A 230,686-nucleotide genomic window follows, 5' to 3' on the forward strand; every position below is an offset into this window, starting at 1 on the left:
TCTTTGACTTCAATATCGTCCGTCCACACGTTATTTGCGCCTTCCTGTTAGCCGCTGGCGTGGTGTATGGACTGGTGCGTGCCGTGGCGCACGACTATTTTGGCGTAGACCCTTTTGTGATTGCGCTGAACGTCGGCTGGGCCATATTCAGCCTGATTATCCTGATGGCGGCGATTGCTGTCGCGCGGGAAACCAAGCAAACGCGCAAAACGATCCGTATCGACGTGAGCATCCCGGTGGTGCTGCACTATGTCAGCGGTATTTCCTCGCGCACGACCACGGTGAACCTCTCAATGGGCGGCGTGCAGGTCAATGCGCCTGATAACCGACATGAAAATGATGTCATCGAAGCGATCGATCTGATGCTGCAATCGGGGGTGATTTCCATTCCCGTTGGCATTATCGGCGCGGAAAACGGCGTTATCCGCCTGAAGTTCGATGAGATCCCGCTGTCTCGTCGGCGCGAGCTGGTGCGCGTGGTGCTTTCCCGTGCGGATGCATGGATTAAACCAGAAGGGCCAAAAGATAAACCGCTGCGCTCGCTGTTAACCATTATTCGTACCGTATTTGAACTGTTCTGGCTGACCTGGAAAGATCGTCGTGCGAAACGTCAAACCGTGAAGGTTGAAGAGGATGGCGTAGCATGAAAAAACTGATATTTTCAGCGCTCTGCATGACCAGCCTGCTGACGGCGGGTAGCCTGGCCTGGGCGGCACCGGAAAGCGTGACGCAGGATAGCAGCGCACTTTCTGAGATCCCGCCGCCAGCGGGCGTCGGACAGCCAAACAGCGCCAGTGGTCTGCCTGCGGGCTTGCCGCCGCTGCCTGCGCCCATCACCGATGTGCCGGTTCAGACCAGCAACGTGCCGCTTAACCAGCCGCTGTCGAGTACCGTTTCCGTGGCGCAGATGGGCCAGACCAACGGCATTCTGTTAACCGGCGGTCAGCTTCAGTCGGGCATCGTCTTCACGCTGCCTTCCGATCAGGTTATTACCAACGCGCGGCTTAACCTCGCGTTGAAGGTGTCGCCTGCGCTGGCAGCCCGCAACACGTCGATGCAGCTGATGCTAAACGGCCAGCCGCTGGGCACGTTACCGCTGAGCGCTTCCGACGCGGCAAGCGAGGAATATCAGCTGGATATCCCGGCTGCTATGGTGGTCTCCAGCAATAACCTGAGCTTCAAAATTAACGATGCGGATCAGCTGCTGTGTGAACGCAACAGCGCCAGCCAGTATCAGGTCACTATTCTGCCAGCCACAACGCTGTCGCTGGAAGGGCAGCAGCTGAACACGGGCAACACGCTGCGCAACTTCCCGCGTCCGTTTATCGATCCGCTGCGCATGACGCCTTCAAGCGTCGCAATGGTATTTGGCCAGGCGGTAACGCCGGGTAAAGTCAGCGCGGCGGCTATCCTCTCTTCCTGGATGGGCATTCAAACTGACTATCGCGGCATCAGCTTCCCGGTGCTGCGCAACGCCATGCCGGAAAAAAACGGTATTGTCTTTGCCAAACCCGGCGAAAACATTGCGGGCCTGACCGTGCCGCAGGTGAAGGGCCCAACGCTGTTGATGGTCGATAACCCGGTTAATCCGGTTTATAAGTTGATGCTGGTGATCGGCAACGACGACGACGCGCTGCGACAGGCGGCCTGGCGACTGACGCAGCCGCTGAGCGTTGACGGCCCCTCGCTGTCCGTGGCCGAACAGACCATTCCGCTGAGCAAAGCCTATGACGCACCGCGCTGGATCAACACCGATCGCCCGGTACGTCTTGGCGATCTGCTGCGGAAGGATCAAAGCCTGACCACCACCGGTATCTGGCATGATGCGCTGCGGGTTAACTTCCGCGCCGCGCCCGATTTATTCCTGTGGGATGGCGATACGCTACCGGTACAGCTGAATTACCGCTTCCCGTCAGAAAGCTGGATTGATGAAGAGAGTTCCTTCCTGAACGTCGGGTTGAACGACACCTTCCTGCGCAACCTGACGGTCAACAAGGTTGGCCTGCTGGAGAACATCTGGCACCGGCTGGGCGGCGATGCCCGTCAGGAAAGCTATACCCTGAAGCTCGATCCCTATCTGATTTACGGCGACAACCAGCTACAGCTCTATTTCAACATCAAACCGAAAGCCACCGCGCCCTGTAGCGTGCTGACTAACAACAACATCAAAAGCCGTATTGAGGATGACTCTTACATCGATTTGAGCCATACGCGCCACTTTACGCTGCTGCCGAATCTCTCCTATTTCGTCGGGGCCTCTTTCCCGTTCACCCGTTTTGCGGACTATTCGCAAACCGTGCTGATGCTGCCGGAAAAACCAAGCGATGCGGAAATCGGTACGCTGCTGGATATGGCCGGGCGTTCCGGTAATGCCACCGGCGTGGCGCTGAATCACAACAGCGTAATATTCGGCGTACCGAACGACGGTAGCTTGCTGAAGCACATTAAAGACAGTGACGTGCTGGCGGTTTCCACCCTGCCGCAAACCGCCTTTAACCGGGCGATGCTGCAACAGTCTCCTTATGAAGTTAACGGCCATACGCTGGGCGTAAAAGAACCCAACATGCTGGATAACCTGCGCGGCTGGCTGGCCGGAGACTGGAACCGTCAGGCCATCGATGCCGATCGTTACTTCTCATCCAATGAAGACTGGCGTGGGTTTGTCAGCTATCGCTCGCCGTGGAACAGCGCCCGACTGGTGGTGATGACAGTGGCCACTGACGATACGCAGCTGCTGCGTCTGCACAGCGATCTGACATCGCAACGTATTAATGCCGGCATTCGTGGCGATACCGCCATCATCACTGATGAAAACGGTATTCGCAGCTTCCGCGTGGGCGCGCAGTTCCCGAGCGGTCAGATGCAGTGGTATCGCATGGTTATCTGGTATGCCAACCAGCACGCTGTCGTGCTGGCATTGCTGGCGCTGTTGTTCTCTGTCGTCGTGGGTCTGAGCACCTTCGTATTGCTGAAGCGTCACGCCTGGAAGCGTCTGAATCCGCAGAATGAAATTCGCAAAGGCGAGAAGAAGTGAAGACCATGAAGAAACGAAAAACGCTTACCTGCGGGCTGACGCTGTGGATGCCCGTTTTCACGCTTGCGACGACGACGCTGGCGTTCCCGGTGCTTGCCGCCGACGGTAATCCTGCCGTGCAGGCGCTGTTCGACCAGGCCAGCTACTGGCACCAGAAGGCGCATGACGATTTGGCGCGGGAAGCACTGAATAAAGTGCTGATGGTTGACGGTAACAATACGCAGGCGTTGTACCTGATGGCGCTTTGGGCGCAGCAGAGCGGCGACAACGCGACCGCGACAAAATGGCGCGATCGTCTTAGCAAGGCGTCACCACAGGATGGACGTCTGGATCAGCTGGATAATGCCCGCCAGCTGCAATCGATCCCGACCGCCCAGCTTTCGCTGGCGCGCCAGCAGGCTCGCAGCGGTAACATTGCGGCGTCGCTGCAAACCTGGCGCAATACCTTTAGCGGCAACGAACCGCCAGCCAGCGTGGCTGCCGAGTACTATCTGACCATGGCGGGCGACCGAACGCTACTGCCGCAGGCCGTGGACAATCTTCGCCAGTTCGCCAGCGTGCATCCGCAGGATACCGGTGCCCGGCTGGCGCTGGGCAAGGCACTGACCTGGCAGGAATCGACGCGCCGCGAAGGGCTACAGATGCTGGAAGGTATGGCCGACGGTAATGATGATGCCGATCGTTCACTGCGTCAGGCGCTGTTATGGCTTGGCCCACAGCCGGACGATGCGCCGCTGTATCAACATTATCAGCAGCGTCATCCGCAGGATCGCGCCGTGCTGGACTACTACCGTAAAAATGTCGGCGGCGCTGAAAAAGGCCAGGGCTTTACTGCACTGAACAGCGGCGATGTTTCCAGCGCGCAAACGGCCTTCGACCACGTTTTGCAGGCTAACCCGCAGGATGCCGACGCGCTGGCAGGTCTGGGTTACGTGGCGCAGCGTAACGGCAATTATGCGGCGGCGGCCGATTATCTCGATCGCGCGGCGAAGCTGGGTGGCGACAACAGCCAGCAGCGCCAGCAACAGGCTGCCGATGCGCGTTTTTATGGTCAACTGGCCGCCGCGCAACAGGCGCTGAAAAGCGGCAACGCTGCTGAGGCGTTAAGCCTGAGCGAACCCCTGGCGCAGGCCGAAGGCGAAAAAGGTGTGGCGGCGAAGCTGTTCCGCGCTGACGTGCAGCGCCGCAGCAATCAGCCTGAAGCGGCAGAGCAAACCTACCGTGCCATTCTGCAAGGCAATGCGGATAACCAACTGGCCAAAGAGGGATTATTCTACGTCCTGCGTCAGCAAAATCGCGGCGCTGAAGCGAATTCTCTGCTCTCTTCGCTGCCCGATAGCGTGCGTCAAAGCGTCGCGCCTCGCCCTGGCGGCACCAGCGATCCGCTACGTCGTGAAGCGAAGCAGGCTGCGGCGGCGGGAAATCCTCAGCGCGCCATCGCTCTGTTATCAGCGGGTATCCAGCGTTTTCCGACCGATGGCTGGTTACGGCTCGATCTGGCTCGTTTATATCAGCAGCAGGGTGATACCTCGCAGGCGGCAGGCGTGATGCAGCCCGCTTTCCGTACGGGAGCGAGCAGCAACGAAATTTACGCCGCGGCGCTCTTCGCCAGCGAAAGCGGTGCCTGGCAGCAGGCGCAAACGCTGCTGGCGCGAGTGCCTGCCGGCAGTCAGAACCACGAGATGCGTGAGCTGGCGCAGCGGGTGAACTTCAATCTGCAAATGGCCGTAGCGCAGCAGTATCTGGCGCAGGGTTCCAATACGGCGGCGGCAAATACGCTGAAGGCACTGGCAGTTAATCCACCGAAAAACCCGGCGGATGCCGGGAATCTGGCGAAAGGGCTGGCCGCGGCAGGCGACCTCAATACTGCCGTGTCGGTAGTGCATAACAGTATGCAGCGCGGGGTGCAGGGCAACGCGGGCGACTATGCCGCTCAGGTTGCGGTATTAAACCAGGCTGGGCTGAGCAATGAGGCACAAACCTTCCTGGCGAGTCCCGAATTGCAGTCACGCAGTACGCCGACGCAGCTGGCCGGTATTCAGAACGGCTACCTGATCAACGAAGCCGATCGTCTGCGTACTCAGGGACAATACGCCGCCGCGTATGACAAGCTGATTGGCGCATTGCAGCACGATCCGCAGAACACGGATTTGATGTTTGCGATGGGCCGCCTGTATCAGTCGGGCAAAATGAACAAAGAAGCGGGCGTGGTCTATGACTACCTGATAACCCGCGACACGCCAACTCAGGATGCCCGCATGGGCGCAATTGACGTGGCGCTGGCCAGCCATGATTTGCCGAAAGCGAAAACGCTGACGGCAGGTTTACGCGGCGAACAAACGCCAGAACGCCTGTTGTTGATGGCGCGCGTGGCGGAAGCAGAAGGCGATCATCAGCAGGCGCTGACTTACCTGCGCACTGCTCGCAGTAAAATGATTGGCCTGCAAGGGGCGGAAAGCGGCGCATCGCCAGTGATTGCTGGGATGGCGCTGGCGGATAACCCGTTTGTTAACCGAACGACGCTGCCTCAGCGCCGGACGCCGTCAACCTATGGTTCCGTTATGCCCTGGCAGCAGGGTGCGGCAGCGGATAACGCGGTACAGACAGCCGGTACCGATGTGCCGACTCAGCAGAACCAGACGCTGCATCAGATTGATACGATGATGGACGATTTGCAGGAGCGAACCGGCACCTGGGCGCAGGGCGCTGTGCAGGTAAGAGGGCGTGATGGCGAATCAGGGCTGAGTAAGCTGACCGAAGCGAAAGCACCACTGACCTGGTCAACCGTGCCGTATGGCAATACGCGCTTCAACTTTACGCTGACGCCCGTCACGCTTAGCGCAGGCAGCGCTTCCGGCACCTCGCTTTCTCGGGTAGGCACGCAGGCGCTGGAACAGGGCCGTATCGCTCAGGCGAATGCTATTGCGCCGTCAGGCGTGCTGCTGAACTCACCCGGCTCGCAAACGGCTTCCGGCGTCGAGGTCAACCTCGGTCTGACTAACGATAACGTCAAAATCGATCTGGGCTCAACGCCGCTCGGGCAGGATCTCAGCACGCTGGTGGGCGGCGTTCAGTGGTCGCCTAAGCTAACCGATTACCTGACGCTGATCCTGACCGGCGAACGTCGTGCCGTGACCGACAGCCTGCTCTCTTACGTTGGTATGGAAGACAAACTGAGTGGCAAGCGCTGGGGCCGCGTGACGAAAAATGGCGGTAATGCGCTGTTAAGTTACGACAACGGCGATGCCGGATTCTACGTTGGTGCAGGCGGCTACAGCTATCTCGGTGAGAACGTAGCCAGCAACCAGAGCCTGAACGGGATGGCAGGCGCGTATGTTCGCCCTTATCATGACGCGGATAGCGAATTAAAAACCGGCGTCAGTATGAGCTGGATGGATTACTCGAAGAACCTCAGTTATTACAGCTACGGTCAGGGCGGCTACTTCAGCCCGCAGGATTTTGTCGCCGTTTCGTTCCCGGTGGACTGGAGCAAAAACTATGACGACCTGAAGGTGAAAGTGGGCGGCTCAGTCGGCTATCAATCCTGGTCGCAGGATCGCAGTGCATACTTCCCAACCGATCCCGGGAAGCAGGCGCAGTTACAAAGCTACTATGACGCTGGCTACGCTACCGAGGCTTATTACGCGGGCGGCAGCAAAAACGGTATTGGCTATAATCTGCATGCGGGCGCGGATTATAAAGTGAATAAAGACGTGACGATTGGCGGCCAGCTTGGCTACGACACGTTCGGCGATTACAACGAGAGCACCGCTCAACTTTACTTCCGCTATATGCTCGGGGACAAATAAGCATGAGTGATCTGACACAACGCACCCTGCACTACTATCGTCAGCAGCAATATCAGCCCGGCTGGTTCGATCTGCTGAGCGTGATGATGAACGGTATGCTGCGTAATGGCGGAGAGCGTGAAAGCCATGCTTTTCTGCAACAGATGGGCGACAATCTTGCCAGTCGTTATCCGCTGGATGCCGCCAATACCGTGGCCGATCTGGAGCGGCAGATTAATACCGTGCTGGCACGCTTCAACTGGGGCTTTGTTGACGTGCAGCCGCATGACACTTTTCTGCTGATTTCGCATATGGCGTTGCCGCCAGGCGATGGCCTGATGGATCAACGGCAGTGGCGTCTGGCTCTGGGTGCGGTGCTGCTTGGGCTTTACTCACGCTGGCTGGGCGAACAGGGCGGCAGTGCTGCGGTCTCGCTGGTGTGTGAAGAAACCGACAGCGAAGCAACGCTGAATTTCCGCTATCAACGTTAAGGAAGGTTAACATGGCTTTGCTCAGGGCGAGCGTAATGATGATGGCAATGCTGCTGGGCTGCATGCAGGTGGCTGTGGCGGCCGATAGCTGGAACGGCTTCAAGACGCGCTTTATGACCAGCGACGGTCGCATTCAGGATACCGGCAATAACAACGTCAGCCATACCGAAGGGCAGGGTTATGCCATGCTGATGGCAGTCTGGTACAACGATCGCAGCGGCTTCGACAGCCTGTGGCGCTGGACCCAGCAGAATTTGAAAAACCCGCAAAATGGTCTTTTTTACTGGAAATACAATCCGGCGGCTGCCGATCCTGTCGCGGATAAAAACAACGCGTCCGATGGCGATGTGCTGATCGCCTGGGCGCTGCTGAAAGCGGGACAGAAATGGCAGAATAACGGATATTTACAGGCTTCCGATCGCATCCAGAAAGCGATTATCGCCCGCGATGTCACGACGTTTGGCGGCCATACGGTGATGCTGCCAGGCAGCCAGGGTTTTAATAAAACCAGCTATGTGGTGCTGAATCCCTCCTATTTCCTCTTTCCGGCCTGGCGGGATTTTGCTGCACGCAGTCATCTGAAAGTCTGGAGCAACCTGATCGACAGCGGCATGGATTTGCTGTCGAAGATGCGTTTTGGTCAGGCTGGCTTGCCGACCGACTGGGTTGCACTGAACGCTGACGGAACGGTAGCCCCTGCCACCGCCTGGCCGTCACGCTTCAGCTATGACGCTATTCGCGTTCCTCTGTATGTTTACTGGTATGACCCACAAAGTCTGCAACTGGTGCCTTTTCAGCATTTCTGGATGAATTTTTCCCGGGAAAAAACGCCCGCGTGGATTGACGTGCTGAACAACAACAAAGCGCCTTATAACATGGCAGGTGGCCTGCTGGCCGTGCGGGATTTAACGCTCAATCAAACGGGTTATCTTGAGGATCGGCTGGATGAGAAAGAGGATTACTACTCTTCAAGCCTGAAATTACTGGCCTGGCTGGCGTTTAAAGATCGGTGAAAGACAGCGTTCATTAGTGGTAATGGAAGGCTGCAATCAAAAGAGCATCGCTTTCTGTCGGTCAGGGTTTTTGCATATTGAAAACATCATCCCTTTTACAAAAACGGGGCCCTACGGCCCCGTTTATTTACTGTGGATAGGCGACCCAGTCACCGCCGTTCAGCCGGATCCAGGGTTTGCCCTGATACATCATCACTACCGCGTTATCGTTTTCTGACACGACCTGCGTTTGCGGCAGATTTTCCGTCAGTACTGACATATTCACGTTGGCAGCATTAAATACCTGGCCATCTACCACGCGGGAAACCAGCTCGGAAATCGCCTGCAGGCTGGTGGGCGACTCCACGCTTAGCGTCGGTTGGTGAGGCGCTTTCATGCCCGCGAACTTAATGCCCACCGGCACATGAGTGATGCTCGGGCTGGGGATATCACGCAAACCAGACATCTGCATTTTGTCGCCCTGCAACGCGGCACCGTGCTCAGGCACCACGATCACCATCACGCGACGGCCCGATTTATCCAGATTGGTAAGGAAAGTATCCAGCTGATCGAAAAGCTGTTTGGCTCGTGGTTGCCAGGGGGCGGTTTTTGTACTTCCCAGCTCACGTGTCCCATCATGCAGTGGGATCAGGTTATAGAAGGTAGCACTGCGCGCATCCTGGCTTTTCTGCCTGTCGTCCAGCCAGCGCTGCATCAGTTCGCCATCATTAAATACCGGCGAGCTGTCGAACGAAGACCACGAAGGTTTGATGCCCGTCTGTGACATTAACGGCGCCTGCAAATCGCCATCATCACGCAGCTCCTGCAAATAGTTACCAAACACACCGGTATGATCCATCATCAGCTGCTCTTTGAAGCCCAGTTTTGCCAGGTTATCAAACAGGTAGCATTGCTGGTCGGCCTGTTTATACAGATCGCTGTGTGACGCCTGGCCGCAGCTGGCGCGTAACAGGCGGATCCCTGCCGGACCGCTGTAACCTGTTGCCGAGTTATAGTTACTCAGCAAGATATCAAAGTGTTTCCACAGGGGATGATCGCGCAGCTGAGCGGTGTCCAAATCGGACCAGGCCAGCGAGCAGATATTGATCACCAGGATATCAAAAGGCGCTGAATCAGCAGGCAGCGAGTCCGGGAAATGGGTTACGCGCTGTTTTTCATTCTCATAAAACTTGTTGAGATAGGCCGTCAGATTAGCGCTGGTCGGCGGGGCTGACTGATCCATGGCGTTCGCTGTCGCGGCGGCATTATTGGGCTGGGCGGCGGTATTCAGCGCCACGGGCGGCGCGGCCTCTTTGCCCGGAAGCAGGGCAAAAGAGGGGCCGGCGATATTAACAATATTCACCCACAGCAGCATCAGCGAAACCAGCACGGTAATGCGCAGCCATTGTGAAATAAACAAGTAGATCACCAGCATCACAAAGCCGGTGCCGATCATCTGCCAGTTAATAAAGCGATTGACCAGATCGAGTAAATAGGCGCCGGAGAAGCCTGCCAGCTGACCGCCCTGGCTGAGAATACTCTCCGGGCCTGGCAGCCAGGTATCATGCCAAAACAGCGCAATGCCCACGGGAATGGCGATCCAGTGGCGCAGACGATTCAGCCGCTCACCGGGTAAGGGCAGCAGCAGTGCCGCAAGAAAAACCAGGTTAGTCAGAGCATGAAAATTGAGGTAACCAAACCACAACAGCGCAAATTTGATCAGGAAATAAAAATTCCAGCCGCCCAGGCCGCGCCAGTTGAGCAGAGCAGAAGGCTTTTGGGTGTTTCGTTGACTCATGTCTTATCCGATTCTGAAGAATTACGCCGCCAGGTGCCTTCGTATTTCAGTGCACGGGGCGGTGTAACCCGCAGCACCAGCCTCCGCCATTGGCTGGGTAGCCAGCGGGCATAAAAAGGTTTTAGTAACATTAGCAGCAAAATCACCAGGATCAGGATTTGCACGCCATCCATTAAGGTCATGTTGGATTATCCGGTTGTGGCTCGCCAAGGGTCAGGTTTTGCGGCTGACGACGTTCAATAACGGGTGCGGCAGTGGGCGCCTGTTTCTGCATCTGAGGTGCCGATGCATCCTGCCAGGCCGTAGGGACTTTTTCTGCCATCTGCCTGACTTCAGACAGGATCTGGAGATCTTCATACCAGACCAGCCGGTTAGTGAAGATTTCATCATGGGGCAGCTGGAAGATAAATTTCAGCGCCGTGTTCAGATCGCTGAAGCGACAGGAAGAGAGGAAAAGATAGAGCCTGTCGTTAACCAGCGTCACTAAATCACCGTAGCGGCGCGGCTTGCAGAGCGTCAGCGCTTGCTCAGGCTTTAGCTGAGGGACAGGTCGTAGCGCAACCAGCAACCCTTTGCCGTTTTCCGGTAGCAGGGTGTTATTCACCAGCAAATTCACCGAATGGCAGAAGGCGTTGAGCGGCAGATAGCCCCGTTCCTGTAACGGCTGCATAGATTGCATCAGCGCGGTAAGGTCAGCCGGGACATGGCGATTGTACGTCTGTCCCTGAATGCCTTCCAGCAGCGTGAGAAAGCGTGACATAGCGGCATTGTAGGGCACGATAGCATTGACGCCGCAGGCCAGCAGCAGGCGTTCGTCACTGTAGCGCAGCGCCGTTTGCATCTCGCGGACGACTATTTTCAGGCCGCTGCCTCGCGTGCGGCGCAGATTGTGAATCTGTCCAGCCAGCTGGGGAATCTGCTCGCTGTGTTGCAAACTGAAGATGACGGTGGCGGCATTCGCCTGCTCGGCTCGATGATAAGTGCTGGTATTATCATCAAAAAGTGCCCACTGATTAGACAGCGGCGGTGCGCCTTCCAGCACGGATTTATGGGCCAGATAAAACTGTTCATCATTTAATGTCAGTGGCGTGTTTTGTTCAGTCTGCTCAATTAAAGCGAAGCGGCTTTCATTTAATGTGAAACGTAATGCACGATCGGCGAGCATTCCTTCGCCATTCGCCCACCAGTTAATACGGTAATTCCAGCTATCCTGCTGCCAGTCGAGTTGAGCCAGCCCCTCAACGTGGCGATAAAAACGTTGAAGTTGACTGCGTAAATTATTAATCCCTGAACCGAATGTAATAATCAACAAAGTTATTTGTTTTCCAGTCAGGCTTCGTTGTGTTTTTTTCACCCAGAGTCTTAATTCTTCCTGATTTAATTTTTCCCATAATAAAGAAGGGGCAAAAAATATCGTCAGACGCGGTTTTTCGGGCAGCACTTTCAGCAGATCGTCAGAAAAAGCCAGCAGAGCTTTACGGGTTTCAGGCAATGAAAACAAAGGAATAGATGCGGGTCCGCCTTGCGGGGCAGGCGTTAGCAGCTCTGCCGGAGAATTTCCAGCGCTGATTAAGGCTACCGAACGCTGGGCCGCAATGCATTGCCGCAGCAAAAGACGTGCGTCCTCCTGGCGCGTAGCCGTCAGCCAGTAGCATCCCGATGGCTGCATCAGCATTAATTCTTCTCTGACCTGGTCGAATCCTAATGTAAATGAAGGTGTCATAAGTTATTTCGCAACCCGGATTATTCCATGGACTGAGTGTAGACCCGTTAAAAAATGGTGTAACAGCATTGTATTCTGGCTAATATACATTACAACTTATAGCAAACCGATTTAAACCAGGCCTAAAAATTTATTTTTTCGGACTCATATTTTTTCTTCCGTCTGGGGCTATCAACGATGACAGAACAACCCAACCCGAAACTTCCTGTTGCGCGTGAAGCACAGGATGATATTCGTGCGCTCGAAAAGGCTTTTTCTTTACAGAACTGGCACTACATTGATATTGCGCGCCAGGAGAGGCTTGCCGGTATTTTAACCCGTTGGCCGCTGCTGGCGGAATTTGCTACTGCTGTACAGATCAAGAGTCAGCAATGACGGTTATTGCACTTCAGGGCGTACGGGGCGGAACAGGTACCAGCTCGTTAACCGCAGCGTTTGCATGGGCGTTAAGCCAGCTGGGTGAAAGCGTGATAGCGGTGGATTTATCACCTCATAATTTGCTACGAATGCATTTTAATATGCCTTTTGAGCAGCCTCGCGGCTGGTTACGTGCCGCGTTTGACAACGGTCCATGGCAGCAAAGCGCGCTGCGCTATACGCCCGATTTAGATTTTATCCCGGCGGGTCAGTTAAACGAGTCCGAACGTCTGGCCTTTGCCAGCCAGTCTGCGCGGTATAGCGAGGCCTGGGCTGAACAGCTTGCCGAACTCAAAGCAAGCTATGCCTGGATCCTGCTGGATTTGCCCGCTGAAGATACACCCTGGACGCGCGCCATGCTGGCGCTGGCCGATCGGGTTATTAACGTCGTGGTGCCGGATGCGAACTGTCATATCCGACTGCATCAGCAGACTTTCCCTGCGAATACGCTGTTTTTACTGAATCAATTCTCCTCAGTGAGCAAAGCGCAGCAGGATCTTCATCAGTTATGGTTTAACAGCCTGCACAATTTGATTCCATTGACTATTCATCGTGATGAAGCCGTAGCCGAAGCGCTGCTAAACAAGCAGCCTTTGGGGGAATATCGTCCGCAGAGTCTGGCGGCTGAAGGAATGGTGACCTTCGCCAACTGGGCGCTGATTAACCTGCGAGAGAAAGCGTAATGGCGCCGTTACGTTGGCTTTTGACCGCGCCCGCAATGACCGCGCTACAACAGCGCTATGTGGGTTATCGTAGCCACGGCGCTCCGGCGTTCACGGCGGTCATCCAGTGCTTCTGGGTCATACTGGGCTGGACTGTGCTGCGTTTTGAAACGCCCGCCTGGCAACGGGTATTGCATCAGCGTCGGCGGCTTTATCCACACATTTCCCCGGAGCGCCCACGCCCGGCGGATATTCTGCGCTTTTTGCTGCAAAGCCTCTGGCTGCTGCTGGTGATGCCCGTTGGCGGTATGACCTTTAACGAGCGTGCCGGACAACTGACGTTAAGAAACCTGCGTCAGCGCATATATAACTGGCTGGGAAAACTGCCGGAACGGGCTGAAGCTCGTGGCCTGGAAAAAAGCGTCGAAGGGCGGATTCGACGTATCAATCCGCTCCTTCGCAAATGCCTGTTTGGCCTTGCCGTGGTGATAGCCACGGCGCTGGCGATCCTCTGTATTTCGCAACCGTTCGATCTGTTCACGCAGTTTATTTTTGTGCTGCTGCTGTGGGGCGTGGCAATGGTAGTGCGTCGTATTCCAGGACGCTTGTCCACCATGATGCTCATCGTGCTGTCACTGACAATTTCCTGTCGCTATTTGTGGTGGCGCTATACCTCAACGCTGAACTGGGACGATCCGGTGAGCCTGACGTTCGGCGTGCTGCTGATCGCGGCGGAGACCTATTCGTGGGTCGTATTGATTCTGGGTTACTTTCAGACGCTGTGGCCGCTTAATCGTCCGCCTGTCTCCATGCCTGAAGATGTCAGTAGCTGGCCAACGGTCGATCTGCTGGTGCCTACTTATAACGAGCCGTTGAGCGTGGTAAAGCCGTCGCTCTATGCCGCGCTGGGTATCGACTGGCCGAGAGACAAAATCAATATCTATGTGCTGGATGATGGCAATCGTGCGGAATTTCGCGAGTTCGCCGCCGAAATTGGCGTGCATTATATTGCCCGACCGACGCATGAGCACGCTAAAGCGGGCAATATTAACCATGCCTTGCGTACGGCCTGCCGCAGCGAATTCGTCTCTATTTTTGACTGTGACCACGTGCCAACACGCTCGTTCTTACAGATGGCTTTGGGCTGGTTTGTCAAAGATCCGAAACTGGCGATGTTACAGACGCCGCACCACTTCTTTTCGCCCGATCCTTTTGAACGTAACCTGGGACGTTTCCGCCGTACTCCCAATGAAGGCACGCTGTTTTATGGTCTGGTGCAGGACGGGAACGATGTCTGGGATGCTGCCTTTTTCTGTGGTTCCTGTGCGGTTATCCGCCGTACGGCGCTGGATGAGATCGGCGGCATTGCCGTTGATACCGTTACTGAAGATGCGCACACTTCGCTGCGTCTGCACCGTAAGGGTTACACCTCAGCCTATATCCGTATTCCACAGGCAGCCGGGCTGGCAACGGAAAGTTTGTCGGCGCATATCGGCCAGCGTATTCGCTGGGCGCGAGGCATGGTGCAGATCTTCCGCCTTGATAATCCGCTGATGGGAAAAGGACTGAAGCTGGTGCAGCGACTCTGTTATGCCAACGCCATGCTGCACTTTTTATCCGGTATTCCACGGCTGATATTTTTGCTCGCACCGCTGGCTTACCTGCTGTTTCATGCCTACATCATTTTTGCTCCGGCGTTGGCGATCGCTATTTTTGTACTGCCGCATATGATGCATACCAGTTTGACGAACTCCCGTATTCAGGGTCGCTGGCGACACTCCTTCTGGAGCGAGGTGTACGAAACCGTGCTGGCCTGGTATATCGCCAGACCCACGACCGTCGCGTTATTTAATCCACATAAAGGGAAATTTAACGTGACTGCGAAAGGCGGTTTGGTTGAGCAACAGCATCTCGACTGGGTTATCACCCGGCCCTACATGTTTCTGGTGCTGATCAACGTCGCGGGTATCCTCGCCGCCTTCTGGCGTCTGCATTACGGCCCGCCGAACGAAGTACTGACGGTTATCGTCAGTGCGGTTTGGGTTATCTACAACATGATTATTCTTGGCGGTGCGGTAGCGGTTTCCGTGGAAGCGCGCCAGCTACGTGAATCACACAGGGTAGAAATTGCGATGCCTGCGGCGCTGGCTCGTGAAGATGGGCATATGTTGCCCTGCACGCTGCGTGACTATTCCGACGGCGGGGTTGGGCTTGAGCTGCGTGAAGAAAACCTGCTGAACGAAAACGAAAAGGTCTGGCTGCTGCTGCGTCGGGGCCAGCAGGAGTTCAGTTTCCCTTGCTATGTGCAGCGCACCTTCGGACGCCGGGCGGGGATCCGTCTGCACAAGTTGACCACGGAACAGCATGTTGAATTTATCCAGTGCACTTTTGCCCGCGCCGATACCTGGGCGCTGTGGCAGGACAGTTTTCCGGAAGATAAACCGATGCAGAGTTTTGCAGACATCATGGTGCTGGGCTTTAAGGGTTATCTGCGGCTGGCCGAATACGGGCCGAAGCCGCTGCGCAAATTATTTAGTGCATTAACGAGCCTGACAGGCTGGTTAGTTTCATTTTTCCCTAAGGGTGTCGGCCGTCCTGAGCCGGCTTCCCTCTGACGTAACGTTGATGATGATACGATGACAAGAAAATTAAGCTGGTTCACTGCTTTCCTGATGGGCGTTATGCCGCTGACCCACGCGGCAGCGGAAACGCCCGTGAGTCCAATGGTCAACGCTGACTCGTCCGCCGGTACCGGTTCTGAGCAGGCCAGTCTCGATTCTGCCGCTCCGGTGCGCGATGTGACACAAACCTTTGCCCAAATTGCGCCGCCGCCCGGGACGTTTAATTTGCAGGGGACGCGCCCACAGGGACAGATTGAATTTGGCGTGCGCAGTGATGAAGTGGTGACCAAAGCGCTCCTCACGCTAAGCTATCGCCCTTCGCCTTCTCTGCTGCCCGCCATGTCACATTTGAAGGTGTATCTCAACGATGAAATGGTTGGACTGGTGCCGCTAAGCCAGGATCAGCTGGGTAAAACCAACCAGATCCAGCTGCCGCTCGATCCGCGCTTTATTGGTGATTTTAACCGCGTCCGTATGGAGCTGGTTGGCCACTATTCTAATCTTTGCGAAAACCCGGCTAACAGCGCTATCTGGCTGGATATTGGCAAAGAGAGCTCGCTGGCGCTGACGTTGCAAAAACTGCCGGTGCAGGACGATCTGTCCCATTTCCCCGAGCCATTTTTCGACTCGCGTGACGGCCGCCCACTGAATTTACCGGTGGTATTTGCCGATGCGCCTGATTTAGGTCAACAGCGCGCTGCTGCGGTGCTGGCTTCCTGGTTTGGGACGAAAGCAGACTGGCGCGGTCAGTCTTTCCCGGTACTTTATAATCAGTTGCCCAACCAGCAACATGCGGTGGTTTTCGCGACCAATGATAAGCGGCCCGATTTCCTGCAAGGCCTGCCGCCGGTCGACAAACCTACCGTCGCCATCGTTAACCAGCCGCAGAATCCTTATGAAAAGATGCTGCTGATTCTGGGCCGTGATGATAACGATCTGCTGCAAGCGGTACAGGGTATTGCTCAGGGTGAGAGGCTGCTGCGTGGGCAAAGCGCTACCGTCGATGCGGTGAAAGAGCTCGAACCGCGTAAACTTTACGATGCGCCAAACTGGGTGCGAACCGACCGTCCAACGACCTTTGGTGAGCTAAAGCAGTTCCAGGGGCAGCTGCAAAGCGATGGTATGCAGCCGAACCCAATTGCACTGACGCTGAAGCTGCCGCCGGATCTTTTCCTTGTACGTGCTCGCGGCATCGATATGAACCTCAATTATCGCTACACCTCGCCGGTGCAGGATGATGGGTCAAGAATGGCCGTTAATCTGAATAACCAGTTTGTGCAGGATTACCCGCTACCGCGCAAACAGGACAACAGCAAACAGCTGCTGCGTCTTCCGCTGGTACAGGGACTGCTGGACGGCAGCACTCAGCTTACTATCCCGGCCTTGCGCCTGGGTGTGGTCAACCAGCTGCGTTTCGATTTCGACTATGCCAGCCTGTTTATTGGCGGCACCTACAACAACGCTACCAATGAAGGGCGCTGTGAGACGGTCACCACCGTGCCAAATCATGTGGTGATTGAGGATAATTCGACCATCGATTTCTCCGGCTATCGGCATTTTATCGAAATGCCATCGCTGCGCGCCTTCGCCAATGCGGGCTTCCCATTCAGCCGCAATGCGGATTTAGCCCAAACGCTGGTGCTGGTTAATGACCGTCCTGAAGCGGATAAGGTCAGTGCCTTGCTGAACACATTGGGCAATATTTCGGCGCAAACGGGCTTCCCGGCGCTGAAAGTACAGATGAGCGATGACTGGAGCAAAGCGAAGGATCAGGATACCGATCTGTTAATGATCGGTGCTCTCCCACAGGAGCTGAAGGACGACAGCAAGATTAATTTGCTGGTAGATAAGGCGAAAAGCTGGGTAAACAAACCGAACCGGCAGAATGATTTCGCCAGCAACCCTACTTCATCTGACGATCTGCGTGCAGAGAGCAATACAACGATCAGCTCGACAGGCCCGATGGCCGCTATCATCAGTTTCCAGTCGCCTTTCCACGACCAGCGTAGCGTGGTGGCGCTGTTGGCAGATAGTCCAGGAGCGTGGAAGCTGCTCAATAGTGCGCTGATTGACAGCGACAAACGGGCCGCCATCTTTGGATCGGCCTCGATTATTCGTGAATCGGGTGTGAACAGCCTGCGCGTTGGCGATACCTGGTGGGTAGGCCATTTGCCATGGTGGGAGCGGGTGTGGAATGCATTAGCCACCCATCCGGTGATGCTGGCTCTGTTTGCGGCGATAGTGGTAATCCTGTTTGCTCTGCTGGTCTGGCGCTTGATGCGCAGCATAAGCCGTCGCCGTCTGGGTGATGAGGATGATTTATAGTGAAGCCGCTGCATAACCTGATCCTGCCCGCGCTGTTGCTGCCGTTAAGCGGTGCGGCGCTGGCGGCGCCGGCCGAAGTGGCACCGGTTGACTGGCTGCTCCAGCAGGTGCGGGTCGGTGAAGCGACCAATAAAACCGAGCTGGTCAGCCAGTCGCTCTACCGGCTGGAAAAAATTGCGCCCAACAATCCTCAGGTCCTGGCGGCACAAATTCGGCTGTCTCTGCGTCAGGGACAGCAGGCGAAAGCGCAGGAGCAGCTGAATGCGCTAAAAAAAATTGCGCCGGATGCCGCAGCGACGCATCAGGCTGAGGCCAGTCTGATGCTGGTTTCCGACAGCGGGCGGCAGCAGTTGCAACAGGCAAGACTGCTGGCAACGGCCGGGCATCTGGTCGAAGCTCGCGCGGCATGGGACACGCTTTTTCATGGCGTTTTTCCTTCCAACGACATCGCGCTGGAATACTGGCGGCTGGTGGCTCGCCTGCCTGGACAGGAAGGCCCGGCACTGACACAACTTGAAGCACTGGATCGCGATGCGCCAGGTAGCATCAACGTCAAAATGGCCATTGCGCAAATGCAGCTCAGCCAGAACAATCGGGCCGCCGCACTTAAACAGTTGCAGGCGGTGGCGGCCGATCCGGCTGGCCGTAATCAGGCTGCCGAGCTATGGCTTAGCGACATCAAATCACAACCGGTCACGCCAGAAACCGTGGCGCAGTTAAAAAATTATCTGGTGACCTTCTCCAGTGATAAACCGCAGACGGATGGTCAGGCTGAGCTGGAACGGCAGGAAAAAATGCTGGCGGATCCGGCTTACCAGCAGCGTCTGCGTGGTTTAGCGCTGATCGACAAAGGGGAAAGTTCCGCAGCGATTCCTGCACTTCGGGCGGCTTTACAGGCCAGTCCGAACGATGCCGATCTGTTGGGGGCGATGGGTCAGGCGCTGGCGCGAGCAAATAACCGCGAAGCGGCAGCGGGCTATTTCCAGCGCGCGATCGAGGCAGATGCACAAGGCACCGATATTGATAAGTGGCGGAGCCTGCAAAAGTCGAATCAGTACTGGCTGGCTATTGCGGCAGGCGATAAAGCGCTGGCGGCAGGCGACAGCAAAGGGGCGACGCGCAGCTACCAACAGGCCCGTGAGCTGGATAGCAGCGACGGCTATGCCCCGATCGGGTTAGGTGATGTGGCGCTGGCACAACAAAATGCCGCCGCCGCAGAGATGATGTTCCGCCAGGCGCTACGCATCGATCCGGACAATACCACGGCAATCCAGCGGCTGGTGGGCATTTATCAACAGCAGTCGCCGGAAAAAGCGATGGCGTTTATTAACGGTTTGCCCGCTTCGCAGAAACGCGCGCTGGGCACTACGTTGTCCAGCCTGCGCAGCAGCACGCTGAGTAGCGAAGGGGATAAGCTGGCTGCGGCGGGCCGCTGGCAGCAGGCTGCGGATCGGTATCGCGAGGCACAGCAGGGCGCCCCGGATGATGTCTGGCTGAATTATCGCCTGGCCGGTGCCCTGCGTCAGGCGGGCCAGCTTCAGGCCGCCGATCAACAGATGGCGGCCATGGCCCGACAGCAGCCTGGGGTGGTAACGCAGGTTTATGCCCAGGCGCTTTATCTCTCCAGCAGCGACCGTGCAGAGGCTGCCCTCCAGCAGCTTCATGCCTTACCTGCTGAAAAGTGGGACAGCAATATAAAAGATCTTAATGCTCGTCTGGAGACGGATGCCGCTATCGCTAAGGCAAATACGCTGCGTGCCAGCGGCCAGGAAGATCAGGCCGTAGCGTTGCTCAACCAGCTTCCCCCTTCATCGCGTATTGCGTTGACGCAAGCCGACTGGGCAATGGAGCGCGGCGACACGGAACAGGCGCTGCAACGTTATCGCGACGTGGGTGCCAAAGACCCGCAGAATAACGACGCCCGGCTGGGCGAAATCGAAGCGCTGATTGCGTTAAAGGCGTTACCCGAAGCCAAAGAGCGGCTGAAAGCGTTGCCTGCGGCTGTGGCAGATGAGAGCGTGAATAGCGGACGGCGCGTGGCCAATGCCGAACAGGGCGTTGATGAGCCGGGCCGCGCTGCTGCCATTTTCGCTCTCCTGAAGCCGAAAGCCGTCAAAGAAAGCCCCTCGCAAAGTAGCGCGCTGGTTTTTCGCGACGCTGCCCGGCTTGAAGCCAGCCAGGGCCAGCCCGCCGCCGCCCAGCTCGATTATCAACAGGCGATGCTTGCCAGCGGGATAACCACCACGCCACCAAAAGGTTACATTGATTACACACGCCTGACCCGCAATAACAGCTTTGATGACTGGCTGAAGCGTGGGATCCGCAGTGATGCCGCCGATCTGGCCCGTCAGCAGGACACCACGCTCACGATGGAAGAAAACTACGGCAGAAATAAAGGTACTGGCGGTATTTCTGATTTTACTGCGCATACCACCATGCTGGAGGCTAAAACCCCGATCGCGGCGGGCACCGGTATTTTCCGGCTGGATAACGTTGATCTTTCCGCAGGGACTTTCGCCCGCAACAGCAGCGGCAACAGCGAAGAGAATTTTGGCACCTGTGCCAACGACGATGCCGTATGTAACCGCGATTTCCGTCAGCACCAGAACGGCACCAGTATCGGCGTCGGTTATAACAGCGAGAAATGGTCTGCTGATATAGGCACCACGCCGCTGGGCTTTACCGTCACCAACTGGGTCGGGGGATTCACCTGGAATACGGCAATGAAAGACATTGGCGTATCCCTGACCGCTTCCCGCCGCCCAATCTCCAGTTCGCTGCTGGCCTATGCCGGCGCGCGCGATCCGAATATGGCCAGCGGCAAAACCTTCGGCGGCGTCATTGCGACCGGCGGCAGCGTGGGTCTTAGCTACGATAAAGGCAATGCCAACGGCGTCTGGGCGGATATCAGCGCCCATCAGATCACCGGCGAAAACGTCAAAGATAACTCCCGTGAGCGTTTGATGGCGGGCTATTACTATAAGCTGATTAATGAAGGCAATCGGCGTGCCACTATCGGCCTGAACGGTATGCTTTGGCACTACGAGCGGGATCTGAGTGACTATTCGCTTGGCCAGGGCGGTTATTACAGCCCCCAGAGCTATAAGTCACTATCGGTGCCGTTAACTTACCGCCAGCGCACGGAAAACTGGTCGTGGGATGTCGGCGGTTCGGTTTCCTGGTCCCATACGAAAACGCGCGGCCAGTCACGTTATCCCCTGAATTTTGGCGCGTTAACCAGCGATAACCCTGCGGGCAGTGACAGCAGCAGTAGCGGTTTCGGCTATACGCTACAGGCGGCGATCGAACGACGGCTCAGTGCGCACTGGACGCTGGGTTTAGGCGTGGATATTCAGCAAGCGAAAGATTACACCCCGAGCCACGGGATGCTCTATGTGCGTTATTCGATGGCGGGCTGGGAGGGTGATTTGGATCTGCCACTCCAGCCTTTAACGCCATACGCTGACTGGAAATAGTGTAAATTGCGCCGTTGCGTCGCGAAAAACGGATAATGACCCTCGGAAAAGCCTTAATCCGCAGCATGCAATACGTCATAGCTTAACAAGCGGCCCTCATACGATATACTCAGGGCTGTTTTTGCTGCCCGTCCGTGGCAGCATTCAGTTTTGCGGAGAACAGGCTTGCGCGTTAGTCGTTCGTTAACGATAAAGCAGATGGCGACGGTATCAGGCGTTGCGGTGGTCACCATCTGTATTTTTATCGTGATTCAGCTTTTCCATTTTGTGCAGCAGCGCAGGATAGACTATGCCCAGCAGATGGAAAATATCGCGCATACCGTGCGCCAGCCGCTGTCGCAGTCGGTGCTGAAAGCCGATATTCGCCAGGCCGGGCGCATTCTCGACTCGCTGAAGCCAGCGGGTATTCTTGCCCGGGCGGAAGTCGTTCTGCCTAACGGATTACAGGCATTACACAGCGATTTTGAGCCGGAAAGGCCGGTGCCAAAACTGATCGCCCGGATTTTTGAACTGCCGGTACAAATCTCCGTGCCGCTTTACTCTGTTGAACCTGCGAATCCTAAACCGCTGGCCTGGCTTGTGTTACAGGCTGATTCATGGCGGGTGTACCAGTTTATCCTGAGTGCGCTTTCCACCATGGTGACCACCTATTTGCTGCTGGCGCTGATCCTCTCGGTCGCCATTAGCTGGTGTATTAATAAACTGATCGTGCGTCCGCTGCGCCGCATTGCTAAAGAGCTGCACGATCTGCCGCCGCAGGAAGCGATCGGTCATCAGCTGGCGCTACCCGACCGGCATCGCGATGACGAACTGGGCATGCTCATTCGCAGCTATAACTACCAGCAGCAGATTGTGGAAACGGTGCATGATGAAATGAGCCGGTTAACCACGCGTGTTGCGCTGACCAATTTGCCTAACAAAGCTCTGTTCCTGGCGCTGTTAGAACAGCACCTGCAAACGGTGGGGCACGACGATTCTTTCACGGTGATGGTGCTGCGCATTGAAACCTTGCAGGAAGCCAATGGCGTGGTGACTGATGAGCAGCGCGACGCGCTGTTGTTGACGCTGCTGGATAAAATTCGTAATTGCATTGATACCCATACGCTGGTCGGTCAACTGTCCGGCAGCGACCTGGTACTGTTAGTGAAGCGGGCTAACAATCCGTTTCGCGCGATGCGGCTGGCGCGCTTGCTGATGCTGCGACTGAACCAGCCGGTAGCGCTGCAACAGATGCAGCTGCGACCGAATATCAGCATCGGGCTGGCGCAGCGTAATGATGAACATCTGTCTGCGCAGGATTTTCTGAGCCGCGCTGCGTCGGCAATGATGTCGGCACGGCATCAGGGAAAAAATCAGATCCTGTTCTTCGACCCGGCCATGATGGAGCGGGCGCATAAACGCCTGACGCAGGAACACGATATTTTACAGGGGCTGGCTGACGAGCAGTTCTCACTGTTCCTTCAGCCGCAGGTCGATATGCAAACCGGTGAGCTGGCGGGTGCAGAAGCGTTGCTGCGCATGCGCATGCCCGACGGCAGCTGGAGCCTGCCTGAAGAGCTCATTGTCAATGCAGAAGAGATTGGCGTAATGGGTTCACTGGGACGCTGGGTGCTGGAAGAATCCTGCCGCGTGCTGGCAGCCTGGCAGAAGCGGGGAATTAAACTGCCGCTGAGCGTTAATATCTCGGCAACCCAATTACGTGAGCCGGACATGGTGGCGCATGTTCAGGCGTTGATTCAGCGCCATCAAATTTGTCCGGGTAGCCTGATGTTGGAAATTACGGAAACGGCGCAGATAGGCGAGCCGGAGCTGGCGCTGCGTTTGTTAAAAGAGTTGCAGCAGGTTGGCGTTTCGATCGCCCTTGACGATTTTGGCATGGGCTACGCGAACCTGAACTGGCTCAGCCAGTTTAAATCGTTGCCGGTTAGCAAGCTGAAGATGGATCGCAGCTTTGTGTGCGAATTGCCTGACGACGATACGATGGTACGCATCGTGGCGGCGATTGCCGGCATTATCAAACTGGAAGTGATTGCTGAAGGCGTGGAAACCAGCGAACAGCGCGACTGGCTGCTGGCGCGCGGCATCCGCATCGGTCAGGGCTATCTTTATTCTGAAGCGCTGTCGGTTGACGCCTTCAACGATCGGTACTTTACGGAAAGCGCTCAGGCATAAAACTCGCCTGCTTTATCCTCCTCTCCTTCAGTTCGTTGCCGTCAGTGCAGCGGCTGAAGTGATTCAGCTCATAAAATCGCATGCTGCCTGTTGGTAATAGATATGAGGTTATATCAATCCCGTTAATGGGGTGTTATTTTTTGCCCTCATGTTGACTATAACAACAGCAATGTCACCCGCCATCCAGGCCGTAACGGATATTTTATGAAAACTTCCCTGTTTAAAAGCCTCTATTTTCAGGTATTAACCGCTATCGCTGTCGGCGTCCTGCTGGGTCACTTTTATCCCGAGCTGGGTGCTCAGATGAAACCGCTGGGCGACGCTTTCGTTAAGCTAATTAAAATGATTATCGCGCCGGTTATCTTTTGCACCGTCGTGACCGGCATTGCGGGCATGGAAAGCATGAAGGCCGTTGGCCGGACGGGCGCGGTGGCGCTGCTCTATTTTGAAGTTGTCAGTACGATCGCCCTGATTATTGGGCTGGTGGTGGTCAACGTTCTTCAGCCTGGCGCGGGGATGAACGTCGATCCTGCCACCCTGGATGCGAAAGCCGTAGCGGTATATGCACAGCAGGCTGAGCAGCAGGGTATTGTCGCTTTTCTGCTGGATATTATTCCTGGCAGCGTGATCGGCGCCTTCGCCAGCGGCAATATTCTTCAGGTGCTGCTGTTTGCCATTCTTTTTGGCTTTGCGCTGCACCGCATGGGCGACAAGGGCACGCTGGTCTTTAACTTTATCGACAGCTTCTCCAGAGTCATCTTCGGTATTATCAATATGATCATGCGCCTGGCGCCGATCGGTGCCTTTGGTGCCATGGCCTTTACCATTGGTAAATATGGCGTCGGCTCGCTGGTCCAGCTGGGTCAGTTGATTATTTGCTTCTACATCACCTGCCTGCTGTTCGTGGTGGTGGTGCTCGGGCTGATCGCCCGCGTCACCGGCTTTAATATCTTTAAATTTATTGCCTATATCAAAGAAGAACTGCTAATCGTGCTGGGAACGTCCTCCTCTGAATCCGCGCTGCCACGCATGCTGGATAAGATGGAGAAGCTGGGCTGCAAAAAATCCGTTGTGGGTCTGGTTATCCCAACCGGTTATTCGTTCAACCTGGACGGCACCTCAATTTATCTGACGATGGCGGCGGTGTTTATCGCTCAGGCCACCAATGCGCATATGGATATCCTGCATCAGATTACGCTGTTGGTTGTGCTGTTGCTGTCGTCAAAAGGCGCAGCGGGCGTCACCGGGAGCGGGTTTATCGTGCTGGCCGCGACGCTCTCCGCCGTCGGTCATTTACCGGTGGCGGGCCTGGCGTTGATTCTCGGCATCGACCGTTTTATGTCCGAGGCGCGTGCGCTCACCAACCTGGTTGGCAACGGCGTCGCGACCATCGTGGTAGCAAAATGGGTCGATCAGCTGGATGAGAAACAGCTAAAACAGACGCTGAACGCGGGTAAAAAGCCAAAAAAGCTGTCTGAAAATCAGCTTTAAGCCGTTAAATCAGTAAATATCCCTTCAAATGCCCGCCGTGACTTGCCCTCACGGCGGGCATTTGCATAATAACCCCCAACGTTTTTCGTCATTTTTCACTTTCCGGTGGGACATCCCCGCCGTCGTGTGGTCTAAGAAGCTGTCCGTCCTAAAATAGCGGCTTCCCTGCGTGTGCAGCAGGCCGTAGATCACCAGTGATTTTTTTTGGTTTGTGATTGAGTAGGGGTTCACATGCAGGGCACCAGAATGGGTTATTTAGTTGGTGGAATTTTGCTGGCGATTGTCAGCAGTACTGTGCAGGCTGAAACACTCCAACCCGATCCCGCCTGGCAGCAGGGAAAGCTGGATAATGGCTTTCGCTGGCAGGTGCTGACAACGCCACAGCGTCCCAGCGACCGCGTTGAAGTCCGCCTGCTGGTTGATGCCGGTTCGCTGGAGGAAAATACCCAGCAGACGGGATACAGCCATTTATTACCGCGTTTAGCTTTGGTGCATAACGCGAAGCTTGATACCGCCCAGCAGCGCGCGCTGTGGCAGCAAAGCATCAATCCGGATCGCCCGCAGCCGCCGGCCGTCACGTCTTACGATTACACGCTCTATACGCTTAGCCTGCCCAATAACCGCCCTGAAGTGCTGAAAGAAGCCATGAACTGGCTGGCGGCCACCGTTGGCGACATGGCAATCAACGAACAGACGGTAAATACGGCGCTGAACGCGGACGATCCTATCGCGACCTGGCCAGGCAACCCGCACGATCTGTGGTGGCGCTATCGCCTGAAAGGTTCAACGCTGTTGGGGCATGATCCTCTTGCGCCAGTCAGCGTGCCGGTCGATCTTGAAAAGCTTAATGCGTTTTATAAACAGTGGTATACGCCTGATGCCATGACGCTGTTTGTGGTCGGCAACGTTGAAGGGCGGGGCCTGGTCGAGCAAATCAATAAAACTTTCTCGCCGCTACAGGGGAAACGAGACGTGCCGTCACCGGTACCTACGCTTTCTCCTCTACCACAACAGCCGATTAACCTGGCGAGCGACAATCTCAGCCAGGATCGCCTGTCGCTGGTGTGGGATAACCCATGGCAACCCATTCGTGACTCGCAAAACCTGCTGCGCTACTGGCAGAGTGACCTGGCCCGTGAGGCGCTGTTCTGGCATGTTCAGCGTGTGTTGAGCGATAACAAAGCGCAGAAAGTGCAGGTCGGTTTTGACTGCCGGGTACTTTATCAGCGTGCGCAGTGTACGATTAATCTGGATGCGGACAACTCGTCGTTAGCCAGCAACCTTAGCCTGGTGGCGCATGAGATGGCCAATATCCGTGATAACGGTCTGCCGCAGGAAGAGTTTGATGCGCTGATGGCGCAAAAAACCGCTGAATTAAACAAGCTGTTTGCAACTTATGCGCGCACCAATACCGATGTGCTGATGAACCAGCGTTTGCGTTCGCAACAAAATGCCGTAGTGGATATTGCGCCTGAACAGTATCAGAAACTGCGTCAGGGTTTTCTGTCGGCGCTGACGCTGCAAATGATGAATCAGGAACTGAAGCAGCAGCTGTCGCAGGATCTCACCATGGTACTGATGCAGCCGCAGGGCGAAGCAGAAACCAATGTGCAGACTCTGCATGACAGCTGGCAAAAGATCATGGCTCCTGCCGCAGAAACTGTCCCGACGGTGGATGAAATCAAGCCGGAAGTCTCTGATATTCCCGCATCACAGAACTGACCGCGCCCCGGTATTCAGCAGGATACCGGGGCCGTTTATTTCGTGCCTTCACCACACACGGGCGCGCAGCCACTCATTGACCAACATCGGCCAGCTTGCCAGGGGCAGATCGGCAACGTTGCGAATGCCAAAGCCGTGCCCGCCTTTCTCATAGAAGTGCAGTTCGCTGGGAACACCATGTTCTCTGAGCGCGCTAAACATCACCATACTGTTGTTAATCGGTACAGATTCATCATTAACTGCATGGATCAATAACGTTTGTGGCGTTTGATCCGTGACGCGGGTTTCCATTGAATACCCATCAATTTCTCGTTGGGTGGGATGCTCGCCTAATAAACGCAGCCGCGAGCCTGCATGAGCCAGCCCTTCACGCATGCTGATTACCGGATAGAGCAGCACCAGCGCATCAGGCCGGGCAGCCAGTGAATCGGCAATGTCCTGCACCGGATAGAGTTTCTCCGCGAAGCGGGTGCCGACGCTGGCCGCGACATGTCCACCAGCCGAAAAACCCATCATGACAATACGTTTGCCATTCAACCCACGTGCCGCCCGATGACGTAATACGCGTACTGCCCGTTGCGCATCCGCCAGCGGCGCATCGGCCGCTTCATGGTGTCCATCCTGCGGGAAACGGTAGGTCATGACCGCCAGCGTGTAGCCCATGGCGGTAAAAAACATCGCCAGCGCGCTCCCTTCTTTATCGATCATAATGCGTTCAAAGCCGCCGCCTGGTGCCACCAGCAGCGTCACGCCGTTAGACGTCTCGGGATACCAGAAAGCCAGCTCGGGACAGCGAACGCCGGAAGCAGCACGGTCAAAAGGCTCATATTCTTTCGCCAGGTCGATAATTTGCGGACGCGCCCGCGAATCACTGGCGCCAGGCGCCTCGCCTTGTGGCCAGATATTAACAATTTCAGTTTTCATAGGCATTCCTGCTTATCATTATTTTAAAGTATAGGCGAGCCCGAAAAATAACCGGTACTATTATTCTTCCCGCTGTAATAACCGCAGCATTGCCGATTTATAAAGATGGCGTCCAGTATTTAACGTCAATCCAGCGCAGTTTCAGACTTTGTCCAGGGTCCAATTTTAACATCATTAGTCAGCGTAGCTTTCATTATCAGAAACGCGTTTAAAAATAAGAGTGATTGAAATTTTATTAATTTAATCAACAGGTTGTTTTTCTGTGTGCGATGAAGGCTGCGTGAGGGGCTAAGGTTAATGGCCCGCCGGTTTTAATTTAATAAGTCAAATATTCTGACTTTTCTCAAATTTTTCATAACAACCCGGATTCAGCTGTCCATGCTATTAGCCGTGCCTGTATTGGCTCGCTCTGTAACGATAATAAGGAAGGAAGATGGAGAGTTTTCTGCACGTGTCAGAGTTTAATGCAACTAAAGAGGAATAATGCATTAATTGCAGCGAGCTGGCTCGCAAAGCATTATTTACTTTGTTTCATAATACGTTTTGCCACTGTACAGTCCGGCTTCTGTTCTCCCAGGGATAAGGGAGAAATCCAGAGCATAAGCCCAATCAGGCTGGATTATTTTTCTGAGGCAGGGATGATGAAGAAAGAAAAAACGTTACCAACACCCCACGACGCTACCTTCAGGCTGTTTCTGAGTAATCTGGAGACGGCCAGAGATTTTATGGAACTGCATTTGCCGCAGGAACTACGGAAGCTGTGCGATCTGAACACGCTTCACCTGGAGTCGGGTAGCTTTGTTGAGGATGATTTACGGCCTTATTACAGCGACGTGCTCTACAGTCTGCAAACGCTGAGCGGCGAAAGCTACATTCACGTGCTTATTGAACATCAGAGCAGTCCCGACAGGCATATGGCATTCAGGCTGATGCGTTATGCGATTGCGGCCATGCAGCGCCATCTTGATGCAGGGCATAAACAACTGCCGCTGGTCATTCCAATGCTTTTCTACACCGGTAAACGCAGTCCATACCCTTATCCCATGAATTGGCTACAGGCGTTTGAAAATCCTCAGATGGCGAAACGACTCTACTGTAGTGGCTTTTCTCTGGTTGATATTACCGTGATCCCTGATGATGAGATCATGCAGCACCGTCGTATGGCTGCGCTGACGCTGTTGCAAAAACATATTCATCAACGCGATCTGGCGAAGCTTATGGACCGGCTGGTCACGCTTCTGATGGCTGGTCAACTTACCCGCCAGCAGGTAATATCGCTGGTAAACTATATCGCGCAGGCAGGCGAAACGGCGGATGCGGGTACCTTTGTTCGCGAACTGGCACATCGGGTGCCACCACATGGAGATGAACTGATGACCATTGCACAACAGCTGGAACAGAAGGGCATTGAAAAGGGCCGTAAGGAAGAAGCGCTCAAAATAGCCTTTACGATGTTAAAAAAAGGTCTCGATCGTAATATGGTTAAAGAAGTTACCGGCTTATCTGAAAAAGAATTAGCACAATTTCAGCACTGATTTAGCTGCGGGCGTGGAAAACCATGACAGCGCCACACCTTTGCAGCGCTGTGGATCGCTTCATGGCAGCTACTGCGGCATTGCCGTCAGCGGAATGATAGCGCCGCGATGCTGAATAACCGTACTGGCCGTCAGATGACCGCGCTGCGCCGCCTCTGAAGCGCTGCCGCCGCTGAGACGTACGGCCAGATAGCCCGCGCTAAACGAATCCCCGGCGGCGGTTGTATCGACCACGCTGGCGGCGGGTAATGTTATGGCAGGCACCTCGACGACCGCTTCCCCGGCTAAAGATATCAGACAAGATTCAGCGCCCCGTTTAATCACCACCTCACTAACGCCAGCGGCATGCGTGCGGGCGATAACCTGATTCAACGGCGCTTCGCCCCAGAGCAAGGTTTCATCATCCAGCGTCAAAAAAGCGATATCCGTATGCGCCAGCATCCGTTGGTAAGCGTCCTGACTCTCTTTTACCGAAGCCCACAGCCGTGGACGGTAATTATTGTCGAAAATGATTTTCCCGCCACGCTGTCGACAGTCAGCCAGCAACGCCAGCAGTTTTTCTCTGCTTTGCGGACTAAGAATGGCAAGGCTGATACCGCTCAGGTAGAGATAATCAAAGCTGGCCAGCTGCTGACAGATTTCTTCAGCACCTTCGCTTTCCAGCCAGAAACGCGCAGCGGCATCGTTTCGCCAGTAGTAAAACGTCCGCTCACCGCGTGCATCGGTTTCGATGACGTATAAACCTGGCAGCTTATCCTCCATGCGTTGAATGAGCGCGGTTTGCACCTTTTCCTGCTGCCAGGCGGCAAGCATTTCACTGCTGAAACTGTCTGTCCCTAACGCGGTGACATAATGGACGCTAAGCTGGTCAGCGACCTGTCGGGCAATATAAACGGCGGTATTCAACGTATCACCACCAAAACCGCGGCTCAGGCCGGTTTCTCTCTGGGAAAGTTCGATCATACATTCGCCAATAACGGCGATATTTTTCGTTGTCATGGTCATCAACCCGTTACATTTTTGCTCTAGTCTCGCTGTGCAGACGGTTTGAGTCAATATTTTAAAACGCTGTTTTATTTTTATAAAGCGCGCTTTTTTAGCTGCAAAAAACGTTTTCAGCTGAAATAAAGCTTAATGATGCCACCGCTATTGTGATGAATTTTCGCCATAAAGTTATGCAACAGAATGCCGATACTGAGTGCACGGGAGCCCCGATTGGAACATCTAACAAAGGAACACACCATGGTGCTGAAGAATGTCAGTCACCGGCTTCCTCCCTCAATTGTTGTTCATGAACAGCAAGAAGAACGCCTGTACTGGCAGCAATGTCAGCGCATTTATACGTTCCAGCCTATCTACCGGGTAACCGGCAGCCTGATGGCAATTGAGTTGCTCACCGCGGTTCATCACCCGTCCGCACCGAGTCAGAGGTTATCGCCGGAAGCCTATTTTGCTGCGCTGGAGCCGGTAGAACGGCTAAAAATCATTTACGAACAGCTTGAACTGTTAGAGACGTGGCAGCCAAAATTGACCGCGGCGAACGTGGTGGCCTCCGTCAATATTGATGGTCCAACGCTACAGGCAGTGGAGCACGATCCGACTATTCGCCAGTTAATCGCCCGTTGCCCGTGGGTTCGCTTTGAACTTGTGGAGCATCAAAGCCTGCCGCAGGAAGCGCTAATTGCGAGGGTTCCGGAACTGGGGCCGCTGTGGCTGGATGACTTTGGCTCAGGCATGGCCAATTTTTCAGCGCTGTCGGAATTAAAGTACGACTACATTAAGCTGGCGCGCGAACTGTTTATTCTGCTGAGAAAATCAGAAGAAGGCCGCAACCTGTTTAACATGCTGCTGGCGCTGATCAATCGTTATTGTAAAGGCGTTATTGTCGAAGGCGTTGAAACCCTCGAAGAGTGGAATCAGGTGCAGAACTCTTACGCTTGTGCCGCTCAGGGATACTATTTCGCCCGGCCCATGCCTTTTGATCAGTTAGAGTCGCTGCCGCTCACTCTGGCGTGATGCCGTTTCCTGTTCTCTCGACTATCTTTAACAGAAAGCCGAAGCGAGCAAGGAGATGAGGAATGTCGCGTACGGGAAAAGTAATTAGCTGGATTGTCGGGATTTTTTTGTTGTTGGTTGTGATAGTGGTCATTGTGATCGCCACGTTTGACTGGAACCGCCTTAAGCCAACCATCAACCAGAAAGTCTCAACTGAGCTGAATCGTCCATTTGCCATTCGTGGCGATTTAGGCGTCGCCTGGGAGCGCAATCGTGATGAACCCGGCTGGCGCAGCTGGGTGCCATGGCCGCACGTCCATGCTCAAGATATTATGCTGGGCAATCCGCCTGCAATTGATGATATCACGATGGTTCATTTGCAGCGCGTGGATGCCACACTGGCGCCGCTGGCACTGCTGCATAAAGAAGTCTTTATTCCCTGGATCAAACTACAGCAGCCAGATGCCAGGCTTATTCAAACCGCGGATGCTAAAAACAACTGGACCTTTGATCTGGCGGCCAGCGACGCGGCTCAGCCTGAACAGGCGCCATCAGCCTGGTCTTTCCGTCTGGATAACATCCTGTTCGACCGTGGGCTGATAGCGTACCGCGATGCAATTAACAAAGCAGATGTTAAGGTTACCGTCGATCCGCTGGGCAAGCCTGTCCCTTATGCGCAGGTGGCGGGCAGTAAAGATGACGCGAGCCAGAAGGGCGCTTCGGACTTTGTTTTTGGCTGGAAGGCGAGCGGGACCTATAACGATGAGAAGCTGACCGGCGACGGTAAAATTGGCGGTATGCTCTCATTACGCAGCAAAACCAATCCCTTCCCAATACAAGCAGATGTGCGCAACGGCACAACACGCGTGCAGGTTGCGGGCAGTCTTCAGGATCCGATGAATCTGGGCGGGCTGGATATTCGCCTGCGTTTTTCCGGTGATACGCTCGCTAACCTGTACGGTTTGACCGGTATTCTGCTGCCGGATACGCCACCTTACGAAACCGATGGGCATCTGATTGCTCGCTTCCAGCAGAAAGGTGGCCCGGAGTTCCGCTATAACAACTTTAACGGGCACATCGGCGATAGCGATATCCATGGCTCAATGACCTATACCCAAAGCAAACCACGTCCTAAATTAACCGGCTCGCTGGAATCGCGTCAGCTGCGCATGGCGGATTTAGGCCCGCTGATTGGGGTGAAGTCAGGTAAAGGCAGTGAAAAAACCGAGCAGGCCAAAGCCAAACGCGGCGATGCGGCCAGCCAGCCTTCCGATCGCGTACTGCCTCATGACAAGTTTGATACTAAAAACTGGGACGTGATGGATGCCGACGTTAAATTCAGCGGCAAACGCATTGAGCACAGTAATTCCCTGCCGCTCAGCGATCTCTACACGCATCTGATCCTGAAAAATGGCGACTTGTTACTCGATCCGCTGCGCTTTGGCGTGGCAGGCGGTAATCTTAACTCAACGATTCATATGGAAGGCGACCGGACGCCGATGCGCGCTCGCGCCGATCTCCATGCCAGAAATCTAAAACTGAAACAGCTGTTTAGCGGCGTAAGTGCAATGCAAAACAGCATGGGACAAATCAACGGCGATGCCACGCTAAAGGGAACCGGTAACTCGGTGGCGGATATTCTGGCAACCAGCGATGGTCAGGTAAAAATGCTGATGAACGATGGCGTGATCAGCCGCAGCCTGATGGAAATCGTCGGGTTGAACGTGGGTAATTACGTGGTTGGGAAATTGTTTGGTGATGATGAAGTGCGTATCAACTGTGCGGCTGCGGATCTGAATGTGGCTAACGGCGTTGCCTCCAGCAAGCTGTTTGTTTTTGATACTGAAAACGCGGTAATCAACATCAGCGGCACGACGAACTTTGCCAACGAACGGATGGACCTCTCGATCAATCCTGAAAGTAAAGGCGTGCGTATTATTACGCTGCGCTCGCCGCTGTACGTGCGCGGCACCTTCAAAAATCCAGACGCGGGTGTCAAAGCCGGGCCGTTACTTGCACGTGGTGCAGCCGCGGTGGCGCTGGGGGCCGTCGTTGCGCCTGCTGCTGCGCTACTGGCGCTGATTTCGCCAAGCGATAACGAGCAGAATCAGTGCGTAAACGTGCTTCAGGATATGAAGAAAAAGTGATCGTAAGGCGTCGCTATCGGACGTTTTATGCGGCGTTTGAGGCAAAAGCAAAATAGAAAACCGGCTTTTAAGCCGGTTTTTTTTGCTGCTAAAACCGGCTTAATCGAAAAGCGACTCGTGGCGTGTTTCTTTGCTGGCCAGCAGCGCGAACAGCGTCAGACAGGCCATGGCTGCCAGATAAATACCGACGTAGAACAGGCCATACGTATGGGCCAGCCAGGTAGCGATATAAGGCGCGACGGAAGCGCCCAGAATCGACGACAGGTTGTAAGAGAACGATGCGCCGGTATAACGCACTTCCGTTGGGAACAGCTCCGGCAACAGCGCACCCATCGGGCCAAATGTCAAACCCATCACGCTCAAACCGCAGACCAGAAACGCCATCACCAGCAGCGGATTACCTGAACCCAGCATAAACGGAAACACCAGAGCAAAAGCGATAATCATCAGCGTGATCGCAATCATCGTTTTGCGACGACCAAAGCGGTCCGCCAGCAGGCCAGCGATCGGCACCATTACGCCAAAACCAATGACCGCCATCATCAGCATCCACAGCATGGTATTACGTGGGAAGCCAAGGCCATTTGGTGCAGGCGTTGTGCCATAAGTCATGGAGTAAACGGTCATAATATAAAACAGCGTATAGGTTGCCAGCATAATAAAGGTGCCGAGAATGGTCGCTTTCATATGCTTCGACAGCAGCGTGCCAATCGGCACTTTTACCTGTTTCTTCTCCTTTTTCGCTTTGGCGAACACCGGCGATTCATTCAGCGAAACGCGAACATACAGGCCGATCAGCACCAGTACCGCAGAGAGGATAAAGGGAACGCGCCAGCCCCACTGCATAAACTGATCGTCAGTGAGTAACCAGGAGAGCAGCAGGAAAGTCCCGTTAGCAAAGAAGAAGCCGATTGGCGCGCCGAGCTGCGGGAAAGAACCGTACAGCGCACGCTTTTTCGCAGGGGCGTTCTCAGTAGCCAGCAGCGCCGCGCCGCCCCACTCACCCCCAAGCCCCAGCCCCTGACCAAAACGCGCCAGTGCCAGCAGCAGCGGTGCGAATACGCCAATGGTTTCATAGCCCGGTAACAAGCCGATTAAGACCGTGGAAATGCCCATGGTAAGCAATGACGCCACCAGCGTCGCTTTACGGCCTACCCGGTCGCCAAAGTGGCCAAACAGCGCCGAGCCGATAGGGCGCGCGATAAAGGCAATAGCAAAGGTTGCCAGTGACTGTAGCGTGGCAACGGTAGCATCGCCCTGGGGAAAGAAAATATGCGGGAAAACAATGACCGCAGCGGTAGCATAAATATAGAAATCGAAAAATTCGATAGCGGTACCGACCAGCGAAGCGACCAACACTTTTCCGCGTGAATTAACGGGCGTGGTGTCCTTTTCGGCGTCGAGAGATGGAGCAATGGAGGCAGGCATAATTGTTTCTTATTTGTAATACGTGAAAAGGAATCTTACGCACAGGATCTTTCTCATTCAATGGTGAAAAGCCCGGGCTATCGCGCATAAAAGAGGATCGTTCGTGAGAGGGGGTAATCACTGGCTGATACCCGCACGAATGATCTGATTCGTAGTGAGAATCACTAAAAAAAGGCCAATAAAAAGTGAACTGACAAGAGGAATAATGCTTTTTTGCGTCATATTTGTGCGCGCTACCGGATTTTAAGCTGATTACGCCATGCGTAGAGCAATATCCGTTATGCCTGCGCCCTGTTACAAAGCATGTCAGTAGAAAATCTTGCGTCCGCCTAAATCAATCCTCAATCAACGCGAGTTTAGTCTCTTCATTCGGGATTTCTCTGATCGAAAACAGGTCGCGTTCTCCGGCAGTAAATAGACTCTCAGGCAACTTTCCCCAGAGATTCCCAAAAGGTTCTGCCGAGATGCCATGCAAAAATTCCTCCCCTCTTTTTCCTCTTTTAACGTTACTCCTGGCGTTCAGCACGTCGCTACCTGCGGCAAATATCCCCGTGGTTAACGTCGTCAGGCTGACGCGGGAGAGTGTCTCACAGCCCGCTGTTTATCTGGGGAGAATTGAAGCCTCAGAAGCGATAGAGGTGATGGCAAGGACGGAAGGCTATGTCTCTCAGCGTTTTTTTCGGGATGGGGAAAATGTTCGTGCCGGGCAGCGGCTGTTTGAAATCGAAGCCCAGCAGCAGCGTGCGGAATTGGCGCGCTGCCAGGCTCTGCTTAACAGCGCGAGCGCACAGTTAAAAAATGCCCGGCAGCATCTCAATCGCCTGCGACAGCTTGGTGTCGGCACTGCCGTTAGCCAGGCCGATTTGGACAACGCGGTGGCAAATCGCGATATGGCGCAGGCGACGCTAAAAGAAGCGGAGGCTCGTTTACAGGCTGAACGGCTTAACCTCGATTTTACGCAAATCGTCGCGCCCATCAGCGGGCGAATTGGGCACAGCACCGTGCATAAAGGCACGTTAATTAATCCGGCATACGGCAAGCTGGTCACGTTGAAAAAGCTCGATCCTATCCGCGTAGTGATTGCCGTCAACGAACGTGATTACCTGACGGCGCAAAAGTCGCTGGAGAACAATCTGCATAAGGCTAACGACGCGCTGACGCCAACGTTACTGCTGGCTAACGGCGAAACCTATCCTTATAGCGGTCATTTTGTTTCGCTTGATAATTTTATCGACAGCAATACCGGAACGGTGGCGATGAAGCTGGAGTTTGCGAATCCTCAACAACGGCTGCTGCCCGGCGGGGTAGTCAGCGTGCAGCTTATGCCCCAGCAAAAGAATCGGCTGATGCTACCGGCAAGCGCGCTACAGCAGGATGCTGACGGCTACTTTATCCTGAAAGTTAACAAAGATCGGCAGGTGGAAAGCAGTCGCATTACGCTTGGCGGCCAGATTGGGCAACACTATGTGGCGACTTCCGGTGCTGAGGCAGGCGACCAGGTAATCGTTGCTGGCATGCAGCGTGTCAGGCCAGGTATGCAAGTCGTTATCGGCGAAGCGCCATAAGGAGCCGGATGTATGCTGAATTTCTTCGTCAGACGACCTAAATTCGCCATCGTCGTCGCACTGATGACGGCGCTTATTGGTGCGGCAGCGCTAAAAATTATCCCCGTTGAGCAATTTCCAGACATCACTCCGCCAGTGGTCAGCGTGACGGCACTCTATCCCGGTGCCAGCGCACGCGACGTCGCCGAAGCTGTGGGTGCGCCGATCGAAGCGCAAATCAACGGCGTCAGCAATATGCTGTATATGGAATCGACCAGCAGCAACAACGGTAGCTACCAGCTGAGTATTACCTTTGCCAATGGCACCCAACCGGATATGGCGGCGGTGGAAGTACAGAATCGATTGTCCCAGATTAGCGCCCAGCTGCCCGCGGATGTTAACAATAATGGTCTGTCGGTACGTAAACGCGCCAGCAATACGTTGATGGGGATCAGCGTATTATCACCCGGGAAAACGCACGATCTTCTCTATCTGAGCCACTACACTTCTGTCCGCCTGCGCGATGCTTTGGCGCGAATACACGGGGGCGGTGATGTACAGGTATTCGGTGCACGTGACTACAGCATGCGTATCTGGCTCGATCCGCAGCGAATGGAAGCGTTGCACATCACTACTGATGAAGTGATTCAGGCGCTTCGTCAGCAGAATGTGCAGGCGGCGGCCGGCCAGATTGGCGCAACGCCTTCGCCCGCATTGCAGCAAAATACCCTGACGATTAATGGTCATGGCCGCCTGATGACGCCAGAGGCGTTCGCAAAAGTTGTGCTGCGTAGCAATCCGCACGGCGGCATGGTGCGCATTAACGATATAGCCAATACCGAGCTTGGCGCTCAAAATTATCAGGTCAATGCTGCGCTGAATAACAGCGAAGGGGCATTTCTGATGATCTATCCCTCACCTGACGCCAATGCCCTTAGCGTAGCGAAAGCGGTACGAGCCGAAATGGCCAGCCAGGCGCGGGCGTTTCCTGACGATATGATTTATCAGATCAAATTTGATGCAACAGACCCGATTACCGCCACGCTGAAGGAGATTGTCATATCTCTGGTGCTAACCCTGCTGGTCGTGCTGGCGGTGGTCTGGCTATTTTTGCAGAGCCTGCGGGCCACCTTTATCGTCGCGTTGACCATCCCCGTATCGTTGCTGGGCACCTTTGCCCTGCTGCTGCTGGCGGGATATTCGGCGAACACGCTTAGCCTGTTTGCCATCATCCTGGCGCTGACTATTGTGGTTGATGATGCGATTGTCGTGGTTGAAAACGTAGAGCGGTTGCTGGCGGAAGAAGCGGACTTAACACCTGCCGGGGCGACCCGTAAAGCGTTAAAGCAGATCGCAGGCCCGGTCATTGCCACTACGCTGGTGCTGCTGGCTGTGTTTGTGCCCATCGCGGTGGTGCCGGGTATTGTCGGCGAGCTGTATCGGCAATTTGCCGTCACGCTGTCGGCCGCAATGGTGCTTTCCAGCATCAACGCGTTAACGCTGACGCCCGCGCTTTGTGCCTGTCTGCTTAAAAGACGTACCACGCCTGTAAACGGATTTTTTGCGCTGTTTAATCGTGGCGTTGACCGTACGCGCGATGCTTACGTGAGCCTGTGCCGCAAGATAAACCGTTACGCAATCACCACCGTTGTCGTGATGCTGGCGGCGGGTGGCGTCACGTGGCTGGCTTATCAGCAGTTGCCTGGCGGCTTTTTGCCGGAAGAAGATGAAGGCTATCTCTTTGTAAACGTCCAGCTGCCTGAAGGCGCTTCGCTACAGCGAACTCAGGCAGTCATGGAGCAAATGTATCAGCAGGTCAGCCAGGATCCGGCGGTCAGGGATGTGATTAAAATTACGGGCTTCAGCCTGCTTGGTGGCGGTAACTCAGCGGCCAGCGGTTTTGCTATCGTACTGCTGAAAGACTGGCACGCGCGGGAGAACGTGGCGAAAATCTTGCCAAAAATTCAGCATAAGCTGGCGTCGATTCCTTCGGCCACGATGATGGTTTTTGTTCCTCCGGCCATCAGCGGGCTGGGCAATGCAGCAGGCTTTGATCTGAGGATTCAGGCGCTGGCAGGCCAGTCACCGCAGGAACTTTCACATACTGTTCAGCGCATCATCATGGCCGCTAACCAGCAACCGCATCTCAGCCGGGTGTTCACGACGTTCAGCGCCGCCGTGCCTGAAATAAGCCTGACGGTTGACCGCGATCGGGCAGCGCTGTTACAGGTCCCGGTCAGCCGCATTTTTGCCGTACTGCAAGCCTCGCTTGGCGGGAGCAACGTTGGGGACTTCACGCATCAGTCACGCCAGTTTCGGGTGCAAGTGCAAAATGACATGCAGTTTCGTCAGCGCAGCGATCAGCTCTCACATCTGACGGTGCGCAGCGAGACTGGCGCGCAAATTCGGCTGAATCAATTGGTGACCATGACACCATCGTTGGGCGCGCCCTACATCATGCAGTACAACCAGTTTCCCGCGGTAGCGGTGAGTGGTTCTGGTGCGGCGGGCGTCAGTTCAGGTCAGGCGATGTCTGCTATGGAAACGCTGCTGGCGCAGCATTTGCCTGAAGGATATGGCTATAGCTGGACCGGCATGTCGCTTCAGGAGCAGCAAACGGGCAATCAGGCCCTGTGGATTTTCCTGGCGGCTATCGTTTTCGCCTGGCTGTTTTTGGTGGCGCAGTATGAGAGCTGGAGCATCCCGCTGGCGGTGCTGCTTTCAGTGATCTTCGCGGCGGCAGGTGCGGTTACTGGCCTGCATCTGATGGGCTTTACTAACGATGTCTATGTGCAGATTGGCCTGGTGCTGTTGATGGGGCTGGCGGCGAAAAACGCCATTTTGATGGTGGAATTTGCCCGCGATCGCCGGGATCAGGGCATGGACATTGCCGAAGCGGCTGAACAGGCGGCTAAGCAGCGTTTCCGGGCGGTAATGATGACGGCGATCTCCTTTATCCTTGGGGTATTACCGCTGGTAATGGCCACCGGCGCTGGCGCGGCCAGCCGACAAATTATTGGTGTGACTGTTTTCAGCGGCATGTTGTCCGCGACGCTAGTCGGCGTGCTGTTTATCCCGGCGCTTTATCTGCATATTCAACGTCTGCGTGAAAGGATCAAGCGTCCTCGCCAGGCTCGAAGATGATAACGACCCGGGAAAAAGCGCAGACGTTGGTGGTAACGCTCGGCATGCTGGTGATCATTTTCGCCGGTATCCGGGCGAGCGCGGATATCGTGGTGCCGTTTATCCTCGCCCTGTTTTTAGCCGTGATCCTGCATCCGCTGGTAAAATTTTTGCAGCGCAGAGGCATACCGCAGGTACTGGCCGTTTTGCTGCTCACCAGCGTTATCGTGCTGACCGGCGTGCTGCTGCTGACATCGCTGGTCGGTATGCTGAATGATTTTGCCCGTACGCTGCCTCAGTATCGGCTGATACTGACCGAAAGGCTGCGGGATTTTCAGCATCTGGCGCGACAAACAGGGATACCTTTCTCCTCAGAACAGGGAATGGCGTTGGCCGATCCGAATGCGGTGATCAACCTGGTGAGCCGCTTGCTGACGCAGCTTTCCGGCACGGTATCTAATCTGTTCCTGCTGTTGATGACCGTGGTATTTATGCTGCTTGAAGTGCCTTTACTGGCGAAAAAGCTGCCGCAGATCCTGAGTTCACCTTTAGCCAGCAACGCTGCGATTCAGCGGGCGCTCGACAGCGTAAGCCGCTACCTGATCCTGAAAACAGCAATCAGCCTGCTGACCGGCGGCATCGTCTGGCTGATGCTGTGGCTGCTGGACGTGCGTTTTGCGCTGCTGTGGGGCGTACTGGCTTTCGCGCTTAACTATATTCCCAATATCGGATCGGTCATCGCCGCCGTTCCGCCCATCTTGCAGGTGCTGATTTTTAACGGCAGCGGGGAGGGGGCCGTCGTTATCTGCGGTTATTTGCTGATCAACCTGCTGATTGGCAACATGCTGGAGCCGCGGCTAATGGGGCGTGGGCTGGGGCTTTCGACGCTGGTGGTATTCCTGTCACTGATTTTCTGGGGATGGCTGCTGGGCATCGTAGGCATGCTGCTTTCCGTACCGCTCACCATCGTTGTGAAAATCGCGCTGGAGCAGACGCAGGGCGGTCGGCCCCTTGCGCTACTCCTTGGCGACAGCAGTACGCTGGTTAATTCAGCGTCTGATTAACGCGCTGCACCATCCACGGCCAGAACGGATTTGACGTCTGGCGCATCAGCATGTCCAGACTGACCATCAGTACCGAGCGTTCGCCACGCGGCGTCAGAGAGCCAAAGCTGACGCCAAATTCATTCGGCGGCGCAGGCGTGCGGCCATACAGCGAATCGCTGAGCGGAAAAGGCAGTGCGACATGAGAGAGCGAATAGACATCGGCAGGAAAACTGAGTCCAAGCGGTAGCTGGGTTATCTCCGTGCTGCCCGCTGCGGTAATCTGAGCGACGGCGGCGCTGTTATGGGGTGAAACGTTAGTGACTATAGTCGTCGTGTAAGTGCGGGGAGCGGGCGGCAGCAGATGCTCTACCGCATGAAGGGCGGTGCTGCGCATCAGCGGGGACAGTTTTACCGATCGGTTGATATCAAACAGCACCAGTTCACTGCCGTTGGCAGGCAACAGGTTGTACAGCCCGCGCACGACGGCGGGCGTGCTGACCGTTGCGTCTGCGACTGACTGAAAGGTCAGTATTGGCGGCAGTTTACTCAACGTATTGCTGGTACTGTCGCGATGCAGCTGGCTTTGCAACGCGCTGGTCAGTAGCCAGGATTGTCGGGCCGCCTTAACCGGAAATGAATTGTATTTAAAGGGATTGAACTCCGGCAGGATGCTGAGCCACGCCGAACGCGCGAACGCGGGCAGCAGGGAAGGCAGGCCAGCCAGTCCGGCATAACGAGCATAGCTGCTAACGCCAATCATCGGTGAGATCAGGATGAGCCTGTTCGGTGCAGGTAATGACGCATCGTCGAGCGCATCCAGCGCATATTTCATGGCCAGCGCACCGCCGTTGGAAAAGCCCATAATTTGCAGCGGCGCACCCGCAGGAATACTGCGGTGAGCCTCGCGCATCGCCAGCCTGGTCGCTGCCATCCAGTCTTCCCATTCAACCTGCGTTAGCGCGGCGGGTACAGTCCCGTGTCCCGGCAGGCGAATCGCGACCACCACATACCCTTTTTGCTGATAGTTAGCTGCGAAGTGACGCAGGCTGTAAGGCGAATCCGTCAGTCCGTGTAACAGCACGACCGCACCGCGAGGCTTACCCGCTGGCAGTAGCTTGTAAGAACGGTTCCAGTTGGTGGCAAAATGGGCGGGATAAACAGGGCTTTTTTCAGCGTAGCGATTAAAGGTCTCGGGATTATCGTCCGGGAGTTTATCGGTAACGTTGAGCTTCATGTCAGCAAAGATTTTCTGCTCATTAGCCAGATAATCACTCCAGCTATCCTGATCCATCTGGCTGTCGCTCAGTTCGTCCGGTAGCCAGGTGTGCCACAGTTGCAAATCCGGCCCACGTTCGGTCATGGCGATACGCAGCGCCAGCAGGACTATCAGCATTGTCACCAGCAGCACGGTTAACCGTCGCAACCAGAGGCGTGTGCGTTGTAGCATTATGTCATCCTTACCGGCGAATAATTCGCAGGAAGTATAGTGTGAATCAGCAAGCTGGCGTTGATCGACGTCATTCTGACAGGACAATGCCTCGCCGCGTTGTTTCTGATAAGCTGGCCAGAAAACAGGCTTCAGTCCGGACCTATGAATTCAAGACATCAGCATATCATTCAGTTAGTTAATGAGCGCGGCCACGTAAGCGTAAGCGAGCTGGCACAGGTGACAGGCGTTTCAGAAGTGACGGTACGCCAGGATCTTAACGTTTTGGAGCGTGAACATTTTCTGCGTCGCGTGCATGGTTCTGCCGTTGCGCTGGAGAGCGATGACGTCAGTGCCAGGATGCGTACCCGTTATCCGGTCAAAAAAAAGCTGGCAGAGTTTGCCGCTACGCTGGTCAACGAAGGCGAGGCGGTCTTTATCGAAGGCGGCAGCACCAACGCCCTGCTGGCGCGTGAACTGGCTGGACGCAACAACATCACCATTATCACCGTCAGCCACTATATCGCTCACCTGCTGCGCGATACCAATTGTGAAGTCATTATCCTCGGCGGCCTGTATCAAAAAAGCAGTGAGTCCGTGGTGGGGCCACTCACGCGCTACTGCATTCAGCACCTTAACTTCCATAAAGCGTTTATTGGGGTTGACGGCTGGCATCCTGATGCCGGATTTACCGGGCGTGATATGTTGCGCTGCGACGTTGTTGATGCCGTAATAGCTAAAAATACCTACACCATTGCCCTGACCGATTCTTCCAAGTTTGGTCAGCTTCATCCTTATTCGCTTGCGCCAGGAAATACGTTCAACCAAATCGTCACCGACAGCGGGCTTGCTGTGCACTATCGCGAACGACTGGCTGAACAGCCCACACGTTTGGATATTGTTGAGATCCCTGAATCTGATTAATTGCACATTGTTGTAATACGGTTGAGGGTGAAAAGCAGATTATAGTGGCGATATTTTCCTCAGAGGAGCCAGCATTGGACAGTCACCCCTTACGTTTTACGCTTTGAGGTAAGCTCACGTCACCGTTTGCTTGCCGAAAACCGGTGGGCAATGTTTCACTCTTTCTCTGCGTGTCACATCCCCGTATTTCATTCATTTTTTTCCCGCGATATGCCGGACAAGGATTACCAATGAAAGAACCTCCGACCAGCGGCGGGCGATGGCAGACAGGCAGAATAAGGCGTAGACCCTTACTGTAAACGCCCCCCTGTTTCTTCCTTCTTGCTTCGTCCCTCCCGATCCCAAAAAACGCTAAATAATCCTCACGCGCAGGAGCGCTTTCGTGCGCCTGAAAAAAATTAAGGATCCGGCAAATGAAAATGAATAATGCCAGTTTAAGCCATGCTCGCGAGCTGGCTATCGCCAGCGAAATGACGCAAAACCTGGACAGTACGCTGGCCCGGCTAAACACCCAACAAGACGGCCTCACCATGGAAGATGCCGCAGAACGGCTGCTGGAATATGGCAAAAATCAGGTCGCCAGTGAAAAAGCGCCTGGCGCGCTGGTCCAACTGGCGCAGGCGTTTAATAACCCTTTTATCTGGGTACTGATGGCGCTTGCCGTTGTCACCTTTTTCACTGATTACCTGCTGCCGCTTCGTCAGGGCGAGGAAACCGATCTGACCGGTGTGACAATCATGCTGGTGATGATTTCACTCAGCGGTATGCTGCGTTTCTGGCAGGAATATCGCACCAATAAAGCAGCGGAAGCACTGAAATCGTTAGTTCGTACTACCGCTACGGTAATGCGTCGCGACAGCAATACGGCGAAGCCGGTAAAAATGGAAATCGCCTTGCAGGACGTCGTACCCGGCGACATTATTTTTCTCTCCGCAGGCGATATGATCCCGGCTGATGTGCGGCTAATTTCTTCCCGCGATCTGTTTGTCAGTCAGTCTGCGCTAAGTGGCGAAGCTATCCCAATTGAGAAGTACGATGCACTGTCTGGCATAACGGCGGAAGCGGGGCTGGATACGGATGAAGCGGATTTGCTGGCAATGCCGGGAATTTGCCTGCTTGGTACCAACGTCGCCAGCGGAACCGCCACGGCGGTGGTGGTGGCTACCGGCAACCGTACCTGGTTTGGCTCGCTGGCTAAATCCGTGACGGGCAAACGTCCACAAACCGCGTTTGACCGCGGCGTAAACAGCGTCAGCTGGCTGCTGATCCGTTTTATGCTGGTCATGGTACCCATTGTATTATTTATCAACGGCTTTACTAAAGGTGACTGGACGGAAGCCCTGATGTTTTCGCTGGCTGTAGCGGTTGGGCTGACGCCGGAAATGCTGCCGATGATTGTCAGCTCGAACCTGGCGAAGGGCGCGATTGCAATGTCTCGCCGTAAGGTTGTGGTGAAACGTCTAAACGCCATTCAGAATTTTGGCGCGATGGACGTATTGTGCACTGACAAGACCGGCACGCTGACGCAGGACCGGATAATTCTCGCTCACCATCTGGATGCTCATGGGCTGAGCAGCGAAACCGTGTTGCAGCTTGCCTGGCTGAACAGTTATCACCAAAGCAGTGTTAAGAATCTGATGGATAACGCTATTCTCAGCTTCGGGCAGGAAAAGATAGCGAGCGGTTTGGCCCGCTACCGCAAAATTGACGAGCTGCCATTTGATTTTGAACGTCGTCGGCTGTCGGTGGTGATAGCCGATGAGCAAAACCAGCAGAAGCTGATTTGCAAAGGCGCAGTCGAAGAAATGCTGGCCGTGGCCAGTCACTGGCTGGATGCGGGGGAGCGGCAGTTACTTGATGACGATGCTCGTCAGCAATGGCGAGACCGGGTGGAGAAGTTAAACCAGCAGGGCTTCCGCGTGTTGCTTGTAGGGGTTCGGGAGCTGGGCGAGATGCCACTGAACCGGCCTTTACACAAAGGCGATGAAAGAGCGCTGACGCTTTGTGGGCTGCTGACCTTCCTCGATCCGCCAAAAGAGAGCGCCGTTGCAGCGATTGCTGCGTTGCATGAACACGGCGTCACGGTGAAAGTGCTGACGGGCGATAATCCGATTATCACCCGTAAAATCTGTCGTGATGTTGGGTTGGAGCCTGGTAAACCCTTGTGCGGCAGTGATATTGAGCGGCTGGATGATGACGAGTTGTGCCGTGAGGCAGAAGCCAGAACCTTGTTCTGTCGGCTGGCGCCGCAACAAAAATCACGCGTGCTGAAAGCGTTGCAGAAAAACGGCCATACCGTGGGCTTTCTTGGCGACGGCATTAACGATGCGCCTGCATTGCGCGCTGCCGATATTGGCATCTCTGTCGATACCGCTACCGATATCGCAAAAGAGTCCGCTGACATCATTCTGCTGGAAAAAAATCTGCTGGTGCTGGAAGCGGGTGTCATTAAAGGACGGGAAACCTTTGGCAATATCATCAAGTACCTGAACATGACCGCCAGCGCTAACTTCGGCAATGTCTTTTCCGTGCTGGTGGCCAGCGCTTTTATTCCGTTCTTGCCCATGCTGGCAATCCATTTATTAATCCAGAACCTGATGTATGACCTGTCTCAGCTGGCGTTGCCCTGGGACAAAATGGATAAAGAGTTTTTGCGTAAGCCACGCAAATGGGACGCAAAAAATATTGGCCGCTTTATGTTGTGGGTTGGGCCAACGTCGTCGCTTTTTGATATCACCACTTTTTACGTTATGTGGCATGTATTTGCTGCCAACAGCGTTGAACATCAGGCGTTGTTTCAGTCCGGCTGGTTCATTGAAGGACTGCTGTCGCAAACGCTGGTAGTACATATGCTGCGTACAAAGAAAGTTCCCTTTATTCAAAGCCGCGCAGCGCTGCCGGTCATGTTGATGACCGCACTGGTGATGATAGGGGGGATCTGCATTCCGTTTTCACCGCTGGGCCATGCGGTCGGGCTGGTGCCGTTACCCTGGGCTTATTTCCCGTGGCTGGCGGCGATCTTGTGTGGCTACTGCCTGGTGGCTCAGGGCATGAAACACTTCTATATACGTCGTTTTGGCCAGTGGTTCTGAGGAGCAAAAACAGGGCGAACCGCCGGTTCGCCTTTTTTCACACTTTGACGAAGCTCAGCCAGAGAAAACGAATTACAAAATATTCCAGCGCGCCCAGCAGTAAAAACCACAAACAAAAAACCAGCGTATAAAGTTGGCCCACATCGCTCAGATGAAATATGTCCACCAGTCTGTGCGTCAGGGTCAGGCCAAACCAGGGCGCGGGCAGCAGCAGCGCGGAAAGAAAGCCCAGCATCAGCGTGCTCATTGGCATTAAAAAAGTCAGAAAAGGGTTTTTCATTAGCATTCCATTTCGATCGGTGGCGGCCATTTTGCGATAATCACTCTGTGGGTTCAATGCCCGGTTGACTCAGCAGAAAGCGGGCCATAACGCGCCATATCAATATTCACCTTTGTCAGCTCGCCCATAAGCCAGCGCAAAGCGGGTTGATGATCAAACAAGCTGTGGGTGAGCAATACCAGTTCATAAGCGGGAAGGCCCTGAGGAAGTTCAACTATTTTCAGGGGAAGCATGCCTGCCAGCTCGCGCGCAATGCGGAAGGGCACGCACATTAAATAACCGGAAGCCACAGCGATCCTTCCTCCGACGGCATAGCTCTGTACTACGGTTGCTAGCGGTCGGTAAAGGTGCTGCTCTGCCAGCCAGCGATCGATATGGTCAGCCCCCGAGCTCACTGCGGGCAAATGAATCTGTGCTTCCGTCACGAGGTGACTGATGTTCAGCTGAGCGGGTAAATCTGAACGCGTTTTTGCCGCAATCGCCACAAAACGATCGGTAATAAGTGGATGTTTATGAAAGTAATGAGGAATATGCTGCAAAGTATCGACGCCAATAAATGCATCCAGCTGGCCTCTTTCCATACGCTCAAGTTTGATCGTTTCCGATAATATATCCACTGAAAGCCGGACATTGGGTGCCGTCGTTTTAAATCGGGCGGTCAACACCGGCATAAACATAAATTCAAAATAATCCACCGCACCCAGGTAAAAAGTATGTGCATCCAGTGCAGGATTAAAGGGATGCGCGCCCCGTGTAGCGGCATCTAACCTGTCCAGCGTATTGCTAATAACCGGAATAATGGACGCCGCGTACGGTGTTGGCTCCATACCATTTCGGGTGCGGATAAAAACCTCATCGTTTAACTGTGCCCGCAAACGATTCAGGGCGTGGCTGAAGGCGGACTGGGTAATATTTGCTTTGTGGGCTGCCCGGGTGACGTTCTTTTCCTTTGCCAGGATCAGCATAAGACGCAACAGGTTTAGATCTAACATGACTATGCATTCCCTTCATTAGCCAATGTTAACAATACATTTTATTCATGACTTTTGTCACTGATATATTTCCGCTGAACCCACAAAAATGCAGAGGCCAGGGATGAAGGGAAATAATAACCAGCGAATGGGTGCCGGCAGTCTGACAATGTTTACGCTGTGTGCCGTCGTCATTCTGGATACGCTTGCTGCGTCCGCCGCTATTGGGCCTTCGGCTTTTGCATGGTGGGGAATTATGCTGATTGGTTTCGTCCTGCCTTATTCGCTGGTGGTAACGGAATTAGGAACGACCTGGCCCGCAGAAGGGGGAATATATGACTGGATAAAGAGGGCGTTTGGTCAAAGAATGGCGGCCAGAACCTCCTTTTTATACTGGATAAATGTCGGCTTATGGATGCCTTCGGTTTATATTCTTTTTGCCGGAACATTCGCTTCATTATACTGGCCAAAAATGAGCCTTTTCTGGCAAATCACGTTATGCCTGGCGCTGACATGGTTAACGGTAGGTTTTTGTAATGTCTCGGCGACGGTTTGCCTGAAAATAGCCCGCTGGGGAGCCTGGGCAAAAATAGCCGTCATTATTGTCCTCGGTTTGTCGGGTCTTCATTATCTTGCAAAAAATGGGCTGGCAAATCATTTTCAACCTGCGTCTCTGATCCCACACCTCGATGAAAGCAGCCGCTTCCTGCCCGCTATTATCTATAGCCTTCTGGGTTTGGAGCTGGTAGCCAGCATGGGGAAAATGATAAAAAAACCGGAGAGAACCCTGCCGCTGGCAATGTTAACGTCTGCGTTATGTATTTCACTGCTTTATCTGTTTGGAACATTTGGGTTGCTTGCTGCGCTGCCGATCAAGGAAATCAATTTAGTTTCCGGCATTATCGATGCAATGAAAATCATCTTCTCCGAGGGCGAATTCTCGCGGGGTATTTTGCATGTTTTATGTGCACTGACGTTATTCAGTTTTATTAGCAATATGGTGACATGGACTTCGGGATCCAGTCGGACTGCCGCTGAAGCCGCGCTAAGTGGCGAACTTCCTGCCTGTCTGGGGATAATCAGTTATCGATATCAAACACCCGTAGGCGCGAATATGGCGACAGGAATTATCGCCACGCTGGTAATTGTTTGCTACAGCCAGCTCGCCAGCGATAACAGTGACTTATTCTGGATAATTTTTTCATTCTCCAGCTGTATTTTTCTTCTTCCTTATTTGTTTCTGTTCAGTGGATGGTTTTGGTTACGCTATAAATCCCCGCATGTTCACCGTCCTTACCGTGTTCCCGGCGGCGTGGTGGGGCAATGGTTGGTTGCGGGGGTTTGTTTGTTATTTATTGTTCAGGGCATCGTTCTTTTTATTTTCCCCGATTTGTTTAAAGGGGAAATTGATGGTGGCTACAGCACCCCAATCATTGCCGGGGTAATCGCTACGCTGGTCGCTGGAGAAGTCATTATGTTGCAATACGATCGAAGATCACAGAGTAATATTTAAAAAATTTTCACCTGAGAAAACTGACTTCCGTATTTATTTTTGAGGACTGTCTATGAGAAACGTAACGGTATCTGCAACACAGATGCGCTGCTGCTGGGATCTGGAGAATAATATCTTCAATGCGGAAAAACTGGTGCGTGAAGCTCACGCTCAGGGCGCGCAAATAATTTTGATTCAGGAGCTTTTTGCGACGCCCTATTTTTGTATTGACCAAAGCCCGGAACATTATTCTCTGGCACAGGAAAGGGAGCGTAGTCCGCTTATTAAACATTTTTCAGCGCTTGCCAAAGAATTGCAGGTAGTGCTGCCGATAAGCTTCTTTGAAAAATGTCATAACGCTTATTATAACTCCCTGGTGATGATTGATGCGGACGGTGCCGTGCTGGATACCTACCGTAAAACCCATATTCCAAATGGTCCGGCTTATCAGGAAAAACAATTTTTTATTCCTGGCGACACCGGTTTCAAAGTGTGGGAAACGCATTATGCAAAAATTGGTGTGGGGATCTGCTGGGACCAATGGTTCCCGGAAACCGCACGCTGCCTGGCGCTTCAGGGGGCCGAGCTGCTCTTTTACCCTACGGCAATAGGGTCAGAGCCGGCTTATCCCGATATCGACAGCCAGCCGCACTGGACCAGAGTTCAGCAGGGACATGCGGCTGCTAACATCCTGCCGGTTATTGCGTCTAACCGCATCGGAACGGAACGGAGTCGCTCTATTCCCGGCCTTGAAATGACTTTTTACGGCTCCTCATTTATCGCCGATCAGACAGGAGAACTGGTTAAGCAGGCAGGTAAAACAGAAGAGTGCGTTCTGGTACAGACTTTCGATCTGGACGCGATCGCCGCACAGCGTGCTGCCTGGGGAGTGTTCCGCGATCGGCGGCCGGAGATGTATAGCGCAATAGCCACCTCTGACGGTCGGGTAAGGAGATAACCGATGTCCTCTTTTACTCGCCCTTATCGTGATGGATTTGCCATGCCTGCGGAATGGGCTCCACAGCAGGCGGTTTGGATGATCTGGCCTTATCGTCAGGATAACTGGCGGTCATCTGCACGGCCCGCACAGCAGGCATTTGCCTCTGTCGCCGCTGCGATTGCCCGAACAACATCGGTTTTTATGGCCGTTCCGGCTTCTGAAATGGTTCGTGCGCGCCAGGCTGTCTCTCCTTTGGTAACGCTTGTTGAAATGGAAAGTGATGATGCCTGGATGCGGGATACCGGCCCAACAATTGTCGTGAACCTGCAGGGTGAACGCCGAGCGGTGAGCTGGACGTTTAATGCCTGGGGTGGGAAGCAAGGGGGATTATACGCCAGCTGGGAGCACGATCAGGCCATTGCCGGGCAGGTTGCGGGTTATCACATGCTCCCCTGCTATAACGCCGATCTGGTGCTTGAAGGGGGATCGGTCCATACCGATGGAGAGGGAACGTTACTTACCACGGCTGAGTGTCTGCTTCATCGGAATCGTAATCCGCAGCTGACGCAGTCTGAGATTGAGCAGGCACTGCGGGATTATTTGGGAGTAGAAGCGATTATCTGGCTGCCGGAAGGGGTGTTCAACGACGAGACGAATGGCCATATTGATAATATATGCTGTTTTGTTCGACCGGGAGAAGTGGCTTTGCACTGGACTGAGGATCGGCATGACCCACAATATACCCGCTCAGTTGCGGCTTTAAAGGTGCTGGAAGCGGCAACGGATGCCCGGGGACGTTCGCTGAAAATATGGAAAATACCCGCACCAGATCCGCTTTATGCTACCGATGAGGAAACCAGCGGGTTGGTACAAGGAACGGCAGCAAAACGTCAGGCGGGTGACCGGCTGGCCGGTTCTTATGTCAATTATCTGATCAGCAACGGGCAAATCATCTTTCCGTTACTGGATCCACAGACAGATCAGAAAGTTGAGGCGCTGTTCAGGGAGATCTATCCGGATCATCTTGTCACTGGCGTGCCTGCACGGGAAATTCTTCTCGGCGGAGGGAACATTCACTGTATTACACAACAGATACCGGCATAACATTTGAGTTACAGCGAAGCTGCCTGACTTGTTACAGTGGCAATGTCAGGCACAGCGCAGCCTTCTTTACCTGTTATAAACCCCCACTCCCCTCAGGGATGAGCCGTCTAACGTAGTAATTCTTTTAGCCTTTTTGATCTTTTTTTATGCTGGAATTTAGCATTCGTTAAAAAGTATAGCCAAGGCTATACTCAAATCCCTGATTTTACTGTCTTTTTTTATCAATGATCCCATGCTAGGATGCGTTCCTTATTAAGCCTCTTGCGCTTATTTTTTGTGCGAGAACTGTTCTTTTAACGTTTGAGCGGTGTGTTCACCGTCAAACCGGTATAACTACAATGAACCTATACGCAACCCTTATTCTGGCTTTTGGCATGTCGATGGACGCGTTCGCAGCAGCGATTGGCAAAGGTGCCTGCCTGCATCGTCCCAGCGTCAAAGAAGCACTTCGCACCGGATTAATTTTCGGCGTAATCGAAGCGCTGACGCCACTGATTGGTTGGGCTGTAGGGATTGCTGCCAGTCGGTATGTGATGGCATGGGATCATTGGGTCGCTTTTACACTGCTGTTTGTGCTTGGCGCACGGATGATTGTGGAAGGTTTTCGAAAAAAAGAGGCTATTGAAGAGGCGCCAAATCGCCACGGCTTTTGGCTGTTAGCGACAACGGCGGTAGCAACCAGCCTGGACGCGATGGCGGTGGGTGTTGGTCTGGCATTCCTGCAGGTCAATATCATCACGACAGCATTGGCTATCGGCGCGTCCACTATGGTAATGGCGTCGGTGGGTATTTTGCTCGGTCGCTTCCTTGGTCCTGTGATGGGCAAGTGGGCGGAAATTTTCGGTGGTGTGGTGCTGATTGGCATTGGCACCAGCATCCTCGTCGATCATCTGGGCCTGCTCTCCTGACGGATCCAGCAGAACATCACCGCTGATTTTCTGCTGCAAATCAGCAGACTGGCTTTTTTTTTGCTATTTCACCTCTCAGCCTTATTCCTTCATTTTCTGTTACAAATCGCGCAAATTTGCATTTCTGTTTAACATTCGTTTAGGTTTTTCTTTGCATACTTATGCTGATTTTGTGATCCACTTCAAATTTTGTTGCCTGAAAAACGGTCGTGTTGTATAATTTTTTTGCTATTTATTAACAGAATTTGAACTGGGATCCACAATGAAAAGATTTTTTAACTACGTGTTTAGTTGTTACGTCGAAACGTTTAAACATGTACCGCCAGGCGCTATGTATTAATGGCGCTGGCCAGAAACCCTCGATAGCCGCGGTCAGGGACAGACCGATGGTTATCACTTTTCCCGCCCTTATTTCCTGATTATTTTTATAAACTTCCGAAAAACCGCCGCCGTATCAACGGGGGGCAGCCTTTTTTCTCACTGTTGAAAAATCTGCGCTAAAACCAATAAAGTGGGTGGCCGGTACTGCCTGCCTGACGCCCGGCCACGCAAAAATTAATCCTGACTTTGATACTCATCCAGCGTAGCGCTCTGGCACGCTTCCGGGTTTTGCCGTGCCTGCTGTTTCTGTTCCGCCCCAAGATTCATCCATGCCGCAACGACGGTTCTGGCTTCATCTTCATCGAATTCTGATTTTTCTTGAGCAGAAGGTGACTGCCCTCGAGCGGCAAGCGCTTTCAGTTTAGCGATATAGCTGTCAGCCGACTCGGCGGATTTTTCCTGAGTGACGAGCGTGCAGAGATTGGCAATATAGCCCTGTGCCGGATCGTCCGCATCAGACTCCGCGGCATGAGTCGCGCCAGTTACCGTCAGTGCAGCGAGCAGCAGCATAACTTTTTTCATGTTTGCTCCTTATTGAAAAATTTCATTGGGTACTGCGTAAGGATAGCGGATAACGATCTGTCGGCACCAGCAACAATGATTAACGTCGTGCAGGAAACCCGGCGGGCATGGCTGAATGGATTGCAGGACAACATTCCACGGACTTTAACAACAGGGATAGTGACTTATAGCGGGGCGCTGTCCAAAAATTATTCGGGCCGGATAACCTAATCCTTGCCGGCCCGAATTTCCTCAAAATGAGGCAGATAGCGATTACGGGGATAGCGAATAATCAGCGCTTTCAAAGCGTAAATCGTAACGGTATTAAATGGTGACTTACTGCGGCAGCGCCGAAGAGTGGTGGGTAGAAATCAGCCATTTTTCACCGTTCCAGCTATAAGTGAAGGTATAGCGGGCGGCTGCCTGGCTGCCATCACCAAAGGTGAAGGTATAATGACCCGTATCAATCGCCTTATTGCATCCAAGACGAATAGTGCGGCTGTCGATTTTACCAACAGGTTTTTTTGCCAGGAACTTTTCAAAGTAATCAATACGTTCTGCGTCCGTCAGGCGAGCTTTATCTGACAGTGTGGGTAATAAAACAGCATCACTTAAATAATTTTCAGAAACGGTTTTGGCATCGCCAGTTTGCAAGGAGTCGTTCCAGCGATCAAACATTGCGGCAACTTCTGATTCGTTCATTTTAACGCATGATGTGCTGTCCTGAGCAAAAGCAACGGTGCTGCTAAGCACGCCCGCAATCATCAAACCAATTAGCCCTGCTTTCATTTTTTTCTCCGTTTATTCATATCCGTAATGGTGATTAAGATAACAAATATAATTAAACGGGCATTAAATATTGGGCTTGGCCAGCCTGTTTTTACATTAATAAATATTATTGGCGTTATTAATTTGTTTTTTTGGGGAGGGCCGTAATTTAAATTTAGACTGGATGTTTTATTTATATTAAAAATAAATATGAGTTGTTGGTTTTTTTAGGAGGTTTTCTACAAGGGTTTTTCTGAAAAAAATGCCGTAATCGGTTATGCGACCGAAAACGGCACAGGATTTATCAGTGCTGAAGGAGCTGTTTTACCCAGGCAATGATTTCGGCATCTTTACCCTGTTCAAACAAACACTGCTGGAAGCGTTTACCACCAACGGCCGTTTTGACCAGTTCCGGATCGATAGCGCGCAGCGTATCCAAATAATTATCTTTTATTACCGCGCTTTTCACCTGGTTCAGGATGCCAGCGTTGCGAACCTGAGGCTCTTTGCGCTCGACGGGATAACCTTCGCCTTTGCGCCCGGTAAACGCCTTCTCAAATATATAGCGGACGTTCAGTTCGGCACCCCAGCCAAAGCCTTTGGCGAAGGGCAGTGAAAGCGCGTTGCCGTTATTGATCTGTGCGAACAGAAAAGCGTCTGCCGGATCGATGCAATAGCCGCAAACTACGCCAGGGTGAATATTCAGTGACATTAACGCTCCCTGACCGGTTCCGCAGCCAGTAACAACAAAATCAACGGCTTTTGCATTTAATAGAATGCTGGCCATGATCCCAAGATGAATGTAGGTCAGGTGATGATCCTGTTCATCGCTCATGCCAACGTTGTATACGGCATCTTTGTTTTCGCTCGCTACTGCCTGTAGCTGCTGTAATACCAGCGCATTTTTGCCCGCCTGGCTATTTTCCATCATCAGTGCAATATTCATGTTTTCTCCTGCATTCAGCCTGTTTTGTTAATGAGAAGCGCGCTATTAACGCGCGAGCCAGCCGCCGTCTACGGCGAGGGTATAACCGTTGATATAATCGGAAGCCGGTGAAGCAAGAAAAACGACCGGCCCCATTAAATCTTCAGGGCGTCCCCAGCGCCCGGCAGGGATACGCGCCAGGATCTCCGCACTGCGGTCTTCATCCTGACGCAGCTGCTCGGTGTTGTTAGTGGTCATATAGCCAGGAGCCAATGCATTGACGTTAATACGGTGTTTGGCCCATTCGTTTGCCAGCTGGCGAGTCAGCCCCATTACCGCACTTTTGGAGGCGGTATAAGAGGGTACGCGGACACCGCCCTGGAAAGAGAGCATTGAGGCAATATTGATAATTTTGCCGCCGCGCCCCTGTTTAATAAACTGGCGCGCCGCCAGCTGCGATAAAAAGAACAGGGTTTTGACGTTAACGTTCATTACGTCATCCCAATCCTGCTCGCTGAAGCTTAACGCCTCATCACGTCTGATAAGGCCGGCATTGTTGACCAGGATATCAATGCTTCCCATCTCCTCAACCGCACGTTCCACTAGCGATGGCAATTCGTCCTGCCGCGTGAGGTCGGCTTTCAGACTGAGAAAGCGTCGCCCCATCGCGGTGACTTGAGCAGCAGTATCGTGCGGCTCGCTGCGATTAATCGCCACAATGTCGCAGCCAGCCTGTGCCAGGCCGGTTGCCATGCTTTTCCCTAAGCCGGTATTGCATCCGGTGACGATCGCCACCTTTCCATGTAGAGAAAAATCATTCAGGATCATGCGGTTTCCTCATTTACAGATAGACGTGCAGGTATTCCACCAGACACAGGATCGCCATCGCCTGGCCATAAGGCATTGAGGTGAGTGGAATCTGGCGGTAGAAATCGAGGTCTTTACCCATGCCTGTCCCAAAGGAAACCTGGGTCAGTTCACCTTCAGAATTAATCCTGGAAATCAGTCCTTTAATCGCCTTTTCCGCTACGGCGATATAGCGGGGATCGGCGCAGTGACGTCGTGCGGCTTTTAACATGCCGAAGGCAAAGCCAGCCGTCGCAGAGGCTTCAAGATAGGAGTTCGGGTCATCAAGCAGCGTGTGCCACAGACCGCTTTCATCCTGGCATTTTTCCAGTGCGGCCAGCTGGCGAGACAGTACCTGTTGTAAAAAGCGTCGGGTTGCATCCTTTTCAGGCAGTTCAAGCAGCTCGACGAATTCCGGAATAACAATGGTCAGCCAGCTGTTGCCTCGCGCCCAGCGAGCATTGGCAAAATTATGGTGGCCATCGAACGTCCAACCGTGGAACCACAGCCCGGTTTCCTTATCCATCAGATGCTGAATATGCAGCAGGAACTGATACTTGGCCTCTTCTATATAATCCTGGCGGTTTAACAGCTTGCCGATCTTCGCTAACGGCAGTACGGTCATCATTAGCGTGTCGTCCCACAGCTGCTGATGATTCTCTTCCGCCAGCGTGATGTGCTGCAAACCCGCCATATCGGTACGCGGCATGGCATGCATGATCCAGTCTGCCCAGCTTTCCAGATAGGGCAGCCAGCGCGGATCGCGGGTTTCTTCATAACGGTAGGCCAGCGTCAAAAAAGGGCAAACCGTGTTGACGTTGCGGGTCGTTGACCCTTCAGCAAAACGGTCGCGGAACCAGTTATCAATAATGGCGCGCAGTCTGTCGTCACCCGTTTGTTGGTAGTAGTGGTGAATGCCGTACAGGCCAATACCGTGCGTCCATTCCCATCCTGCCCAACCTTTCGTATCAATGACTCTGCCATCATCCAGCCGCAGCAAAAACTCGCCGGTTTCGTCGGTTATATTCACCAGATTATCCACCAGCTTGTTAATCAGCTGATGGAGCTCATTGCTGGAGATAAACCGTTCTGGCTGGCACAGAAGCGGGCTATGTTTTACTGGGTATACGACCATAATTACCTGTCCTCGTGGATCTGAAGTTGACTATAAATGTGTTAAGCGATCGTCTGGGTTATCCATTCCCGCTTCGACGGCCCGGCTGGAAAGCGGACTTACCGCGGGCTTATTACGGTTCAGATAACCAATATTGTTATTTCCCCACAGCGATTCATAAGGCATGCCCGATAGCATTTCGACGGTGGCTCTTGCCTGAGGAGTGATGTTGTCCGGCACGACATTACCTGCCGCACGCATTTTTTCCGTTTCTTCTCGCAGAATCTGATGCGTTTTGAGGTTCAGCCGGAAGCGAAGGGAGATTAAAAAGCCCATCAGCAGCATGACCAGCGTACCGCCGCAGAGAATCAGCAGAATGGCGTGGCTGACGCCTGGAGCCTGCTCGGTTTTACCTGCGACAAAGCCGGAGAGCTGCATCAGAATCCCAACCAGCATGACCGCTCCCGCCTGTGAGGCTTTACGTGTCAGCGTCATGATCCCGGCAAAAATACCTTCACGGCGCTGGCCGGTAATAACTTCATCAACGTCAGCGATGTAGGTATAGATATTCCATGGGACATAATTAATACCGCCACGGCCCAGACCTGCAACGGCTGAAATCAGCAGCAGCAGTGAGAAAACATCGCTCATCCCGCTGTAATAAAGTACGCCGTAAGACAGTGTGCTCAGGCCAAACAACACGACGACGATGCGATAAGAAGGGGCAGGCCCGATACGAATACAGAGCGGGATCATGCCAATAACGGCAACAAATTGCAGAATGGCCATCGTGCCCATCAGGTTTGAGGCTACGGTCGCCTCCTGCATCAGCACAAACACCACGTAATAAGTGAAGACCGCGTTAAAGACATCCTGTGCGATATATCCACCCAGATACATACCGATATGCTGACGGAAAATACGGATACGCAGTGTTGAAGAGAGCTCAACTCCCAGTCGTCTCAGACTTTGTCCCAACGTCAGCTTCTGCTGCTCGGCTTCCAGTGCAGCGGCAGATTTTTTCTCGGCAGGACGTTCCCAGGTAAAGAAATAGACCAACGTCAGGACTATTGCGCACAGGACCGAGAAGACGAGGCTGGAATAAAAGAAAGAGAGCGGATTATTTTTGCCAAAGTAACTTAATAAAATGCCGGGTAAGAAGGCCGCAAGGATGGCAGAAAGCTGGGCCAGCGCGATGCGAGCACCGGAAAATTTGGTTTTCTCTTTGAAGTCATCGGTCATTTCCGGCACCAGCGTTTCGTAAGGTACCAGAATGGAGGTATAGACCACCTCAAACACCAGATATGTCAGCAGGTAGTAGATGTAGGTCATATCGCCCAGCCACATCAGGCTGTAAGTAAAGACCAACGGAATACCGGTAAGGATAAAGAATTTACGTCGGCCAAAGCGTTTACCCAGCCAGGTGGAGCCAAAATGGTCGGTCAGATAGCCCATCAGCGGGCTGGCGACGCCGTCGACCACGCGGGCCAGAGCAAAAATTGATGTGGCTTCTATCGGGCTAAGGCCGCAAAAAGTCGTATAAAAATAGAGAAGCCAGGCCGAAGTCAGGGCCATTGTGCCCGCACCAAGAAAATCCCCTGATCCATAGGCGAGATAATTAAGCGTTCCTGGTTTACGTATCGTCATAGTGTCCATTCCTGATAAGCCAATATGCAAAGCCCGGCTGTATGTCGGGAGATGGGTGTACGTTAGATTCATGGCGACCAGAAAACCTTTGCGATTTTGCCAACCGGATCTGAGAAATGGCGATAAGTAGAAGATAAAGAGTGCTGAGTTCACCAATTTAATAAAATGCTGTTTCATTTTTATTGAATCAGTTCTGGCTCGCTTTTCTGCGAGTGAGGTAGCGTACAAAAGTGGGTAACCGCGAGCTAAATCAAAACTACAAATGAGAATGCTTCTATAGTAAGTAAGCCATCAACCTCCAGAAGGAAAGGACTATGAAAGCTGCAGTGGTTAATAAAGATCATTCCGTAGATGTAGTAGAAAAGAACCTGCGTGCGTTGGAACACGGCGAAGCATTGCTAAAAATGGATTGCTGTGGGGTGTGTCATACCGACCTGCATGTTAAAAACGGTGATTTTGGCGATCGAACCGGTGTGATACTGGGCCATGAAGGTGTCGGTGTTGTAAAACAAGTGGGACCTGGTGTGACGTCGCTTAAAGTGGGCGATCGTGCCAGCGTGGCGTGGTTTTATAAAGGCTGTGGGCACTGCGAATATTGCACTACAGGGAATGAGACGCTGTGCCGTGACGTGCTCAATGCCGGGTTTACCGCCGATGGCGGCATGGCTGAAGAATGCATTGTGGTGGCTGATTATGCGGTGAAGGTGCCGGATGGGCTGGATTCCGCCGCCGCCAGTAGCGTAACCTGCGCCGGCGTTACCACTTATAAAGCGGTTAAGGTGTCGGGTATACAGCCTGGAAAATGGATTGCGATTTATGGGCTGGGCGGCTTAGGTAATCTGGCGTTGCAGTATGCTAAAAACGTGTTTAACGCCAAGGTGATCGCCATCGATGTTAACGACGCTCAGCTACAGTTTGCGAAAGAAATGGGTGCCGATTTAGTGGTGAATTCTGCGAAAGAAGACGCCGCAAAGGTTATTCAGGAAAAAACCGGTGGGGCGCATGCCGCGGTTGTCACCGCGGTAGCCAAAGCAGCCTTTAACTCTGCGGTTGACGCGATGCGCGCTGGCGGTCGTATTGTTGCTGTAGGTTTACCGCCTGAATCTATGAGCCTGAATATTCCTCGTCTGGTGCTGGACGGTATTCAGGTTGTGGGATCGCTGGTGGGGACACGTGAAGATCTGGCCGAGGCGTTCCAGTTCGCCGCAGAGGGAAAAGTCGTTCCTAAAGTGACGAAACGCCCTCTTGAAGATATCAATACGATTTTTACCGAGATGATTGAAGGGAAAATCAAAGGCCGTATGGTGATTGATTTTACGAAGAATTAAGCGTTAATCGCCGCTCTTTTGTCACCCTGGGGAACCGGTGAGTGCTTGCCTGTAGCTGCAACAGTCTTTTGCATCCTACAGGCAAGCTTCAGGCCTGCATAAAAAAGCTGGATCGTGCCGGTGCCTCAGGCTCCAGAAGGCAACAAAGGCTTAACCACAACAACGAAACCAACCAACCTGTATTTCCTCGCATGATCATTTCCTTTTAACACGCAGTAACAAATTAACTTTACTCTGAAAGCGGCAGTTCGCCACACGGCAAAGCTCTTTTTGTTAACAAAAGACAGGGCCTGTTATTTTTGACGCTGCCAGAAACGGTCATTTAGCGTTTTTTCCGCTAAGGTTAAAGGCTGTTTAAGCTCACTTTCTTTTTTCTGAACGGTTCAGAATCCTGATGAGGATTAATCGTGTGTTAAAGACTTTTCGTTTGCTGTTATCAACAGGCGCGCTGGTTATGTGCAGTGCGGCTGCAGTTGGCGCTACGCCGCAATATGGCCCGGAGTTGCAAGGTTTCAGCTTTCCCTATCCTGTTGAAAAATATAGTTTCACGTCGCAAAGTGAAGCGTTGGCGATGGGGTATATTGATGTAAAACCGCAGGGGAAAGCCAATGGCCGCACCGTGGTGATGATGCACGGTAAAAATTTCTGCGGCGTCACCTGGCAGGATTCGATCGAGGTTTTAAGTCATCAGGGATATCGGGTTATTGCGCCGGACCAAATCGGCTTTTGCACGTCAACCAAGCCCACGCACTATCAGTATAGTTTCCAGCAGCTGGCGCTGAATACGCACCAGCTGTTGAACAGCCTGCATCTTGATAAGATTACGCTGGTGGGCCACTCGACGGGCGGTATGCTGGCAACGCGTTATGCGCTGATGTATCCGCAGCAGGTGGAACAACTGGTGTTAGTGAACCCGATAGGTCTCGAAGACTGGAAAGCAAAAGGTGTTCCATGGCGCAGCGTGGATGACTGGTATCAGCGGGAGCTAAAAACCTCCGCAGAGAGCATCAAAAAGTATGAGCAAAAAACTTACTATGCCGGACAGTGGAAGCCAGAATACGATCGCTGGGTAAATATGCTGGCCGGGCTGAACAACGGCCCGGGCAAAAAGGTGGTGGCGTGGAACTCGGCGCTGCTTTACGACATGATTTTTACCCAGCCGGTCTGGTACGAGTTTAAAGATCTGACCATGCCGACAACGCTAATGATCGGCACGGCGGATACCACGGCTATCGGTAGCGATATTGCTCCGCCTGAGGTTAAAGCCCGGATTGGTCATTACAACGCGTTAGGTAAACAGGTCGCCAAAATGATCCCTCACTCAACGCTCATTGAGTTCGCAGGGATGGGCCATGCCCCACAAATGGAAGATCCGGTAAGGTTCAACCAGGCGCTGGTTGATGCGCTAAGTCAGCACTGAACCTACTGGCACTGTGCCGTGCAGGCCTGGAGACAGGCCTGCGTCTTCGCACTACAGCCACTGTTATCGTTGCGGTCACACTGGCTTTTTTGCACATAGCAGTTTTGCTGACACTGACTGCTATTGCACTGTGCAACAACAGGCGTGACCAAACCCAGCGCCGGTTTCGCGGTGGGCTCCCACGACTGGGCAAATAATGCGCCGGGAAAGCTCAGTAAGGACAGGAAGAACAAGACGAGAAGTTTCATTTTTTTCTCACTTTCCTGAGAACAAGAGTTTCTGTGAGACACAGGTTATTAATGAAGTATAGCAACAGTTATTGCGGGCCTTTTGCCTGTAATATTCGCTCCACGTCATCCCTGGTTAATGAATAATTAAAAAAGCGCTGATAAAAATCCTGCGTGGTTTGCACCATATCCAGCATTGGGAAAAGTTCAGGATGCAGTTTTTTTGCCGCCCACTGAATTTGCAGCGCAGCCTCTGTGCCATAACGATCCCAGGGAAACACCCCGGCTGGGTTCTGCCATACCTGATGGGTTTTAACGGCTTTCAGGCTGCTGAACAGCGTAGCGTAGTCGGAGCTGGCAAGCGTTCCGGCACCGGCGCCAATAATGATAATATCCGGCTGCCAGTACAACACGTTTTCTGGCGACGTTTCCTTCATATTACCGTCAACTTCTGCGGCAGCATTCCGGCCACCTGCCAGCTTAATCCAGGTATCGATCAACGTATTGCGGCCGTCAACCTTCAGCGGATGCAGCGACTCAATATGCAGTACGCGTGGGCGTTGACTGTCACTCAGCGTGGCCGTTTTTGCTGCTATGGCCGCAATTTTTTGGTCAAGGTAAGCATTATAGTCACTTGCCCGCTGACGAGCCCGATCGGTTCCGACGACTTCAGCGGTGGTCAACAATGAACGTTTCATGGAAGGAAAATCATCAAAGCGCATGACGAGCGTAGGTAATCCGGCGCGACGGTAGGCGGCTGCGTCGCCATCTTCTGCCGCGACAAAAACCGTATCCACCTTCTGTGCCAGCAGCGCTTCGCTGTTGAAGCTGCGACCATGGACGCTCAGCGCCTGATTGAGCGAAGGCTGGATCTTAAACATCCAGGGCCGATCGCTGGCATGGTTCACGGTTGCAACAATGCGGTCGCCTGCGCCAAGCGTCATTAACAAGGAATGATGGGCGTACCAGCCGTCGGCGATACGTTTGGCTTCCTGCGGCACCTTGACCTGATTGCCCGCATCGTCAGTGACGACGCGGGCGGAGGCAGTCAGGCTGATACCGTAACTCAATACTGCCAGTAACGGCAGCATCAGACATGTCTTCATGGTTAACCTCATCAAAAATTCAGCTGCATAGAGACTTGCACCATGCGAGGTTCGCCCAGCTGTGCGCTGGCATAGCCGGCGCCGCTGTAACCATTCAGGCCGCCAGGCACAATATTGGTCCAGTAATGGCGATTGGTCAGGTTGGTCATATCCACGCGGAAGGTGGTGTCAGTATTAAACAGCCGGGTCTGATAACTGCTGCCGAGATCAAAAGTAGCATAGCTGCCTGTCCAGCTGTCGTTGGCGTTATCCGTACTGCGACGGCCAACATAGTGCATACCGCCATGCACGTCTGTCCCACTCATAAACGGCAGATCGTAAGCGGCAAACAGACTGGCGGTATAGCGGGCCAGGCCAACGATTTGCTTGTCCTGAGTGCTGGCGCTGGCGGTATCGCGCAGACGGGGATCGAGCCAGGTCATGCCGCCATACAGATGCAAATTAGTCGTGACGTCGCCATCCGCCATCAGCTCCAGCCCGCGGTTGCGCTGGTTGCCGTCGACGGCATAGTCGCCACTGGCTGTGGTGTAGGCGAAAGGCCGGTCAATTTGAAATAGCGCAGCGGTCAGCAGAACTTTATCTACCGCCAGCTTGCTGCCCACTTCTACCTGCTTGCTACGATAAGGCGACAGAATCGCGCCAGCGTTGTTGGCGCCGGTAGGTGCGGTATCACCCTGTTGCAGGCTGTCGGCATAAGTGACATACAGCGTGAGCGGGTCAACGGGCTTATACATCAGGCTGGCAGAACCGCTAAAGCCCTGGTCGCTGGAGTCACTGGTACGGCTGCCTGTTTTTGCATAATTAGCGGAAGTCAGAAAGCTTTCACTTCCAGCCAGCAGCAGGCTCCATTGCGGCGAAAAGGTGAGCGTATCGCTGAGCAACAGGGCCTGTTGGGTGGCGCTTGCCGAATGATAGCGATGGGTGAAATCCGGATAATCCGGCTCGGCATAAGATTGAGGATTGTCGAGCGAAGCGCTGCCCAGCGTCGACGTTGCGCCATTTAACGGATTGTAATTTTTCCAGACGAAGCCGCGGATCCCGGTAGAAACCTGATGATGCAGCCAGCCGGTATCGACTTCTCCGTTCAGATTCGCCATATAGCTGTTAATGGTAAAACGGCTGGCAGTTGCGGAAGAGGTGGTCGTTTTATACTGCCCGTCACGGTCGGTGAAGGTGTTGGTGACCGCGGTCGATTCCCGATCTGCAATCTGGCGTAGTACACCTATTTCGCCCTGCCAGTTGCCGTCAAAATCATGTTTCAGATGTAAGCCTGCGGTCAGCGTATGGTTATCATCACCGGCATAGGCCTGACCGAGGTGCGCGGTTTTTGGATTTGGCGCTGCCGGGAAAGAGAGTCCACTGCCCAACGCAAATTTTCCGGGCAGGCCTTTATCATAAAAATGGTAATAGCTAAAATTGGTTTCCAGCACGGTTTTATCCGTGAGGGTGATATCCAGCGCCAGGCTTGCCAGCTGACGACGCTTTTTACTGCCGCTGACATAGCCGCTACCTTCATCATCAAGGAAATTGGCGCGATAACGCAGGCGATCGTTATCATCTAACGGGCCACTGAAGTCCCCGGCAACCAGATGGCTAAGGCCGGTACCTGCGCCAAACGTCAGGCTGTGTTGAGCAATATCCGTTGGCCGTTTGGCGACAAAGTTAAACAGGCCTGCCGGATTGGCCGGGCCGTACAGCGAGCCTCCCAGGCCATTGAGGACTTCGATATGGTCGAACTGTTCGGCGGCATAATCGGTGGTGGAAACGACGTTAAGCCCATCGATCATTGAGTTTTGGACAACGCTGCCTTGCATACCCCGCGTCTGAGGTCGGGCGCCATCACCCTGTACCGAGGGCATATAGCGGTAAATGTCGCTGATGCTTTTAAGCTGTTGACGCTTCATCAGGCTGGGTGAAACCACCTGTACGGACCAGGGCGTGTTGCGGATTTCCTGCTTGCCCAGATTGCCGAGCGTCGCCTGTTTATCCACCGCGGCTGCCTCGGCATTCGCAGAGGGAGCCTCCACGGTTAATGTTTTTTCCTGGCCTGCTGAAACTTGCTGTGCCATGACCAGCACTACGCCAGGCAAAAAGGTTTTATATGCCACTGTCATTTTTTGTTATGCCTTGCAGAAACGGGGAATGAAAGCGCCACCGCGATGATGATTGCCGTACAGCGCGCGCAAAGGTTAGCACATCGTTATAAATTTTGGTATATAGCGCAAAACTGAAGTTGATGAATAAATGACTCGCGTTTTTTCGCTTTTTCTCGGGAGAAATGAAATATTTTGAGGCAATTTTAATTTCTGACAAAGCAGGTATACTCTTTGTCATAGTTGACGGGTTTTATACAGGGGGGATGTTACATTATTAACACCAACTTTTTTCTTATTAATTACTTTATGACTCTTCCAGTGACTGCCGGAGAAAGCTTTCTGAAACCATAAGTCTGTATTGCCAGTGGAGTGATTCAATGGATGGTTTTATTTATGCTTAATCTAATTTTTTTGGTTAATTAAAAAAGATTATTGAAATAGCTTTTTCTTAAAAAACTCTACTTCACCAGTCTTTTATGTCAAGGATGACGTGTATGCTTAAAATTCTTATTGTTAGCGATGATATTTATTTTATGAAGGGGCTTGAATCGCTCATTTTTGAAGTCAATGGCGGTTTAATAAAAAAACGCATTAATTTTGTTATGTCGAGAAAATATGTTGCGTCAAATGATGCGAATATTATTTTCAGAGGCTGTCTGGCTAGTGTCCGGATGAAGAAAAAAGAATGCCTGTGGCCATCTGAAATGTCCGCCAGCAATAATATGACATTGCATATTCCTTTTTCCTGCCATGATGATAATTTACAGGGGATTATGGGTAAAATAAAAAAGCTCCTGCTTATCGCCAGCATGGACCACTCAGGCAGTGCCGCGCGAGAGAAATATAAGAGTATTGGGCTGAAGGATTTTATGCAGCTTTCAACAACTGAAAGTAAAGTTATGCTGTTAATCGGGGAAGGCCACAATACAGAACTTATCTCAAAAATGCTTAATCGTTCGGAAAAAACAATTAACACGCATTACCGTAATGCCAGCAGGAAACTGGGTATGGTCAACCGCATCGAATTCTATCGCTGCGCCTCTTTCATTGCCAACAGCGGAAGTAAAAACTGGAGTATTATTTGCCTGTAGCGGCAAAAGGCCCGTAAATGTAGCCGATGTGCGGGCCTTATCTGTAAAAATAACCGATGCTACATTTTTTCGTCGGCTGGAAGCGTTTCCGGGTTAAAACTATTGATTACCTGTACATAATGCTTGCGTTGAAACTCATTAAATTCGTCCTGCACCGCAAGCGTGAATATAATGAGGTTTACTCTTGCGGGATTGATAACAGGATGATAAGGGAGCGCAACAAAAGATTGCACCTGCTTAACAAGATGCCCATCCTGGTAGAAACGATTTGCTATTTGGATCACAGGCAATTTGGCCGGTCCCAAGGTGTTTTTTAACATTTCTCCTTCGTTATGGTAGCCCGGTAGCGTATTTTCCAGGAAATTCATCTGGGCTTTACCAAACTCTTCCAGCGTTTGTCCTGCGGTCATAAACGCGCGGTTAACCAAAATAGAGTATTCTTTTTCATCCGGATCGCGGAAACGCAGGATATTGATGCTTTGATCGTAAGCGGGATCGGGAGTCAAAAAACTCCCTTCGTAAATAAGATAGGTTTTTTTATCGTTGCTCATAGTCCCTTACTCGTTTCGATGAAATGATGGTCAGCCAGCGGAATCAGTTCCACTCGCCTGTTTTGCCGTTGTCCTTCGGCGGTGTCATTGCTGGCAACAGGATTAGTGTCGCCTTCACCTTTAATAATAAATCGGCTGGCGGGAAGGTGCGTATGATTTACCAGCCAGTCGCGTACCGCCTCTGCTCTTTTCTCTGAAATTGTCTGATTTAATCGGTAGCTGCCAGTGTTATCGGAATGGCCCACGATCAAAAAGCGACTTTGTCCCTTCATCACCACAGGTAACAGTTCGCTTAGCGCTTTATCATTTTCTGGCAAGAGCACTGCGCTACCCTGAGTAAATACGGTTACGGTGCTACCAGCCTGATGTTGGGGCACTTTTTCCTGCCCGGCCGTCATCTCCCGTCTGTACCTGAACTCCCTGTGCTGGCTTAAAAACCAGCCCGCTACGACTATTGCGACAGTTAACAACCAGACCAGTGGCAGGCAACCTCGTGGCCTCTTTTTTTCTGCCGCCTGGGGGCTGGATACAGGAATGAAGGGAGGTGCAGGCAAACGTGTCAGTGCGGGGAGCGGCGTTGGCAGGGGTACTGGCACCACGGGGGAGGGCTGCGCCTGAAAAGCAGGTAACGGAGGCATTGTTAACGTACGTGAAAGGCCCGGATAGAGGTGAAATTTATCGCCTATCCAGTTTGCCCAGGCACCGTGACGCGTAAACCCATCGCTGTAATCGGCAAGCAATACCATATCCAGCGTTAATGAGGAGGTGGAAAAAAGCGATTCCAGCGAGCGCACGATCCCCGACTCCCACAGCCAGCAGAGCAACATATCTGTCATAACATAGCGATGCAGCGCGTGAACATTTTGATGGCATTGCTGCCCAAGTATGGACGTTAAACGGCTAAAAGCTTTTTCCGGATCGGCTCCACGGGCCTGCGTCCATCTGCTTTGTTCGGTGTGGCCATCAGCACGATCCTGGCTCAGACGAGCATATAAGCCGAGGATACAGGGCAGTTTCTCACCTTTTTGCGCAATGAAGCGCCACCTGGCTATCTGCGACAGGATCAGCGCCTCGTTTTCTTCGCCATCCGGCAAGATGGGGAAAAAGGTAACGATTTCTGCGGCATTATCACTGCTGCGCAACTGCTCCAGACATTTCGCCAGTTCGTCTTTTTCCGCTGCTACTTTCCAGCAGATCTTCTCCGCTGTTTGTGGATTCGGAAACCATTTTTTTGCCCAGGGGCCAATAATAATGACATTAGTGACGGCCGGCAGCATCTGCTTCGCAGCCGGTGCGACGGCATAGCGTATGCGCAGCTTTTCTATTTTTATGTCATCGATCAGGCCGTGAGGAATGAGAATAAGTAAGCGATGAGCATAATTAAAAATCTTGCCCTTGCTGCTGGTGAGCAGGTTTTCAAATTGTTCGCTTAGCGGTGCTGTCGCCCGATCGTAACCGTAAAAATGGCGATCAAGAAGATAGCGCTGCCAGTCAGTTTCGTGAACGGCAAGGCAGTGACTGATATGCTGGTCAAGATAACAGCAGAGAATTTGACATAATTCGTCAATCTGCGCCTCTTCACCTTCCTCAGCGAGCAGGGCTTTACTGAACGTTTCAATAAGCTGCACCAGCCTGAGTTGCAACCCCGCGAGGGAAGGGATCACCCCATCAAAAGTGAGTAAAGTGTCGACGCAAACTATGCGATTAAACAGCGTTTCGCTTTTCACCAGCTTCTCTCCACCACGTTGCCCCATCCTGCGCTATGCAGATAAGGACTGATACGGATCACCCAAGGTTGCAAAGTGAATGAAGTCGTAAAGCTGAGGGTGACACTCATTTCTTCACCACCCTCAAGTGCCAGAGCGCGATCGATTTCCGCCTGAAACAGCGTCTTTTTCTGCAAAAGATCGTTATTACTGCTGTAAATGCCGACATGCAACCAGGCCAGCTCATCAAACTCGCAGCCCAGTTCCTGTCTCGCAATCGTCACCGTTTTGTTACTGGTTGCCGTGAGCCTGCTCTGCCAGCCTTCTTTTGGCGGCCCGGGAAACCAGGCTATGCGATCCTTACCCATCACTTCCGGCAGCGCGATGCAGTGCTGGAAACTGATACCGGCCGCGTACTCAAATTCGCCGAGGCTTCGCTCATTCCCCAGGCCCCAGTGGCCTGGATCACACGCTTCCTTTTCTATGCCGAGTAATACCTTCACTCGTTTTTTCGACAGGCGATCTCTTTCCCACCATACGCAGGAGATCGAACCGGCTTTTTCCGCCTCATCGTTATGATCGCTCCAAATCCGCGCATGGTTTTCCCGACCATAAAAATGCCAGAGCAGAATCTTATGGGGATGCCAGATGTCGTAGCCGTGAGTAAATGCACGCACGGCCATTGCAATCTCCTCACCCTCAAAGAAAATCAGCGGATCGTTAGGTACCTCACGCAAAAACCGGGCTTCGGCAAAAATAAAGCCGCCCGCCAGATAGCTGCCGCGCACGGGTGCGTTACTTTGAAAATCTACCGAGGTGAGTTGCAGGATTTTTTCTGAAGAAAAACCGCGTAATACCAGCCTGCTGACGTATTCTGCTTTCTCGTCTTCTTTTCCGGGTTGATAGCCCGGTGGATAAGAAGAAATGATCGGCTTTGCGCTGTGCTGCTTCATCTGCTGCAGCAGGGAAATCATTTCAATGTCCCAGCCATCTATAAAACGGCAGTGAGAATCGATTTGCAGGCAGTAATCTTCCTGCTGGTAAAGCTTTTCACACAGGCTTCTTGCCCAACAGGCACCTTCGCTAAGAAAATAATCAATGCAGAGTATTTGCAGCCGATTGCCCTGATGCGCAAAGATAAAAAGATCGTGTTCGCCAGATTTTGTCTTTTCACAAAGCGTAAAACCTGCCTGCTGAAATAATGAAATATCCCCGTCATCCTGCCAGCAGACCGTGATGTTCAGCGCCGACAGGCCCGATGCTTTTTCCAACATGTTGTGCAGCGTGGGGAGCAACTCTGCGTCGCGATAGCTGGCAATACTGACGAAGATTCCAGGTTGAGCATTCATTGCTTATTCCTTACCCGGGTCCAGCCTGGCGATAACGTCTGGTGGTAAGATTTTCAGCAATTCCGGAAAGCTTTTTCCTGTGGCCAACTCGGCGAATTCAAGTAATACACTCACCGGACTGCTGGGCTCCATGCGCATAAACCATTGACGGATTTCCCGCATTTTTACCAGCGCTTCCTGGCGACTGCTGATGCCTTTCTGTATGGAGGATGAGGCTGCGGTGGCCGGTAAATTTTCGCCGGCGCCTGGTGCTATAAATGACCTGTCCATATCTTCATCCTGTTGTGCAGGGAAAGATGCCGCCTGACCGGGCAAAACCGGCGGAGAAAAAGAGGGATCGGGCTTGCGGGTAAATAAGTTAAGGACAGCGCTCAGTCGCGAAAAATCAGGCGCATCATCGCCCAATGATGCCTGTAACAGGTGTTGTAATGCGTTCAGATGTTGCCCGGCATTTTGCAGAGAGAGAATGGCCTCGTCCTGACGCATTTCCCACTCCTGCCGCAATGCCGCCGCCGTAGCCTCGGGTAGGGCGCCTTCTTCACGAGGTGAGGCATACGCCTTTTCAAAATCCTTAATCATCAGCTGTAAACCGGCTGCTTTAGGTAACGTTTGGTTTCGCAGATCCTTCAGCAGGCCACCGCTATCTTCCAGCTCCAATAAAGCATTAGCGCGCATCAACGGGTCGTATTCGCCATCTTCAACGAGCTGTGGATAGATTTCGGCCGGATAGGCCATAAGAAGGGAGTGCAGCGCCTGAAGGCCCTCCTCAAGTGCAGCCACGCCAATTTGCCTGATGCGACAACGTATTAAGATGACAACCAGGCGGATGTCTTTACTTCGTTGCAGCAGCATCAGGCAGTCACGCTCTGTCTCTGTCCAGTTCACCGGTTCGGCAGCTTCAATAAAGCTGCCATATTCCGCGTTCAATCGCGGCTGTAGCCTTGCCTGGAGCATAAGAAAGCCAGCATCGTATTCCAGATTTTCCCCGCAGAAACAGGGGCCGGGCAGCGGCTGTAGCAGCTGTTGATAGTAGACGTGAGTCAGCATCCTTACTGTCATAGTGTTGTCCTTAACGGGTGAGGAGGTTTGGCGCCTTGAGCCTGATAGCGTTCTGGTTCAAAACTCATGCCGTACACCGGTTTTGTGCGTTCTTCTCTTTCCAGCCAGACGGCATAGCCCAGTTGATGATTGCCGCTAAGCGACGCCTGCGGAACCTCGTGAGCGGCCAGTACTAACTGCGCATCCCAGGCATATTCAAAGCCGATAAAATTGCGAACCCATTCTTTTAATACTGGCAAATCCGATCCCCACGGATTGAAGCGCATATATTGCTCCAGCGTAAGTGGGCCAAGGATAAGCTTGAATTTATGCTGTCTGTCGCGAACGGTATCGCCGAGGATGGCGCCATCACCCAGCTGTAGAGCGGCGTCTCTCTCGCCAAGAATCGAACAATCCTGAGCATCAAGAGAAATCCACTGCGTGACATACTCTTCCATCTGCGCATCGACCTGAAAGTAATAGCGAATGGCACCCAGCAAACCATCGGGGTTACGCGCCTCACGGATGAGATGCGCAGAGGAAGCCAGGCGGGCATGCGCGGGTAAGCATTTGGTGGATAAATCCTGCGGATCCATGCCGATCAGGCTGGCGATATAAAAGGAGAACCGTTCGTCGCTGGATCTGTCCAGTGATGCCGTATCCTGAGCCACGAACCAGGCACGATAAAAAAGCGACAGCGCGCGATGATGAAAAATATCCACAAAGTCCGTCAAAGTGGCATCGCGCTGCGCTGAACGGGACCAGGCCAGTTCAGAAAGATGCAGCGGTAAAGCACCCTGCGGCCCCCAGGAGCCAAGACCAAACAGCCGTAGCTGCAGTCGGCCATCCTGCATGTCCATGTGCGAAATTTCACGGGGAGAAAATGCCATGGAGGCTGCCTGCCCAAGGCGGAACATCTCCTGCGAAGGCCTTGCCGCCGTACCGGGCAGGGACATCTCAGGGTTTTTGGCGCTAATCGCACGCATAAGACTGATAAAACCCGCTTGCCAGGGCCGATCCTCATCAAACCATGCGTCCAGTGCAGGGCGTTGATTTTCCATTACAACGCTCCTCGCTTACCGGGACGCCCCGGCCAGCCGGCCACTTTCCCTCGCTGCATCGAATGCAGTTCTGTTTCGGTAAAAACATTTATGGACGCGTGTCGGGAGAGATAGTTCTCCATGATCAGGCCAAACAGATAAGGACTGATGCCGGAAAATCCTTGCTCATCCACCGTCAGCATGCAGCGAATACCTCTGCCGTACACCAACAGACCCTCACCCGGCAAGCGACGCGTAACCGGTTCTGTTTTACAACCAATCAGGCTGTCGACTTGCGCATTTGATTGATGATCCGAACCGTTAAGAAACAGGCGCAGCATATTACGTAGGGATTCGCCGCCAGAATTGTGTTCCATATCAGACAGTGGCAGATAGTTAAAACTGAGCTGGCGGATCAAACGCCACGCCGACTCACCCAGCGCAAAAGGCGCACGTGGCGCACTGGGCTGGCAGATAAACGATGCGCCAAGAATAGGGACTGCATCTGGCATGGAAAGATCGTAGCCGTCGCTTTTGGCAATGAGTCTGGGTAAATCCCTGTTGGTCACCATAGCTTCTACCGTCAGATAGCGTATCCGATCGGCATAAGGCGCTTCCTGTTGGTCGACCAGCGAAACGAAAACCTCCGTACCCAGATAAGGCGTTCTGGTGTCATATTTACGCCTGCCATCCTCCCTGATCCTGGCTTCACGCTGAATGGAAAAATAGCGGCCAAAATTGCCGGAATCACAATGACGGGTTTGATAAAGCGGATTAAAAACAACTTCTTCATTCTTTTCCGCTTGCTGACCCAATACTTTGTTGACGGAAAATACTTCAAAGTCCAGCGGGCGGCTGCGATCGGGCACCACGTGAAAAGCGTTAAGCGCCCGGTTAACTTCAATTCTGTCCACGATTTTGGGAAAAAGATTGATCACCGGCGTACAGAACAATAAAAATTTTGACGGATCAACATGACCAATCAGCTCCTGCGGGAGCCGGTCCAGCAGAACGATTAATTCCGCTTCGCTGGTATGATTATTTTTCAGGCCAGCAGATAACTGCGTCAGTGTAAAAAAGTAAAACCGCTGACGGCAGGTAAAATACTCATGAATGAGATTGTGGCCGTGAAACATGTTCCACGACAGCGGCAACAGCGTCTGGTCGGGACTCAGGCCTTCGAAAGCGAGAGGATGCTGACTGATAACCACATCCCGGTCTTTTTCATCGCCCGAGCGGATGATCATGGCGACATGGCTGGTGTGCAAAAGCTCAAAAAGATGGGAAACAATTCTTTCATCGCCATCAATATACAGCGGCAGCCGATCGAGAGACGTTAACTGGGAAAAAACTTTATCGTCATGCAGCTTAAGCCGGATACGCAGCGCGCCTTTCAGCCTGCTGGACTGAATACGGTGCTTTTCCAGATTGGGCATGTCGGGGGGAATGGATGTCAGGCGGACTTCGGTGATCTCAATGGGCCAGAGCATTACCTCCTGTCCGTTACGAAACTCGCAACGACTATTTTCTCCTGGCAATATTTTAGTATGAAAAGTACTGTTTTTAGGAACCAGATAGCCCTGAGTTAAATCACCTTCTTTTGAATTGGGCACCAGTTGTACCACGCCCATTGATGGCGTGGGCGCATTATAATTGGGGTAAACAATATCCAGCAGGCGTTGAGTAAATTTAGGAAATTCTGCATCCAGTTTTAGTTGCGTACGCGCAGATAAAAAACAAAAAGCTTCTATTAGACGTTCGACGAAAGGATCGGCTACTTCTACGCCATGCATACCTAAGCGAGAGGCTATTTTAGGGTGTTTTTCGGCAAACTCTCCCGCCATTTCTTTCATGAAGGTGAGTTCCTGATTGTAATAATCAAGAAATTTATGATCCATGCCCTGTTCCGTTCATTCCATTGTTTAACCCGCAAGGGTTATAGCATGGTGAATCATATATGCTCAATATTAAGTTCGAGAGGCTAATAAGTATTTTATAAAAAATCCTTTTGTTAATAATGGTTTATGGTTTTACAGTGGGGATAATCAGGAATAAGTTTCGGGCTGAATTCTTAAATTTTTATATTCCTAAATTAAGGGCTTTTTGTTTGCGATTTTCTTGATTAGGATAAATTCACTGTGAACCACATTATAAAGCGCTATTAAGGAATGATAACGTGGCGATTACCAGATCGAATTTATTTGGCAAGCTGGATGAGACTCTGTTCAAAAGTATCGAGAGTGCAACCACGCTTTGTAAGCTGCGTGGCAACCCTTATGTCGAACTGGTTCACTGGTTAAATCAGCTTTGGGGCCAGGGCGAAAATGACTTCCGCCTGATTGCCCGGCATTTTGAAGTAGATGCTGAGGTTATGGAAAGCGGATTTACTCAGTCACTGGCTCGTTTGCCTGCGGGTGCCAGTACCTTATCTGATTTCTCTTATCATATTGAGCTGGCCATTGAACGCGCATGGATTTATGCCAGTCTGGAATGCTACGACAGCCGTATTCGTAGCGGGCATTTATTGATCGCCATGCTGACGACTATGGAGTTGCGCCGCGCTTTATTCGCTATTTCTCCCGCTTTTGAACGTATTTCGCTGGAACATTTAACCCATGATTTTGGCTACATCACGCAAAACTCACCGGAAGTTAGCGAATCAGCCCAGGACGGTGCCGTCCCGGGCGAAGCCAGCAATGCCCTCAGCGTGGAAAAACGCGAGGGTGGGCTAAATCAATACGCCACCGATCTCACCGCACTTGCCCGTGAAGGTAAAATCGATCCGGTCACGGGACGCGATCGTGAAATTAGTACCATGACGGATATTCTGCTGCGCCGCCGTCAAAACAATCCCCTGTTAACCGGCGAAGCGGGCGTTGGTAAAACGGCAGTGGTTGAAGGACTGGCGCTGGAAATCGTGGCGGGTAATGTGCCGCCGGCACTTGCCAAAGTTCGTTTGCTTGCGCTGGATGTCGTTGCGCTTTCCGCCGGGGCAAGCATGAAAGGCGAATTCGAGGCGCGACTGAAATCGGTATTAGAAGAGGCTATCGCTTCGCCACAGCCGGTGATCCTTTTTATTGATGAAGTCCATACGCTGGTGGGCGCGGGTGGTACTGCCGGAACCGGTGATGCTGCCAACCTGTTGAAACCGGCGCTGGCGAGAGGCCAGCTGCGGACAATTGGCGCGACTACATGGCGTGAATTCAAACGTCATATCGAGAAAGATCCGGCGCTAACCCGGCGCTTTCAGGTGTTGCAGGTAACGGAGCCGGATGAGGAAACCGCAGCCTGTATGCTGCGTAGCCTGCTGCCGGTTCTCGAAAAACATCATCAGGTCTGGATTACGGATGAGGCATTACAGGCTGCGGTTCGCCTTTCACATCGTTACATTCCAGCCCGTCAGCTGCCGGATAAAGCCATTAGCTTGCTGGATACCGCCTGCGCTCGTGTCGCAGTTGCGCAACACACGCCGCCTGCGGAGTTACAAATCCTCAAATTTCAGATGGAAACGGCACAAACAGAATTAGCCTTAACGGAAAAGGCGCTGCATCTGGGTAAAGGTAAGAAAGGCGATGCGGATTCTCTGATTGAGCGAATTGCTCAGCAAACAGCAAAATTTCAGCAGCTCGACGGACGCTGGCAAAGTGAAAAAACGCAGGTCGCGGCCATTATGGCAGTGCGTGAAGAATTACAGTCGCTGGCTCAACAGGGATCGCCAGAAGAAAAGAGCGTCTTGCAGTTGCAAAACAAGCTGGCCGGGCTTGAAGCCGATCTGCAAACGCTTCGTGGCGAGCAGCCGCTGGTTCACGCGGAAGTTAATGCTGAGGTGATCGGCAGCATTGTCGCAGACTGGACCGGCATTCCTGTGGGACAGATGCTGAAAGATGATATTCGTGCCGTTCTTGAGCTTCCGCAGCGGTTGGCGGAACGGGTAATTGGTCAGGATCATGCGCTCCGTCAGGTCAGCGAAAGTATTCAGACCGCCCGAGCAGGACTGGCCGATCCGTGTAAACCCATCGGCGTATTTATGCTGGCGGGCCCTTCTGGCGTCGGCAAAACCGAAACCGCGTTGGCCATAGCTGAACAGCTTTACGGTGGTGAGCACAATCTCATCACCCTTAATATGAGTGAATATCAGGAGGCGCATACTGTCTCTTCACTAAAAGGTTCACCGCCGGGCTACGTCGGTTATGGTGAAGGTGGCGTATTAACCGAAGCCGTGCGCCGTAAGCCTTACAGCGTGGTATTGCTGGACGAGATTGAGAAAGCGCATCCGGATGTGCATGAGCTTTTTTTCCAGGTTTTCGATAAGGGGCGCATGGAAGATGGCGAAGGACGACAGATTGATTTTAAAAATACCATATTGCTCCTGACCAGCAATGCGGGTAGCGAGCTGATTGCCACGCTCTGTGCTGATGCGGATACTGCACCTGAAGCGGACGGGCTGAAAAAGATGCTTCAGTCCGAGTTGTTGAAAACATTTCCGGCAGCATTTCTGGGTAGAACTGCTGTGGTGCCTTATTTGCCGTTACAGCAGGCGTCATTACAATATATTGTCCGACTCCATCTCAATAAAATCGGTGAACGCCTGCAACAACAGCATGCTGCTTCGCTGTATTACAGCGACGCGCTGGTAAAACATATTGTCGATCAATGCCCTGTAGCCGAAACAGGCGCGAGAATGTTAATTCGTTTTATTGAACAAAATATTGCGCCAGAAATGGGGCGTCGCATTCTTGCTGGTGAACTTGAAACCGCAGGCCGCACAGTTTATTTAGAGTGTGATGAAGAAGAACGGATAAACATTGTTTTCAGAAATAAATAGCGCTGATTGGGACGCCATGTAGCCTGATAATGCTATGGCCAAATGTTTAAAAGGAATAGAAATCCAGGAAAGGGACATCATGAATAGAAATAACGGTAGTTCGCAAAAATTTATTGCCAGAAATCGGGCGCCTCGCGTACAGATTGAATATGATGTGGAAATTTACGGTAGTGAGAAAAAAATAGAGCTGCCTTTTGTTATGGGTGTTCTGGCCGATCTTTCCGGTAAAGCGCTGGAGCCGTTAGCTCCGGTGGCAGACAGGAAATTCCTCAACATTGATATCGACAATTTTGACGAACGAATGAAGGCGATGAAACCCCGAGTCGCTTTCGCTGTAGCGAATACCCTGACCGGCGAAGGACAGTTAATGATTGATATGACATTTGAAAGTATCAATGATTTTTCGCCGGATGAAATCGCCAGAAAAGTTGATTCGCTTTCGCAATTGTTGGAGGCACGAACCCAGCTGGCTAATCTGCAAACCTATATGGATGGGAAAGCGGGAGCAGAAAGCCTGGTGATGAAAGTGTTGAAGGACAAAACGTTGCTTTCCACGCTGGCTTCAGCACCGAAGCCGATCGCTGCGCCTAATGACGCATCACCGAAAAATTGATTCAGATGAGGGATAGCATGTCGATGCAACTTGAAAAGAACCCACCGGCGGCGGCCAGCACCATCCACAATGATTTTAATTCGCTGCTGAATAAAGAATTTAAGCCTAAATCGGCGCAGGCGAAGTCAGCGGTTGAAAACGCGGTTAAAACGCTGGCAGAACAGGCACTCAGTAGCTCTGTGACGATGGCCGATGATGCTTATAAAAATATTGCGGCATTTATTGCAGAAATTGACCGAAAGCTCTCAGAGCAAATCAATATTATCCTGCATCATCCCGAGTTTCAGGCGCTGGAAAGTGCCTGGCGCGGCCTGCACTATCTGGTTAATAACACCGAAACTGACGAGAAGTTGAAGCTGCGCTTTATGGATATCTCTAAGGATGACCTGCGTCGTAATCTGCGTCGATATAAAGGCATCGCCTGGGATCAAAGCCCGCTATTTAAACAGATATATGAAGAGGAATATGGTCAGCTGGGCGGCGAGCCTTATGGTTGCCTGGTCGCTGACTATTTCTTCGATCATAACGCGCCTGATGTTGATCTGTTGTCATCCATTGGCAAAATAGCGGCCTCTGCTCACGTGCCGTTCATCACTGGCGCTGCGCCTTCGGTGCTACAAATGGACTCCTGGCAGGAGCTGGCGAATCCGCGCGATTTGACCAAAATCTTTACGCAAAATCTGGAATACACCGCCTGGAATTCGCTGCGTCAGTCGGAAGATTCCCGCTACATTGGCCTGGCGATGCCACGCTTCCTGGCGCGCCTGCCGTATGGGATCCAGACCAATCCAGTCGATAATTTCAATTTTGAAGAGACAACGGATGGGGCCGATCACAGTAAATATGTCTGGTCGAATGCAGCCTATGCAATGGCGGTCAATATTAATCGCTCCTTCAAGCGTTATGGCTGGTGTACGCTGATCCGCGGCGTCGAAAGCGGTGGGGTGGTAGAAGGATTACCCTGCCACACGTTCCCGACCGACGATGGCGGCATTGACATGAAGTGCCCGACAGAAATCGCTATTTCCGATCGTCGTGAAGCCGAGTTGGCGAAAAACGGATTTATCCCGCTGATCCACCGCAAAAATACTGATTATGCAGCTTTTATTGGCGCACAATCTCTCCAAAAGCCGGCGGAATATTATGATCCTGACGCAACGGCTAACGCCAATCTCTCCGCCCGTCTGCCTTACATGTTTGCCTGCTCACGCTTTGCGCACTATTTGAAATGTATCGTGCGTGACAAAATCGGCTCCTTCAAAGAGCGCGACGAAATGCAGAGGTGGCTGAATGATTGGGTAATGAACTATGTTGACGGCGATCCGGCAAACTCATCTTTCGAAACTAAAGCTCGCCGCCCGCTGGCCGCCGCTGAAGTGGTCGTTGAAGAGGTGGAAGGTAATCCCGGCTACTACCAGGCAAAATTTTTCCTGCGGCCTCACTTCCAGCTGGAAGGCCTGACCGTGTCGCTGCGCATGGTCGCCAGACTGCCTTCGTTGAAAGGCGTAGCCTGATAAATAATTACGCCAGTGATGGCGAATGCCTTGCCCAGAATCTTTAGCTGTTGAACGGCAGGTTATTCATCAATGCCCGGCATTAAGAGAATAATCTGTCTGAATAAAAGGGTGAGTTACATATTTATGTGACTTTTTAACAAGTGCTAATAAGGGAAATATCATGGCACAAGATATGTTTATCAAGATTGATGGAATCGAAGGTGAATCGCTGGATTCCTCACATACCAATGAAATTGAAGTGCTGAGCTGGCATTGGGATGTTCTTCAACATTCTAATATGCACAGCGGTTCTGGCGGTGGCTCAGGTAAGGCCACGGTAAATGATTTTTGCTTTTCTCATTATACCGATAAAGCCAGTCCAAACTTGCTGAGTTACTGCCTGACCGGTAAGCATATTAAATCGGTTGTTTTTGTGGTGCGTAAAGCAGGTGGCAATCCTCTGGAATACCTGACGATTACCTTTACTGACGTCATCGTTACCCGTGTGGATATGGCCGGATCCGCCGACGACGAAATACGTCCTCGTGAAAATATCAGCCTGGCCTTCACCAAAGTGACACAGGATTATGTCATGCAGAACTCAGAGGGAAGTAAATCTGGCGTAATTTCAGCAAGTTATGACATTAAAGCTAATGTAAGTAATTAATTTTAATGGGTGAGAAAATAACTTGCCACCCGCCGGGTGGCAAGTTATTGGCAATGGCGGCAAAACAATAAAACCAAAAATGTAGCCCTCATAACGACGTAGTAAAGGTTCATGTCCTATGCAATATTTAAAAATATCCGTTTTAGCGAACCCGGTTAGCGCCTTTTTATTGGCAATATTAATGTCATTTTTACTCGCTGGTTGCAGCTCGCCCTTTTCCAAAAAGACGCCCGACAGCTTTAAAATTAAACTTGTTGCTGCCAACGATATTAATCTCAATGAAGAGGGCAAAGCGGCGCCTCTGAGTATTTATATTTTTGAGCTGAAATCGCTGGATAATTTCGAAAATAGCGATTTTTTCACTATCACTGACGGTTCCAGCGACGTACTTAAAGCAGAAACTAAAAAAGTGTACGAAGGCATTATCATTCCTGGTGAAAGCAGAATGCTGACGTTGTCGCCCGACAAAGAAACCCTTGCTCTGGGAATGGTAGCGGCCTATCGGGAGATCGACCGGGCTGGCTGGAGCGAGGTCTGGGAGCTGTATAAAAAACACAATAAAAAATCATGGTGGCGGAAGGTATTGCCCGGTGAGGCAATTGTTCTGACCGTGAATTTTGAAAGTCTGGCTATCTCAATCGATAAAATGGATTAAACGGTGAGAACAAATAAAGTCGTCTGGAGCGAAGGGCTGTTTCTTCGTCCACAGCTATTTCAGCAGCAGGAACGCTATTTTGAATATTATGCGCACAAGCGTGCGGCAACCCTCTCGCCATTTTTCTGGGGATTTTCCAGTTATGATATTGATATGGAAGCTCTTTCATATGGAAAGCTGGTACTGCGCACGGGTCGTGGTGTGCTACCGGACGGTACGCCATTTGATATTCCTGACCACGCCGCGCTGCCTGAACCGCTGACCGTTACGTCCGATCATCTGGGAAAGATGATTTATCTGGCCGTTCCGCTACGGCTGCATAACAGCGATGAAACGATTTTTGAACGTAAAGATTATGGCTCTCTGGCTCGCTTCTCGGCGTTTGAAACAGAGCTGAGCGATACCAATGCTATCCGTCAGGGGCCGAAACCGGTGCAACTGGCGAAGCTGCGCCTGAAACTGGTTTGTGAAAGCGAAATGACGGAATCCTGGATTGGTCTGCCGCTGACCAGGGTCAAAGCGATTCAGCCTGACGGCAGCGTGCTGCTGCATGTTGACGATCATATTCCGCCGGTAACCGGCTATGCGGCTAACCCGCTACTCACCGAATGGCTGACGCATCTTAATGGGCTGGTGAAAATGCGTGCCGAAATGCTGGCTAATCGCTTATCAAGCAGCGACGGCAAGGCCAGCGCGAGTGCGGAAGTGGTCGATTATCTGTTGCTGCAAATTTTTAATAAATATGAACCGATCCTGGACCACCTGCGGCATGTGCCGGAACTGCCGCCGATTCAGCTGTATCAGGAACTGGCTAAATTCGCTGGCGAGCTGTCGACCTTTATTCGTACTTCAACCCGGCGGCCCAAAAGTGCACCGGGTTACGATCATGCACGCCTTTACCAGTCGATACGCCCTCTGGTTGAGGATCTTCACGATCTGCTCAATCAGATCCTGATCCGTGCCGGGCAGATGATTGTTTTACATGCCAAAGGCAACGGCGTCTGGACGGCGGCAGTGCTACCCGGCGAGCTGCTGACCTTCTCTAATCTGGTGCTGGCGGTGCATGCCCAGCTACCTATGGATGTCCTGCAACAGCAATTTTCGGCACAGGCTAAAATCAGTGCCCCGCAGCAGCTTCATGAACTGGTGCGATCCCACCTGCCGGGACTGGTCTTACAGGGGCTGCCTGTTCCACCGCGCCAAATTCCTTATCACTCAGGTTACGTCTACTTTGACCTGGCAAAAAGTGGCCCCTTTTGGGAGAAAATCGCCGCAACGGGCGCGCTTGCCCTGCATGTTGCCGGTGATTTCCCTCAGCTGAAGATGGAACTTTGGGGAGTCAGAACCTGATGAAACCGGAACCGGACGCGCCGCAGGTTACGCCAACGCCTCAGGCATTAGGCAAATTTTTGCTGGATGAGCAGCCCGCTTCCGGTATGCCTGACGACACTGATACAGCAACGCTGGCCGGATTTGCCTCCACGGATCGGAGCATGAAGAGTGAAGCTTCGCTGAAAAGCGAGGGGGTTCAACAGCGGGTAATGACGGTGAAAAAAGCGGTCAATCCCTTACTTGAAGCGGTGCAGCCGCTTTTACGTGCGCTGAGTGATATGCCCGACAGCATGCTGGCGGCTGAACATGTGGATCTGCTTAAGCGCAGCCTGAAACAGGAAATCAATCTCTTCAGCGTTGTCTGTGATGAGGTCAATATCTCCTGGAAGAAGATGGCCATCGTGCGCTACTGCATCTGTACCGCGTTAGATGAGGCAGCGCTGACGACCGCCTGGGGTATAGAAACAGGGTGGTCGCAGAGCAACATCCTTAACTATTTTGAAGGCGATAACGACGGCGGCAATAAATTCTTCCTGTTAGTGGGCCGTTTGTCGATGAACCCGCATGAGTATGTGGACGTGCTGGAGGTGTTATTACGCATCCTGGGGCTGGGCTTTGAGGGACGCTACAGCATTCTGGAAGATGGCGATCGTCAGCTAACTAAAATCCGCCAGCGTCTGTTAACGCTGGTTCAAAGCACTCGCGATTCGATGCCTGCGGCGCTGTCACCTCATGGGATGGTGGTCCGCGATAAGAAGCGAAAACGCGAACGGTTTATTGTGCCGGTTCGTGCCTCGTTTTTACTGGCCTTTCTGCTGGTCGGTGCCCTGTTTATCTGGTGCAAATATTGGTTATCAAGCCAGGGCATGCTGATCCAGCAGCGTATTTACGCCATGCAGCAGTTGAACGTTAGCAGGCCACCGGTACGGCTACGTTTACGGTTGGCTACATTGCTGAAAGAGGAGATCGCGAAAAAAATGGTCAGCGTGGATGAAACGCAGAGCCAGAGTAAGGTCGTCTTTCGCGGTGATTCAGTCTTCCTTTCCGGTTCAGACAAAGTTATTTCCGCGATGGAGCCTGTTCTTTTACGGGTGGTCAAAGAGGTGCATCGGGTAAATGGCGACGTGGTGATTGTGGGTCACACCGATTCCACGCCGGTTAAAACCAAAACCTTTTCCAATAATCAGGTGCTGTCGGAGAAGCGTGCTGCGGACGTTGCCCGCTATTTTATTGCTGAAGGCATGGATCCCAGCAAAATCACCGTCCGCGGGGCAGGCGACAGTCAACCCGTTAGCAGCAATAAAGATCCGCAAGGGCGTGCGCAGAACCGGCGTGTGGAATTTTTTGTCACTTATTGATGAGTTAAATAATGCGTTTTTTGAACAGGATATTCTCACATCGCATCATTAAGACCACGATGGTCATCATTATTTTTTTGCTCATCGTGGCCGCAATTTGGTTCCTTGGTCCGTTTCTTGGGTTTGGCGAAACCCGGCCTCTGGAAAGCGTTGAGGCCCGGGCTCTCTTCATCGTGCTCGCCGTATGCTGCCTGATTGGCTTAGGGTTCAGCGTTCCCTTCTTCCTGATTGTCGCCACTACGCTCGGGGTGATTGTTTGGGTGATTGGCCCTTATCTTTTTATTGGTGATGGCTATCCGCTGAAAAGCGTTAACGGCAGGCTGATGGTTATTAGCGTCATTGTGACCATAACACTGCTGTATGGCGTCTGGAAATTACTGCTGGCGTTGAAAAACAACCCCAAACTGCTGGAGGGATTTTTCAGCCACACAGACGAAACCAGAGCGGATGCCAATGTTTCGGAGGTGAATTCAGCCATCCGCGAAGCCGCTGACTACATCAAAAAAATCCGTCAAACTCTGCCGTGGTTTCGCCGGCTTTTTTTTCCTGAGCGGAGCGCGGACTCTCTGCCATGGTATATGGTTGTTGGCACACTGGAGGCGGGTAAAACCTCTGCGATTTTATCTTCCGGGCAACATTTCCCACTGCCGGAGCAACTCAACCGTGTTTGTAAAGAGAGCCAGCCTACAAGGAGCTGCGACTGCTGGTTTGCTAATGATGCGCTATTTATCGATACCGCAGGAAAATATGTCGAGCAGCCGCAAAGTTGCCTGCCGGAATGGCACGGCATATTAAAAGCAATTAAAAAATACCGGCCGGTGAAAGCGCTGAACGGTATTATCGTCACCCTTTCCGTTGCTGAAATTATGGGACGGAATAAAACCGAGCTGTACGATCTGTCAGCAAAGATCCGCGCTCGCCTGGACGATGCCCGTAAAGCGCTGGACGTCCGCTTTCCGGTTTATGTTTTGATTACCAAAGTTGACCAACTCGCCGGATTTACCGAATATTTTCGCAGCCTTACCGAACAGGAACGCGGGCAGCTGTGGGGCGTCACCTTTCCCTACGGCGAAGAAATGACGACCTCAATCAATGAACTGCGCGAGCGCGTTGAGTCCGAACTTACGCTGCTGGAAAACCGCCTTGAAAGAAACATGACGCTGCGCCAGCAGGAAGAGTACGACAACGCGGACAGGAAAAAAATGTATGCGCTGCCGCAGGACTTCAGAATGCTGGCACAGGGTGTGGCGGAGGTGCTGCAAAACATTTTCTTTTCTTCCCGCTATGACGAAACGCAACGCTATACCTCACTGCGCGGCGTCTATTTTGTTAGCAATCATCAGCCGGAAAATCGGGTGATGGTTAACAACATTACGCTGATGCAGAAATGGCGCAATTTTGTCAGTAATCAGCATTCTCCCTCGCTGGCTTATTCCGCGACCTTGCAGGAAGGGAGTGACTCTTTGGTGACGGATGTCGCCTGGGGGCGGCAATATTTTCTCCGGCAGCTGTTCTCAGACATCATTATCAAAGATGCCGATCTGGTGCAGCATAATCTGCGGGTGGAATCAAAATACCGCTTCCAGAACTTGTTCGGCCATGCTCTGTGTCTTATTACGGCCTTACTGCTGCTCAGCGGTTTATACCACAGCTATAAAAATAACGGCGAGTACCAGGCCGCGACGATGGTTAAAGTCGCCAGCCTGGAAAATGAGGTGAAAACCTTCCAGAAAAATCCCGATCGGGATCGGTTACCGATTCTGCTCAACGGGGCGCAGTACCTGCCTGAATTTGCCGGACTGGAGATACGCCATCCTGATATAGCGTTCCGCTATGGTTTGTACACGGGTACTGAACTGGCGAAACAGGCCGACGGCCTTTATCACTATTTTCTGCGGCGATTACTGCTGCCACCGATTGTGACTCAGGCGCATGAATCGTTGCAGTCGGCGATTCTCAATCGGGACAGCACAGAAATTTTTCACGCGCTGAAACGCTATCTGATGCTGACGGGACAGGGAGAGTTCAGTGCAGATTATCTGGTTAGCCAGACGACCCGAGCCTGGGAGGTTTCTGGCCTGATCCAGCCTTATGAAGAAAGAAGCCTGTTTGTTGCCCATCTTAACCAGCTGTTCAGCGATCCCGACTGGCGGCAGTATGGCCAGACGGTCGATAAAAACCTGATCGCGGAAGCCCGTGAGTTTCTCAACCAAACCCCCCGGAACGAGCGTCTGTACGAACGGGTTAAAACGTTGCTACAGGCTCAAGCGCCAGAAAACCTGACGCTCGGCAAAATGACCGATGAAGAGGCCGGGCAAATTTTTACCGTTATTGATGCCGACCTCGCGAAAAACGGCATTCCGGGGCTTTTTACCTGGGAAGGCTACCACCAGGTTTTTAAAAAAAAACTCGCCGGAATACTGCGGGGGTTGCAGGATGAAGACCGCTGGATAATGGACGATTCGCCACAGTCGGCCGCCGGTGCATCGCTGAAGATCAGCCGTACTGCGGGCGTAATCGACCCTGTGCAGGATGCGATTACCGGACTTTATCTGAAAGAATATACTCGCCAATGGCAGGATTTTTTACGCAATATCCGCCTGAAAAGCGAAGGGTTTGATCAGCGGGACATGGGGCTGTCATTTGATATCTACATGATGCGTACGCTGGTTTCTACTCAATCGCCGCTGATTAGCCTGGCGGCTCGGGCAGTAAAAGAGACCACGCTGTCCGCAGAGTTGCCTGACAGTTTGTTGGCAGGCCAGAACAGGCCGATGGTCAGCAGCCAGCTCGTGGATGCGGCATCTAAGATCGGTCTGGCCTTAGCTGCGTACGAAAAAAAGCGGCTGCGTGAAGGCGTGGATAACTATTTTATTCCACTGCGGGAATTTGTCGGTGGGATCAGCGAGAAAGGTGCAACGCCATCCTCAGGAACAAAGCTTGCGCAAATTATGAGCGTGTTGAACGATCAGTACACGTTGCTGGTCATTTCGGACAGCGCGATTAAAAGCGGCAATTTGCCGGTGGTATCCGACACCGGTCAGCGGCTGAGTGCTGAATCTGCCGTCTGGCCGGATCCGTTCAAATATATTATTGCGCCTTTGTTAAACGGAGCTTACCGGCGGGTCAATCATCAAATTGTATTCAGCAGCAATAAGACTATTGCAGCGGGATTGGGTGAAATCTGTCGTACAACGCTACAGGGGCGTTATCCCTTTGCGGACAACCGCGAAGAAGTCAGCCTGCTGGATTTTGAACGCTTTTTTGCCGCTGGTGGCCTGGCCGACGACTATTTTAAAAAAAATCTGGCTGACAAAGTGGATACCAGCAGTAAGCCGTGGCGCTACAGCGGTGATATCGACACCCAGGATTCAGAGGCGCTGGATATTTTTGAACGGGCAGAAGAGATTCGCAGCGCCTTTTTCCAGAATGGCGGCAGCAAGCTGGGCATTAATTTCTCCGTAACTATTCCTTATATGGATCCCAGCATTACCCAGCTGAATCTGAATTTTGACGGCAGCGTGATGACATACGCCCACGGTCCGGTGACGCCAAAGCGTTTTCAGTGGCCCGGAAAGCGCGCCGAGTCGGTGGTTAACATGAGCACTAAACCGCGTGTCACGCTGGAAGATAACGGCATGACCATGACCGGCCCCTGGGCGCTTATGCGCTGGCTGGATACGGTAAAAGATATCGCCACATCCGATTCCGGCCAGCCGGTGCTGATTTTCAATTTAAGCCGACGACGAATCAACGTTGAAGTGACCGGTTTAACGCATGACGATGAACTTATTATCGATTTATTAAAAAATTTCCGTTGCCCTGGCGCATTTTAGTGCCGGCGAATTAAGGAGTCTTACCGATTTTGTAATCAGGATGAGCGAAGCGACAAACCCCGTCTGGCTGTCGCATGGAATATTAACCACGGATTAGGTATTGATATGGCGAGAACGATTACTTTAAGCAGTTCGGCTATGCCTGTTTTGCTGGGCGAGCCGGCTTTAGTATTAACTAAACTCGAAGGAGAGGAAGCCTTCTCCACTCTCTACTCCTATACGCTGACGGTGAAGACGCCTGCCAATTCGTTAATTCCCTGGCAGTCGGCATCGAATGTCGATATCAAGGCGTTGATCGGTAAAGAGATGACCATCTCCATTGAGCTTGACGGTAATGGCCTTGATGAACTGCTGAACATTGGCGGCGGGACGCGTGAAATTTCGGGCCTGGTACAGCAAGCAAGATTTTTAGGACGCGATGCCAACCAGGCACTATTTGAAATTATCATCAGGCCCTGGCTTTATCTCACTGAACTCACCTCTGACTTTAAAATCTTCCAGCAGAAAACGGTAGAGGAGATTATTGATGAGGTACTGGCTGATTATAATTTTCCGGTTGAAAAACGGTTAACCGGCAGCTATCCCTCGTTGGATTTTCAGGTGCAATATGGGGAAACCGATTTCAACTTCATTGAGCGGTTGATGGAAGAGTGGGGTATTTACTGGTTTTTTGAGCACCAGGATCAGAAACACAAGCTGGTGCTGGTGGATCATGTCGGTGCGCACAAACGTTTTATCAGTGAAGCCTACCATGTTATTCACTATGTCCCGGATGAACCCAAAGCTGACCAGGAATACATTACCCGCTTTGCTTTCCAGGAAACCATTACTTCCGGTAAGTGGTATACCAACGATTACGACTTTACCAAATCCCGCGCGGACATTTCGGCAGCTGACAGCAAACCCCGGCAGACCAGCTTTAATGAAATGGAAGTTTATCACTGGCCTGGCGATTACGATCAACCTGATATTGGCGAACAGCTGGCAAAAGTGCGGATGGAAGAGCAGGGGGCGGTGGGTTCCCGTGCTTACGGCTCTGGCGAACTGCGAGGCATTGTCTGCGGCAGCAATTTCGAACTGCAAGACTGCCCGTTAGAGAAAGCGAACCGTGAATACATGGTCATTTCCAGCAATCTGGTGATTACCGAAGTCAGCCAGGTTACCGGAAGTGGTGAATTCAGCTACGCCTGCGATTTTATCGTTCAGCCCACCACGAAAATTTACCGTCATCCTCAACAGGCTACCCGGCCAAAAACCACCGGTCCGCAGACCGCTATCGTCGTGGGCCCACCGGGTGAAGATATCTGGACTGATACCTATGGCCGCATCAAGGTTCGCTTTTTATGGGACCGTTATGGCGTCAATCGGGAAACTGACTCCTGCTGGATCCGTGTCAGTCAGGCCTGGGCAGGCAATAATTTTGGCGGCATCTACATTCCCCGGGTTGGACACGAGGTGATCGTTGATTTTATCAATGGCGATCCCGATCGTCCGTTGGTGATTGGCAGTTTATATAACAACGTGACGATGCCGCCCTGGGATTTACCGCAAAATGCGACACAAAGCGGGCTGGTTAGCCGCACGGTTGGCGGGGGGCGTACCAACTTTAACGGGATCCAGTTTGAAGATAAAAATGGACTCGAACAGTACTGGGAGCAGGCCGAGCGTGATATGTCACGCCTTACCAAGCGTAATGAGTCGCAGCTAATCGGTGTGAATTCCGATATTACGGTTGGCGCAGCACGGGCGTTGACCGTCGGTGCTTCCAACACCCGGCAAATCGGTATTAATGAAACGACGACGATTGGCGGTAATAGCGGATTGACCGTGGGAGGCGCGGCAAGCATCAATGTGGCGGCGACGCAGACAGTGGCAATTGGTGGTGCCCAGTCAGTATCCGTTGGCGGCGCCTGCGGCCTTAACGTAGGTGGTGCGGCGATGACCAATGTAGGCGGCTACTATTCGCTGGCTGCTGGCGGTGCCGCGGCGATCGTTGTTGGCGGCGAACTCTGTATTTCTGCGAGTAAAATTAAACTCGTCGCCAGTCATATCGTTATTCAGGGCGGCCAGGTTGATATCAATCCAGGCGACAGCTGCTGCTGTTGTGGCAGCGGCAGTGGCGGGGGCGGCGGTGCCGTTGCCGGCATACCCAGCCTGTCGCCATTTGCCTTTGTCGGATTGTCTCTACCGTTACCTTCGTTGCCAATCGTTGTCCCCAATCCGGAAGTGACTGTAACCGAGACGCCAACAGTAACGCCGACAGTGACACCGACGCCGACGCCAACAGTAACGCCGACGCCAACACCAACAGTAACGCCAACGCCGGTCATAACCACTCCGGAACCCCGTGCTATTTTCACTGGTACACGTTCTCCTGGAGTGACGCAATCTCCTGAATATACAGGAAATAAGGAAAGTCAGGCGTCACCGGAAGAGGCTATTTTCAAGCGCGCAAGCATGGATGATGAGAAAGCCTAATCCGTTTCTGGCAGCGCTTAATCGGCAGGCTAAAACCTTACACTGTAATAAATCGAGGTGAGATATGACATGTTGTGCAGCCAGAGTCGGTGACGCAACCGGACATGGCGGATCCATTGTCAGCGGCTCCGCTAATGTAACGATTAACGGCTGCCCGGCAGCCGGCCTTGGCGCAAGTGCCACAGTTTGTGCGTTTCATGGCGGAGCCGCCATAGCAAGTGGTTCAGGTAGCGTTTTTGTCAACAAATGCAATGCAGCGAGGATAGGCGATGTAACCGGCTGCGGAGCACCGATCGCAAGTGGATCCGGCAACGTCATTGTTGGAGGTTAACGCATGCAGTTACTCATGACCTGGCCTACTACAGGATCCGCTTTTACGTTGAACGAAGCGTATTCGGTCGATCGTCCTGCCTGTTTTAACGTCCTGAGCGGCCGGTTTGACGAGGCTCAGCCCGTTGATGCGGCCTGGTTTTATCTCACGGCAGACGGGCCGGTCATTTTTAATACCTGCCAGACCGTGGTTTGCCTGGTTGATGGTGTTGAAATCGCAGAAGGGCAAAGACAGCTCTTAAAGCCTGGCAGCGTCATTCAACTGGGGCACTTTACCTTTGAAATCCTCGCCAGCACTGAGCGGGCTGCGCAGGAGGCCCTGCTGCACAGCCTTCTCGATTTGCAAAATGATGAAGAAAACCCCGGTTATACCGTGCCGGAAATTGACGCTATTTTGCCAAACGGCGGCCATTATACTGGCGATCTTCGCTATTTTAATGACGTTCCGGAGGCCGATGAGGCTGAGCCCGACGTATTAAAAAAACTCGAAGTTGAGTACAAGAAATTCCTTATTTGGGGGGAACAAAATCGTAACTTCTTTGATAAGGGCGCCGGGCTAAATAATAAACTTCCCGGAAGTGATGCCTGTTTTGAGGCGGTTCGGGAAGAGATGAAGGCCAGAACGCTGACCGAATGTATTATCGAAGCACCTTCATTAATTGATAAGGTCTGGGAAGAATTAAAAATTGAAGAAAGCGACAATTCACTTTTAGGTGAAGAAGAAAAAACGGACATTTTAAAAGCGCTGGCACCGGATAATATTGCCTCTCGCGAGAAGCAGCCTGTGCCGGAGCTGGTGTTTCAGGATCTGTATAAAATTGGACTGGACAGTCTTTATTAACCTATGGACAGGTAACTATGCGTGATGCGACCTCGTTAACCGAATTACTGAAAACAGCGCAGCTTAGCGAGCTGCTGGCTGATGTCTCAGCACAAGTCAGAGCGATACCCGACGATGTTTTGCTGCGTCAGACCTTATTTAAGCTCTGTTGCATAGAAGGGCTGTGGGAAAAAGCACTCATGCAGCTACAAACGCTTCAGCTGATGGAAGAGGTAGCGCCACAGCTAACTGAACTGCACAAAAATCTTATTTTCAGCGAGCTGATCAGAGAAAGCGTGCTGGCTGGCGAGCGTCAGGCCGCGCTGCTGGAAGAACCCGGGCCGGAATGGATGGCGCTGTTACATCAGGCCAACAAGCTGAACCGGCAACAGGAAGAGGAGCGTGCGGAGACGCTGCGCTTACAGGCTTTCGATTTGGCGACGGAAAGCGCAGGCTACAGTGAAATAACCGGTCAGTTCTCCTGGATAGCCGACAGCGATGGACGTATTGGACCCGCCTGTGAATTTATCAGCGCGGGTGGCTATCGGCAGGTGCCTTTTTCTTTACTGCGATCGTTAAGCGTTATGCCACCGAAGGATCTTTTAGATCTGATCTGGACGCCTGCGCACCTCAACATTAACGGCGATCTGCACTACGGCTATGTTCCCGCTCGTTATCCTTTAACCGCCGGCGCCTCGCAGGACGTGAAGCTGGGACTGCGAACGGAGTGGGTGGATGTTTTTGGCGTGTTATCGACAGGCGTGGGCCGAAAAATGCTGATTACCGATGGTGGCGAATTTTCTCTGCTGGAAGTCTCCAACATCACCTTTGCATAGCGAATCTGCTGATGGAAAAAAAACGGCCCTGGTCGCCCACTTTGCTGCAAAGGTTACTGGATGAAGAGCCTAAAAAGCAGCAGGAAAGTTATGACGCCTTCTTTTTTACCGCCGACAACCTGCGTGCCGTGGTGCAAACAGAGATTGGCTGCCTGCTAAATAACACCAATATTGAAGAGCAGCTGGATGAAAATCGTTACCCGCAGGTTATCGAATCGGTCATTAATTATGGCGTTTCTCCGCTGGTGGGAAAGTATGCTAACCATCATAACTGGGCATTAATTGAGAAGAATATCCGGAACGCGTTATTGCGTTTCGAACCAAGAATCATTCCGGAATCGCTGCTGGTGCGTCCCCTGATAACGAAAGCGCATCCCGGAAACAACGGTATGGTGCTGTTTGAAATCCGCGGGTTAATTTACTGGCAGCCTCATCCGATCGACCTCTGTATCAGCGGGGCTTACGATACCGAAACGGCAAAAGTCGATCTGAAATCTTGATAAGGGCGATTTATCGCCCCTTTTCATCTTCCCCGGCGAGTGTTTAAATCCCCTGACGATAAAAATTCAGGAGGACCTATGCTGCCATCGCAAACCATCAGTCTGACGATCCCCCGTAACTGGGTTGACCTGTACGAAACCATCTGGAAACCCGACTATTTCCCCAAGTGGGCTTCCGGCCTCAGCCAGTCCGAACTTGAGCAGGAAGGTAACGCCTGGAAAGCTAACGGCCCGAACGGTGCGATCAAAATTCGTTTTACCGATCACAATGCGTTTGGCGTGATGGATCACTTTATCGATACCGGTTTCGGCAAGGAAGTGTATGTGCCGATGCGGGTGATCGCTAACGAAGAGGGCGCAGAAGTGGCGATCACCGTGTTCCGTCAGCCGCTGATGTCTGACGAAAAGTTTGCTCAGGACGTCGAGTGGGTGAAGCGCGATTTACACACTCTGCATACGTTGTTAACGACCTGAGTCAATATGCGGTTACTCAGATGAGCCGCTCGCCGCTTCCGGCGTCGAACAGGTGCATCTTCTCATTGTCGATGCCAAGCCCGATAGCCTGATCGGGCAGGGTTTCAACACGGCCAACAAACTGAACGTGCAGCGGGATGCCCTGCCATTCAACATGCAGCAGGCTGGATTCCCCCGTCACTTCAATGAGTTTCACTACGGCCGCAGGCTGGTTTTCGAGGGTGACGGCGCGGAAATCCTGCGCGCGCAAACCGACGAGAACCGGTTTATCTCCCTGACGTGCTGCGGGCTCATGCCAGCGGGTTGGCAGCGGAAACCACAGCTCGTGACACCGAACGCCTGGCCTGTCGGCGCGCGTTTCCAGCCGGCCTGGCAGCAGATTCATCGGCGGTGAGCCAATAAAACGTGCGACAAAAGTGTTGGCAGGCGAATCATAAATTTCCAGTGGCTTGCCCTGCTGCACGATAACGCCATCGCGCATCACCACGATTTGATCGGCCAGCGTCATGGCTTCAACCTGATCGTGTGTGACGTAAACCGTGGTGGTTTTGAATCGCTGATGCAGCGCCTTGATCTCTGCCCGCAGCTCCATACGTAGCTGCGCGTCCAGATTCGACAGCGGCTCATCGAAGAGAAACACGCGAGGATTGCGTACCATCGCCCGGCCCATCGCCACGCGCTGGCGTTGTCCGCCAGACAGCGCTCGTGGATAGCGGTTCAACAACTTACTGATGCCCAGAATCTCTGCCACACGTGAAATTTTGCTTTGCTGCTCAGCGTGCTTTACCCGTTTAACCTGCATATGAAAGGCGAGGTTTTCTGCCACCGTCAAATGCGGATAAAGCGCATAACTCTGAAACACCATCGCGATATCACGATCGGCCGGATCCAGATCGTTAATCTGCTGATTATCCAGCAGGATCGCACCGGCTGAGAGCGTATCCAGCCCGGCCAGTAAACGCAGCAGCGTGGATTTTCCACAGCCGGAAGGGCCAACCAGTACGGTGAAACTGCCGTCAGGAATGGTCAGGTCCAGCGGAGAGAGAACCGTCTGCTTGCCGTAACGCTTTTCTACCTTAACCAGTTCAACATGCGCCATAAAATCCTCGAAAGTCGCGTCATCAGCCTTTGCTTCCACCGCTGGTCAACCCGCTGACCAGACTTTTTTGTAACCAGACAGCGATCAGCAGCGGCGGCAGCGCAGCGAGTATGCCGACGGCGGCTATCAGCCCGTCATCGGTGGCGCGGCCTGCCGTAAAGCCCGCGATCGTCACCGGTAATGTCTGGGCATTAAGATTGCTGGTAAACAACAGTGCATAAAAGAACTCATCCCACGCCAGCAGCCAGCCGAACAGCGCGGAAGCACCCAGCAGCGGTTTCGCCAGCGGTAACGTGATGCGCAGCAGCACCTGCCAGAAGCGTAACCCATCCAGCCTGGCGGCCTGTTCAATATCTACCGGTAGCGCATCGAACTGGTTTTTTAACATCCAGGTGAGAAACGGCAGGATTAGCGAGCAGTAAACCAGCACCAGCCCCAGATGCGTGTTAAGCAGATCAAGCTGCTGCAAAACAAAGTACAGCGGCAGCACAAAGGCGACGGGCGGTACCATATAGATCGCCAGACTGGCGAGCAGCCAGCCTTCGCGGCCAGGATAGCGTGAAAAACTGAACGCGGCGGGGATTGCCAGCAGCAGCGAAACCAGCGTTGCGCCACAGGCTACCAGGATACTGTTGCCCAGCGCATGGAGAAAAAGCTGGCCAGGCTGGCCGGGTGTCAGAGAAAGCAGGCTGGCATAGCGGCTGAAATCCCACTGTCGCGGCAGCCATTGCAGGGGAATACGGGTCAGATCGCTGCCGGAACTGACGCTCATCAAAAACAGCCACAGCATGGGCGCCAGAATGCTGATTGCTACCAGCAGGGCCGCCAGATAACGAAAGAGAACGCGCAGTTTACGTTTCATTGGCGGTGCTCCGACGACGCTGACGCCAGACCATCAGCAGGTAAATTGCAATCAGCACGCTGCACATCAACGTCATCAGAATGGCATAGGCCGCGCCGCTGCCCGCGCGAAGGTAGCTGAAAGATTCCTGATAGACGAAGAAGCTCAGGGTCTTAGTACTGTCCACCGGCCCGCCACGCGTCATTACATAGATGATGTCGAAAATTTTAAAGGCGTCGATAGTACGCAGGATCAGCGCAACGCTGAGTGGGCCGACAATAGCCGGAAAAGTAATGGCCCTAAAACGCCTGAAGGCAGAAGCGCCATCCAGACGAGCAGCCTCGAACAAATCTTCCGGCACCGACTGTAGGGCAGCCAGCACCAGCAGCGTCACCAGCGGATAGTTTTTCCAGACGTCAGCGAGCATCACGGCATTCAGCGCTGAATCGGGCGAACCCAGCCAGCTGCGGTAGTTATCAATGATCCCCAGCTGCGTCAGTAGCGCGTTGATACTGCCGTAGTCAGGGTTAAAATTTAGCCGCCACATCATCGCATTAACGATCGTTGGCAGCGCCCAGGGCAGGATAACCAGCACCCGCAGGACGCTGCGGCCGTAGAACTTTTGGTTGAGCAGTAAAGCCACCAGCACGCCGACAATGCCCTCCAGCGCCACCGACGCAACGGTGAAATAGAGCGTGCGCCAGAGCGAGGCAAGAAAGTCCGGGTCGGTCAGCGCATAGCGATAATTTTCTACGCCAACGTAATTTACCGCGCCGCCAGTGCCGATAAGCGCAGCATCGGTAAAGCTGAGCCAGATAGTACGCAGCAGAGGCCAGGCAGTGAGCAGGCCCATCATTACCAGCATGGGTGCCAGCAATACCCATGCCTGACGCTGCTCACGCTGTTGCAGACTGAGCATCAAGACCTCTTAACGTAGACGTTGGGCGCTTTTGGTCACGGCAGCCATCGCGGCTTCCGGGGTTTTCTGGCCTTGCAGCACCTGCTGGATCTGCTGCTGGAGCGTGTTGGAAAGGCGTGAATAGTCGCTGGTAATGGGGCGCATCAGCATCACGTTCAGCGCCGGTTTGGCAGCGGCAATCAGCGCTTCCTGTCCTTTTTGCACCGCCGCAATATCGTAGGACGATTTCCAGATCGGCAGGCTCAGGCGCGCATATTTGTTCTGTACCGGCTGAGAAGTGAGATAGCGAATATATTGCCAGGATTGCACGGGATTGCTGCTGGTCTGCGTCACGCCCAGTCCCATTGAACCGTTCATGGCGGCTACAGCACCGGGTGTTTCCGAGGGTGCCGGAACGATACCGACGTCACCCGCCACCTTACTTTGTTTCGCATCGTTAGCCATGCTGTACATGTAAGTCCAGTTCAGTGCGAAAGCGGCATCGCCGTTGGAGAAAACTTTGCGGACGTCTTCTTCAAGGTATTCACGAGAATTTGGATTAGTCACGCCTTTATCCAGCGAGGTTTTCATATACTGAACGGCGTTGACCGAGCCAGCATCGCTGAAATTAAGCTTGCCGTCTTTACTGAACTGTCCGCCAAACGCGGAGACCAGCGTAGTGTAATCACACACCAGCGCTTCGGCCTGCGACCAGCTCCACACCAGTGGATATTTTACGATGCCTTTTTCTTTCAGGATCTGCGCCTGTTCCATCACTTCTTGCCAGGTTTTTGGCGGATTAGCTATTCCCGCTTTTGCCAGCATTGCTTTGTTGTAATAGAGATATTTGGTATCGAGGATCCACGGCATTCCCCACTGTTTGCCATCCCAGCTAACGGTACTCCATGCACCGTCAAATATCCGGGTTTTTTCGGTAACGGAGATCTGGCTGGTGACATCTTTCAGCAGGTTGAACTTACCGAATTCTGCGGGCCACATATCGTCAAACAGCACCACATCGTAACCGTTACTGCCTGCGCCTTTTGCCGCCACGATCTTGTCGTGCAACGCTTCGTAAGGCACAAATTCCAGGTTAACGCTGATATCGGGGTTGGCTTTTTCAAAATCACTGGTCATGGCACGCACATCGCTTTCACTGTAGGCGGCTTGAGACATAAATAAGGCGTTGATTTGGGTTTTTGCAAACGCCATTCCTGAGGAACTCAGGGCAAACAGCGTCAGTAAACAGGTAATGCGGGGGGGAAATCGACTAATCATACAGACTCTCCGTTGTGATACATGAGAAGCGAGTGATAAGTGATATTGAAGCCAGAAAAATGCCTGGACCTACCGTAAAGTAAATAGGCCAGGCATGAATTAACAGCACTTTCTTATTTATAACTACCGGTTAGCGGGTTCCCCTTAGCGTTGGCAGTATTGCCGCCCCCAGCGCGCCCGCCGCATCGCCAAGAGATGAATGCGTTATTTTTCTGTTGACCGCGTAACCTTCTGCACGCGTCATCACAGCATCCATCCCTGACTGAAACAGTGGAAGCAGAGCCGCTGCGCTGCCGCTTAGCACGGTGGCATCCGGGCCATATAGCGTCAGTAGCGTGTTCAAACCGCAGCCGACAACCTGGCCATAGTGGTGCAGGATCCCGGCTACCGCCGGTCTTGCCGCCATCATTTCACTCAGCACCGCTGGCGTGCTGGCATCCCACTTCAGATTAGGAATTTCTCGCCTGAGCTGTTTTTGTAGCTGGGAACGCGAAGCCAGCATTTCCCAACAGCCCTGTAAGCCGCAGTAGCAGTGAACCGGCTCGCTTGAGACAGTAATATGTCCCGCTTCCGGGTGCTGTCCGTCGCTGCCGCGTAGCGGTTTACCTTTATCGAGTAGCGCGACGCCGATGCCGGTGCCGAGCGTGACCATCAGCATTCGCTCGCTGCCGCGTCCGGCCCCCAGATGATATTCTCCGAGTGCGGCAACAACCGCGTCATTATCTATCGCCACCGGCACCGCCAGCAGTTCGCGCAGCTCGGCAACCAGCGGATAATCAGAAAAACAGGCCAGCGTGTCGTTGTTTTCAATAATTTCAGTCACGTTATTAACCGGCCCGCTGGCGCCGATGCCCAGGCTCCCCAGGCGCTGACCGACAGGCCGCAGGCGACAGATAATATCAACCAGCGCTCTGGCTCGCTGATCCTGCGGCAAAGTGTTGAACCAGGCGGTAGGGATCGTTTCAGACGCAACTTCCTGCTCGCCAGCCAGTAAAATAATGCGGGTGCCGGTGCCCCCCATATCAATGCCGGCGCGTAATGGAAGTGCGTGTGTCATCATATTTTTACCGTGATTTTGTTGCCGTAAAGAAACTGGCCGGGCACCATGCCGTTTGCACGAGCCAGCGTCACCGTCAGGTGCTGTACCCAAAGCATAGCGCAGAGCAAGCGGGCGAGCGGCTGACCTGCTGGCGTAGGCCACTGCTGACAGCCAGCCCAGGCCTGCGGACCGACAGCGATAACTTCACTGCCGTTGGCGGCCAGATCGGCGGCCAGCGTTTGCAACGTGATATCGTTCTCTTCGCCAAACAGCAGCGCCAGCATGCCCTCTCCCGATGTCTCCATCGGACCGTGACGGAACTCACCGCCGATAAAACCTTCAGCAAATACTTTGGACGCTTCTTTAGTGATCAGCGCACCGGTCAACGCAGTAGCTGCATCCGCGCCGGTTCCAATCATCGCCACCCGGGGTCTGGCATACTTAAACAGGCGTTCGGTAACGGCCTGTACAGGTTCACGTTGCGTAATGATATGCGCCACCTGCGGTAATAATGCCCGTACCTCAGCAATCAGCGGCGCTTCATCACGTCCGGTCAGTGCATAAAGCGTGCGATAGCTGGCAACCAGCGTATTCAGATAGCTCTTTGCGCTGACGGTCGATTCTTCTCCACTTTTCAATTCGACGACGATATCCGCCTTTTTTGCCAGCAGGCTGTCAACATCGTTAGTCACGCCAATCAGCGTTTGCGGCGTTGGCACGCTTTCCAATACGGCGACGATCTCACCGCTCATGCCTGATTGCGACGTCATCCACAGTAAGGTGCGGTTCGTAATGAGCTGAGGCATATCCAGCAGCCGCCCGGCATCAAGACGCCAGACCGGAAAACCACGCTCAATCAGCTCACGTTCGATAGGGATCAGCGCATAATCGGACGATCCCATTCCGGCCAGCACAATACGATCGTATTGGTCGAGTGCCAGGCCATTCAGCATTTTCGGCAGGGTAGAGTCCAGCTGGTCGCTCAGTGCACTAACCTGTTGATCCAGCTCTTGTTCATAGGCGCTACGGTGAATGGTCGTCATCGGTGCCTGCTCCTGAAGATCGGTTGTCCCGATAAGCGTCACAATATATGCACGAATTCGTGCAGTCAATACGCTATCAGGCTACATCTGTTTATTTTGTCGCCTTAAATTGACCGTTGACCGTGACAATTGCGCAACTATGCGCCACTATATGCATGAAAACGTGCAAATATAGAGCAGGGAAAATTCAGGATGACGGCAAGCCAGCGCAGAGCGCAAATTGTAGAGATGATCACAGAAAAAGGTTATCTGAATGCCGCGGAGCTTTCAGCGATCTTCGGTGTGGATTCCTCGACGATCCGACGCGATCTCTCCCTGTTAGAAAAAACGGGGCGGGTGATGCGTACCCACGGCGGCCTTCTTCCCGTTGCGGCAGATAATAATTTCGATACGCCTTACAGTGTCCGGCTGCAAATGAATGCGGCTGCCAAAACGGCCATTGCCCGTCATGCTGCCAGCCTGGTAAGAGATGGACAGTCGCTCATCCTCGATAACGGCTCCAGCGTCTATGCCCTGGCGCTGGCACTGAAAGAGAAAAAGAACCTGACCATAGTGACGAATGATATTTATATCGCGATGGCGCTTGGCAACCAGCCTGGTTTTACGGTGCATGTGGCAGGCGGGCTGATGCTTTCCCAGGTTTATACGCTGGTGGGGCAGGAGACCGTGGATAAAATCAACAGCATTCACGTTGACTGGGCATTTTTGGGCGCAGAAGGCGTGCACTTTGAGAGCGGTATCACCAATATCAATACGGTCGAGATACCGGTAAAGCAGGCGATGATCAAAGCGGCAGATAAAACCGTGGTGCTGGCCGACAGTTCCAAAATGGGCTATCGGGCGCTGGCTCATGTCTGTCCGCTGGTGGATATCAGCCTGATTGTCACCGAAAACGCGCCAGCCCTGAAGCAACGTGCAAAATATGGCTCGCGGCTGGTGGCGGTGGAAGTGGAATAGGGGCGAATGACGGGCTATAGAGTGATGCTGGACATAGGTGAAGACGCCGAAAAAGATTTCTGGAAAGGCGCGTTTCGTTTCCCCTGCGTCAGCCATAATATCTATTTCCAGCAGGTGGAAAATGGCATATTCGTGGTTGCCGTTTATCCTCAGCGCAGATTGCCATTGCTACTGCGCCAACGGAAGCCTTCTCATTCTGCACGCTATCGCGAATCAATGAGCACTTAACCGCACGCGTCTTCATCCCTTGCCTCAGCTTCCGCAAAAATGCACTAAAATCAGTTCTTTTAGCTGTAAAGTGAGCCTCAAAATGCTGTATCGCCGCTTTGAACGACTGATCGACATTTTTCAGGAAGCCCCCAGCGCCACGCCGCCCAACAGCGTCTGGCCGTTCTATTACTACTATTTGCGTCAGGTCTGGCAGAGCTTTGCCCTGCTGCTGGTAGTTGGTCTGGTCGCGTCGCTGATTGAGGTGGCGCTGTTCCGCTTCCTCAGTACCATCATCGATATGGTGAATACGACCCCGGCCGGCAATTTCTTCAGCGTCCATGCTAACGAACTGATCTGGATGGGCGTGGTGGCGCTGGTGCTGCGGCCACTGTTTATTGGCCTGCACGATCTGCTGGTACACCAGACGATCAACCCCGGCATGACCAGTATGATCCGCTGGCAAAACCATAACTACGTGCTGCGTCAGAGCCTGAACTTCTTTCAGAGTGACTTTTCCGGGCGTATCGCCCAGCGCATTATGCAAACCGGCAATGCTCTGCGGGACTCGGCAGTGCAGGCCGTCGATGCGCTGTGGCACGTGCTGATTTATGCCATCACCTCACTGGTGCTGTTCGCCGAGGCCGACTGGCGGCTGATGATCCCGCTGCTGCTGTGGATTATCGGCTATGTTGTCAGCCTGAAATACTTCGTGCCGCGCGTTAAATCACGCTCGGTTGCCTCATCAGATGCCCGCTCTCGCCTGATGGGCACCATTGTTGATGGCTATACCAATATCACTACGCTGAAACTTTTTGCGCACAGCGACCTTGAGCGCTCCTATGCGCGTGAGGCGATAGGCGACCAGACTGAAAAAACCCGCCAGCAGGGGCGAATGGTCACAAATATGGATGTAGTGGTGACGACGCTTAACGGTTTGCTCATTGTGGGCACAACCGGCCTGTCGCTGTGGCTGTGGACGCAGTCGTTGATCAGCGTCGGGGCAATCGCGCTGGCAACCGGCCTGGTGATCCGCATTGTGAATATGTCTGGCTGGATCATGTGGGTGGTGAACGGTATTTTTGAAAATATCGGGATGGTGCAGGACGGTTTGCAGACCATCGCTCAGCCGGTCAGCGTTGCGGATAAGCCGCGGGCGCCTGCATTAAAGGTACATCACGGTGAGATTCGCTTTGATGGGGTGAATTTTAATTACGGCAAAGAGCGTCGGGTCATTGAGAACATGCAGTTGACCATTCGTCCCGGCGAAAAAATCGGCCTGATCGGGCCGTCCGGCGCAGGGAAATCCACCCTGGTCAACCTGCTGCTTCGGCTCTACGACCTGGACGGGGGGCGGATTATCATCGACGGACAGGATATTTCGCAGGTCAGCCAGGAAAGCCTGCGTGCTCAAATTGGTATGATCACCCAGGATACCTCGCTGCTGCATCGCTCTATTCGCGACAATCTGCTGTATGGCCGTCCCAATGCAACAGAAGCGGAACTCCAGCAGGCTATTCATCGCGCTAAAGCCGATGAGTTTATTCCACTGCTGTCTGATTCGCAGGGGCGTTACGGACTGGATGCACACGTAGGCGAGCGTGGCGTGAAGCTTTCCGGCGGGCAGCGTCAGCGTATTGCGATAGCCCGCGTGCTGCTGAAAGACGCGCCAATCCTGATTATGGACGAGGCCACATCCGCGCTGGATTCGGAAGTGGAAGCGGCCATTCAGGAAAGCCTGGAAACGCTGATGGGCGGCAAGACGGTTATCGCGATTGCCCACCGCCTTTCTACCATCGCCAAAATGGATCGGTTGGTGGTGCTGGAAAATGGTCGTATTGCTGAAACGGGTAGCCATAGCGAGCTGCTGGCGAAGGGGGGATTATATGCCCGCCTGTGGCATCACCAGACCGGCGGCTTTGTTGGCGAGTCCTGAGCGCTGAGCCATCAGAGGTGACGTTATGCCTCTGATGGCCGTTCCAGTTGTTATTCGTTGCGGCGATACGGCAGCGATTCGCGGGCTTCCTCAGCCCATGCTTCGACGCCCTGACGTTCCTGCTGGAGATAATCCGCCACGGCGTCATGCAGGCCGTCGTGCCGTAAATAGTGCCAGGATTCAGTAATGACAGGCTCAAATCCCCGCACCAGCTTGTGTTCTCCCTGCGCACCCGCATCAAAACGCCGTAAGCCGTTAGCGATGGCATAATCCATACCCTGGTAAAAACAGGTTTCAAAATGCAGCCGGTCGAACTCTGCCAGGCAACCCCAGTAGCGACCATAAAACGTCTGGTTGTCCACCAGGCTGAACGCCATTGCCACCGGCAGGCCGTTTTGCGTTGCCAACACCACGCGAATGGCATTGGGCATTCTTTCCGCGAGCAGGCTGAAAAATTGCCGCGTCAGATAGGGTCGTTGACCGCGTACGGCATAGGTGTTGCTGTAGCAGGCGTAAACAAAGTCCCAGTGCGCTTCGCTAAGCTGATGCCCCACTAAAAAAGTGAACTCAAACCCCTGGCTGGCGACCAGCTCGCGCTCTTTACGAATTTGTTTGCGCTTGCGTGACATCAGCGTGTCCAGGAAGTCCTGGAAATCACGATAGCCCGGATTGTGCCAGTGATACTGGCAGCCGAAGCGCGGCAGCCAGCGAGGCGCGTTTGCCAACAAATCGTGGGTCTGCGCATTACCGAAATTGATATGGGCGCTGTGGAGCTGGCGCTGATGCAGAAAGTCTGGAAGACTGTGCAGCAGTTTTTTTGCAGCATCTGCCTCGCCCAGCAGGCGTGCACCAGTCACCGGACTGAACGGGACGGCAGCCAGCCATTTGGGATAATAAGGTAGTCCGGCCCGCTGACAGGCATCGGCCCAGGCATGATCGAAAACGTACTCGCCTCGCGAATGGCTTTTACGGTAGCCGGGCAGAGCCGCACGCGGCTCGCCGTTGTCCATCCACAGTAGATGTTCTGGCTGCCAGCCAGTGCCTTTGCCGACACAGCCGCTCTCTTCCAGCGTGCTGAGAAACGCGTGGCGGAGAAAAGGTTGGTCGTCAGGCGTAAGAGCATCCCACTGACTGGCGGAAAGGTCTGCCAGGTTGGGCAAGAGGACTAGCGACACAGGCGCACTCCATCTTCACGACGGGTAAGGGCTACCCGATTAACCACGAAAGGCTAAAGTGAAGGTTTTGCGCGAGAAGATCAACGTCTTCTGATGCTGCCGCACGAGGCGGCAGCACGAAGGATCACAGTTGGTGCGGCGGCGTAACCTCGCTAAGCCGCTGTCCGTCGCCCCGATCTTCAGGTATATCGCCGCCAACGCGTACGATCGGCCCCATCACAAACAGGAAGCACAGCGCCGCAACCACGCAGTGTGCACCGACAAACACCAGTCCCATACTGTAGTTGCCGGTCAGCGCGACCAGATAGCCAAACATAATTGGCGTGATGATACCGGCAATATTACCGACACAGTTGAAGATAGCACCCGCCAGGCCTACCGCTTCTTTCGGCGCGGTATCGCTGATCACGGCCCAGGTGCCAGCACCGGCCGCCACGCCTTTGCCATAAAAAGCGAAAGACATAATGGCAATCACCCAGAAGTTGCTGTTGGCGACAGCGGCAGCAATCAGCGTCGCCGCCATTAACATGCCAACAATATAAGGCGTCTTCCGCGCCCAGGAAACGGACCAGCCAATCCGAATCAAATAGTCAGAAATGATGCCGCCAGAGATGCCGCCGGCAAAACCAAACAGCGCTGGCGCGATGGTGGCAAAACCGGCATGCAGGATATCCATGCCGCGATCCTGTACCAAATAAATAGGGAACCAGGTAATAAAGAAGTAGCTCAGCGCAATGGTGCAATATTGGCCAATATAGGCGCACCACAGCATTCGGTTGGTCAGTAGCTTACGAAACGTCTCGCGTGAGAGCCGTGATTTATCTTTACGCTGTTCGGCAGCATCAATATCAATCAGCCCACCGCCCGCCACAATATGGTCAAGCTCCTGTTGTGAAACGCTGGGATGTGTGCCGGGTTCCTTCATGTACCACATCCAGGCAAAAAAGGCGCCGATACCCATCATTCCTAATACAAAGAAAGGCCATGGCCAGCCAAACTCCGAGACCAGCCAGCCGGAGAGGGGCGAAAAAATGCCGACGGCAAAATACTGTGATGAGGCAAAAAGCGAAGAGGCCCGCCCGCGTTCGGCTTTCGGGAACCACATAATCGCTACGCGCGCATTGGCTGGAAAACTTGGCGCTTCAATCAGTCCCAGCGCAAAACGTAACGTAAACATAATGATCAATGCGCTGGTCAGGCCGTTGGCAAACTCACCGACAAAGCCCATCGCCAGCGTGGAGATCGACCACAGCACCAGCGTAATGCCATACACTTTTTTCGTCCCGAAGCGATCGAGAAACAGGCCACCCGGGATTTGACCAATTACATAAGCCCAGCTGAAAGCCGAGAGGATAAACCCTAACTGCACCGGCGACAGGCCAAATTCATCCTTAATGGCACCGCCAGCGATGGAAAGAATGGAGCGATCTGCATAAGCAATAACGGACAAAAATAATATCAGCATCAATATCCACACGCGTACGTGCGATCCGTGTTTGGCAGTCATAGTGATTACCCTTTTTTTCTTCATCGCCGGGATGAAAGAAGATGGCAGTCATTAGCAAGAACCGATCTCAGCTAAATCAGCGGCAGGTGAGAGAGGAAAGCAGCTGCTAACAGTCGTTTCCTCAACTATAGGAGGCCGTTTCGTGACGGGTCATTGTGCTGTTGTTGGAATTTTTCGGCAGATTTAACAGCAATTTCGGCAGGCGGCACAAAGCCAGTTGAAGCGCCTCACATTCCTGACCTCAGGGGGTTTGGCAAAAAAAATCATTTGTGGGAATGTGGTCTGCGTCCGGTTTTAAGCGTGCAGACTCTTCTATGAGCGGCCAAAGGATTATGGCTCTATCATCATCGGGCCAGCGATACGCAACACGTTGTAGAACCAGGTTTTGGCGGTGATATCGCCTATCTCCGTATGGGCATACAGGAAAACTTCCTGATTTGGCACGTGAAACGGCAGCTCCAGCATACGACCATTGCCGCGGCGGGCGTAGATTTTAGCGGCGCTGGAAGGCAGCGTGACCAGCAGCTCACTGGACGCGATCAGCTCACCCAACGCGGCAAAATGCGGCACTTCGACAGCGACGTGGCGTTCAATGCCGTACTCTTTCAACCGGTCCTCGACGATATGGTGACCGCTGGTGGCGGAAACAATAACGTGCTGTTCCTGCATATATTCTTCCAGAGAGAGCTGCTCGCCAATGCGCGGATGATCGACGTTGAGCAGGCAGACATAGCGCTCATAAACCATCAGCTCGCGCTGAGCAGAAGAGATCGATTCACTACGACTGCACAAAGCCGCGTCAATTCTGCCTGTCAGCAGCCATTCATCCAGCCTGTTCATATCAACCGGAATAACTTCCAGTTCAATATGAGGCGCCACACGGCGTAAATGTGTGACCAGTTTCGGCAGCAACAGCAGTTCACCCAGATCCGATAAAGCCAGGCGAAATTTGTGACGTGATGTCGCTGGGGAAAACGTGCGGGTTTCCGCCACGGCTTTTTCGATGCCCGTCAGCGATTTTTTAAACACCTTATAGAGCTGAACGGCCGTTGGCGTAGGTTCCATGCCTTTTCGACTGCGCTTAAACAGTTCGTCGTTGGTCTCGTTGCGTAAGCGGGCAAGCGCGTAACTTGCTGAAGGCTGGGTAATATAAAGACGATCTGCGGCCCCACTGACGCTACGCGTTTCGTAGATGGCGGTGAACACGCGGACCAGATTCAGATCTAACATAATAGCCTCTATAGATACTATCTATAAACGGAGATTCAAATTATCTATTTGAACTATTTTAAGCTTCTTTATACCATTCCAGCCATCAAATTTTGATATGTTACGTAATTTTTTGCATATTCAAAATTTACTATAAAAAACAAAAAGATACATTATTCCATCGTGGCATGCCGGTCGCACACTATGCAGTGTCGCCGGAGCAGGAGAGAGCAAGTGAAAGGTGAAATCGTAGAAGTCATCATCGACTGGATCGAAGCACATCTGGATGATGGTTTAAATATTGAAGCCGTAGCCGCACGATCGGGCTATTCAAAATGGCATCTTCAGCGCGCTTTTAAAGAAAAAAAAGGCATGACGCTGGGCAGTTTTATCCGCTGTCGCCGGCTGGATGAAGCCGCGAAAAGCCTGGTCAGCTCGCACAAAACCATTATGACGATTTCCATGGATCTGGGCTTCTCATCGCAACAGTGTTTTCAGCGCGTCTTTAAAAAACATTTTAACGTTACGCCAAGAGACTACCGTAACTTGCATCGCGAGCTGCACTAGGTTAGCGGCAGCCGGGCACCCCCCTTTTCTGAGCTGCAATCAAAATGAAAAAAATCCTTTCTCTCCTTATCACTGTGTTGATGAGCAGTTCCTGTCTTGGCGCTGGCGGCGGGCCAATGCGCGTAGTGTTTGCTGAATGTGAACACTGCACTGCGCCCGTTAGTGCCGGTAATGAGATGGGGGAGGGTATTACTGGCTATGAGCGGCAGGTACAGCGCGGGCTGGAGCCAGCGATGGAGAGCGCTCAGCGAAGTAGCGCCAGGTAAAATCCAGCAAGTTCGACGTGGCAACCATGAAAAATTTAACATTTCATCAGGTATACTGTGCCGGTGTTGAATTGCTTACGGGTTGCTATGGAACGTTTTACTGAGAATCTGATATACGCTGCGCGCTGGCTGCTGGCGCCTATTTACCTTGGGTTGTCCCTTGGACTGCTGGCGTTAGCGATCAAGTTTTTCCAGGAAGTTTTTCACCTGTTGCCCAACGTGCTGGCTATGGCCGAGAACGATTTAGTGCTGGTGCTGCTGTCGATGATTGACCTGACGCTGGTCGGCGGCCTGCTGGTGATGGTGATGCTTTCCGGCTATGAAAACTTTGTCTCCAAGCTGGATATCTCCGAGCACAAGGAAAAACTGAGCTGGTTGGGGAAAATGGATTCCGGCTCGCTGAAAAATAAAGTTGCCGCGTCGATTGTGGCTATCTCTTCTATACACCTGCTGCGGGTGTTTATGGATGCCAGAAATATCCCTGATAATAAGCTGATGTGGTACGTCATTATCCATCTGGCTTTTGTTCTGTCTGCCTTTGTCATGGGCTATCTTGATGGCATGTCGCGCAGAGAGAAAAACAGCAGTCATTAATATCAAACTGCCCGCATCCGCGGGCAGTTTTCCTGCTTTTTAACGCCTTCCGCTAATTTTACTTGCCTGATACAGGGCAGATCGCATAAAAAACCGGTAACGCGCCTGTTTCTGTGACAGAAACCTTTTGCGTAAAAGCCCCCGGCACTTCTGTTATACCCGTTAATGACCTCGCGGCCATCTGCTGCGCGGCCTGTAGCTAATTTCTTATTGAGGACAGCGATGTCAGATGATTAGTCGTCGTCGGTTAATGCTGGGTACTGGCGCAACGCTGTTGGCGATGACCACCGGAAAACTTTTCGCCAGAGAGGATATTATTCCGCTTTGGCAGGATGAGCCACCTGGCGGCGGTGGGCCCAGCGGAGAGCTGCGCGTTTCCACAAACGGTTCATGGTCGAATATCGTTAGTCCGGCTATTCAGCGCTTCCAGCCGGAAAACCCGAACGGCTCTGCGGTATTAATTGCTGCCGGCGGCGGCTATCGCTGGATAGGGATGGGTGGTGAAGCCTGGCCTGTCGCTCGCTGGCTAAACGCTCGCGGCTATACAGCTTACGTGCTGAGTTACCGCTTACCTCACGAAAAATGGCGAGCCGGGCGACTGGCCCCGTTGCAGGATGCGCAGCGGGCGATCAGGCTGGTACGTTCAATGGAGCGGAAAGTCCATCTGTTAGGCTTTTCCGCTGGCGGCCATCTGATGGGGATGGCGGCAGCGCGGCCAGATTTTGCCACCTATAAGCCGGAAGACTCTCTGGATCTGATTCGTCCTGAGGTCGACACCGCAGCGCTAATCTATCCGGTTATTACGCTCGAACCGCCTTACACGCATACTAATACCTACCTGGAAATGCTGGGTAAAAATGCGTCGCCGGCTGATGAAGCGAGCTGGTCAGTAGAAAACTACGTAACGCGCCAGTTTCCGCCGACGTTTTTAGCACAGGCCGAGGACGATCATGTGTCGAATCCGCATAATACACAAATTATGCACGATACCTGTCGGCGGATGGGCGTACCGGTTGAGCAGATTAAAATTACTCGCGGTGGGCATGGTTTTGGTTTAGGCAGGGCAGGATCGCCTGCGGCGATCTGGGATGAAGCCTATTCGATTTGGCTTGCGGCACGTCGCTAAACGAGAGAATGCCACCTCCGGCAGAGGTGGCCAGCCGCTATTTTCGCAATCTGACCAGGTCAACCGCATGATTGACGCTTTTGGTCATAATCAGGCTCGCCCGCTCACGCGTTGGCAGAATATTCTCTTTCAGGTTCATCAGATTGATCTCTTCCCACAGCTGTGTGGCAACACCTACCGCTTCGTCGGCGGGTAATTTCGCGTAGTGATGGAAATAGGAATCCGGATCGGTAAACGCACCCTGACGGAATTTCAGAAAACGATTGATATACCAGTGGCGCAGCAAATCCTCAGGCGCATCAACATAGATAGAGAAGTCGACAAAGTCTGAGACAAAGACGTGATGCGGATCGTGGGGATAATCCATTCCGCTCTGCAAAACGTTCAGCCCTTCCAGAATCAAAATATCGGGCTGCTGTACCGTTTTGTCCCCTTCAGGAATGACGTCGTAAATCAGGTGTGAATAGACAGGTGCAGTGACCTGCGAAGCGCCTGATTTCAACTCAGAGACAAAATTGACCAGCCGGTGCATGTCGTAAGATTGTGGGAACCCCTTCTTTTTCATCAGCCCGCGCTCTTTTAACACCTCATTAGGGTGCAAAAAGCCATCGGTGGTGATGAGCTCAACGCGACGATGCTCCGGCCAGCGGCTCAGTAACGCCTGTAACACACGCGCCGTGGTGCTTTTTCCTACGGCTACGCTACCGGCGATGCTGATGATATAGGGGATCTTCTGTCCGTTTGTACCCAGGAACTGTTCCAGCACCGCCTGACGGCGTAGATTTGAACTGATATAGAAGTTCAGCAGACGTGAGAGCGGCAGATAAATCTCCGCCACTTCATCTATAGAGAGATCTTCGTTAATCCCTTCAAGCTGCGCAATTTCATCTTCACTCAGCGTCATCGGCACGGAATCACGCAACGCGGCCCATTGCGAACGGTTAAATTGCAGATAGGGTGTAGTCAACAAGGAGTCTTTTTTACTCATATGCATGCTTCTGCCAGCAAGAATTAGCCCGTCGTAACGTCAGAACTGCCGGTAAAGAAGGGAAAATCCCATTTTACGTACGCACTAAGGTAAATTTCAGAAAACAATAGGCAGGAGGTTAACACCACACGGCAAGTAATCAGAAGTAAAAATATAACCTGCGGACGCAAACGTAACGGCTCCCGCATTTATTGAATAATTCGCTGGCAATCATCTCGCTAACCTGATTAACCGCAAAGTCAGTCATGCCTTCTCTGACTGCAATCCGTTTTTAGCCACCCTTCATGGGATAAAAGAAAATCGGGCGTCTAAAAAATAGGCAGTTGAACCTTTCATATTGAGGAGTTAAAGCAATAAAACGCTTGATGGAAGGAATCCTCATAAGAGAAAAGAGGAAGGATGCGTACTTCGGCGTGAAAAAGCCTGCATGAAAAAAGCGCCGTAATGCTGCATATTTGAACGATATTGCAGGTCGGAAGCGCTAATTTGCGAAGAATCGCACAAATAGTAGCCATAAGGACTTTTATCGCAATTTTTTTGTTGCATCCCGCCGCCAGTCTTCCTAGAATGCGCTCCACTTGATGCCGGCTTAGCTCAGTTGGTAGAGCAACTGACTTGTAATCAGTAGGTCACCAGTTCGATTCCGGTAGCCGGCACCATCAAGTAACGAAGTACCCCTGGTGGGGTTCCCGAGCGGCCAAAGGGAGCAGACTGTAAATCTGCCGTCATCGACTTCGAAGGTTCGAATCCTTCCCCCACCACCATTTCGGCCTCGCAGTTTGAGGTTGCAAATGCAGATTTCAGACTGAGCTCAAGCACAGTCAGAGTCATCAAGCAAATGCGGGTTGACTCGAATAGCTGGGAAACTTTTTCAGCTGTTCACAAGCTACAGACAGAACAGGTAGCCGAGTTCCAGGATGCGGGCATCGTATAATGGCTATTACCTCAGCCTTCCAAGCTGATGATGCGGGTTCGATTCCCGCTGCCCGCTCCAAGCCGTGCTGATATGGCTCAGTTGGTAGAGCGCACCCTTGGTAAGGGTGAGGTCCCCAGTTCGACTCTGGGTATCAGCACCACTTCTAAATCTCCCTCCCTGATTCTTCTCTGTACGTTAAAATTCAACAGTTCAGGCGCTGCCTGGTTGATGTGGTGATATCACCGATTTATCCGTGTCTTAGAGGGACAAGCGATGTCTAAAGAAAAATTTGAACGTTCCAAACCGCACGTCAACGTTGGTACTATCGGCCACGTTGACCACGGTAAAACTACCCTGACTGCTGCTATCACCACCGTTCTGGCTAAAACCTACGGCGGTTCTGCTCGTGCATTCGACCAGATCGATAACGCGCCAGAAGAAAAAGCTCGTGGTATCACCATCAACACTTCTCACGTTGAATATGACACCCCAACTCGCCACTACGCGCACGTTGACTGCCCAGGCCACGCCGACTATGTGAAAAACATGATCACCGGTGCTGCTCAGATGGACGGCGCGATCCTGGTTGTTGCTGCGACTGATGGCCCAATGCCTCAGACCCGTGAGCACATCCTGCTGGGTCGTCAGGTTGGCGTTCCATTCATCATCGTGTTCATGAACAAATGCGACATGGTTGATGACGAAGAGCTGCTGGAACTGGTTGAGATGGAAGTGCGTGAGCTGCTGTCTGCTTATGATTTCCCTGGTGATGACCTGCCAATCGTTCGCGGTTCTGCACTGAAAGCACTGCAGGGCGAAGCTGAGTGGGAAGCTAAGATCATCGAGCTGGCTGGTCACCTGGATACCTACATCCCAGAACCAGAGCGCGCAATTGACAAGCCGTTCCTGCTGCCAATCGAAGACGTATTCTCTATCTCTGGCCGTGGTACCGTTGTTACCGGTCGTGTAGAGCGCGGTATCGTTAAAGTGGGTGAAGAAGTTGAAATCGTTGGTATCAAAGATACCGTGAAATCAACCTGTACCGGCGTTGAAATGTTCCGTAAGCTGCTGGACGAAGGCCGTGCGGGTGAGAACTGTGGTATCCTGCTGCGCGGTATCAAGCGCGAAGATATCCAGCGTGGTCAGGTTCTGGCTAAGCCAGGCTCAATCAAGCCACACACCAAGTTCGAATCTGAAGTGTACATCCTGTCCAAAGACGAAGGCGGCCGTCATACTCCGTTCTTCAAAGGTTACCGTCCACAGTTCTACTTCCGTACAACTGACGTGACCGGTACCATCGAACTGCCAGAAGGCGTTGAGATGGTAATGCCAGGCGACAACATTCAGATGGTTGTTACCCTGATCCATCCAATCGCGATGGACGACGGTCTGCGTTTCGCAATCCGTGAAGGCGGCCGTACTGTTGGTGCCGGCGTTGTCGCTAAAGTTATCGCTTAATCGCTGATAATATTTGACGCAACGTACAAGAAGAGGGCATCATTTGATGCCCTTTTTGCACGCTGTAACATAGAACCTGGCTCATCAGTGATTTTCAGCCATAATCATTGCTGAGGCAGGCTCTGTAGCACGGCGTTATATGCCGAGTTTCGCCTGACAGCATTATTCGGTTCGGTTGCCGCGTAAAACGCGGCAAAATAGTTTCTGATTTATTGTGGCAGGTTGGTTTATGAGTGCTAATACCGAAGCTCAAGGGAGCGGGCGCGGCCTGGAAGCGATAAAGTGGACAGGTGTGGCATTGCTGCTGATCGTAGCTGTCGTAGGCAACTACTATTATCGTGAAGTTACCCTCCCACTGCGCGCGCTGGCCGTAGTAATCCTGATCGCAGCAGCAGGTGGCATTGCGCTGCTGACGACGAAAGGCAAAGCAACGCTGGCTTTTGCCCGCGAAGCGCGCACTGAAGTTCGCAAGGTTATTTGGCCTACTCGTCAGGAAACGTTGCACACCACGTTAATCGTTGCCGCGGTCACTGCCGTGATGTCACTGATTTTGTGGGGACTGGATGGTATTCTGGTCCGTCTCGTCTCGTTTATCACTGGCCTGAGGTTCTGAGATGTCTGAAGCTCCAAAAAAGCGCTGGTACGTCGTTCAGGCGTTTTCCGGCTTTGAAGGCCGTGTAGCCCAGTCGCTGCGCGAGCATATCAAATTACATAACATGGAAGAACTCTTTGGCGAAGTCATGGTTCCAACCGAAGAAGTGGTTGAGATCCGTGGTGGCCAGCGTCGCAAGAGCGAGCGCAAGTTCTTCCCAGGCTATGTACTGGTACAAATGGTCATGAACGATGCAAGCTGGCACTTAGTGCGCAGCGTGCCGCGCGTCATGGGATTCATTGGTGGTACCTCCGATCGTCCGGCACCTATTAGCGATAAAGAAGTCGACGCGATCATGAACCGCCTGCAGTCTGCTGGCGATAAGCCACGTCCGAAAACCCTGTTTGAGCCGGGTGAAATGGTCCGTGTTAATGACGGTCCGTTTGCTGACTTCAACGGCGTGGTTGAAGAAGTGGATTATGAAAAAAGCCGCCTGAAAGTTTCCGTTTCCATCTTTGGCCGTGCAACGCCGGTTGAGCTGGACTTTGGACAGGTTGAGAAAAGCTGATAAGCAGGCATAGCCAACTTACCTGATTAAAAAGTAAGCCTGGCGATGCAATATCAGTTGCGAGAGGCGCGAAATTGCCCTACAATTTCGCGCCTTTTGTTTTTATGCGCTTTAGCGCGTGAATATTAATTACGGGGAGCTCCTTCTGGAGCGATCGCACCCAATAGAGGAATTATCATGGCTAAGAAAGTACAAGCCTACGTCAAGCTGCAGGTTGCAGCCGGTATGGCAAACCCAAGCCCACCAGTGGGTCCAGCGCTGGGTCAGCAAGGCGTTAACATCATGGAATTCTGTAAAGCGTTTAACGCAAAAACAGAATCCCTGGAAAAAGGTCTGCCAACTCCGGTTGTTATTACCGTTTATTCTGACCGTTCTTTCACCTTCGTTACCAAAACGCCTCCAGCAGCAGTTCTGCTGAAGAAAGCGGCGGGTATCAAGTCTGGTTCCGGCAAGCCGAACAAAGACAAAGTAGGTAAAGTATCACGTGCTCAGGTACGTGAAATCGCAGAAACCAAAGCTGCGGACATGACTGGTTCTGACGTTGAAGCGATGACTCGCTCCATCGAAGGTACTGCTCGTTCCATGGGCCTGGTAGTAGAGGACTAAGAAATGGCTAAGCTGACCAAGCGCATGCGCGTGATCCGTGACAAAGTTGATGCAACTAAACAGTATGACATCAACGAAGCTGTTGCTCTGCTGAAGGAACTGGCGACTGCTAAGTTCGTAGAAAGCGTTGACGTAGCTGTAAATCTGGGCATTGATGCTCGTAAATCCGATCAGAACGTTCGCGGTGCAACTGTACTGCCACACGGTACTGGCCGTTCCGTTCGCGTTGCCGTATTTACCCAGGGTGCAAACGCTGAAGCTGCTAAAGCTGCAGGCGCTGAACTGGTAGGTATGGAAGATCTGGCTGACCAGATCAAAAAAGGCGAAATGAACTTTGACGTTGTTATCGCATCTCCAGATGCAATGCGCGTTGTTGGCCAGCTGGGTCAGGTTCTGGGCCCACGTGGTCTGATGCCAAACCCGAAAGTTGGCACCGTAACCCCTAACGTTGCAGAAGCGGTTAAGAACGCTAAAGCAGGTCAGGTTCGTTACCGTAACGACAAAAACGGCATCATCCATACCACTATCGGTAAGGTTGATTTCGATGCAGATAAACTGAAAGAAAACCTGGAATCCCTGCTGGTTGCGCTGAAAAAAGCAAAACCATCTCAGGCGAAAGGCGTTTTCATCAAGAAAGTTAGCCTCTCCACCACTATGGGTGCAGGCGTTGCAGTTGATCAGGCTGGCCTGAACGCTGCTGCTAACTAATCTGCTTTACGCGGGCGAAATTTTCGACTAGAATCTTACGCCCGTTGTTCTGTTAATATACAGAACCCCTATTCAAGCCAGTCGGACTGAGACAAGGCGGCAAAAAAGTGAATCGTCAGGAGCATAGCTCGCTATGTGACTGAGGTGAGCGAGAGCAGCCAACGCAGTATCAGTTCGAATGGGGCAGGATAGACAGAATTTTCGGTTGGAGCCTGGCCTTATCCAGGCCTCCGTCCAAGACCGCAGGTGTTTCGAAAGAAACTTAATCTCCTGCGTAGACGGTGACAGAACCTGAAGAATATATTTATAGTCTTTGCTGGATTCTGCTCACCGTGTTTGAGCGCCTGTCTTCGGAAACGTTGGCAGGTGATGTGAGTTCCGGAGGAATCCTTCTCCGGTCAAAAATCCAGGAGCACAAGCTAATGGCATTAAATCTTCAAGACAAACAAGCGATTGTTGCTGAAGTCACCGAAGTAGCCAAAGGCGCGCTGTCTGCGGTAGTTGCGGATTCCCGCGGCGTGACCGTAGACAAAATGACTGAACTGCGTAAAGCAGGTCGTGAAGCTGGCGTTTACATGCGTGTTGTTCGTAACACCCTGCTGCGCCGCGTCGTTGAAGGAACTCAGTTTGAGGTCCTGAAAGACACGTTTGTTGGTCCGACCCTGATTGCATACTCTATGGAACACCCGGGCGCTGCTGCTCGTCTGTTCAAAGAGTTCGCGAAAGCGAATGCAAAATTTGAGGTCAAAGCTGCGGCCTTTGAAGGTGAGCTGATCACGGCGGAAAATATTGACCGTCTGGCAACTCTGCCAACTTACGAAGAAGCGCTGGCACGTCTGATGTCGACCATGAAAGAAGCCGCTGCAGGCAAACTGGTCCGCACTCTGGCAGCCGTACGCGACGCCAAAGAAGCTGCATAAGCACTTTTTGGTCTGTTGCACTTTAACGTATAAACTATTTCTGATTTACAGGAACAATTGTCATGTCTATCACTAAAGATCAAATTCTGGAAGCAGTAGCAGCTATGTCTGTAATGGACGTTGTTGAGCTGGTTTCCGCTATGGAAGAAAAATTCGGTGTTTCTGCTGCTGCCGCTGTAGCTGTTGCTGCAGGCCCTGCTGAAGCTGCTGAAGAAAAAACTGAGTTCGACGTTGTACTGAAAGCTATCGGCGCTAACAAAGTTGCCGTGATCAAAGCAGTACGTGGCGCAACTGGTCTGGGCCTGAAAGAAGCTAAAGACCTGGTTGAGTCTGCACCTGCTGCCCTGAAAGAAGGCATCAGCAAAGACGACGCAGAAGCTCTGAAGAAAGCACTGGAAGAAGCTGGCGCAGAAGTTGAAGTTAAATAAGCCAACCTTTCAGGTTGCAGCCTAGTATTTTAGGCTGATGGCTGGTGACTTTATAGTCACCAGCCTTTTTGCGCTCTACAGCACCAATGGCGTTTCACACTGTTTAGCCATTGATTTGCTTAATATCTTTCTCTATCGACGCCTCAATATACTGCTTTTCCGCACGGTTCCCTGCTGTGCCAACGGCAATGAAATGATTTGAGAGTGGCAGAAAGAGATATTACGGAAAGAAGCTCTTCATTCCGGACCAACAAAATAGTGTCGCATGAACTGTCCCCCCTGGACGGACAGAGAGGTTCTACTTTTCAGCGAGCTGAGGAACCCTATGGTTTACTCCTATACCGAGAAAAAACGTATTCGTAAGGATTTTGGAAAGCGTCCACAAGTTCTGGACATTCCTTATCTCCTTTCTATCCAGCTTGACTCGTTCCAGAAGTTCATCGAGCAAGATCCGGAAGGTCAGTATGGTCTGGAAGCTGCATTCCGTTCCGTATTCCCTATCCAAAGCTACAGCGGTAATTCCGAGCTGCAATATGTCAGCTACCGTTTAGGCGAACCTGTCTTTGATGTGAAAGAGTGTCAGATCCGTGGCGTCACGTATTCTGCACCTTTACGCGTGAAGCTGCGCCTGGTGATCTACGAGCGCGAAGCGCCGGAAGGCACCGTTAAGGACATCAAAGAGCAAGAAGTTTACATGGGCGAAATTCCGCTCATGACCGATAACGGTACCTTTGTCATCAACGGTACGGAAAGGGTTATCGTTTCTCAGCTGCATCGTAGTCCTGGCGTCTTCTTCGACAGCGATAAGGGTAAAACCCACTCATCGGGTAAAGTGCTGTATAACGCACGTATCATCCCTTACCGTGGTTCATGGTTGGACTTTGAGTTTGACCCGAAAGACAACCTGTTCGTTCGTATTGACCGTCGCCGTAAACTGCCTGCGACCATCATTCTGCGCGCCCTGAACTACACCACTGAGCAGATCCTTGACCTGTTCTTTGAGAAAGTGGTTTACGAAATCCGCAACAACAAGTTGCAGATGGAACTGGTGCCAGAGCGTCTGCGCGGCGAGACAGCCTCTTTCGATATCGAAGCCAACGGTACGACCTACGTTGAGAAAGGCCGTCGCATTACTGCACGCCACATTCGTCAGCTGGAAAAAGATGGCGTTGAGCACATCGAAGTTCCGGTTGAATACATCGCAGGTAAAGTCGTCGGTAAAGATTACATCGATGAAAGCACCGGCGAGCTGATCGTTGCCGCTAACATGGAGCTGTCGCTGGATCTGCTGGCGAAGCTGAGCCAGTCTGGCCATAAGCGCATCGAAACGCTGTTTACCAACGATCTGGACCACGGCCCGTACATCTCTGAGACCGTACGTGTCGATCCAACAACCGATCGCCTGAGCGCGCTGGTTGAGATCTATCGCATGATGCGTCCTGGTGAGCCACCAACGCGTGAAGCGGCTGAAAACCTGTTCGAGAACCTGTTCTTCTCCGAAGACCGCTACGATCTGTCAGCGGTAGGTCGTATGAAGTTCAACCGTTCTCTGCTGCGTGACGAGATCGAAGGTTCCGGTATCCTGAGCAAAGACGACATCATTGAAGTGATGAAGAAGCTCATCGGTATCCGTAACGGTATTGGCGAAGTGGATGATATCGACCACCTCGGCAACCGTCGTATCCGTTCCGTCGGCGAAATGGCTGAAAACCAGTTCCGTGTCGGCCTGGTGCGCGTAGAGCGTGCGGTGAAAGAGCGTCTGTCTCTGGGCGATCTCGACACCCTGATGCCACAGGACATGATCAACGCCAAGCCAATTTCGGCGGCGGTGAAAGAGTTCTTCGGCTCCAGCCAGCTGTCACAGTTTATGGACCAGAACAACCCGTTGTCTGAGATTACGCACAAACGTCGTATCTCTGCACTGGGTCCAGGCGGTCTGACGCGTGAGCGTGCAGGCTTTGAAGTTCGAGACGTTCACCCGACTCACTACGGTCGCGTGTGTCCAATCGAAACGCCGGAAGGTCCAAACATCGGTCTGATCAACTCCTTGTCTGTGTATGCACAGACCAATGAGTACGGTTTCCTGGAAACCCCATACCGTCGCGTTCGCGAAGGCGTGGTGACCGACGAAATTCATTACCTCTCTGCAATTGAAGAGGGTAACTACGTTATCGCTCAGGCGAACACCAACCTCGACGACGAAGGTCACTTCGTAGACGACCTGGTGACCTGCCGTAGCAAAGGCGAATCGAGCCTGTTCAGCCGCGATCAGGTTGACTACATGGACGTTTCCACCCAACAGGTGGTTTCCGTCGGTGCGTCACTGATCCCGTTCCTGGAGCACGATGACGCCAACCGCGCATTGATGGGTGCAAACATGCAACGTCAGGCGGTTCCTACTCTGCGTGCTGATAAGCCGCTGGTTGGTACCGGTATGGAACGCGCGGTAGCGGTTGACTCCGGTGTAACAGCCGTAGCGAAACGTGGTGGTACCGTACAGTACGTTGATGCATCCCGTATCGTTATCAAAGTTAACGAAGACGAAATGTATCCGGGCGAAGCCGGTATCGACATTTACAACCTGACCAAGTACACCCGTTCTAACCAGAACACCTGTATCAACCAGATGCCGTGTGTCAACCTGGGCGAACCAATTGAACGTGGTGACGTGCTGGCCGACGGTCCTTCAACGGATCTGGGCGAACTGGCACTGGGTCAGAACATGCGCGTCGCGTTCATGCCGTGGAACGGCTACAACTTCGAAGACTCCATCTTAGTCTCCGAGCGCGTGGTACAGGAAGATCGCTTCACCACCATCCACATTCAGGAACTGGCATGTGTGTCTCGTGACACCAAGCTGGGGCCAGAAGAGATCACCGCTGACATCCCTAACGTGGGTGAAGCTGCGCTCTCCAAACTGGATGAATCCGGTATCGTGTATATCGGTGCGGAAGTGACCGGTGGCGACATTCTGGTTGGTAAGGTAACGCCGAAAGGTGAAACCCAGCTGACGCCAGAAGAGAAGCTGCTGCGTGCGATCTTCGGTGAGAAAGCGTCTGACGTTAAAGACTCTTCTCTGCGCGTACCAAACGGCGTGTCTGGTACCGTTATTGACGTGCAGGTCTTCACCCGCGATGGCGTGGAAAAAGACAAGCGCGCGCTGGAAATCGAAGAGATGCAGCTGAAGCAGGCGAAAAAAGACCTGTCTGAAGAATTGCAGATCCTCGAAGCTGGCCTGTTCAGCCGTATCAACTACCTGCTGGTTTCCGGCGGCGTTGAAGCGGAAAAACTGGACAAGCTGCCACGCGAGCGCTGGTTGGAACTCGGCCTGACCGACGAAGACAAGCAGAACCAGCTGGAACAGCTGGCTGGACAGTACGATGAGCTGAAGCACGAGTTTGAGAAGAAACTCGAAGCGAAGCGCCGCAAAATCACTCAGGGCGATGACCTGGCACCTGGCGTGCTGAAAATCGTTAAAGTGTATCTGGCCGTTAAACGTCAGATCCAGCCTGGTGACAAAATGGCAGGTCGTCACGGGAACAAAGGTGTTATCTCCAAGATCAACCCGATCGAAGATATGCCATACGATGAGAACGGTACGCCGGTCGATATCGTACTGAACCCGCTGGGCGTACCATCACGTATGAACATTGGACAGATTCTTGAAACCCACCTGGGTATGGCTGCGAAGGGCATTGGCGAGAAGATCAACGCTATGCTTAAGAAGCAGGAAGAAGTGTCCAAACTGCGTGAGTTCATTCAGCGCGCGTACGATCTGGGCACGGATGTGCGTCAGAAAGTTGACCTGAATACCTTCACCGACGATGAAGTTCTGCGTCTGGCTGAGAACCTGAAAAAAGGTATGCCAATTGCCACGCCAGTGTTCGACGGCGCGAAAGAGAGCGAGATCAAAGAGCTGCTGCAGCTCGGCGGCCTGCCTTCTTCCGGTCAGATCACCCTGTTTGATGGCCGTACCGGCGAGCAGTTTGAGCGTCAGGTAACCGTTGGCTACATGTACATGCTGAAACTGAACCACTTAGTGGATGACAAGATGCATGCACGTTCTACCGGTTCTTACAGCCTGGTTACTCAGCAGCCGCTGGGTGGTAAAGCGCAGTTCGGTGGACAGCGCTTCGGTGAGATGGAAGTGTGGGCACTGGAAGCATACGGTGCCGCTTATACCCTGCAGGAAATGCTGACCGTTAAGTCTGATGACGTCAACGGCCGTACCAAGATGTATAAAAACATCGTTGACGGCAACCATCAGATGGAACCGGGCATGCCGGAATCCTTCAACGTACTGTTGAAAGAGATCCGCTCGCTGGGTATTAACATCGAGCTGGAAGACGAGTAACCCTCTGTCCCATTTCGGGCCGCGGTTAATACCGCTGCGGCCCGAAAGACAGAGGTGTAATACCTCAAGTTCGTACTGGTTACAGGACAGCCTGGTGAGTACCGGGTTGTTTTGAGAAGTCTCACTCCGACGGGAGCTAATCCGTGAAAGACTTACTTAAGTTTCTGAAAGCGCAAACTAAGACCGAAGAGTTTGATGCGATCAAAATTGCTCTGGCCTCGCCAGACATGATCCGTTCCTGGTCTTTTGGTGAAGTTAAAAAGCCAGAAACCATCAACTACCGTACGTTCAAACCAGAACGTGACGGGCTTTTCTGTGCGCGTATTTTCGGGCCGGTAAAAGATTACGAATGCCTGTGCGGTAAGTACAAGCGTTTGAAACATCGCGGCGTGATCTGTGAGAAGTGTGGCGTTGAAGTTACACAGACCAAAGTTCGCCGTGAGCGCATGGGCCACATTGAGCTGGCTTCCCCAACTGCGCACATCTGGTTCCTGAAATCGCTGCCATCGCGCATCGGTTTACTGCTGGACATGCCACTGCGTGATATCGAGCGCGTGCTGTACTTCGAATCTTATGTGGTTGTTGAAGGCGGCATGACCAACCTTGAGCGCCGTCAGATCCTGACTGAAGAGCAGTATCTGGACGCGCTGGAAGAGTTTGGTGACGAGTTCGACGCGAAGATGGGTGCGGAAGCAGTCCAGGCGCTGTTGAAAAACATGGATCTGGAGCAGGAATGCGAGCAGCTGCGTGAAGAGCTGAACGAAACCAACTCCGAAACCAAGCGTAAGAAGCTGACCAAGCGTATCAAGCTGCTGGAAGCGTTCGTACAGTCTGGCAACAAGCCAGAGTGGATGATCCTGACCGTGCTGCCGGTACTGCCACCGGATCTGCGTCCGCTGGTGCCGCTGGACGGCGGTCGTTTCGCCACGTCAGATCTGAACGATCTGTATCGTCGCGTGATCAACCGTAACAACCGTCTGAAGCGCCTGCTGGATCTGGCTGCGCCAGATATCATCGTACGTAACGAAAAACGTATGCTGCAGGAAGCGGTTGATGCGCTGCTGGATAACGGCCGTCGCGGTCGTGCGATCACCGGTTCGAACAAGCGTCCTCTGAAATCTTTGGCCGACATGATCAAAGGTAAGCAGGGTCGTTTCCGTCAGAACCTGTTGGGTAAACGTGTTGACTACTCTGGTCGTTCCGTTATCACCGTTGGTCCATACCTGCGTCTGCACCAGTGTGGTCTGCCGAAGAAAATGGCACTGGAACTGTTCAAACCGTTCATCTACGGCAAGCTGGAACTGCGTGGTCTCGCTACCACCATCAAAGCCGCCAAGAAAATGGTTGAGCGTGAAGAAGCTGTCGTTTGGGATATCCTGGACGAAGTGATCCGCGAACACCCGGTACTGCTGAACCGTGCACCAACCCTGCACCGTTTGGGTATCCAGGCATTTGAGCCAGTCCTGATCGAAGGTAAAGCGATCCAGCTGCACCCGCTGGTTTGTGCGGCTTATAACGCCGACTTCGATGGTGACCAGATGGCTGTTCACGTACCGCTGACGCTGGAAGCCCAGCTGGAAGCGCGTGCGCTGATGATGTCTACCAACAACATCCTGTCGCCAGCGAACGGTGAGCCAATCATCGTTCCTTCACAGGACGTTGTACTGGGTCTGTACTACATGACCCGTGACTGTGTTAACGCCAAAGGCGAAGGCATGGTGCTGACCGGTCCGAAAGAAGCTGAGCGCATTTATCGCGCTGGCCTGGCGTCGCTGCACGCTCGCGTTAAGGTACGTATTACCGAACACGAGAAAAACGAGCAGGATGAGTGGGTTGCTAAAACCAGCATCATCGATACCACCGTTGGCCGTGCCATCCTGTGGATGATCGTGCCAAAAGGTCTGCCTTACTCCATCGTCAACCAGGCGCTGGGTAAGAAAGCGATCTCCAAGATGCTGAACACCTGTTACCGCATCCTGGGCCTGAAGCCGACCGTTATCTTTGCTGACCAGACCATGTACACCGGCTTTGCCTATGCAGCACGCTCCGGCGCGTCTGTTGGTATCGACGACATGGTTATCCCAGAGAAGAAAGTGGAAATCATCACCGAAGCGGAAGCGGAAGTGGCTGAGATTCAGGAGCAGTTCCAGTCTGGTCTGGTAACCGCTGGCGAACGCTACAACAAAGTGATCGATATCTGGGCTGCGGCCAACGAACGCGTTGCGAAAGCCATGATGGAAAACCTGTCTACCGAAACTGTCATTAACCGTGACGGCGTGGAAGAGCGTCAGGTCTCCTTCAACAGCATCTTTATGATGGCCGACTCCGGTGCGCGTGGTTCTGCTGCGCAGATTCGTCAGCTGGCCGGTATGCGTGGTCTGATGGCTAAGCCAGATGGTTCCATCATCGAAACGCCAATTACCGCGAACTTCCGTGAAGGTCTGAACGTACTCCAGTACTTCATCTCCACGCACGGTGCTCGTAAAGGTCTTGCGGATACCGCACTGAAAACCGCTAACTCCGGTTACCTGACCCGTCGTCTGGTTGACGTGGCACAGGATCTGGTGGTTACCGAAGACGACTGTGGCACGCACGAAGGCATCATGATGACTCCGGTCATCGAAGGTGGCGACGTGAAAGAACCACTGCGCGAGCGCGTTCTGGGTCGTGTGACCGCAGAAGACGTTCTCAAGCCAGGCACTGCAGACATCCTGCTGCCACGCAACACCCTGCTGCACGAGCAACAGTGTGACCTGCTGGAAGAGCATTCTGTCGACAGCCTGAAAGTGCGTTCTGTTGTAAGCTGCGAAACTGACTTCGGTGTGTGTGCACACTGTTATGGACGCGATCTGGCGCGTGGTCACATCATCAACAAAGGTGAGGCCATCGGCGTTATTGCAGCACAGTCCATCGGTGAGCCGGGTACACAGCTGACGATGCGTACGTTCCACATCGGTGGTGCGGCATCTCGTGCGGCTGCTGAATCCAGCATCCAGGTGAAGAACAAAGGTACGCTGAAACTGATCAACGCCAAGTCGGTTACCAACTCCGCTGGCAAGCTGGTTGTTACTTCACGTAACACCGAGCTGAAAATGATCGACGAATTTGGTCGTACTAAAGAGAGCTATAAGGTTCCTTACGGTTCGACCATGGCGAAAGGTGATGGTGAGCAGGTTGCAGCGGGCGAGACCGTAGCAAACTGGGATCCGCACACCATGCCGGTCATCACCGAAGTGAGCGGTTTCATTCGCTTCACTGACATGATCGACGGCCAGACCATTACCCGCCAGACTGATGACCTGACCGGTCTGTCATCTCTGGTGATCCTGGACAGTGCAGAACGTACTGCCGGTGGTAAAGATCTGCGTCCAGCGCTGAAAATTGTTGATGCCAACGGCAACGATGTCATGATCCCAGGCTCCGATATGCCTGCTCAGTACTTCCTGCCGGGTAAAGCGATTGTGCAGCTGGAAGATGGCGTGAAGATCAGCTCGGGTGATACCCTGGCTCGTGTACCTCAGGAATCTGGCGGTACCAAGGACATCACCGGTGGTCTGCCACGCGTTGCTGACCTGTTCGAAGCCCGTCGTCCGAAAGAGCCGGCAATCCTGGCTGAAATCAGCGGTATCATTTCCTTCGGTAAAGAAACCAAAGGGAAGCGTCGTCTGGTTATCACCCCGATTGACGGTAGCGATCATTACGAAGAGATGATTCCGAAATGGCGTCAGCTGAACGTGTTCGAAGGTGAACGCGTGGAGCGCGGTGACGTGGTTTCCGATGGCCCAGAATCACCACACGACATTCTGCGTCTGCGTGGCGTGCATGCGGTGACGCGTTACATCACTAACGAAGTGCAGGAAGTTTACCGTCTGCAAGGCGTTAAGATTAACGATAAGCACATCGAAGTCATCGTTCGTCAGATGCTGCGTAAAGCAACCATCGCAAGCGCAGGAAGCACCGACTTCCTGGACGGCGAGCAAGTTGAAGTGTCACGCGTTAAGATTTCTAACCGTGAACTGGAAGCCAACGGCAAAATCGCAGCGACCTATATGCGCGATCTGCTGGGTATTACCAAAGCGTCACTGGCGACCGAATCCTTCATCTCTGCGGCATCGTTCCAGGAAACGACGCGCGTACTGACCGAAGCAGCCGTTGCGGGCAAACGCGACGAACTGCGCGGCCTGAAAGAGAACGTAATCGTGGGTCGTCTGATCCCAGCCGGTACCGGTTACGCTTATCACCAGGATCGTATGCGCCGTAAAGCGGCAGGCGAAGTGACTGTGGCACCTCAGGTGACCGCAGACGAAGCTTCCGCCAGCCTGGCAGAGCTGCTGAACGCAGGTCTGGGCGGTAACGACGATTAATCGTTGCTAAAGCCACGTTAAAAAACCGCTCTTCGGAGCGGTTTTTTTATGCCGGAAATTCAGGCTGGCGGAGCCACAAGCGTTGGTAAGCCGATTGGCTTTCAGCCAGGAAAAGGGTAGGGAGGCGAGCCCGACAGCGTGGAAGAAACATCGGGCCCGGTTGATGCCGACATGACCTCAACGGAATACACTTTACCCGGAAAGCGAAAAGCGGCCAGCGGCAAACGTTTTTTATGGAATAGCGATCCAGACTTTATTAGAGAAACAACATAGCGTTTATTAAAATTACGAGGAATGCCATAAAAAGCAGGCAGTTAAACCATCAGCATTCATCAGTAATAATTTATTGTCTGACAGGTTCTTATTCCCTTATGGAGGTTGTAATTGCATTTCCATGCTGAGCTTTGTCTTAAATCCCCCTGTTAAATAATTAAAAAGTTGTTAGATTTGAGTCTGTTTGTTAATTTCCTTTTAAACATATTAATGTCCACATTAAACCCTGTTTCGGGTTTCTTTCGTTGCGTCTGAACCAGCCGGTTAATTTGACCGCCCGGTTGATGGAGGGGTTATGAACAAGACTAAGCTCAAGGCACTTGCGCTGCCGCTATTAAAAAATGCAGTTTCAATACGCTTGCGCGCCGAAAAGGTTCTGTTGAAGCGTGGCAAAATGGCGGAATACAATCCTGCTCTTGAACAAGATTTAGATATCATCAGGCACCAGAGAGGATCAGAAGCGATACCAAAGCAAATCTGGATGTTCTGGGCCGGTGAAACCCTTCCTCATGAGATACAGTGTTTCGTTAATAAAGTTTCTCGTGAAAATCCGGGCTATACGCTAACGGTGGTTAACAACGCCAATTTACAGCAGTACCTGCCGGGTCTGGTATTTAAGCATCAGGATATGAAAGTCGCCCACAAGAGTGATGTCATTCGCCTGGAGTTGCTCTATAAATATGGCGGTATCTGGATGGATGCGTCGACTATCCTGAACCGTAGCCTTGATGAGCTGCTGGCGGTCAACCTCGATAACCGTTATGACATGGTTGCCTTCTATCGTGATGTCTCAACGATTGATAAGCATTATCCCATCATTGAAACCTGGTTTATGGCAGTACCCAAAAATAGCGACTTTATTAAACGCTGGCTGCATTATTTCCGCCCTATTGTTGAGTTGGGCGCACGCAATCATTTCATTCAGTTGAAAAATTTACCTAATTACACCGAAATTCTACAGCGAATTACCGATCCAGAGTATTTGATTCTGAATATCACCCAGCAGCAGGCTTTACGCGAATTTAGTCAGTACAATTTCTATTTAAGGAAATGCGAAGCCAACGCCATATTTTATCAGCGCCTGGTGAGCTGGGATGCGGTAAAATTAAGTCGGATGTTTATGATTGACCGGGTTCCCGATGTTTTACCGCCGTTGGTAAAGCTGACCGGGCTGGATCGCAAATATTTGGCGACAAATTTGCGTTATGGCGCAATTAATAAAGACAGCCTGATCGGTCAGGTATTGTTTGCCGAAAGCAAAGAAACGCTGCCAAAAATGCCGTTTAGCGACATGCCTGGCAGCCCGGCGTAAAGCGTATCGCTTAAATGGGCGCTCTTCCCAAATAGCTGTCCCAGTCTTTCCATACTGGCTGCATACCCGCCTGGATTAACGCCTCTGCAACCTGTTGGGGGCGACGGTTATCGTGCGGAGAGAATTGCTCCAGCTCGCTCTGGCCGTCAGCATACCCTCCGGGCTGCGTCTTTGAGAAGGCGCTCACCGTGTTGATAGCCAGCGGCACAACCTTGTCGCGAAACTCAGGCGATTCTCTTGTCGACAACGACTGTTCCACTTCTGGTGCAAAAAGTCGAAAAGCGCAAATCACCTGTACCAGCTGTGCTTCATCCATTATTGAAGCAGGCTGAATACCGCCCGCGCAGGGACGCAGGCGAGGGAAAGCGACGGAATAGCGGCTCTGCCAGTAGGTTTTCTGTAGCCATAGCAGGTGCTCTGCCATCATATAGCAGTCGGTTCGCCAGCTGTCAGACAGGCCAATTAGCGCACCCAGGCCAATTTTATCCACGCCAGCCCGCCCGAGCCGGTCAGGTGTTTCCAGCCGGAAGAAGAAATCCTGCTTGTTGCCTTTCAGGTGATGCTGGCTGTAAACCGCCGAATGATACGTTTCCTGATAAACCAGCACGCCATCCAGCCCCAGCGTTTTCAGCTCGGCATATTCAGGTTCACTCATTGGCTGGACTTCCATCATCAGCGAACTGAAATGCTGACGGATTGCCGGCAGATGCTGGCGGAAATAGTTCATGCCGACTTTGGTCTGATGCTCACCCGTTACCAGCAGCAGCTGATCAAAACCCATCGCGCGGATCGCCTGACACTCACGCTCAATTTCAGCCGCATCCAGCGTTTTGCGCTTAATGCGGTTACTCATGGAAAAACCGCAATAGGTACAGTCGTTGGCGCAAAGATTGGAAAGATAGAGCGGCACGAAAAGATTGACGGCATGGCCGAAGCGCTGGCGAGTCAGCATCTGCGCTTTTTGCGCCATCGGTTCCAGCCACGCCTGAGCAGCTGGAGATAATAACGCCATCAGTTCCTCCCGGCCGACTCTGGGCGCATTTAACGCCCGTTCCACATCTGCCGATGTTTTGCTGTGGATCCGCAGGCGGATATCATCCCATTCCAGCTTTTCCCACTGTGAGACAAATGTTTTCATATCGCCTCTCCGCTTTGCAAAAAGCGCGTAAGCGGACTGGAGGCAACGGCCTGCTGATGACGACTTCCCAGACCGGCGTGGTAAGCCAGTTCGCCAGCCTCAACGGCCAGCCTGAAAGCGCGCGCCATCTGCACGGGTTGGCTGGACGAGGCCATTGCGGTATTCACCAACACCGCATCGGCACCCATCTCCAGTGCCTCGCTGGCATGACTGGGGGCGCCAATCCCTGCATCAATCACTACCGGTACGCCCGACTGCTCGATAATGATCGCCAGCAGATCGCGGGTCTTGAGTCCCTGATTGGTGCCGATTGGCGCACCAAGCGGCATCACTGCGGCACAGCCCGCTTCTTCCAGCCGTTTGCACAATACCGGATCGGCATGGCAATAGGGCAGTACCGTAAATCCTTCTCTGACCAGCACTTCAGCCGCTTTCAGCGTTTCAATAGCATCAGGCAGCAGATAGCGCACATCAGGATGAATTTCCAGTTTGACCCAATGGGTAGCGAGCGCCTCACGCGCCAGACGGGCGGCAAAAATCGCTTCTTCCGCCGTTTTCGCGCCGGAGGTGTTTGGCAGGAGCTGCACGCCAAGCTGCTGTAAAGGGAGAAGGATGCCATCGTCGCTGCCGCGCAGATCTATCCGCTTCATTGCCATCGTCACCAGCTGCGTACCGGATTCTTTTAACGCTTCCAGCATGATAGCCGGGCTGGCGAACTTCCCCGTGCCGGTAAACAGCCGGGAAGAAAACGTTTTATCAGCAATCTGTAGCATTTTAACCTCCGGCAATGGCTTGGAAAATCACCAGTTCATCGCCTTCCTGTAAAAGATAAGCTTCCCAGCGCTCGCGCGGCACAATACGCTGATTTACGGCCAGCGCCGTGCCGGGCTGGCTGCGTGACAGCGCGTTCAGCAGATCGTGCAATGTCAGTGGCGCACTGATGGTTTGCGGTTCGTCGTTAATGACAATGCGCATTGCGTTCTCCACAAACCGGGCAGTTTTCGCTGCGTTCAAGCGTGAGCGTGCGCCAGGTTTGCTGCCTGCCGTCGAATAACCGCAGCCGCCCCTCTAAAACAGAAGGCTGTCCCGCCAGCATTTTTAACGCTTCGAGCGCCTGTAAGGTGCCCATTACGCCGACCACCGGGCCGAGCACCCCTGCATTACGGCAATTCCGCTGCGGTTCAGCTTCGTCAGGCCACAGGCAGCGATAGCAGCCATGGCGAAAAGGCGGGGCCAGCACCAGCAGCTGGCCGCCAAAGCCTACGGCGCTGGCGCTGATCAGCGGGGTTGCGTTTACTACGCAGGCGGCATTGATTGCATGCCGCGTCTCCATGTTGTCGCTACAGTCCAGGACCAGGTCGACCCATTGCACCGTTTGTGTCAGGAGCGCGGCATCCATGCGTTGCTCCATGGCGATAAATTCCACCTGCGGGTTCAAATCCTGCAAATGCTTTTTAGCCAGCAGCGCTTTGCTCTGGCCGGTTTCATTACTGCGGAACAGGATCTGACGCTGGAGGTTGCTGATATGCACGTTGTCGTTGTCGGCCAGCAGTAACTTGCCGACGCCTGCGGCGGCAAGATAGAGCGCAGCAGGCGATCCCAGTCCACCCAGGCCTACAATCAGCACGCTGGAGCGCTGCAATTTTTGCTGTCCGTCAAGGCCAAACTCCTCCAGCAGCAGCTGGCGGCTGTAGCGCATGAAGTCGTTATTACTGAGCATGAGCAATGCCTCCCGTACCGGCCAGCGCGAGGAGTTTTGCCGTGGCAGATTGCCAGTCGGCCGCCTGGGTTATCGCACTGACCACGGCGATGCTGCCCACGCCGGTTTCCAGTACCGCAGGCGCACGCGCAAGACTGATGCCGCCAATCGCTACGGTAGAAACGCCCCGCAAGCGCGAGACGTACCGTCTTAACGCCTCAAGTCCCTGAGGAGAAGAGGGCATCTCTTTGGTTTGCGTAGGAAAAACATGACCTAAGGCAATATAGGAAGGCTGTTCGGCCAGCGCGCGATCCAGTTCGGCATCATCATGGGTGGACAGACCCAGACGAAGCCCGGCGCGGTGAATCGCATCCAGATCGGCAACGTCCAGATCTTCCTGACCCAAATGGACGCCATAAGCCTGATAACGAATAGCCAGGCGCCAGTAATCGTTGATAAATAGCCGTGCCCGGTAGCGTTTTCCCAACGCAATTGCAGTAGCAATATCCTGTTCTACTGCCTCTTCAGGCCGATCTTTTATCCGTAACTGGAGGGTGCGCACCCCAGCTTCCAGCAGACGCGCTATCCATTCCACGCTGTCCACTACCGGGTAAAGACCGAGGCGAGCTTCCGTCAGGGGAAAGGGGCCCCGGTTCATACTTTCTCCTCCGGCGTCAGCGCATCGGCAGGATGATAAAGCTCGCTGCCACGGCTACGGAACGCCTGTGACATTTCCGCCATGCCAATCTCGATAGGTTTTGCTTCCGCTTCCTGCTTAGCCGCATATTCACGGACTTCCTGAGTGATCTTCATCGAGCAGAATTTGGGCCCGCACATCGAACAGAAATGGGCAACCTTGCCGGATTCCTGCGGCAGCGTCTCATCGTGGTAAGCGCGTGCGGTGTGGGGATCGAGCGCAAGGTTAAATTGATCTTCCCAGCGGAATTCGAAGCGTGCTTTAGACATGGCGTTATCGCGGATCTGCGCGCCGGGGTGGCCTTTGGCAAGATCGGCAGCATGCGCGGCGATCTTGTAGGTAATCAGCCCCTGTTTCACATCTTCTTTGTTGGGCAGGCCCAGATGTTCCTTCGGCGTCACGTAGCAGAGCATGGCGCAACCGAACCAGCCAATCATCGCGGCACCGATGCCGGAGGTAAAATGGTCATAACCCGGGGCGATATCGGTGGTCAGTGGGCCAAGCGTATAGAAGGGCGCTTCATGACAGTGCTCCAGCTGTTCAGTCATATTGCGTCTGATCATCTGCATCGGCACATGTCCCGGCCCTTCTATCATCACCTGCACGTCATATTCCCAGGCAATTTTGGTCAGCTCGCCCAGCGTGCGCAGCTCGGCAAACTGCGCCTCGTCGTTGGCATCCTGAACAGATCCGGGACGCAGGCCATCACCCAGCGACAGCGAAACGTCATAAGCAGCGCAAAGCTCACAGATTTCGCGGAAGTGTTCATACAGGAAGCTCTCTTTATGGTGCGACAAACACCATTTAGCCATGATCGAGCCACCGCGTGACACAATGCCGGTCAGGCGTTTTGCCGTCATCGGCACATAGCGCAACAGCACGCCCGCATGAATAGTAAAGTAATCAACGCCCTGTTCAGCCTGCTCCAGCAGCGTATCGCGGAACACTTCCCAGTTCAGATCTTCCGCCACGCCGTTCACTTTCTCCAACGCCTGATAGATTGGAACGGTGCCGACAGGAATCGGGCTGTTACGCAGGATCCACTCGCGCGTTTCGTGAATATTACGGCCGGTAGAAAGATCCATGATCGTATCGGCGCCCCAGCGTGCGGACCACACCAGTTTTTCTACTTCTTCTTCGATGGAGGAACTGACGGCGGAATTACCGATGTTAGCGTTTATTTTAACCAGAAAGTTACGGCCGATAATCATCGGCTCAGATTCGGGATGGTTAATATTCGCCGGGATGATGGCGCGTCCGGCGGCCACTTCCTGACGAACAAACTCCGGCGTTATGTTTTCAGGCAGACTGGCACCAAAGCTATTACCCGGATGCTGCTGGAGCAGCACTTCACCACGGATCCGCTCGCGGCCCATATTCTCTCTGATTGCGATAAATTCCATCTCGGGTGTAATAACACCCCGCCGGGCGTAGTGCAGTTGAGTCACGCATTGGCCAGCCAGCGCACGACGAGGACGCGGCAAATTATCGAAGCGCAGATGATCTAAGCCTTCATCCGCCAGACGCTGCTGCGTATAAACCGAGCTGAGTTGTTTGATATATTGCGTATCACCACGCTCGCTTATCCAGCCGTCACGCAGCTTATTCAGACCGGCATGCACATCAATTTTTGCCTCGGGATCGCCATAAGGGCCGGCTGTATCATAAACCGGAACCGGCTCATTTTCTTCCAGCAGCGGATTATCTTTGCTGCCGCCAACGACGGTCGGACTGAGCTGTATTTCGCGCATCGGTACACAGATATCCGGGCGTGATCCGGTCAGCCAGATGCGTTTTGAATTGGGAAAGGCAGAACCTTGCAGGGAATCAATAAACTGCTGCGCTTCGGCACGTTGTTCACGACGATTGGGTTTTTTACTGGGGGTAGACATAGCAAGTTCCTGAATAAAGGGAAAGTTGCTTGTCCGGAGTTCGGAGGAGTAAGCGCAGGGTGTGAACAAGTGGCGTTACACCCACACTGAATATTTACTCTTGTTCCCTTCGCAGGTACTAACCTGATCAGGTTCCGCGGATCCCGAATGAACGGTCTCAGCCCCTAAGGGCACTCCGACAAGAAGAATTCTGCTGCCCGTAAGCAAACAGAACGACAGTGGCTGGCACAGGGCGAACCACCTGTATTGCCCATTCAGCATAAAGGGGCTTTTTTAAAACTACAAGGATTTTACATTTTCATAACGACTTACGCCGGACGAACAATGGCCTCATCATTAGCTGCGTCTTGCTTTACCGTACCTTTCTCTAAGGCCAGCTGGATGAATTTATCTTCCAGGGTAAAACGCGCTTCCAGCGCTTCGCCAACTTCTGACAGCGCCTGCTGAAACTCCATGCAGTTGTTGTGATCGATAGCGTTTTCCAGATGAGTATCATAAATACGCATAATCAGTTCAGTATTAGCCTGCAAAGAGGGATAGATTAGCGCGGCTTTGGCCAGCTGTTCCGTACCTTCCATCTCTTCGATAAAGCGTTCATAAGCGGTAAAGTGGCCGGTAGAAAGATAATCGACCAGGCTTTGACAAAAGGTATCCAGCGCGTTTTCGTCGAGCGTACTCAGCGAATCCTTGTTAGGCTTGATGCCAACCATTTGATAATAAGCGATGAGTAATTGCTTACGTGAGTGCAGACAAAAGTCTACCAGGTCGCTACATCCGCCTACGCGCGAGGCCAGAACTTCTAACTGGTTAAGCATGAGTGACTCCGTGAGTGATATTTAACAATGTCTAATCCCAATCCAGTAAGTTTGTGAAGCTGAGGATGAGCAATTTATGGAAGTTGAGATTTCAAGCGTAGACGCTGGCTGGTGGGTTGTCAGCCACGACCATAAACTATGGTTGCCAAAAGGTCAATTACCGTACGGTTCTGCGCAAAACCTGGAACTTACAGGCAAAAAAGCGTCGGTAATTGGTGAGTGGCAGGGCGAGCCCGTTTACCTGATTTGTGAAAGCCGGTCTGATGAAATGGGTTCCCTGCGACAAATCCTCGATCAGGATGTTGGCCTGTTCCAGCTGGCCGGGCGCGGTATTCAGCTCGCGGAGTTCTATCGCTCACACAAATTTTGCGGCTATTGCGGGCACCCCATGCACCTCAGTAAAACTGAGCGGGCTTGCCTTTGCGGACACTGCCGTCAGCGTTATTATCCGCAGATCGCGCCCTGCATCATTGTGGCAATCCGCCGTGGCGACGAAATCCTGCTGGCCCAACACACAAAACATCGTAACAACGTCTATACCGTGCTGGCGGGCTTCGTTGAAGTCGGCGAAACGCTGGAGCAAACCGTTGCGCGTGAAGTGATGGAAGAAAGCGGCATCAAAGTTAAAAATCTGCGCTATGTTTCCTCGCAGCCGTGGCCTTTCCCTCAATCGTTAATGATGGCGTTTATGGCTGACTACGACAGTGGCGAGATCGTCATCGATCCGAAAGAGCTGCTCGATGCGGGCTGGTATCGCTTTGATGCACTGCCGCAGCTGCCGCCAGCGGGCACGGTTGCCCGTCGACTGATTGAGGACACGGTTGCCCTCTGCCGCGCCGAAGCGGAATAACTGATATACTGTGCCCCTGAATGAAAAAGAGCCCTGAAGAATGAGTGAACTGAAGAACGATCGTTATTTGCGCGCCCTGCTGCGCCAGCCAGTAGACGTAACGCCAGTATGGATGATGCGCCAGGCGGGGCGTTATTTGCCAGAATATAAAGCAACGCGCGCCGTGGCCGGTGACTTTATGTCGCTGTGCAAAAACGCCGAGCTGGCTTGTGAAGTGACGCTACAACCGCTGCGGCGCTATGCGCTGGACGCGGCGATCCTGTTCTCCGATATTCTGACCATCCCGGACGCCATGGGATTAGGGCTCTACTTTGAAGCCGGTGAAGGGCCGCGATTCTCCTCGCCAGTCACCTGCCGCGCCGATGTGGAAAAACTGCCTGTCCCCGATCCTGAGCAGGAACTGGGTTATGTGATGAACGCGGTGCGTACCATTCGCAAAAATCTTAACGGCGAAGTGCCGCTGATCGGTTTCTCCGGCAGTCCGTGGACGCTGGCGACCTACATGGTTGAAGGCGGCAGCAGCAAAGCGTTTACCAAACTGAAAAAGATGATGTATGCGGATCCGCAGACGCTGCATCTGATGCTGGATAAGTTAGCAGACAGCGTTACGCTTTATCTGAATGCGCAGATCCGGGCGGGCGCGCAGTCGCTGATGATTTTTGATACCTGGGGCGGCGTGCTGACGGGGCGTGATTATCTCGAATTCTCGCTGCATTACATGCATAAAATCGTCGATGGCCTGATCCGTGAAAACGATGGCCGTCGCGTACCCGTAACGCTCTTTACCAAGGGCGGTGGGCAATGGCTGGAAGCGATGGCGGCGACCGGCTGTGATGCGCTGGGTCTGGACTGGACCACCGATATTGCCGACGCGCGCCGTCGCGTAGGCGATAAAGTGGCGCTACAGGGTAATATGGATCCGTCCATGCTGTACGCAGAGCCTGCCCGTATCGAACAGGAAGTGGCGACAATTCTTCAGGGCTTCGGCCAGGGGAACGGTCACGTATTTAACCTCGGTCACGGCATTCATCAGGATGTTCCGCCAGAACACGCCGGTGTTTTCGTGGAGGCCGTACACAAACTGTCACGTCAATATCACCAGGGATAATTATGGATATTCAGGCATTAAAGCAGGAGCAGATGACTCGCGCGGCTGAGATCGTGCGTGAAGATGATTTTGAAGTAATGCCGCCGCGCTACATCGGTGGTGCGGATGTGGGATTCGAACAGGGCGGAGAAGTGACTCGTGCCGCGCTGGTCATCCTTGAATACCCCTCATTGAAGCTGGTTGAGCATCGGGTGGCGCGTATCGCCACCACGATGCCCTATATCCCCGGATTCCTCTCTTTCCGCGAATACCCCGCGTTGCTGGCTGCCTGGGCGCTGCTGGAGCAAAAGCCCGATCTGCTGTTTGTCGATGGGCACGGCATCGCGCATCCACGCCGCCTGGGCGTTGCCAGCCATTTTGGCCTGCTGGTGGACGTGCCGACCATCGGTGTCGCCAAACGGCGCCTGTGCGGTAAGTTTGAAGCGCTGGAAGAAGAACCGGGCGCGCGTCAGCCGCTGTTCGACAAGGGCGAGCAGATTGGCTGGGTGCTGCGCAGCAAACGACGCTGTAATCCGCTCTTTATTTCCTCCGGCCACCGCGTCAGTGCCGATACCGCGCTGCACTGGGTGGAAACCTGTTTGCAAGGCTATCGTCTGCCGGAACCGACTCGCTGGGCCGATGCGGTGGCGTCACAACGGCCTGCCTTTGTCCGCTTTCAACAGCAGGGTTAACGGTGTGAGGCGCACGCTTTTCAGTTACACTGCAGGCCGCGCATTTTTCGTTTAAGAGATCCCAACATGATACGTAATCCGATTCACCTGCGGTTGGAAAAGCTGGAAAGCTGGCAGCACGTGACTTTTATGGCCTGCTTGTGTGAACGCATGTATCCCAACTACTGGGCATTTTGCCAGCAAACTGGTTTTGGCGAAGGGCAGCTTTATCGCCGCATCCTCGATCTGATCTGGGAAACGCTGGTGGTTAAAGATGCCAAAGTGAATTTCGATTCGCAGCTGGAAAAGCTGGAAGAAGCGATCCCGGCCGCAGAAGATTACGATCTGTACGGCGTGTATCCAGCAATCGATGCCTGTGTGGCATTGAGCGAATTGCTGCATTCACGTTTAAGCGGTGAGACCCTGGCTCATGCGATTGCCGTTAGCGAAGCGTCAATCACCAGCGTTGCCATGCTGGAAATGACCCAGGCTGAACGCGAAATGACCGAAGAAGAGCTAAAAGCGAACCCGGCTGTAGAAGAAGAGTGGGACATTCAGTGGGAGATTTTCCGCCTGCTTAGTGCCTGTGAAGAAAGGGACCTGGAACTGATAAAAGGACTGCGTTCTGACCTGCGAGAATCAGGGATTAGCAACATCGGTATAAATTTTCAGCAGTAAGGCGATAAAACGTGACTTCAGGCCTGATTTGTAGCGCCTTAAGGCTTCACATTCGCCCCCAGTCTGGTCTACATTTGGGGGGCTGAAAAATGTGGCTATCGGTGCGTGTATGCAGGAGAGTGCCAATACTGGTTTTTCCCTCGCACTTGATGCTTAGCAAGCGATAAATACACTGTAAGGATAACTTATGAACAAGACTCAACTGATTGATGTAATTGCGGACAAAGCGGACCTGTCTAAGACCCAGGCTAAAGCTGCTCTGGAATCCACCCTGGCTGCGATTACTGAGTCTCTGAAAGAAGGTGATGCTGTACAACTGGTTGGTTTTGGTACCTTTAAAGTTAACCACCGTGCTGAGCGTACTGGCCGCAACCCGCAGACTGGCAATGAAATCAAAATTGCAGCTGCAAACGTACCGGCATTCGTTTCTGGTAAAGCACTGAAAGACGCTGTTAAGTAAGCTGACAGTGAAAGGTTTTAAACAGGGGGGCGCTCTGCCCCTTTTGTTAAAACTGGTTTCTCCCCGTTTTTTTCTGACTGCCTCATTCCCACTGACGGCAGCTTCCCTGCTCTCATTGTGTGACGCACTATGATTCGCTCCCGGTTCTTTCTGCTTTCCTCATTGACAGTGATAATGCTTGCCGGTTGCAGTTCCCGTCCCGCGCATCCTGACTTTAGCGCCAGCGGCTATCTTGCCGATCGCGGTGCAGTACGTATCTGGCGTAAAGAGCGTGATTCGCACGTTACCCGTCTGATGACGGTCTATACCCCTTTCAATGGCCCGGCGGTGGAAACCACCGACTATCAGTGGCAGCAGGACAAACTGATCTCTATTGAGCGGCATATTGCGGGTGAGCATCCTGAAAGCGTAACGATGCGCTTTGATCAGGATGGCAGCCTGAGCTTTATGCAGCGGCAGCTGGAAGACAGGCGTGAAGCCCTGTCAGCAGATGCGATCGCGTTATATCAGTATGATGCCGGACGCATGCTAACCGTCAGCGATGATTTATTGAAAGGACGCGTGGTTTTGCAGCAGGGACACTGGAAGCCATCAGGCACGGTGACGCTTTGTCAGAAAGGAACCCGTCATCCCAGCTTTGACCGCTATGCCGCGAGCTATATTACGCAGCATCAGCAGGAATCGGGTAAACCGCTCAGTATTGCCTGGCTGGAAGCACCAGGCGGCACGCAGCTGCTACTGGTTTCCGCAGATGATATATGTCCTGCTCAGCCAACAGCTGAAGATTTCTGAGGCGCAAAGGGCCGAATTGCTCCGGCCCTCATGCAGACTACTTACGGCCAATCGCACGATAGCCAATATCGCTACGGCTGAAGCTTTTATTCCATGAAATATGTTTAGCCAGTTCGTAAGCATGCTTCTGCGCGGCAGCAACATCCTCACCCAGCGCGGTCACGCACAGTACGCGCCCACCGTTAGTCACGACTAAATCATCCTGCATTTTTGTGCCAGCGTGGAAGACCTTGCCGTCCGGCGTCTCTTCCAGCGGCAGACCATGAATCTGATCGCCGGTACCGTAATCGCCAGGATAACCGCCTGCCGCCAGTACCACGCCGAGAGAAGGGCGAGGATCCCAGACGGAATCCTTGCTGTCCAGCTTGCCATCTACGGCTGCCAGGCAAAGATCGACCAGATCCGACTTCAACCGCAGCATGATTGGCTGCGTTTCCGGATCGCCAAAACGACAGTTGAATTCAATGACCTTGGGTTGACCGCTCTTATCGATCATCAGGCCAGCATAGAGGAAGCCGGTATAGACGTTGCCTTCGGCTGCCATACCGCGAACGGTTGGCCAAATCACTTCATCCATCACGCGCTGGTGGATTTCGTCGGTAACGACCGGGGCAGGCGAGTAAGCCCCCATGCCGCCAGTGTTCGGGCCGGTATCGCCATCGCCAACGCGTTTGTGATCCTGGCTGGTTGCCATGGGCAGCACGTTCTCGCCGTCAACCATCACAATAAAGCTGGCTTCTTCACCGTCGAGGAACTCTTCGACAACAATACGGTGGCCCGCATCGCCAAAGGCGTTGCCCGCCAGCATATCCTGAATCGCGTCTTCTGCTTCCTGTAGCGTCATCGCCACAATCACGCCTTTGCCCGCAGCCAGACCATCAGCTTTGATCACAATGGGGGCGCCTTTACTGCGCGTATAGGCAAGAGCCGCTTCGACATCAGTAAAGTTCTGGTATTCGGCCGTTGGGATCTGATGGCGAGCCAGGAAATCTTTGGTAAAAGCTTTAGAGCCTTCAAGCTGCGCAGCAGCCTGCGTAGGGCCAAAGATCTTCAGGCCAGCGGCACGGAAAGCATCTACCACGCCGATAACCAGCGGTGCTTCCGGGCCGACAATGGTCAGATCGATTTTTTCATTTTGTGCAAAGCTCAGCAGGGCAGGGATATCGGTAGCGCTGATAGCAACATTCTGTAAAGCAGGCTCAAGTGCCGTACCCGCATTGCCTGGCGCGACAAACACCGTTTCCGCCAGCGGTGACTGGGACGCTTTCCATGCCAGCGCGTGCTCGCGACCGCCATTGCCAATAACTAAAATTTTCATTGTTCTGTTCCTTAATTAATGGCGGAAGTGGCGCATATCGGTAAAGATCATCGCGATATCATGTTCGTCAGCCGCAGCGATAACTTCTTCGTCACGGATTGAACCACCAGGCTGAATAACACAGCTCACGCCAGCCGCCGCCGCCGCATCAATACCGTCACGGAACGGGAAGAAGGCGTCGGAAGCCATCGCGCAGCCTTCCACAATCAGGCCTTCGTCTTTCGCTTTGATCCCGGCGATTTTTGCCGAGTACACGCGGCTCATCTGGCCGGCGCCGATGCCCACGGTCATATTGTCACGGGCATAGACAATGGCATTGGACTTCACAAATTTGGCAACCTTCCAGCAGAACAGCGCATCACGCAGTTCCTGCCCGGTCGGCTGGCGTTTACTGACCACGCGCAGCTGGCTTTCGCCGACCATGCCCAGGTCGCGATCCTGTACCAGCAGGCCGCCGTTGACGCGTTTGAAATCCAGACCGGCCTGGCGTTGCTGCCACTGTCCACAGGTCAGCACGCGAACGTTCTGTTTGGCAGCGGTAACGTGCAGCGCGGCTTCAGTGGCGGAAGGGGCAATGATAACTTCGACAAACTGACGGCTGATGATTGCCTGAGCGGTCGCTTCGTCCAGTTCGCGGTTGAACGCGATAATGCCGCCGAAGGCTGAAGTCGGATCGGTTTTGTAAGCCAGCTCGTAAGCATTCAAAATCGAGCCACCAACCGCGACGCCACAAGGATTGGCATGCTTCACGATTACGCAGGCGGGCTCACTGAATTCTTTTACGCATTCCAGTGCTGCATCGGTGTCAGCAATGTTGTTATAGGAAAGCGCTTTGCCCTGAACCTGTTGCGCAGTAGCGACAGAGGCTTCAGAGACATTCTCTTCTATATAGAAGGCAGCATCCTGATGGCTGTTTTCCCCGTAGCGCATATCCTGCTTTTTAATGAAGTTCAGATTTAGCGTGCGGGGGAAGCGACCTGCTGGCTCAGAAGTCTCACCATGGTAAGCCGGCACCAGGCTACCGAAGTAGTTGGCAATCATGCTGTCATAGGCGGCGGTGTGCTCGAAGGCTTTAATTGCCAGGTCAAAACGGGTTGCCAGCTGGAGGGCGTTATTGTTGGCATCCATCTCATTGATGATCGCCTGGTAGTCGCTGCTCTTAACCACGATAGCCACATCTTTGTGGTTCTTCGCTGCGGAGCGCACCATCGTTGGACCGCCGATATCGATATTCTCAACGGCATCTTCCAACGAGCAGCCTTCGCGGGCTACGGTCTGGGCAAAGGGATAAAGGTTAACGACCACCATGTCGATAGGAGAGATGCTGTGTTCCTGCATAATCGCATCATCCTGACCGCGGCGTCCCAGAATCCCGCCGTGTACTTTGGGATGCAGTGTTTTAACGCGTCCATCCATCATTTCCGGAAAACCGGTGTAGTCAGACACTTCAGTAACAGGGAGGCCAGCATCGGCGAGCAGGCGAGCAGTGCCGCCGGTGGAGAGTAGCTCGACGCCGCGCTTTGACAGCGCCTGAGCAAATTCGAGGATACCAGCTTTGTCAGACACACTGAGTAGAGCGCGGCGTACAGGGCGAGTTTGTTGCATGGTGGTTAGATCCCTTGGCTTTGGTTCGCATAAATAAGAGCGTTACATCAATCTTAGCCAGCTTCCTTCTCTATAGAAGAGAAGAAAACGGTAAAGATTCAGGTAACGCCCCCAAATGGGGGACCGGGATTTTGCGGGGGCATTGTAGCGAAAACGTTTGCGTGATGCTCGCCTAAATTACCGATCGGCAATCAATGTGGATAAGTTTGTTAATAACTGCGTATAAACAGCCCTTTTGCTGTGGAATGCAGCGAACGCGTTATTTTATGCAAATTAGGGGTTGTCAGCCGCCGAGAACTCCCTATAATGCGCAACCACTGAGACGGCACAACGGCTTACAGCCCGCCGGTTCAGGAGGTTCAGGAAGCTGAATCGCCGGAGAAAAACTTCTCAAAAAGAAGTTGACTCTGAAGGAGGAAAGCGTAATATACGCCACCTCGCGACAGGAAGCTAAGGCACTGTTCGCAACGCTCTTTAACAATTTATCAGACAATCTGTGTGGGCACTCGCAGGATTGATATCAGACACCTTCGGGTGTCAAAAAATATCAAGTCTTAAGAGTGAACACATAATGAAAATTCATTATGACGTTTTACACTTGAGCATCGCTGCACTTGTTGCAGCAAATCGAACTTTTAATTGAAGAGTTTGATCATGGCTCAGATTGAACGCTGGCGGCAGGCCTAACACATGCAAGTCGAACGGTAGCACAGAGAGCTTGCTCTTGGGTGACGAGTGGCGGACGGGTGAGTAATGTCTGGGGATCTGCCTGACAGAGGGGGATAACTACTGGAAACGGTAGCTAATACCGCATAACCTCGCAAGAGCAAAGAGGGGGACCTTCGGGCCTCTCGCTGTCAGATGAACCCAGATGGGATTAGCTAGTAGGTGGGGTAATGGCTCACCTAGGCGACGATCCCTAGCTGGTCTGAGAGGATGACCAGCCACACTGGAACTGAGACACGGTCCAGACTCCTACGGGAGGCAGCAGTGGGGAATATTGCACAATGGGCGCAAGCCTGATGCAGCCATGCCGCGTGTATGAAGAAGGCCTTCGGGTTGTAAAGTACTTTCAGCGGGGAGGAAGGTGTTGAGGTTAATAACCTCAGCAATTGACGTTACCCGCAGAAGAAGCACCGGCTAACTCCGTGCCAGCAGCCGCGGTAATACGGAGGGTGCAAGCGTTAATCGGAATTACTGGGCGTAAAGCGCACGCAGGCGGTCTGTCAAGTCAGATGTGAAATCCCCGGGCTTAACCTGGGAACTGCATTTGAAACTGGCAGGCTAGAGTCTTGTAGAGGGGGGTAGAATTCCAGGTGTAGCGGTGAAATGCGTAGAGATCTGGAGGAATACCGGTGGCGAAGGCGGCCCCCTGGACAAAGACTGACGCTCAGGTGCGAAAGCGTGGGGAGCAAACAGGATTAGATACCCTGGTAGTCCACGCCGTAAACGATGTCGACTTGGAGGTTGTTCCCTTGAGGAGTGGCTTCCGGAGCTAACGCGTTAAGTCGACCGCCTGGGGAGTACGGCCGCAAGGTTAAAACTCAAATGAATTGACGGGGGCCCGCACAAGCGGTGGAGCATGTGGTTTAATTCGATGCAACGCGAAGAACCTTACCTACTCTTGACATCCAGAGAACTTTCCAGAGATGGATTGGTGCCTTCGGGAACTCTGAGACAGGTGCTGCATGGCTGTCGTCAGCTCGTGTTGTGAAATGTTGGGTTAAGTCCCGCAACGAGCGCAACCCTTATCCTTTGTTGCCAGCACGTAATGGTGGGAACTCAAAGGAGACTGCCGGTGATAAACCGGAGGAAGGTGGGGATGACGTCAAGTCATCATGGCCCTTACGAGTAGGGCTACACACGTGCTACAATGGCGCATACAAAGAGAAGCGACCTCGCGAGAGCAAGCGGACCTCATAAAGTGCGTCGTAGTCCGGATCGGAGTCTGCAACTCGACTCCGTGAAGTCGGAATCGCTAGTAATCGTGGATCAGAATGCCACGGTGAATACGTTCCCGGGCCTTGTACACACCGCCCGTCACACCATGGGAGTGGGTTGCAAAAGAAGTAGGTAGCTTAACCTTCGGGAGGGCGCTTACCACTTTGTGATTCATGACTGGGGTGAAGTCGTAACAAGGTAACCGTAGGGGAACCTGCGGTTGGATCACCTCCTTACCTGAAGATACCTTCCCGCGCAGTGCTCACACAGATTGTCTGATAGAAACGTTAGAGCAAGACGGCTGCGAAGTCGTGACACTATCCGTGTCCCCTTCGTCTAGCGGTTAGGACTCCGCCCTTTCACGGCGGCAACAGGGGTTCGAATCCCCTAGGGGACGCCACTTGCTTGGTGACAGGTGAAAGGTGTCTCCACAAAGTATCTCAAAACTGGCTTACGAGCTACGTTTGAGATATTTGCTCTTTAACAATCCGGAACAAGCTGAAAATTGAAACGACACGTCGTGTTTATCCTCCGTAATAAGGATAAACGAAACGATGTGTTCGAGTCTCTCAAATGCTTACAACAGCAATGTGTCTTTCGGGACGCTTGTGGGTTGTGAGGTTAAGTGACTAAGCGTACACGGTGGATGCCCTGGCAGTCAGAGGCGATGAAGGGCGTGCTAATCTGCGATAAGCGTCGGTAAGGTGATATGAACCGCAACAACCGACGATACCCGAATGGGGAAACCCGGTGCACTACGGTGCATCATCGCAACATGAATACATAGTGTTGCGAGGCGAACCTGGGGAACTGAAACATCTAAGTACCCAGAGGAAAAGAAATCAACCGAGATTCCCCCAGTAGCGGCGAGCGAACGGGGAACAGCCCAGAACCTGAATCAGTTTGTGCATTAGTGGAAGCGTCTGGAAAGTCGCAGGGTACAGGGTGATACTCCCGTACACAAAAATGCACTTACTGTGAGTTCGATGAGTAGGGCGGGACACGTGATATCCTGTCTGAATATGGGGGGACCATCCTCCAAGGCTAAATACTCCTGACTGACCGATAGTGAACCAGTACCGTGAGGGAAAGGCGAAAAGAACCCCGGCGAGGGGAGTGAAACAGAACCTGAAACCGTGTACGTACAAGCAGTGGGAGCCTTGATTTATCAGGGTGACTGCGTACCTTTTGTATAATGGGTCAGCGACTTATATTCTGTAGCAAGGTTAACCGTATAGGGGAGCCGCAGGGAAACCGAGTCTTAACTGGGCGTTAAGTTGCAGGGTATAGACCCGAAACCCGGTGATCTAGCCATGGGCAGGTTGAAGGTTGGGTAACACTAACTGGAGGACCGAACCGACTAATGTTGAAAAATTAGCGGATGACTTGTGGCTGGGGGTGAAAGGCCAATCAAACCGGGAGATAGCTGGTTCTCCCCGAAAGCTATTTAGGTAGCGCCTCGTGAACTCATCTTCGGGGGTAGAGCACTGTTTCGGCTAGGGGGCCATCCCGGCTTACCAACCCGATGCAAACTGCGAATACCGAAGAATGTTATCACGGGAGACACACGGCGGGTGCTAACGTCCGTCGTGAAGAGGGAAACAACCCAGACCGCCAGCTAAGGTCCCAAAGTCATGGTTAAGTGGGAAACGATGTGGGAAGGCACAGACAGCCAGGATGTTGGCTTAGAAGCAGCCATCATTTAAAGAAAGCGTAATAGCTCACTGGTCGAGTCGGCCTGCGCGGAAGATGTAACGGGGCTAAACCATGCACCGAAGCTGCGGCAGCGACGCGTATGCGTTGTTGGGTAGGGGAGCGTTCTGTAAGCCGTCGAAGGTGGACTGTGAGGTCTGCTGGAGGTATCAGAAGTGCGAATGCTGACATAAGTAACGATAAAGCGGGTGAAAAGCCCGCTCGCCGGAAGACCAAGGGTTCCTGTCCAACGTTAATCGGGGCAGGGTGAGTCGACCCCTAAGGCGAGGCCGAAAGGCGTAGTCGATGGGAAACAGGTTAATATTCCTGTACTCGGTGTTACTGCGAAGGGGGGACGGAGAAGGCTATGTTGGCCGGGCGACGGTTGTCCCGGTTTAAGCGTGTAGGCTTGAGTTCCAGGCAAATCCGGAACTCTTTAAGGCTGAGGCGTGATGACGAGGCACTACGGTGCTGAAGTAACAAATGCCCTGCTTCCAGGAAAAGCCTCTAAGCATCAGGTAACACAGAATCGTACCCCAAACCGACACAGGTGGTCAGGTAGAGAATACCAAGGCGCTTGAGAGAACTCGGGTGAAGGAACTAGGCAAAATGGTGCCGTAACTTCGGGAGAAGGCACGCTGTCGGTAGGTGAAACCCCTCGCGGGTGGAGCTGAAGGCAGTCGAAGATACCAGCTGGCTGCAACTGTTTATTAAAAACACAGCACTGTGCAAACACGAAAGTGGACGTATACGGTGTGACGCCTGCCCGGTGCCGGAAGGTTAATTGATGGGGTTATCCGCAAGGAGAAGCTCTTGATCGAAGCCCCGGTAAACGGCGGCCGTAACTATAACGGTCCTAAGGTAGCGAAATTCCTTGTCGGGTAAGTTCCGACCTGCACGAATGGCGTAATGATGGCCAGGCTGTCTCCACCCGAGACTCAGTGAAATTGAACTCGCTGTGAAGATGCAGTGTACCCGCGGCAAGACGGAAAGACCCCGTGAACCTTTACTACAGCTTGACACTGAACATTGAGCCTTGATGTGTAGGATAGGTGGGAGGCTTCGAAGCGTGGACGCCAGTCTGCGTGGAGCCAACCTTGAAATACCACCCTTTAACGTTTGATGTTCTAACCTGGCGCCGTGATCCGGCGTGGGGACAGTGTCTGGTGGGTAGTTTGACTGGGGCGGTCTCCTCCCAAAGAGTAACGGAGGAGCACGAAGGTCAGCTAATCACGGTCGGACATCGTGAGGTTAGTGCAATGGCATAAGCTGGCTTGACTGCGAGAGTGACGGCTCGAGCAGGTGCGAAAGCAGGTCATAGTGATCCGGTGGTTCTGAATGGAAGGGCCATCGCTCAACGGATAAAAGGTACTCCGGGGATAACAGGCTGATACCGCCCAAGAGTTCATATCGACGGCGGTGTTTGGCACCTCGATGTCGGCTCATCACATCCTGGGGCTGAAGTAGGTCCCAAGGGTACGGCTGTTCGCCGTTTAAAGTGGTACGCGAGCTGGGTTTAGAACGTCGTGAGACAGTTCGGTCCCTATCTGCCGTGGGCGCTGGAGAATTGAGAGGGGTTGCTCCTAGTACGAGAGGACCGGAGTGAACGCACCACTGGTGTTCGGGTTGTCATGCCAATGGCACTGCCCGGTAGCTAAGTGCGGAAAAGATAAGCGCTGAAAGCATCTAAGCGCGAAACTTGCCTCGAGATGAGTTCTCCCTGTGGCTTTAAGCCACCTGAAGGGACGTTGAAGACTACGACGTTGATAGGCCGGGTGTGTAAGCGCAGCGATGCGTTGAGCTAACCGGTACTAATGACCCGTGAGGCTTAACCTTACAACGCCAGAAGCGTTCTGGTGAGCGTTGAGAGACGCAAAGATTTTCAGCTTGTTAACCGGATAAATTTGCGCGGCCTTTATGGCGGCGTGAATAACAGAATTTGCCTGGCGGCTTTAGCGCGGTGGTCCCACCTGACCCCATGCCGAACTCAGAAGTGAAACGCCGTAGCGCCGATGGTAGTGTGGGGTCTCCCCATGCGAGAGTAGGGAACTGCCAGGCATCAAATCGCGATAACCCTGACCTCACGGTCAGGGTTTTTTGCGTTTGGGGCCAGAAAACCGGCCCTCTGAAAGAAAAATTCCTCCAGTGCACTTTCACCCGTCCACTTTCACTAGCCGGATCGTCTAATTTTCATCTTCTTTCGCCGGTAAATCCGCTCTGTTTTGCCGCCGATGTAGCCAGCGCACCCGGCTATTCGACAAAATCATCGCCCGATGATGAAACATTTTCACCTATCTGATGAAACCTCGACATTTAGCCCTCGCCACGTTATCTTTGGCTGTCTGGATGTCTAAACGTATAAATGGTTAGTTGAGGAAGCAGGTTATGCCGATCAGGGTACCCGATGAGTTACCAGCAGTGAATTTTCTGCGCAACGAGAATGTCTTTGTGATGACATCAACTCGTGCCAGTACTCAGGAAATCCGCCCGTTGAAAGTGCTGGTATTAAATCTGATGCCAAAGAAAATTGAGACGGAAAATCAGTTTCTGCGCCTGCTTTCAAACTCGCCGTTGCAAATTGATATTCAGCTGTTACGCATCGACAGCCGCGAGTCACGCAACACACCAATGGAACATCTGAATAACTTTTACTGTAATTTCGACGATATTCGTGATGATAACTATGATGGGCTGATCGTTACCGGTGCGCCGCTGGGGCTGGTTGATTTTAATGACGTGGCTTACTGGCCGCAGATCCAGCGTGTTCTGCACTGGGCGAAAGAGCATGTCACCTCCACGCTTTTTGTTTGTTGGGCCGTGCAGGCCGCATTGAATATTCTCTACGGTATTCCCAAACAGACGCGTGAAAACAAACTATCAGGCGTCTACGATCATCAGATCCTGCATCCTCATGCGCTGCTGACGCGCGGTTTTGACGATACGTTTCTGGCGCCACATTCACGCTATGCGGATTTTCCGTCACAGCTGCTACGGGATTATACCGATCTGGAAATATTTGCTGAATCAGAGCAAACCGGTGCCTACCTGTTTGCGAGCAAAGATAAACGACTGGCGTTTGTCACCGGCCATCCGGAGTATGACGCGCTGACTTTGTCAGGAGAATACCATCGTGATCTGGAAGCCGGGCTTAATCCTGATGTCCCGTTTAACTATTTTCCGCAGGACAATCCCGCGCTGCCGCCGCGAGCAAGCTGGCGCAGCCACGGTAACCTGCTGTTCTCAAACTGGCTGAACTATTACGTTTACCAGATTACGCCATTTGATTTGCGCCATATGAACCCTACGCTCGAATAGGGCGTAATCTAAAACGATCAGGCCGAAGCTCCCGCTACGGCTTCACGTGCCGCTGCGGTGATGCGCTCATAATCACCGCTTTGTAATGCATCTGCGGGGATTAACCATGAACCGCCGATACAAAGCACGCTATCCAGCGCCAGATAATCACGATAATTAGCGGGAGAAATCCCTCCTGTCGGGCAAAAGCGCACCCGTGGAAAAGGTCCCGCAATAGCTTTTAGCGCTTTTACACCGCCGTTAGCTTCTGCTGGAAAAAACTTAAATTCCCGTAAGCCATAGTCCATGCCGAGCATCAGTTCCGAAACGGTGCTGATCCCGGGGATCAATGGGATCGAGCCTGCTGTTGCTGCCTTGAGGAGTGCTTCAGTCAGGCCTGGACTGATGGCGAATTGCGCGCCAGCTTCCGTTACCTGCTGAAGCTGTTCTGGATTGATTACCGTTCCCGCACCGACGATAGCCCCAGGCACTTCCTGTGCGATAGCGCGGATGGCCTCAACGGCGCAGTCAGTACGTAAAGTGACTTCCAGCACGCGCACCCCTCCGGCCACTAATGCTCTGGCCAGCGGCACGGCCTGTTCCAATCGCTCAATGACAATGACCGGCACGACCGGACCTGAAGTCAGAATCTGTTCCGCGCTCATTTTCCAGTGGTTCATCTGAAGATCTCCGTTTAAAAAGGGATGCAGCAGGCACCCTGTTCGGCACCCGACAGCTGACTGCGAAGCGCACCAAATAGCTCGCGTCCGCAGCCGATATGTTCAGCGCTTAAATCGGGTTGATACTGTTCACGGGCGCTGAGAATCGCTTCATCTACCAGAAGCGCCAGCTCACCAGTTAAGCCATTCACCCGCATCAGATCGCCGTTTTGTACCTTAGCCAGCAGACCGCCAGTTTGTGCCTCTGGCGTAACATGAATAGCGGAAGGTACTTTTCCCGATGCGCCTGATAAGCGGCCATCGGTAACTAACGCTACCTTATAGCCACGGTCCATCAGAACGCCAAGCGGTGGCATCAGCTTATGTAGCTCCGGCATCCCATTGGCCTGCGGGCCCTGAAAACGCACCACAACGACGCAGTCTTTATTCAGGTCACCCGCTTCAAAGGCGGGCAGAATGTCGTGCTGGCTGTCAAAAACTACGGCAGGTGCTTCAATGATCTGATTTTCGGCCGGTACGGCGGAGGTTTTCATCACCGCCCGGCCCAGGTTACCTGACATCACTTTTGTGCCGCCATGTGGGGAGAACGGTTGCGAAACACGGGCGATCACGCTGCTATCCTGCGAGATTTCTGCACCTTCACGCCAGGCCAGTTGGCCCTTATCCAGCCAGGGTTCCTGGGTATATTTTTCCAGGCCAAAACCCACAACGGTATTAACATCCTGATGAAGCAATCCATGATTCAGCAGTTCACGCACAATTAGCGGGACGCCGCCTGCGGCATGGAATTGATTAATATCCGCCGGACCGTTTGGATAGATGCGGCACAGCTGCGGAATCGCTTGAGACAGATCGGAGAAATCATCCCAGGTAATTTGAATCCCGGCAGCCCGTGCCATTGCCACCAGATGCATCGTCAGGTTAGTTGAGCCACCCGTCGCCAGAAGCGCCACGATGCCGTTTACAATGACCTTTTCGTCAACCAGCTGGCCGACCGGCATGTAGTTGCCTGCTGTTTCCGTCAGACGAGTAATCTGGCGGGCGGCCGCATCGGTTAGCGCGTCGCGCAGGGGCGTATCAGGATGCACAAAGGAAGAGCCGGGCAGGTGCAACCCCATCACCTCCATCACCATCTGATTAGAATTGGCGGTGCCGTAAAACGTGCAGGTCCCTTTGCCATGATAGGAGCCGGCTTCCGCTTCCAGCAGCGCCTGACGATCGACCTTTCCTTCGGCGTAAAGCTGGCGGATACGGACTTTTTCTTTGTTGGGCAGACCGCTGCTCATCGGCCCGGCAGGCACAAACAGCGCGGGAAGATGGCCAAAAGAGAGCGCGGCCATAACCAGTCCGGGAACGATTTTGTCGCAAATGCCTAAAAACAATGCGCCGTCGAACATGTTATGCGAAAGCCCAACGGCGGCGGACATGGCGATAATATCCCGACTCATCAGCGACAGTTCCATCCCATCCTGTCCCTGCGTCACGCCGTCACACATCGCCGGAACACCAGCAGCAACCTGACCCACTGCGCCAACCTGATGCAGTGCCTGCTTCAGTTTGTCCGGATAATCGGCGTAAGGCTGATGGGCAGAAAGCAGATCGTTATAAGCGGTAATAATGGCAATATCGCTGCGCACCATATTTTTCAGGGCGGCTTTATCATCAGGCTGGCAGGCGGCGAAGCCGTGAGCCAGATTACCGCAGGCCAGCTGTGCGCGATGAACGGTGCGGGAGCGAGCGGCCTCAATTCGGGCCAGATAGGCGGTACGCGTGGAGGCAGAGCGTTCGATGATGCGTTGAGTAACGCGGGTGACGGTTTGGTTGTCAGTAGTCATGGTCAGGTTTCCCGTTATCAGCGATGTGCTGCTGGGTTGTTACCGGTAACATTGTCTGCTTACAGTGTTGTAGTAATAACCCGTGCGCGCAACCGCTTCCGCCAGGAAACAGCGCTAAGCATGATCTAAGGCAAGTTTTATTCAGTGGCAGGAAAATGATGAAGGCGGGAGTGGGAAGGGATTCAGTGTTATGTAACCTTAATCGGCAAGCTGAAAATGTCTCAGGCCTGCTGCCTTTTACCTGTTCAAAAGTTGTGCCAGTATGGTCTGCTGGCATTGTGCCGCTGGGTGACGTTGAAGGGGCGAGAGTGAGTAACAGAACAGAAGCGCTGCATCAGCAGCTGGCGAAACGCATCATGGTGCTGGATGGCGGCATGGGCACGATGATCCAAAGCTATCGTCTGTCCGAAAAAGATTTTCGCGGTGAACGGTTTGCCGACTGGCAGAGCGATCTGCAAGGAAATAATGACCTGCTGGTACTCACTCGCCCGGATGTGATTGGCGATATCCATAATGCCTATCTGGATGCTGGCGCGGATATTCTGGAAACCAACACCTTTAACGCCACTCCTGTCGCGATGGCGGATTACCATATGGCATCGCTGTCGGCAGAGATTAACTACACAGCTGCCAGGCTGGCGCGAAGCTGTGCTGATGAATGGACGGCCCGCACGCCGGATAAACCACGCTATGTCGCGGGAGTATTAGGCCCAACGAACCGCACCTGTTCTATTTCACCAGATGTGAACGATCCTGCTTTTCGTAATATCACCTTTAATCAGCTGGTAGAAGCCTATCGCGAATCCACGCGCGCGCTGATAGAGGGCGGATCCGATCTCATTATGATCGAAACGGTTTTCGACACGCTGAATGCAAAAGCGGCGATTTTTGCTGTGCAAAGCGAGTTCGAGGCGCTGGGCATCACGTTGCCGCTGATGATTTCCGGCACCATCACCGATGCCTCGGGGCGGACACTCTCCGGGCAAACTACCGAGGCCTTCTACAACTCGCTGCGTCATGCGCAACCGTTATCGTTTGGCCTTAACTGCGCGCTGGGCCCTGATGAGCTACGTCAGTATGTCGCCGAGCTATCCCGTATTGCCGAGAGTTACGTCACCGCGCATCCCAACGCGGGTTTGCCAAACGCCTTCGGTGAATACGATCTTGATGCGCAGATCATGGCTGAGCAGATCGGCGAATGGGCGCAGTCGGGCTTTCTGAATATTGTCGGTGGCTGCTGCGGCACCACGCCGGTGCATATTGCTGCGATGGTAAAAGCAGTCGACGGCATTGCGCCGCGTCAATTACCGACGCTGCCTGTCGCCTGCCGTCTTTCTGGTCTGGAACCGCTGAATATCAGCGCCGAATCGCTGTTTGTTAACGTCGGCGAACGGACTAACGTTACCGGTTCGGCAAAATTTAAGCGATTAATCAAAGAAGAAAAGTATAACGAGGCGCTTGATGTTGCCTTACAGCAGGTGGCCAGCGGCGCGCAGATCATCGACATCAATATGGATGAGGGAATGCTTGATGCCGAAGCGGCGATGGTACGTTTTCTCAATCTGATTGCTGGCGAACCTGATATTGCTCGCGTGCCGATTATGATCGACTCCTCAAAATGGGAGGTGATCGAAAAAGGGCTGCAATGCATTCAGGGCAAAGGCATCGTTAACTCCATTTCAATGAAAGAGGGCGTGGAAGCATTCAGGAATCATGCCCGTCTTGTCCGCCGTTATGGTGCGGCAATGGTAGTGATGGCTTTTGACGAACTCGGCCAGGCAGACACTCGCGAACGTAAAATCGAAATCTGTCGTCGGGCTTATAAGATCCTGACTGAAGAGGTGGGTTTCCCGCCGGAAGACATCATCTTCGATCCAAATATTTTTGCCGTCGCTACCGGTATTGAAGAACACAATAACTATGCAATGGATTTTATCGGTGCTTGTGAAGACATTAAACGCGAGCTGCCGTATGCGATGATTTCCGGTGGCGTCTCCAACGTCTCGTTCTCCTTTCGCGGCAACGATCCGGTGCGCGAAGCGATTCATGCCGTCTTTCTCTATTACGCTATTCGTAACGGCATGGATATGGGCATCGTCAACGCGGGCCAGCTGGCTATTTATGACGATCTGGCACCCGAGCTGCGTGATGCGGTGGAAGATGTGGTGCTCAACCGGCGAACTGACGGCACGGAACGGCTGCTGGATCTGGCCGAAAAGTATCGTGGCAGCAAAGCCGGTGATGACAGCACCAAACCGCAGGCCGAATGGCGCAGTTGGGAAGTGGAGAAGCGTCTGGAGTATTCGCTGGTCAAAGGCATTACCGAATTTATCGAAGACGATACCGAAGCGGCTCGTCAAAAGGCCAGCCGTCCTATCGAAGTGATAGAAGGGCCGCTGATGGCCGGTATGAACGTGGTCGGCGACCTGTTTGGTGAAGGGAAAATGTTTCTGCCGCAGGTGGTTAAATCGGCCCGGGTGATGAAACAGGCGGTGGCTTATCTGGAACCTTACATCGAAGCGAGCAAAGAAAAAGGCAGCACCAACGGCAAGATCGTGCTGGCAACGGTTAAGGGTGATGTGCATGACATCGGCAAAAACATCGTTGGCGTGGTGCTGCAATGTAATAACTACGAAATCATAGATTTGGGCGTGATGGTGCCCAGCGATAAAATCCTCAAAACGGCCAAAGAGCACAACGCGGATATTATTGGCCTTTCCGGCCTGATCACCCCGTCGCTGGATGAAATGGTCAACGTGGCGAAAGAGATGGAACGCCAGGGTTTTACCCTACCGTTGTTAATCGGTGGCGCGACAACCTCGAAAGCGCATACGGCGGTCAAAATAGAGCAGAACTACAGCGGCCCGACGGTGTATGTGCAAAACGCCTCGCGCACGGTAGGCGTGGTCTCTGCGTTACTTTCTGCTACTCAGCATGACGATTTTGTCGCCCGAACACGCAAAGAATATGACACGGTACGCATTCAGCACGCCCGTAAAAAGCCGCGTACGCCGCCGGTCAGTTTGCAGGTAGCCAGGGAAAATGAACTGTCGCTGGATTGGGAAAACTATACGCCGCCGGTGCCGCACAGGCTGGGTGTAAGCGAAGTAAGCGCTAACATCGAAACGCTGCGTAACTACATAGACTGGACGCCATTCTTTATGACCTGGTCGCTGGCGGGGAAATATCCGCGCATTCTTGAAGATGACGTTGTTGGGGAAGAAGCGAAGCGCTTATTCGCCGATGCCAACGCGATGCTGGATCAGCTGAGTGCCCAGCAATCTCTTAATCCGCGCGGCGTGGTAGGGATTTTCCCGGCTAACCGCGTAGGTGATGACATCGAAATCTATCAGGACGAGTCGCGTACCCAAGTATTGCAAGTGAGTCATCACTTACGCCAGCAGACAGAGAAGAAGGACTTTGCCAATTATTGTCTGGCTGATTTTGTAGCGCCAAAGCGCAGCGGAAAAGCCGATTATATCGGGGCATTTGCCGTCACTGGCGGGTTGGAAGAAGATGCGCTGGCTGAGGCCTGGGACGCCCAACATGATGATTACAATAAAATCATGGTCAAAGCGCTGGCCGATCGCCTGGCAGAAGGCTTTGCCGAATATCTTCATGAACGGGTGCGTAAAGTTATCTGGGGCTTCGCCGCGACGGAGAACCTCAGTAATGAAGAGCTGATTCGCGAAAATTACCAGGGTATCCGCCCGGCACCTGGCTATCCGGCCTGCCCTGAACATACCGAAAAAGCCACTATCTGGCAGCTGCTGGATGTGGAGCATCATACCGGCATGAAGCTGACGGAATCCTTCGCTATGTGGCCAGGCGCAGCCGTATCGGGTTGGTATTTCAGCCATCCTGACAGCAAATATTTTGCCGTCGCTCAAATACAGCGCGATCAGATTGAGGATTACGCCCGCCGTAAAGGCATGCTGGTCACCGATGTTGAACGCTGGCTGGCACCGAATTTAGGGTACGACGCAGACTAATTCCGCAGGTAGCAGCAAAGTATGACGCTGATAAAAAAGCTTTTTCGATAAAGCGGCTAAACTTAACCGTGCCAGGGCAGGATCCTTGCTTTGGCACTCTGTTGTTAAGAAGCGAAGAGGTCAATACTGGTGCTAACCCTGCTTAATTTACTTTCCGCCATCGCGCTACTGGTTTGGGGCACGCACATTGTCCGGACCGGGATTATGCGTGTGTACGGCGCCGATTTACGTCGTGTGCTCAGCCGCAGCGTGGCAAAAAAACCCATGGCATTTGTTGCCGGCATTGGTGTTACCGCACTGGTGCAAAGCAGCAATGCCACTACTTTGCTGGTGACTTCTTTTGTCGCTCAGGAGCTGGTAGGGCTTACGCCCGCACTGGTGATTATTCTTGGCGCCGATGTCGGTACGGCACTGATGGCCCGCCTGCTGACGTTTGATCTTTCCTGGCTTTCTCCTCTTTTCATCTTCTTTGGCGTGGTGTTCTTCCTCGGCCGTAAACAAACGCGGGCGGGGCAGCTTGGCCGAACGAGTATCGGTTTAGGGCTGATTCTGCTGGCGCTCCAGCTGATTGTGGCAGCGGCCACGCCAATTACCCATGCGGCAGGCGTGAAAGTTCTGTTCTCCTCGCTGACGGGCGACGTTTTGCTGGACGCCTTAATCGGTGCCGTGTTCGCCATCATCAGCTATTCCAGCCTTGCCGCAGTGCTGATTACCGCCACGCTTACCGCAACTGCGGTTATCTCGTTCAAAGTGGCGCTGTGTCTGGTAATTGGCGCGAATCTGGGAAGTGGTCTGCTGGCGATGCTCAATAACAGCACTTCTAACGCGGCCGGTAAACGAGTGGCGCTGGGCAGCCTGCTGTTTAAATTTATCGGTTCACTCATCGTCCTGCCTTTTATTGATGTGCTGGCGGAGTGGTTGCAAAAACTGCCGGTAAATGATGAAGAGTTGGTGATCTTCTTCCATGTTTTCTACAACCTGATCCGCTGCCTGATTATGGTGCCTTTTGCCGGAGCAATGGCCGGCCTGTGTCAGCGACTGATTGGGGAAGACGCGGAAACGGAGCTTCGTCTTAAGCCTAAGCATCTGGATACCAGCGCGCTTGATACGCCTGCACTGGCGCTGGCGAATGCCTCGCGGGAAACTTTGCGGCTGGGAGATGTGCTGGAGCAGATGTTGGCAACGTTCAGCAAAGTCGTGGGCGGTGAACTGCGCGAAGAACGGGAAATCCGTAAGCTGGATGACGATGCCGACGTCCTTTATACGGCGATCAAACTCTATCTGGCGCAAATGCCGAAGGAAGATTTGCCGGAAGAAGATTCCCGCCGCTGGGCGGAAATTATTGAGATGGCGCTTAACCTGGAAATGGCGGGCGATATCCTTGAGCGTATGAGCGCTGACGTTGCAGACAAGTCGTTAACTGCTCGCCGCGCCTTTTCTGTTGAAGGTCTGAATGAATTAAATGCGTTACTGGAGCAGCTCACCGCTAACCTGCGCCTGAGCCTCTCGGTATTCCTCTCTCGCGATATCACCAGCGCTAAGCGACTTCGCCGCGCCAAGCACCGTTTCCGCATTACTAATCGTCGCTATTCACACAAACACGTCGATCGCCTGCATCAGCAAAATGTGCAGAGCATCGAAACCAGTTCTCTGCACTTAGGCTTGCTGGGGGATATGAAGCGTCTGAACTCGCTGTTTTGCGCCGTTGCCTACAGCGTGCTGGAACAGCCTGATGATGAGCGCGATGAGGAGTAGACGGGCGACGGCTGGTGTTATAGTGCTGGCGGGAGGAACATGGGCCATCCAGAAAGAGGCAAAAAGCGGCGGCCCAGCCAGCTCGACACGGGCCGTCCATGGCCCGTGTTCCTCCTGCTTTAGGGAGTGAGCCGCCCTGGCATTAAGTGAGCGAAGAAGGAGCAGAGAGAAACTATTTCTTGTCGATTGGCTTGCCGGACCAGTAGCCTGCCAGCAGCGAACCCGACAAATTATGCCAGACTGAGAACAGCGCGCCCGGCAGTGCGGCCAGCGGTGAAAAATAGAGTTTTCCTAACGTTGCTGCCAGGCCTGAATTCTGCATGCCCACTTCCAGTGCCAGCGTACGACAGGTTGACTCATCAAAGCCAAACAGCTTGCCGCCCCAGTAGCCACCGAGCAGCCCAATTGCGTTATGCATAATAACCGCCGCAATCACCATCAGACCTACCGAGCCGATAAAGCCCTGGCTGCCCGCAACGACGGCGCTGATAATGAGCAGAATACAGACCATCGAAAACGCAGGCAGCCAGGGCTCCACGCGCCTGACCACGCTGTTCATTGTATGGTGAACAATCAGGCCGATGCTGATTGGCACCACGACGATTTTCACAATGCTTAACAGCATGCCGACCACATCAACCTGAATATGGGTATCCACATAGAGTTTGGTGAGCAACGGCGTGGCGAAAACGCCCACCAGTGCGGAGACGGAAGAGATGGTAACTGAAAGCGCCACGTCGCCTTTTGCGAGGTAAATCATCACGTTCGATGCCGTTCCGCTGGCAACGCTGCCCACCAGAATCATGCCCGCGGATAAATCGGGCGGCATATGGAACAGTTTAGCCAGCAGCCATGCCGCCAGCGGCATCACCAGATAGTGCAGAAACGTCCCGGCAATGACCGGCGCCGGACGCGTCAGCACCCGTTTAAAATCGTTGATATTCAGCGTTACGCCCATGCCAAACATAATGAGCATGAGCAGATAGGTTACCCAGGGACCAATGCCTAAAAACGTTTCAGGCGTGTAATAAGCGGCGACAGAGAGCAGGACTGCCCACAGCGGGAACAGACGAGTAACAGTGGCAAGCATAGCCAGACTTCCTTTTGATGTTGTGTCGATTTTATGCGTGAGGCCGGATGTTTTGCCCGGAACGGGGGAAAAACAGGCGTTGAATCATAACACTATTGCAAAAGAATAAGCCGGGTGGAAGGGAGATTGCGGGTTAACATTTAACCCGCACGGCACAACGATTACGCTTTACTTGCCAGCAGGCCCCGGTAGATCAAACCGCCTGCAATACCCCCCACGATGGGCAGCAACCAGAACATCCACAGCTGATCCAACGCCCATCCACCCTGGAAAATGGCGACGGCGGTGCTGCGAGCCGGGTTGACTGAAGTGTTAGTTACCGGAATGCTGATCAAATGAATCAGCGTTAGCGCCAGGCCAATGGCAATCGGCGCAAAACCTGCGGGAGCACGTTTATCGGTCGCACCCATAATCACAATCAGGAAGACCGCGGTGAGCACGCCTTCGGTAATCATACCGGACAGCAGTGAAAAGCCGCCTGGTGAATGCTCACCGTAGCCATTTGAAGCGAAACCGCTGGCTACGGCGTCGAAAGAAGCCTGACCGCTGGCGATGAGATAAAGCACGCCTGCCGCGACAATACCGCCAATAACCTGAGCCACGATATAACCTGCCACCCGCGAGCCGGGAAAACGTCCGCCCGCCCACAGGCCAAACGTGACGGCAGGATTAAAATGGCCACCTGAAATATGGCCAACGGCAAAAGCCATCACCAATACGGTTAAGCCAAACGCCAGTGCCACACCGGCGAAGCCAATCCCCAATTCAGGAAAGGCTGCGGCTAATACTGCGCTGCCACATCCTCCGAGCACCAGAACAAACGTCCCCAGTACCTCTGCCATATACTTACGCATTTACTCTATCCTCGTTTATTTGATTTAACGCCGCAATTATCCCTGGCGAATCCAACCGGAAAATCAACGAGCGAGAGAATATGCGGACAGCACGGGTTTAAGCGTGATTAATGCAGAGTAAATTGCGTTAGATCAATTAATTAACGGTGGTCAAATGAGGTTGTGGCAGGTCAGCACCGCGCCGATCGTGGTGCAGAAAAAACAAAACCCCACGCCGAAGCGCGGGGTTAGTTATTACTCACAAACCTGGAAAGGTCGGCTGCAGCGGCTACTCGAACAGATTTCGGTGCAATGCCCGTACGACCTGCTCGGCATCGTTGCCCGGCACCAGGAAGCACAGGTTGTAGCTGCTGGCACCGTAACAAATCAGACGCAGATTGAAAGGCTCAAGCACGCCAAAGACCTCTTTACCGACGCCACAAGCCTGCGACAGCTTGTTGCCAATCAATGCCACCAGCGCCAGGTTTTCTTCCACTTCCACCCGGCACAGCGAGGAAAGTTCGGTCAGCAACGCCTGAGTCAGTAAACTGTCACCGGTCGAAGTCGATCCTGTGGTATCCAGCGTCAGCGCGATGCTCACTTCTGAAGTGGTAATCAGGTCAACGGAAATGTTATGGCGAGCCAAAATGGTGAACACTTCCACCAGGAAACCACGTGCATGCAACATGTTGAGGCTGTGCAGCGTGAGCAGCGTTTGTCGGCGGCGTAATGCCAGCGCGCGGAATAGCGGCGGATTCTGTGTTTCATTGCAGACGCGCGTACCGCCGGCGGCAGGATCTTTACTTGAACCGACAAAAACCGGGATATCGCTACGAACCGCAGGCAACAGGGTTGCTGGATGCAGGACTTTGGCACCGAAAGTCGCCATCTCAGCCGCTTCTTCAAAGGTGATTTCGTCGATGCGTTTTGCGGTTGGCACCACGCGAGGATCGGTAGTGTAAATGCCCGGCACATCGGTCCAGATATCAATGCGGCTGGCATGCAGCGCTTCGCCCAGCAGCGCCGCGGTATAGTCGCTGCCACCGCGTCCCAACGTCGTGGTACGTCCTTTGGCTTCGCTACCAATAAAGCCCTGAGTGACAATCAGCGCGTCGGCAAGGCGTGGGGCGAGCTGAGCCTGGGTTAGCTCAGAGAGCAGACTGACATCCGGCTCGGCGCGGCCAAAGCGATCGTTAGTCCGTAAAACCTTACGCACGTCAAACCACTGGGCATTGACGCTACGCTGGCGCAGGATTTCAACGAACAGCAGGCTGGACATCAGCTCGCCGTGGCTAACCAGCTCATCCGTCAGCGCGGTTGACGTCGCGAGTGCGGCGGCTTCGGACAACATCGTAATGTTCTCCATCACGCGGTCGACTTCTTCACGGATGACGTCCGGCTGTGAGAGCCGATCGACAATCGCGTACTGAATCCGGCGGATCTCATCCAGCAGGTAAGCGCGCTGCTCCTGCTCCTGACCTTCAGCCAGAGAAACCAGCAGGTTGGTAACGCCCGCAGAAGCGGAGAGCACCACCAGACGCGTGTTCGGATCGGACAGCACCACGTCGGCGCTTCGGTTCATGGCAGTAAAATCGGCAACGCTGGTGCCGCCAAATTTCGCCACGATCAATGATTGGGACATAGACTTGACATACCTCGTGTCAGGTTAAATTCTATCAGCCTTGGCACAAGGGAAGAGCAGAAACGGGGCATACGTAGAAAGGGGCTTACTACGAGTCACCCAGAAGCGCCCCACCTTGCATACCTGCTTACTTAACGCCGCATGGGTTGGCCAGGTTAATGCACTGGAATCGCTCACAATAAGCCGATTGAAATGCCTTAACGTGCCGCCCGCGTACAGCGTCAATTAATCTGGTAGGGATCGTTCAATTAGCGAACGAGCCTGGTGACAACCCAGAGGATTCAGCCCCTGTAGCCGATACGCACCATCCGCATGGTTTGTACCTCGGCGTCGCACCCCATGGTGTGTTTTCTCAGGATTCGGTTCCTCCAACACACTGCCTGGGCGACGCGCCTCTTCTGGCCTGCGCATCAGATGCGCAGCTAGCCGCCCAGAAATACCGGGTTATTGCTTCGCTGTCAATCCCCGGTCTTTGAGGATTCTTCACTTTGCACCAGCGCAATAACCGTGCAGGGCAGTTTGGGCGGCTTACCATCATGCACTTTCAGCTTGCCCTGCGCATCCTGTACAAAAAGCAGTACCGCCGTCTGGTTCTTTTCCAGGTATTCCTGCCAGCCAAAGTTTTCGCTCAGTCCAGTGGCTTTAATGACGCCGCCTTTTGCCAGCAGGCTACTGAGGCGGGCATAGGTTGATTCCTGACTGAATAACACTTCATGACGGCGGAAACGCGGGCTTTCGCTGTCGCGGCGGCCTCGCAGCGTGGCACCTGAGCGAACAGCCGCCACGTTGTCGTTACCGAAAATATGGCTGAAGTGATAAACGGCCAAAGCATTCTGATGACGATTCGGCGAGAGGGCAAGAACCTGTGCGGTTTCGCTGAGATCGAGGAAGTTTTCCGCATGATCTGACCAGGCGTTGCCATAATAGGCCGGAATGCCTTCCATTCTTGCCAGACGGTAATATTCCCAGCTGCTGTCGGTCACCAGCACCGGCAAATCCAATTTTTGCAGTGCGGCGGCCAAGGCACGAGCGACGCTGTTGGCACCGATAATCAGAATGCCGCGAGGCTCACGTTGCTGCACACGCAGCACACGCGCTAAAAATGCGCTGGTCAGGCTTTGCAACACCACGGTGCCGATAATCACCGCAAATACCACCGTTACCAGCTTACTGGCGCCTTCATATCCGGTCTTTTCCAGCGTCAGAGCAAACAGCGAGCTAACCGCCGCCGCGACAATACCGCGAGGAGAAATCCAGCTCAGTAACAGTTTATCGCGCCACGACAGCTGCGATCCCCAGGTGGAAAACAGGATACAAAGCGGGCGGGCGATAAACTGCACCACCAGCAGCAGGCCGACCAATGGCCACCCCATCGCCAGCAGTGCGTTGACGTCCAGTCTGGCAGCCAGAATGATAAACAGCGCGGAGATCAACAGTGCCGATAGCTCTTCTTTAAAGGCGATAATCTCATTCAAATCGACATCACGCATGTTAGCCAGCCAGATGCCCATTACCGTAACGGTTAACAGGCCCGACTCGTCTGCGATGGCGTTGGACGCGCCGAAAGCGGTTAGCATCACGGCCAGTACCGCGAAATTTTGCAGATAGCCGGGCAGCCAGACGCGTTTTAAAGCCAGGCCCATCAGCCAGCCAAACAGCACGCCGCCAATGGCGCCAACCACCACGGTCAGGCCAAACGTCCAGAACAGATGCGCCAGCGACTCTGCTTTTTGCTGTAGCACAATGAATTCAAAGACCAGCAGCGTAAAAATAGCGCCCACCGGATCGATAACGATACCTTCCCAGCGCAGGATTTGGTTAATGGCTTTATTGGGGCGCACCACGCGCATCAGCGGCGCAATCACCGTCGGCCCGGTAACGACCGTCACGGCACCGACCAGCGCCGCCAGTTCAGGCGGGAAGTTGAGCAGCAGCCAGCAGGTTATGCCGATCGCCAGAAAAGTGACCAGCATGCCGATCGTCACCAGATTACGTACAACCTTGCCCAGGCCATGGATTTCATCGAAGCGCAGCGTTAACGCGCCCTCGAACAGAATAATTGCCACCGACAGCGAAACGAGAGGGAACAACAGCGCCCCGAACAGCGCATCCGGCTGCAAAACATGTCCGACCGGCCCCAGGAGAATGCCGAAAACCAGCAGCGGCAAAATTGCGGGCAGACGCAGCAACCAGGCCAGCCACTGGGCTACCAGCGAACTTAATCCAATGATAACCAACAGGAGTGGGGCAGAAAGCACCATAAAAATTTTTCCTTTAAAGGGCAAGAATAGTCATACTGAAACGCATCGGGCATCGTCCCGCCGCCTGAATTATAAATAGCCCCGGGCAAAAGGGAGGAAAACTTCTCTCCCGATAGCTGTCACCTGTTGCAGGAAAAGGCGAGCGGCAAGCAGGTAACAGGTAACATGGCGTCCGGTCTGATTTACGGTTCTTAAATAAAAAAGAGTGTGTTGCTATGAAAAATATCAATCCGACACAAACCGCTGCCTGGCAAGCGTTGCAGCAGCATTTTGAAGAGATGAAAGAGGTACAAATCGCCGATCTGTTCGCCAAAGATGGCAACCGTTTCGCGAATTTTTCTGCCACCTTCGACGATCTGATGCTGGTGGACTTCTCTAAAAACCGCATTACCAGTGAAACGCTGGCGAAGCTCCAGGACCTGGCAAAAGAAACCGATCTACAGGGCGCCATCAAGTCCATGTTCTCTGGCGAGAAAATTAACCGCACCGAAGATCGCGCCGTACTGCACGTCGCGCTGCGTAACCGTAGCAATACGCCAATCAAGGTGGACGGCAAAGACGTTATGCCGGAAGTGAATGCGGTACTGGAGAAGATGAAATCCTTCTCTGAGCGCATTATTAGCGGTGAATGGAAAGGCTATACCGGCAAGCCGATTACCGACGTGGTCAATATCGGTATCGGCGGCTCGGATCTGGGTCCGTTTATGGTCACAGAGGCGCTGCGTCCGTATAAAAACCACCTTAATATGCATTTCGTGTCCAACGTTGACGGCACGCACATTGCGGAAACCGTAAAAGATCTTAACCCGGAAACCACGCTGTTCCTGGTGGCGTCAAAAACCTTCACCACCCAGGAAACCATGACCAACGCCCACAGCGCGCGCGACTGGTTCCTGAAAGCGGCAGGCGATGAGCAACACGTCGCGAAGCACTTTGCCGCACTCTCTACCAATGCTAAAGCAGTCGGTGAGTTTGGTATTGATACGGCGAATATGTTCGAGTTTTGGGACTGGGTTGGCGGGCGTTACTCGCTCTGGTCAGCGATCGGTCTGTCGATCATTCTGTCCATCGGCTTTGATAATTTCGAAAAGCTGTTAAGCGGCGCGCACGCCATGGACAACCACTTCTCAACCACGCCTGCCGAGCAGAACCTGCCGGTGATTCTGGCGCTGATTGGGATCTGGTATAACAATTTCTTCGGTGCGGAAACCGAAGCGATCCTGCCTTACGATCAGTACATGCACCGCTTTGCCGCTTATTTCCAGCAGGGCAACATGGAATCGAACGGCAAATATGTCGATCGCAACGGCAATCCTGTTTCCTACGAAACGGGCCCGATTATCTGGGGCGAGCCGGGTACCAACGGTCAGCATGCTTTCTACCAGCTGATCCATCAGGGCACCAAACTGGTTCCGTGTGATTTCATTGCGCCAGCGAACAGCCATAACAAGCTGGGCGATCATCACGCCAAGCTGCTGTCGAACTTCTTTGCTCAGACCGAAGCGCTGGCGTTTGGTAAGTCTCGCGAAACCGTTGAAAAAGAGTTTGCTGATGCGGGCCAGGAAGCGAAGGCCGTTGAGCATATCGTTCCGTTTAAAGTGTTCGAAGGCAACCGTCCAACCAACTCCATTCTGCTGCGCGACATCACGCCGTTCAGTCTGGGCGCGTTGATTGCGCTGTATGAACACAAGATCTTTACTCAGGGCGTGATTCTTAACATCTTCACCTTCGATCAGTGGGGCGTAGAGTTAGGTAAACAGCTGGCTAACCGTATTCTGCCTGAGCTATCCGGCAGCGAGCAGGTCAGCAGCCACGACAGCTCGACTAACGGATTGATTAATCTCTATAAAAACTGGCGCGGTTAATGCGGTATTTAGCATAGGCTAATTCTCAGTTTACGGGGCCGGAGGCAACATCTCCGGCCTTGCTGTTTTTTATGCCGTGCGTTTTAAAACAACAATCAGATCCACCTTTAACTATTTTTGGTCCTGATTGACAGAAATATCCTTCCTGCGTTTAGGCGCATCAGGCGCGGTGCCAGCCCGAAGAAAGCACAAAAACGCATTTGCTTTACCACCATTCATTGCTGAAATGGCAAGGCAGAGGTTAAGGATATTCCTAAAATACTGCCAAATAAGCAAAAAAACGGACGGACAATTCTTAATCCGTCACGGCTGTTTTCGGGTGAGAAAGCAGTAATGAAAAGGTTAACATCATGAAATATGGCGTCTTTATGGTTAATAAGGGCCAAAAGGGTGTTTTTCCGCCTGAAACCGCTCTTTAATCAGAATTGTTAGTTAATGGCGCTAAATTGCGGTGCTAATCCAGTCATAAATAGCGCGATATCACAATATCCGGTCAAATGTCGCTTCGTTGGCTTAAAAACGTCCCGCTATTGTCAGGAAAAATCCTTCGCTTCGCCCCTCGTTACTGCCCTGAATTCTGGTAATTTATTGCCTTATAATGACCCCGCCTGAAACCCTTCAGGCGGGTTATCCATTCATTTAATGAAGGGAAAGTGTATGAAAAAAGTCTTATGTGCTGCTGCAGCCATCGTGTACTTAGCAAGTGCTTCTGCCGCGTTCGCCGCGACTGAAGAAGCGGGTGCCGCTGCGGGCGCCTCTGCGGGAACGCTTTCCGCCGGGACGACCACGGCAGTGGGTGTGGGTGCGCTTGGCGCACTGGTTGGCGTTGCGCTGGCAGCAAGCAGCGGCGGCAACGGTTCTAATACCGGAACCACCACCACAACCACAACGAGTACAACTCGCTAAGTTCGGTTAATTAATCATAACCACACGCTCGTGTGGTTATTTTTTGAGATTGTCAGACTTTTATTCAGGGACTCACCGGTGCGCTACATTCCACTGCTGTTCTTATGCCTGTTTCTCCAGGGCTGTACTCAAACACAAAAAGGCCTGACCGAGACGGTAAAACTCGCGCTTCTGGGCCCTGATGATGTCCAGGTAAGTGATGAACAGGTACAGAGCCTGCCTTATGCCAGCATGTACCTGCGTCTTAATCAGGGACAGCGCATTTTTGTTGTGCTGGGCTTTGACGAAAATGGCCAGCAAAAATGGGTAACTCGTGACCGTTCGATGTTAGTTACTCAGCATGGCCGCCTGGTTAAAACCGCGGGACTGAGCGACAACCTGTCTGAAGTGACCAATCTTGAGCAGGATCCGCTGGCAGATGCTTTGCATCTGACGGAAGGCGCAAGCTGGACGCGTACGCTCAGCTGGTCTGAAGCCGGTAAGTTCCGTGCGGGAACTGCCGTCTCACGCTTTAATCGTCAACCGGATGAAATACTGACGCTGGCCGGGAATCGCGTAGCCTGTCGCGTCTGGCAGGAAGAAGTCACGCTGCCTGTTAGCGGCAAGTCCTGGACAAACACCTTCTGGATTGATACGACCACCGGGCAGGTTCGCCAGGCGCAGCAATCGCTGGGCGGCGACAAGTTCTTCATAGAAACCACCATTCTGAAGCCTGCGAAATCATGAAAAAAATAACATTACTCCTCGCAGGACTTACGGCCTGCACGGCGCTGAGCGCCCATGCGGACAGCCAGGTCACCGTTTACTCTCCGGGCCAAACGCAAACTGCCGTCATCAGCCATGCGCAGAATCTGTCACAGCTGGTCGCCAGCCCGGCCTTAAATGGCAAAACCTGGTGGCCCGGTACGGTCATCAGCGAAAAGCTGGCGACGGCGGTAGCGGTGCAGGAACAGCAGCAGCTGCTGGCACGGCTGAAAAGCTGGAGCAGTGAGCTGCGTGCCGATAACGATGCTGAGAAAGCGGCCGTGGTCGATAACCTCTGGCAGCAAATTGCCGAGGTGAAAGTCACCGGTCGGCAGCTCGCCAATCTGGATCCGGACTGGGTGCGTATCCGCCCGGAAGAGAATCGTCGGCTGGAAGGTGACTACAGCGTTTATACCCTGCAAAAGCCGGGCACGATCAGAATTGCCGGTGTGGTCAGCGGCAGTGGCAAAACGCCATGGGTAGCGGGACACAGCGTGGTGGATTACCTCGACGCGCACCCAAATCTGAGCGGTGCCGAGCGTAATTTTATCGTGCTGATTTCGCCCGAGGGCAAAGTGCAGGAGGTGCCGGTTGCTTACTGGAACCGCCGTCACGTTGAGCCTGAGGCAGGCAGCACGATTTACGTCGGCTTCTCTTCATGGTCGCTGCCAGATCAACCCGATCTTAACCAGCAGATTGTTTCTGTCTTGACGCACCGGATCCCTGACTGATGAAAAAAACCTATCTTCTCAGCCTGCTGGCGATATCTGTTGCCTGCGCCTGTCAGGCTCAGGCTGCCACCTATCCCGATCCTGTGGGGCCTTCACAGTCCGATTTCGGCGGCGTGGGTCTGCTACAGGTGCCGACGGCGCGAATGGCAAAAGATGGCGAATTCAGCCTGAACTATCGCTATAACGATCAATATCGTTTCTATTCTTCTTCAGTGCAGCTGTTTCCCTGGCTGGAAGCCACCATCCGCTATACCGATGTGAAAACCCGTCGCTACAGCGCCGTGGACAGCTTCAGCGGTACCCAGAGCTATAAAGATAAGGCCTTCGATCTGAAAGCGCGTCTGTGGCAGGAAGGCTACTGGCTGCCGGAAGTTTCCGTTGGGGCAAAAGACCTCGGCGGTACGGGCTTGTTCGACAGTGAATATCTGGTGGCCACCAAAGCGTGGGGACCGTTTGATTTCACCATGGGACTGGGCTTTGGTTATCTCGGCAACAGCGGTACGGTGAAAAACCCGTTCTGTCAGGCCGACAGCAGCTATTGCTACCGCTCTAATACTAACGGCACCGCAGGCTCAGTCAGCGACAAAGACCTCTTTAAGGGGCCCGCCGCTATTTTTGGCGGTATCGAATATCAGACGCCGTGGCAGCCACTGCGTTTGAAAGTGGAATATGAAGGCAACGATTATCAGGATGATTTCGCCGGTCGCCTGGAGCAGAAAAGCAAGGTCAACGTAGGGGCGATCTACCGCATTACCGATTGGGCAGACGTTAACGTCAGCTATGAGCGCGGTAATACGCTGATGGCAGGCTTCACGCTGCGTACCAACTTTAACGATTTGCACACCGCCTCCATCGACTCGCCGAAGCCCGCTTATAAGCCTCAGCCTCAGGGCGAGTTTCTGGAGCCGACCGTTGTTGCTAATCAGCTGACCGACCTGAAATATAATGCGGGTCTGAATGGCCCGGACGTGCAGGTAAACGGCGATACGATGTATGTGACCGGTCAGCAGTCGAAATACCGTAATACTCAGGAAGGCGTCGATCGCGCTAACGTGATCCTGATGAACAACCTGCCGGCAAATGTCACTAAACTCAGCGTGACTGAAACCCGTAGCCACATGCCTCAGGTGACGACCGAAACTGACGTCGACAGCCTTCGCCAGCAGCTGGAAGGGTATCCGCTGGGCAAAGAAAAAATGCTCGATCAGAAGCGCGTAGAACCTGTCGATCCAGGCCATACCGAGCAGGGTTACTACATTGATGCAGACCGCTTCAGCTATAGCCTGTCGCCGGTGCTTAACCAGTCCGTCGGCGGCCCGGAAAGCTTCTATCTGTACCAGCTGGGGGTGATGGGCAGCGCCAGCTACTGGCTGACCGATCACTTACTGATCGACGGCAGCGTATTTGGCAACCTGACCAACAACTACGATAAGTTTACTTATAACGGCGCACCTGCGGACTCTTCGCTGCCGCGTGTTCGTACCCATATTCGTGACTACGTAGAAAACAACGTTTACGTGAATAACCTGCAAGCCAACTATATGCATGCGCTTGGCAACGGCTTCTATGGGCAGGTATACGGCGGTTATCTGGAAACCATGTACGGCGGCGTTGGGGGCGAAGTGCTTTATCGTCCGCTTGACTCTGACTGGGCGTTCGGTGTTGATGCCAACTACGTGAAGCAGCGTGACTGGGACAATATGATGCAGTTCACCGACTACAATGCGAAAGTCGGTAATCTGACAGCCTACTGGCGTCCTTCCTTCTTCAACCACCAGGTGCTGGTGAAGGCGAGCGTTGGGCAGTATCTGGCAGAAGATAAAGGCGCAACCGTCGATATTTCACGTCAGTTCGACAGCGGCGTGATTGTGGGGGCTTACGCGACCAAAACCAACGTTTCGGCAGAAGAATATGGCGAGGGTGACTTCACCAAAGGCTTCTATATTTCGATTCCAATGGATCTGTTTACCGCGACGCCAACGCGTGGTCGTGCACAGGTTAACTGGACGCCGCTAACGCGTGACGGTGGCCAGATGCTGGGTCGTAAATACCAGCTGTATGATATGACGACCGATCGGGATAAAGATTTCCGCTAGTTTGTCAGCCGTTTGAGGGGCGAAGCGATTCGCCCTGAGATTGTTAACATAGCGCTGACGCGAAACCTGTTCCACAAAGATGTAAAGAGCGGCGTCCGGGCTGGGCCGTCCCTGGCCCGGGACGCTGTGTCTCAGAATCATGTTCCTCGCCCTTTGAGTGTGTCAGCCGTCTTGCGCCCATTCTTCGTCTTTCCTCGCGCCATACGGCAGAACTTGTGAACTTGCTCACACTAAAGCATATTGTGCCTGTCAGAAGGCTTGTTCTGGCATGTCAACGTGACTTCAGAGGATGTTTGCATGATTACCGCCACGCGTATTGCCTGGGTATTACAAATGGTCCTGAATGTAGGACTGATTTTTCTGGCCTGCATTTTGGCTATTTTTTTAGGAAAGGAAACCTTTCATCTCGCCAATGTCCTGTTGAATACGGGTGAGCAAACCTCTTCCTATCTGCTGATTGAAGGGATCGTAATTTACTTTCTCTATTTCGAGTTTATTGCGCTGATCGTGAAATATTTCCAGTCCGGCTACCATTTTCCGCTGCGCTACTTTGTGTATATCGGCATCACGGCGATTATCCGCCTGATTATCGTCGACCATAAAAACCCGTTCGATACGCTGGCTTATTCCATTGCCATCCTGATTCTGGTCGTCACGCTGTGGCTGGCGAACAGCAACCGCTTGAAAAGAGAGTAGCCGTTGTGCCGTTCTGAGAGGCCTTTCAAACTAATTCAGACCGGCATTCTGTGTTCTCTCTTCAGCTCTGCGTTACACTAGGGCACCCTAATTTTGCCCGGAGAAGCGCAATGGCCGAGCACGCGCTAACACAACTGCGCGCCATCGAATGGCTACCTGTCTCCTCACCTGAATTGCCCGCTTCCGTGCTGGACTGGCTTCTTGAGGAGGATTCAATGACCCGCCGTTTTGAGCGTCACTGTCAAAAAGTGACGGTTGAAATCGTGCGGGAAGGCTTTATCAGTGCAGAGGAAGCGGCACCCGAAGCGCTTTTACTGCCACCGGCGTCGCGCTACTGGTTGCGAGAGATCCTGCTGTGCGGCGATGGTGAACCCTGGCTGGCTGCGCGAACGGTTCTGCCTGAATCTACGTTGCAGGGGCCGGAACAGATGCTACAACAGTTGGGCACCCGCCCCCTGGGCCGCTACCTGTTTACCTCGTCAAGCCTGAGCCGCGACTTTATTGAGCCGGGACGAATTGATGGTCTGTGGGGACGTCGCTCACTGCTGCGTCTCTCCGGCAAACCGCTGTTACTGACTGAACTGTTTTTACCGCCAGCACCGATTTATCGGGCATCGCAGGCCGAAAGGAACCCGTAGTATGGAGAAGTCTTTACCCGTGAATAAATTCCAGGCCTACAGCCGTCTGATGCGTATTGATAAGCCGATTGGATCGCTGCTGCTGCTATGGCCGACCTTATGGGCGCTGTGGCTGGCTGACCTGAAAATCCCGCCGCTGAACGTGCTGCTGGTGTTTGTGCTGGGCGTATTTTTTATGCGTGCCGCAGGCTGTGTGGTGAATGATTTTGCCGACCGTAAAATCGATGGACACGTGAAGCGGACGCAGCAGCGCCCAATGCCAAGCGGTGCCGTCAGTTCGAAAGAGGCAAAACTGCTGTTTGCCGGACTGGTGCTGGTCTCATTCTGTCTGGTGCTGACCATGAATACCATGACCATTCTGCTGTCGTTTGGCGGGCTGGCGCTGGCCTGGGTTTATCCTTTTATGAAGCGTTATACCCATCTGCCTCAGGTGGTGCTCGGCGCGGCATTTGGTTGGGCGATTCCAATGGGCTGGGCTGCGGTAAGCGAATCGGTGCCGCTTGCATGCTGGCTGCTGTTCCTGGCCAATATCTGTTGGACCGTCGCGTACGACACGCAATATGCGATGGTGGATCGGGACGACGACTTGAAAATTGGCGTTAAATCAACGGCTATTCTGTTTGGACGTTTCGATAAGCTGATTATCGGACTGTTGCAATTTGCCACGCTGGTGCTGATGGCGCTGATTGGCTGGATGATGCAGTTGGGCGGGCCTTTTTACTGGACATTACTGCTGGCCGGCGCGCTGTTCCTCCATCAGCAGAGGCTGATTGCCGCACGAGAACGTGAAGCCTGCTTCCAGGCTTTTCTGAATAACAACTACGTGGGTCTGGTACTGTTTATCGGTATTGCACTGAGCAGCGCACCGCTCGCCAACTGGCTTTAAATTTCAGGCAATAAAAAAGGGCCGTCTAAGGCCCTGAAGGTGCTGGCATAGTGCTGGCACAAAAACACGAGCCTTTCACAAAGACGCAAAAAGCGGCATCCGTGGCAGCTCATCCTGAGCCGTCCATGGCCCAGCGCGCTTTGTTCCAGGCTCGCGTTTCTCAGCAGTCAAAACGCTCAGCTACTCGTGCACGAGCGCGCTTTCAATCGTCATTCTCACTTCCTGCGAAATCAGATCGGCCAGCATCTGGTAAACCTTATGCGTTTGCTCGTACAACGCATCGCCAGTATCACTGATATAGCCTTCATCGCGCAGCGTCAGCACTAACGTCGAGAACACTGCTTTATCGAAGAACTCTGGCGCGTTGATGCCGTGCAGCACTGACAGACGCTGAGCCATTGTCCGGCTCTCTTTCTCCAGCGTACCGCGGTTTATCGACGGGTTTGCGCTGAGGATTGAGAAGGTGATGGCATAGCGCTGTAGCGTTTCACGCACGCCAGCTGCCAGCAGCTGAAGCGTGTGGAAATGTGCCGGGCTGAGACGCAGCGTCTGCGTTTGCTCGTCGGCAGTCAGCAAGCCCTGACGGGCCATCTCGCTAACCAACGCATCCAGTACGCCTGGCAGATCTTCTTTGTTCCAGTGCAGGAACAGCTCGCTTTTCAGCATTGGGTAAATAACGCTGACCTGGCGCAATAGCTCTGCACGGCTCAGTTCGCGATGCTGCATCAGCATCACTGCAATGATCGACGGCATCACCAGCATATGGTGAATGTTATTGCGGTAATAGGTCATCAGCACCGCCTGCTCGCGTGGCAGAACGATGATTTCACCAATGTTGTCCTGCTCAATCTCAAACTTATTCATGCTCAGGGCATGGTCCAGCAACGCTTCTGGCGTCATGTCCGGCACGGTTGAGTCTGGCGAGTAAGGCACGTTACGCAGTAGCTGTACGTAGCAGTCCAGCTGTTCCGTCAGCTGCTCGCGGGTCAGTGAACGCTGCCGTGAAGCCAGCAGGGCGGTAACGCACAGGTTCATGGCGTTTGCCGCACCAGCGTTGTTAATTCGCACCATCACGCTTTGAGCAATGTCATTCACCGCTGGCGTCAGCCAGGCCGGACGTTGTGCCTCGATAGGATCGATAGAGTCGCGCCACTCGGGCACATGGGTGTTGAGGTAATTGACCAGCGGCAGCGGTTCACCGAAGTTCACATAGCCCTGACCGAGGTTGCGCAGCTTACGCAGGCCGCGCAGCATCTGCATAAAGCCTTCTTTCTCTTTAGTCGCACCGCGCAGCTCTTTCGCGTAGGTTCCCACTTCCATCACGTGCTCATAGCCGATGTAGATAGGCACCAGCGTGATAGGACGATTACCGCCGCGCAACATCGCCTGAATCGTCATCGACAGCGTGCCGGTTTTCGGATCCAGCAGGCGACCGGTACGGGAACGCCCGCCTTCAACAAAGTACTCGACCGAATAGCCACGGGTGAACAGCTCGCCCAGATATTCGCGGAAGACGGTGGAATAGAGCTTGTTGCCTTTAAAGGTACGACGGATAAAGAAGGCGCCCAGACGGCGGAAGATCGGACCGGCAGGCCAGAAATTAAGATTGATGCCGGCAGCGATGTGCGGCGGCACCAAACCCTGGTGATAAAGCACGTACGAAAGCAGCAAATAGTCCATGTGGCTGCGATGGCAGGGAACATAGACGATTTCGTGGCCGTCCTGTGCCAGCTGACGCACGCGTTCACCGCCATTAACGTTAATGCCCTGATAGAGCTTGCTCCACGTCCAGCCCATGATGCGGTCCGTAAGACGGATCGCCTCATAAGAGAAGTCGGCGGCGATCTCTTCCATCAGCTCAACGGCATTCTGCTGGGCTTTTTCGTGGGAAATTTTCTTGCTGCGCGCTTCATCTTCCACCGCTTTGGCAATGGCTTTGGACTGGAGCAGCTTGCTGAACAGATCCTGACGTACCGGCAGGCGCGGGCCAACCGCAGCCAGTCGCTGACGAGCGAAGTGCATACGGGCTACGCGAGCCAGCTTCTGCGCGATAGATTTGTCAGTGCCATGTTCCGTCGCCATACGGCGTAGAGAGACCATGGGTGAGAAACGCACAAAGCTGTCGCGTCCCAGCCACAGGACGGCAAAGAACTTTTGGATGCCGTTCAACACGCGCAGATGCGGTTGCTCATCCCCTTGTACTTCGCGGCCTGGCGCACGGCCAAACATGACGGAAACGGGCACCATCTGCACATCGAGCAGCGGGTTGCTGCGGTGCAGATCCAGGTACTCATGGAACAGCTTGACCGATTCCAGATTTGGCACAAAGTAAGGGAACACGCGTGGGCCATCATGGATAAACACATGACGTGGCAACACCGTACCGTCGATTTCTAACGGATCCAGCGGATCGGGCAGATCCTCTTTGCGGCATTGCTCACGCAGCGCCAGCAGATCGGCCTTTGAATCGTACGGCAGCACGTACATAATAGGACGCGACGTATCGAGTCCCAGTTCAGCGACCGGCTCGGCGGGGATCGCCTTACTCTTTACCAGAAATTTAACGGGTAAATTCAATAGGTTATAATATAAGTTACGCCAACCTGACATAGACAACATGAAGCCTCTTGTTAGCAAAGCGCCGCAAGCATACCAGAAAGCGCCAGTGAGATCTGTGGTGTTGCAAAATGTGCTGCACCCACACATTGACGCTAAACTTTACAAAGGGTTCCCTGATTATGGCAAATAACGTCACTGGTTTGACTCGCATCATTAAAGCTGCGGGCTACTCATGGAAAGGTCTGCGCGCGGCCTGGCAGCACGAAGCCGCTTTCAGGCAGGAATCGTTAGCGGCGCTTGCCGCCATTCTGATTGCCTGCTGGCTGGACGTAGACGCGATAACCCGTGTACTGCTGGTGGGGTCCGTCATTATGGTCATCATCGTCGAACTTCTTAACAGCGCCATTGAAGCAGTAGTCGACCGCATCAGCAGCGATATTCATCCGCTTGCCGGCCGCGCAAAAGACATGGGCTCCGCTGCGGTGTTACTGGCTACTCTACTGGCTCTTTTTGTTTGGGTAATGCTGTTGATTCCTCATTTGCGGCATGTTTTCCAAAATTAACGTAACAGTCGTTTTTTACTCAACTTTATAGTTTTCAACCGGCAAATACCTGTATATACTCACAGTCGACTGTATAAACAACCAGGGGGCGGGATGAAAGCACTAACGGCAAGGCAGCAGCAGGTTTACGACCTGATTCGCGACCATATTAACCAGACCGGTATGCCACCGACACGGGCAGAGATCGCCACGCAGCTCGGTTTCCGTTCCCCGAATGCGGCTGAAGAACATCTGAAAGCGCTGGCGCGTAAAGGCGTCATCGAAATTGTTTCTGGCGCATCACGCGGTATCCGCCTGATGATGGAAGAAGAAGGCGGTTTGCCGCTGGTTGGACGCGTTGCGGCGGGCGAACCGCTGCTGGCTGAACAACATATTGAAGGGCATTATCAGGTCGATCCCGATTTGTTTAAGCCTGGCGCTGATTTCCTGCTGCGCGTTAGCGGCATGTCGATGAAAGATATTGGTATTATGGATGGTGATTTACTGGCCGTGCATAAAACGCAGGACGTGCGTAACGGTCAGGTCGTGGTTGCGCGCATTGACGATGAAGTCACCGTCAAGCGGCTGAAAAAGCAGGGTAATATTGTTCAACTGCTGCCTGAAAACAGTGAATTTCAGCCAATTGTTGTCGATCTGCGTCAGCAGACTTTCTCAATTGAAGGGCTGGCCGTCGGCGTTATCCGCAACGGCAACTGGCTTTAAGCTTCCCTGTTTTGTACGCGCCGTTGCTCCCGCGGCGCGTCTCCTCTGGCCGTAATGTCCCGTTCGGCTGTGGACCGCTAATGTAATCCTGTCGCGCAGTGGATGATGATGCGATTAATAACCTCCTCAGACAAACACCTCTGGCGGCTGGCGCTGCCGATGATCCTTTCCAATATTACCGTGCCGCTGCTGGGCCTGGTTGATACTGCCGTTATTGGCCATCTGGACAGTCCCGTTTACCTGGGCGGCGTCGCAGTAGGAACAACGACCACCAGCTTTCTGTTTATGCTGCTGCTGTTTTTACGGATGAGCACCACCGGTCTGACCGCTCAGGCATTTGGCGCTAATGACAAACCCGCATTAGCTCGGGCGCTGATGCAGCCTTTGCTGATCGCGCTGTTTGCCGGGCTGGCTTTTATCCTCTTTAAAACTCCCCTTACTCATCTTGCTCTGTCGCTGGTTGGCGGGAACAGTGACGTTTTGCATCAGGCGGCACTGTTCATGCATATTCGCTGGCTGAGCGCGCCGGCAATGCTGGCTAACCTTGTGCTGCTCGGCTGGCTGTTAGGCGTTCAGTATGCGCGTGCGCCTGTTGTTCTGCTGGTGGTGGGTAACCTGGTGAATGTTCTGCTCGACCTGTGGTTTGTCATCGGATTGAAGTGGGGCGTTGAGGGCGCAGCAGCCGCAACCGCGATTGCCGAATACGTCACGTTGATGGTCGGGCTGGTTATGGTATGGCACGTTCTGAAAATGCGCGGCGTCTCTTTTCCCCTGCTAAAAACGGCCTGGCGAGGCAATGTTGGTCGTTTGCTGCGGCTTAATCGTGACATTATGCTGCGCTCATTGCTCCTGCAACTCTGCTTTGTCTCGCTGACCTTCTTTGGCGCGAGGCTGGGTAGCGATACAGTAGCCGTTAACGCTGTTTTACTGATGTTTCTGACCTTCACTGCCTATGCGCTCGATGGTTTTGCCTATGCGGTTGAAGCTTGCTCTGGCGAAGCCTGGGGCGCACGGGATGCTCAAAAGCTTCTGGTCGTCTGGCAGGCAGCCTGTCGTCAGGCTGGCCTGGTCGCGCTGATGTTTTCGGTTATCTATGCGCTGGCAGGTACGCATATTGTTGCGCTACTTACCTCACTTCCTGAACTGCAACAGCAAGCCGATCGCTATCTGTTCTGGCAAATTCTGTTGCCGATCTGCGGCGTATGGTGCTATCTGCTGGATGGCATGTTTATTGGCGCTACGCGAGCCAGTGAAATGCGCAACGGCATGGTGATAGCCGCATTGGGTTATGGCGCAACGCTGTTGTTGGTGCCTTCGCTGGGTAATCATGCTTTATGGCTGGCCGTCACCGTTTTTCTGACTTTACGCGGGCTTTCCTTATGGGCAATTTGGCGCTACCACTGGCGACATAACAGCTGGTTTACGCCCTGACAGAATTTGTAACTTCTTGCCTGCCGCTTCGCTAGTCACTGATATACCAAATATTTTCTGTTTTCTGCGCCGCTGTTGCAAAATTTTTTAACCTAAAAATAGCGTTCAGCTAGGCAAAGTCGCCATCTTCTACTACAATTATCTGTACGTTAAGCACTTAAGCAGCGTTTTATGTTGCTGCAAGTCGTTTTGCTGAAACGAAAGCCAAGAACTGTTAAAACCTAAGGTAAGGAGCAAAAAATGAATAAAGACGAAGCCGGCGGTAACTGGAAGCAGTTAAAAGGTAAAGTGAAAGAAAAATGGGGCAAGCTGACCGACGATGATATGACTGTCGTAGAAGGTAAACGCGATCAGCTTGTGGGCAAAATCCAGGAACGCTACGGTTATGCTAAAGACCAGGCGGAAAAAGAAGTCAGCGACTGGGAAAGCACCAACGACCATCGTTTCTGACCGCCTTCAATAGCCTACAGGCAAGTGCCAGGCAGTGCTCCCCGTACTGTCCTGACAGCTTTCAGCAGGTAACTCAGGGTTCGGGACGGTGCTCCTACCACTGTTCTGAACCTGTACAGCGCTGAAAGCACTTAAGCGTAGCAGGAAGAAGTTCCTGGCAAGGCACAAGGACGGTGCCACTTAATCCTTTCTGATATATCCCCTAATCAACGCCCGCGTTTTTTTGCTGTTACGGTATGATCGTGCTGGCAGGCATCATGGTGTTGACAGGCTTCAACTTCCACACATTTTTTGCATAATCCATGCGCTTCAATCACGCTATTGGCCAGCGCAAAGCCCGTGCTCAGGGCCAGTGATTTTAAAATATTTTCGACGCCTTCTGCATGTTGTTCAGCTACCGCGCCGCAGCGATCGCAGATAAGCATTGCCGAAGTATGGGAGGGCTGTTCGAAATGATGGCAGACGACATAGCTATTGGTTGATTCAACCCGATGCACAAACCCCTGTTCCAGCAGGAAATCCAGCGCGCGATAGACCGTTGGCGGTTTTGCCTGCGGCTCGCTGCTTCGCAACAGATCCAACAGGTCATAGGCGCTGATTGCCCCATGGTGTTGGCTCATCAAGCGGAGCACTTCCAGGCGCTGAGGCGTCAACCTGACATTGCGCTGTAGACAGATAGCTTCTGCCTGCGACAAGATTTTTTCAGGACTGCTTACGTTCATAACTTTCCCCCAGGCTGGATCAGAGTGTTATGTTATCACAGAGGCAGCAAAACGCCGAATCTCCCCATCGCCGGGTTCCCTCGCTTTTCGCCGCACAAAAAACGCCCATATCACTCCAGCAATGTCTGGTTGTAATCCTTTTTCATCGTTATCCGGGAACGTTCAGAGCAGCGAACATTTTTCCGTACCAGTAGTTTTTTAAGGATTTGTAAAATTGCGATTGCAGGCTGAAATGTTCCTGTCTACTTTTTATATAAGGGTTTCTGAATGTTCAGCGAATCAACATTCAGCAATATGCTTATCAATTAGGCAGATAGCAGATAAATCATTCCTCAATGAGCAGAAAAACCCCCGCATTGTTACTGAATTCCTGGCAATGACTTGTCGTCTTTATCGTCATGATGCAGACATTCGCACGCTGCACGCTTATATCAAGCGCTGCCTCCTTTTCTGGAAGGGTTTAAGGTAAATGGTCAAAAAAATCAGCAAACTGAACAGGTTCTCCCGGCCTGCGTTTTTCCCCGTTTTGTTTCTGGCTCCCTTAAGTGCCATTGCCGCCGGTAACTATTACGATGCGCGTAACGATGCGATGGGCGGAACGGGCGTCGCTTCTTCAACTTACGGTACGGCAGTTTTGGCTAACCCGGCATTGATGACCAAAGCCCAACCAGAAGATGACGTCAGTATTATTCTGCCTGCTGCGGGCGCACAGCTGTCGGACAAAAAAAAGCTGATAGATAAAGTCGACGATCTTACCGACAGCGTAGATCGTTATCAGGATATTGCCGATCAGGATATTTTTTCGCTGATCGCTGATTATCCACGCGTTCAGGCTGCGGCAGGGGACCTTGCGAGCCAGCTACGTGCTATTAAAGGTGGCAAAGCCTATGCAACAGCGGGTGCTGCCGTGGCCGTTACCGTCCCCAACAGCGTCCTGCCTTTCGCGTTTGTCACTAAGGCTTATGGCACAGCACACGTAACGGCTGATGTCAGCCAGGGCGATATCGATTATTTACAGGGCATTGCTGATGGCAGCACTATCCCTCTGCCAGGCGATCAGGATCGTCTGACCTCCGCTGCATTAGGACGTGGCGCGATTGTTTATGATTACGGCATTGCCGTGGCGCATGAATTTAATATCGCGGGCCATCCGGTTTCCGTTGGCGTGACGCCAAAGCTGCAAAAAACCTACCTGTATAACTACAGCGCTTCGGTTTACAACTACGATAAATCAGATTTCACCAACGGCCGTTACAAGAACACTAACACCGGTTTTAACCTTGATGCCGGTCTGGCGAGTGATTTTGGCGACCACTGGACGCTGGGCTTAAGCGCACAGAACCTGATTTCACGTGATATCGATACCCGCGAAGTGAACGGCTATAAAGATACCTATCAGATTACGCCAGTGGTTACGCCAGGCGTCTCTTACCACACTGAGAAGCTAACGGCGGCGCTGGATGTGGATGCTACGCCAACCAAACGCTTTAAGTCGGTAGGTGACAATCAGTATGCGGGCGTAGGTGCGGAATATCGTCTTCTCAGCTGGCTGCAACTGCGTGCAGGTTATCGCGCCGATCTGAAATCTAACGACACCAACGTTGTGACTGCGGGTTTCGGTATTTCGCCATATAACAAAGTGCATCTGGATCTGGCCGGTATGAAAGGTGATGACAACACCTGGGGCGCGGTTGCCCAGCTGAACTTCACCTTCTGATGACTGGCGGCGGACGTATCACCGATATGTCCGCCGCCCTCTTTGTGCGTAATGATTGCTACGGTCAGCCGTGTTATCATTGCGCACATTATCGTCATTTTTAGAGTTTGCGCGTTTTATGACCCAACGTTTCCCTGCCCACCGTTTTTCCGTCGCCCCCATGCTGGACTGGACCGATCGCCACTGCCGTTACTTCCATCGTCATTTGACCCGTGAGGCGCTGCTTTATACTGAAATGGTCACGACCGGTGCCATTATTCATGGTAAAGGCGACTATCTTGCCTGGAATCAGGAAGAGCAGCCCGTTGCGCTTCAGCTCGGCGGCTTCGATCCCTCCGCGCTGGCGCAGTGTGCCGTCCTCGCTGAACAACGTGGCTACAACGAAATAAATCTGAATGTGGGTTGTCCGTCCGATCGCGTTCAGAATGGCCGTTTTGGTGCCTGCCTGATGGGCGAAGCGGGGCTGGTAGCGGATGGCATCAAGGCCATGCGCGATCGCGTGTCGATTCCGGTTACGGTGAAAACCCGTATTGGTATTGATGAGCAGGACAGCTACGAGTTTCTCTGTGACTTCATTCGCCAAGTCTCAGAGCAGGGCGGCTGCGAGATGTTTATCATCCATGCGCGTAAAGCCTGGCTTTCTGGCCTCAGTCCGAAAGAGAACCGTGAAATTCCTCCGCTGGACTATGAGCGTGTCTACCAGCTCAAGCGTGATTTCCCGCATCTGACGATGGCAATCAATGGCGGCGTGAAATCGTTGGCAGAAGCAAAGGTGCATCTGGAGCACGTTGACGGAGTAATGGTAGGACGCGAAGCTTATCAAAACCCGGGCATGCTGGCCCAGGTTGACCGTGAACTGTTTGGGAGCGAGCTGCCCGCGGTAGATCCGGTGGCGGTTGTCCGCTCAATGTATCCTTATATTGAGCGCGAACTGGCCCAGGGCACTTACCTTGGCCATATTACCCGCCATATGCTTGGCCTGTTCCAGGGCATTCCCGGCGCGCGTCAGTGGCGTCGTCATTTAAGCGAAAATGCCCACAAGCCTGGCGCGAATATCGAAACCGTCGAGCAGGCACTGGCGCTGGTTGCGGATAAGATCCCGGCAGCGGTGTAACGCTTGAAAACCGGGCGCGGTAATCAGCGCCCGGAAATCCAACGATCATTTTCACTGCTTCGCGGTGTTATCACTGGTGATTACCGGCGGCAGCCAGCTGCGATAACCAAAGATTCGACGCCCTGACACGATGAGCACCAGCCCGAGGACCAGCGCCGCCACTAAAATAATGGCAATGATTTGCAACGGCATAAAATGGCCGGAAAGCAGCGATACCAGTGCGCCGCTGGCGGGCACTGAACACATATTCATCAACCCAATCAGTCCCATCGTTTTCCCCAGATGTTCTTTCGGAATCGCCTGGCTCCGCATCGTACGCAGATAAACGCTGAACGCGCCGTCAAAAGCCATCAATACCGCATATCCAACCAGATACATGGCATAGTCAATGGACATCGACATCACGGCGCCCGCCAGGATCATGGCGCAAAAAGAGAGTGTCCCCAGTGACGACAGGCCGAAGCGGTTAGCAAATCTTGGCACAAAGAAGAAGGTGACAAGGGTGGTAATTGCCGCGGTGGTCTGCAATACGCCGAAGTAGCGATCCGGCAGAGTAAACTCTTTCAGTATCACGGCTGCACTGACTACCAACGCCGCGCCATACACCAGGTTGACCACCCAGGTCAGGGCGCAAAGATGCAGCAGAATTTTATTCTGTTTTAATACTTTTAAGGCGGTGCGGTTGGATTCAATCAGGGTGCCAAAACCCATCTTTTCGGTGATCTCAAGATCGTGCGTCTCAAGAAACAGATAGTTGATGGCCGACAAGGCAAAAAGCACTGCTGCAACAACCAGAATGCTGTCTATTCCGCCATAAGCGGAAATGGCAACGGCGATGGCAGGGCCAAGTACCATGGTGATCTGATCAACACCCTGCAACATCGAGTGGGCTTTAGGCAAAGCCTCGGCAGAGAGATGACGCGGCAGCAGTGCGTCGGTCGCCACAAAATTGAGCACGTAAGCGACAGAGAGTAAGGCCATCATGGCGGCCAGCACGGGGAAAGTTGCGCCCGGGTGCCACCAGAGCGTTAAAAATGATACGACCATTAATGCCGCACGCAGTGCATCTACGTTAAAGAAAATCAGTCGTGGTTTGATACGGTCAGCCATAAAGCCAGAAAGTGGGAAAAAGATGATGCGCGGCAGCCATTCAATGACAAAAGCCAGTGACGAAAACGTCAGAGAACCGGTGGCCTTTAAAATGGCCAGCGGCACGGCAAACAGTAGAAATTGATCGCAAAGCGCGCCGACAAAACGCGAGAAGACGAAACGTTTTAAACCAAAAGTATCAGCGTTCATAAAAAATCCTTGGCCCTGCTACAGGAGCCAGCGGCAGGCTGGCTCCTGAATAATCAGGCTTTACGCAGTGTAAACAGAGAAGCAGCGTATTCATCCGCAGTGTGCAAATGTTCGCGGAAACCTTCTTTCGGCTTGCGATCGGCCCAGAAAAACTCAACTGAACCTTCGCGAGTTTTCCATGACTCCAGCTTCTTCGAAACGTCCAGCGGTTTAGCCGTAACCTGCATATTGACAATATGCTCTGGCAGAGTAGCGGGGAGCGTAACTTTCTCAATGACGCCGACGGGGGATTTAATAAAGGCCACGGCGCTCAACCCTCTCGAGGTCAGCGTTTCAGGTAGCGGCTTAAGCGCGTTCAGATGGCTGCGCACATGCAGTTCATAAGGATTTATACCATAGCTACGTTCTACCAGATCCATAATGGTATCGCCGCCGGTACGAGCGCCGACCTCAATAATTTTGATTTCGCCCGTCAAGGTGATACGCGCTTCAAAATGTGCCACGCCATGATGAATGCCAAGTGCATGACACGCGCGTTCTGCAATGTCGCGTAGCTGCGCATTGTCGGAATGTACAGAGGGTACGCTATGCCCAATTTCCACAAAATGTGGCTCTTCACCCAGGTATTTGTCAGTCACGGCGATAGCGCGATGATAATCACCCTGATTAATTACCTCGACGCTCACTTCTTGTGTTGCAGCAATATATTCCTCAACCTGGAACAGATCTTCAGGCGCATGAGATTCACCGTTAAGGGAGATGACATCAGCAACGCTGCGGGCAAAACCTGGCTCAATTTCCTCTTCACGGGTGATCTTTAATACACCCAGGCTGCCCGCCATCTCGCGCGGTTTAATCACTACGGGCAGACCGATCTCTTTAATGTGGCTTTTTAGTTCTTCCAGCGTACTGAAGGCGGCAAAGCGTGGCACAGGCAATCCCGCGTCCTGAAGCAGCTGCTTCATGACAAATTTGTCGCGGCAGTTATGAATCGTTTCACGGCTGTTGCCGGACAGGCCATAATGCTCGGTTACCAGGCTGGCGGCGCGCACGGTAAAGTCATTCATTGGGATCGCAGCGGCTGGCGTAGCGCCTGTCTTACGCTCCCAGGCTTTTACTGCTTCCAGTACCGCGTGCTCATCGGCAACATCGCCTGGCAGATAATCATCAAAGAACTTGATGGTTGGCGTAGTACGGTTTTTGGCCATAGTCAGTACGCGCATGCCTCCGGAAGCCCGCAGTGCACCAGCCAGAACGCGTTCACGCAGGGCGAACTCGCCGCCTAAAATTAAGATGTATTTATTTTCCATAGCTTTTCTCACACGTTGTCGCGAGGCCATCAATGCGGCCCGGCAAATTAAAGGTCTTTTCCCAGCGTCCAGCCGCCATCAATCACCAGCGTGGAGCCGGTAACAAAGCGTGTCTGTAACGAGGTGAGATAGAGTGCAGCGCCTGTGATATCTGACGTTTCACCAAGGACAGGTAAAAACTGTCCGCGCTGTATTTTTTCGAGCTGTGTCGCGTCGTGGTAATAAGATTCAGTAAGCGGTGTGCGAATAACGCCCGGCGCAATAGCATTCACCCGAATCAAATGTTTGCCATACTCCAGCGCCAGCTGTTTGGTCAGGCCGATGACCGCATGTTTTGATGCCACGTAGGCCGTGCGATCGGGTTCGCCCATCAGGCCGGAGACTGAGGCCATATTGACGACGTTGCCGGGGCATTGACGTTTGACCAGTTCCTGACAAAAAGCCCGGCCGGCAACGAAACTGGCCGTGACGTTCAGAGCAAAAACGTTTTCCCACTGGGCCAGGGTTAAGTCGGCAATACTGCAAATTTCACGCGTGCCGGCGCAGTTGAGCAGCACATTGTTTGTTTCGGCGTAGTCTGCCGCTTCAAACAGCGCTGCAAGACTGATGGAGTCGGTAATATCCAGCTGATGATGCTGATAAGCCGCTTCACCTTCAAAGACGGAAGGTGAGCGATCGATACCGCTAACCTGATAACCCTCGGCAAGAAATGCGCTCACTAGTGCACGGCCAATACCGCTTGAGGCGCCGGTAATAAAAGCTTTGTGTGTCAGGCTGTGCATGTGGCGTCCTGTTCATTACGCTGGAAAGTGATTAATACGATGTCGCGCTGCGCCACGCCGCTGTCTTCGCGAGTGCCAACGGGCGTGACCGCGTGCAATTTGTCGTGATTAACAACCAGCGTGTCAAAGAGATGCTCAAGGCGCAGCACGCGTTCAATACAGCGTGGGTGGGAGGCGATAAGGCTGTCGCCACCCAGCATGTTGGGTGAAGCATTAACCAGATGAACGAAAACCACGTCTTCGTCGTCTTTATGTAGCCATACCGGCGAACTGTAGGCAGGAGCATCCACAGCAGCTTCATACCGGAACAGATGAATACCCACGGTCAGGCTTTCCAGCGGAGCGAAGCGTTCATAAGCTTCTACCAGACGAAAATCGTCTTCCAGCAAGGCCTGTAATAACCGGTTATTCGTAATATTTTCCGGCAAGAGTGGATAATCACGAACAATACCGCCAGTATCCGGGTTATACGCTTTAGTTTGTTTATAGGGGGTGAATTTCCCGAAAAGCATTTCCCCCTTATCGTTTTTCTGACACTGAGCATAACCTCGCCAACGATTGCCCGGTGAATAGGGATCAAGCGTTAGCTCTTCGAAACCTTTTTTAAATGTCTCCAGCTCATTTACAAAGCTTTCTTTATTATCAAACTGCATATTATCAAGAGACTGATAATGTTTGCCGGGAATAAAGGCGTAGCCTTGCCTGGCAAGATGTTCTGCATATTCCATAATTAATGATTCCATTTTAAACGGGTTTTTAAAAGAAAAAGGCCAGATTAAAATTTTTCAGACTAGGTCCAGTAAACCACTTTTTTATCATTAAGCTTGCCAATAAAACGACCCGCAGTAAGTCGGCTGCCTTCACTGACGCTACTGACCCCGTGTAAATGGCAGGCATTCATAAAGTAGAGATCACCCACATTAAGCTGAACGGCAAGAGATTCCGTATTTTCCAGCAGATGTGGCGGATAAGGATAGCCGGTACGGGTTACACCCAGTCGTGCACGGCACTCGTTATCCGGGATCAGATTCCATATCTTCAGCTGGCCACCGCCTTTAGCGGCCTCGAGGCAAACGTTATAAGCTGTGACTGTCTGGGTATGTGCAATCTCAAAATCATCTTCACGCGCAAAATCTACCTGCGCCATATCTTCATGCGGCATTAAAGACATGACGCCATTGTCCAGCCAGCGGCGGAAAGTGGCGAAACAGGCATAGCCATTTTTAAAGCGAGCCGGGCCAAAATGGATGCCTCGTTCCAGGAACCCTGCTTCCAGAGTACTGTTAAGAAATAAAGACTCTGTGCTGTCGCTATCGGCTACCGCCATCAAATCAGCGACGCTTTGATTTACGCGATTAACTTCACGAATATACTGTTCGCCATTACGTGAGAATTGGGTGGCACCCACCTGGTTCGTCAGGACAAAACCATCGTCCGGACGATTTCCACCATCTTGCGTTACAACGTGATTGAAATTATCAGCGACAGCTTTGCAAACGTGACTCTGTGCATAATTTCGGATAACGTACAGAACATTTCCATGATGGTGACCGTTAAGGATAATATTCTTCACGATTGAGAAATTAATATTTCCATCTGTTGATTCTATGTATCCAAAATTATTTTTGGATGAGCCTGTTACTGCTTCCTGTTTCGGCTTTACTGCTACGAGTTCAGTCATAATATTCTTTTTAATGTGGTTTAAATGAGGTTGTTTTGGTTACTAGATAAATAATGGCGACCAGAGCATTCCACCTTCTGCCCAGGTTTTATTATCCCGACGCGATTGTTTTAACGGCGAGTCTTTACCCAGATTCCGCTCGAATATTTCACCATAGTTTCCAACATGAAAAATAATATCGCGGATAAAAGCGGGTTGCAGACCCAAACGGTGGCAGAAAGCAGGATCCGGATAGAGGAATGTCTGCAAATAGCCCGTCGGGTTATCGCTCTTTTCAATAATGTTTTGACTGTTAAGGCCCAAATTTTCCGCTTCGATCAGGGCACGCATTATCCAGCGGACGGCAGCGTGCCACTGCGGATCCTGCGCATTGACGGCAGGAGCCATAACTTCAAGCGAAATGCGATCTTCTAATATCAGATGCTGATCTGCGTCGGTCAGTTGTGCCTGTTCGCCAGCCAGTAAGTAACCATCCAGACAATAAATATCGCATTCGCCCTGTTGATAAGCCTGGCGCGCCTGATGTGGTGCATCGAAAAGAATGATTTCACAGGGCAGGTTCAGCATGCCGAAATAGCGTGTCAGATTTTCTTCGGTCGTTGAGCCACGCATTGCAGCAATGCGACGGCGGCGGGTAAACTGCGCTTTTGGCGCGTCCTGCGTCAGATTACTGTACGGGGTCATCAGTACTTCGCCGTCAAACAGCATGGGATGAACAAAGCTGACGCCGTATTCCGCTTCTCGCTGAAAAGTTACGCTGGCGTTGAATGTGCCCAGATCGATAACACCATCGCGTAATGCCTGAAAACGGTCTGCTGACTGCAACGGTACAAAATGAATCTTGCCGCCATCGCCCAGCACTGAAATGGCGACTGCGCGTGCCAGGTCAATATCAAATCCTTGCCAACTGTTACGGGCTGCATCTCGCTGCGACAGTCCTTTAAAGCCTAAACTGACGCCGACGTTTAAAACGTCATGCTGCTCAATGCGTTTGATTACAGAATGCTCAATCATGGATAACCTACCAAGAAATATAAATAATAATGAGGTTTTAGCTCAGTAATTCCCTGTTGAACATCATACTTTTCAGTGCTAATTTGACTAGATAGTTGAGAAGCAAAAGAGCTATGCGTGAAGAACATAAATGAATTAACAGAAGTGTTGCCTGGCTTAATGCTTTTTGTGCAAGTTGTTGAGAAAGGGAGCTTTTCATCTGCTGGTCGCGCGCTTTCTATGACCCCTTCTTCTGCGAGCAGAATGATTGATCGATTAGAAAAACGCCTTAATCTTGTGTTGTTTACCCGCACTACCCGGTCAATATCGGTAACCGAAGCCGGACAGGAAATATATCAACAGGCATTAACTGTCATCGCCGCGACTAATTCTCTTTTCTCTCAGGCGGATAGCTTTAGTGACCGTCCCAAAGGGTTATTGCGTATCACCGCGCCAACTACGTTGGGGAAAATCTTGCTTACGCCGTTCCTGCCGGGTTTTTTGCGTCACTATCCAGAAATCAATATCGAATTAAGCCTCACCGATCGGATGCTGAATCTGATGCATGACCCTTACGATCTGGCTTTACGCGTCACGGACACGCCGCCGGTAAATATGGTGGCACGTGCATTAATGCCGATTGATTACATACTGGTCTGTGCACAGCAATATGATTTGTCGTTACCGGAGACGCCCGCCGATCTGATCCAACACAATATTTTCTTTCCCAATGACCCTCAGTTTCGCGGCGAGTGGCGCTTTTGGTTGCAGGATAAAGTGGAAAGCGTATTGCTTACCCCGCGGCTGACAATCAATAACAGCGATGCGATGATTGATGCGATATTGCAGGGCGTAGGCATTGCGCTGATCCCTACTTTTATTGCCAATGGTTACTTGCAAAAAGGGCTGCTGAAACGAGTTTTACCCGCCTGGCGCATTGAAAATCCGCTGCCGATGACGACGTATGCCATTACGTTACCTAATCGTTTGCTGCCGCTGAAGACACGGGTATTTATTGATGATTTTATGGCATGGCTGAAAGCCAACAAGGAAGCATAGCGGGTAGGGCGAAAAGCTTGCCGCTATCTGGTTAATTCCTCACCATTATTTAGTGATTTACGCCAGGTTTTAAAAGCGCTTCCCATTTATAACATTAAAAATCAAATACTTAATTTGCAAAATATTCTGGCACGGATCTTGTAATACTCCATCAGTCCCTGATAACCGGAGCATCCTGATGGAAATCTTATTTGTGCTTGGCTTTTTTGTGATGCTGCTGCTGACCGGCGTTTCGCTGCTGGGCATTCTGGCGGCTCTGTTTGTCGCAACGGTAATAATGATGTTTGCTGGCCTGCTGACGTTTGTTATAAAAATGTTGCCATGGCTGGCCCTGGCGGTGGTGGGCGTATGGATTTATCGCGCATACAAAAAACCGCAGGCTAAAACTCGTCGCGGGTTATACCGTTAATATCAACGAGTTGGCGAGACAGTAAGCGCAGGGAATGCGGAGTAGATCACAACATGGCAGATTGCACAGACAATTTTGCAATTAAACATATTTTTTACTTATGAATTCTGCCAGGATAGCTTTACTGAATCGCAACGTATTCATCGCCACTGACCCTACAAACAGTGCGAACTATAAAAAAGAAAAAGAGGCTTCCTTCGGGAAGCCTCGTTCGTTTCTGCCGATCAGGGAATCAACAGGCTGGAGCCCTGCGTTGCGCGGCTCTCCAGCGTCTTGTGCGCCTGCTGCGCATCTTTCAACGCAAACTTTTGCTGTTCTGGCACTTCAACGTTAATTGCGCCGCTGGCAATTAAAGAAAACAGCTCGTTGCTGGCGTGAGTTAAGGCATCACGCGTAGTGATATAGCCGTTCAGCGAAGGGCGGGTCACGTACAGCGATCCTTTCTGATTCAGAATACCCAGATTAACACCGCTTACCGGGCCAGATGCGTTGCCGAAGCTGACCATCAGGCCGCGGCGCTGCAAACAGTCCAGTGACGCTTCCCATGTATCTTTCCCTACCGAGTCGTAAACCACGCGGACTTTCTTGCCGTGGGTCAGTTCAGACACGCGCTGGGCGATATTTTCTTCGCGATAGTTGATCGTTTCCCACGCGCCTGCTTCTTTCGCTTTAATCGCTTTTTCAGCCGATCCTACGGTGCCAATCAGATGTGCTCCCAGCGCTTTTGCCCACTGACAGGCAATCAGCCCAACGCCGCCAGCGGCGGCCTGGAACAGGAAAATCTCATCCGGTTGTACTACATACGTCTGACGCAGCAGATAATGCACGGTCAGGCCTTTCAGGAAAGACGCGGCGGCTTGTTCGTAAGAAATGGCATCGGGCAGGATAGCCAGTTTATCGACATGAACGATATGAAATTCGCTATAGGCCCCCAGCGCTGACTGAGCATAAACCACGCGGTCGCCAACTTTTACTGCCGTTACGCCTTCACCCACGCTTTTCACAACGCCAGCGGCTTCTGTTCCCAGACCGGAAGGCAAAGAGGCGGGATAAAGACCGCTGCGCATATAGGTATCAATATAGTTAATGCCGATCGCTTTGTTCTCGACCAGCACTTCGCCTGCTGCCGGTGCCTTTACCTCAACATCAACGAACTGCATCACTTCCGGGCCGCCGTGCTGGCTGAATTGTATACGTTTTGCCATGGTCACTCCTGTTGAATCAGCGTCATTGAGGGAGGACGAAAGCGCGCCAAACGGGTATACTTGCGCGTCCCCCACTTAGATCTTCGGTATTGCATCACTATGGCAGGAAATAAACCCACCAACAAATCCAATGAAAACCGTGAGCCGCGCGATCGGCAAATGGAAGGGCTGAAGCTGCCGCCCCATTCTCTGGAAGCGGAACAATCCGTGTTGGGCGGCCTGATGCTGGATAACGAGCGCTGGGATAACGTCTCTGAACGCGTGGTGGCACAGGACTTCTTCAGCCGTCCGCACCGAATGATTTTCGGCGAAATGCAGCGCCTGCTGGAACTGGGCAAGCCCATCGACCTGATCACCCTTTCCGAATCGATGGAAACCAAAGGTGAGCTGAGCATGGTGGGCGGTTTCGCTTATCTTGCCGAGCTGTCCAAAAACACGCCAAGTGCGGCTAACATCGGCGCTTATGCAGACATCGTGCGTGAACGTGCCGTCGTTCGCGAAATGATTGCCGTGGCCAATGAAATTGCCGATGCGGGTTACGATCCGCAGGGGCGCACCAGTGAAGATCTGCTCGATCTGGCCGAATCGCGCGTTTTCCAGATTGCCGAAAACCGTGCCAATAAAGACGAAGGTCCGAAAAGCGTCGATCAAATTCTTGAGGCGACGATCTCAAGGATCGAATCTCTTTATCAGACGCCGCACGATGGCGTTACCGGTGTGGATACTGGCTATCAGGATCTGAACAAGAAAACCGCGGGTCTTCAGCGCTCGGATTTGATTATCGTGGCTGCACGTCCGTCAATGGGTAAAACCACTTTTGCGATGAACCTCTGCGAAAATGCGGCGATGTTGCAGGATAAGCCGGTTTTAATCTTCAGTCTGGAGATGCCCGGCGAACAGATCATGATGCGTATGCTTGCGTCGTTGTCACGCGTGGATCAGACGCGTATTCGTACCGGTCAGCTTGATGATGAGGATTGGGCGCGAATTTCCAGTACGATGGGGATCCTGCTGGAGAAGAAGAACATGTTTATCGATGATTCTTCTGGCCTGACACCCACGGAAGTGCGTTCCCGCGCGCGCCGCGTTTTCCGTGAGCATGGCGGCCTGAGCATGATTATGATCGACTACCTCCAGCTGATGCGCGTCCCGGCACTGTCGGATAACCGTACGCTGGAAATCGCCGAAATCTCCCGCTCGTTAAAAGCGCTGGCAAAAGAACTTCAGGTGCCGGTGGTGGCGCTGTCGCAGCTGAACCGCTCTCTGGAACAGCGTGCGGACAAGCGCCCGGTCAACTCCGATCTGCGTGAGTCTGGCTCAATCGAGCAGGATGCCGATTTGATCATGTTTATCTATCGTGATGAGGTTTATCACGAAAACAGCGACATGAAAGGCATTGCGGAAATCATTCTCGGCAAGCAGCGTAACGGACCTATCGGTACGGTGCGTCTGACCTTTAACGGCCAGTGGTCGCGCTTTGATAACTATGCCGGACCGCAGTACGACGACGAATAACTTTTCAGCTATGGAGAGCCGCAGGGTGAGAACCGTGCGGCCCCCCGTTGGGAAGGTGCAGGCGGGCAACGCAATGCTTCATCTATCTGAAAATAGTGTTGGACAAAAGGGCAGCCGATACGCTTATCTGTCAGGATCTTAAGTTGCCCAGCTGCCCGGATCGACCATGACCCAGATTGATGATTATGACCTTAAGCTACTGACCCTTCTTGAAACCAACGGTCGCCTGACCAACCAGGAATTGAGCGATTTAATCGGCTTATCCGCTTCCCAATGCTCACGGCGTCGCATCAATCTTGAACAGGCAGGTTTAATCCTCGGCTACCACGCGCGGCTTTCGCCAGATGCCGTTGGGTTGAACGTAATCGGCCTGATTGAAGTTCGCCTGATCAACCACACTTCGGATTATGTCGACAGCTTTCACCGGATGGTGGCAGAAGAATCAGCGATCGTTGATGCCTGGAAAACGACGGGCGACGCCGACTATCTGCTGAAGGTGGCGGTAGCGGATTTGCCCGCGCTGAGTGCGTTAATCAGCCAGCTGGTGGCCGGCCATAAAAGCGTCTCGCATGTAAAAACCTCCGTAGTGCTGAGCCGCCTGAAAGAAAATGGCATGTCGATCCCCGCTTAAAACGCGGCCCGGAGTGCCATGCACCAAATTGGATCGTTGATGATTCGAAATAGTGCATAAAATCAGGATTGATGCGTAAATCATGCAAGAAAGATGATTTTCATGCGCATAACGCCTGGTATTGGCGTTTTTTATGCACGATAACGTAATTTTATTGCGTTAGGATTCAACGGGTTAATTTATCGTACCTTCTGACGGCCGTTTTTGAGATAAAAGTGGTGCGAAATTTGCTGCCTGAGAGATTATTTCTCTGAGATCGGTAATATGGATAACGTCGTACAGCCCGCTAAAATCCCTCACACCCTGATTGAAGATGCCCTGGCAATCCTTTTTGGCACGCTGCTGGTTTCTTTTGGGGTAACTCTGCTAAAAACCGCCGGTGCATTGACAGGCAGTACCGCTGGTATCGCCTTTCTTATCAGCTACTTGACGCATCTGTCATTTGGCACGGCGTTCTTCGTTATCAATCTGCCATTTTACTGGCTGGCCGCGCGTCGCATGGGCTGGGCGTTCACGATCAAAACATTCTGCGCCGTCGGACTGGTTTCGCTGTTCACCCATTTACATCCGCTTTTCATCCATTTTTCCGCGCTGGATCCCTTTTACGCCACACTGTTCGGTAACGTGATCATGGGGATTGGGTTTATAGTATTGTTCCGGCATAAAGCCAGCCTGGGCGGCATTAACATTTTGGCGCTGTGGCTACAGGACAAGTACGGTATTCGTGCCGGGAAACTGCAAATGGGCGTGGATACCTGTGTGGTACTGGCCTCTTTATTTGTGGTGTCGCTGCCGATGCTGGCGGCATCCATTGCCGGTGCGGTGATCCTCAATCTGATTATTGCGATGAATCACCGTCCCGGCCGCTATTTTGTTTGACCGCTCAATACGATGTAACGTGTTGGCCTGCCATGGCCGCGCAAGCCTGACCAAATCAATTAATGGAGATCTGCACCGTGTTTCAAAACGTTGATGCCTACGCCGGCGATCCAATTCTCTCCCTGATGGAGACCTTCAAGCAGGATACGCGACCGCATAAGGTGAACCTGAGCATCGGGCTGTACTACGACGAGCAGAGTGTGATCCCCCAGTTGCAGGCCGTTGCCGAAGCGGAAGCCCGCCTGAATAGCGAAGCGAAAGATGCGTCGCTCTATCTTCCCATGGAAGGTCTGCCTGCTTACCGTAACGCGATCGCGCCACTGCTGTTCGGCCAGGATCATCCCGTGCTGAAAGCGGGGCGTATCGCCACTATTCAGACCGTTGGCGGTTCAGGCGCGCTGAAAGTGGGCGCAGATTTCCTGAAAACCTATTTTCCTGGCTCCCAGGTCTGGGTCAGCGATCCCACCTGGGAAAACCATGTAGCGATTTTCTCAGGCGCGGGTTTCCAGGTTAATACCTATCCGTGGTACGACAGCGAAACCAAAGGCGTAAAGTTCGACGAGCTGATCGCAAAACTGAAAACGCTGCCGGCGCAAAGCATTGTGCTGCTGCATCCATGCTGCCATAACCCAACCGGTGCGGATCTGACTAACGATCAGTGGGATATCGTGACGGAAGTGCTGAAAGAGCGCGACCTGATCCCCTTCCTCGACATCGCCTACCAGGGCTTTGGCGGCGGCATGGAAGAAGATGCCTGGGCGATTCGCGCCATTGCGGCGGCCGGTCTGCCTGCGCTGGTCAGCAACTCCTTCTCGAAAATCTTTTCGCTGTATGGCGAACGCGTCGGCGGTCTGTCTGTATTATGTGAAGATGCATCAGAATCCGCCCGCGTGCTGGGACAGCTGAAAGCTACCGTGCGCCGTAACTACTCCAGCCCGCCAAACTTCGGCGCACAGGTTGTTTCCTGCGTGCTGAATGATGCGCAGCTGAAAGCTAACTGGCTGGCGGAAGTGGAAGCGATGCGCGTACGCATTCTTGCGATGCGTCAGGCGCTGGTAGATGTGCTCACTACGGCGATGCCGGGTAAAAACTTCGATTACCTGCTGAAGCAGCGCGGCATGTTCAGCTATACCGGTCTGAATGCGCAACAGGTGGATCGTCTGCGTGATGAGTTTGGCGTTTACCTGATCGCCAGCGGCCGTATGTGCGTTGCCGGTCTGAACAGCAAAAACGTTCATCAGGTGGCCGAAGCCTTTGCCGCCGTGATGTAATCTGTTCCGGCAGCGGCCCTGTTGCGCGGCTGCCGGATTTCTACCCGCAGGGAATTGCCTGCGGGTGAAATGCCCCTTTCTGCCATCTTCATCTAATCTTCACTCTTTTTCCCCGGCAAGGTTTACCTTTCTGCTGCCTTCTGCACACTTAAGGGATGTTCTGTTCTGGCTCAGTTTCGCCGGTGGCGTCTGACAGCTTCAGGCATTTCTATCGATTACGTTAAGGAGCATGACCATGTGGTACCAACAGACTATTACGCTTAGCCCCAAATCCCGTGGCTTTCATCTGGTGACGGATGAAATCACCGAAGAACTCCGCCGCCTTGGTGATGTGCAGGTAGGTTTGCTTCATTTGCTGTTGCAGCACACTTCCGCTTCGCTGACGCTGAATGAAAACTGCGATCCGACGGTCAGAAGCGATATGGAAAATCACTTTATGCGGCAGGTGCCGGAAAGCGCCCCGTATGAACATGATTACGAAGGGGCGGACGATATGCCTGCGCATATCAAATCCTCCTCGCTGGGCGTGTCGTTAACGCTGCCAGTCAGTCGCGGACGGCTGCTGCTGGGGACCTGGCAAGGTATCTGGCTGGGCGAGCACCGCGTACATGGCGGTGCCCGGCGTATCATCGCCACGCTACAGGGGGAGTAGGCGGCCAGGAAAGTCGATAAGGCAGCAGGCAGGGCAATGCGTATTGATACGGTAGAAGATGAGTCACGATGCAAAATGTTTATGGTGGGGTGCCCGGTCAGGTTGTGCTGATGCCGACTATAGTTAGGTACTCACCTAAATGGAGAACAAAGAATGAACGTATCGGATCTTCTGTCTTACTGCATGGACAAGCCGGGCGCGGAGCAGAGCGTCCACAGCGACTGGAAAGCCACGCAGATTAAGGTGGATGACGTATTATTTGCACTGGTGCACGACGTGGACGGGCGACCCGCCGTCGCGCTGAAAACCACGCCGGCGCTGGCTGATTTACTGCGTGAGAAACACAGTGACGTGTTGCCCAGCGAGCATCTGAATAAGTCGCACTGGAGTACGCTTTTGCTGGATGGCACGCTGAAAGATTCGCAAATTTATTATCTGGTGGATGCATCATGGCAGCAGGCGCGGGACACCAGGCTGGCTTAGCAAAATCAGAGAGACCATGGGAGATGTAAGGGATGTGCCGTAAGAAAAAAAGCCTGACAGTCCCCTGCGGGCTGGCTGGACTGTTGAAGCAGCCCGGGGTCTCGACAATTTCTTATAGCGACCACCGGGCCAGAGATTTATGCTAACGACTGAGGGTTTCTCACCCGCATCCGCAGCGTAAGTCCATTAGATCGTTAACCGCGCAGGCTGTCGATATCAATCACAAAGCGGTACTTCACGTCACTTTTCAGCATACGTTCATAGGCTTCGTTAATCTCATCCATTTTGATCATTTCAATATCGGACGTAATGTTGTGCTTGCCGCAGAAATCCAGCATTTCCTGCGTCTCTTTAATCCCGCCAATCAGCGAACCCGCAATGCTGCGGCGCTTAAAGATCAGGTTAAATACCTGCGGTGACGGATGGTCATGTTCCGGCGCGCCGACCAGCGTCAGGGTACCATCGCGGCGCAGCAGGCTAATGAACGGGTTCAGATCGTGCGGGGCCGCCACGGTATTCAGAATAAAATCGAAGCTGTTGACGTGTTCAGCCATCTGATCGGCATCTTTAGAGATCACCACCTCATCCGCGCCTAAACGTTTACCGTCTTCAACTTTGGAAGGCGAGGTAGTGAACAGCACGACATGCGCACCCATCGCATGGGCAATCTTCACGCCCATGTGACCAAGGCCGCCCAGGCCCACGATGCCGACTTTTTTGCCCGGGCCCACGCCCCAGTGATTCAGAGGGGAGAAAGTGGTGATACCGGCGCACAGCAGCGGTGCGGCGCCAGCAGGATCAAGATTTTCCGGCACGCGGAGCACAAAGTCTTCATTAACGACAATCTGCGTAGAGTAGCCGCCAAAGGTAATATCACCCGTTTCACGATCTTCACCGTTATAGGTGCCGGTAAAACCGTTTTCGCAGTACTGTTCCAGGTCTTCTTTACAGCTGTCGCAGGTACGACAGGAATCGACCAGACAACCCACACCGACCAAATCGCCGACTTTATATTTGTGGCTGTGGTCACCAACCGCGGTAACGCGGCCTACGATCTCATGGCCAGGGACGACCGGAAAAATGGTGTTTTTCCACTCGTTGCGGGCCTGATGAAGATCGGAGTGGCAAACACCACAATAAAGAATTTCAATCTGGACATCGTGCTCACGCAGTTCGCGCGGCTGGAATTCAAAGGGTGCCAGTTTCGACTTAGCATCCTGAGCGGCATAAGCATGCGTAATATTCATGGTGTCTCCGGTGAATGAAATAGCGTGAAGGTTCTTGCTTAGTAAGGATAGGGAGCTAATCCGCGAAGAGGTAGGTCGGAATCTGTTTAATTCTTGCCTGATCCTGCAAAGTTTTGGCTAAAGGAGCCTGTAAAAAAGGACTTTAAGCTCATTTTTATCGCTGAAAGCGATGAAATAAGAAGAGTGCGGACAGGGCGTCCGCACTCCGGGAGTTAGCCTTTTTGTAACAACGGCTTCAGGAAGCGTGCGGTATGCGATTCTTTGCATTCCGCGACCGTTTCGGGCGTGCCGGAAACCAGGATCTGGCCACCGCCGCTGCCGCCTTCCGGTCCTAAATCGACAATCCAGTCGGCGGTTTTGATCACATCAAGGTTGTGCTCAATCACTACGATCGTATTTCCCTGATCGCGCAGCTGGTGTAGTACCGCCAGCAGCTGCTGAATATCAGCAAAATGCAGGCCGGTAGTCGGCTCATCAAGGATATACAGCGTCTGACCCGTACCGCGTTTAGACAGTTCACGCGCCAGCTTCACGCGCTGCGCTTCACCGCCCGATAGCGTGGTTGCCGACTGGCCGAGACGGATATAAGACAGACCCACATCCATCAGCGTTTGCAGCTTACGCGCCAGCGCCGGAACCGCATCGAAGAACTCGCGTGCGTCTTCGATCGTCATCTCCAGCACTTCGTGAATGCTTTTGCCTTTGTACTTAATCTCCAGCGTCTCACGGTTGTAGCGCTTGCCTTTGCACTGATCGCACGGCACGTAAATGTCCGGCAGAAAATGCATTTCAACCTTGATCACGCCGTCGCCCTGGCAGGCTTCACAGCGTCCACCGCGAACGTTAAAGCTGAAACGCCCCGGCGTGTAGCCGCGAGTACGCGACTCCGGCACACCCGCAAACAGCTCACGCACGGGCGTAAAGATGCCGGTATAGGTTGCCGGGTTAGAACGAGGCGTACGGCCAATCGGGCTCTGGTCGATATCGATCACTTTATCAAAGTGTTCCATACCGGTGATTTCGCGATACGGCGCCGGTTCTGCAATCGTCGCGCCGTTCAGCTGGCGCTGGGCTATCGGGAACAGCGTATCGTTAATCAGCGTGGACTTACCGGAGCCCGACACGCCGGTAATGCAGCTAAACAGCCCAACCGGCAGCGTCAGAGTGACGTCTTTCAGGTTGTTGCCTTTCGCGCCGCTCAGCTTCAGCACTTTGCTCGCGTCCGCTTTGACACGCTCGGCCGGTATCTCAATGCCGCGCTTGCCGCTAAGGTACTGGCCGGTCAGAGATTCTTCCACCGCCATAATGTCATCGACCGTTCCTTCGGCAACGATTTCACCGCCATGAACGCCCGCGCCAGGACCAATATCAATCACGTGATCCGCGGCACGAATCGCATCTTCATCATGCTCGACCACAATCACCGTATTGCCTAAATCGCGCAGGTGCACCAGCGTTTCCAGCAGGCGTTCGTTATCGCGCTGATGCAGGCCGATTGACGGTTCATCCAGCACGTACATCACGCCGACCAGACCAGCGCCGATCTGGCTTGCCAGTCGAATACGCTGCGCCTCGCCGCCGGAAAGCGTTTCCGCCGAGCGAGACATGGAAAGATAGTTCAGCCCAACGTTAACCAGGAACTTCAGGCGATCGCCAATCTCTTTCAGCACTTTCTCGGCAATTTGCGCCCGCTGACCGCTCAGCTTCATGTTCTGGAAGAATTCCATCGCATGGCCGATGCTCATATCGGAAATGGTCGGCAGCGTGGTGTTTTCTACAAATACGTGGCGCGCTTCACGACGTAAGCGGGTACCGTCACAGGTTGCACAGGCGCGATTGCTGATAAATTTAGCCAGATCTTCGCGTACCGCTGAGGATTCGGTCTCTTTATAGCGACGTTCCATATTGTGCAGCACGCCTTCAAACGGATGGCGGCGGATGGAGGTATCACCGCGATCGTTCACGTATTTAAACTCAATGGACTCTTTACCCGAGCCGTAGAGAATAATTTTACGTGCTTTATCACTGAGCGAGTCGAACGGCGCTTCAACATCAAAATCCAGGTGTTCGGCCAGCGATCGCAGCATCTGGAAGTAGTAAAAGTTACGACGATCCCAGCCGCGGATGGCCCCGCCAGCCAACGACAGCTCGGGGTTTTGCACCACCCGATCCGGATCGAAATATTGCTGCACGCCCAGGCCATCACAGGTTGGGCAGGCACCGGCCGGATTGTTAAATGAGAACAGGCGCGGCTCCAGCTCGGTCATGCTGTAGCCACAGATTGGACAGGCGAAGTTGGCGGAGAAAATCATCTCTTCCGCGCTCTCATCGTCCATATCGGCAACCACAGCCGTGCCGCCGGAAAGCTCCAGTGCGGTCTCAAACGACTCGGCCAGACGCTGCTTCAGATCTTCCCGAACTTTGAATCGATCCACTACAACTTCGATAGTGTGTTTCTTTTGCAGTTCAAGCTTAGGCGGATCGGAAAGATCGCAGACTTCTCCGTCAATACGCGCGCGGATGTAACCCTGAGACGCCAGGTTCTCCAGCGTTTTAGTGTGTTCGCCCTTACGCTCTTTCACGATAGGAGCCAGCAGCATCAGACGGCGACCTTCCGGCTCCGCCAGCACATTATCCACCATCTGGCTGACGGTCTGCGCCGCCAGCGTGACGTCATGATCGGGGCAGCGAGGCTCGCCGACGCGCGCAAACAGCAGGCGCAGGTAGTCATGAATTTCAGTGATGGTGCCCACGGTGGAACGCGGGTTGTGCGAGGTTGATTTCTGTTCGATCGAAATGGCGGGCGACAGCCCCTCGATATGATCGACATCCGGCTTCTCCATCAGGGAGAGAAACTGGCGCGCATAGGCAGAAAGCGATTCTACATAGCGGCGTTGCCCCTCGGCATACAGCGTGTCAAACGCCAGCGAGGACTTTCCCGATCCTGACAGGCCGGTGACAACGATCAGTTTGTCGCGAGGGATGATCAGGTTGATATTCTTCAAATTATGGGTGCGGGCACCCCGTACTTCGATCTTATCCATTCACATTTCCCGGATTAACACGGACTCACCATGCCTGTCCGGCACGGCCAGAATTAAGCCTGTTAGTATGGCACAAAAAAAGCTGAATGGATATACAGTACTTTGCTGTATAATGCACCGCAGGATCCTGGCATTTTCCGATTTCGGCTGCCGATTTTGCGATCCTTCTCTGACCGCCCGCAGAAAGGAGTCATACCAGGAAAAGGCTTTGCGATCCGCCTCTGAAACCCGGATCCGAAGGTATAATCTGTGGGGAGGGCGTGTTAGAATTTCATCCTTAAGCTAAGAACATTTATCGGAGAGACGAACATGGCCAGCAGAGGCGTAAACAAAGTTATCCTGGTGGGAAATCTGGGTCAGGATCCGGAAGTCCGCTACATGCCGAATGGCGGCGCCGTTGCCAACATTACTCTGGCCACGTCTGAAAGCTGGCGTGACAAGCAGACCGGCGAAACTAAAGAGAAAACGGAATGGCACCGCGTTGTGCTGTTCGGCAAGCTGGCGGAAGTGGCAGGTGAATACCTGCGTAAAGGTTCCCAGGTTTATATCGAAGGTGCGCTGCAAACGCGTAAATGGACTGACCAGGCAGGCGTAGAGAAGTACACCACCGAAGTCGTTGTTAACGTTGGCGGTACCATGCAGATGCTGGGCGGACGTCAGGGCGGCGGTGCGCCAGCAGGTGGCGGTCAGGGTGGCCAGGGTAACAACAACGGTTGGGGCCAGCCACAGCAGCCGCAGGGCGGCAACCAGTTCAGCGGTGGACAGCAGCAGTCTCGTCCGCAGCAGCCGCAGCAGAGCAGCGCGCCAGCAAACAATGAACCACCAATGGATTTTGACGACGATATCCCGTTCTAATCCTGCCTGAATTGCTCAGGAAAGGTAGCATCTCCTGGCCCCGAATTTTTCGGGGCTTTTTTTTTGGATGCAGCTCCGGCACTGGACAACTCTCTCTGCACTTCTGGTAATGTGTGTTACACAAGAGCAGAAACCTGGAATACGCTATGTTGTCGACGATTATCTATCGTAGTCATCTTGCAGATGACGTTCCGATAAAAACGCTGGAAGGCCTGGCTCTAAAAGCCAACAAGATCAATGCATCATTTGATGTGACAGGAATTTTGCTGTTCAACGGCACCCATTTCTTTCAGGTACTGGAAGGACCGGAAGAAGCCGTGCGTAAAATTTATGACCGCATCTGTACTGACGATCGTCACCATAATATTGTTGAGCTGATGCGCGATTATGCGCCATCTCGCCGCTTCGGTAACATTGGCATGGAGCTATTCGATCTGCGAGAACATGACAAATCCTCGGTTCTTCAGGCAGTGCTCGACAAAGGAACGTCAAAGTATCAGCTAACTTATGACGATCGACCGCTCCAGTTTCTGCGCAGTTTCGTGGTCGCAACAGAAAAAGAAAACTACTTTGAGATCCCGCCAGCCGATTACTGGGAATTCGTCACCGAAGAAAACGCGATGACGACAGAAGAGTGTGAGCTGTCTGATTCTGAAATCAGCTTTGCTTTTCAACCGATTGTCGATCCCTTTGCGCGCGAGATCGTCTCCCTTGAGGCGCTGCTGCGTAGTCCGGGCGGTGGCCTGCCGCTGGAGTATTTTTCCCAGCTGTCGCGAGATGAAGTCTATGCCGCCGATCTCAATTCGAAGAAAATTGCTTTTGCCATGGCAAAAAAGCTGGGCATCGAGGGACTTACGCTTGCCGTGAATCTGCTGCCGATGTCGCTGGTGATAGTGCCGAACGCGGTAGAAATGCTCCTACAAGAAATTCATGCGAATGGCCTGGTGCCTGAACAAATCGTGGTTGAAGTCACCGAAGACGAGGTGATATCGCGTATTGATGAATTTGAGAAAGCTATCGGGAAGCTGCGGGCTGCGGGCATCAGTATCGCCATCGATGATTTTGGCGCAGGCTCTGCCGGCTTATTACTGCTGGCGCGATTCCAGCCAGACAAGATCAAAATAGACCGTAACATCCTCAGTGATGTGCATAAAAGCGGGCCCAAACAGGCTATCGTGCAGGCGATTATCAAATGCTGCTCCTCGCTGGAAATCTCGGTAATTGCCGAGGGCGTCGAGAAGCCTGAAGAGTGGATGTGGCTTGAAGCGGCGGGGATCTGCAACTTTCAGGGCTTCCTGTTTGCCAGACCGAAGCTGGGCGGCATTCCTGCTGTTGCCTGGCCCGAGAAAAACGACCTGTTTTGAGATGAAAATTGAGGCGGGTTATTCACCCGCCCGCGCTTATGAAGGGGCGACGTTTTTTTCAGGCGTGTTCTGGAGAAAAAGCGGCTTCCTGACATTTTCAGCGGCACGCTTACCGGCAAGAAAAGCATGATCGGAATTATAATATTCCCACTCGCTGTAGCGTCCCGACAGATGAATATCCTGCGTCAGCAGCCACTGACGAATAAGCGCAACGTTGGTTTGACGCTGATGATCGTAAACCACATAGGCATAAGGCATATCAACCTGACTGGCCGTGAGAATACTGTCGTCTGCCCGAATGATGCCAACCTCAATACACTCCTGCACGCAGCGAGCGATTAACGCCTCTCCCTCCAGCAGAAGTGGATAGTCAGCGGAGTAGGTTATTTCACATGTCAGGCCAAAGCCGTTTTTGGGATTGTTAAACGGGCTGGCATTGCCTTGCAGAAAGATACGGTGGAAGAGCGTATCGCCAGGATAATAAATCCAGTGCTTATCACTAATATTGGCACGGCCGATACCGAGATTCACGCAGCATACCGACACATGGCGTAAACCTTTTGCTGCGGCCTGCACATTGCGCGGTACGTCGTCTCCCATCAGCTTAATTAACTCGGGCAGTGGCATCGTATTAATTAGCTGTTCATAGCGATAGTGGCGGCCATCAGCAAGGATAGCGAGATGCTTTTGCGGCACAATTTTCGCGACCTGGGCATTTGTTTCCAGCCGACATTGCAGATGAGGTAAAAAACCGGACATTAAAGCCTGAAATCCCCCGCGTAAGGGATAACCGAACTGTGCATTTGGCCCAATGGGTTTCGCCAGTGGTTCAAGCGCACCCGCAATAATTTGTTCCAGATCCGGTAGCGGCACGCGCCCACCCAGCCAGGAGGTTTCCATTTCAGAGAGCGGGAGTTTCCAGAGTTTATTGTTATAAGGAAGTGCAAAGTGACGGGCGATTCCTTTGCCCCATGTACGCAGAATAAAATGTTCAAAACTTTCCGATGTTTCTTTCTGCATTTCAGTAACGTGACAGGCGTCATCGGGCACCGATCCATCCGCACAGCAGTCACGATGGCTGGTACGGCGAAGATCTTTCGTCAAAGCATGATTGAGCGGGACGGTTTGCGCTTCGGTTTCGCCATAGCGGGCTTCTATCGCGCCAAGAATACACTCTTTAATCACCTCTGCTGGCAGCCCGTACAGCGCAGACTGAAAAGGATAGCGAGTATAAATGCCTTCGTTATATATCCAGGCTTCGCGTTCCTGCCAGTGCAGGTTTTCTCCCAGCAGTTTTTGATACAGCGCCAACACATACGGGTCCTGAGAAAACATAATGTGGCCAGCGTAGTCGAAGGTGAATCCCTGGTTCTCCACTGAGCGACACCAGCCGCCCGGCGTGGCATTTTTTTCCAGCACCACTGCGCCTTCGCCATAGTGATAGCCCGCGCTTAAGCCGGTCGGTCCGGCACCAACGATTAAACATTCTACCCGTTCGGCATTTTCTGTTTGCGTCACAGACCAGTCCGTCACGGGCGCGATCGGCGCTGGTGCAACGGCAATCACGTCAGAATTTCTTACCGCCGCCTGAGCCATGAGGTTATGCATCTGGTCTGCCGTATGTTCCCACGAGGTGGCTGCCACTCTGGCCTTCATCTGTTCGATCAGTTCCTCTTTGGCTGCTGTTGGCATGTTCAGCGCTGCCTCACAGGCTTCTGCAAAGGCTGCTGGATCGCCAGCAATGCTGACCAAATGTGCATAATGTCTGACCACATCGGCGACAGGCGTACTGACAACGGGCAAATGTGCCGCCATAAATTCCAGTACCTTAGTGGGACTGATATAGCGGGTAGAAGCGTTGAGGGCGAAGGGCATCAGGCAGACGTCCCAGCCAGCTAAAAATTGCGGCAGGGCCTGGTAGGGCTGCTGCCCAAACCAGTGGATATTGCTGCGCTGCGGCAGTGAAGCAGGGTCAATCTTAACTACCGGGCCAACCATCACGATTTGCCATTGGGGATGGCTGTCGGCAAGCGCGGCAATCAGTGGCAGATCCATGCGCTCATCAATAACGCCGTAATAGCCAAGCCGTGGCAGCGGAACAGACTCCTGCAACGGATGTCCATTTGTACGATCCAATGCCTGCTCAAAATGCACTGCATCAACGCTGCTGGGAAAACAGTAAACGTGAGGATGACGACTTTTTTTCGCCTCATAGAGGCTGGTGCCGCCGGTAAAGACAATGTCTGCGCGGCTCATCAGTGCTGATTCACGTTGCTGAAGCTGGCGCGGTGCCTGGTCAAAGGCCGATAACTCATCCATACAGTCATAAATGACGACAAGGGGGTTAAACCCTGTCAGCAGAGGCAATGCCATCGGCGTATAAAACCAGATTAGCGGCCGTTGGTGCTCATCAATCAGCGTCGATAATAACAGCTGGAGTGGGGCAATCTGGCTGTCATGGAAACCTGGCGCCTCAATATCGGTGTAAGGCTGGATGACGGTAATATTGGGGGCAGGAGAATGCTTGTGCATCCCTGGGGAACCGGCCTGATAAAGGGGCTCTTCAACAAAGAAAATTTGATAATACTGTGCGAGAAGCGTCATCAGATGCTGTGGCCGCTGAAAAACAAAAGCCCAGCGTAAATGGCTGAAAACAATAAGAACGGGTAATCTGGTAGGGGTCATTTTAGCCTCCGTGCCCGAGGGCATAACGGATTGAAAGTGGCGCAGTTTGCGTTGCGCCAGGAGCAGTGCATGGTCATAAGGCTGTTGTAATTGACGTGCGTAAGGATAAAGACCGTGACGATCAAGGTCCCAAAGGCCGCTGTGCGTCCAGAAGGTTGTTTCTTCCCACAGTGGCCGATCGATAACGGGATAGAGACAAATCCCCGTTACCTCAATGCCTGCAAGCTGAGCCTGGGCTATTTCCGCGGTAATCTGGGCAATCCAGGCACCGCGTCCACTGCCTACGTGGCTGGTTTCTGCCAGCAGGAGCGGACGCTGATAGCGCTCATACAGCGTCATTAGCATGGCATGCAGGGGCTTGCGCCGTGCATCCCCTAAGTGCCAGTAAAGGCGCCGGTTGGAAAAGGCTTCCCACTGGTTATCGTGGTAATAATTAACGCCGAGTAGATCAAGGTAGTGCGGCGCGCCGCCAAGCTCTGGCTCGCACTTGCCGGCAAGCATGTCCCAGGCTTGATACTGTGATTCAATTATTCCCCGGGCTGCTTCATGGCAGGCATCGTTCTCTTCATCGGCCACGACGTGGATAAGGGGATCGCAGTGCAGAAAGCGCGCCCGTGGATCCGCAAGTCGTATCGCATCGCAGCCTGCCAGCGTCGCCTTTACCAACAGACGCTTGGCAGCAACAGCACGCTCGTTTTCCGGGCCGCCAGCACAAGCGAAAAGGCCTACCGAGATGCCCCAACTGAGAAAAGAGATCTCATTCACAGGTGAATAAACAGGGGCTTCGTCATACAGCGGTGTCAGAAAGCGTGCCAGCGCACCACAAAAGCTCGCGAAGGCAGGGATAAAATCCTCTGAAAATAGTGAAATAAACTCGGGCCAGCCGTAATGACATATTGTCCAGGTAATTTGAATATCACACTCTTTCGCCGCCTGCATGCGCAGCGCGACGGAAGAAAAATCATAACCCCCGGCTGTTTCGGCCAGCCGCCAGCCGACGCTTTCACGTACCGTATGAATATTAAAACGTTTTAGCAAAGCATAATCTTTGCGGACCTGGCTTAAGTGATCGTTAATATCATTCATCGACAGGCGAATTCCCTGAGGATTGATATGATCGGCGCCTTCATAGCCAGCCTGCCAAAAGCTGCGAAATGGTGTCATTAAAATCCCTGCGTGATATGAAGAGGAAATTCTTCCTGCCAATAGAAGATCTACAGCATAATCAAACGCTAAAGAAAATATACGCAGACAGATAAGGCGCAGTGCGAAACCTGTGTGCATAACAAAAATGGTCGTTGCTGAACTTGTACGTCACAGAAATTAATTACTGTGGTATGAAAGGGGAGGACCGAATGAGTAATAAAACTATGAATAACAATGGTTAACTAAACGAGCTGTAATAATTAAAATTATGAAAATGTCTGTATACGCAGTATAGATTGACTATAAAGTATAACAAGGTATTTGAAGCTATAAATGTTTGTTTTGAAATATGCTAAAAACAAATAATCGCATTATTTATTTCCGTATTATGAGATAACAAGCTGAATGTTATAATTAAAATATTTGATTATGCTTATCTGACTTGATTAATGGCTGGTACGGATTTTTATTTTTCCAGTAAAACTTCTGGCTAAATTATTGCAAAAAAGGAACAGGATATGAATGTAAACAAGGCTGATTCGACAGACGTCGGTCATTCTCCTTTTATCCCCGATTGTGTACTGAAGAATGTTTCTCTGCCAAATGGCATGATGCTCCGGGTTGCTATTACCGGGCAGGGCGAACCCCTGGTGTTGCTGCACGGTCATCCACAAAATCATCTTAGCTGGCGAAAAATCGCCCCTGCTCTGAGTAAGCACTTTACGGTGATCATGCCGGATCTGCGGGGCTACGGCGACAGTGGCAAACCGCCAGGCGGCAAGGATCATCGAAACTATTCTAAAAAAATGATGGCGGAAGATGTGGTATTGCTGATGGATGCGCTGGGTTATAACCGGTTTGCTTTTGTCGGACACGATCGTGGTGGAAGAGTCGGGCATCGGCTGGCGCTCGACTATCCGCAGCGCGTCAGCCGCGCGGTTTTTATTGATATTGCGCCTACCGCTACTATGTATGCGTTGACAGATAAAGCATTCGCCACCCGCTATTTCTGGTGGTTTTTCCTGATCCAACCTGCGCCATTACCGGAAAGGATGATCGGTAACGATCCGGCTTTTTTCCTGCAAAAACATATTGAAGGCCAGCTCAAAACGCCTGACGCGACGGAACCGGAAATTTTTGCGGACTATCTGCGGTGCTATCAGGATCCTGCAATGATCCATGCCGCTTGTGAAGATTATCGCGCTGCCGCGACGGTTGATTTACAGGATGATGCTGAAGACAGCACGAAACGGATCGGTTGCCCGTTGCTGCTGCTGTGGGGCGAAAAAGGCACCGTAGGGCAACTGTATGACGTTATTGCAACGTGGAAGGAAAAAGCGCTTAACGTGAGTGGTGAAGCCTTGCCCTGCGGGCATTCACCGCAGGAAGAGGTGCCGGAAAAAACGCTGGCGGCGCTGCTGCCGTTTTTAACCTCCCTTTAAAGTAACTTCAGATCGGGTGCGGGCGGCCCGGAGGAAAGGACTCCGCCCACTATCTGAGCGCTTTATTCTTTTTCCTGGTATCGGTATTTAGTCAGTAAAAAATCTAAAGCCCCTCCTTCCTCTGCCGATACAAAGCCTTTAAAGCGCCGCTGTTTTCAATGGCTGTTCCCCATCTTATTCAGCCAGTTCAGTGGTAAACGACAAAGGAAAAAGGAAATGTCATGTCCAGGATACAAGCTTTATTAATCACCGCAGCATTGGGCGCCTCGGTCGGGATAGCGAATGCTGCCACCGTTACCGATAGTCTGCTGCAATGTAATCCCGCATTTTTTCATACTCTTTATCAGCACCGTGCCGTTTTGAAAAAGGTCGTTCAGGTAGAAAGTGACGGCAAACGCATTGCCTGGGTGCCGGTAACAGATAAAGAAGCGCGGGTGAGGACTTTTACGCATTCCGTACCCGACGGCAAGCTACATCTGTCTGGCTATTACGAGCAGTCAGAGGATCTTGGCGAGCTGGGTAAATATTATTACTGGGGGTTTGTCATTGATGAAGCACCAGAAAAAGTTATGGCTGCCTTTCCGCATATTCAGTGGTTAAAAGGCGATGCGCTCTGGACGGCGAATCCGCAGATTAAGCTTGATATTCATCGTGCCTGGCAGCCAAATCCCTCTGCAACGGATGGGATTGCCCCGGCGAAAGGCAGCGTGGAAAAACTGGTTATGTTAAATGAAAAAGAGGGGAAATCCTGGCTCAGCTGTTCCATTCAGGGCAGCGTTGAACGGCCACTTTTGCTGCAAGAGCGCCCGGATATTGCGGCGGGGAATAACTGATGAGGCCTTTATTAATTGTTGCCGCGCTTATCGTTTTAACTGGCTGCGCACGGCATATTCAGCCTGATCCTGCCGCTAAAGTGGTAAAGCCTGCCGGGATGGTTCAGATATTTGATGACAAGGACGCTACCGCGTATTTCTCTTTTAACAGCCTGGCTCTCTATAACCATAATCCTCATCTCCGTCAGCTGTATATGATCACCAATTACAAGCAGCCAGGCGTAATTTCACAGAAGAAAAAGCTGGCTATTAACAGTTCCCGGCGGATTGTGGCGTTAAATTGCGACAGACTGGAGAGTGCTATTTTTGATGTCGTGCTTTTCTCGCAACCTTTTGCTGAAGGAAAAGTCATTGCCCGACGCGATACTATCGGTCAGTGGCATGCAATACCTGATAATTCCCTTAGCGGCCTGACTCGCCGTGCGGCTTGCAAAATCGATCCTGAGAAAATCAGGGATATCTCATTAAAAGAGACGCGAACGCCTTCTTTTGATTAAGTTAATCAGGGCGGGGCGGCGCAGCGCTTTCCCGCCGTTACGTCAGTTCAGCCTGATCCCTGCATCAACGACAAACTGTGCGCCGGTACAGCCTCGCGCATCGTTTGAAGCAACGAACAGCGCCATTGCGGCAACGTCACGGCCCAGTAATTCAATATCCAATGACTGCATGGCGCGTATGTCTGCCTTCGCTTCGGGCGTACGCCAGAGCGCTTGCTGTCGCGGTGTCGAAATCGCGCCCGGCACAATACAGTTTACCCGAATACCCAGCGGGCCCAGCTCGCGGGCCATCGTCTGGTTCAAACCTACAATCGCGGCTTTGGCCGTTGTGTAACCCACCATACCGGGGCGGCCTTTCATAAAAGAGGTGGAACTGGTGAGAAGGATGCAGCCAGAACCGTGCTCACGCATCAGGGCCGCCGCCGTCTGGCTGGCAAAAAACTGATGATCGAGATTGACCGCCAGCCGATCGCGCCAGTAGGCCGGTTCAACCGAGAAAAAATCGTGGCGATCGTCGTTAGCCGCATTGTTAATTAACACATCCAGACGGCCTTCTTTAGCCGCGATCTCTTTAATCGTCAGGCGGAGCGCCTCGGCATCGCGTAAATCACAGCAGTGAAAGTTTGCGCCGTGCTGCTGCGCCAGCGCCTCACCGGTTTCGCGAGCGATATCCAGAAAATGAACGTGGCTTTGCTGTTCGCTAAAAGCCGCAACCAGATCGGCACCAATCCCGCTTGCGCCGCCGGTAATCACCACGATCTTATGCCGCAGACTGGCATAGCGGGTGTAGCGTTGTTCCGTCATGATGTTTTCTCTCCGGATTGAGGCCTGGAAGAAGTTTATCGCATGTTGGCAAAACGGTGTGGTAACGAAGGGGCTTCTGCTAGGGCAACGCGATTTAAGACGGTAGGACAAAGGTTTTGTGTGGGAAATGATGATGACAAAAACAAAAAAACCGTCAGTGATGACGGTTTTTTCGCGCCGGGAAGGTTAAGCGGCCTTTCCGGCAGGGCTGTGTTACCAACGTAACGCAAGCACACCCAAGTGTTTGTATATTGGAGTGCACTCTGGAAAGTGTCAAGTGTATTTTGCTGGTTTAGTGTACAATCCCAACGGGCCTTTTCGCCGCCTTAAGCAAGCGGGCACCGGACCTGGAAAAGGAATTCCAACGGCCGTAAACGTAAGCACACCCAAGTGCTTGCATTCATCTTGGTATCTCCGGTGGTGGCATGGTGAAGCGGTCTGAACAAGGACCGCGCAATGAAACGGTACATTTGTATTGTGCTCGTTGTATCTGGTGTGTGGCTGTCCACCGGGAATGGAGGCTGGCATATATCTGGCAATTCCATCACGGTGACAATCAACACAGCAGGCAAGTAGCCCGGTAGCCGTCCTTCGGGACGGCTTTCCTTGTTCTGTTAGCCAATCACTTTTTTTCTGCCCGCCAGTGGCGCAATCATCAGCTGTAGCAGGCTCACGACAATCAGCATTTGCAAGGGTAATGCCCAGCCAGCTGACTGCTCATGCACGAAGCCAAACCCCAGCGGCCCCAGTGCGGCTAAGCCATAGCCAACGCATTGCGCCATCCCGGATAAATGCGAAGCCTGACGATGGTCGGCCGCCCGCAGGCTGAACAGCGACAGACAGGTTACCATTGAAGCGCCTGCGCCCAGACCAGCAATGATCAACCACAGCGCGGCAAGATGAGGCAACAGCAGCAGTCCAGCCAGCCCACTCAGAATGGCAAGCGAAGCCAGAAAGCCAATCAGGCGCTGATCGGGCAGCTTCTTCAGCGCGACCATGCAGGCGAGGTTGGCGGCTACCGCGACAATCTGATAGACAAACAGCAGCCAGCCTGCCGAGACCTGGCTAAACCCGTTCGACTCAGCAAACGGTGTGAACCAGGCGATCAGGGTATAAAACACCATCGACTGAAATGCCATAAACAACGAAACCTGCCAGCCCAGCGTGGAACGCCACGGCGATTTCAGGGGTACGGATGCGGCGATCGTTGTTGAAGATAACGTGGAGCCGCTTTTCAACAGCGGCAGCCAGGCAACCAGTGCGATGATGACGGGCAGCAACCAGATACCTGCCGACAAAAACCATCCCATCTCAGTCCGTCTTGCCAGCGGAGCCGCGATACCGCTGGCAAGGCTGGCGGTAATGGCCATGGTTGAGGCATAAAGCCCAATGTACTTTGCCGTATGCTCTTTAAAATCCCGCTTAATCAGCGGGGGAAGCAAGACATTTGCCGCGGCTATGCCTGCGCTGAGGATCGTGGTACCCAGCCACAGATCCGTCGCGCTGCCCAGGAGCCGCAGCAACGATCCCAGCCCGATCAGCCAAACCGCTGCCCAAAGTGTTCTTTCAAGCCCCACTTTGTTACCCAGCGAGGCAGCGACCGGTGCCAGCAGAGCAAACATCATTAAAGGGATAAAATTCAGCAGGCCAGCCTCGGTTGCCGACAAGCTGAATGTCAGCCGGATATCTTCAAGGATCGGGCCGGTGGCCGTTATCGGCGCGCGCAGATTGGCGGCGGTGATTAGCAAAACAAACAGGAAAAAGCCAGAACTGGAAAGAAAGGCGGAACAGGGCGTGGGGGTAGATTTGATCATTAAACCGTTCGCACAAGAGCAGAGAAAATCTGCTGATAGTGCGTTGGTTAACGTTAACGCTTACGCAAGAGGGCGTGCCCTGATGTCTGTGGGCTATGTTACACAAGCCGATTACGGAGGTAAAGCCGGGCGGTTTTTTGTACGATGCCGTCCGTTAAAATATTAATAAAAATAAACGTTGCTTAATAAATCCAGGCATGTCTTAATAGCGTCATCGGTTTGGAACACAGACCTTATGAAAGCAGTTTTAGTAAAGCAGTCCTCAGCGCAAGCGTTATCCAAAGATATCTTCCTTCTGAGCCTCCTCCTAAGTGCCAAATAAGTAACTCTCTGAAATACAGGCCATCTCCGCCGCACTATGTGGCTCAAAAAATTAAGGAAATATCTATGTCTGGTAAAATGACTGGTTTAGTAAAATGGTTTGACGCGGGTAAAGGTTTCGGTTTCATTTCTCCACAGGACGGCAGCAAAGATGTATTCGTACACTTCTCTGCAATCCAGGGTAATGACTACAAAACCCTCGACGAAGGTCAGCGCGTTGAATTCACCATCGAAAATGGTGCTAAAGGTCCATCAGCTGCTAACGTTGTTGCGCTGTAAGATCCGCTAGTATCACCGAGCTTACGATAGCGATGAAGACAACAGTCTGAGCAGTTAAGTGAAAAGTGATAGTAGTAAGAAACCCGCCTTGTGCGGGTTTTTTTATGGGCGCTTTTCAGCCTCTTTTAAAGCAGGTGCGGTTGTCTGCCCGTCAGAAATATTCAAAGTACTAATGAATAACTGCGTCGAAACGGGCGGACGCCACAGCCTGGAAGCAGTGCGCCGCCCTCCCGTTTTTCCGCGTTAGTTGAACAGCGCGATCTTGCGATACAGCGTAAAGGTCATCACGCCGACCAGCGCCACCAGCCAGGCAAAACTGGTCAACGTCCAGTGCGCATACTGGTAAAGCGACAGCAGCAGCAGCGGTAGCACGCTTGAACAGAGCGAATAAGAAAGATTATAAATTAGCGAGATGCCGGTCACTTTCACCTGTGCGGGGAACAGCTGCACCATCACCGCTGGGACGGCGGCAATCACGCCGCTGCACAGGCCCAGCAGGCAGTAGCAGAACAGGATAATGTGCGTGCTGCTGCCCATCGCTGCATTCATCAGGGTAACGCCAGCAGCCAGCAGTAAGGAATAGAGCGCCACGGTTCGCCAGGCACCGAAGCGATCGGCAAGTCTTCCGGCAATCAGGCAACCCACGTTCAGCGCAAAAATACCGGCACAGCTGATTTCAAAGGTGGTTGCTGCGTCCATATGCCAGGTTTTTTGCAGCACAATCGGCAATACCACCACAGAAATAATCACCGCCGACGTCAGAATGGCCGTAAGCAGCATCGCCGGAATCGCGGCTTTGCGGTGCTCGCGCAGAATTTCCGCCAGTGGCAAACGTGGCGATAAGGCTTTTTCCTGCTGGAGCGCCACAAATACCGGCGTTTCCCGCAGCCAACGACGCAGCCAAATCGAGATAAAACCCAATACCCCACCGACAATAAACGGAATACGCCACGCCCATTGTGTTAATTCATCCGCGCTGAAGGTACGGGTCACTAACATGATGGTCAGTGCCGCCAGCATATAGCCGAACGTCAGACCCGCCTGCAACATGCCCAGCGCCAGGCCGCGGTGGCTGGCTGGCGTATGTTCCGAGACAAAAACCCAGGCGTTAGGGACTTCCCCCCCCAGCGCAGCACCCTGCACCAGACGAGCCAGCAGCAGCAGCAGCGGCGCCCAGTAACCGATTTGTGCATAGCCGGGCAAAAGTCCCATCGCCAGGCAGGGCACCGCCATAAACAGCACGGTGAAATTAAACATGTGCTTGCGGCCATAGCGATCGGAAAAGTGGGCGATTAACAGGCCGCCTACAGGGCGGGCAAGATAGCCAACGGAGAAAATGGTCATGCTTTCCAGCAGGCGGATCCATTCCGGCGTGTCGGCGGGGAAAAAGACTGTAGCAATGGTGGTAGAAAGAAAAACAAAAATAATAAAATCAAAGACCTCAAGCGCACCGCCAAGCAGCGAAAGCATAATGGTCTTAATATCGTGGCGGGAAAGCTGACTCACTGTAGCTGTCATTAAAAACGTCTCTTCAGGGGCAGAAGCGCGCCTTAAGGGCCGCCACTACTGCATCATTTATTCAGCGAAGCCGTTTATCGAGGAGAATTAACCGTCTCTGACCGCTAACCGGCTTCTCACTCCTCGAAAAACCGCGAACCGAACCCTACCAGCAGAGAGAGCAGGCTACAACTGACAATCTGTGCTGTCGCAGGTGACGCTAACTTTCCCAGCCCAATGCAGAGGCGATCTCCCGGCGATAGGGAGTATTGATCTGTGCCGGAACGCTTTCGATATAATTTCTCGCATGCGCCCGCGTTTCACCCGACAGGCCCTCAAGATAGGCTACGGCTTCCTCCAGCGAAGGGATACGTCCTTCTGTTGCTGCGTCTTTTGCAGGCAGGTTGGTCCAGATAACGGCATCGATGCCTCTGGCAGACGCCCATTCTGCCAGCATGCCAACCGGCCTTTTCGTCACAATCAACGAGCCAACGCCGTCGGTACGCTGTTCCGGAATGGCTTCCCGTTCCTTGAGCGCCTGGCAAGCCAGCGGCAAATCCTCAACGGCAAGCCATGCCCACAACGCGGGGACCGGCGTGGCGTTAAGACAGAGAGCGGTAGCCAGTTCGCCACCATCGCTTATCCGACAAAATTCTACGGGTACCTTTGGGCCATCTTCCTGCCAGCGACCGCATACCGGTAGCGCGCCTGTTTTCCAAATCAGTGAACCCCATCCAAGACAGGCGATTTTCATTTTCCTACTCCTGATAAGCCAAAAAGCGAATAATCCTTCGCAGATAACAACTATGGCTTACCTTACTGGGAGTTGCTATTTCACCGGCAAAATGGCGCAGGGGCATCTTCCAGCCATTGTTCAAAACCTGACGCGCTAACCACCATAGCGTCTTGCGGGTTGTCGCCGGCCGTGGCAATGCAGGGAGCCAGCAGTGGCAGGCTGACTGATGCTATTGCGCCATAAACATGATGGTATCGGTGCTAAACGAGCCGTCATCCTGCATCGTATAGTGTGCTCTGACCTTATCGGATACCTGTTGTTGCAGCAGACGAATTGCCCTGGCCAGTGCGTCTGGCGTTTTCATCCGCTCAACCCAGGCGGTGAAGTCGAGATCCAGGCGATCGGCGACCAGGGTTTTTACCATCATGCCGCTCTCATTCACCATCCTCAGCCACTCGCCCTGAGAGTAATTTTTCACGTGCGAAGGATCGCGCAGCATTTCCACGGTCTGCAACCAGATGTCCAGTACGGGATGGCCGGGAGCAGCGATATCCATCAGGATAAATTTGCCGCCGGGCTTCAGTACGCGTTTGATTTCGCGTAAAGCCAGGCCGACATCATGCCAGTGATGCGCGGAATAACGGCTGATCGCCACATCAAAACGACCTGCCTCAAAGGGCAGGTTTTCAGCCGGTCCCTGGCGAGTCATCACGTTGTGCAGCCCACGGGCCTGCGCCGTTTCACCAACAACCTTCAGCATCTTTTCCGAGAGATCGTAGGCGGTAACCTCAGCCACCTGCCCGGCAACGGTAAAACTTACATGACCCGCGCCGCAGCCGATGTCCAGCACCGTCGCATCCTTGCTGTCGTACAGCCATTCGCTCAGCCGGACTAAATCAGCGCCCTGTGCATGAACGTGGCTTTGCAGGTAAGCGCCTGCCCGATCGCCAAACTGTTTTTCGACCAAATCTTCATGGCTGTTTTTCATGGTTTTTTCCTGAAGTTGAGGATAACGGTGCGTTGAAGATGACTATACGACTGCCGTTAAACAGGTACAATATGAGTGGTTATACTGGTATCAGGAGCCACTACCCATGAGTCAGACCCAGCTTTCCGGCCCTAAAGCGCTGGGCGCATTTTTACGCAGCCAGCGGGAGAACACCTCACCAGACCAGCTTGGTCTGCCGGTCGCTGCCCGCAGAAGAACGCGCGGGTTGCGTCGCGAAGAAGTGGCGTTGCTAAGTGGGATCAGCACCACCTGGTACACCTGGATAGAGCAGGGCAGAGAAATTGTGGTATCGGCACATACGCTGGCGAACATCGCGGCTACGCTGCAAATGAAGCCCGTCGAGCGGGATTATCTTTTCCGACTGGCCCGGCAAAATGACCCGCAGGAAGCGCCGGTTCCACGGGTGGATCCGGCCGTGCTGGCAGCGGTTAATCAGCTGGCTGAGCCTTGCTATTTGCTGGATTTAACGTGGAATATGCTGGCGTGGAACTCACGCACGGAGACGCTGTTTCAGGGCTGGCTGGACAATGATGCGCAGCCAAACATGATGAAGTTTATGTTTCTGCATCCTCTGGCGCGCACGCTGGTTATCGACTGGGAAGCGCGATGCCGACGGATTGTCGCAGAGCTGCGGGCGGATACGATGCATTTCCCCAACGATCAAAACCTGAATGCTTTCGTCAATGAAATGAGCCAGCAGAGCGAGCAGTTTCAGGCGCTGTGGTCACTACAGCAGGTGATTAGCCGTGAAGGCGGCGAGCGGTTTTTCCAGCATGCTCAGTCAGGTAAGCTGCATTATCGTCATGTCAGCTGGCAGCTCACCAGCAATCGTGCGCTGAAGATGATTATGCTGATCCCCTCCGCGGATGAAGACGTCACTTCTTCATGAGGAAGACAGGCCTTTGCCGTCGGGGCAGCGAACATCTTAAAAAAGCCGGATCCGTCGAGCCGGCAGATTTTCTGCGTTGACCTTATCGGTGCGGCGGCCCCGACCAGCGATCATCTTCTGTTAAAAGGCACATACGGGTCGCCCTGCGACATCACTCTTTAGCAGGCTTACGATGCCAGTAGGCTTTAGCATGAACAAAACGGGCATCGCAGCCGCGGCGCTGGATAAAATAGTCGCCCAGCATTTTCACCGTTTCGCCTTCGCCGGTCAGCCAGATAAAATAGTCTTCGTCAGGCAGAGAAATCTTATCCAGTGTGCCAATCATGTCGCCTGAGGTGGCAAGATCCATTTTGCCATTGCCCAGCCAGTGGATATTGAGCTGCCGGGTGTCGCCTAAATAATCACGCCCCGTGGCTTCATCGGCATAGACCAGCACGTGCAGCGCTTCTGCCTGAATTGCGGGCAGACGGCGCTTCAGGGCGGGGAGCCCGCTTTCATCACACAAATAGATCTGAAAGGCGTAATCCTCCGGGATAATCTGTGAGCCGCGTGGCCCGCCAATCACTAAACGATCGCCTGGCTGCGCCCGATCGGCCCAACTGCTGGCCACGCCGCCCTCATGGATATAAAAGTCCATGGTCAGGTTTTCTTTACCATCGAACGCCAGTGGCGTGTAGTCACGCGCTGTCGGGCGAATATTGCCTGGCCAGACAACGCCTTCATCGGTCATTTGTGGCAGCGGCAGCTCGTGGGTGGCTTCATCAGGGAAAAACAGTTTGATGTGATCGTCGAAGCTGGGCGAATTGAAACCGTCCAGATCGCTGCCGGTAAAAGCAATGCGCCAGAAGCAGTTAGCGACACGGGTTTTACTGGCAACGGAGATCTGACGGAAACGCAGCTCGTTACGGACTCTGCGCGGCAGGCGGGGATCGGAATTTTGTGCTTTTTGACTCATGGATTTTCTCTTCAGGGTGATAGCTAAACTGGAATCATTCTCATCTGAAAATAGCTATGATATATCTTAAGAGCAAGCTCAGAAAATGCGATTGCAATTTTTTTTATGGTCACATGAACCCGAAGCGCTGCATTTTTCCGCTGGCATCACAGCATGATGACAGGCGACCCCCCCGCAAATTCCTCATCCATATTGTTGCGTAAATGTTATTATCGCCCCGGGTAAACGAACGGGAGAGGGTTATGGCAGGGCTGGTTTTACTGCCGGGCGTCATGTGTGACGCCGGGCTGTGGGTTAAGATGAGTGAGCAACTGGCGGAATGGGGGCCGGTAATTTACGGCGATCTTTCGCAGGCGGGCACGCTGGAGGAGATGGCCGCGCAGGTGCTGACACAGTGTCCGCCGCAGTTTACGCTGGCAGGCTTTTCCATGGGCGGTTTTGTCGCGCGCGAAATGATTCGGCAGGCGCCTGAACGCGTGCAGCGGCTGATCCTGATCGCCACTTCCAGCCAGCAGGACAGTGCGCAAACGCAATCTTTCAAAACGGCGACCGCAAAAGCGTTGCAGGCCTCTAAAGGCGAATTTCACGGGCTGGGCCAGAAGGCTATTGCGCTGTCGCTAAGCCAGAAGCATGCCGACAATCCGCAGCTGCAAGCTCAGATCCACCAGATGAGCCTGAGGATGGGGAAAGAGGCCTGGTGCCGCCAGTTGCTGATGACGCGCAGCAGCGATACCGACCAGCTGAGCCAGATAGCCTGCCCCACGCTGGTGGTTGCCGCAGAAGACGATCGGATGCGTACGTTGCAGGAATCGCGCACGTTATATGAACATATTCCTCATGCGCAGCTGGAAATCATCGCCGATTCTGGACATATGGTACCGCTGGAGCAACCACAGGCGCTGGCAGAAGTGATGCTCCGCTGGCTGCGTGCCACCCCAGTATAAACATTTACTAAAAAGTGCGTTCTTCCCGTACGATGAAAAGGTAAATTAACCGGGTAATTTTACGCTTTGCACGGAAGCAGGCAGGCCGCAGGGCCACAGTTCAACAGGCAGAGATAGCATAATGAAAAAATGGTTACTGGCGCTGGGCATGGCGCTATTGGCCTGGAACGCTGGCGCGGCGGAACAGGATAACGATCCTCAGACGATCGGCAAAAACTTTTACAGCTGGTATCTGAACGCGCTAAGTAAGGAAGAAAGTCCGATAGACGAGCACGATCCACTGCTCAACAAGTACGTCACGTCGCAGCTGCTGCAAAAAATCAACGTATTGATCAAAAGCCCCGACGGCATGGATGATGATTACTTTTTACAGGACCAGGACTACAGCGACAGCTGGGTAGATCATGTTAGCGTTGGCCGCTTTACCATTAATGGTGAAAGTGCCTCAGGCGACGTGATGCTGGGTGACGATCCTGACGATCGGCAGCTGTTGTTAGTCACTATGCATAAGGTCGGGAATGGCTGGAAGATTGACGACGTGGCTAAAGAAGATCGTTGAGTCGCTGCCTGACTGCACTCAGTCAGGCAAGCTCATACGCTAACAATCCCTCTGGATGGTCTTAAACGCTGTGCTGCGCAAACTGGTGTTGCAGTGAATCCAGCAGTTCATAGCGCTTCCTGTATTCTGAACGCTTTTTACTGGCGATCTCCTCAAGCGGTTTACGCTCAAGCGAAAGCGGCACGTTATACAGCTTATCGGATAACGGCGTGGCGTTCAGCGTTTCCCAAAACTCATTATAATGAGCATGGAAGAGACGTTGCTTTTTATAGCGATAGCGCAGGCTGCGGAAAATATGGCCGCTGTCGCTGACCGCCAGGATCTGTTTCACGCCTGTTGCAGTGCAGAATAAAGCCAGCGTTTCCATCAGCAGACGTTTTGGGAACAGGCCGTAACAGGCTTTGGTCGCGTCGCGGATCAGCTCATGCGGCGTATCGCGATGAGCGCCCTGGATGCCGCCGATTATCGCCACCAGATTACCGTTTTGCTCGGTAATGGAAAAAGTCACTATCGCCAGTTTGGTCTCGCCCCAGCTAAAGTAAATATTCACCTCACCTTCTCGTTCACAGCGTCCGGTACAGGCCAGGGTAATAGAAAACGGCTCGCCATGCTTACCGCTAAAGCTGAGTAAGACCGCCCCCTGCTGTGTCAGAAGCGCCTGACGAAAGCGGGGAAAAGGCAGGTTTTTGGCGAACTGATAGTGATCGGTTATCGCCTTCACACGTTGAGCGACGGGAAGGCTGCCATAGAGATAAGGACGATGAATTTTACTCGGCAACGTGTGCTGTACGCTAAGGATTTCACGCATGACAGGTTCAGCCGTAATGCTCTCTGCCAGCTTCATGGTCTGAACCGGACAGAGCAGAGAACGCATCAGATACTTAATCCGGTACTCGCGTTCATACCAGAGTTTGCCTGGCTTGAGTTTACCGGTCACCAGCGACAGAAATAAAGTCAGGCCCGTCTCCTGACGAGGGGTGAGTGCAGTATCAGACATGTTCGGCATTTCCGTTTGAAAAATGTCAGTGAAACACTGTCAATCTCAACGTCAGATAAATGCCGTTTCTCAAGTTACGCCTATTTTAAACTGGTTGAGAAAATGTTTAACCTTTTCGCTACTTAAAGCAAATTCACTGCATAAGATGAACATTTGTTGCAGCATCTAACATCACAGTTTTCCATTGTGGAATGGAAGAGTTGAACTAACATCGTAGTGTTAAGATCTAACTGTCCCTTTCGGAGGCGTTTTGCAGGGAGTTCCGGCTCAATTCAGCTATGAAAAAGACCGCGCCCGGTTCAGGCATCTGCCTGACTTGCCTGGCGTGGAACTTTATCATGCCCATATTTCCCGCCACGCTTTTGAGCCTCATACGCATGAAGCCTTTGGTATCGGCATGATTGAAACGGGAGCCGAGCGTTTTCGCTATCGGGGAGCACAGCACGTAGCCCCTGCGCAGTCGTTGGTATTGATGAACCCTGATGAGCTGCATACGGGAGAGTCTGCCAGCGAGGACGGCTGGCAATATCGCATGATTTATCTCGACCCGACGCTGCTTGAATCGCTAACGGGTGAGCGCGGCTGGTGGTTTAGCGAGGCGGTTCGTTTTGATCCGCCGCGTGCCGTGCAGCTTGCTAACCTGCTGGCTCAGCTTTGGCAAATGCAGGCGCCGCTGGCGCGAGATAGCCTGATGCTGTCGTTGACAGATCTGCTCCGGCCACATGCGCGAATGGCGACGAAGGCACCTGCCGAAGGCGGCCATCGTTTTGATATGGTTAAACACTATCTGCGTGACAACCTTGCAGCAACGATCACCCTGGACGAGCTGGCCGCGCTGGTCTCACTCAGTCCTTATCATTTCCAGCGCCAGTTCAAAGCGCATTATCATGTGACGCCCCACCAAATGCTGATGGCTTTCCGTCTCTGGCGCGCCAAACAGCTGTTAACGTCAGGCATGCCTGCCGCCAGCGTTGCCGCAGAAGCGGGGCTGACCGATCAGGCGCATCTTACCCGCAGCTTTGCCGCCCGTTATGGCACCACGCCGGTGCGGTATCAGAAGCAAGTGGCTGAAAGCCGCAAAGCGCAATCTCCTACAATCTTTCTGCCCGGACACCACGGATAATCGCCTTTTCTTCTTTATATTGGGATTATCATGTTAGCGGGTGTGTTATTTGCTTTGGCCGCAGGGCTGATGTGGGGACTGATTTTCGTTGGCCCCTTACTGGTACCAGATTATCCGGGCGCGCTACAGTCGGTAGGGCGCTATGTGGCGTTTGGCCTGATAGCGTTGCCGCTGGCATGGCGCGATCGCAAAAGGCTCCGTCAACTCACTTACAGCGACTGGATTGAAGCCCTCAAGCTGGCGCTTGTCGGCAACCTCATTTATTACACCTGCCTGGCTAACGCGATCCAGCGTACCGGCGCGCCTGTGTCGACAATGATTATCGGGACGCTGCCGGTGGTGATAGCAATAGGTGCCAATCTGCTATATGGCCACCATGATGGACGACTGGCATGGCGTAAGCTTGTACCGGTCCTGGTGCTGATCGTGCTGGGTCTGGGTTTTGTTAACGTGGCGGAATGGCAGCAAAGCGGTCAGCAGATTGCGTTGTTGCGTTATCTGAGCGGTATTGGTTTGGCAATAATGGCCGTGATTTGCTGGACCTGGTATCCCTTACGCAATGCACGTTGGTTGCGGGAGCATCCGGAAAGAAAGGCCACAACCTGGGCAACGGCACAGGGGCTGGCAACGCTACCGCTGGCAGTAGTGGGTTATGCCCTCGTGAGTATACAGCTTCATTTCAGCCAGCCGGCATTTGCCTTGCCGTTCGGGCCACGGCCAGGCACCTTTATTGCGCTGATGGCAGTTATTGGCCTGGTCTGCTCCTGGCTTGGTGCGCTGTGCTGGAACGAGGCCAGCCAGCGCCTGCCAACGGTACTGGTGGGGCCGCTGATCGTTTTTGAAACGCTGGCCGGGCTGGCTTATACCTTTCTGCTGCGTCAGAGCTGGCCCACGCTGCCCACGCTTTGCGGTATTTTTTGTCTGATAACCGGCGTTATTGTCGCCACGCGTATCAAGCCGCAGCCGGTCTTAAAAAAGGCAATTATTCCCCGATAAATGTCTCATTCTGACAGGGCAGATAACTTGCCCTGTTTCAGATTCAGCCTGGTCGTATTCCCGCAAGGCGACATATAGATTTGTGACTAATATCGCACTTTTCAGTCTATTCTCAGTGAAGCAATCTCCCCGAAACAACATGACATGCCTTGCATAACTCACAATTGTTCCGCCATAAGAATAATCGCTAATGACATTTAGGCTTTTTTCAGGACAGTCAATGAGCGCTACTGTTTACAAAATTCTTCATTTTTGAGACGCGTTTTGTAATATCAAACCAGTATTAACTCAAATGTTAACAGAACAAAGTGCCTGGAAATGCGCCGGGGAAATGACTTATACATTAGAAAGCCACAACAAAGGTTTACTGCGCTGTACATTTAATCGTCGTTATAGGGGGTATTATTAAGCTTTATTGCATAATTTCTGGTATTACCAGTCACGGGGGAAACGGTAAGTTTGCAGCGATGCGGCGGTTTTACAGGATTGGTTTCGGCGAGGTTACGAATGTGTTAACAGTGACAGATCAGCTTTATAAACCATTCTTAAACGCGGAACGATAAACAGTACTAAAGCAGATTGCCCATTTTTGGGCTTATCGGTAAGCGGTCTTAATGTCATTTTTGGCGCATTTATCTTTGCTGGCAAAGATAAATGCGCTCATAACAGGTTGAAAATATTGATATTTTATAAAAAAGGTGCGTTTTCTTCAGCCAGGTAAGGGACGTTGCTGAGAATTAACTCATCAAAAAATAGCGTCTCCTTTAATTCCGACTCAACTTTCTAATTAACAATGAGAATATTTAAACTTGGTCCTGGAGGTGGAAAAAAAAAGACTTAATGCGTCTCAATTACTGATTTTCACAGTTGTAAGGATAATGATAAACGCTACGGCTAATATCTAACAAACGGCAGCTACGGCGGGTTCCGATATCAAAAGTATCCTGCAAAAAATTAACTGCCTGACGTTTATCGTTAGTAGTAAAGAAGTTTTTTAGCACGCTTTGCAGCATCTCCTTGTCTGAAGAGAGCATATGCAGCTCGCGCTCCATATTGTGCACCTTCTCTTCTAATTCTTTGATTTTCCTGCCTTCTTCAGAGAATAACCCAGCATATTTCTTTTTCCAGCTATAGAAGGTCGCTTCGGAAATCCCCAGTTCTTCACAAATCTCCTTAACCTTCACGCCGCATTCAGATGCTTTAATGGCACTGGTGATTTGCTCTTCTGTATATCGTGACTTTCTCATAAATGCTATTACCTTTCTTAACTATAAAGTGATGAGAATGGCTGCACTAATTAATGGATCTAAATGTTCCCAGAATTAGGTCAGCGGCTTTAAGTGCGCGATTTGAATTGCAGGCTTTAAGTTAAGGGATTATGAATAAATATCATCATGGGATTTCTCCTATTTTATTTCGAAAGGGCCTGCTTAGCTTTCGGTATGTCGGTTTTTGTTATAAATTCAATTCGTGCCAGCAGTAAGGCCAGTGAGTAATTCAGAATGCTCCCGGATGCAGAGAAAAAAATCTGTGCCAGAATGTTTACCAGATTGCAGGCATCTGTGAGTTAGTTACTTACAATCAAGTCCAGGGATAATCAGACAATCGTCAATTGACGATAAGTTAAAATAAAAAATCTTTTAAATAAGAGCGGGCTTTTACTGCCTGTAAAATAACTTCCCGGATTTATATTTCGCCAGGTATGTCCAGGCTTCTTCACTTTTCACTGTTGTAGACAAGGATGTATTGACTGTTGTTATAAGTTATTAGTTCTACAAAGGAAGCTTCAATGAAATACAGTGTCATCTCTAACGCTGCCTGGATGATGTCAGAGAAGGTTGTCTCGGTTTTTGGTGTGATTTTTGTTACGTCTTACGTCGCAAAGGCTTTTGGTCCAGCTATCTTTGGGCAAATTGCATTCTCAGCTTCGCTTTTTTCAATTGTGCAAACTGTAGCCATTTTTGGTACGGAAACCATACTTTTTAAAAGCATCAGTAAAAACACGGCCAAAGGAATGCGGCTGATGGCCGTGGCAAAACAGCTTCGTATGGTGCTGTTATTATTACTTTCCGGGCCGGTATTGATATATGTATGGCTGATGATGCGTGAAAATTTTTTGATTTTCGCCATCGCATCGTTCATGTCTTCCATCTTTGTTACGCAAGATATTTTTAGTGTTTATAACAACGTACGTCTTGAATCACGTATGAACACTATTGCTAACGCAACGGGAATGATTATCAGTTTTGCCATCAGTTTCAGCGTGGCCTGGTTTAAGCTCAATCCAGTTTGGCTGTCGTTATCAATTATTGCAGTCACATTGGTGCCTTATCTGATCAAGCGCAAAACGTTTTATCGGAAAAACAATATTATTTCGCCGTCAAAGCGCAAACATCGTAGCTATCTGCGTTACCTGCTTCATGCAGGATTGCCGCTGGCGATTTCCAGCGTGTTCATCTCGATTCAGGTGAAGCTGGCGCAGTTCTTTTTAGTTGGCGTGGGCTCCGCGCATGAGTTGGGGCTGTTTACCGCCGCCAATACTATTTCTGCTTCATGGATTTTTATTCCGGTAGCGATCATTACTTCCTGCTTTTCCGAAATATTCCGGGAACGTGGTGACATGGCAGTAAAACTGGCTTCAAGACTCAATGGCTACGTCATTGCTGTCTCATTATTCATGCTGCTGGTCGTCGCCCTGTTTGGCGAAAAGATCGTCAGCGCGCTTTATGGACATGACTATGCAGCATCCGGTCATTTAGTGACGTTGTTATCAATAGCGACCTGTTTTTCCGCTTTAGGAACAATAGCTTATCGTTATATGGTGAAAGAGGGCGGCTTTAATTACCTGCTGGTAAAAATTGTTTTGCTGGTAGCAATTAGCGTGATGACCAACTGGTTTTTCATTCGCTATTGGGGATTAACAGGCGCCGCATGGAGCGTACTGGTGACCGAGCTGCTATCACTGACCCTGATGAATTATTTCTTTAAGAATGGCGTCATTTTGAAAATGCAGCTTTCCTCACTCAACTACAAAATTTATAAGTGAATCAAAATGTTGAACGTTAAAAAACAGATGAGAAAAGTTGCTTTAAACGCCATTCACAAAATGCCATGGCGTTGTCAGGACAGCCTTTACTATTTCCACCGGTTTAAGCGTCTTCCGCACATCCAACATCCCAAATCTTTCAATGAGAAGGTTTTGTTCCGCAAATTCGTGAAAGGTGATTACGACCGTTACGCGATGCTGTCAGACAAAATCCTGGTTCGGGAACACATCGCCAAAAAAATCGGCGAGCAATATCTGATCCCGCTTCTGCACACCACCGACGATCCGACCACTCTGCTGGGCATGGAATCACTGAAGGATGCGGTGATTAAGCCTAACCACGGCTCGGGCATGGTGAAAGTGTTTGTTGATGAACCGGATTTTGTGCAGAAAAAGAAGCTGATTGCGCGCTGCGAAGAGTGGCTGACCCGTGATTATTCGTTTGAAGCGCGTGAAATTCATTATCGCTATATCAAACCACAAATTCTGGTTGAGAAGCGTATCGGCGACGATAAATCGACCGCGATCGATTACAAGTTTCATATGTTCAACAAAGGTAATGGGCATTTCGAATACGTTCTGCAAGTGGTCTACAACCGCTGTGACAACGAGCCGTTATCGATGCTGTTCTACGTGAATAATCTGGATACCTGTTTCTACAAACGTTTCGATACCGGGTTAGATATCAGTGACAAAAGAGCGTCACTCGAAAAAGCCCTGACGCTGAGCAAAGAATTGGCCAGCGATTTCGACTACGTCCGTGTCGACTGGTACATCAACGGCGACGAAGTCTGGTTTGGTGAACTCACCTTCACGCCAGGCGCAGGTCTGATGCCGGTTCTGCAACATGGTCTGGATCAGGTCATGGGTAATATGTGGTTACAGCATGATCAGACAGCCACATTGTCGCCAGGTATGCAGCAAGAAAGTGCAAAAAAAAGTTTGAAGGATTGATGTGGACGATACCGGCGATGCTTGTCGGTATCACCTCAACAAATCTGAATGTGTTTGAGCTACACCATTGCTTTAACGTTTTGTTGTCGCACTGATGGGAATTTTTCTCCTTAGTTGCAAAGCGTAAGCGCCAGGGGAGTTTGTCGCGTTACGGTCGAGAGCCACACGTATGACACCAGGTAACTATTAAGGGCGTGGCTTTCATGCCCGACACAGCATTCCTCACACAACTAAAAAGCCTGCAAATGAGGTAAAAAATGTCAAAACTCAAAGCAGAATTAAGAAAAGGGTTTATGTTCCTTTTCAAAAAAATGCCCTGGTCTTACCAGGACAGAATTTATTATCTGCATAAATTTAAAAAATTGCCCAACTTACACCAGCCAAAATTGTTTAATGAGAAGGTGTTGTATCGTAAGTTCGTCACCGGCGACCACGCCCGTTATGGTCTGTTGTCGGATAAACTGCTGGTTCGCGACTACATCGCGCAAACCATTGGTGATGAATATCTGATCCCACTACTGCATGAAACGGCGGATCCGATCACTCTGTTGGGCTTAAAGAGCCTGAAGAATACGGTGGTGAAGCCCAATCATGGTTCCGGCATGGTGGAAATCCTGCTGGAAGAACCTGAATGTATCCAGAAGCAGCTGCTGATCAAGCGCTGTGAAGAGTGGCTGGCAAAGGATTTTTCGCACGAGGCTCGCGAAATTCACTATCGCTATATCAAGCCGCGTATTCTGGTTGAGCAGTATGTCGGTGACGGTAATTTTGCTGCGGTTGACTACAAGTTTCACATGTTCAACAAGAAAGATGGCAGCTTTGAGTATGTATTACAGGTGATTTACAACCGCTGTGGTAACTCGCCGCTGTCGATGAATTTTTACGTAAACACGCTGAAATCCTGCTTTTATAAGATCCGTGATACCGGTCTGGATATCACACCGGAAATGGAAACGCTGGAAAAAGCGTTGGATCTGAGCAAAAAGCTGGCGAAGGATTTCGACTATGTCCGCGTTGACTGGTATATCAGCGAAGGACAGATTTACTTCGGTGAACTGACGTTTACGCCGGGTGCAGGCATGGTGACGGGTCTGGAGCAGGGCCTGGATAAAATCATGGGCGATATGTGGTTGCAGGAACGTAAAACGAAAGCGCTGGCTAAAGCGGTCGGCGAAGAGGCGGCGTTACCTGGCGTACTGAAGAAGATTTAAGGCCATAACGGCGAGCCGCACTCTCAGAGATAGCGGCTCGTTGGTGTTTAAGGCAGGGGATAATCTGCTGGCGTGTGGCTCATCACATCAACGAATACATCTTTCGTGATATGCCAGAAGTTAGACAGGTTATCCATGCTCAGGGTGATACCCAGCAGGCCGGTAACAAACCAACATGACATGCCAATGCCGACACCGGTGAATATGAAGGCCATGCCGTTGCGGCTGCGTTGACGGCACTTCACGTTAAAGGTGCTGGCGAAAAACATCATTACTGCACTAACCAGTTCCCATCTCATCAGCACCAGGCTAGCGGTTAATGTACCCATATCTTTTTCTGACTCCGCGAAAATCTTGCCTGACATTAAAAATGGCATCACCTGTCCGGACGTAAAGCTGTCAGGGAAGCTTTGCATCTGAACTGACACAAAAGGTCATATAAGTGTGATGATGGTCACATTATATCACCCCATTTTTAAACGTTGAATAAATTTTAGCCCTGGTATGATGGTTATTTCTCCTAATTGGTTAATACACTTTTATTTTCCGGGGGTTATCTTTTTTATTTGCCTGTAGAGACGTTTTTTTCTCGATAGTTATTTCCGTTAACGCAAATTTTGCGCGGAATAACAGCTGAAAAGGACGCCAAAAAACATTATCAATAATCTCTTTCACATTTTCATAATGCGCTTTTTTTGAGACTTCTGATGATAATCGTTGTCGTTAATTAGCCGTATTTCTTTCTGTTTGCCAGTTAAAACGTTTTTCTCTCTTAATCGTTTCCTTCTCTCCCGATGCTTTTAGCAGTTTACTGGCTTCTTTGGGATGAATCTGACACCTGAAAAGTTGTACAACCTGTCATTGGGTTGTAGGATTTTTCACGATAAAAAATTCTAAAATTCATCTTCTTGCGGAATGCAGGAGCCTTTTTTTTTACTTGAAATTTGCCCAGCGTTTCGTTTCCCGACCGCATTTTATGGCGCAACAAACATCAGGAGCATGAGTGTTTGCTATCAGCCCTTTCAGGATAAGCAGGTTATCGCCCTGTTTAATGCGCCGGTGTTAATTGGCTGGGCCCAATACAACCAAAGACGCTTGCGGGTTGAGCGCCGCAACCGCCGTCCCGGACTGGCGCTACAGGAAGTGGCACAGAGTTTTGCGATTACTCCTGAAGACGTTCAACGGCTAAACCGTCACGATGTTCTGAAGGTTCATCATGACGAATACGGTCATATTATCGATGTTGAGACGCTGCGTGAACGTAGCTAATTTGCCGTTCAGTCGGTGTGGGAGGAAGCATGCAACAGGGCTATCCTGCGGATAATATTACCGCGAAATCTTCAAAACCGTTGCCAACGTTACGCAAATCACTGCGGCGCATTCATGTGGTGATTATTGTGGTTTCGCTGGTGTTCAGCGGCATCTCGCTGCTGGTGCTGGCGCTGCTGGCCTTGCGCAGCTATGCGGATAACAATCTTCAGCTGATTGCCACCACCATCAGTTACAGCGTGCAGCAGGCCGTGGTCGCGGGCGACGCAGAAGCTGCAAAGCTGCTGTTGCAGGATATCGGTGGACAGACCGAATTTGGCCAGGCCAGGATCCTTGATGCCCGCCATCATTTGCTGACCAGCTGGCAGTCTTATGCGGAAGGGACGCACCATTTCGCTTGCAGCCTGCTGTCGCACTGGCTGTTTCCACAGCCCATCCAGGTGCCGGTGATGCACGGTGGGAAAGAAGTCGGGCAGGTCTGGCTGACCGGTGACGGAGGCCGGGTCTGGCATTACCTGACTCAGGCGCTGAAATGGCTGAGCGGCAGTATGCTGCTGTCGGCCATGCTTTCCTTCTATTTATCGAAGCGCATGCATGCGGGCATTGTGTCTGGCCTGCAAAATATCACCTCGGTCGCCCACGAAGTGCGTAAACAGCGGGCGTTTTCCCGGCGCGTGCCTTCTTCCTCTATTGCAGAGCTGAACAAGCTGAGCGGGGATTTCAATAGCCTGCTTGATGAAATGTCCGACTGGCAGCGTCATTTGCAGCGGGAAAACGATACGCTCTCTCATCAGGTTCGCCATGATGCCCTGACCGGTTTACCTAACCGTACCGCGTTTGAACAGGAGCTGAATAAACAGCTGAGTAATCCGCTGGCGGCGGGACAGGTGGCCGTGATGTTTATTGATGGCGATCGCTTTAAAGAAGTGAATGACCGCTATGGCCATGCGGCGGGAGATTTGGTTCTGGCCGCTACCGCACAACGTCTGCGGGGACGATTACGCAAGGACGATCTGGTTGCCAGACTCGGCGGTGATGAGTTTGCCGTCCTGCTGTCGTCCATCGACAGCGGCGATCAGGCAGGCCGGGTAGCGGAAAACGTGATTGAAGCAATGCGCGAGCCGATCGCGCTGGAAGATGGAACACTGGTTACGCAGTCGCTCAGTATTGGCGTGGCGCTGGCAAAAAATCACAGTTCCGGTGAGGCGATGATTGCGCAGGCCGATGCGGCGATGTACCACATCAAGGAACTGGGCGGCGGCTGGTATTTTTCCCCGACTTTTTGGGGCCAGCACGAACATGGCGTGGTCAGTCGGGATGGCGCCTGAGACCACGCCATGCCTGCCCGGTCAGTTACAGAGCGCGCAATCGCTGCTTTTCACCGCGTTGTCAAAGGTGGGCTGGAATTCGCTACAGTCAAAGTTATAGCCGACCTGACGCTTTAAGGCGCGGCGCATAGTGTGACGATATGCGGTAGGCGTTTGGGAAAACTGCCGACGAAACACGCGGGAAAACGTCTGCTGCGAATCGTAACCATACTGCATAGCAATATCGAAAACCGGCCGCTGCGTCTGGCGTAGCGCTTCGGCCGCCAGCGTCAGACGGCGTTCACGAATGTAATTCCCCAGCGTCTGCCGGGTGACGGTACGAAACATGCGTTGCAGATGCCATTTCGAATAGCCGGATCGAGCGGCAACCTCATCAACAGAAAGCGTTTTATCCAGATTACTTTCAATCCAGTCGGTCAGAGTTTGGATGATCTCATCATGCATACTTTTCTTCTCCCTGGGCCTGGTGGGCGGTTAAGGGTGTTCGCAGTGGCAAATGACATTTCGCCTTCTCAATGGCTGCTGAGTATAATTCCTCAAGTTAACTTGAGGTAAAGGTCAAAATGAAAAAAAGTCGCCATTCGGCAGATAAGCGCGAACTGACGCCCGGCGACGTGGCCGCGCGCTGTGGCGTTGCTGTTTCTGCACTGCATTTTTATGAAAGCAAAGGATTAATTAGCAGCTTTCGCAATTCAGGCAACCAGCGTCGCTATCACCGTGACGTTCTGCGTCGCGTCGCGGTGATCAAAATTGCCCAGCGCATTGGTATTCCGCTGGCGACCATTGGCGAACATCTGATGCAGTTTCCGCCCGGCAAGCGAATGTCGCCAAAAGAGTGGGCAGTACTGACGCAAAAATGGCGGGAAGAGCTGGACGGGCGTATTCGCACGCTCACCCGGCTACGGGACGATCTGGATGGCTGCATTGGTTGTGGCTGTTTATCAATGGAAGACTGCCCGCTGCGTAACCCAGGTGACCAGCTTAGCGAGCGCGGTACCGGCGCCATCCTGCTTGAGCCAGAGCGGGAGTAAAGCTGTCTATACTGATAGCACTTCTCTTACACAAGGACAGGTCATGATTACCGTTCACCATCTGAATAACTCTCGATCTCAACGCGTGCTGTGGATGCTGGAAGAGCTGGAAGTGCCTTATCAAATTAAGCAGTACCAGCGCGAAGCCACGATGCTGGCGCCCGACTCGCTTAAAAAAGTGCATCCTCTGGGGAAATCCCCGGTGATCACCGATGGAAATCGGGTGATTGCCGAATCCGGCGCGATCCTTGAGTACCTTGCCGAACATTATGACGCAGAAAATCGGCTGAAACTTAATGATGAAGATGCGCGCCTTCAGTCTCGTTACTGGCTGCACTATGCCGAAGGATCGCTGATGCCGCTGCTGGTGATGAAGCTGATTTTCGGCCGCATGGGGAAACCGCCGGTGCCGTGGCTGCTGAGGCCGGTTGGCAACGCGTTTGCTAAAGGCGTACAAAAAGCGTGGCTGGATAAACAGCTCGCCACCCACCGCGATTTTATCGAGCAGCATCTGGCCAGCAATGCCTGGTTTGCCGGGCAAACCTTCAGCATTGCTGATGTTCAAATGAGCTTCCCACTACAGGCACTGAGTGCACGCGGTGGCGCAGGCGACAGCCCGGCCATCCAGGCCTGGCTGACTAAGGTGCAAAATCGCGCGGCCTGGCAGCGTGCTTTGCAAAAAGGCGGTGAAGTAAAACTCGACTGAATGCTTTTTGCCTTGCCATCACGCTTTGTTTCATGTCGCTGTAATCGGACCGGCGGTCATAAGAAAGTGCTATTACAGCGGTATGAAACCGCTGGGTAGAGTCAGAGCTGCTTAATATTTCAGCGCGATGTGTCAGGCTTGTGCAAATAGCGGCGATCGGCAGTTGAAAATGCAGGCTTAAAGGCAGGATAATCGTTTGCCTTTCTGAAAAGGCATTATGCGCGTCGCAGTTAAACGTTTGCCTTTTTTCCGATCGCCGCCTCGCATGGAGGATTTTTCGATCAGTGAACAGTGCCACCCAGGATGGTAACGTTGAACCCGATTTGAGCTTCCTGCGTCACGCATCGATAAATCATAAGAAATTCAGGGGATTTTCACTATGTCTACGCCTTCTCAGGCCAGCGGATCGCTGGATGCCTGGTTTAAAATCTCTGCGCGCGGCAGTTCGGTTCGCCAGGAGATTTTAGCGGGCCTCACTACGTTCCTCGCCATGGTCTATTCGGTCATCGTTGTACCCTCCATGCTGGGTAAAGCCGGGTTTCCTCCTACCGCCGTCTTTGTTTCAACCTGTCTGGTAGCCGGTTTCGGATCGCTGGTGATGGGCCTGTGGGCTAATCTGCCGATGGCGATTGGCTGCGCCATCTCTCTGACCGCGTTTACCGCCTTCAGCCTGGTGCTGGGGCAGCACATCAGCGTCCCGGTTGCGCTTGGCGCCGTGTTTTTAATGGGCGTGCTGTTTACGGTAATTTCCGCGACCGGCATTCGTGCGTGGATCCTGCGTAATCTGCCGATGGGCGTGGCGCACGGTACCGGCGTCGGCATCGGGCTGTTTCTGCTGCTGATTGCGGCTGATGGTGTTGGCCTGGTGGTTAAAAATCCGGCGCCAGGTTTGCCGGTGGCGCTGGGCGACTTCGCGTCGTTTCCGGTCATGATGTCGCTGCTGGGTCTGGCAGTAATTTTTGGCCTGGAAAAGCTGCGCGTGCCGGGCGGGATTCTGCTAACGATTATCGCAATTTCCGCACTGGGCCTGATTTTCGATCCGGCAGTAAAATACCAGGGCCTGTTTGCCATGCCTTCACTGAAAGATGCGCAGGGGAATTCACTGCTGTTTAGTCTGGATATTTTGGGCGCGTTGAAACCGGCCGTATTGCCAAGCGTTCTGGCGCTGGTCATGACCGCGGTGTTTGATGCGACCGGCACAATCCGTGCGGTTGCCGGGCAGGCCGACCTGCTGGATAAAGACAACCAGATTATTAACGGCGGCAAGGCGCTGACCACCGACTCGGTAAGCAGCATCTTCTCGGGTCTGGTTGGCGCGTCACCGGCGGCGGTCTATATCGAATCGGCGGCGGGAACGGCGGCGGGCGGTAAGACCGGCCTGACGGCGATTGTGGTTGGCGTGCTGTTCCTGTTGATCCTGTTCCTGTCGCCGCTGGCTTACCTGGTACCGGGTTACGCTACCGCACCTGCGCTGATGTACGTCGGCCTGCTGATGCTGAGTAACGTATCGAAAATCGACTTCAGCGACTTTGTCGATGCGATGTCGGGCCTGCTGGCTGCGGTATTTATCGTGCTAACCTGTAACATCGTTACCGGCATCATGCTCGGTTTCGGCTCGCTGGTGATTGGCCGTATTTTTGCCGGTGAGTGGCGCAAGCTCAACGTGGGGACTGTCGTTATCGCCATTGCGCTGGTGGCGTTTTACGCGGGCGGCTGGGCTATCTGATTTAACGTTAAGGCCGGTGCCAGCCGGCCTTTGTTCTAAATTTCCCTCTTTAATTGCCGATAACGCACTTCAGGTTTTTCAACCCTATCCGTTTTTGTTTACTATCAGAGAAGAGTGTTCACTCTTAAGCCGGAACTTTTGTTGCTATCTGGAAGCTATGTAAGGACAACATGGAAATCTTTTTTACTATTCTGATCCTGACGCTGGTGGTTTCGCTCTCCGGCGTTGCCGCCCGCATTATCCCTTTTCAAATCCCTCTGCCGCTGGTACAGATCGCCATGGGCGCCTTGCTCGCCTGGCCGACGTTTGGCCTGCATGTCGATTTTGACCCGGAGCTGTTCCTGGTGCTGTTTATCCCGCCGCTGCTGTTTGCCGACGGCTGGAAAACGCCGACCAGTGAATTCCTGAACCACGGTCGGGAAATCATCGGTCTTGCGCTGGTGCTGGTGCTGATTACCGTTGTCGGTATTGGCTACCTGATCTACTGGCTGGTGCCGGGCATTCCGCTGCTGCCTGCTTTTGCGCTGGCTGCCGTGCTGTCGCCAACCGATGCCGTGGCGCTGTCCGGCATCGTGGGGGAAGGGCGTATTCCCAAGAAGATCATGTCGATTCTGCAAGGCGAGGCGCTGATGAACGATGCGTCTGGTCTGGTTTCGTTGAAATTTGCCGTCGCTGTCGCGATGGGAACCATGGTTTTCACCGTTTCTGGTGCCTCGCTGGAGTTTGTGAAAGTGGCCGTCGGCGGCCTGCTGGCGGGTATCGCCATCTGCTGGCTGTACGGCAAATCGCTGCGTTTGCTCAGCCGCTGGAGCGGTGACGATCCCGCTACGCAAACCGTTCTGCTGCTGCTGCTGCCGTTTGCGTCTTACCTGATTGCCGAACATATTGGCGTGTCCGGTATCCTTGCCGCTGTTGCTGCCGGGATGACCATTACCCGCTCCGGGATTATCCGTCAGGCGCCGCTGGCGATGCGTCTGCGTGCGAACAGCGTCTGGCAGATGCTGGAGTTTGTGTTTAACGGCATGGTGTTCCTGATGCTGGGCCTGCAACTGCCGGACATTCTGGAAATTTCCGTTTCTCAGGCCGATGCCGATCCGAATGTCGATCTGTGGATGCTGGTTCTGTCGGTAGTGCTGATTTACGCTGCGCTGATGGTGGTGCGTTTCACCTGGCTGTGGACGATGCGTCTGATCAGCAAACGCTGGCTGAAAAAGAAGCCGATGGAGTTTTCCAGCTACAGCCTGCGCGAGCTGCTGATCGCTTCGTTTGCTGGCGTACGCGGAGCCATCACGCTGGCGGGTGTACTGTCGATACCGCTGTTTCTGACTAATGGTGATGCGTTCCCGGCGCGCTATGAACTGGTATTTTTGGCCACCGGCGTCATCCTGTTCTCACTGCTGGTTGGCGTCGTTTTGCTGCCGCTGCTGCTGCGCGGCGTGGCGGGCATGGATAAAACCGCTCACCGTCATGAAATGCAGATGGCGCGTGCCGTGATGGCGGGAACGGCCATCGAAAGCCTCTACAAGATGGAAGAGCGGCTGATTGCCGATACCGAAGAGAATATCGATTCGGAACTGGTAAAAGAGGTCAGTTCCCGCGTGATCGGTAATATGCGTCGCCGCGTGGACGGCAAGGACGATCTGGAGCGCGCGCAGTATGCGGAGAATCTGGAACGTCGCTTCCGTCTGACCGCGCTGCGTGCCGAACGTGGCGAGCTGTACCACCTGCGCGCAACGCAGAAAATCAGTAATGAAACCATGCAGAAGATGCTGCACGATCTCGATCTGCTGGAAACGCTGCTGATTGAGAAAGAAGAGTAGGTTGTAAGCCGCGGGTTGAGGCTCGCGGCTTTATCTATACTTCAGTACAAAAGCTGGAAGAGTAGTTAACCATTCTTACTGGCTTAGAGATATTTCTTTGGATCCTGGCTTTGATGCAGCACGCCAGAAATATTCACGCCGTGCGGCGCCTGGCGAAAGTAAATTTTGTGCCGACCACAGGGGAAGGAACGAAGGCCCGGGCGAACATCGTCACGGGGTGTTCCCAGCATAGAATTTGTCCCCAATTGCGACATGCAGGCCTGCAACTGGCGCATGTATTGTTCTTCCTTGATGATTCCCCACGTGTTGAGCGTGTAGTCCGAGATAGCGTTCATATGCCGTATTGCAGGTCTGGTCAGTTTATATGTCATTGACTGCGCGCTTTTCCCTTAGCTGAGCAAAATAATCTGGGCCGTCTACCAGATTTCCACTTTCAATGTCGCGGTCTGCTTCGTCTACAATCGCACGCAGGTGAGCCATTTTAATGGCTTCAATCTCTGCATAATCCTCCGCTGAGATCACCACCACGGAGTCCTTGCCGTTTTTGGTAATAAAAACGGGCTCACGCTGCGCTTTGTTGAGTACTTCACCAAACTGGATTTTTGCCTCGCTGGCCGTAAAACTATACATGGGTTTTTCCTCTTACAGATTAAACCGGTACGATTTAATTAATTCGTAC

183 protein-coding genes, 5 tRNA genes, 3 rRNA genes and 2 riboswitches (1 of these 193 only partly in view) are annotated in these 230,686 nt (G+C 52.8%); of the genes, 118 read left to right on the forward strand and 73 right to left on the reverse strand.

Going from position 1 to position 230,686, the window contains the following annotated elements:
- The 5 genes in view from bcsA (AAGQ96_RS00715) to AAGQ96_RS00735 are tightly spaced (at most 47 nt apart) and all read left to right on the forward strand, a layout consistent with a single transcriptional unit that may run on beyond the window.
- On the forward strand, nt 1–647 hold the 3' end of the coding sequence (bcsA, locus tag AAGQ96_RS00715) for a UDP-forming cellulose synthase catalytic subunit (RefSeq protein WP_147193791.1). The gene continues 1,450 nt to the left of window position 1, outside the view; the window shows 647 of its 2,097 coding nt (coding positions 1,451–2,097); its start codon lies off the left edge, out of view; it ends in the stop codon at nt 645–647.
- Nucleotides 644–3,034: a cellulose biosynthesis cyclic di-GMP-binding regulatory protein BcsB gene (gene bcsB, locus AAGQ96_RS00720; RefSeq protein WP_342754595.1), complete on the forward strand. Its 2,391-nt coding sequence runs from the start codon at nt 644–646 to the stop codon at nt 3,032–3,034. The genes bcsA (AAGQ96_RS00715) and bcsB (AAGQ96_RS00720) overlap by 4 nt, the downstream gene beginning before the upstream one ends.
- Nucleotides 3,035–3,081: 47 nt before the next feature.
- Nucleotides 3,082–6,843, forward strand: a complete 3,762-nt coding sequence (locus tag AAGQ96_RS00725) for a cellulose synthase subunit BcsC-related outer membrane protein (RefSeq protein ID WP_342755602.1) — start codon at nt 3,082–3,084, stop codon at nt 6,841–6,843.
- A 2-nt stretch (nt 6,844–6,845) separates the two neighbouring features.
- A complete protein-coding gene (gene bcsD, locus AAGQ96_RS00730) occupies nt 6,846–7,313 on the forward strand; it encodes a cellulose biosynthesis protein BcsD (protein WP_147193797.1) in 468 nt (155 codons plus the stop codon).
- A 35-nt stretch (nt 7,314–7,348) separates the two neighbouring features.
- The gene (locus AAGQ96_RS00735) at nt 7,349–8,326 is read left to right on the forward strand and encodes a glycosyl hydrolase family 8 (protein WP_342755603.1); all 978 of its coding nucleotides are present in this window, start codon (nt 7,349–7,351) and stop codon (nt 8,324–8,326) included.
- Nucleotides 8,327–8,453: 127 nt separating this feature from the next.
- On the opposite strand, the gene bcsG is transcribed toward AAGQ96_RS00735, so the two are convergent.
- From bcsG to bcsE, 3 genes are read right to left on the reverse strand one after another with little or no spacing between them, the layout of a single operon-like run.
- Nucleotides 8,454–10,103: a cellulose biosynthesis protein BcsG gene (gene bcsG / locus AAGQ96_RS00740; RefSeq protein WP_147193799.1), complete on the reverse strand. Its 1,650-nt coding sequence runs from the start codon at nt 10,101–10,103 to the stop codon at nt 8,454–8,456.
- Nucleotides 10,100–10,285 (reverse strand): cellulose biosynthesis protein BcsF, encoded by a 186-nt coding sequence (bcsF, locus tag AAGQ96_RS00745; RefSeq protein ID WP_147193801.1) that lies wholly within the window; start codon nt 10,283–10,285, stop codon nt 10,100–10,102. The genes bcsG and bcsF overlap by 4 nt, the downstream gene beginning before the upstream one ends.
- Entirely contained in the window at nt 10,282–11,826 is a 1,545-nt protein-coding gene (bcsE, locus tag AAGQ96_RS00750; RefSeq protein WP_147193803.1) for a cellulose biosynthesis protein BcsE, read from the reverse strand. The genes bcsF and bcsE overlap by 4 nt, the downstream gene beginning before the upstream one ends.
- A 177-nt stretch (nt 11,827–12,003) precedes the next feature.
- On the opposite strand from bcsE, the gene bcsR reads away from it, so the two are divergent.
- The 8 genes from bcsR (at nt 12,004) to AAGQ96_RS00790 (ending at nt 26,712) form a co-directional block, all read left to right on the forward strand.
- Nucleotides 12,004–12,201 carry a cellulose biosynthesis protein BcsR gene (bcsR, locus tag AAGQ96_RS00755; protein ID WP_147193806.1) on the forward strand — a complete coding sequence of 66 codons (198 nt, stop codon included), beginning with the start codon at nt 12,004–12,006 and terminating at the stop codon, nt 12,199–12,201.
- Nucleotides 12,198–12,926, forward strand: coding sequence for a cellulose biosynthesis protein BcsQ (bcsQ, locus tag AAGQ96_RS00760; RefSeq protein ID WP_342754596.1), 729 nt, complete (start codon nt 12,198–12,200; stop codon nt 12,924–12,926). The genes bcsR and bcsQ overlap by 4 nt, the downstream gene beginning before the upstream one ends.
- Nucleotides 12,926–15,520 (forward strand): UDP-forming cellulose synthase catalytic subunit, encoded by a 2,595-nt coding sequence (gene bcsA, locus AAGQ96_RS00765; RefSeq protein WP_342754597.1) that lies wholly within the window; start codon nt 12,926–12,928, stop codon nt 15,518–15,520. Before bcsQ ends, bcsA (AAGQ96_RS00765) begins: the two co-directional genes overlap by 1 nt.
- Nucleotides 15,521–15,541: 21 nt before the next feature.
- Nucleotides 15,542–17,851 (forward strand): cellulose biosynthesis cyclic di-GMP-binding regulatory protein BcsB, encoded by a 2,310-nt coding sequence (gene bcsB / locus AAGQ96_RS00770; RefSeq protein WP_342754598.1) that lies wholly within the window; start codon nt 15,542–15,544, stop codon nt 17,849–17,851.
- Nucleotides 17,852–17,859: 8 nt separating this feature from the next.
- Nucleotides 17,860–21,327 carry a cellulose synthase complex outer membrane protein BcsC gene (gene bcsC / locus AAGQ96_RS00775; protein WP_342755604.1) on the forward strand — a complete coding sequence of 1,156 codons (3,468 nt, stop codon included), beginning with the start codon at nt 17,860–17,862 and terminating at the stop codon, nt 21,325–21,327.
- A gap of 165 nt (nt 21,328–21,492) precedes the next feature.
- Complete coding sequence (hmsP, locus tag AAGQ96_RS00780; protein ID WP_147193814.1) at nt 21,493–23,499, forward strand: biofilm formation regulator HmsP; 2,007 nt, start codon at nt 21,493–21,495, stop codon at nt 23,497–23,499.
- A gap of 204 nt (nt 23,500–23,703) precedes the next feature.
- Entirely contained in the window at nt 23,704–24,990 is a 1,287-nt protein-coding gene (locus AAGQ96_RS00785) for a dicarboxylate/amino acid:cation symporter (RefSeq protein ID WP_147193816.1), read from the forward strand.
- A 231-nt stretch (nt 24,991–25,221) separates the two neighbouring features.
- Complete coding sequence (locus tag AAGQ96_RS00790; RefSeq protein WP_147193821.1) at nt 25,222–26,712, forward strand: pitrilysin family protein; 1,491 nt, start codon at nt 25,222–25,224, stop codon at nt 26,710–26,712.
- A 48-nt stretch (nt 26,713–26,760) separates the two neighbouring features.
- On the opposite strand, the gene AAGQ96_RS00795 is transcribed toward AAGQ96_RS00790, so the two are convergent.
- Entirely contained in the window at nt 26,761–27,636 is an 876-nt protein-coding gene (locus AAGQ96_RS00795; RefSeq protein WP_147193823.1) for an alpha/beta hydrolase, read from the reverse strand.
- 638 nt (nt 27,637–28,274) lie between these two features.
- Here AAGQ96_RS00795 and AAGQ96_RS00800 point away from each other — a divergent pair.
- Nucleotides 28,275–29,171 (forward strand): Rpn family recombination-promoting nuclease/putative transposase, encoded by an 897-nt coding sequence (locus AAGQ96_RS00800; RefSeq protein ID WP_342754599.1) that lies wholly within the window; start codon nt 28,275–28,277, stop codon nt 29,169–29,171.
- A gap of 69 nt (nt 29,172–29,240) precedes the next feature.
- Here the strand turns inward: AAGQ96_RS00800 and AAGQ96_RS00805 are convergent, their stop codons facing one another.
- Nucleotides 29,241–30,170 carry a sugar kinase gene (locus AAGQ96_RS00805; RefSeq protein ID WP_342754600.1) on the reverse strand — a complete coding sequence of 310 codons (930 nt, stop codon included), beginning with the start codon at nt 30,168–30,170 and terminating at the stop codon, nt 29,241–29,243.
- A 243-nt stretch (nt 30,171–30,413) separates the two neighbouring features.
- Here AAGQ96_RS00805 and pdeH point away from each other — a divergent pair, with 243 nt between their 5' ends.
- Together pdeH and AAGQ96_RS00815 are read left to right on the forward strand one after the other, a co-directional pair.
- Complete coding sequence (gene pdeH / locus AAGQ96_RS00810; protein ID WP_147193829.1) at nt 30,414–31,187, forward strand: cyclic-guanylate-specific phosphodiesterase; 774 nt, start codon at nt 30,414–30,416, stop codon at nt 31,185–31,187.
- 62 nt (nt 31,188–31,249) lie between these two features.
- Nucleotides 31,250–33,313, forward strand: a complete 2,064-nt coding sequence (locus tag AAGQ96_RS00815; protein ID WP_147193832.1) for an AsmA family protein — start codon at nt 31,250–31,252, stop codon at nt 33,311–33,313.
- 99 nt (nt 33,314–33,412) lie between these two features.
- On the opposite strand, the gene AAGQ96_RS00820 is transcribed toward AAGQ96_RS00815, so the two are convergent.
- Nucleotides 33,413–34,741 carry an MFS transporter gene (locus tag AAGQ96_RS00820; protein WP_342754601.1) on the reverse strand — a complete coding sequence of 443 codons (1,329 nt, stop codon included), beginning with the start codon at nt 34,739–34,741 and terminating at the stop codon, nt 33,413–33,415.
- A gap of 464 nt (nt 34,742–35,205) precedes the next feature.
- Between AAGQ96_RS00820 and AAGQ96_RS00825 the strand changes: the two genes are divergently transcribed.
- The 3 genes from AAGQ96_RS00825 to AAGQ96_RS00835 are packed head-to-tail and all read left to right on the forward strand — an operon-like array spanning nt 35,206 to nt 40,472.
- Nucleotides 35,206–36,306: an efflux RND transporter periplasmic adaptor subunit gene (locus AAGQ96_RS00825; protein WP_342754602.1), complete on the forward strand. Its 1,101-nt coding sequence runs from the start codon at nt 35,206–35,208 to the stop codon at nt 36,304–36,306.
- Nucleotides 36,307–36,318: 12 nt separating this feature from the next.
- Nucleotides 36,319–39,429, forward strand: a complete 3,111-nt coding sequence (locus AAGQ96_RS00830; protein WP_342754603.1) for an efflux RND transporter permease subunit — start codon at nt 36,319–36,321, stop codon at nt 39,427–39,429.
- A complete protein-coding gene (locus tag AAGQ96_RS00835) occupies nt 39,426–40,472 on the forward strand; it encodes an AI-2E family transporter (protein WP_147193843.1) in 1,047 nt (348 codons plus the stop codon). The genes AAGQ96_RS00830 and AAGQ96_RS00835 overlap by 4 nt, the downstream gene beginning before the upstream one ends.
- Here AAGQ96_RS00835 and AAGQ96_RS00840 read toward each other — a convergent pair.
- Nucleotides 40,453–41,901: an alpha/beta hydrolase gene (locus tag AAGQ96_RS00840; RefSeq protein ID WP_342754604.1), complete on the reverse strand. Its 1,449-nt coding sequence runs from the start codon at nt 41,899–41,901 to the stop codon at nt 40,453–40,455. The genes AAGQ96_RS00835 and AAGQ96_RS00840 overlap by 20 nt on opposite strands.
- Before the next feature lie 144 nt (nt 41,902–42,045).
- Between AAGQ96_RS00840 and AAGQ96_RS00845 the strand changes: the two genes are divergently transcribed.
- A complete protein-coding gene (locus AAGQ96_RS00845; RefSeq protein ID WP_342754605.1) occupies nt 42,046–42,804 on the forward strand; it encodes a DNA-binding transcriptional regulator YciT in 759 nt (252 codons plus the stop codon).
- A 413-nt stretch (nt 42,805–43,217) separates the two neighbouring features.
- Complete coding sequence (gene mgtA, locus AAGQ96_RS00850; RefSeq protein WP_147193850.1) at nt 43,218–45,896, forward strand: magnesium-translocating P-type ATPase; 2,679 nt, start codon at nt 43,218–43,220, stop codon at nt 45,894–45,896.
- 37 nt (nt 45,897–45,933) lie between these two features.
- Here the strand turns inward: mgtA and AAGQ96_RS00855 are convergent, their stop codons facing one another.
- Nucleotides 45,934–46,176 (reverse strand): DUF1158 family protein, encoded by a 243-nt coding sequence (locus AAGQ96_RS00855; protein WP_342754606.1) that lies wholly within the window; start codon nt 46,174–46,176, stop codon nt 45,934–45,936.
- Nucleotides 46,177–46,229: 53 nt separating this feature from the next.
- Nucleotides 46,230–47,168 (reverse strand): LysR family transcriptional regulator, encoded by a 939-nt coding sequence (locus AAGQ96_RS00860; protein ID WP_342754607.1) that lies wholly within the window; start codon nt 47,166–47,168, stop codon nt 46,230–46,232.
- 148 nt (nt 47,169–47,316) lie between these two features.
- On the opposite strand from AAGQ96_RS00860, the gene AAGQ96_RS00865 reads away from it, so the two are divergent.
- The 4 genes from AAGQ96_RS00865 to mntP all read left to right on the forward strand — a co-directional run bounded on the left by AAGQ96_RS00865 (nt 47,317) and on the right by mntP (nt 51,591).
- A complete protein-coding gene (locus AAGQ96_RS00865) occupies nt 47,317–48,660 on the forward strand; it encodes an APC family permease (protein WP_342755605.1) in 1,344 nt (447 codons plus the stop codon).
- Between the two features lie 52 nt (nt 48,661–48,712).
- Nucleotides 48,713–49,597, forward strand: a complete 885-nt coding sequence (aguB, locus tag AAGQ96_RS00870) for an N-carbamoylputrescine amidase (protein WP_342754608.1) — start codon at nt 48,713–48,715, stop codon at nt 49,595–49,597.
- 3 nt (nt 49,598–49,600) lie between these two features.
- Nucleotides 49,601–50,683 carry an agmatine deiminase gene (gene aguA / locus AAGQ96_RS00875; protein ID WP_342754609.1) on the forward strand — a complete coding sequence of 361 codons (1,083 nt, stop codon included), beginning with the start codon at nt 49,601–49,603 and terminating at the stop codon, nt 50,681–50,683.
- Nucleotides 50,684–51,021: 338 nt separating this feature from the next.
- Entirely contained in the window at nt 51,022–51,591 is a 570-nt protein-coding gene (mntP, locus tag AAGQ96_RS00880) for a manganese efflux pump MntP (RefSeq protein ID WP_147193861.1), read from the forward strand.
- 555 nt (nt 51,592–52,146) lie between these two features.
- On the opposite strand, the gene AAGQ96_RS00885 is transcribed toward mntP, so the two are convergent.
- From AAGQ96_RS00885 to AAGQ96_RS00910, 6 genes are all read right to left on the reverse strand, one after another.
- Nucleotides 52,147–52,494 (reverse strand): hypothetical protein, encoded by a 348-nt coding sequence (locus AAGQ96_RS00885; protein ID WP_147193863.1) that lies wholly within the window; start codon nt 52,492–52,494, stop codon nt 52,147–52,149.
- Nucleotides 52,495–52,809: 315 nt separating this feature from the next.
- A complete protein-coding gene (locus AAGQ96_RS00890) occupies nt 52,810–53,262 on the reverse strand; it encodes an SgcJ/EcaC family oxidoreductase (protein ID WP_147193865.1) in 453 nt (150 codons plus the stop codon).
- Between the two features lie 283 nt (nt 53,263–53,545).
- Nucleotides 53,546–54,187, reverse strand: a complete 642-nt coding sequence (locus tag AAGQ96_RS00895; RefSeq protein ID WP_147193866.1) for an RpiB/LacA/LacB family sugar-phosphate isomerase — start codon at nt 54,185–54,187, stop codon at nt 53,546–53,548.
- A 45-nt stretch (nt 54,188–54,232) separates the two neighbouring features.
- Nucleotides 54,233–54,994, reverse strand: coding sequence for a 2-dehydro-3-deoxy-D-gluconate 5-dehydrogenase KduD (kduD, locus tag AAGQ96_RS00900; protein WP_147193868.1), 762 nt, complete (start codon nt 54,992–54,994; stop codon nt 54,233–54,235).
- 13 nt (nt 54,995–55,007) lie between these two features.
- Entirely contained in the window at nt 55,008–56,147 is a 1,140-nt protein-coding gene (locus AAGQ96_RS00905) for a glycoside hydrolase family 88 protein (RefSeq protein WP_342754610.1), read from the reverse strand.
- Between the two features lie 30 nt (nt 56,148–56,177).
- Nucleotides 56,178–57,773, reverse strand: coding sequence for an MFS transporter (locus tag AAGQ96_RS00910; protein WP_342754611.1), 1,596 nt, complete (start codon nt 57,771–57,773; stop codon nt 56,178–56,180).
- Between the two features lie 314 nt (nt 57,774–58,087).
- Here AAGQ96_RS00910 and adhP point away from each other — a divergent pair, with 314 nt between their 5' ends.
- Nucleotides 58,088–59,101 (forward strand): alcohol dehydrogenase AdhP, encoded by a 1,014-nt coding sequence (gene adhP / locus AAGQ96_RS00915; RefSeq protein WP_147193875.1) that lies wholly within the window; start codon nt 58,088–58,090, stop codon nt 59,099–59,101.
- Nucleotides 59,102–59,555: 454 nt separating this feature from the next.
- The gene (locus AAGQ96_RS00920) at nt 59,556–60,521 is read left to right on the forward strand and encodes an alpha/beta hydrolase (protein ID WP_342755606.1); all 966 of its coding nucleotides are present in this window, start codon (nt 59,556–59,558) and stop codon (nt 60,519–60,521) included.
- Nucleotides 60,522–60,523: 2 nt separating this feature from the next.
- Here the strand turns inward: AAGQ96_RS00920 and AAGQ96_RS00925 are convergent, their stop codons facing one another.
- The 3 genes from AAGQ96_RS00925 to AAGQ96_RS00935 all read right to left on the reverse strand — a co-directional run bounded on the left by AAGQ96_RS00925 (nt 60,524) and on the right by AAGQ96_RS00935 (nt 63,968).
- Nucleotides 60,524–60,769, reverse strand: a complete 246-nt coding sequence (locus AAGQ96_RS00925; protein ID WP_147193878.1) for a hypothetical protein — start codon at nt 60,767–60,769, stop codon at nt 60,524–60,526.
- Nucleotides 60,770–60,837: 68 nt separating this feature from the next.
- Nucleotides 60,838–61,839 carry an ABC transporter substrate-binding protein gene (locus AAGQ96_RS00930; RefSeq protein ID WP_342755607.1) on the reverse strand — a complete coding sequence of 334 codons (1,002 nt, stop codon included), beginning with the start codon at nt 61,837–61,839 and terminating at the stop codon, nt 60,838–60,840.
- 26 nt (nt 61,840–61,865) lie between these two features.
- Nucleotides 61,866–63,968: a TonB-dependent siderophore receptor gene (locus AAGQ96_RS00935; RefSeq protein WP_342754612.1), complete on the reverse strand. Its 2,103-nt coding sequence runs from the start codon at nt 63,966–63,968 to the stop codon at nt 61,866–61,868.
- A gap of 476 nt (nt 63,969–64,444) precedes the next feature.
- Here AAGQ96_RS00935 and AAGQ96_RS00940 point away from each other — a divergent pair, with 476 nt between their 5' ends.
- On the forward strand, nt 64,445–65,041 hold the full coding sequence (locus AAGQ96_RS00940) for a helix-turn-helix transcriptional regulator (protein WP_342754613.1): 597 nt from the start codon (nt 64,445–64,447) through the stop codon (nt 65,039–65,041).
- Between the two features lie 59 nt (nt 65,042–65,100).
- Here the strand turns inward: AAGQ96_RS00940 and AAGQ96_RS00945 are convergent, their stop codons facing one another.
- The 6 genes from AAGQ96_RS00945 to tssF are packed head-to-tail and all read right to left on the reverse strand — an operon-like array spanning nt 65,101 to nt 72,623.
- On the reverse strand, nt 65,101–65,592 hold the full coding sequence (locus AAGQ96_RS00945; protein ID WP_342754614.1) for a DcrB-related protein: 492 nt from the start codon (nt 65,590–65,592) through the stop codon (nt 65,101–65,103).
- Complete coding sequence (locus tag AAGQ96_RS00950; protein ID WP_342754615.1) at nt 65,589–67,319, reverse strand: OmpA family protein; 1,731 nt, start codon at nt 67,317–67,319, stop codon at nt 65,589–65,591. Before AAGQ96_RS00950 ends, AAGQ96_RS00945 begins: the two co-directional genes overlap by 4 nt.
- Nucleotides 67,316–68,647 (reverse strand): GlcNAc-transferase family protein, encoded by a 1,332-nt coding sequence (locus AAGQ96_RS00955; protein WP_342754616.1) that lies wholly within the window; start codon nt 68,645–68,647, stop codon nt 67,316–67,318. The genes AAGQ96_RS00950 and AAGQ96_RS00955 overlap by 4 nt, the downstream gene beginning before the upstream one ends.
- A 3-nt stretch (nt 68,648–68,650) precedes the next feature.
- Nucleotides 68,651–69,706, reverse strand: coding sequence for a type VI secretion system ImpA family N-terminal domain-containing protein (locus AAGQ96_RS00960; RefSeq protein ID WP_342754617.1), 1,056 nt, complete (start codon nt 69,704–69,706; stop codon nt 68,651–68,653).
- Nucleotides 69,703–70,746, reverse strand: a complete 1,044-nt coding sequence (tssG, locus tag AAGQ96_RS00965; protein WP_147193897.1) for a type VI secretion system baseplate subunit TssG — start codon at nt 70,744–70,746, stop codon at nt 69,703–69,705. Before tssG ends, AAGQ96_RS00960 begins: the two co-directional genes overlap by 4 nt.
- The gene (gene tssF, locus AAGQ96_RS00970; RefSeq protein WP_147193900.1) at nt 70,746–72,623 is read right to left on the reverse strand and encodes a type VI secretion system baseplate subunit TssF; all 1,878 of its coding nucleotides are present in this window, start codon (nt 72,621–72,623) and stop codon (nt 70,746–70,748) included. The genes tssG and tssF overlap by 1 nt, the downstream gene beginning before the upstream one ends.
- A 278-nt stretch (nt 72,624–72,901) precedes the next feature.
- Here tssF and tssH point away from each other — a divergent pair, with 278 nt between their 5' ends.
- From tssH to AAGQ96_RS01040, 14 genes are all read left to right on the forward strand, one after another.
- On the forward strand, nt 72,902–75,550 hold the full coding sequence (tssH, locus tag AAGQ96_RS00975) for a type VI secretion system ATPase TssH (RefSeq protein ID WP_342754618.1): 2,649 nt from the start codon (nt 72,902–72,904) through the stop codon (nt 75,548–75,550).
- 76 nt (nt 75,551–75,626) lie between these two features.
- Nucleotides 75,627–76,163 (forward strand): type VI secretion system contractile sheath small subunit, encoded by a 537-nt coding sequence (tssB, locus tag AAGQ96_RS00980; RefSeq protein ID WP_147200485.1) that lies wholly within the window; start codon nt 75,627–75,629, stop codon nt 76,161–76,163.
- 17 nt (nt 76,164–76,180) lie between these two features.
- The gene (gene tssC, locus AAGQ96_RS00985) at nt 76,181–77,677 is read left to right on the forward strand and encodes a type VI secretion system contractile sheath large subunit (RefSeq protein WP_147193905.1); all 1,497 of its coding nucleotides are present in this window, start codon (nt 76,181–76,183) and stop codon (nt 77,675–77,677) included.
- A 163-nt stretch (nt 77,678–77,840) separates the two neighbouring features.
- Nucleotides 77,841–78,326, forward strand: coding sequence for an Hcp family type VI secretion system effector (locus AAGQ96_RS00990; protein WP_147193907.1), 486 nt, complete (start codon nt 77,841–77,843; stop codon nt 78,324–78,326).
- A 118-nt stretch (nt 78,327–78,444) separates the two neighbouring features.
- On the forward strand, nt 78,445–78,981 hold the full coding sequence (gene tssJ / locus AAGQ96_RS00995) for a type VI secretion system lipoprotein TssJ (RefSeq protein ID WP_342754619.1): 537 nt from the start codon (nt 78,445–78,447) through the stop codon (nt 78,979–78,981).
- 3 nt (nt 78,982–78,984) lie between these two features.
- Nucleotides 78,985–80,331, forward strand: a complete 1,347-nt coding sequence (gene tssK / locus AAGQ96_RS01000) for a type VI secretion system baseplate subunit TssK (RefSeq protein WP_147193912.1) — start codon at nt 78,985–78,987, stop codon at nt 80,329–80,331.
- Nucleotides 80,331–81,671, forward strand: a complete 1,341-nt coding sequence (tssL, locus tag AAGQ96_RS01005; RefSeq protein WP_342754620.1) for a type VI secretion system protein TssL, long form — start codon at nt 80,331–80,333, stop codon at nt 81,669–81,671. Before tssK ends, tssL begins: the two co-directional genes overlap by 1 nt.
- Nucleotides 81,672–81,682: 11 nt before the next feature.
- Nucleotides 81,683–85,507: a type VI secretion system membrane subunit TssM gene (gene tssM / locus AAGQ96_RS01010; RefSeq protein ID WP_342754621.1), complete on the forward strand. Its 3,825-nt coding sequence runs from the start codon at nt 81,683–81,685 to the stop codon at nt 85,505–85,507.
- A 105-nt stretch (nt 85,508–85,612) separates the two neighbouring features.
- Nucleotides 85,613–87,985 carry a type VI secretion system tip protein TssI/VgrG gene (gene tssI, locus AAGQ96_RS01015; RefSeq protein ID WP_342754622.1) on the forward strand — a complete coding sequence of 791 codons (2,373 nt, stop codon included), beginning with the start codon at nt 85,613–85,615 and terminating at the stop codon, nt 87,983–87,985.
- Nucleotides 87,986–88,049: 64 nt separating this feature from the next.
- Nucleotides 88,050–88,316, forward strand: coding sequence for a PAAR domain-containing protein (locus AAGQ96_RS01020; protein ID WP_147193918.1), 267 nt, complete (start codon nt 88,050–88,052; stop codon nt 88,314–88,316).
- A gap of 186 nt (nt 88,317–88,502) precedes the next feature.
- Complete coding sequence (locus AAGQ96_RS01025) at nt 88,503–89,156, forward strand: TagK domain-containing protein (RefSeq protein WP_168199576.1); 654 nt, start codon at nt 88,503–88,505, stop codon at nt 89,154–89,156.
- 17 nt (nt 89,157–89,173) lie between these two features.
- Nucleotides 89,174–89,971, forward strand: coding sequence for a type VI secretion system accessory protein TagJ (locus AAGQ96_RS01030; protein WP_342754623.1), 798 nt, complete (start codon nt 89,174–89,176; stop codon nt 89,969–89,971).
- An 11-nt stretch (nt 89,972–89,982) separates the two neighbouring features.
- On the forward strand, nt 89,983–90,471 hold the full coding sequence (locus AAGQ96_RS01035; RefSeq protein WP_147193924.1) for a GPW/gp25 family protein: 489 nt from the start codon (nt 89,983–89,985) through the stop codon (nt 90,469–90,471).
- 78 nt (nt 90,472–90,549) lie between these two features.
- Entirely contained in the window at nt 90,550–90,945 is a 396-nt protein-coding gene (locus tag AAGQ96_RS01040) for a polyketide cyclase (RefSeq protein ID WP_147193926.1), read from the forward strand.
- Nucleotides 90,946–90,961: 16 nt separating this feature from the next.
- On the opposite strand, the gene ugpC is transcribed toward AAGQ96_RS01040, so the two are convergent.
- The 6 genes from ugpC to AAGQ96_RS01070 form a co-directional block, all read right to left on the reverse strand.
- Nucleotides 90,962–92,044: a sn-glycerol-3-phosphate ABC transporter ATP-binding protein UgpC gene (gene ugpC, locus AAGQ96_RS01045; RefSeq protein WP_342754624.1), complete on the reverse strand. Its 1,083-nt coding sequence runs from the start codon at nt 92,042–92,044 to the stop codon at nt 90,962–90,964.
- 22 nt (nt 92,045–92,066) lie between these two features.
- Complete coding sequence (locus tag AAGQ96_RS01050) at nt 92,067–92,906, reverse strand: carbohydrate ABC transporter permease (protein WP_147193930.1); 840 nt, start codon at nt 92,904–92,906, stop codon at nt 92,067–92,069.
- The gene (locus AAGQ96_RS01055) at nt 92,896–93,804 is read right to left on the reverse strand and encodes a sugar ABC transporter permease (protein WP_342754625.1); all 909 of its coding nucleotides are present in this window, start codon (nt 93,802–93,804) and stop codon (nt 92,896–92,898) included. Before AAGQ96_RS01055 ends, AAGQ96_RS01050 begins: the two co-directional genes overlap by 11 nt.
- A gap of 9 nt (nt 93,805–93,813) precedes the next feature.
- Entirely contained in the window at nt 93,814–94,995 is a 1,182-nt protein-coding gene (locus AAGQ96_RS01060; protein WP_342755608.1) for an extracellular solute-binding protein, read from the reverse strand.
- A gap of 196 nt (nt 94,996–95,191) precedes the next feature.
- On the reverse strand, nt 95,192–96,121 hold the full coding sequence (locus AAGQ96_RS01065) for an ROK family protein (RefSeq protein ID WP_342754626.1): 930 nt from the start codon (nt 96,119–96,121) through the stop codon (nt 95,192–95,194).
- Entirely contained in the window at nt 96,118–97,143 is a 1,026-nt protein-coding gene (locus AAGQ96_RS01070; protein ID WP_342754627.1) for an SIS domain-containing protein, read from the reverse strand. The genes AAGQ96_RS01065 and AAGQ96_RS01070 overlap by 4 nt, the downstream gene beginning before the upstream one ends.
- A gap of 192 nt (nt 97,144–97,335) precedes the next feature.
- On the opposite strand from AAGQ96_RS01070, the gene AAGQ96_RS01075 reads away from it, so the two are divergent.
- The 3 genes from AAGQ96_RS01075 (at nt 97,336) to AAGQ96_RS01085 (ending at nt 100,243) form a co-directional block, all read left to right on the forward strand.
- Entirely contained in the window at nt 97,336–98,100 is a 765-nt protein-coding gene (locus AAGQ96_RS01075) for a DeoR/GlpR family DNA-binding transcription regulator (protein WP_147193939.1), read from the forward strand.
- A 6-nt stretch (nt 98,101–98,106) separates the two neighbouring features.
- Complete coding sequence (locus tag AAGQ96_RS01080; RefSeq protein ID WP_342754628.1) at nt 98,107–98,328, forward strand: hypothetical protein; 222 nt, start codon at nt 98,107–98,109, stop codon at nt 98,326–98,328.
- A gap of 82 nt (nt 98,329–98,410) precedes the next feature.
- Nucleotides 98,411–100,243, forward strand: a complete 1,833-nt coding sequence (locus AAGQ96_RS01085; protein ID WP_342754629.1) for an ABC transporter ATP-binding protein — start codon at nt 98,411–98,413, stop codon at nt 100,241–100,243.
- A 50-nt stretch (nt 100,244–100,293) separates the two neighbouring features.
- Here the strand turns inward: AAGQ96_RS01085 and AAGQ96_RS01090 are convergent, their stop codons facing one another.
- The 3 genes from AAGQ96_RS01090 to AAGQ96_RS01100 all read right to left on the reverse strand — a co-directional run bounded on the left by AAGQ96_RS01090 (nt 100,294) and on the right by AAGQ96_RS01100 (nt 104,155).
- Nucleotides 100,294–101,418, reverse strand: a complete 1,125-nt coding sequence (locus AAGQ96_RS01090; protein WP_342754630.1) for a GNAT family N-acetyltransferase — start codon at nt 101,416–101,418, stop codon at nt 100,294–100,296.
- 124 nt (nt 101,419–101,542) lie between these two features.
- Entirely contained in the window at nt 101,543–102,949 is a 1,407-nt protein-coding gene (locus AAGQ96_RS01095; RefSeq protein ID WP_254446289.1) for an MFS transporter, read from the reverse strand.
- 306 nt (nt 102,950–103,255) lie between these two features.
- Nucleotides 103,256–104,155: a LysR family transcriptional regulator gene (locus AAGQ96_RS01100; protein ID WP_147193950.1), complete on the reverse strand. Its 900-nt coding sequence runs from the start codon at nt 104,153–104,155 to the stop codon at nt 103,256–103,258.
- Between the two features lie 213 nt (nt 104,156–104,368).
- Between AAGQ96_RS01100 and AAGQ96_RS01105 the strand changes: the two genes are divergently transcribed.
- The 4 genes from AAGQ96_RS01105 (at nt 104,369) to AAGQ96_RS01120 (ending at nt 106,687) form a co-directional block, all read left to right on the forward strand.
- Nucleotides 104,369–104,701 (forward strand): helix-turn-helix domain-containing protein, encoded by a 333-nt coding sequence (locus tag AAGQ96_RS01105; RefSeq protein WP_147193953.1) that lies wholly within the window; start codon nt 104,369–104,371, stop codon nt 104,699–104,701.
- 44 nt (nt 104,702–104,745) lie between these two features.
- Nucleotides 104,746–104,967, forward strand: a complete 222-nt coding sequence (locus AAGQ96_RS01110) for a hypothetical protein (RefSeq protein ID WP_342754631.1) — start codon at nt 104,746–104,748, stop codon at nt 104,965–104,967.
- An 87-nt stretch (nt 104,968–105,054) separates the two neighbouring features.
- Entirely contained in the window at nt 105,055–105,561 is a 507-nt protein-coding gene (locus tag AAGQ96_RS01115; protein WP_147193958.1) for a TIGR00645 family protein, read from the forward strand.
- A 229-nt stretch (nt 105,562–105,790) separates the two neighbouring features.
- Complete coding sequence (locus AAGQ96_RS01120) at nt 105,791–106,687, forward strand: alpha/beta hydrolase (RefSeq protein ID WP_342754632.1); 897 nt, start codon at nt 105,791–105,793, stop codon at nt 106,685–106,687.
- A gap of 37 nt (nt 106,688–106,724) precedes the next feature.
- Here the strand turns inward: AAGQ96_RS01120 and coaA are convergent, their stop codons facing one another.
- Nucleotides 106,725–107,675 (reverse strand): type I pantothenate kinase, encoded by a 951-nt coding sequence (gene coaA / locus AAGQ96_RS01125; protein WP_147193962.1) that lies wholly within the window; start codon nt 107,673–107,675, stop codon nt 106,725–106,727.
- 583 nt (nt 107,676–108,258) lie between these two features.
- Here coaA and AAGQ96_RS01130 point away from each other — a divergent pair.
- The 14 genes from AAGQ96_RS01130 (at nt 108,259) to AAGQ96_RS01195 (ending at nt 124,174) form a co-directional block, all read left to right on the forward strand.
- Nucleotides 108,259–108,334 (forward strand) — tRNA-Thr (locus AAGQ96_RS01130).
- Nucleotides 108,335–108,354: 20 nt separating this feature from the next.
- Nucleotides 108,355–108,439, forward strand: a tRNA-Tyr gene (locus AAGQ96_RS01135).
- A 155-nt stretch (nt 108,440–108,594) separates the two neighbouring features.
- A tRNA-Gly gene (locus tag AAGQ96_RS01140) sits at nt 108,595–108,669 on the forward strand.
- A gap of 6 nt (nt 108,670–108,675) precedes the next feature.
- Nucleotides 108,676–108,751 (forward strand) — tRNA-Thr (locus tag AAGQ96_RS01145).
- A gap of 113 nt (nt 108,752–108,864) precedes the next feature.
- Nucleotides 108,865–110,049 (forward strand): elongation factor Tu, encoded by a 1,185-nt coding sequence (tuf, locus tag AAGQ96_RS01150; RefSeq protein ID WP_147193965.1) that lies wholly within the window; start codon nt 108,865–108,867, stop codon nt 110,047–110,049.
- 229 nt (nt 110,050–110,278) lie between these two features.
- On the forward strand, nt 110,279–110,662 hold the full coding sequence (gene secE / locus AAGQ96_RS01155; RefSeq protein WP_147193967.1) for a preprotein translocase subunit SecE: 384 nt from the start codon (nt 110,279–110,281) through the stop codon (nt 110,660–110,662).
- 1 nt (nt 110,663) lies between these two features.
- On the forward strand, nt 110,664–111,209 hold the full coding sequence (gene nusG, locus AAGQ96_RS01160; protein WP_147193969.1) for a transcription termination/antitermination protein NusG: 546 nt from the start codon (nt 110,664–110,666) through the stop codon (nt 111,207–111,209).
- Between the two features lie 177 nt (nt 111,210–111,386).
- On the forward strand, nt 111,387–111,815 hold the full coding sequence (gene rplK, locus AAGQ96_RS01165) for a 50S ribosomal protein L11 (protein ID WP_007886298.1): 429 nt from the start codon (nt 111,387–111,389) through the stop codon (nt 111,813–111,815).
- A gap of 3 nt (nt 111,816–111,818) precedes the next feature.
- Nucleotides 111,819–112,523, forward strand: a complete 705-nt coding sequence (rplA, locus tag AAGQ96_RS01170) for a 50S ribosomal protein L1 (RefSeq protein WP_147193972.1) — start codon at nt 111,819–111,821, stop codon at nt 112,521–112,523.
- A gap of 422 nt (nt 112,524–112,945) precedes the next feature.
- Nucleotides 112,946–113,443 (forward strand): 50S ribosomal protein L10, encoded by a 498-nt coding sequence (gene rplJ, locus AAGQ96_RS01175; RefSeq protein WP_147200487.1) that lies wholly within the window; start codon nt 112,946–112,948, stop codon nt 113,441–113,443.
- 62 nt (nt 113,444–113,505) lie between these two features.
- A complete protein-coding gene (gene rplL, locus AAGQ96_RS01180; protein WP_034898574.1) occupies nt 113,506–113,871 on the forward strand; it encodes a 50S ribosomal protein L7/L12 in 366 nt (121 codons plus the stop codon).
- A 325-nt stretch (nt 113,872–114,196) separates the two neighbouring features.
- A complete protein-coding gene (gene rpoB / locus AAGQ96_RS01185; protein WP_147193975.1) occupies nt 114,197–118,225 on the forward strand; it encodes a DNA-directed RNA polymerase subunit beta in 4,029 nt (1,342 codons plus the stop codon).
- A gap of 143 nt (nt 118,226–118,368) precedes the next feature.
- Nucleotides 118,369–122,589 (forward strand): DNA-directed RNA polymerase subunit beta', encoded by a 4,221-nt coding sequence (rpoC, locus tag AAGQ96_RS01190; protein WP_342754633.1) that lies wholly within the window; start codon nt 118,369–118,371, stop codon nt 122,587–122,589.
- A gap of 568 nt (nt 122,590–123,157) precedes the next feature.
- Entirely contained in the window at nt 123,158–124,174 is a 1,017-nt protein-coding gene (locus tag AAGQ96_RS01195; RefSeq protein WP_342754634.1) for a capsular polysaccharide synthesis protein, read from the forward strand.
- Nucleotides 124,175–124,184: 10 nt separating this feature from the next.
- Here AAGQ96_RS01195 and thiH read toward each other — a convergent pair whose 3' ends face one another.
- From thiH to rsd, 7 genes are all read right to left on the reverse strand, one after another.
- Nucleotides 124,185–125,312: a 2-iminoacetate synthase ThiH gene (gene thiH / locus AAGQ96_RS01200; protein WP_342754635.1), complete on the reverse strand. Its 1,128-nt coding sequence runs from the start codon at nt 125,310–125,312 to the stop codon at nt 124,185–124,187.
- Nucleotides 125,309–126,085 carry a thiazole synthase gene (locus AAGQ96_RS01205; RefSeq protein ID WP_342754636.1) on the reverse strand — a complete coding sequence of 259 codons (777 nt, stop codon included), beginning with the start codon at nt 126,083–126,085 and terminating at the stop codon, nt 125,309–125,311. The genes thiH and AAGQ96_RS01205 overlap by 4 nt, the downstream gene beginning before the upstream one ends.
- Nucleotide 126,086: 1 nt before the next feature.
- The gene (thiS, locus tag AAGQ96_RS01210; RefSeq protein WP_147193985.1) at nt 126,087–126,287 is read right to left on the reverse strand and encodes a sulfur carrier protein ThiS; all 201 of its coding nucleotides are present in this window, start codon (nt 126,285–126,287) and stop codon (nt 126,087–126,089) included.
- Nucleotides 126,271–127,032, reverse strand: a complete 762-nt coding sequence (locus AAGQ96_RS01215; protein ID WP_147193987.1) for a HesA/MoeB/ThiF family protein — start codon at nt 127,030–127,032, stop codon at nt 126,271–126,273. The genes thiS and AAGQ96_RS01215 overlap by 17 nt, the downstream gene beginning before the upstream one ends.
- Nucleotides 127,022–127,669: a thiamine phosphate synthase gene (thiE, locus tag AAGQ96_RS01220; protein WP_342754637.1), complete on the reverse strand. Its 648-nt coding sequence runs from the start codon at nt 127,667–127,669 to the stop codon at nt 127,022–127,024. The genes AAGQ96_RS01215 and thiE overlap by 11 nt, the downstream gene beginning before the upstream one ends.
- The gene (gene thiC / locus AAGQ96_RS01225) at nt 127,666–129,600 is read right to left on the reverse strand and encodes a phosphomethylpyrimidine synthase ThiC (protein WP_342754638.1); all 1,935 of its coding nucleotides are present in this window, start codon (nt 129,598–129,600) and stop codon (nt 127,666–127,668) included. The genes thiE and thiC overlap by 4 nt, the downstream gene beginning before the upstream one ends.
- Before the next feature lie 87 nt (nt 129,601–129,687).
- Nucleotides 129,688–129,788: riboswitch (TPP riboswitch) on the reverse strand.
- Between the two features lie 120 nt (nt 129,789–129,908).
- Nucleotides 129,909–130,415 carry a sigma D regulator gene (gene rsd, locus AAGQ96_RS01230; RefSeq protein ID WP_147193993.1) on the reverse strand — a complete coding sequence of 169 codons (507 nt, stop codon included), beginning with the start codon at nt 130,413–130,415 and terminating at the stop codon, nt 129,909–129,911.
- Between the two features lie 76 nt (nt 130,416–130,491).
- Between rsd and nudC the strand changes: the two genes are divergently transcribed.
- The 6 genes from nudC to AAGQ96_RS01260 all read left to right on the forward strand — a co-directional run bounded on the left by nudC (nt 130,492) and on the right by AAGQ96_RS01260 (nt 134,953).
- Nucleotides 130,492–131,265 (forward strand): NAD(+) diphosphatase, encoded by a 774-nt coding sequence (nudC, locus tag AAGQ96_RS01235; protein WP_147193995.1) that lies wholly within the window; start codon nt 130,492–130,494, stop codon nt 131,263–131,265.
- A 40-nt stretch (nt 131,266–131,305) separates the two neighbouring features.
- Nucleotides 131,306–132,373, forward strand: coding sequence for a uroporphyrinogen decarboxylase (gene hemE, locus AAGQ96_RS01240; RefSeq protein WP_147193997.1), 1,068 nt, complete (start codon nt 131,306–131,308; stop codon nt 132,371–132,373).
- Nucleotides 132,374–132,375: 2 nt separating this feature from the next.
- Nucleotides 132,376–133,044, forward strand: coding sequence for a deoxyribonuclease V (gene nfi / locus AAGQ96_RS01245; RefSeq protein WP_147193999.1), 669 nt, complete (start codon nt 132,376–132,378; stop codon nt 133,042–133,044).
- 66 nt (nt 133,045–133,110) lie between these two features.
- The gene (locus tag AAGQ96_RS01250; protein ID WP_147194001.1) at nt 133,111–133,701 is read left to right on the forward strand and encodes a YjaG family protein; all 591 of its coding nucleotides are present in this window, start codon (nt 133,111–133,113) and stop codon (nt 133,699–133,701) included.
- A gap of 187 nt (nt 133,702–133,888) precedes the next feature.
- Entirely contained in the window at nt 133,889–134,161 is a 273-nt protein-coding gene (gene hupA / locus AAGQ96_RS01255; protein ID WP_017803060.1) for a nucleoid-associated protein HU-alpha, read from the forward strand.
- A 174-nt stretch (nt 134,162–134,335) separates the two neighbouring features.
- A complete protein-coding gene (locus tag AAGQ96_RS01260; RefSeq protein ID WP_342754639.1) occupies nt 134,336–134,953 on the forward strand; it encodes a DUF1481 domain-containing protein in 618 nt (205 codons plus the stop codon).
- 37 nt (nt 134,954–134,990) lie between these two features.
- Here the strand turns inward: AAGQ96_RS01260 and purD are convergent, their stop codons facing one another.
- Both purD and purH read right to left on the reverse strand, forming a co-directional pair.
- Nucleotides 134,991–136,271, reverse strand: a complete 1,281-nt coding sequence (gene purD, locus AAGQ96_RS01265; protein WP_147194005.1) for a phosphoribosylamine--glycine ligase — start codon at nt 136,269–136,271, stop codon at nt 134,991–134,993.
- Nucleotides 136,272–136,286: 15 nt separating this feature from the next.
- On the reverse strand, nt 136,287–137,876 hold the full coding sequence (gene purH, locus AAGQ96_RS01270; protein ID WP_342754640.1) for a bifunctional phosphoribosylaminoimidazolecarboxamide formyltransferase/IMP cyclohydrolase: 1,590 nt from the start codon (nt 137,874–137,876) through the stop codon (nt 136,287–136,289).
- A 636-nt stretch (nt 137,877–138,512) separates the two neighbouring features.
- On the opposite strand from purH, the gene AAGQ96_RS01275 reads away from it, so the two are divergent.
- From AAGQ96_RS01275 to metA, 5 genes are all read left to right on the forward strand, one after another.
- Nucleotides 138,513–140,053: ribosomal RNA gene (locus AAGQ96_RS01275) — 16S ribosomal RNA — on the forward strand.
- 89 nt (nt 140,054–140,142) lie between these two features.
- Nucleotides 140,143–140,217 (forward strand) — tRNA-Glu (locus AAGQ96_RS01280).
- 219 nt (nt 140,218–140,436) lie between these two features.
- Nucleotides 140,437–143,345 (forward strand): 23S ribosomal RNA (locus AAGQ96_RS01285).
- 106 nt (nt 143,346–143,451) lie between these two features.
- Nucleotides 143,452–143,567, forward strand: a 5S ribosomal RNA gene (rrf, locus tag AAGQ96_RS01290).
- Together the 16S, 23S and 5S rRNA genes with 1 tRNA gene alongside form the textbook arrangement of a ribosomal RNA operon.
- 327 nt (nt 143,568–143,894) lie before the next feature.
- On the forward strand, nt 143,895–144,824 hold the full coding sequence (gene metA / locus AAGQ96_RS01295; RefSeq protein WP_147194009.1) for a homoserine O-succinyltransferase: 930 nt from the start codon (nt 143,895–143,897) through the stop codon (nt 144,822–144,824).
- Nucleotides 144,825–144,841: 17 nt separating this feature from the next.
- Here metA and AAGQ96_RS01300 read toward each other — a convergent pair whose 3' ends face one another.
- Together AAGQ96_RS01300 and edd are read right to left on the reverse strand one after the other, a co-directional pair.
- Nucleotides 144,842–145,483 (reverse strand): bifunctional 4-hydroxy-2-oxoglutarate aldolase/2-dehydro-3-deoxy-phosphogluconate aldolase, encoded by a 642-nt coding sequence (locus AAGQ96_RS01300; protein ID WP_342754641.1) that lies wholly within the window; start codon nt 145,481–145,483, stop codon nt 144,842–144,844.
- Nucleotides 145,484–145,497: 14 nt separating this feature from the next.
- Complete coding sequence (edd, locus tag AAGQ96_RS01305; protein ID WP_342754642.1) at nt 145,498–147,318, reverse strand: phosphogluconate dehydratase; 1,821 nt, start codon at nt 147,316–147,318, stop codon at nt 145,498–145,500.
- Between the two features lie 308 nt (nt 147,319–147,626).
- On the opposite strand from edd, the gene metH reads away from it, so the two are divergent.
- Together metH and AAGQ96_RS01315 are read left to right on the forward strand one after the other, a co-directional pair.
- Nucleotides 147,627–151,310, forward strand: a complete 3,684-nt coding sequence (gene metH, locus AAGQ96_RS01310; RefSeq protein WP_342754643.1) for a methionine synthase — start codon at nt 147,627–147,629, stop codon at nt 151,308–151,310.
- A gap of 129 nt (nt 151,311–151,439) precedes the next feature.
- Nucleotides 151,440–153,065 (forward strand): Na/Pi cotransporter family protein, encoded by a 1,626-nt coding sequence (locus tag AAGQ96_RS01315; protein WP_342754644.1) that lies wholly within the window; start codon nt 151,440–151,442, stop codon nt 153,063–153,065.
- Between the two features lie 172 nt (nt 153,066–153,237).
- Here AAGQ96_RS01315 and panS read toward each other — a convergent pair whose 3' ends face one another.
- From panS to AAGQ96_RS01335, 4 genes are all read right to left on the reverse strand, one after another.
- A complete protein-coding gene (panS, locus tag AAGQ96_RS01320; protein ID WP_147194019.1) occupies nt 153,238–154,155 on the reverse strand; it encodes a ketopantoate/pantoate/pantothenate transporter PanS in 918 nt (305 codons plus the stop codon).
- Between the two features lie 161 nt (nt 154,156–154,316).
- Nucleotides 154,317–155,009 carry an aquaporin Z gene (gene aqpZ / locus AAGQ96_RS01325; protein ID WP_342754647.1) on the reverse strand — a complete coding sequence of 231 codons (693 nt, stop codon included), beginning with the start codon at nt 155,007–155,009 and terminating at the stop codon, nt 154,317–154,319.
- A gap of 268 nt (nt 155,010–155,277) precedes the next feature.
- A complete protein-coding gene (gene lysC / locus AAGQ96_RS01330) occupies nt 155,278–156,630 on the reverse strand; it encodes a lysine-sensitive aspartokinase 3 (RefSeq protein WP_147194022.1) in 1,353 nt (450 codons plus the stop codon).
- A 95-nt stretch (nt 156,631–156,725) separates the two neighbouring features.
- Nucleotides 156,726–157,036: riboswitch (Lysine riboswitch) on the reverse strand.
- Between the two features lie 52 nt (nt 157,037–157,088).
- Entirely contained in the window at nt 157,089–158,891 is a 1,803-nt protein-coding gene (locus tag AAGQ96_RS01335; RefSeq protein WP_342754648.1) for a sodium:proton antiporter, read from the reverse strand.
- Between the two features lie 215 nt (nt 158,892–159,106).
- Here AAGQ96_RS01335 and pgi point away from each other — a divergent pair, with 215 nt between their 5' ends.
- From pgi to ubiA, 8 genes are all read left to right on the forward strand, one after another.
- Complete coding sequence (gene pgi, locus AAGQ96_RS01340) at nt 159,107–160,756, forward strand: glucose-6-phosphate isomerase (protein WP_147194026.1); 1,650 nt, start codon at nt 159,107–159,109, stop codon at nt 160,754–160,756.
- 657 nt (nt 160,757–161,413) lie between these two features.
- Nucleotides 161,414–161,662, forward strand: a complete 249-nt coding sequence (gene yjbE, locus AAGQ96_RS01345) for an exopolysaccharide production protein YjbE (RefSeq protein WP_147194028.1) — start codon at nt 161,414–161,416, stop codon at nt 161,660–161,662.
- Nucleotides 161,663–161,740: 78 nt separating this feature from the next.
- Nucleotides 161,741–162,388 carry a YjbF family lipoprotein gene (locus tag AAGQ96_RS01350; RefSeq protein WP_342754649.1) on the forward strand — a complete coding sequence of 216 codons (648 nt, stop codon included), beginning with the start codon at nt 161,741–161,743 and terminating at the stop codon, nt 162,386–162,388.
- Nucleotides 162,385–163,137: a capsule biosynthesis GfcC D2 domain-containing protein gene (locus AAGQ96_RS01355; protein ID WP_342754650.1), complete on the forward strand. Its 753-nt coding sequence runs from the start codon at nt 162,385–162,387 to the stop codon at nt 163,135–163,137. Before AAGQ96_RS01350 ends, AAGQ96_RS01355 begins: the two co-directional genes overlap by 4 nt.
- Nucleotides 163,137–165,233, forward strand: a complete 2,097-nt coding sequence (locus tag AAGQ96_RS01360; RefSeq protein WP_342754651.1) for a YjbH domain-containing protein — start codon at nt 163,137–163,139, stop codon at nt 165,231–165,233. Before AAGQ96_RS01355 ends, AAGQ96_RS01360 begins: the two co-directional genes overlap by 1 nt.
- Nucleotides 165,234–165,530: 297 nt before the next feature.
- Nucleotides 165,531–165,929 carry a phosphate-starvation-inducible protein PsiE gene (psiE, locus tag AAGQ96_RS01365; protein WP_147194036.1) on the forward strand — a complete coding sequence of 133 codons (399 nt, stop codon included), beginning with the start codon at nt 165,531–165,533 and terminating at the stop codon, nt 165,927–165,929.
- 110 nt (nt 165,930–166,039) lie between these two features.
- Nucleotides 166,040–166,567 carry a chorismate lyase gene (gene ubiC / locus AAGQ96_RS01370; RefSeq protein ID WP_342754652.1) on the forward strand — a complete coding sequence of 176 codons (528 nt, stop codon included), beginning with the start codon at nt 166,040–166,042 and terminating at the stop codon, nt 166,565–166,567.
- 1 nt (nt 166,568) lies between these two features.
- A complete protein-coding gene (ubiA, locus tag AAGQ96_RS01375; protein WP_342754653.1) occupies nt 166,569–167,453 on the forward strand; it encodes a 4-hydroxybenzoate octaprenyltransferase in 885 nt (294 codons plus the stop codon).
- A gap of 180 nt (nt 167,454–167,633) precedes the next feature.
- On the opposite strand, the gene plsB is transcribed toward ubiA, so the two are convergent.
- Nucleotides 167,634–170,063, reverse strand: a complete 2,430-nt coding sequence (plsB, locus tag AAGQ96_RS01380; protein WP_147200488.1) for a glycerol-3-phosphate 1-O-acyltransferase PlsB — start codon at nt 170,061–170,063, stop codon at nt 167,634–167,636.
- Nucleotides 170,064–170,191: 128 nt separating this feature from the next.
- On the opposite strand from plsB, the gene AAGQ96_RS01385 reads away from it, so the two are divergent.
- The 4 genes from AAGQ96_RS01385 (at nt 170,192) to AAGQ96_RS01400 (ending at nt 173,158) form a co-directional block, all read left to right on the forward strand.
- Nucleotides 170,192–170,575 (forward strand): diacylglycerol kinase, encoded by a 384-nt coding sequence (locus AAGQ96_RS01385; RefSeq protein WP_147194042.1) that lies wholly within the window; start codon nt 170,192–170,194, stop codon nt 170,573–170,575.
- A gap of 93 nt (nt 170,576–170,668) precedes the next feature.
- Nucleotides 170,669–171,277 (forward strand): transcriptional repressor LexA, encoded by a 609-nt coding sequence (gene lexA / locus AAGQ96_RS01390; RefSeq protein WP_147194045.1) that lies wholly within the window; start codon nt 170,669–170,671, stop codon nt 171,275–171,277.
- 108 nt (nt 171,278–171,385) lie between these two features.
- Nucleotides 171,386–172,708: an MATE family efflux transporter DinF gene (dinF, locus tag AAGQ96_RS01395; RefSeq protein ID WP_342755509.1), complete on the forward strand. Its 1,323-nt coding sequence runs from the start codon at nt 171,386–171,388 to the stop codon at nt 172,706–172,708.
- Nucleotides 172,709–172,948: 240 nt separating this feature from the next.
- Nucleotides 172,949–173,158, forward strand: a complete 210-nt coding sequence (locus tag AAGQ96_RS01400; RefSeq protein ID WP_147194049.1) for a CsbD family protein — start codon at nt 172,949–172,951, stop codon at nt 173,156–173,158.
- Between the two features lie 206 nt (nt 173,159–173,364).
- On the opposite strand, the gene zur is transcribed toward AAGQ96_RS01400, so the two are convergent.
- Nucleotides 173,365–173,880, reverse strand: coding sequence for a zinc uptake transcriptional repressor Zur (zur, locus tag AAGQ96_RS01405; protein WP_147194052.1), 516 nt, complete (start codon nt 173,878–173,880; stop codon nt 173,365–173,367).
- Nucleotides 173,881–174,349: 469 nt separating this feature from the next.
- On the opposite strand from zur, the gene AAGQ96_RS01410 reads away from it, so the two are divergent.
- Nucleotides 174,350–175,597: a conjugal transfer protein TraF gene (locus tag AAGQ96_RS01410; protein ID WP_342754654.1), complete on the forward strand. Its 1,248-nt coding sequence runs from the start codon at nt 174,350–174,352 to the stop codon at nt 175,595–175,597.
- A 118-nt stretch (nt 175,598–175,715) separates the two neighbouring features.
- A complete protein-coding gene (gene dusA / locus AAGQ96_RS01415) occupies nt 175,716–176,711 on the forward strand; it encodes a tRNA dihydrouridine(20/20a) synthase DusA (protein ID WP_342754655.1) in 996 nt (331 codons plus the stop codon).
- 51 nt (nt 176,712–176,762) lie between these two features.
- On the opposite strand, the gene AAGQ96_RS01420 is transcribed toward dusA, so the two are convergent.
- The 6 genes from AAGQ96_RS01420 to AAGQ96_RS01445 form a co-directional block, all read right to left on the reverse strand.
- The gene (locus AAGQ96_RS01420) at nt 176,763–178,010 is read right to left on the reverse strand and encodes an MFS transporter (protein ID WP_147194060.1); all 1,248 of its coding nucleotides are present in this window, start codon (nt 178,008–178,010) and stop codon (nt 176,763–176,765) included.
- Nucleotides 178,011–178,063: 53 nt separating this feature from the next.
- Entirely contained in the window at nt 178,064–179,320 is a 1,257-nt protein-coding gene (locus AAGQ96_RS01425) for an ATP-grasp domain-containing protein (RefSeq protein ID WP_342754656.1), read from the reverse strand.
- A gap of 47 nt (nt 179,321–179,367) precedes the next feature.
- Nucleotides 179,368–180,102, reverse strand: a complete 735-nt coding sequence (locus tag AAGQ96_RS01430) for an SDR family oxidoreductase (RefSeq protein WP_342754657.1) — start codon at nt 180,100–180,102, stop codon at nt 179,368–179,370.
- Nucleotides 180,090–180,830, reverse strand: coding sequence for a 3(1)-hydroxy-L-isoleucine 4-dioxygenase HilB (hilB, locus tag AAGQ96_RS01435; protein WP_342754659.1), 741 nt, complete (start codon nt 180,828–180,830; stop codon nt 180,090–180,092). Before hilB ends, AAGQ96_RS01430 begins: the two co-directional genes overlap by 13 nt.
- Before the next feature lie 62 nt (nt 180,831–180,892).
- On the reverse strand, nt 180,893–181,783 hold the full coding sequence (hilA, locus tag AAGQ96_RS01440; protein WP_342754660.1) for an L-isoleucine 3(1)-dioxygenase: 891 nt from the start codon (nt 181,781–181,783) through the stop codon (nt 180,893–180,895).
- A gap of 42 nt (nt 181,784–181,825) precedes the next feature.
- The gene (locus tag AAGQ96_RS01445; protein ID WP_147194069.1) at nt 181,826–182,797 is read right to left on the reverse strand and encodes an amino acid ABC transporter substrate-binding protein; all 972 of its coding nucleotides are present in this window, start codon (nt 182,795–182,797) and stop codon (nt 181,826–181,828) included.
- A 159-nt stretch (nt 182,798–182,956) separates the two neighbouring features.
- Here AAGQ96_RS01445 and AAGQ96_RS01450 point away from each other — a divergent pair, with 159 nt between their 5' ends.
- Both AAGQ96_RS01450 and pspG read left to right on the forward strand, forming a co-directional pair.
- Nucleotides 182,957–183,835, forward strand: a complete 879-nt coding sequence (locus AAGQ96_RS01450; RefSeq protein WP_254446336.1) for a LysR family transcriptional regulator — start codon at nt 182,957–182,959, stop codon at nt 183,833–183,835.
- A gap of 178 nt (nt 183,836–184,013) precedes the next feature.
- Entirely contained in the window at nt 184,014–184,244 is a 231-nt protein-coding gene (gene pspG / locus AAGQ96_RS01455; protein ID WP_147194074.1) for an envelope stress response protein PspG, read from the forward strand.
- Between the two features lie 224 nt (nt 184,245–184,468).
- On the opposite strand, the gene AAGQ96_RS01460 is transcribed toward pspG, so the two are convergent.
- A complete protein-coding gene (locus AAGQ96_RS01460) occupies nt 184,469–185,449 on the reverse strand; it encodes a quinone oxidoreductase (RefSeq protein WP_147194076.1) in 981 nt (326 codons plus the stop codon).
- Nucleotides 185,450–185,548: 99 nt separating this feature from the next.
- Between AAGQ96_RS01460 and dnaB the strand changes: the two genes are divergently transcribed.
- The 6 genes from dnaB to AAGQ96_RS01490 all read left to right on the forward strand — a co-directional run bounded on the left by dnaB (nt 185,549) and on the right by AAGQ96_RS01490 (nt 190,880).
- Nucleotides 185,549–186,964 (forward strand): replicative DNA helicase, encoded by a 1,416-nt coding sequence (dnaB, locus tag AAGQ96_RS01465; protein ID WP_147194078.1) that lies wholly within the window; start codon nt 185,549–185,551, stop codon nt 186,962–186,964.
- Between the two features lie 166 nt (nt 186,965–187,130).
- Nucleotides 187,131–187,595, forward strand: coding sequence for an Lrp/AsnC family transcriptional regulator (locus tag AAGQ96_RS01470; protein ID WP_147194080.1), 465 nt, complete (start codon nt 187,131–187,133; stop codon nt 187,593–187,595).
- 264 nt (nt 187,596–187,859) lie between these two features.
- Nucleotides 187,860–188,474, forward strand: a complete 615-nt coding sequence (locus tag AAGQ96_RS01475) for a YitT family protein (RefSeq protein ID WP_342754661.1) — start codon at nt 187,860–187,862, stop codon at nt 188,472–188,474.
- Nucleotides 188,475–188,551: 77 nt separating this feature from the next.
- The gene (locus tag AAGQ96_RS01480; RefSeq protein ID WP_342754663.1) at nt 188,552–189,745 is read left to right on the forward strand and encodes an amino acid aminotransferase; all 1,194 of its coding nucleotides are present in this window, start codon (nt 188,552–188,554) and stop codon (nt 189,743–189,745) included.
- A gap of 235 nt (nt 189,746–189,980) precedes the next feature.
- Nucleotides 189,981–190,397, forward strand: coding sequence for a secondary thiamine-phosphate synthase enzyme YjbQ (locus tag AAGQ96_RS01485; protein ID WP_147194086.1), 417 nt, complete (start codon nt 189,981–189,983; stop codon nt 190,395–190,397).
- A gap of 153 nt (nt 190,398–190,550) precedes the next feature.
- The gene (locus AAGQ96_RS01490) at nt 190,551–190,880 is read left to right on the forward strand and encodes an MmcQ/YjbR family DNA-binding protein (protein ID WP_147194088.1); all 330 of its coding nucleotides are present in this window, start codon (nt 190,551–190,553) and stop codon (nt 190,878–190,880) included.
- Between the two features lie 194 nt (nt 190,881–191,074).
- Here AAGQ96_RS01490 and AAGQ96_RS01495 read toward each other — a convergent pair whose 3' ends face one another.
- Nucleotides 191,075–192,127 carry an NAD(P)-dependent alcohol dehydrogenase gene (locus AAGQ96_RS01495; RefSeq protein ID WP_147194091.1) on the reverse strand — a complete coding sequence of 351 codons (1,053 nt, stop codon included), beginning with the start codon at nt 192,125–192,127 and terminating at the stop codon, nt 191,075–191,077.
- Nucleotides 192,128–192,339: 212 nt separating this feature from the next.
- On the reverse strand, nt 192,340–195,171 hold the full coding sequence (gene uvrA / locus AAGQ96_RS01500) for an excinuclease ABC subunit UvrA (RefSeq protein WP_342754665.1): 2,832 nt from the start codon (nt 195,169–195,171) through the stop codon (nt 192,340–192,342).
- 309 nt (nt 195,172–195,480) lie between these two features.
- Between uvrA and ssb1 the strand changes: the two genes are divergently transcribed.
- Entirely contained in the window at nt 195,481–196,026 is a 546-nt protein-coding gene (gene ssb1, locus AAGQ96_RS01505) for a single-stranded DNA-binding protein SSB1 (protein ID WP_147194095.1), read from the forward strand.
- A gap of 146 nt (nt 196,027–196,172) precedes the next feature.
- Nucleotides 196,173–197,390, forward strand: coding sequence for a diguanylate phosphodiesterase (locus AAGQ96_RS01510; RefSeq protein WP_147194097.1), 1,218 nt, complete (start codon nt 196,173–196,175; stop codon nt 197,388–197,390).
- Nucleotides 197,391–197,426: 36 nt separating this feature from the next.
- Here AAGQ96_RS01510 and AAGQ96_RS01515 read toward each other — a convergent pair whose 3' ends face one another.
- Entirely contained in the window at nt 197,427–201,239 is a 3,813-nt protein-coding gene (locus tag AAGQ96_RS01515) for a glycosyltransferase (protein ID WP_342754666.1), read from the reverse strand.
- Nucleotides 201,240–201,739: 500 nt separating this feature from the next.
- Between AAGQ96_RS01515 and AAGQ96_RS01520 the strand changes: the two genes are divergently transcribed.
- The 3 genes from AAGQ96_RS01520 to AAGQ96_RS01530 all read left to right on the forward strand — a co-directional run bounded on the left by AAGQ96_RS01520 (nt 201,740) and on the right by AAGQ96_RS01530 (nt 203,993).
- Nucleotides 201,740–202,663 carry an alpha/beta hydrolase gene (locus tag AAGQ96_RS01520; protein ID WP_342754667.1) on the forward strand — a complete coding sequence of 308 codons (924 nt, stop codon included), beginning with the start codon at nt 201,740–201,742 and terminating at the stop codon, nt 202,661–202,663.
- Between the two features lie 221 nt (nt 202,664–202,884).
- Nucleotides 202,885–203,496: a hypothetical protein gene (locus tag AAGQ96_RS01525; RefSeq protein WP_147194103.1), complete on the forward strand. Its 612-nt coding sequence runs from the start codon at nt 202,885–202,887 to the stop codon at nt 203,494–203,496.
- Nucleotides 203,496–203,993, forward strand: coding sequence for a surface-adhesin E family protein (locus AAGQ96_RS01530; protein ID WP_342754668.1), 498 nt, complete (start codon nt 203,496–203,498; stop codon nt 203,991–203,993). The genes AAGQ96_RS01525 and AAGQ96_RS01530 overlap by 1 nt, the downstream gene beginning before the upstream one ends.
- 42 nt (nt 203,994–204,035) lie before the next feature.
- On the opposite strand, the gene AAGQ96_RS01535 is transcribed toward AAGQ96_RS01530, so the two are convergent.
- Both AAGQ96_RS01535 and AAGQ96_RS01540 read right to left on the reverse strand, forming a co-directional pair.
- On the reverse strand, nt 204,036–204,797 hold the full coding sequence (locus tag AAGQ96_RS01535; RefSeq protein WP_342754669.1) for an SDR family oxidoreductase: 762 nt from the start codon (nt 204,795–204,797) through the stop codon (nt 204,036–204,038).
- Between the two features lie 614 nt (nt 204,798–205,411).
- Complete coding sequence (locus AAGQ96_RS01540; protein WP_342754670.1) at nt 205,412–206,611, reverse strand: MFS transporter; 1,200 nt, start codon at nt 206,609–206,611, stop codon at nt 205,412–205,414.
- Between the two features lie 387 nt (nt 206,612–206,998).
- On the opposite strand from AAGQ96_RS01540, the gene cspA reads away from it, so the two are divergent.
- The gene (gene cspA / locus AAGQ96_RS01545; protein WP_147194110.1) at nt 206,999–207,211 is read left to right on the forward strand and encodes an RNA chaperone/antiterminator CspA; all 213 of its coding nucleotides are present in this window, start codon (nt 206,999–207,001) and stop codon (nt 207,209–207,211) included.
- 243 nt (nt 207,212–207,454) lie between these two features.
- Here cspA and AAGQ96_RS01550 read toward each other — a convergent pair whose 3' ends face one another.
- The 3 genes from AAGQ96_RS01550 to AAGQ96_RS01560 form a co-directional block, all read right to left on the reverse strand.
- Nucleotides 207,455–208,729 (reverse strand): MFS transporter, encoded by a 1,275-nt coding sequence (locus tag AAGQ96_RS01550; protein ID WP_147194112.1) that lies wholly within the window; start codon nt 208,727–208,729, stop codon nt 207,455–207,457.
- A 199-nt stretch (nt 208,730–208,928) separates the two neighbouring features.
- Nucleotides 208,929–209,462, reverse strand: a complete 534-nt coding sequence (locus AAGQ96_RS01555; RefSeq protein ID WP_147194114.1) for a hypothetical protein — start codon at nt 209,460–209,462, stop codon at nt 208,929–208,931.
- 211 nt (nt 209,463–209,673) lie between these two features.
- Nucleotides 209,674–210,432 (reverse strand): class I SAM-dependent methyltransferase, encoded by a 759-nt coding sequence (locus AAGQ96_RS01560; RefSeq protein ID WP_147194116.1) that lies wholly within the window; start codon nt 210,430–210,432, stop codon nt 209,674–209,676.
- A 106-nt stretch (nt 210,433–210,538) separates the two neighbouring features.
- On the opposite strand from AAGQ96_RS01560, the gene AAGQ96_RS01565 reads away from it, so the two are divergent.
- Nucleotides 210,539–211,342 (forward strand): helix-turn-helix transcriptional regulator, encoded by an 804-nt coding sequence (locus AAGQ96_RS01565; RefSeq protein WP_147194118.1) that lies wholly within the window; start codon nt 210,539–210,541, stop codon nt 211,340–211,342.
- Between the two features lie 151 nt (nt 211,343–211,493).
- On the opposite strand, the gene AAGQ96_RS01570 is transcribed toward AAGQ96_RS01565, so the two are convergent.
- The gene (locus AAGQ96_RS01570) at nt 211,494–212,297 is read right to left on the reverse strand and encodes a siderophore-interacting protein (protein WP_147194122.1); all 804 of its coding nucleotides are present in this window, start codon (nt 212,295–212,297) and stop codon (nt 211,494–211,496) included.
- Between the two features lie 242 nt (nt 212,298–212,539).
- Between AAGQ96_RS01570 and AAGQ96_RS01575 the strand changes: the two genes are divergently transcribed.
- Both AAGQ96_RS01575 and AAGQ96_RS01580 read left to right on the forward strand, forming a co-directional pair.
- Nucleotides 212,540–213,241: an alpha/beta hydrolase gene (locus tag AAGQ96_RS01575; protein ID WP_342754671.1), complete on the forward strand. Its 702-nt coding sequence runs from the start codon at nt 212,540–212,542 to the stop codon at nt 213,239–213,241.
- 121 nt (nt 213,242–213,362) lie between these two features.
- Nucleotides 213,363–213,800, forward strand: coding sequence for a DUF3828 domain-containing protein (locus AAGQ96_RS01580; RefSeq protein WP_147194127.1), 438 nt, complete (start codon nt 213,363–213,365; stop codon nt 213,798–213,800).
- A gap of 61 nt (nt 213,801–213,861) precedes the next feature.
- On the opposite strand, the gene AAGQ96_RS01585 is transcribed toward AAGQ96_RS01580, so the two are convergent.
- The gene (locus tag AAGQ96_RS01585) at nt 213,862–214,797 is read right to left on the reverse strand and encodes a VirK/YbjX family protein (protein ID WP_147194131.1); all 936 of its coding nucleotides are present in this window, start codon (nt 214,795–214,797) and stop codon (nt 213,862–213,864) included.
- A 250-nt stretch (nt 214,798–215,047) separates the two neighbouring features.
- Between AAGQ96_RS01585 and AAGQ96_RS01590 the strand changes: the two genes are divergently transcribed.
- Entirely contained in the window at nt 215,048–215,920 is an 873-nt protein-coding gene (locus AAGQ96_RS01590) for an AraC family transcriptional regulator (RefSeq protein WP_342754672.1), read from the forward strand.
- 30 nt (nt 215,921–215,950) lie between these two features.
- Nucleotides 215,951–216,916, forward strand: coding sequence for a DMT family transporter (locus AAGQ96_RS01595; RefSeq protein ID WP_342754673.1), 966 nt, complete (start codon nt 215,951–215,953; stop codon nt 216,914–216,916).
- Between the two features lie 851 nt (nt 216,917–217,767).
- Here AAGQ96_RS01595 and AAGQ96_RS01600 read toward each other — a convergent pair.
- Nucleotides 217,768–218,163, reverse strand: a complete 396-nt coding sequence (locus tag AAGQ96_RS01600; protein WP_147194138.1) for a transposase — start codon at nt 218,161–218,163, stop codon at nt 217,768–217,770.
- A 542-nt stretch (nt 218,164–218,705) separates the two neighbouring features.
- Between AAGQ96_RS01600 and AAGQ96_RS01605 the strand changes: the two genes are divergently transcribed.
- The 3 genes from AAGQ96_RS01605 (at nt 218,706) to AAGQ96_RS01615 (ending at nt 222,127) form a co-directional block, all read left to right on the forward strand.
- Entirely contained in the window at nt 218,706–219,962 is a 1,257-nt protein-coding gene (locus AAGQ96_RS01605) for a polysaccharide biosynthesis protein (RefSeq protein ID WP_342754674.1), read from the forward strand.
- Between the two features lie 6 nt (nt 219,963–219,968).
- Entirely contained in the window at nt 219,969–220,916 is a 948-nt protein-coding gene (locus AAGQ96_RS01610) for an ATP-grasp fold amidoligase family protein (protein WP_147194143.1), read from the forward strand.
- 257 nt (nt 220,917–221,173) lie between these two features.
- Nucleotides 221,174–222,127 (forward strand): ATP-grasp fold amidoligase family protein, encoded by a 954-nt coding sequence (locus AAGQ96_RS01615; RefSeq protein WP_147194145.1) that lies wholly within the window; start codon nt 221,174–221,176, stop codon nt 222,125–222,127.
- A gap of 47 nt (nt 222,128–222,174) precedes the next feature.
- On the opposite strand, the gene AAGQ96_RS01620 is transcribed toward AAGQ96_RS01615, so the two are convergent.
- A complete protein-coding gene (locus AAGQ96_RS01620; protein ID WP_147194147.1) occupies nt 222,175–222,456 on the reverse strand; it encodes a YjcB family protein in 282 nt (93 codons plus the stop codon).
- A gap of 670 nt (nt 222,457–223,126) precedes the next feature.
- On the opposite strand from AAGQ96_RS01620, the gene pgaD reads away from it, so the two are divergent.
- Both pgaD and AAGQ96_RS01630 read left to right on the forward strand, forming a co-directional pair.
- Nucleotides 223,127–223,396 (forward strand): poly-beta-1,6-N-acetyl-D-glucosamine biosynthesis protein PgaD, encoded by a 270-nt coding sequence (pgaD, locus tag AAGQ96_RS01625; RefSeq protein ID WP_342754675.1) that lies wholly within the window; start codon nt 223,127–223,129, stop codon nt 223,394–223,396.
- Between the two features lie 29 nt (nt 223,397–223,425).
- Nucleotides 223,426–224,724 carry a diguanylate cyclase gene (locus tag AAGQ96_RS01630; RefSeq protein ID WP_147194151.1) on the forward strand — a complete coding sequence of 433 codons (1,299 nt, stop codon included), beginning with the start codon at nt 223,426–223,428 and terminating at the stop codon, nt 224,722–224,724.
- Nucleotides 224,725–224,745: 21 nt separating this feature from the next.
- Here AAGQ96_RS01630 and soxS read toward each other — a convergent pair whose 3' ends face one another.
- Nucleotides 224,746–225,168, reverse strand: coding sequence for a superoxide response transcriptional regulator SoxS (gene soxS / locus AAGQ96_RS01635; protein WP_342754676.1), 423 nt, complete (start codon nt 225,166–225,168; stop codon nt 224,746–224,748).
- A 119-nt stretch (nt 225,169–225,287) separates the two neighbouring features.
- On the opposite strand from soxS, the gene soxR reads away from it, so the two are divergent.
- From soxR to AAGQ96_RS01655, 4 genes are all read left to right on the forward strand, one after another.
- Nucleotides 225,288–225,755: a redox-sensitive transcriptional activator SoxR gene (soxR, locus tag AAGQ96_RS01640; protein WP_147194155.1), complete on the forward strand. Its 468-nt coding sequence runs from the start codon at nt 225,288–225,290 to the stop codon at nt 225,753–225,755.
- A 43-nt stretch (nt 225,756–225,798) separates the two neighbouring features.
- Complete coding sequence (locus tag AAGQ96_RS01645; RefSeq protein WP_147194157.1) at nt 225,799–226,461, forward strand: glutathione S-transferase; 663 nt, start codon at nt 225,799–225,801, stop codon at nt 226,459–226,461.
- A gap of 379 nt (nt 226,462–226,840) precedes the next feature.
- A complete protein-coding gene (locus AAGQ96_RS01650; RefSeq protein WP_147194159.1) occupies nt 226,841–228,187 on the forward strand; it encodes an NCS2 family permease in 1,347 nt (448 codons plus the stop codon).
- Between the two features lie 170 nt (nt 228,188–228,357).
- Entirely contained in the window at nt 228,358–230,007 is a 1,650-nt protein-coding gene (locus AAGQ96_RS01655) for a Na+/H+ antiporter (RefSeq protein WP_147194161.1), read from the forward strand.
- A gap of 83 nt (nt 230,008–230,090) precedes the next feature.
- Here the strand turns inward: AAGQ96_RS01655 and AAGQ96_RS01660 are convergent, their stop codons facing one another.
- Both AAGQ96_RS01660 and AAGQ96_RS01665 read right to left on the reverse strand, forming a co-directional pair.
- Nucleotides 230,091–230,378, reverse strand: a complete 288-nt coding sequence (locus AAGQ96_RS01660) for a type II toxin-antitoxin system RelE/ParE family toxin (protein ID WP_147194163.1) — start codon at nt 230,376–230,378, stop codon at nt 230,091–230,093.
- Nucleotides 230,368–230,637, reverse strand: coding sequence for a type II toxin-antitoxin system Phd/YefM family antitoxin (locus AAGQ96_RS01665; protein ID WP_147194165.1), 270 nt, complete (start codon nt 230,635–230,637; stop codon nt 230,368–230,370). The genes AAGQ96_RS01660 and AAGQ96_RS01665 overlap by 11 nt, the downstream gene beginning before the upstream one ends.
- Between the last annotated feature and the right edge of the window lie 49 nt (nt 230,638–230,686).

Source organism: Pantoea sp. MBD-2R (assembly GCF_039134845.1).
Taxonomy (GTDB): Bacteria; Pseudomonadota; Gammaproteobacteria; order Enterobacterales; family Enterobacteriaceae; genus Erwinia.

Coding starts and splice junctions, on each gene's coding strand:
- tssI (WP_342754622.1), top strand. CDS start 85,613: ATGGCGAGAACGATTACTTTAAGCAGTTCGGCTATGCCTGTTTTGCTG.
- bcsR (WP_147193806.1), top strand. CDS start 12,004: ATGACAGAACAACCCAACCCGAAACTTCCTGTTGCGCGTGAAGCACAG.
- rpoB (WP_147193975.1), top strand. CDS start 114,197: ATGGTTTACTCCTATACCGAGAAAAAACGTATTCGTAAGGATTTTGGA.
- thiE (WP_342754637.1), bottom strand. CDS start 127,669: ATGAACCGGGGCCCCTTTCCCCTGACGGAAGCTCGCCTCGGTCTTTAC.
- rplJ (WP_147200487.1), top strand. CDS start 112,946: ATGGCATTAAATCTTCAAGACAAACAAGCGATTGTTGCTGAAGTCACC.
- tssM (WP_342754621.1), top strand. CDS start 81,683: ATGCGTTTTTTGAACAGGATATTCTCACATCGCATCATTAAGACCACG.
- AAGQ96_RS00790 (WP_147193821.1), top strand. CDS start 25,222: ATGCAGGGCACCAGAATGGGTTATTTAGTTGGTGGAATTTTGCTGGCG.
- AAGQ96_RS01335 (WP_342754648.1), bottom strand. CDS start 158,891: ATGGTGCTTTCTGCCCCACTCCTGTTGGTTATCATTGGATTAAGTTCG.
- AAGQ96_RS00825 (WP_342754602.1), top strand. CDS start 35,206: ATGCCATGCAAAAATTCCTCCCCTCTTTTTCCTCTTTTAACGTTACTC.
- bcsA (WP_342754597.1), top strand. CDS start 12,926: ATGGCGCCGTTACGTTGGCTTTTGACCGCGCCCGCAATGACCGCGCTA.
- AAGQ96_RS00815 (WP_147193832.1), top strand. CDS start 31,250: ATGTCGCGTACGGGAAAAGTAATTAGCTGGATTGTCGGGATTTTTTTG.
- AAGQ96_RS01205 (WP_342754636.1), bottom strand. CDS start 126,085: ATGCTACAGATTGCTGATAAAACGTTTTCTTCCCGGCTGTTTACCGGC.
- AAGQ96_RS01065 (WP_342754626.1), bottom strand. CDS start 96,121: ATGATGACACACGCACTTCCATTACGCGCCGGCATTGATATGGGGGGC.
- tuf (WP_147193965.1), top strand. CDS start 108,865: ATGTCTAAAGAAAAATTTGAACGTTCCAAACCGCACGTCAACGTTGGT.
- AAGQ96_RS01030 (WP_342754623.1), top strand. CDS start 89,174: ATGCGTGATGCGACCTCGTTAACCGAATTACTGAAAACAGCGCAGCTT.
- ubiC (WP_342754652.1), top strand. CDS start 166,040: ATGGCCGAGCACGCGCTAACACAACTGCGCGCCATCGAATGGCTACCT.
- AAGQ96_RS01195 (WP_342754634.1), top strand. CDS start 123,158: ATGAACAAGACTAAGCTCAAGGCACTTGCGCTGCCGCTATTAAAAAAT.
- pspG (WP_147194074.1), top strand. CDS start 184,014: ATGGAAATCTTATTTGTGCTTGGCTTTTTTGTGATGCTGCTGCTGACC.
- AAGQ96_RS01050 (WP_147193930.1), bottom strand. CDS start 92,906: ATGAAACGTAAACTGCGCGTTCTCTTTCGTTATCTGGCGGCCCTGCTG.
- coaA (WP_147193962.1), bottom strand. CDS start 107,675: ATGAGTAAAAAAGACTCCTTGTTGACTACACCCTATCTGCAATTTAAC.
- AAGQ96_RS01595 (WP_342754673.1), top strand. CDS start 215,951: ATGTTAGCGGGTGTGTTATTTGCTTTGGCCGCAGGGCTGATGTGGGGA.
- tssJ (WP_342754619.1), top strand. CDS start 78,445: ATGCAATATTTAAAAATATCCGTTTTAGCGAACCCGGTTAGCGCCTTT.
- AAGQ96_RS00895 (WP_147193866.1), bottom strand. CDS start 54,187: ATGAATATTGCACTGATGATGGAAAATAGCCAGGCGGGCAAAAATGCG.
- AAGQ96_RS01410 (WP_342754654.1), top strand. CDS start 174,350: ATGGTCAAAAAAATCAGCAAACTGAACAGGTTCTCCCGGCCTGCGTTT.
- ubiA (WP_342754653.1), top strand. CDS start 166,569: ATGGAGAAGTCTTTACCCGTGAATAAATTCCAGGCCTACAGCCGTCTG.
- AAGQ96_RS01100 (WP_147193950.1), bottom strand. CDS start 104,155: ATGTTAGATCTGAATCTGGTCCGCGTGTTCACCGCCATCTACGAAACG.
- rplL (WP_034898574.1), top strand. CDS start 113,506: ATGTCTATCACTAAAGATCAAATTCTGGAAGCAGTAGCAGCTATGTCT.
- AAGQ96_RS01075 (WP_147193939.1), top strand. CDS start 97,336: ATGACGGCAAGCCAGCGCAGAGCGCAAATTGTAGAGATGATCACAGAA.
- nfi (WP_147193999.1), top strand. CDS start 132,376: ATGGATATTCAGGCATTAAAGCAGGAGCAGATGACTCGCGCGGCTGAG.
- AAGQ96_RS01645 (WP_147194157.1), top strand. CDS start 225,799: ATGATTACCGTTCACCATCTGAATAACTCTCGATCTCAACGCGTGCTG.
- secE (WP_147193967.1), top strand. CDS start 110,279: ATGAGTGCTAATACCGAAGCTCAAGGGAGCGGGCGCGGCCTGGAAGCG.
- adhP (WP_147193875.1), top strand. CDS start 58,088: ATGAAAGCTGCAGTGGTTAATAAAGATCATTCCGTAGATGTAGTAGAA.
- AAGQ96_RS01555 (WP_147194114.1), bottom strand. CDS start 209,462: ATGAAAATCGCCTGTCTTGGATGGGGTTCACTGATTTGGAAAACAGGC.
- AAGQ96_RS01070 (WP_342754627.1), bottom strand. CDS start 97,143: ATGACGACCATTCACCGTAGCGCCTATGAACAAGAGCTGGATCAACAG.
- plsB (WP_147200488.1), bottom strand. CDS start 170,063: ATGTCAGGTTGGCGTAACTTATATTATAACCTATTGAATTTACCCGTT.
- AAGQ96_RS01120 (WP_342754632.1), top strand. CDS start 105,791: ATGATTAGTCGTCGTCGGTTAATGCTGGGTACTGGCGCAACGCTGTTG.
- AAGQ96_RS01540 (WP_342754670.1), bottom strand. CDS start 206,611: ATGATCAAATCTACCCCCACGCCCTGTTCCGCCTTTCTTTCCAGTTCT.
- pgi (WP_147194026.1), top strand. CDS start 159,107: ATGAAAAATATCAATCCGACACAAACCGCTGCCTGGCAAGCGTTGCAG.
- AAGQ96_RS01420 (WP_147194060.1), bottom strand. CDS start 178,010: ATGAACGCTGATACTTTTGGTTTAAAACGTTTCGTCTTCTCGCGTTTT.
- nusG (WP_147193969.1), top strand. CDS start 110,664: ATGTCTGAAGCTCCAAAAAAGCGCTGGTACGTCGTTCAGGCGTTTTCC.
- AAGQ96_RS01035 (WP_147193924.1), top strand. CDS start 89,983: ATGGAAAAAAAACGGCCCTGGTCGCCCACTTTGCTGCAAAGGTTACTG.
- rsd (WP_147193993.1), bottom strand. CDS start 130,415: ATGCTTAACCAGTTAGAAGTTCTGGCCTCGCGCGTAGGCGGATGTAGC.
- lysC (WP_147194022.1), bottom strand. CDS start 156,630: ATGTCCCAATCATTGATCGTGGCGAAATTTGGCGGCACCAGCGTTGCC.
- AAGQ96_RS01260 (WP_342754639.1), top strand. CDS start 134,336: ATGCTTGCCGGTTGCAGTTCCCGTCCCGCGCATCCTGACTTTAGCGCC.
- psiE (WP_147194036.1), top strand. CDS start 165,531: ATGATTACCGCCACGCGTATTGCCTGGGTATTACAAATGGTCCTGAAT.
- lexA (WP_147194045.1), top strand. CDS start 170,669: ATGAAAGCACTAACGGCAAGGCAGCAGCAGGTTTACGACCTGATTCGC.
- AAGQ96_RS00795 (WP_147193823.1), bottom strand. CDS start 27,636: ATGAAAACTGAAATTGTTAATATCTGGCCACAAGGCGAGGCGCCTGGC.
- bcsB (WP_342754598.1), top strand. CDS start 15,542: ATGACAAGAAAATTAAGCTGGTTCACTGCTTTCCTGATGGGCGTTATG.
- panS (WP_147194019.1), bottom strand. CDS start 154,155: ATGCTTGCCACTGTTACTCGTCTGTTCCCGCTGTGGGCAGTCCTGCTC.
- AAGQ96_RS00890 (WP_147193865.1), bottom strand. CDS start 53,262: ATGAAAGCAGGGCTAATTGGTTTGATGATTGCGGGCGTGCTTAGCAGC.
- AAGQ96_RS01060 (WP_342755608.1), bottom strand. CDS start 94,995: ATGGCGTTTGCAAAAACCCAAATCAACGCCTTATTTATGTCTCAAGCC.
- AAGQ96_RS00820 (WP_342754601.1), bottom strand. CDS start 34,741: ATGCCTGCCTCCATTGCTCCATCTCTCGACGCCGAAAAGGACACCACG.
- AAGQ96_RS00955 (WP_342754616.1), bottom strand. CDS start 68,647: ATGAATGCTCAACCTGGAATCTTCGTCAGTATTGCCAGCTATCGCGAC.
- AAGQ96_RS01495 (WP_147194091.1), bottom strand. CDS start 192,127: ATGAATATTACGCATGCTTATGCCGCTCAGGATGCTAAGTCGAAACTG.
- AAGQ96_RS01110 (WP_342754631.1), top strand. CDS start 104,746: ATGAAAAAAATCCTTTCTCTCCTTATCACTGTGTTGATGAGCAGTTCC.
- AAGQ96_RS01425 (WP_342754656.1), bottom strand. CDS start 179,320: ATGGAAAATAAATACATCTTAATTTTAGGCGGCGAGTTCGCCCTGCGT.
- AAGQ96_RS00735 (WP_342755603.1), top strand. CDS start 7,349: ATGATGATGGCAATGCTGCTGGGCTGCATGCAGGTGGCTGTGGCGGCC.
- dusA (WP_342754655.1), top strand. CDS start 175,716: ATGACCCAACGTTTCCCTGCCCACCGTTTTTCCGTCGCCCCCATGCTG.
- dinF (WP_342755509.1), top strand. CDS start 171,386: ATGCGATTAATAACCTCCTCAGACAAACACCTCTGGCGGCTGGCGCTG.
- ssb1 (WP_147194095.1), top strand. CDS start 195,481: ATGGCCAGCAGAGGCGTAAACAAAGTTATCCTGGTGGGAAATCTGGGT.
- AAGQ96_RS01665 (WP_147194165.1), bottom strand. CDS start 230,637: ATGTATAGTTTTACGGCCAGCGAGGCAAAAATCCAGTTTGGTGAAGTA.
- AAGQ96_RS01250 (WP_147194001.1), top strand. CDS start 133,111: ATGATACGTAATCCGATTCACCTGCGGTTGGAAAAGCTGGAAAGCTGG.
- kduD (WP_147193868.1), bottom strand. CDS start 54,994: ATGATCCTGAATGATTTTTCTCTACATGGAAAGGTGGCGATCGTCACC.
- AAGQ96_RS01610 (WP_147194143.1), top strand. CDS start 219,969: ATGTTGAACGTTAAAAAACAGATGAGAAAAGTTGCTTTAAACGCCATT.
- AAGQ96_RS01490 (WP_147194088.1), top strand. CDS start 190,551: ATGAACGTATCGGATCTTCTGTCTTACTGCATGGACAAGCCGGGCGCG.
- AAGQ96_RS00920 (WP_342755606.1), top strand. CDS start 59,556: ATGTGCAGTGCGGCTGCAGTTGGCGCTACGCCGCAATATGGCCCGGAG.
- hilB (WP_342754659.1), bottom strand. CDS start 180,830: ATGGAATATGCAGAACATCTTGCCAGGCAAGGCTACGCCTTTATTCCC.
- AAGQ96_RS01215 (WP_147193987.1), bottom strand. CDS start 127,032: ATGCTCAGTAATAACGACTTCATGCGCTACAGCCGCCAGCTGCTGCTG.
- AAGQ96_RS01475 (WP_342754661.1), top strand. CDS start 187,860: ATGGATAACGTCGTACAGCCCGCTAAAATCCCTCACACCCTGATTGAA.
- bcsB (WP_342754595.1), top strand. CDS start 644: ATGAAAAAACTGATATTTTCAGCGCTCTGCATGACCAGCCTGCTGACG.
- AAGQ96_RS01550 (WP_147194112.1), bottom strand. CDS start 208,729: ATGACAGCTACAGTGAGTCAGCTTTCCCGCCACGATATTAAGACCATT.
- AAGQ96_RS01525 (WP_147194103.1), top strand. CDS start 202,885: ATGTCCAGGATACAAGCTTTATTAATCACCGCAGCATTGGGCGCCTCG.
- ugpC (WP_342754624.1), bottom strand. CDS start 92,044: ATGGCGCATGTTGAACTGGTTAAGGTAGAAAAGCGTTACGGCAAGCAG.
- AAGQ96_RS01085 (WP_342754629.1), top strand. CDS start 98,411: ATGCTGTATCGCCGCTTTGAACGACTGATCGACATTTTTCAGGAAGCC.
- AAGQ96_RS01580 (WP_147194127.1), top strand. CDS start 213,363: ATGAAAAAATGGTTACTGGCGCTGGGCATGGCGCTATTGGCCTGGAAC.
- purH (WP_342754640.1), bottom strand. CDS start 137,876: ATGCAACAAACTCGCCCTGTACGCCGCGCTCTACTCAGTGTGTCTGAC.
- AAGQ96_RS00855 (WP_342754606.1), bottom strand. CDS start 46,176: ATGAAAAACCCTTTTCTGACTTTTTTAATGCCAATGAGCACGCTGATG.
- AAGQ96_RS01560 (WP_147194116.1), bottom strand. CDS start 210,432: ATGAAAAACAGCCATGAAGATTTGGTCGAAAAACAGTTTGGCGATCGG.
- pdeH (WP_147193829.1), top strand. CDS start 30,414: ATGGTGCTGAAGAATGTCAGTCACCGGCTTCCTCCCTCAATTGTTGTT.
- AAGQ96_RS01510 (WP_147194097.1), top strand. CDS start 196,173: ATGTTGTCGACGATTATCTATCGTAGTCATCTTGCAGATGACGTTCCG.
- AAGQ96_RS01360 (WP_342754651.1), top strand. CDS start 163,137: ATGAAAAAAACCTATCTTCTCAGCCTGCTGGCGATATCTGTTGCCTGC.
- bcsF (WP_147193801.1), bottom strand. CDS start 10,285: ATGACCTTAATGGATGGCGTGCAAATCCTGATCCTGGTGATTTTGCTG.
- tssC (WP_147193905.1), top strand. CDS start 76,181: ATGTCGATGCAACTTGAAAAGAACCCACCGGCGGCGGCCAGCACCATC.
- metA (WP_147194009.1), top strand. CDS start 143,895: ATGCCGATCAGGGTACCCGATGAGTTACCAGCAGTGAATTTTCTGCGC.
- AAGQ96_RS01630 (WP_147194151.1), top strand. CDS start 223,426: ATGCAACAGGGCTATCCTGCGGATAATATTACCGCGAAATCTTCAAAA.
- AAGQ96_RS01460 (WP_147194076.1), bottom strand. CDS start 185,449: ATGGCAAAACGTATACAATTCAGCCAGCACGGCGGCCCGGAAGTGATG.
- AAGQ96_RS01080 (WP_342754628.1), top strand. CDS start 98,107: ATGACGGGCTATAGAGTGATGCTGGACATAGGTGAAGACGCCGAAAAA.
- tssG (WP_147193897.1), bottom strand. CDS start 70,746: ATGGAAAATCAACGCCCTGCACTGGACGCATGGTTTGATGAGGATCGG.
- hupA (WP_017803060.1), top strand. CDS start 133,889: ATGAACAAGACTCAACTGATTGATGTAATTGCGGACAAAGCGGACCTG.
- thiH (WP_342754635.1), bottom strand. CDS start 125,312: ATGAAAACATTTGTCTCACAGTGGGAAAAGCTGGAATGGGATGATATC.
- AAGQ96_RS01450 (WP_254446336.1), top strand. CDS start 182,957: ATGCTTTTTGTGCAAGTTGTTGAGAAAGGGAGCTTTTCATCTGCTGGT.
- AAGQ96_RS00925 (WP_147193878.1), bottom strand. CDS start 60,769: ATGAAACTTCTCGTCTTGTTCTTCCTGTCCTTACTGAGCTTTCCCGGC.
- zur (WP_147194052.1), bottom strand. CDS start 173,880: ATGAACGTAAGCAGTCCTGAAAAAATCTTGTCGCAGGCAGAAGCTATC.
- AAGQ96_RS01020 (WP_147193918.1), top strand. CDS start 88,050: ATGACATGTTGTGCAGCCAGAGTCGGTGACGCAACCGGACATGGCGGA.
- AAGQ96_RS01355 (WP_342754650.1), top strand. CDS start 162,385: ATGAAAAAAATAACATTACTCCTCGCAGGACTTACGGCCTGCACGGCG.
- AAGQ96_RS00830 (WP_342754603.1), top strand. CDS start 36,319: ATGCTGAATTTCTTCGTCAGACGACCTAAATTCGCCATCGTCGTCGCA.
- aguA (WP_342754609.1), top strand. CDS start 49,601: ATGTCCTCTTTTACTCGCCCTTATCGTGATGGATTTGCCATGCCTGCG.
- AAGQ96_RS00725 (WP_342755602.1), top strand. CDS start 3,082: ATGCCCGTTTTCACGCTTGCGACGACGACGCTGGCGTTCCCGGTGCTT.
- uvrA (WP_342754665.1), bottom strand. CDS start 195,171: ATGGATAAGATCGAAGTACGGGGTGCCCGCACCCATAATTTGAAGAAT.
- AAGQ96_RS01660 (WP_147194163.1), bottom strand. CDS start 230,378: ATGACATATAAACTGACCAGACCTGCAATACGGCATATGAACGCTATC.
- AAGQ96_RS00845 (WP_342754605.1), top strand. CDS start 42,046: ATGAATTCAAGACATCAGCATATCATTCAGTTAGTTAATGAGCGCGGC.
- AAGQ96_RS00930 (WP_342755607.1), bottom strand. CDS start 61,839: ATGCTGCCGTTACTGGCAGTATTGAGTTACGGTATCAGCCTGACTGCC.
- rplA (WP_147193972.1), top strand. CDS start 111,819: ATGGCTAAGCTGACCAAGCGCATGCGCGTGATCCGTGACAAAGTTGAT.
- AAGQ96_RS01620 (WP_147194147.1), bottom strand. CDS start 222,456: ATGGGTACATTAACCGCTAGCCTGGTGCTGATGAGATGGGAACTGGTT.
- AAGQ96_RS00835 (WP_147193843.1), top strand. CDS start 39,426: ATGATAACGACCCGGGAAAAAGCGCAGACGTTGGTGGTAACGCTCGGC.
- hemE (WP_147193997.1), top strand. CDS start 131,306: ATGAGTGAACTGAAGAACGATCGTTATTTGCGCGCCCTGCTGCGCCAG.
- AAGQ96_RS01655 (WP_147194161.1), top strand. CDS start 228,358: ATGGAAATCTTTTTTACTATTCTGATCCTGACGCTGGTGGTTTCGCTC.
- bcsD (WP_147193797.1), top strand. CDS start 6,846: ATGAGTGATCTGACACAACGCACCCTGCACTACTATCGTCAGCAGCAA.
- AAGQ96_RS01470 (WP_147194080.1), top strand. CDS start 187,131: ATGACCCAGATTGATGATTATGACCTTAAGCTACTGACCCTTCTTGAA.
- AAGQ96_RS00805 (WP_342754600.1), bottom strand. CDS start 30,170: ATGACAACGAAAAATATCGCCGTTATTGGCGAATGTATGATCGAACTT.
- AAGQ96_RS01040 (WP_147193926.1), top strand. CDS start 90,550: ATGCTGCCATCGCAAACCATCAGTCTGACGATCCCCCGTAACTGGGTT.
- AAGQ96_RS00960 (WP_342754617.1), bottom strand. CDS start 69,706: ATGACAGTAAGGATGCTGACTCACGTCTACTATCAACAGCTGCTACAG.
- AAGQ96_RS00940 (WP_342754613.1), top strand. CDS start 64,445: ATGCTTAAAATTCTTATTGTTAGCGATGATATTTATTTTATGAAGGGG.
- aguB (WP_342754608.1), top strand. CDS start 48,713: ATGAGAAACGTAACGGTATCTGCAACACAGATGCGCTGCTGCTGGGAT.
- dnaB (WP_147194078.1), top strand. CDS start 185,549: ATGGCAGGAAATAAACCCACCAACAAATCCAATGAAAACCGTGAGCCG.
- aqpZ (WP_342754647.1), bottom strand. CDS start 155,009: ATGCGTAAGTATATGGCAGAGGTACTGGGGACGTTTGTTCTGGTGCTC.
- thiC (WP_342754638.1), bottom strand. CDS start 129,600: ATGTCTACCCCCAGTAAAAAACCCAATCGTCGTGAACAACGTGCCGAA.
- AAGQ96_RS01535 (WP_342754669.1), bottom strand. CDS start 204,797: ATGACGGAACAACGCTACACCCGCTATGCCAGTCTGCGGCATAAGATC.
- AAGQ96_RS01445 (WP_147194069.1), bottom strand. CDS start 182,797: ATGATTGAGCATTCTGTAATCAAACGCATTGAGCAGCATGACGTTTTA.
- edd (WP_342754642.1), bottom strand. CDS start 147,318: ATGACTACTGACAACCAAACCGTCACCCGCGTTACTCAACGCATCATC.
- AAGQ96_RS00910 (WP_342754611.1), bottom strand. CDS start 57,773: ATGACGATACGTAAACCAGGAACGCTTAATTATCTCGCCTATGGATCA.
- AAGQ96_RS01300 (WP_342754641.1), bottom strand. CDS start 145,483: ATGAACCACTGGAAAATGAGCGCGGAACAGATTCTGACTTCAGGTCCG.
- AAGQ96_RS01385 (WP_147194042.1), top strand. CDS start 170,192: ATGGCAAATAACGTCACTGGTTTGACTCGCATCATTAAAGCTGCGGGC.
- AAGQ96_RS00905 (WP_342754610.1), bottom strand. CDS start 56,147: ATGGTCGTATACCCAGTAAAACATAGCCCGCTTCTGTGCCAGCCAGAA.
- tssL (WP_342754620.1), top strand. CDS start 80,331: ATGAAACCGGAACCGGACGCGCCGCAGGTTACGCCAACGCCTCAGGCA.
- AAGQ96_RS00945 (WP_342754614.1), bottom strand. CDS start 65,592: ATGAGCAACGATAAAAAAACCTATCTTATTTACGAAGGGAGTTTTTTG.
- bcsQ (WP_342754596.1), top strand. CDS start 12,198: ATGACGGTTATTGCACTTCAGGGCGTACGGGGCGGAACAGGTACCAGC.
- AAGQ96_RS01605 (WP_342754674.1), top strand. CDS start 218,706: ATGAAATACAGTGTCATCTCTAACGCTGCCTGGATGATGTCAGAGAAG.
- AAGQ96_RS00785 (WP_147193816.1), top strand. CDS start 23,704: ATGAAAACTTCCCTGTTTAAAAGCCTCTATTTTCAGGTATTAACCGCT.
- tssF (WP_147193900.1), bottom strand. CDS start 72,623: ATGGATCATAAATTTCTTGATTATTACAATCAGGAACTCACCTTCATG.
- mgtA (WP_147193850.1), top strand. CDS start 43,218: ATGAAAATGAATAATGCCAGTTTAAGCCATGCTCGCGAGCTGGCTATC.
- soxS (WP_342754676.1), bottom strand. CDS start 225,168: ATGCATGATGAGATCATCCAAACTCTGACCGACTGGATTGAAAGTAAT.
- AAGQ96_RS01515 (WP_342754666.1), bottom strand. CDS start 201,239: ATGACACCATTTCGCAGCTTTTGGCAGGCTGGCTATGAAGGCGCCGAT.
- AAGQ96_RS00840 (WP_342754604.1), bottom strand. CDS start 41,901: ATGCTACAACGCACACGCCTCTGGTTGCGACGGTTAACCGTGCTGCTG.
- yjbE (WP_147194028.1), top strand. CDS start 161,414: ATGAAAAAAGTCTTATGTGCTGCTGCAGCCATCGTGTACTTAGCAAGT.
- AAGQ96_RS01430 (WP_342754657.1), bottom strand. CDS start 180,102: ATGCACAGCCTGACACACAAAGCTTTTATTACCGGCGCCTCAAGCGGT.
- AAGQ96_RS01400 (WP_147194049.1), top strand. CDS start 172,949: ATGAATAAAGACGAAGCCGGCGGTAACTGGAAGCAGTTAAAAGGTAAA.
- AAGQ96_RS01575 (WP_342754671.1), top strand. CDS start 212,540: ATGGCAGGGCTGGTTTTACTGCCGGGCGTCATGTGTGACGCCGGGCTG.
- AAGQ96_RS00865 (WP_342755605.1), top strand. CDS start 47,317: ATGTTTACGCTGTGTGCCGTCGTCATTCTGGATACGCTTGCTGCGTCC.
- AAGQ96_RS01055 (WP_342754625.1), bottom strand. CDS start 93,804: ATGCTCAGTCTGCAACAGCGTGAGCAGCGTCAGGCATGGGTATTGCTG.
- hilA (WP_342754660.1), bottom strand. CDS start 181,783: ATGACTGAACTCGTAGCAGTAAAGCCGAAACAGGAAGCAGTAACAGGC.
- AAGQ96_RS01650 (WP_147194159.1), top strand. CDS start 226,841: ATGTCTACGCCTTCTCAGGCCAGCGGATCGCTGGATGCCTGGTTTAAA.
- AAGQ96_RS01095 (WP_254446289.1), bottom strand. CDS start 102,949: ATGAAGAAAAAAAGGGTAATCACTATGACTGCCAAACACGGATCGCAC.
- AAGQ96_RS01615 (WP_147194145.1), top strand. CDS start 221,174: ATGTCAAAACTCAAAGCAGAATTAAGAAAAGGGTTTATGTTCCTTTTC.
- AAGQ96_RS00800 (WP_342754599.1), top strand. CDS start 28,275: ATGATGAAGAAAGAAAAAACGTTACCAACACCCCACGACGCTACCTTC.
- AAGQ96_RS00860 (WP_342754607.1), bottom strand. CDS start 47,168: ATGTTAGATCTAAACCTGTTGCGTCTTATGCTGATCCTGGCAAAGGAA.
- nudC (WP_147193995.1), top strand. CDS start 130,492: ATGGAAGTTGAGATTTCAAGCGTAGACGCTGGCTGGTGGGTTGTCAGC.
- mntP (WP_147193861.1), top strand. CDS start 51,022: ATGAACCTATACGCAACCCTTATTCTGGCTTTTGGCATGTCGATGGAC.
- AAGQ96_RS00990 (WP_147193907.1), top strand. CDS start 77,841: ATGGCACAAGATATGTTTATCAAGATTGATGGAATCGAAGGTGAATCG.
- cspA (WP_147194110.1), top strand. CDS start 206,999: ATGTCTGGTAAAATGACTGGTTTAGTAAAATGGTTTGACGCGGGTAAA.
- AAGQ96_RS01600 (WP_147194138.1), bottom strand. CDS start 218,163: ATGAGAAAGTCACGATATACAGAAGAGCAAATCACCAGTGCCATTAAA.
- AAGQ96_RS01520 (WP_342754667.1), top strand. CDS start 201,740: ATGAATGTAAACAAGGCTGATTCGACAGACGTCGGTCATTCTCCTTTT.
- AAGQ96_RS00885 (WP_147193863.1), bottom strand. CDS start 52,494: ATGAAAAAAGTTATGCTGCTGCTCGCTGCACTGACGGTAACTGGCGCG.
- AAGQ96_RS01530 (WP_342754668.1), top strand. CDS start 203,496: ATGAGGCCTTTATTAATTGTTGCCGCGCTTATCGTTTTAACTGGCTGC.
- bcsG (WP_147193799.1), bottom strand. CDS start 10,103: ATGAGTCAACGAAACACCCAAAAGCCTTCTGCTCTGCTCAACTGGCGC.
- pgaD (WP_342754675.1), top strand. CDS start 223,127: ATGAGTGTTTGCTATCAGCCCTTTCAGGATAAGCAGGTTATCGCCCTG.
- AAGQ96_RS01585 (WP_147194131.1), bottom strand. CDS start 214,797: ATGTCTGATACTGCACTCACCCCTCGTCAGGAGACGGGCCTGACTTTA.
- AAGQ96_RS00935 (WP_342754612.1), bottom strand. CDS start 63,968: ATGACAGTGGCATATAAAACCTTTTTGCCTGGCGTAGTGCTGGTCATG.
- rplK (WP_007886298.1), top strand. CDS start 111,387: ATGGCTAAGAAAGTACAAGCCTACGTCAAGCTGCAGGTTGCAGCCGGT.
- AAGQ96_RS01115 (WP_147193958.1), top strand. CDS start 105,055: ATGGAACGTTTTACTGAGAATCTGATATACGCTGCGCGCTGGCTGCTG.
- soxR (WP_147194155.1), top strand. CDS start 225,288: ATGAAAAAAAGTCGCCATTCGGCAGATAAGCGCGAACTGACGCCCGGC.
- AAGQ96_RS01570 (WP_147194122.1), bottom strand. CDS start 212,297: ATGAGTCAAAAAGCACAAAATTCCGATCCCCGCCTGCCGCGCAGAGTC.
- thiS (WP_147193985.1), bottom strand. CDS start 126,287: ATGCGCATTGTCATTAACGACGAACCGCAAACCATCAGTGCGCCACTG.
- purD (WP_147194005.1), bottom strand. CDS start 136,271: ATGAAAATTTTAGTTATTGGCAATGGCGGTCGCGAGCACGCGCTGGCA.
- bcsE (WP_147193803.1), bottom strand. CDS start 11,826: ATGACACCTTCATTTACATTAGGATTCGACCAGGTCAGAGAAGAATTA.
- AAGQ96_RS01565 (WP_147194118.1), top strand. CDS start 210,539: ATGAGTCAGACCCAGCTTTCCGGCCCTAAAGCGCTGGGCGCATTTTTA.
- AAGQ96_RS01485 (WP_147194086.1), top strand. CDS start 189,981: ATGTGGTACCAACAGACTATTACGCTTAGCCCCAAATCCCGTGGCTTT.